The following is a 175,137-nucleotide window of genomic DNA, read 5'->3' as shown; positions in this document are numbered from 1 at the left end:
GAAATATATTTAATCTTTATATTATGTGAAAAATAAGAGGACATATGCCCTTATATTGAACATATTATCCTCTTATTAGTATAGTCTATTTAACTCAAGGTGAGAGTCTTCTGTCGGAAATCCGATAAAAATAGCTCTGTTTCAATTGTAAATATCAGCACCCTAGCTTGCGCTCATTTAACAAAGCAGGCGAATTTATATATAATTCTCTTATGGGTTTTTATAGGAGGCGGAAATGGTGAATTGTATAGCGGTATTTTGCGGAGCTAGTAAAGGAGCATCCGATAGCTACATAGAAAATGCCAAGAAATTCGGGAAAGAACTTGCTCAGCAAAAGATTACCCTCGTGTATGGAGGCTCCAGTGTCGGAATGATGGGAGCTTTGGCTGAATCCGTTTTAGAAGAAGGCGGAAAAGTTATCGGGGTCATGCCGGATTTTCTTGATAAAAGAGAAGTGACACATAAAAAACTTTCGGAACTGATTATCGTAAAATCGATGCATGAAAGAAAAGCTAAAATGAGTGATCTTGCTGATGGCTTTATCGCTCTACCCGGGGGACCCGGTACACTGGAAGAGTTTTTTGAAATGTTCACATGGGCTCAGGTGGGTCTACATCAAAAGCCGTTAGGGCTCTTAAATATTAATCATTATTATGATCCTCTGATCGCTTTGTTTAATCATATGGCAGATGAACAATTTCTTCTTGAAAAATACCGGAAGATGGCGCTGGTTGATGAAGAAGCAGGTGCACTGATAAAAAAATTGCAACAATATCAACCCCCTGCACTAAAAACATATATGAACGAAAGCAAATCTGAATAAGCAGAAAAACAAAAAGGCCTCTATTCCCGGTTCTTAAACAGAATGAGAAAGAGGCCAATTTTCATATCGTGTTTTATTTAACTTCTTCATTATTTCACAACTCTTAAATGTGCACGTCTTCTTTTATTGTCTAATTCACAGCATACTGCCAAAACCAACGAGACAATGGTAAAAATAAAGAAAATAAATGCGGTTACAAATGATGCATTTAAACTAATAACATAAAAACCGAGTAATAATAGCAACGACAAGGTTAAATACCGGTTCATTTTGACACCTCACTAATTCTTGAATATCCTTTGTCGGAAATTTGTACAAATTGTGAACTTTATAATTGTCTTCATTGTAAACCTGCATTTACAGAAAGTAAAGATTATTCATATATTACTTTTTAATCAATTTTTCAAGCCCGAAAAAGGGAAGTATTTTGCTCCCTCTCCCGGGCTCTCACCATTATCCCCATTTCTGTACATTAATACAGAGCTGCTGGTAAACCTCGGATTCTTGTTCCTGCCCCATCTCATGATAGACCCTAGCCAGCCATTGAAGCGGTTTGGGATCTGATGGCTTTAATTCCATTTCCCAGCCAAAACATTCAATTGCTTTTTCAAATTGCCGGAATTCAAAATAAAGTTCACCCAGAGTCTGCATGTCATTCAGTGATGCACTCAGATTGACCATCTTCTCTATTTTATCGAAAATCAGCAAATCTCCGGTCTTATTTATTAAGGGACTAATCCATGATTTAATCGCAGCAGGTTCTTTCGTTTTTAGCAGGACCGTTACGGATTGTTTTAATAGTATTTCTGTTTTTTCTGGGAGCAGGTTCATCAGCCTATTGACCATCTTCTGCAGCACAACCGGCTCATGTGGATAAACACTTGTATCCGATTGCTCCAGCATCCTTTCTAAAGCCTGCAATTGAGATTTGCTTAATGAAATGTCAGGATCATTCAACAACCCGAGAAGTTTTCCGATCTTTTCAGCTCTGATATATTGATTAAATAAATCCTGTTTTAATGGAAGAAAGGCAGGGTATTGGAGGGAAAGATGTTCTAAGATGAACATCTTTTCTTCCTCATTAAAATGCAGTTCAAGCAAATGAGAAAGATAGTGGTATTCATCAATGGAGAGAGAGGTATTCCGCTCGGAAATGAATAATGCCGTTAAATCCATCCAGCGAGATTTCTTTTCCAAGAAAGCCGTTAACAGCTTAAAATCCTGTTCATTTTCCTTGTTGGTGTAAAATACCTTTTCTGCAAAAATCGGATCGGCGGCAAGGACCTTTGCTGATTTATCCTTATACAAAACGGCATATTTATGGAAATGAACATCGTTAACAAATGACTTTACCAAGCTTTGTTTTGGAGCAAAGTCCATTAAGATGCGGATAATTTGATAGCCTAAGGCCAGCTGTCCATTGCGGCGGTATTCATAATAATGGGATAAAATTTCAGCAAATAATTGCTTTTTTGGAAAAAACGATTCAAATAAGGTGAGAATGTGAGCTTGTTCCTGCGGGGTATAGTGCAGTTCCAATTTATTCACTAATTGTTGAAAGCTTAGAGAATGAAATTCATGACGGGTGGATAGTAATTTATCGATCAGTGGATGAGGAGCATCGAAAACCATACCTTGTTTAAAAGCCTGCTCGATATAGGATTGCAGTTTAATCCTTTTCGCTTTTACAGCAGTGAGGAAGCGGTATTTATAAAAAAATAGATAATAAATTTCCCGGTTCTCGCTTATCGCTTCAATCATTTCTCCCTGTAAATAAAAGATAACCTTTACCGGCTGTAACGGAATCGCCTTGCGGTGATCGTTAAGCATGATTTGTTCTTTAACCATGGTTATCCCTCCCCTTTTTACTAACACTATACCATAATTTTTCGTAACATAAGAAAACCATTTCTAAAAAACCATTGTTGCATGAAATCTTTGTGAAATAATTTACAAATACTGTTTTGTATTTTTTCCATTTCTCGTACATAATGATAAAGATTCAAAGAATAATAATACTAGTATGCATTCAAGTAGCGAGAAAGGATTGAGCATAATGGAATTAAATAAAGATTGCATGTACTGTATGGAAGATGAACGTCGTGATAACCTGATGATTGAAATTGCTAAACTGGAGGTTTCAACCGTTTTTCTTTTTAAAGAGCAAACGTATAAAGGCAGATGTAATGTTGTCTACAAAGATCATGTGAAGGAACTGTTCCAACTGGATGATGAAAATTTGGCCGCCTATATGAGAGATGTAAAGAGAACAGCTGCGGCGATTGATAAAGCCTTCCAGCCGGGGAAAATCAATTACGGAGCCTATGGCGACACCATGCATCACCTGCATATGCATGTCGTGCCTAAATATGAAAACAGCGATAACTGGGGTTCCACTTTTGAAATGAATCCCGGTAAAACTCACTTAACAGACGCGGAATACCAAGAAAGAATCGAACTGATTAAAAAATACTTATAATCAAAAAGAAGGCAGCCCATTTTTTTCGTGCATGCCTTCTTTTTACGGAATCCTCTTTACTGGCCTTCTAATATTTGCATGAATTCTTCGCCGCTGAGCGTTTCCTTTTCAATTAGATACTTGGTTAATTCATGTAATATATCTTTATTTTCTTCTAAAATATGAATCGCCTTTTGATGGCAGGTTTTAATGATCTTCAGCACAACATCGTCAATTTTCGCGGCTGTTTCGGCTGAAACGATTAACGAGGAATCACCGCCTAAATAGGCATTATTCACCGTTTCCAGCGCCATCATATCAAATTCCTCCGTCATCCCATATCTTGTGACCATCGCTCTGGCAATTTTTGTAGCCTGTTCTATGTCGTTCGAGGCTCCTGATGTGACCGTATTGAAGATAACTTCTTCCGCTGCACGGCCGCCCATAAAGGTTGTTATCTTATCGAGTGCCTGCTCCTTGGACATTAAGACGGTTTCCCGTTCATCAACCTGCATCGTGTAGCCTAATGCTCCGGAGGTTCTCGGGATAATCGTTATTTTATGCACCGGTGCGGAATGGCTTTGTTTCGCCGCAACTAACGCATGTCCCACTTCATGATAGGAAATGGTCAGTTTATCTTTCATAGAGATGACAGCATTCTTTCTTTGATATCCAGCAATGACTGTTTCAACAGACTCCTCCAAATCATTCTGCGTGACTCTGTCCCTTCCAAATCGGACAGCACGGAGAGCCCCTTCATTAATAATATTGGCTAAATCTGCTCCAGAAGCCCCTGATGTTGCCCTTGCAATCAGATTAAAATCTACATCAGTCTCAAGCTTCACCTGTCTGGCATGAACCTGCAAAATAGCTTCACGGCCGGCTAAGTCAGGCAGCTCTACTGGAACTCTGCGGTCAAAACGACCCGGTCTTAAAAGAGCTTTATCCAATGTTTCCGGTCTGTTGCTGGCTGCAAGGATCACGACGCCTTTATCCGCATCAAATCCATCCATTTCCGTTAAAAGCTGATTTAAAGTCTGCTCCCGTTCGTCGTTCCCGCCCGCCATACCTGAATTACGGCTTTTTCCAATGGCATCGATTTCATCGATAAAGACAATACAAGGTGCCTTTTCCTGAGCCTGTTTGAACAAATCTCTAACTCTAGCTGCCCCCATCCCGACAAACATTTCGACAAATTCGGAACCGGAGATAGAGAAGAAAGGTACCTTTGATTCTCCAGCCACCGCTTTAGCCAGCAGTGTTTTACCTGTTCCCGGAGGTCCTACAAGCAAAGCTCCCTTTGGAATCTTGGCACCAATTTCTTTATATTTTTTAGGATTATGGAGAAAATCAACAATTTCCTGCAGTGCTTCCTTCGCTTCATCCTGCCCGGCTACATCTGCAAAAGTAACGCCAATTTTAGCCTCAACATAAACCTTGGCTTTACTTTTTCCAAATGAAAGTGTATTTCCTCCGCCCATCATTTTGTTTTGCATTTTCTTCGCAAACCATTGACCAATGGCAATAAAAATAAGTAATGGAAGAATCCAAGTTAAGATAAAATTTAAAAATGGTGAATTTTCACGCGGGATCACCTTTGTAAATTGAACATCAGCCTCATGCAATCGATCGACTAGTTTCGGATCGTCTACAACTCCTGTCCGGTAATATGAATCTTTATTATTGCCGGCAGCAGAATTAAATAAGATATAATGATCTTCAATTTCAACCTTTTGCACATCCCCTTTTTCAACCATCGTTAAAAAGGTTCCATAATCTACTTCCTTCACCTGCTTTTGAAAAATTACCGGGAAAATAAAACTATTTAATAGTAAGATGACGACTAATATAATGCCATAATAAAACAATAATGGCTTCTTGGGCGGTTTCATTGCCTTCATTTTGCAGCCTCCGAATGAATAGGGTAATTTCCCGTTATTATTTAGCGAAAATTTCCACCCTTTAATTCATCTAAAATAATCGATTCCTATCCTTATATTAAAACTATTCTGAAATACATACAAATTTTAACCTGCTTACATTTCATGGGATTTTCCATCTGATTCAATTTGATTTTCTTTTATATGTGACCAGGTTTTAATATCTTCATAGCAAATACGCTGAAGCCTGTTTTTATAACGCATGAGGATGTCATCCGGGATTTCTTCCTCTGCTTCTCCCGCAGACAAAAACTCTACATCCCTTTTCAACTCCCACAGTCTTGCTAACGTTTTTACATCCTTTACCCACAATCCTTGATGATTATAAAAACCTTCAATACTATTAAAAATCGTAATGATTGCAGATATGCATAGAGTAAGATCAGATAAAAGATCATTATGAATGCTTTTTAATCCTAGTAACACCGTAACAAGGGCTGTTCCAATAATGGAACTAATTTTAAGCCGGTAAGCTTTCTTTTTATGCCTTCTTCTTCTCTTTTCAAAAACGGCTATTACACCATCCAAATCTCTCATCAAGATGGAAAGCTTTGACTGTTTTTTAACCATACTGGCACACCTCTCCTCCCTGTTATCATATTGGGCAGAAAAGGAAATCGTGCCTGGTTGAAAAACATGTGATAATAGCCGTTCATCTTCATGAAGACAAAAAATGACGGCCTTCTCAGAAATCCTAAAAAAGCCGTCCTTTAAATCTAATTCCATTCAAGAATATTCACATTAAAAATATTTAATAAAACTATAATGACGATGAGTGAAAGTCCCCATGCTAATAAAGGGCGTTTATGATGAATTGGCAGCATGATAAAAAGAATAAGATCAAACAATAATGACCACCCCATATTCCAACCGTTGAAATGATCAATCGCATCGAAAATGTAATAGCCCACGAGTTCAATGACCCCATACAGGAACACCCAAAAGAGGATATATAGTATTTGTCTGCCTTTCTTTTCTGGAAAATGGGATAAGTAGATAAGTACCGTTGCCGGATAAACGGTGATCATCACCCATAGATTGACGATGGTATGGTTCAGTAATAAAAAATCGGGGTTGTATTTCCACGTTGGGGCTTGATAGGTGAACAAATTATACATCAAATCCCCCATAATCATAAAAAGAATGGTGGAGTAAAACTTCTTATAATTCTTCCAATCTCCGAATCTCCACATTAATAATAGACAAAAGATTCCAAAAGCAAAATTCACCTTTACCAGAGCCCTTCCAGTTTACATATTATTAGAAGTAATTATATCATAGGTAAACGTCATTCACTATATGTTAATGGAAAATTCACAAAATTCCCATAAAATGAAACAGAGACAGCATTAATTTCCTGCCGTCTCCTTTAATCTGCTTACTGATTTTCACTAATCTCATCTAAAAGCTGCTTTGAACGCTTGGCATTCCCCTGCGCAAAATTTTCCAGCCTTTCCTTTAATTCAGGATCATCATGAATTCTCTCTGCTGCAATGAGATACTCCCGCATCTGATTTTCTTCCACTTCGAGTGAGTTTCGCAAAACCTCCTCGATTTTTCCCTTTTCACCAGAATCTTTATTAAACATCCGCACCCCTCCTTTTTACTTTTATCCTTCACCTTTTCCTTTCAAATATCCATATGAGACTAGGGGAGAATTCCCACTAAAACCGTAGGTTTCGTAGATCATTCTTCTCATGAAGGACATTTTCACTGGATTTTGCTTTATTTTGTCCTTCATCTTTTCGGAAGGTGATTTACATCACAATAAAAGCAAAAAAGTTTACCTATACTAATAATAGCTAAAATGGAAAGGGGATTTTTACATGCAAGGATGTCCTAGCGGATTATTTGGAAATGAACCGGTAACACTTTCAGAAGGCTTACAACAATTAATTAATGAACATACACCACTACGTAATCATTTAGAAACACTTCTCTCTTTATGTAATGAAGTGGAGAAAGCTGAAGATAAACAAGCACCGTTTGCCCAGTTAATTCAAGAGGTCACTGATTTTGACAAGAGCCTCCGCTATCATTCCAGACGGGAAGAGGATTATATGTTTACAGTGATGGAAAAATATATCGGCAAAAGCAGCGGTCCGCTTGCCGTTATGGAATACGAACACGAGCAGGCACATGGATTCATCGACGCCTTTTTAGAAAACATAAAGAATCCAGATTTAAATTCGTATGAGCAGCTTAAAAATGCTACGCAGATCAAAAATTCCTATTACACTCTAGTTGATCACTTTGCAAAAGAAGAAGCGGTTTTATATCCAATGGCTGAACGGATGTTTACCGATGAAGAGAAAGAAACGTTAAGACAAAAGGTATCAGAGATTCAATAATTAATAAAGAACCAATAAACAAGAGCCCAATCTGCCTGAAAGATTGCGCTCTTTTTTCATTCAGACTATGTTCGTTCACCGCAAAAAGGCGGTGATGACCTGAAGCAATCGATCTAAGTCATCGATTAATGGTGAATGTCCGCAATCCTTTAATTCAATGAATTTAGCATTGCTGCCGATGTCCGTAACGATTTCTTCCGCCATTTGTTCACTCATGATATAATCACGATCGCCGCGAAGAACCAACACGGGAATATTTATATCTTTGGCGAGGCTGCTGCCCTTCACCAGTCCATTGTACTTATCGCTGATATTGAAAATATTTAAGGCATGATAAACGGCGGCAAGATTCCTTTGTGTACACGTATCATCGATATACTCATGATATCGTTTTTTATTAGGCTGATTTTTTGTGTAAACCAGTGTACTCCACATCGTTTTTAGAAAGGGGAGGCACTTTGTATCAATGGCAAACTGTATCGGGATTGTTTTACCTAAATCCATTTTGATTTCATGATATGTTCTGAGACGGTGATCAAAGATAAGCTGACCGAACCAGCCGGTGCCATAAAAGGGATATCCCCTGGTTGAAGCGGATCCCATCAGGACTAATTTCGTGCAGCGTCCCGGATAATCAGCGGCAAACTGCATACCGACAGCCCCTCCTAATGACCAGCCAACAATGAACAGTTCATCTAAGCCAATCCCATCAACAAAGTCCTTCACGTCCTCTGAAAAATCTTCAATCGAACGAATTTCCTGGCGATAGGATGAGCGGCCGAACCCTCTTAAATCAATGGCATACAGCTTGTAATCCTGGTCCATATTTTCCAGAATCAGATCCCAATGCTTGGAGGACGTCAAATTGCCGTGAATAAGCAGAACCTTTTTCTTACCTCCTTCCCGTTCTTGATAGGCGATTGTTTCTCCATTTGACAGTTCAACCGATTTATAGTGCACATTGGATAAAGTCATTCACATCTTCCCTTCCCTCACGAAAAAGCTGCTTTTCTTATTCGTGCGTAAACCAATTCCTGCGAAACGTCCCAACTGTGCCAATATTTGCTTTTTACATATACTTCATTCTATGCATGACCTTGCCCATTCTTTATTTTTCTTGAAAAATTTGTGAAAGAATTTGGCGCCCGATTGAAGAATATAGAAAAATACGCCCTTTAATTTAGAAACCTTTCTCCTTTGAACTCCGATAAAACTAGTATCTGTTGCTTGAAGTGTAATCGTACCCTTCGATTCTAAATCCAATATTATTAGTAGGTGATACCTACACGTGATTTTAGATAATTGTTACTTTCAATCTGTTTATATGTAAATTCTGCTGTATCCGAAACGGATATTTCCACTCCACCTACCGGCAATAAATCACGTTCCACACGATATTCACCTAAACTTTCACCATCCGGTAAATATGTAGGACATACAATAGTCCATTGGAGTGTTGATTGTTTAAGCATATCGTAAACTTTATGATGTTCTTCAGCTGCACGGGTTGATTTTCGCTTTGATTCACTTGATTGATAACGCAGTATATTTGGGTTGGTTCTACTTTGTAAGATACCTGCAGTTCCGATGGTAATAAGCCGTTGTATACCCTCGTTTTCCATTCCTTCAATAATGTGTGGCATACTTTCAGACAAAGTTGCTGCCCCATCAGTATTTAACGCACTAATAACTACATCAATCCCGTGCATTGCACGTACGATATCCTCTTTATTTAAAACATTACCCCGAATAATAGTTAATTTTTCATTGTTTATTTGAATCTTCTCTGGAGTACGAACTAATACAGTAACATGATGTCTGTCATGAAGAGCATAATTAACTATTTGACTTCCAACTCGCCCAGTTGCACCTAAAATGAAAATATTCAAATGCATATCCTCCTTTTTACGAATACAATCATTACACTACACTATTAATGCTATTATTTCTTCCTCATTCGTTCTTAAACTCAGCTTCAGCAATCCTAAATAGGCAAAGATGTACATTCTTCCCGCTTGACTATATATGAAAATGGATTTAAATTATGGAAGCCAATACAATTATTCTAGCGTATTTTTAACCAATAGAAAGAACAAACAACAGGACAAGGAGTAAAAAAATGATCAAAATTTTAAAAAACTTATCGGTTTATAAGTGGATGGTTTTACTCGTTTGTGGACTTGTCTTTATTCAAACGATGTCTGATCTCTTTTTACCAACCTTAATGGCAGACATTATTGATAAGGGGGTTGTAACGGGGGATACACAGTACATTTGGAAGATTGGCATTATCATGCTGCTCGTATCAGCGATAGGTGCAGCCGCCGCTATTTTTGCCAGCTACTATTCTGCAAAATCGGCTATGGGACTCGGGCGCGATCTACGAAGAAAAGTGTTTAATCACGTGGAGCGTTTTTCCCTGCAGGAATTTAATGAAGTAGGAACCTCATCGCTTATCACTCGGACAACCAATGACATCACGCAAATTCAACAGGTCGTCATTATGATGCTGCGTATGGTCATCAGCGCTCCCATTATGCTGATCGGGGGAATCATTATGGCCGTTTCAAAGGATGCTAAACTTTCCCTCATCCTTATTGTGACCATGCCGGTGCTAATCGGTTCCATCTTGATCATTTTCTACAAAGGAATGCCTTTGTTTCAACTCGTTCAGAAACGATTGGATCGATTGAATCTCGTCCTGCGGGAAAACCTGACCGGAATCCGGGTCATTCGTGCCTTTAACCGAGAAGACCAGGAAAAAGTCCGCTTGAAAGATGCCAATAAAGAGTTGACAGATGTCTCGATTAAAGTAAATAAAGTAATAGCCTTTATGATGCCGATCATGATGCTTGTCATGAACTTAACAGTTGCCGCGATTATCTGGTTCGGCAGTATCCGGATTGACAACGGGGCCATGCAGGTTGGAGACTTAATGGCCTTTATTCAATATGTCATGCAAATTATGTTCGCCTTAATCATGGCATCGATGATGTTTGTTATGATTCCCCGTGCCGCTGTTTCAGCAAAACGGATTAATGAAGTGTTGGAAATGGAACCTTCCTTTTCCGATGAAGGTACACAAAAGGCCGATATTGAAAAAGGGACACTGGAGTTTGATCATGTTTCCTTCAGCTACCCGGGCGCGGAGGAACCAGCACTTTCAGACATTTGCTTCAAAGCCGGACCAGGTGAAATCACAGCCATTATTGGCGGAACAGGTTCCGGAAAATCGACTCTTGCCCATTTAATTCCGCGTTTTTATGAAGTATCAAGCGGAAGGATTCGACTCAATGGTGTGGATATCCGCTCGGCTTCACAGGAGGAAATCCGGGGCAAAGTTGGATTTGTCCCGCAAAAAGCAGTCCTTTTCACAGGAACGATTGCCGACAATATCCGCTTTGGAAAGCAGGATGCAGCAGAGGCGGAGATTAAGCATGCTGCCCGAATCGCGCAGGCAGAGGATTTTATTTTAAAAATGAAGGACGGCTATCAATCAGAAATTGAACAAGGCGGTTCAAATGTCTCAGGAGGGCAGAAGCAGCGTCTGGCCATTGCACGGGCACTTGTCCGTAAACCGGATATCTATATCTTTGACGACAGCTTCTCCGCACTTGATTACAAAACAGATGCCAAACTTCGCGCCGCTTTAAAGGAAGAAACGAAAGATGCTGCTGTTTTAATCGTGGCACAGCGTGTAAGCACGGTAATGGATGCGGACCAAATCATCGTATTAGACAATGGACAAATGGTTGGCATGGGCACGCATCAGGAGTTACTTGCGACAAATGAAGTCTACCGTGAAATCGTTGCATCACAGCTGTCAGAGGAGGAAATCGCATGAGCCGTCATAAACAACAACCCCAGCGCGGCGGTCACCCCGGCCCGGGACACGGACCAATGGGGAGCATGGTGACGGGAGAAAAGGCAAAGGACTTTAAAGGAACACTGAAGCGCCTGCTTCGTTATTTAAAGCCGCGCCGCAATCACTTAATCGCTGTTTTCATTGCTGCCATCCTAAGTACGGTGTTTTCCATTGTCGGGCCAAAGCTGATGGGGAATGCCATTACCGAACTTTTTGAAGGAATGTACGCGAAGTTCCAGGGAATCCCCGGGGCTGCAGTAGATTTCACTGAAATAGGGAAGATTCTGTTGCTGCTTGCCGGATTATATGTACTGAGCAGCCTGTTCACCTACCTGCAGCAATATATGATGGCTGGTGTGGCACAGAACACAGTGTTTGACCTTCGTGAAGACGTCAATCAAAAGCTGGAAAAATTACCGCTTAAATACTTTGACAGCCATTCACACGGGGACACCCTTAGCCGGGTAACAAACGATATTGATACGATCGGAACGACTTTACAGCAAAGCTTAACTCAGTTTATTACATCAATTGTAACCATTATTGGAATTACGGTCATGATGCTATCCATCAGCCCGCTCTTAACGTTAATTACGTTTCTCAGCCTTCCTGTTTCCATGTTTGTTATACAGCCTATTTTAAAAAGGTCACAGAAACATTTTGCTAAACAGCAAAAGTCGCTGGGGCAATTAAACGGTCATATTGAAGAATTGTATACTGGGCACCAAGTGGTAAAAGCCTTCGGACATGAGAAAATAGCAGCAGCGCAGTTTGATAAAGTGAACGAAGAACTGTACAGTGCCGGCAGCAAAGCCCAATTTATCTCCGGTATGATTATGCCGCTCATGTTCTTTATTGGCAATTTAAGCTATGTGCTTATCTGTATTGTTGGCGGTATTTTAGTCACGAATCGCTCTATCTCAATAGGTGATATCCAAGCATTCATCACCTATTCAAAACAGTTCACCCAGCCAATCATGCAAACAGCAAATATTGCTAATATAATCCAAGCAACGGTTGCAGCAGCCGAGCGTGTCTTCGAACTGCTAGACGAAGAGGAGGAAATCAAAGAAAATACGAATGCCTCCCTAACACGGGCAAAAGGTGCCGTCACATTTGAACATGTCGACTTTGGCTATGGGGAAGAACTGCTGATCCAAGATATGAATATCGATGTTCATCCCGGACAAACTATTGCGATTGTTGGTCCGACCGGAGCCGGAAAAACGACGATGATCAATCTTTTAATGCGTTTTTATGAACTAAATGGCGGGAAAATCAAGATTGATGGAGTGGATATTCGCGATATGCCCCGAGGCGATTTAAGGAAAAATTTCGGCATGGTGCTTCAGGACACCTGGCTCTTTAATGGGAGCATTAAAGAGAATTTAGCCTATGGTAAAGAAGGAGCAGCAGATGAAGAAATCTATGCCGCTGCCAGCACCGCCCATGCTGATCATTTTATCCGGACACTGCCGGAAGGCTATGACACAATCTTAAACGAGGAAGCGTCGAATATCTCGCAAGGGCAAAAACAGCTTCTGACGATTGCCCGTGCAGTTCTTGCCGATCCGCCCATCATGATCTTGGACGAAGCAACATCAAGTGTCGATACAAGGACCGAAGTCTTTATCCAAAAGGCAATGAAGCGTTTAATGGAAGGACGGACAAGTTTTGTCATCGCCCACCGGCTATCAACAATTAAGGATGCTGATTTAATTCTCGTCATGGATCAGGGAAAGGTCATCGAGCAGGGCACACATACCGAGCTGCTCGAGAAAAACGGTTTCTATGCTGATTTATACAACAGTCAGTTTTCAGAACCAGCGGCAGGTTAATAGCCGCAAAAAAATGGGCATCCCCTGCTTTCCTAGGGAATGCCCATTTTTTTATGCCTTCCTACTCTTCCATATTCACCATCATATCACTTGCTTTCGGAACTTTTTTAATTAAATCAAATTCCTTCAGCCAATTCGTTACTTCATTAAAAGTCTTTTCGTCCTGTGAACCGAATTCAGCACCTTCCGCTTCCATTCTCGGCAGAAGGACTGCAAGACTTTCTTTTTCCACTTCCTCTACTAATGGGAAGTTCGCCTTATCTTGATTCTTTAATAGGATCGCAAGGGCCTCATCCGGGTTTTCTTTCATAAACTCATACCCCTTTTTAGCAGCTTTCCAGAAGGCCTGAATCGCTTCTTGGTCCTTTTCCCAAGTATCATCGCTTGTCACAAGAACGATTTCGTTATAGGAGGGAACACCATAATCAACCGGATTAAAATAGCGGGTATTAAATCCATTATGCTTTAACACAGGAACCTCATGGTTAATATAGGCACCAATCACGGCATCTGTATTTCCTGTTACTAAAGCAGAATTAAGTTCAAAGCCGACATCGATCATGTCAACCTTGCTAAAATCACCGCCATCATGTTTAACCATTGTTTCAAGGATTGCTTCATTTAATGGAATACCAGGATATCCTACCTTTTTCCCTTCCAAATCCTTTGGTGATTGAACCGCACTATCCTCAGGCACAAGGAGATGATTCAAAGGAGAGCGCACGATGGATGCGACTGTTTTTACCGGCAGATTCTCATTGGCACGGGCCATGATCACATCTGGCTGATAATATAGGCCTAAAGTGATTTTATTAGCAGCCGCAAGCGTCAATGGATCCGTTGGGTTTGCCGGAAATTGAATATCCACTTTAACCCCTTCTTCTGCAAAATACCCCTTTTCCTGTGCTACATATAAATAACTGTGAACGGCATTTGGATACCAGTCCAGCATGATACTGACTTCTTTTAAGTCGTTATCCTCTCTATCTGCTGCGGACTCTTTATCTTCCTGAGCCGTATCCTTCCCGCCGCATGCCGAAAGCACAAGAAGCATTAAAATAAAAAGACCAACCTTTAACCATTTTCCCATTGTTATTTTCTCCATTTCAAACAGATTTTTTCCAGCCATGTTACGAATAAAAACAATACAATTCCTACAATTGAGAGCAAGACAATGGGCGCAAAAACAGCGGCACCGTCAAACTGGGTCATCATCCGTCTGCTGAAATAGCCGAGGCCCGCCTGTGCCCCAAGCCACTCACCAATCGCCGCCCCAATGACACTGACCGTCACCGCCACCTTTAACCCTGAAAAGAATGATGGCAAAGCGGAAGGCACATCCAATTTAAAAAAGATATCTTTCCGCGAAGCCCCCATTGTCATGAGAAGCTCCTTTAAATCCTTATTGGACGAACGCAGTCCATCAAATGTGCTGACTGTCAGCGGAAAGAAAGTAATTAAAAAGGTTACAACCACTTTACTCCAGATGGAATAGCCAAACCAGACAACAAAAATCGGCGCTAAGGCAATGGTTGGGATCGTCTGAGAAGCGACAATTAGCGGATAAAAGGTTTTCTCGGCAATTTTACTCATATTCATCCACACTGCCAGGCCAACACCGATAACGATTGAGGCAGCGAGACCGATAAACATAATTATGGATGTTGCCGGAAGATGCTCAAACAGAAGCACCGTCTTCAGTTCCCAAAGCTTTATAGCAATATCAGTCGGTGCCGGTAATACAAAGCTTTTATTATAAATGCGGGCTCCAATCTCCCAGATAAGCAAAAGAACCAATACCAATAAACTTGAAAAAAGATAAGATTTTAAATTTTTCATGCCTTCATCCTCGAACGGAGCTGGTCAATTAAATGTTCTTTTAATTGGACCACTTCAGCCCGGCTTAAATCCCTCACGGACCTTGGTCGTTCCAAAGGAACCTCCACCACTTGCAGAGTGGAAATGGGATGCTGCTGCAGCACAAATATCCGGTCGGATAAAAACAGTGCTTCATCGACATCATGGGTAATGAAGAGAATCGTTTTCTGCCGTTTTTCCCATTGTTCCAGGAGCCATTCCTGCATTGATAATCTTGTTATTGCATCAAGGGCACTAAACGGCTCATCCAGCAGCAAAATATTTGAGCCGCTTAAAACAGTCCGTAAAAACGATACCCGCTGCTTCATGCCGCCGGAAAGGTCGCCCGGCAGTTTATTTTCCACACCATTTAAACCAAAATCCTTTAACAGTACCCTTACCTGCGCCTCGGCAGCGGCATTTTTGACCCCTTTTATTTCTAAAGGCAATACGGCATTTTCCATAATCGTGCGCCACGGCATAAGCAAATCCTGCTGCGGCATGTAACCGACGATCCCCAACCGATTATCCGTCTGTTTCCCATTGAGAAATATTCCGCCTTCTCCCGGCTGCTCCAGTCCGGTAATTAAGCGGAAGATCGTGCTTTTCCCGGAACCGCTCGGACCAATGATACTGACAAATTCACCATCATGAATTTGCAGGTTCAGCCCTTCTATCATCGCTATTCTTTGATTCTTATCATTTTGATAAGAAAAAGAAACGTTCTTAAATTCTAGTACGGACTCACTCATCGGTCGGCCACATTTCCTTGTTATACGCCATATCCCAGAACATATACTCAAAACGGGTCGTATTTAAAAAGATTTTTTCTAATTGAAGCAATTCGACATCAGATTTGCCTGCTGAGAGCTTATCGATCAAATCAATGCACCACTCGGCTGTCTGACCGAACTCTTCTGAGCTATACATGTTAATCCAGTCACCATACAATTCGTGATCGCTGGCATCCGGGATTTGACTGAGTTCCTTCCCGATTTCCCAGTAGCTCCACGCACATGGCAACAGAGCAGCAACCAACTCGGCTAAAGTACCGTTCTGTCCCGAATGCAGCATATAGTGCGTGTAAGCCAATGTAATCGGAGAAGGATCAGCGTTTTCTAGTTCTTCGTGGGTGATACCGAAACGGGATGCATACTGGCGGTGCAGTGACATCTCTTCACTCATCGTTGCATGCAGCAAGGCAGAAAAAACCGCCATATCTTCTAAGTCATTTGCCTTCACCGCCCCTAAGGCAAACAACTTAGCGTAATCGATCAAATATAAATAATCCTGCACCATGTAAAAACGGAATTTCTCCGGATCCAATGTTCCGGCACCCATTTCCTGGACAAACGGATGCGAGTGATTTTTACGCCAAATCGGCTGCAGTTTTTCCAGTAATCTTTCTGAAAATTTCATGATTCAAATACTCCTTCTATGAACCTGGCTGTATTTTTTCGTATGGCACTATTGATAAATGAACGTTCTTAACTATCGAAGTAGAAGACTTCCGCTGAATGAAGTAAAAAACCACTTCCCTAATCAAAGAAGTGGTTTTAAATCTTACCATAGTTATTTTCATATACTGAAACAGTATAGTTTATAACGATGTACCACTTTCCTTCGCTAGCATTACCTAGTGCAGGTTCGAGGGTTAAGACTCATTGTCTTTCTCAGCTTATCCAAGCGCCCCTAGTGTACTTATTATTCGATTTTTCACATTTCTATAGTCACATACAATCTCAATTAATTCAATAGAAAAGCTCGATTCTTATTATACATTAATATTAAAGGTATGATCGAGAGGACCGCTTCCTTTACCAAGATTCAGATTGGCTTTCAGTGCTCCTGAAATATAATCCTTCGCTGCTTTAACACTTTCTGGGAGGCTGAGACCAATGGCTAAATTACTGGCAATAGCGGAAGAAAGAGTGCAGCCTGTACCGTGGGTATTCGGGTTATCAATTCGCTCGCCATAAAACCACTGCTTTTCTCCCTTCCAATAAAGCAAATCATTGGCATCATTTAAGCTGTGCCCGCCTTTCATCAAAATAGCTCCCTCGAAATCCTTGGCAATGATGGCGGCGGCATTTTCCATTTCTTCCACGCTGGTAATTTTCATTCCGCTTAATTCCTCTGCTTCAGGAATATTCGGGGTTATAACAGTCGCCAATGGAATCAGCTTATTAATTAAGGTTTGGGCCGCATCTTCTTCCAGCAGACGGCTTCCGCTTGTCGATACCATGACGGGATCGACGACTATATTTTTCACCTTCATTAAGGTTAGTTTTTCGGCAATCACTTCAATCAGTTTCGCATTGGACACCATGCCAATCTTCACAGCATCGGGATATATGTCATTAAAAATACAATCGAGCTGATTTTGCAAAAACTCAGGTGTAACATCCATGATGCCATAGACACCTGTTGTATTTTGCGCAGTTAATGCAGTGATTGCACTCATGGCATATAATTTATGCGCTGTAATCGTCTTAATATCAGCCTGGATGCCGGCACCGCCGCTGCAGTCACTGCCGGCAATCGTTAATACAGTTTTCATTGTTCTATCTCCCCTGCAAACATCTTTCTTTCTTGAAAATTAGTTAAAGCTCTTGAAACATTTGCACCAGTTCTTTAGCGGCCTGTTCAATATCATCCTGGGCAATAACAGCCGAGACAACGGCCAGTCCATCAATTCCAAAGCCTTTAAAATTCAGGACAGTATTTTTATTAATACCGCCAATGACGACGATTGGAATATCCACTTGGGAGCGAATTTCTTTTAATTCCTCGAAAGTCACAGGTCTCGTATCTTTTTTCGTTGCCGTTGCATACATCGCGCCGACGCCGAGATAATCAGCCCCATCTTTTTCGGCTGCTTGTGCTTCCTTAAGATTGGCAGCTGATACACCTAAAATCTTATCAGGTCCGATCATCTCCCGGACAACTGAAGCCGGCAGGTCGCTTTGTCCAATATGCACACCGGCTGCATCAACGGCCAGCGCAATGTCGACCCGATCATTGATGATTAGCGGCACCTTGTATTTATCCGTAATCTCTTTTACCTTCAAGGCGGTTTGGTAAAATTCAAGTGATGAACAGTCCTTTTCCCGCAGCTGAATCAGCGTGCATCCGCCTTTAATGGCTCTCTCTACCGCTTCCTCAAGCGCATCGGTACTCATCAGGCTTCGATCCGTACACAAATAAAGGGTATAGTCTACATTATTCTTCTTCAAACTTCGCCATCTCCTCCAGCGTTTTTCCGTCCAGATTACTCAATGCATCAATAATGGCAATGTGAAAGCTTCCCGTTCCGATATTTCCAGCCTTTTCATAGGCCATTTCCCCGGCAATCCCCATCGAGGCTACACCCGCTGCTGCAGCGGTTAAATAATCCTTGGATACTCCGGCAAAAGCACCTACCAATGCGGAGGTCATGCATCCTGTACCAGTCACCTTAGAAAGCATTTTATGCCCATTGGCTATTTTCACCACGGATGTCCCATCTGAAATAATATCAACAGCACCGGTAATGGCTGTCACGCAATTAAGCCTTTTGGCCACAGTCTTAGCCACTTCTACTGCGTCATTTTCTTCATCTGCTTCTGCAGAATCCACCCCTTTGGTGGCAACATCCAAACCGGCAACAAAAGAAACCTCCGATAAATTTCCTCTTAAAATCGAAATTTTCACTTGTTCAATAATAGCCTTTGTTGTTTCATTTCTCAAATTGGAGGCCCCTGCACCAACCGGATCCAAAACAACCGGCAGCCCAAATTCATTTGCTTTTTTCCCTGCGGAGATCATAGAGTCTATTGTTCGTTTATTCAGCGTTCCGATATTGATGACCAACGCTTGTGAAATAGAAGTAATATCCGCCGCTTCCTCTACATCATCTGCCATAATCGGTGATGCACCGATCGAAAGTACCGCATTGGCTACATCATTTACCGTCACATAGTTGGTGATATTATGTACTAATGGCACCTGCTCTCTTACTTCCGTTAACAGCTTTGCAGCACGTTGTTTTACACTCATTTATTTTACCCCTTTCTATGCTATGATTTCAGGATTTTAAAAAGGACATACCCGCTCGGATATGTCCTCAATACATTCAATAGATAGATGGCTATATGCTACCTACGCCGGGATTATCCGTATCAGGTTAATGGGTCGAATTTCGTTCGTATCTTCCTCTCAGCCTAACGCGTTAAGCTCCCCAGATATCTGCTTTTTTCTATTATACTACAATATTCAATTTTATACTCTAGAATATGATTGCATCTAAAGCAATTTGTCCAGGTCCTGCTAAGGCAATCCCGATGGCACACGCAATGATAGTAAGATTATACTCATATCCATTGGCTGTTGACCATAAGCCGTTTGCACCATGAACTTTAATAATAGCCATCAACATTGTCGCAGCAATCAGCAGTCCAGCCAGCGGAGTTAAGAAACCTAGAACAAAGAGAATACCGCCAATGAATTCAGACAGCCCGGCCATTATCGCCATTAACACGCCCGGTTTCATATTCATGGATTCCAGCCAGCCTGCTGTTCCTTTTAAACCGTAGCCGCCAAACCATCCGAATAACTTTTGTGCTCCGTGACCGATAAATAATACTCCAATGATTAAACGAATAATGAATAAACCAATATCTAACATTCTAAATTTCCTCCTTGAATTTAACTTGATTTAAATTATTTTTAATTCGAGATATATAGACAAAAAAAATTAGGTTTTAACCTTTTTTAAAAGCTGAATCAATGTCAGTCCCTCTTCATGACTTAAATGCTCAAACATCTGTGCGATGAAGTCCTGGAATTCTGGCATCATCTGAGCCATAAATTCTTCGCCCTTTTCCGTCAATGTAATATACAGGGCACGACGGTCATCAGGACATTCCGTTCTTTGCAGCAATTCCTTTTTCTCCAATTTGTCGATCACATAGGTCATGGAACCACTGGAGATTAAGATGCTTTTTCCTACTTGGTGAATGTTCTGTTTTCCTTTAAGGTAAAGAGTCTCCAACACGGAAAATTCGGTAAGGTTTAAGTTATTTTTACTGATTTCCAATCTGATTTGATCCTGAATATTTTTCGATGTTTGCATGATTGCTTTAAAAGGTTCAATTTTACATATCTTCTCCATCTCCTGTCACCTCCACTGCTTTATCTTATCTCAAATTATATTATCTTTAATTCGAGATAATAATATAACAAATATTATTTGCTGTCAACCTCTTTCTCTAAAATAAAGGGGAATTTTTCATTTTAGATTAAGCGTATTTTTTCAAAATGTTGTTTATATTTTAAATAGCCATTAATCTACTGAAATCCATATTGTTCTTGATAATCTTTCTCCAGCTTTTTCGAAATTGTTTTCCTTTATAGCTTCTAAGCTGGATGTTAGTTGCGCATGAAATTTCTCAATCAACGTTTGAGTCCACTTTGTTTTGCAAAAGACAGTCGTGATAAACAAGATTTCTGAAGTAAAACGCTGGTAAACGGAATTATTCGCGTAACCAACAAATACAATTAAGAATTGTGCAACCGTAAGGATATAATCTTGAATATTTTCATTTTCAAGTTCCATTTGTGCGGCCAAATAGATCTCTTGCAATTGTGAATACTTCTCCTGACTCCAATTTTTTTCAATTAAATTACTCGATAATTGAATAATTCCCACGAGTGCTTCAATGAGATCTCTTATTTCTTTATCATCAATTACTCTAATACGTACACCTTTTCTTGGAAAACGTTCGACGGCATTTTTTTTCTCTAAAATATACAACGCTTCCCTGACAGGGGCATGACTCACATTAAATCTAGCCGCTATACTAGATTCAATTAGCCGATCTCCTTGTTTCAAATTCCCTACAAATATTTCCTCTAATATGTATTTTGCAACTTTCTCAGGTAAAGATTCATTGAACCCTTCCAGAATACTGTTTGACATACGAACCACCTAAAAAATTAATATTTTTACTCAATATATACTATATCATCAAACTGCTCAAATATATTTGTCAAATAAAAAATCCTGATGAGTTTATATATGAACCCATCAGGATAGAGGTGTTGTGGTCAAATTACTAAAAATTACGGCTTGTTTACCCACTATATATCGATAATGTTATTATTTTCTTATTGCAATTGTGAATTATCTAGCACCCATTCCGCCGTCAATGCGCTGTTGTGTGCCCGTAATAAAAGCGCTTTCATCTGAACCTAAGAATAATACTAGATTTGCAATATCTTCTGGTTCACCATAGCGGCCAAGAGGAATAGTTGCCGCTAATTGTTTGCGTACCTCTTCTGGATTTTCGGCATTTACGCCAATTTCAACCGTATTCATCATATCTGTCTTCGCATAGCTTGGATGAATTGAATTCACACGGATACCCTTGTCAGCTACCTCAAGAGCTGCAGTCTTCGTCATACCAACTACGGCATGCTTAGAAGCACAATAAGCCAGTCTTAGCGGGCCTCCTCCAAGTCCGTCAATAGAAGATGTATTTATTACACTTCCGCTTCCTTGTTTTTCCATTACTTTAAGCACGTGTTTCATACCTAAATATACGCCGCGAACATTTACAGCTATTACCTTATCAAAATCTTCTGCCATTAAATCAACTGCTTTTGAAATCTTACCTACAATTCCAGCATTATTAAAGAAAATATCAATTCTACCAAAAGTATCAACGGCTGCTTTCACATATTTCTCTGTATCTTCTTCTTTAGAAACATCTGCTTGTACAGATAATACTTCTCCAAAAGAACTTAATTCCTTTTTTGCTTTCTCAAGTGATTCTTCAAATAAATCAACAATAACAACCTTTGCGCCCTCTTTTAATAGGCGTTCGGCAGTTGCTTTTCCAAGTCCCGCTGCACCGCCAGTGATAACTGCTACTTTTCCGTCAACTCTGCCCATATTAAATCGCCTCATTTTAATAAAATAATTTAGATTAAAGATGGTGGATTATAGATTACCGATAATCTATAATTATTATATATTTATTTTTCTAGTAAAACAATTTATTTTTCCATAAAAATAATCGTTAAACAGTCCCTGAAAACGGACTACTTAACGACTGTATATGATATCTATTTTTTTAAAGCGGGATTATATCAACGATAGGTTTTCCTAATATTTATAACCTTTGTTTTCAACATTTTTATCTTTTCTTCTATATCGCTATAGTTCCAACACCCGTTCTTTCAGAATATGCTCAATGTTTGGATGATAGCCAAGACAGCTGCATAAAATCATTTTCTTCGCTGATGTTTTGGACATCACATCAATTGTTTTTTTCATGGAGACCATTAATCTCCCAGTAAACAGCAGATAAGGAACGATATATATTTCATCGAAATCCGATTGTGCTGCATCATTTAATGCTGCCGTAAACTTTAGTCCAGCTCCATGTAAATAACAATCCTTGACTGTAACAGAACCCATCCTTTGCTGCAGCATTTCAGCAATTTGGCTTAGATCCCTTTTTACATCAGGATCACTGCTTCCTCTGCCAACGAGCAAAATACAAGCACTATCTGATATTTGCTTATTTTTCTCATATAGACGTTCGGATATAATGTCTATCATTTTCGTATCTACACCGATCGGGCGTCCATATTGAAATGTAACATCCGGATATTTTTCATTTATTTTTGAGAGTAATTCCGGTATATCCTTTTTGGCATGCCCCGCTGTCAGCAATAGAAGAGGAATCACCTTAATATGGGATGCTCCACGAGAAATGCAGAGTTCGAAGGCTTCCTCTATTGTTGGAGATGCCAGTTCAAGAAATCCGTATTCCTGTATTTCCGCCATGTTATTTTCCATACATTTTTTGATAAAAGAAACAGCCTGTTCACAGCCTTCACGGCTTCTGCTGCCATGACATACATAAAGAATAGCCTCCATTGAATTCATCTCCTTCCCGCTGACTTTTCTATAGGATACCGCAAAAAGTAATCAACTAAACTGTCTTAGAAATAAGTATATCGATTGCAGCGAAAAAGTCTAGTTTTCCGATTGAATTTATTAATAAGCTTTAATTAAGTGGATTCGGATGAGAAAAAAAGTTTATTTATAAAAAAGGCAGATAGTCCCCTTTCCGCCTTTTTTATGCAAGCAAAATTAACCTTCATAATTATTTTTTCGAATCTTCAGCATCGAATTCCCATTAATCATAAATTCATACGGAACGGTTTCCTCTTTCACTATACAGCCCAAGCCTGTGAGATAATCTATTATTTTATCTAAATGCTCATAGCGTTTTCCTTCCAAATCAATTAAAGGAAAAATACGAATCTCATCCTTTGTAACCCGCAGCAATTCACGCAATGTTTCGATATGATACTGGTAATCTAAGCGATCTGCATACATGAATAAAAAATGGGCAGATAGCAAAAGATCGAATTTTTCATTTTCAAACGGCAGCACAGGAAGGACCACCGGCACGTAGCGGCTGCGATGTTTTCTCATATGAGCGGTACAATCCTCCAGGGCACTTAAACGGTGTTTTCTTAAGCCGTCTATGTCCCTAAAAAAATCCCAAATATAATTGCCCTTCGCTGATTCCATCACTTCCATTGTATGTCCAATATCCTGCTTTCCTTTATCCTTAAGATCTTCAATCCGATGATCATAGGCAATATCACATGCTGTTATGTCCAATCCTGCTTGATTCCCCCATGCTGTAAACGAACATGCCCCTGCCGGACAATCGAGAATTTTCTTTCCCTTCAACTCATCGAATGAAAGTGAAAACATGCTTAAATACTCCTCATAAGTCCTGCCAATAAATATAATTCTTTCTAACTCCAGCTTTGTTCTCTGCTCAGCTGCGCTCAACTATGCTCACCTCTTTCAAGAATTACATTTTATGGTATATTAATATGTTGGAAAATTCAATCCATTATTTACTGATTATTTTGAATGGAAATACCGCATCTGTTCTTTTACAAGTTTGTCCCAACATATAATCTTATGCATTCTTATTTTTCATCAAGAGGGGGCTTTCCATGGAAGAGGCTAAGTTAATCAGTCAGCCTGAGAAACGCTGGAAAATGGTTGTGTTTACGATTTTCGCTGCTATCTTTTCACTTGGCGGGTTGTTTTTACTCGAATCCTTGCCGGAAGGATTGCTGCCATGGGCTACCTTTGGCTGTCCGGGATGCAATCCAGGAGACCCAAATTATCCATTAGATACTTCCCGGTGGTTTGGAGCGCAGCATGGAGCTACCGTGGGAATATTGTTCACCGGCAGCTTAATCACACTCCTCTGGAGGCCGTGGAACAAACCGCTTTTATTACAGTTTTATAGTTTAGGCTTCGTTATTTTTTCATTAGTTTACTTTCTTTTTAGTCTCGGAGAGATTCCACTGGCAACCTTCTTGATCTTTTTTATCCCGCTCATCCTTTTGGCTGTGTTTTATCCCGGCAAAGGCTTATGGAGCAATATGTTTAAAGAAGCAAATTTCCATCGCCTATTACTCTTCATGACGATCATTGCGTTAGTCGTGTTATTCCCTGTCACATGGGATCACGCTGTCCTGCAGCTTAAAGGCGGTGATGAATTCTCCCCAAACGGCAGATGGACCGGCAGTGTAAATCTATCTATTACTCTCGTTTTTGCCAGCTTGTTAGCTTCGACCCGTAAACCCGGCTGGAAGCCGCTGACCATTATTATTGGAATCGCTTATCTTTACTTGGGAGCGGCCGCTTTAACCGTACCTGATCAGCCGGGCAGCTGGGGCACTACGGGAGGTATTGTCTCTATTATTGGGGGAATTGCCTATCTTCTTTGTGCATTTTATAAGAAGAAGGAATAGCATCTTAATAAGAGCCTCTCCATATGGAAGGGCTCTTTCTTTTCAGTAAGTGTGTCTATTCACAAACTAGTGTTATCTAGATTCAAATTCTAGAAAAGGGCCTATTCAATAATCTCCTTTTCAAGGGAACCGCCTGTAGAATTCTTATTTTTGATTTTATATCCTATATATAAAATCAAAAACCATATAGGTGCTACAACCAAAGCTATTCGCATGTGCTCAATAAATCCCATTAAGACAACGACAAACGCTAAGAATGTTAATGCTATATAGGTTGAAATTGGAAATAACGGCATTCTAAAGGCTAACTTTTCTATTTCCTTTTTTGTTTTTGATTGTCTGAACTTTAATTGTGTAATCAGGATAATTGTCCAGCTGGTAATAACCGCAACCGTGGCAACAGAAGAAATATATAGGAACACTTTTTCTGGAACAGTATAATTCAAAACGACTGCGACTAATAAAAACAAGGAGGAGAACAGGATTCCGCGTCCCGGACTGCCATTCTTGCTAAGCTTTTCGAAATATTTCGGACCGTTATTTTGCAGTGATAAATTGTATAGCATTCTTCCTGAAGCAAATAACCCGCTATTAAAAGCAGATAACGCTGCTGTTATGACAACGAAGTTAATGATATGCGCAGCACCCGGAATTCCCACTTTATCAAAAATCAACACAAACGGGCTGCCATTCGTGCCTATCTCATTCCAAGGATATAAACTCATCATGACTCCTAATGCACCAATATAAAAAATTAATATCCTCCAGATGACATTGTTGATGGCTAACGGAATGGATTGTTGAGGATTCTTTGCTTCCCCTGCCGTAATTCCAACTAATTCTACCCCGCCAAATGAAAACATCACGAGAACCAAGGACATGATCATACCGTTGATTCCATTTGGCATGAATCCTCCATGAGTCCAAAGATTGTCAAAACCGATTGGCTGTCCTCCGTTCCCGATTCCAAGAAGGATGATTCCTAATCCAAGGAGAATCATTCCGATAATGGCTAAAACTTTAATCAGTGCAAACCAGAATTCAAACTCTCCATATGCTTTTACATTAGCAAGATTTATCATGGTTATAAAGACAAGTATAACCAACGCAGTGAGCCATTGAGGAATATCCGGAAACCAGTAATTCACATAAACACCAACCACCGTTATTTCTGCCATTCCAACGACAACCCACATAAACCAATAGGTCCAGCCGGTTAAGTAGCCTGCAAACGGTCCTAAATATCGATTTGCGTATGAACTAAATGAACCTGAAACCGGTTCATCCACAGCCATTTCCCCCAGTGCCCTCATAATAGTAAAAATAACTAAGCCTCCGACTAAATAGGAGAACAAAATAGATGGACCAGCCATTTGAATGGTTGCACTTGAGCCGTAGAACAGACCAACTCCAATTGCACCTCCAAGTGCAATTAACTGGATATGCCTGTTATCTAAACCTCGTTGCAGTTTCTCTCTTTGATGATTTTCCTCCAACCAATAAACCTCCCCGTAAAACTAGATTCTTTTTAAAATGGATTAAACAGCGCATATGGAAGAAAGCTTAATCATCATATTCTGTTTTTAGTTGCACCGTATCCAAAAATAGTGAAAACTTTAACCTGTGCTGTCCTTTTTTAAGGGATTATAAACTTTTTAAAAATTTATAGCAATGAAACGAATTAATGCTTTACTGTTTTTATGTTTTGATGCTTTTATGCTTTTTTTCATTAAATTGCAAAAGTTTTTTAGTATCAGCTTTTTACTTAACTCCCTTTATCAAGAAAAGAAAAAAGGCACGATTCTTAAAGAATGGCGCCCGATTGGTGAAAATGTATATCATTTGTATAAAACACATTGAGAAAAGAATCCAATATGTCATAATCGTTCTGACTTCTCCAACTCTTCTTAGGATACACTGTACCCTGACAATACTTTTATACTCCAATCCTTCATTGCGGCTGGTTTTATGGTCTTGTTACCTATCATCGTCAGTACACTTAATACATCATCAAGAAAGTCTTCAGTTGTTTGATAGAGATTAAAATGACTTCCATTTCTATTAAACTTTTGTGTTATCAAAGTAATTTGCTCCATAATGAACTCTGCTTCTTCTTTTGCGCACCATATCACGCCGAATCCATCCGTTGCACAATTTTTTCGCGGACAAAGAATCCCCTCCTCCAAATAAAAAGGACTGTCTTGTTTAATCCAGCAGAAACCCGCTTTACTGATTTCTTTGTTCACTCCAATACAAAAATCGATCGGGATCGAGGCGATCGTTTCTATCGATTGATTTTGCAAATAAATGAACCGACTATAATTCTTCTCCAGCAAGCGGCGGGCATCTTCACTATTAAAGCGATTTGTTTTTAAAATAAAAGAATATTCACCCAGCCAATCTGATTCATAGATACAGTTTGCTATTCTTTCATGATGCTCGTATGTTTCAAAGTCTTTCACGACTTCGTATATGTACAAATTCCTGTTCATCCATTTAAAATCAATCTCATCATATTCCTTCAATAATATGTATCTCTTTTCTAGGAATGACGTAATGACTAATAAATGTTTATACACCGAATCCCAAGCCAAATGCGCCATTAATTTGCTCGTATAAATTCTATCTCTGGAAATAACTTTTTCCAACTGTTCATCTATGCTGCTCATGTATCCCACACTTCCTTAGTTCCAAAACCCCAAATATTAATGAAAATACCATAAATTTAATATAAACACTTTTAGGTGAGGAAGGGAATCCTTACAGTTAATGACTTATTAAAATAAAAAAAGAAGAAGCACAAAAAAGCCTGATTTCTCACTTAAAATACTGAGAAGAAAGGCTCATAAAATTCACAGTTGCCATTGCATCTTTTCATTTTGTAAGTGACCAGCTGTTAACCTGACTGGCGAATACTATGATCTGCCAGTCTAATACCCAAAGCAGAAAAGAGTATTGAACCTGCAGTAACGGTACATTTACCGCTAAATCATATGGTCAATCAAACTGGACCGCGGCCAGCGCATTTATATTCCCCCAGTACTACGTAATATTTAATTATTGCGCAGCTTCATCTGAGTTTCACAGTAACACAGAGTTCTTAATTGTTCTATTTTAAAATTGGATTTTGCAAGTGATTCTGGCCATGCCATAATGCTATCTATAATATGATTCTTATAATACCTATCTAAATTGGCCCATGAAATAAGCATTGGATCTGTCTTTTTATCTTCATCATAATTTACGCCATATTTCCATCCGGCTTCCTTTTTCTCAAGAGAAATCCTATCGTGTTCAAATTCCGCTAGAATCTCTACTTCCTTGTCTGTAAATTTTATGTTCTCTGGTTGTTCATCAACAGACATTAATTCATAATTGATTTTATTAAGAGCTCCTGGAATATGTCTTATTTGATTATAGATATATGTTTTAACTTCCTCATTGATATTTTCCCATTTTATTTCGTTAAATTGTTTAGTTTCACGATTATTATCACATAGTAATGCACGATTATTATAAAGAGCAGCAGCAATCCTGTCTGTTTTCTCGCTGAAAAAAGAATCATACATTAAGTAACGATAAAATTGTTCTTCATCTACATGAAGTCTTAGCTGTTCCTTAGAAGGTAAAAGTGCTTGTTCCCATTTCATTGCATTTGTTAATCTGCTCATCTCAAGAATCGCTTCCATTGACCTTGATTCGTGCTTATACCTTGGTACTTTAAGTAATGCTCTTAATACTCCATTATCTATTTGAGCTTCGCCACTGGCATCTATTAAATATGGTGTTTTTCTTTCTATAAGAGAACGTAACAACATTGCCCTACGAACAATATATAATTGATCCCACTTAATATCTGTCTGATTGGGTCCTAAAATATTTACATATCCTCTTAAACGACTGATAAAATCCGGACCTTTTGCATCTTTAAATTCACTTAAAAACTGTTTATATTCGCTCTTATCCTCAATGTCTTCACCACAAAACTGCCTATAGGTACTGCTCGTCCCACCGGCAAATACAAAAATAGCTTTCCCTATTGGATGTATAGAATCCCCTACTCTAAATACCCCATCCTGCATTGGGGCTAGAAAATATTTTAACCATCCAAGTTTCCCCTGGAAAGATGAATCAAATTCATCAAAAAATACAAGTGGTATTTTGCCCATTAAGGAAACATCTCTTACTTTATGCAATGCATTTGTTAAATCTGTTAAGTCCTGAAATTGAGATAAATTAAAATCTAATTTTACAATAAGATTAGGTGCAATACTTGAAGCTACTTCTGTCACACCGAATGACTTCCCTGACCCAGGAGTACCAAAAACAGCGATAGAAAGAGGTCTGCTTACACTTTTAGTCGAAACATACTCAGTGATAAGATTTTTAATACTTCTGTATGCCTCTATTTCCGTTCTATCTACCGTCTTTAATTTTCCAAATTGGGCAATGGGAATAAATTTGAGTGCACTTTGCTCCCCATACTTGACGATATTGTAAGAGATTTCCGCTAAATTAATAGAAGTTTTGTCTTTTATGATATACCAGCAGCTCTGGCAATCCTGAGTCGTAGAACGTATATTTACATCCTGTACATTTTCTTTATAAATAAAATCATTATCCTTTTCCATGAATATAGAAACACTTGGAAAATCACGGGCCTCTACATTTTCACCAAAACCATTGATAAAATATTTTTGTGTAGCTACAATCCCGCTTCGTATCCCTTCTTTAATGGACCTGCTTAGTTCTTCTTTATTTTTTATACCTGATGCAAGATTCGCAGTAAGTCCGGCAACAAAGCAAGATGAAAGTCCATACATTTTCCCTTGGTTTTCCTTAATAGAATCACCTTCAAACGCATAAGGAAGGAAGAATAATTGAGATTGAGCAGTCGTGTTTGTTTTGTGATAATAAATGGCTCCTTCAACCCCAAAATGAATGATTAAATGGTAACAATCTGCCAGGAAAGCAATATTTGGATTATTGTTGATCTGCCATACAAAATCAATTGCCGTTCTTTCCCATGAAAGACTTTTACTTATATTAACCCCTTGTGCCCGAAAATCATCCGCATCAATCACGACAATAGTATTTTCCATATAGTATTTCTCTATTTGGTTCCATAGCTTACTTGGAATAGTTGGGTTATTCAATTTATATATAATAACTGGAGCAGTCGTTGAAGATTTCATAGCCAATGGCCAGAATTCTTCATCTGAATTAAATCCATTGCCCTCATCATGTATAATCACCATATCTGCATTTTCATCATCATTTACAATAGGAAGTAATTCAGGTTTACCTGAAACCGGCCCTGAATATCCGAGAAACTTTTTTACCCTATATACCTTATGATAATCATTTTCTTCACCTGTTACGGAAAATAGGTCCAGCTCGGAAGATGATTGTAGTAGTTCTTTCGGTAATTCACATGTTGTATCAGTTAACTTCGGTGAAACCACAGTATCTTCACATGCTAAACTTACAAGTTTTGATAAAAGTAATGCCCCTCCTTCTTTTGTAATACTGTGAACATACGGGGAGTTTTCCCATTTATATCCCTTCGTGTTTTTGTTGAACGTCCTCCATGTTAATACATTTGTACAAACATCACCTGAAACAGCTATTTTTATTTTAGTCATAATCAATTAAATAACCCCTTTTTACGCAATCTCCGATATACAAATATTATTTATATATTAGAATCAAAATATTTACCTTATCTTTGTAAAGCGAAGGATATGGAAAAATACAAATAAATACAATCATTAATTCGAATTAAATTATCTCGAGGTAATAAAATATTGAACTAGTATACAGGTCAACCTAAAAGTTTTTTATTTTTTAACGAACATAAAAAACCTCTTAAAAAAGTTACATCCTTCTTTAAGAGGTTCTAGTTCCTATAAATAATAATTCTTCACCATTTCACCCAAAACCCAGTTGGTTCTCGCACCCGATACACCGGTGCTTGGACACTTTCCTTGCCCTGTTAATTCTTCTACAACCGTTTCCACTAAAGGCTGATGGACATGCTGCGGCGGCTCGAAGTTCCATTCCTCTTTCCCTTTGGCGTTAGTTAGTACAACTGGATCGTTGCCAAAAGTGGAAAAGCTTATTTTTCCTTTACTGCCAACGATCTCATTTACATCCACATCTTCAAAAGCTGAAAAACACCAAGTACCTATACCGTGGATGCCAGATTCAAAGAGATACGTACCTGTCACGATATCTTCTGCTTGATAATAGCCGGCCTGGTTGGAGGCAAAACCTTGGACAGATTGAATCGGTCCAAGTAAAAAATCCAATACATCTAGCGTATGGCTGGCTAAATCGAAAAACAGCCCTCCCCCTGCTACATCAGGCTGAACCCGCCACGTTAATTTTTCGGGATCCATGACATCTTCGGCAGCCGCCTGATATTGCATTGTAGATACAAAACGAATCTCACCAATCGCGTTATTTTCTAGCAGTTCTTTTATTTTTAAAAATCGCGGCAACGCTCTGCGATAGTATGCTGCATACAAAGGTACCCCCGCTGTCTCACATGCCGTAATCATTTCCTGGCATTCCGCGAAATTCAGCGCCATCGGCTTTTCTACATAGATCGGTTTTCCAGCCTTCGCCCCCTTAATCGTATATTCTTTATGCGCTCCAGGAGGTGTTGCAATGTAAACAGCATCAACATCCGGGTCTTGAATTAGTGCATCCGCATCGTCGTACCACTTTGGAACATGATGCCGTTCTGCATAGTCTTTCGCCAGCTCCCCTGTCCTGCGCATCACCGCAACTAACTCTGAGTTCTCAACTTTTTGAAAGGCCGGCCCGCTTTTTACTTCTGTTACATCGCCGCATCCTATAATGCCCCATCGAACTTTGCTTAATTTCATGCTGTAATTTCCCCTTTTCTATTTTCTTTAATGTAATGATTGGCAATTGAAAACTTTGTAACTATGGTTGCAATTCCTTAATGTGTTCCCGTAACATCCAATGTTCGATTCGTTACATTCTTTTTCTCGAAGGTAGATTGGTTAATTTTTTCTTGCAATTTTTCATGATAAAGCTCTGCATCGATTGGTAATTCTACTGGTTCATTTAACCAAGATGATAAGTAAACAGCATTTGAAATTTCTAATGCCTTGACTCCCTCTTCACCTGGTGCAAGCAAGGAAGAACCTGTTATTATCGACTCAATCCAATTTTGAATGATAATAGAATGATTCCCATTTTCACTAGTAACAGGCACAACGATTTTCTTGAATTCCGGTTCTCCAAAACCGCCAGTATAAGTCGCATTAAATTCACGTTCTGATTGTGTTAAGCGGTAAAAGGTCAGTTCTTCATTTTCCACAACGATTTTCCCCAATTCACCAACAATCTCAAAGCGATTCGTTCCCGACGCTTCACCAGTTGACGTAATAAATACCCCAGTCGCTCCATTTTCATACTCCACATAGGCTGTTACATCATCTTCTGCTTCTATATCATGATATTTGCCAAAATGGCTAAAGCCGCGAACTTGTTTTGGCATAAGTCCCGTCGTCCACTGCCATAAATCTAATTGGTGCAGGGCCTGATTTAATAAAACACCTCCGCCTTCCCCTTTCCAAGTCGCTCTCCATTTACTTGAATCATAATAACTTTGCGGCCGGTAAGCCTCCGTTACAATCCAATTTGTCCGTTTAATATTCCCTAATTCACCTGCTTGGATCAGGTCTCGTATTTTTTGATAAAGCGGATTGGCACGTTGATTATACATAATACTGAATACTTTCCCGCTTATCTTTGCATCTTCATTCATTTCCAGTACATCTTTTGTAAAAACACCTGCTGGTTTTTCAATCAGGACATGCAGCCCTTTGGCAAAAGCCTTTTTGGCTAAAGCAGGATGACTATAATGCGGAGTGGCAATAATAACAGCATCTATGTCTGCTTCTTTAAAAAAAATCTCTTCGTCCTGAAAAATTTGCACATCTCCCGTTGTATGGTTTTTCACCCATTCAATCCTGCCTTCATTCCGGCTGCAAACCGCTGTTAACTTTGCTCCCCTGATTTTTCCTTGATCTAATGTCAGAACATGAGAACTCCCCATGTTCCCTATGCCAATCACACCTACCTTAATAAGTTCCATTCTTCTTCCCCCTTAGTAAGTCTATCTCATAGATATGTTCTCTCTGTAGTTCGTGTATTTTAAAGTTCAAGAGATTCTTACAAAATGAATAGAAAATAAATCAATATGGCTTTTATTTTTAACCACATTGTGGTACACTTGTATCATAATTCGGTTAACCTTAATATAAATGTTTTTTCAAACCTATGTCAATAAGATTTTCAAATAGATGATATGTGTTGAAGGAGGATTTTTTTGGAAAATAATAATCATCACTCAAGTAGAACGCCCAGTATTCAAGTAATCGCCCGCGCAGCTGCAATCTTGAGAGCACTTAAAGAGCAGCCAAAGGGACTAAGTCTGGCACAAATTGCCAAAGAAGTGGATCTGCCAAGATCGACTGTACAAAGAATCATTGCTTCACTCGAACAAGAGGAGTTTGTCACAGGGGCTTCGGCTAACGGTGGGTTTCGGCTTGGACCTGAAGTCATTAAGCTTGCGGCCTCAGTCAATTATGATTTACGGGAGGAAATGAGACCGTTTTTAATCCAACTCTCGCAGCAAGTCAATGAAACTGTCGACCTTTCCATTATTGATAACGGAAAAGTATTATTTGTCGATCAAATTATCGCGCCGCACCCCTTGCAGGCAACATCACAGCCCGGAGCAGCGTTTCCTTTACATTGCACCGCAAACGGGAAAGCCATCCTTGCCACATTACCAAAAGATGAAATTGTAAAATTAATTCCTGAACAGCTGGAACGATACACGGAAAAGACCATTACTACACGAGATGAACTCATAAGAGAGTTAGAAATGGTGCGGAGGGAAGGAGTTGCTTATTCCAGAGAAGAGCATATTCACGGGGTATGTGCAATAGGTGCAGCTGTGGTTGATCGGATGAAAAATGTGTGCGCAGTTTCCATCCCGCTTCCCGCTGCGCGTTTTTTCGGCAATGAGAAAAAACTGGCAGAGGCCTTACATAACACTTGTCAGACCATCAAGAAACACTTTGATCTTCAATTTTCATAAAAAAAGAGACGAGAGTTGACCTCTTGTCTCCTTTAATATTATTTTCTTACTCCGTCAATCTCGAAACATACCGCATTTTACTTTACTTCCGGAGTTGGAGTAGGTTTTGGGTATCCTTCTTTATATTGCTCATCGATGATGGACCGGATTTCTTTTATATCTTTCCCATTTTCATATTCTTGAATGGATTGTGCTGCGATATCTTGGCAAATGCCGCATTTTGTTCCATGATCATCCCAAACAACCGCTCCATTCTCTTTATTCTCATTAACGAAACAATCATAATTATCTTTATGACCTATTGAATCGGCACAGCCGCAATAGCACGGAATGCTCTCCAGCAGTTCTTGATGGTTTGCGGCAGCCGCATAAATCAATTGCATTTCTTCAGGCTTCTCTTTTAAAAAGTTCGGAAGTTTATCTGCACTTTGAGTTTCTTCCCGAATGTCGCCAAGTACATATTCTTGCTGACTTGAGTCATGTTCATTCTCCGATTGAGCACCTTGCCCTGTACAAGCCGATAACATAAGTAATGATATAATACTGATAGAAAATAGTTTGGATTTTATTTTCACTGCCGCACCTCTAACTTGTATTCCCAAATTTGTTAATTACATATTATCAGAATTGACTTTTCTTCGCAAAACCTTCCTAGGAGTGGTAACAAAACATAAGCAATGCCTAAGCTGTCTAAGAGGTAATAACAAGCCTTTTTTGACTATTTTCCCGTGTAATTTATTATTTCTATTGAAGTTCCTTATTAAGCTAAACCGTTAGTACAAATAATGACTTCCCTTGTTGAGCTATCGCACGCTTAGCTGAATAATAAAATATCTTTTATCTCGTTAACACTATTGACAATATGTGTAGGGTTAGAATCACTCAATTCTTGAAATGATCCATATCCATAAGTTACTCCAATAGAGTCAATACCAATATTATTTGCACCAATAATATCGTGTTTTCTGTCACCAATCATGATAAAATCATCTAGCCTATGCTTATTGTACTTATCGAGTATGTATTGAATAATTTCAGTTTTTGATGTTCGTGTTCCATCTAGATTACTTCCAACAACAAGTTCAAAATACTGGTCAATATTAAAATACTTTAGTATTTGTTCAGAAAATACAGTAGGCTTTGAAGTTGCAACAACTAAAATATATTGTTGTTCTTTTAATGATTTTAACAGTAAAGGTATATCCGAATATAGCTCATTCTCAAACATACCCTTATCCTTGAACCTGTCTCTGTAAAAATGAATGGCCTTTTGCGTACTTTCTTCATCAAAATCGTAATATTCAGCAAATGAAACTTGAAGTGGTGGACCGATAAAACATTCAAGTTTATCGATATTAGGTTCATCAATGCCCATTTTCTGTAACGCATATTGAACAGATTTAGTTATACCTATTTTGGGGTCTGATAGTGTTCCATCTAAATCAAATAAAATTATTTTATATTTGTCCATATTAAGCGTCCTTTCTGTATCTATTGCCTTCCTCATTTTACCATGGAAAATCCAGAATAATTTCAATTCCTTATTAAAGGTCTATAAGGAAACGCATATTTGTATAGTAATACGTTTGAATGGACTGCAGAACTGACTGAATCGTAAACCCGAAAAAAATTAAGGAAGAACTAGTATAAATTGATTTTTCTATCATGGCACCTTGAGAATTTCCCTGTTTAAAATTACAGCTAACACAGAAGTAAGAATACAGACCATTCCCATAAAAGCCAAGGCAAACACTGGACTCATTAAGCCTGCCAGATATCCAATTAATAAGGAGCCAAGGGGAAGTAGTCCAGCATCCATTGTTACAATACTTAATATTCTCCCTCGAAGATAGTCAGGTACAATCTCTTGAATAATAACTCTTTCTACAATCCGGTAACACTGACTGGCTGCACCAACAAAAAACATAATAATAAGAGAAAGAATGAAGAACTTAGAAAAAGAAAAGAGAAAGATGCCTGCCCCGAAAATCAAAATGGAAATAAACAAGAACAGACCTTTTTTCATTGGATATTTCCCCCACCCAAGTACAACTGAAGAAACAACCGCCCCTACAGCAGCAATGGTGAGAAGCAGTCCGAATCCTTCCGATCCAACATGTAAAAGATCTCTGGCAAACACAGGCATAAGTGTGCTATACGGAAAGCCAAAAATCATCGGTACAACTCCCAAAATCACAACCCCAAAGACAAGCTTGTTTACCTTTAAATAACGAAATGCTTGTGTTATACCATTGGATACATTAAGACCTTGTGTATTATTTGTTGGATTACTAGACGGCCTTATAAAGAAAAGTGTTCCAATTACGGCAAGAAAACCGAACGCGTTTATCAATATTAATAAAAAAGTCGGCCAAACACTTAAGCAAAAGCCTGCAATTGCCGGACCAATTATTCGCGATACATTAAGTGCTGCACTATAAAATGATACTGCACTTGCAATCGTTTGTTTCGGTACTAATTCAGGGACAATGGCATTTCTTGCAGGGATCTCAAATGAAAGAAATATACCACGTACTAAAATGATGATTGAAAGAGGTATTATTGAATCAGTACCGCTCCCAATCACAAAAGCTAAAATGAATGTTGAAACCATCATGCCAATTTGACTGATAATTAAAACTGTCCGCCTTTCCCAACGATCCGCGGCGATCCCTCCAACTAAGCCAAAAACTAAAATGGGAATCAAACGGAAAAATTCTATAAGTCCAATGTAAAAGGGGGAATCTGTTAGAGTGAAAACGAACCAATTCACAGCCACACGGTCAAACCAATCGCCAGTTCTTGTAACAAAGCTTCCCGCTAGAAATAAGTTATAGTTTGAATAATGAAAGGCAAGATTTCCTTTCGCTTGATGTTCTCTAGCCGTATTTATATTTGCCATATATTTTCTCCACTTAATCAGTCCATAAAAACTATTGATTTAACCTGATAAACTAAACTATTAAGAACTATACTTGATTTATTCTAAATAACCGCATCTTTCAAAATACGGCGTCCTCTTCCATGCGGAATACAAAGTGGAGTTCCAAACAGTGGATCTAAAGTAACCTCACAATCCATACCAAACACACTCTTAACTAAATTTTGATTAATAATATTTTCCGGCTTTCCCTGGGCAAATATCTTTTGATCTTTGATTGCCACAATATTATGAGCATAACGACATGCTAAATTTAAATCATGAAGAACCATGACAATCGTTCTTTGTTCATTTTCATTTAAATCAAATAACAAATCCAGTATTTCAATTTGATGTGTCATATCAAGGTATGTGGTGGGTTCATCAAGCAGGATGATATCTGTATCCTGTGCTAAAGTCATTGCAATCCAAGCTCTTTGACGCTGTCCCCCAGATAAAGAATCAACAGGTCGATCCTTTAAATTCTCAATCCCTGTGGCAGCTAAAGCAGCGTTCACCCTCTCTTCGTCTTCCTTAGACCATTGTTTGATCCATGTTTGATATGGAAAGCGTCCTTGTTTGACAAGCTGTAAGACCGTAAGACCTTCAGGGGCTACAGATGATTGTGGAAGAATAGCCATTTGCTTAGCAACATCTTTGGTTGACATTTTTGCAATCGATTCTCCTTCTAGTAAAACAACTCCTGCTTTCGGCTTTAATAAGCGTGCTATTGAGCGAAGAAGTGTAGACTTTCCGCAGCCATTTCCTCCAATAAAAACGGTAATATCCCCTTTTGGAATTTGAAGATCTAACTCTTCAATAATAATGACATCTCCATACGAAAGGGTTAAATTTTTCGTTTCAATTGCCTGCACCATAAATACTCCGCTCCTTATATAATCATTTTTTCAATAAAGGCATCTTAAAAATCTTTTTAAATATAAATTGTTAGGACCATGTTCAACAGAATTTGTCTATCAATAACACTCGCCAATTCTTATGAATTTCGCGTTTTAAACAATAAATAAATGAAGTACGGGGCTCCGATTCCCGCAGTGAATACTCCAGCCGGGATCTCCAACGGGGAAAATAAAGTCCTTCCGATTACATCAGCGATCATGACAAGGATTCCGCCAATTAGGGCGGAAACAGGCAGTAAGGCTCCAAAAGAAGAACCCACCAGTCTCCTTGCCATATGTGGAGCCATTAAACCGACAAAACCGATCCCTCCAGCAAATGCAACAGAACCCCCTATTAACGCTGTACTAATCATTAATAGCCAAAAATTCTGCGATTGTACTTTTACTCCAACGCTAGTGGCAATATCATCACCAAGCTCTTGAACATTCAATCTCCTCGAGATTAAAAGAGCTGCCAAAACTAGAATGAATGTCCAAGGAACCAGCATGTTCACATTAGTCCAGGTGGAACCGTGCACTGTGCCTGTTATCCAAATATTCGCCTGACTGGCGAGATGAATAGGACCTAAAATCATCATTAACGTCGTAAATGCTTGCATCAAGGCAGAAATACCAATCCCTATTAATACAAGACGAAAAGGAGAAACCCCCCGCTTCCAGGCTAATCCATAAATAAGAAAAGCAATGATTGCCGCCCCCGTAAAGGCAGCTAAAGGCATCCACTTAATACTCACTGTTAATACATTACTGCTATTACTAAAAAAGGCTAAAAATCCAACAGCGGCGACAGCTGCCCCTCCCGTTATCCCGAGAATATCCGGTGAGGCTAATGGATTGCGTATCATCCCCTGCAGGATACCCCCTGCAACCGCCAAGGAAATCCCTGCCATAACCGCGATAATAATTCTCGGCAAACGGAAAGACCTAACAACCAGCTGTTCCATCTCCGTACCGCCGCCAAAGAACACTTGTAAAACAGAAAGCGGGCTAATCTTCATGTCTCCTATACCCGTGCTGATAATAAAAACTGCCGCCGTAAAAATGGCCAGTGTCATAAATACTTTTAATGACCTTATATCTAAAAGAAAAGATACTTTCCCATTCAAAAATCTTATACTTTTATAGTGATTCACTGGAGTTAAACCCCCTTCTTGCAATATAGATAAAGAACGGAGTTCCTATTATCGCTGTTACGACCCCAACAGGAACTTCCTGCGGCATAATAATGTAGCGAGCTAAGATATCTGCCGTAAGCAAAAGGATTCCTCCAAGTAATCCTGAGAATGGGACAATCCAGCGGTGATCAATCCCAACGAGCCATCGTGCCATATGCGGGATGACTATTCCGATAAATCCAATCGGACCGGCAATGGCAACCGATCCGCCTGCTAAAACAATAATAACGATTGCAATTCCTATTTTTAATAAGCCAGTGTTAAGTCCAAGCCCTTTTGCTACGTCCTCTCCCATTGATAAAACATTCATTTTGGATGCAATGAACATAGCTCCTGCCCAGCCAATGATTAAATAGGGAAGTACAGAGATTAAGATTTCAAGCTTTCTCCCTTGAACAGAGCCTGCCAGCCAGAACAATACCTGCTCCAACGCAGCCTCATCAATAACAAGAAACCCTTGAGTAAAAGAAGAAAACAATGCAGCAATAGCGGCTCCGGCTAAAGTGAGTTTAATAGGGGTCAGCCCTTCCCTGCCAAATGATCCAATTGCATAAACTCCCACCGCCGCTACAGCAGCACCTAAAAAGGCAACCCACGCAATCGCTTGCAAGTTTCCCACTGAAAAAAATGTAACCCCTATGACAACAGCAAAACCGGCACCTGAATTTACGCCAAAAATGTCCGGTGATGCAAGTGGATTTTTTGTCAACGTTTGCATAAGTGTACCGGCTATGGCTAAACTGCTCCCAACCGCTGCCGCAATTAAGGCCCTTGGAAACCTTACCATTTCGATTACAATATGTTCATTTGACCCATTATTATTTTGAAAAGCGGCCCACGCCGTTTTCCAGGTTGTATCTGTATAACCGTATACAACACTTGCACACATCAACAGCAATAGTAAAAATATTGCGATAAAAAGTCCCGTAATTTTTTGGCTATTATTCTTTAAAATCATCTCTCTAGTAACCTTTCTATTTTTTGTAATAATAATCAAGATATTATAAGTCTATTTAAAGACTATTACTATGTCAATGAGTATGATAATCATTTTCAAATAATTATTGACAATTTACTAGAAAGCGTTTTATTATAGGTTTGCAACTGATATTGGTTATCATTAACATTTATATATAGGGGGAACAAAATGAAATCTATGCGATCTTTTTTATCTTTTATTATGGTAATGTTGCTCTTCGCCCTTACTGCTTGCAGCGGTGGGAACCAAGCTCAAACTGATGCCGTAAAAGAAGAGGAAAAACCAAAAACAGAAGATACTGGCTATACCGTTGAACATGCAATGGGTTCAACAGCACTAGAGAAAACTCCTGAAAAAGTAGTTATTTTAACAAATGAGGGTACTGAGGCTCTTTTGGCCCTTGGTGTCACACCAGTTGGAGCCGTTCAATCCTTTACAGGAGACCCTTGGTATGATCATATTGCTAAAGATATGAAGGATGTTCAAGTAGTTGGTTTAGAAAGTCAAGTCAATATTGAAGCTATTGCTGCTTTACAACCAGACTTAATCATTGGAAATAAGATGCGCCAAGAAGCGATTTATGAACAGCTAAGCGCGATTGCCCCAACTATTTTTGCCGAAGATTTGCGAGGCGATTGGAAACATAACTTTGAACTCTATGCGAAAGCCGTTAATAAAGAGGAAAAAGGAAAAGAAGTCCTAGCGGAATATAATGCTCGTGTTGCTGATTTAAAAGAACAACTCGGGGACAAATTGAATATGAAAGTGTCCATGGTACGCTTTATGGCTGGAGATGTGCGTATTTATCAAAAAGATTCTTTCTCTGGCGTTATATTAGATGAGCTTGGATTTGCCAGACCTGAGAGTCAAAATGTAGATGAGTTTGCTATTAAAGGAGCTACAAAGGAGCAAGTTCCTTTAATGGATGGAGATATCCTCTTCTACTTTACGTATGAGACAGGTGATGGAGCAGCTTCCGCACTTGAAAAAGAGTGGCTTGAAGACCCGTTATTTAAAAACCTTGAAGTAGCCAAAAAAGGCGAGGTACATAAAGTAGATGATGTCATTTGGAATACAGCAGGTGGTATAAAAGCTGCCAACTTAATGCTGGATGATATTGAGAATAAATTCTTAAAATAGACTATAACATTTTTACTTTCTTTATAAGTCAAATAAAAGGATCGATTCCTTGATGCGAAGGAATCGGTCCTTTTATTTATTTTGCTTTAGGAAGGAATTTATTTGGTATACCTCTCTATACCTAAAAATATATATCATTAACCTAACTTTTTAAAGCGATCATTTATCTACAGGTAACAAATAATAAGTAGGATCCTCCATTTTAAAAGGAGTCTTGTGATTTTATTAACAGTCTGATTAATCAAAGTGCCGTTCTCATAATTGAAGATATCGGACTTCCTGCAACGAAAAAGGAAATAGAATGAATATATTCAAGTCTACTAGATTTTTTCACACCAGAATCGCCTCATGGATGAGTGTGTCAGATTCTATGTATAGGTGATCTGGATGCGGATGACTGAGAAAGTCATGATGTGAAATAGCCCAACCATAGGCTCCCGCATAATGGAAAAGAAGAATATCGCCAACCCTTACACGTGGAACGAGAATATCTCTTGCCAGTACATCGTTAGGAGTACATAGCTCTCCTGCCACAGTAATGACAGACTCTGTTACCTCAGGACGTGAAAATGGGTATGACCACTTTTCTACTGGTACAACTGTAAAAGGATGACTCTGTTTCCATGCTGCCGGGAGTCTTAAGTGATGGCTCCCTCCTCGTAACAGACAAAAATATTTCCCATGGTTTTGTTTGATATCTAATACCTCCGCTGCATAATAGCCGCATGAAGAAGTAATGTAACGGCCACATTCAAACACTGTCTGCCAATTAGCATCTTTGTGCTTCTGTATGACTCCTTGTAAATCTTCGATAAAGTCATCCCATGCAAACTGCTCTTCAATATTTTGATAGTTAATCCCAATGCCTCCGCCGACATTGACATAAGAGATATCTATATTCCACTCTTTTCCCCAGCTTTTTGCCCGTTCGAAGCAATGATCGACAAAGTGAGCATGGGCCTTGGAATCGCCATTATTAGACATCGCATGAAAATGAAATCCGAGGATCTTTACATTCGGCAAACATTTTGCTAAAGCAATCGCATTAGGCACCTCGAACTCATCAATTCCAAATTGTGTTGGTACACCTGACATTTTCAATTGTGCATTTGGGACAGAATGACGTAAATTAACACGCAGCAATATCGATACGGTTGTCCCTTTCTGACCAGCAATATGATTGACTAACTGTAATTCATGAAAACTCTCGACATGAAGCAAAGCAACTCTGTTATGAATAGCCCCTTCAATCTCCGCTTGTGTTTTCCCAGGTCCACCGAACAAAATAAGAATTTCCTTATCTACAGCCCTGATTTTCTCTATCTCCCCTAACGAAGCTGCTTCAAACCCATGGACAACCGGAGCTAATGTTTTAAGAAGCGTTTCATCTGAATTTGCTTTAATGGCATAAAATAAACGGAAATTGGAAGGAAGAGTTGTCATTAACCGATCCACGTGATGACGCAGCTTCGATAAATCATATAAATATGCACAAAAAGGATTCTCTCGTTCCATCCTGAGAGATTGGACGATTTTTTCTATCATATTTCTACACCCCATATATATTAGAATATTACAATTTCAAAATTTGCCGCCTTGTTATGACAATGAATATGGTTATAACAAGACAACCTAATCCCATTACAGCTCCTGCCCATTGAATTCCGGTCCAAGCAGCTATGGCACCAATGAGCATCGCTCCTAAAGGAATAAAACCTCTATCCATTAAAGCGATACTTAAAACCCTCCCACGCAGTCGATCGGGAACTTGCATCTGTAAAGTAATCCGGCTTAATGTTCGGTAGGTTTGACTCGTTAATCCGACAAAAAACATTGCGGCACCTGCTACGAACAGATTTTTCGTTCCAATGAAGAGAAGCAAAGAAATTCCAAAACCGATAATGGAATAAATCAGCCACTTTCCCGCTCCCTTAATCTCTTTACCAAGCGAAAGCCATGTCGTACCGACAATGGCACCAATAGAGGAAACCGATAATAGGATGCCAAATCCTTTTGGTCCAAGGCTTAAAAGATCCCTGGAGAATAATGGCAGCATGGTTGTATAGGGAAAACCAAATACCATCGGCACAATGGCTAAAATGAGTAAGGATTGAACAGATGGCTGACCTTTTATATAATGGACTGCCTCACGAAGAGTTGACTTCTCTTTTCCCTTTTTTTCATGGAGTGATATGGAATCTGTACGAATCATCAATAAAGAGAGCAATACACCTAACGTCCCCCACGCATTGATATAGAATAATTGGGCAATATCGATAACGGCAAGCAGCGCTCCTGCAATCGCCGGTCCAATTATCCGGGAAAGGTTGATAATCATCGTATTAATGGCAATGGCACTGGCCATAGAGCTTTGCGGTACAAGATTGGGTATTAATGCATTCCGAATAGGAGGGTCCATCGCTGCCAACATTGCCCGCAGTGTCACAATAAACGCAAAAAGCCAAAAAGACGGGTTTGCCTCAACCAGATAGCCAAGGCAAAATGTCAGCAGCATCATTCCTATCTGAAGCAAAATCAATAATTTTCGTCTATCATATCGATCAGCCAAGATGCCTGCTGGGATACTTAATAAAAAAGCAGGAACTAAACGGCAAGCATTAATAATCCCCAAGTGAAGCGGAGAGTTCGTTAATTGTAAAACCGCCCAATTTAAGGCGACTAAATCCATCCAATCTCCTACCCGTGTCACCAAACTTCCAGACATAAAGATTCTGAATGTCCTTGAACGAAGGGCAAAGCTCGAAGATTTTTGAACTTGAACATCTGCTTGTCCCATGAAAACTTATTCTTCCTTCCGACTAAATTGATAAAGGGGATTGGGAACGATTGCGTAAGAATATTCTTTACTTTCAGGTTCCAAACGCATTTTAGTCAGTGCTTTGTGATCAACCTCAGCTTGATAGAATGCCTCCCTGTCCATACGGACATTTTCCGCATATTGCGGTACAGACTCAAGCTGTGCAAAGACTTGTTCGCAAATCCGATAAATTTCCTGCCACATCTCTTCTTCAGTGATGCCAAAATGCTTGCATACTTGTAGAATGAACTCACCGCAGTGATTCTGGAATACTGTATAGAATGCCTTATTATGCATTTCCTTTAAACTCTCTGTCACCGTGACCGAACCAGGATAAAATGGTGCTTGAAATTGATGTGTATGAAGCCTGTTTCGATAAATTCTCGTTCCTCCCCAATCGCGAAATAGCATTCGAACAGGGCTTCCCTCTTTAAATACCATTACACTGTTTTGCAAGTGACCTTCTAAACCAATTCCGTACTTTACCATCAGGGTAAGAAAACCTGGAAGCGCAATCGAAACATATTCTGAGAAGAACTGAAATGCTGCCTTACGAAGTGAAAATTCCTTCTTTTTCTCGGCATACCTTTCAATTAGCTCGGCAAAAATCGGCTTTTCGCTTATTGGTGATTCAGAAAAAAGTGAGCTGCCAACAATCGCTACTTCATCTAATGCTACAAAGGTTTCTACATTCTCACGTATCACAGCAGATAAATTTCTGTTTTTCAACTCATGATCTGCTTCTGCTTCTTTTACTTTGAAATTAAATCCTGCACACTCACAAATAGGTACAAATGTTTCCAAAAGCTTTTGTTCCTGCTCCATGACGGAACGAATGAGTCGAGTGAAAACAGCAGCATTGTTTGTCGTATTTGGAGAAATAGAGCGGACAGTAGAAGTCATCTGACTGTTAACTGCTACTTTGACCGCATATTTTGTTATCTCACCCTTCGCAAAGGGTACAACGGTTCTAAAAGAAGATGTTGCACCACTTAAAACAACGAAGTCATGGATAGGAATCACAATCCGATCCTGAATTTCTTTGTCATAGATAGCTAGAATGGCATTTTCCAGTTGCCACGGATGGACAGGTACCAGCAGATAATCGGTTACACAAAGACCTAGTTTGGCAAATTGCCGTTCAACAGCCTTTGGCAATTCTGGATACTGTTTAAAGAGAAACGCATTGGCATCGTCTTCATCATTCTGTATCACGTTCCACTCCGCATAATCCTTCCGAATAGCCACAAACTGAATAGCTGCTGCTCCATCGAATTCTGGTGCATAGCGAAACACATCTTCCGGTTTCATGCCTAATTTGGTTTTGGTACCCGGATGAAGATTATGTCCTTCTACAGATAATTGTTCAAAAAACAAACTTGAATCAAATCGATTGTTTTTCTTCTTTTGTAATCGTACCCAATCGATTGTCGTTGCGATTCCTTGTTCTTTCGCCTGCTGCTGAAGCTTCTTTTTCTTCTCTGCCCAATAAGCATAAGATAGCGCCAAATTTGCACTTCCATTTTTCAATTCTGCCGCCAATTTCAGCCAAGCACTTTCCTCCTTTTCAGGATGAAACCCTTCCTTATCACGCAACATCTGAAGCAGTTCAATAGAATGTTCGATTGTGCTAACTCCATCTTTCGAAACATATAAAATGACTCCATCTACTTCCACTCGGTTAAATGCATATGTGCGGCTAATCGGAATGACGAGACATTCTTCCCCAGAAAGAGGATATAATTTGTATTTTTTTCCGCTCTCTAAGCCGTATGTATGGAGGTTTTCAATAATCATTTGCCAATACTTATCAATGACCGGAACATTTAGTGCGTGAATAGAGTCAATAACAAGAAGATCATGCGAACTTGAGGCAAGTCCCATAATATCCTCACGTAACATCGATTCTGTCAGCCTGCGTAAAATCCCCAGCCTCCCTTTTGTGAGAGCTGACACATAAAGAGAAACCATATCTGGGTATTTCTTTTTCAAAAACGCAAGGATTTGCAATTCATCCTGCAACATAAACCCTTGTCTGGAGTACTTATATGCGGTACGCAAAACACCGCTCTGCAAAAGTTGAGTTGAACTTACACTCATAACTGAATCTCTCCTTTCCATTCCATCATAGGATTCGGAACTTCCATAAATGAATAGTCTGTAATATCTCCGCGCAGCCGCATCGTCGTTAGAGCCTTTAAGTCAATCATAGGCTGAAAAAGAGCCTGCTCATCGGCTATAGCTTGTTCGGCAATAGAAGGATCTTTCTTTAACTCTTCAAAAACAGCTTTACATACGACAATGACCTGTTTCCAAAGCCTCTCTTCATTGATTCCAAGAGCACGAACGATGCATGTGATCAATTCAGCAAAATGATTTTGCATAACTGAATACGAAATAATATTTCTTAATTGGGCTTCCTTTTCCGTTACAATGGAGGATCCTGGATAAAACTCCGCTTCATACCCTTGCTTTTGCAATCTTTCCGGTAAAATCCGCGCCCCTCCGAAGTCTCTTAAAAGAATACGCACCAACTCTCCGTGACGAAAAACAGAGACACTATTTTGCATATGACCTTCTAAACTAATTCCATACCGTATCATTAAGATTAGAAAACCCGGTAACGATGCTTTCGCATATTTTTGCATAAATAAAATGGCAGCTTCTCTGACATCAGATAAACCTTTGCAGGCAGCCAATTCCTCAATTAATTCAATGACAATCGGTTTACCACTTATTGGTGACTCCGCTAAAAGCGCTGCGGCAGCCATTGGCGATTCTTCTTCGCTTTTGACATGGTTCTCCGGATTCTCGCGAAGAATCGATGCTAAATTGGCCTGTAGTGTCCACCGCTCCTCCTCCGGCAACGTTGCGTTTACTGGTTGGAAATAGACACCTGCACGTTCTTGAAGAACAACAAACTTTCCCGCAAATTTATTCTCTTTTTCTTGAATGTCAGCTAATATCTTCGAAAGAATAGGCCCATTTACCACTGAATTAGGTGATACGATACGTACAGCACTAGTCGTTTGTATATTGACAGCTGTTTTTATGTGATGCCTTCCCTGTCCACATTTTTGCAGGGGTGCTAATGAGCGAAAAGAAACCAATGGTTGTGCCGGAATACGAAAGTCTAAAATGGGAACAATGATCTTCTGTTCAATCTCTTTTTTGTACAAAGAGTAGACGGTATGGTCAAACTGCCACGGATGGACAGGCATCAATTCAAAATGGGCAGGATTTAATCCTTGCTTTTGCAATGTATCTTCCACAACTGATTGCAGCCCCTCATACTCTTCGAATAAACGGGTTGTTACGGTGTGTTCATCGATGGAAGCCGTTTGACAGTAGTCTTTTCGAACCGCCACAAGAGCTGTCTCTAAAGTAGACCCCCATTCTGGTGAATACCGGATGACATCCTCTACATCAAGACCAAACCTCGTCTTCGCTCCAGGATGCAGGGGATGACCTTCTACTACCCATTGTTCATAAAAAGCCAATGGACTAAAGCTCTCGTTCTCCTTACTTTGTTTGTTCCCCCATTCTAGGGATGTCTGAATATTCTCTAACTTCGCTGCAGGAGCCATCTCCTGTTTTCTCCGGGCAGCACCTGCTAATGCCAAGGTAAGGTTCGCTGCTCCGTTTTGAATCTCCAGTTTGAATCGTTGAAACTGCTCTTCTGTTGCTTCATTTAATAATCCTTCTTCCCGCAACAACTCTAGTAGTTCAACAGGGTGTGAAAGTACGCTAGAATCCTCATGATCATGAACTATAGCAAAATCACCGATATCAAATCTTCCAAGTGAATGCCGCATGTTAACGGAGGTTTGTATCGTTTTTCCACTTGGCAGATGAACGCAAATGCTTGTACCATTTTCCCCAAGCCATGAGACCCTTTCTTCTTCGATTAGCTGTTCACGTATAAGTGCTTGAAAAAGACGCTGAAAGATTCCTCTTCTTCCTGCCTCAAGATTTGCAAGAAATCCTTCTTCCAATGCTGGATTTTTACTCCTTATGTAAGATAACGTTTTTAACTCTTCCACATCATAAGCCTCTTTTTCTATAACTCTAGTAGACTCGGTTCGCAACGAATTCATTTCTCCACACCCTTTACAAAATCATTTGATAATAACCTCTTATATTGATAATGATAATTATTATCAATATAAGATTCGAATATTATAATAATTGATAATGGTTATTATTGTCAATAAATTTCAGTAATAAAAATAATAGATGTTCATGACTTTATAGAAAACTTTATAAGAATCATCTTCAAGGTATGTGAGAAAAGAATCTGATTTTATTTCTAAAGTTATAAAAACTGCACCCCTATTGATAGTTTGGTTTTCAATAGGGGTGCAGTTATATATCTTTTTACAGAAAATAATGGTTTATTGAAAGCCTAAATTCTTGATAAACATCAATCTTTGTGTACTGCTCAAACGATTCATTCCTTGACAAAACAGATATAGAATGTATTTTAATCTTAACAGAACCCACCACGCCTCTTAACAATGCGGACCACGGTGGGTCATTTTATTTATTCAAGGAGAAATTTAAATTGAAACCTGAAAAAGACCAGTTCAAAATAAAGCCTCCTAAAACATACAAAGAACAAATTGAGATATATAAAAGTAGGAATTTATATATCAAGGATTCTGAATACGCAGAAAAAATATTGCAGCGAGTTAATTATTACCGATTATCTGATTATGGTCTTACCATGAAGGAGCCTGTTTTCAAAAATCAATATTCAGGGTGCTTCATTCGGTATAGGCATCTACTAACCTTTTCTTTCCTAGCGCGTCTTTCAATATTACTAGAAGTTGCTTATTTGAATACTTGGCAGACAGTAGTGGGTTCGTTAAAAGATTTTTTGGGAAAATCTTTTCTCCATTATTAATGTATAGGTTCGATATAGCGCTAGCACTGATTCCTGCAGCTGAACCTAAAGCAATAATCCCACCTGTGCTTGTCCCACATATCATGTCAATAAATTGATGGATAGGGGCTCCAAGTTGCTGCTCAATTCTTTCTAAATAAACTGCCGGCAATATCCCTTTCATCCCTCCTCCGTCAATCGAGAGGATTCTCAATTCACTACTTTAATTCTTATTCTACGATATGACCCAAAACCAAAATAAACGCATTTCTTCGAATGTGCCCGATTGTTGCAGATCAGTGGTACTGGAGATAGCACGCGCTTATTGAACTCTAGCTACCCATTAGTACAACAAGAAGTGTATCCTTGTTATAAAAAAGAGTCTTATATAACTTTTGCAATAAATACAATCAAATACGAAGCAGGAATAATTAGTAATAGCGATGCGAATGTTCCCAATGTTTTACTTCCTACCATCCCAATCACAACTGCACGAAAATCTTCTTCTGTGCATTTTCCTTCTATCACATCATCCGTCATAACCGATAACTGCGGGTCTATTAATATGGACATGAGAATCGTTGCAATCCCATTTATGATGGAAGATAAAGTAACGCATGTTGCTCTTAAATCTGGAGCGATACTACCTGCATATATTGGTGCTAAGGCCCCAACCGTTAATAAGGCAACTGCAATGAGATTATAAATGATTATTTTTGTAGGTAATTTCCTTAAATTCAATCCTGTTATATTCTCTTTTACGGGGATTGCGACACAATCCTTTATGTAATTAACTCCAGCTTTTGAAAAACTATGGATAACAAGTTTAGGAATTGACCGTTCGACAGAGAAATTTAATACCCCTTTATAAAAAATCCTTTGAAATGTTGGAATTAAAAAAGCACCAACAATTGTAGCAATACCCGATACTAAAATTATGACATTAAATATATGTAATAAATCATTCGAATCAGAGTTATGTTCTACATATTTGGTTAATAACGGAATTTGAAATGTCACCGCCATTCTTGATACTAACGATAAGATATTAAATACTGCAAATGAAACAGCTATTTTGCCTGTTCTAACACCAACCATTCGGACAGAATACGCCAAAGTCCCTATCAAAGATATTATAAAGTTTAAGATTAAAACAATGATGATTTGTGAACTCAATTACCTTACACCCACTTTTCTTCTATTCTTAATAATTCAAATTTAACATAAATATCCAATTTTATCGAAAGTGTTATGCAATTAAATGGCCCAATTGCTGAGGAAAACTGAAGGACTCTCTCCATTTAGATTATACCCATGCTAGTTACAGGTTTCACTTGAAAGAACGTCTGCTTTTCCTTAAGCAGACGTTCCTTTTCTTGACTAGTTTCTTCTATTAAAACACCTGATCGTTCCGCTTCATGTTTTTGTATATTCCTTATATTTACAAATGATAATATTCCAGTCAAAGTAGAAGTTCTCAAACGTTAAAAAAAGCTGACCTTTAACGATCAGCTTCTTAATAGATTCTTTACTTTTTTCAGTATAAAACTATAATTCTCGAGTATTAAGCTAGATTTAAATGAGCTACTAGATTGACGTTATTGCGAATCGTATTCGCTACAGGGGACCATCTTAATACTTTCTCTTGCATTATTTTCTCTTGCTCTGCTGTTAGATTACCTGTGATATAAGCTTTTACCCGAATTTCAGTAAATCCAGCCACTTGCTCTTCTGGTGTTTTCGCCACACCCCATACTGGTGAAATATCCATGTCTCCCTCTAACTCCAAACGAAGTTCTTCTAATGGAATTCCAATGTCTGTCGCATTGGCCATATAGCCGACCGCCAGACATGCTCCTAATGACGCTAATACATGTTCGGACGGATTTGGTGTTGAATTTGTACCAAATAAATGGCATGGCTCGTCAATTACTACTGGATTTAAATCGCGGACAAATGTATCATTTAAAAATCCGCCTTTATTGATTGTGACTGCTTTAGAAACAACCCGATAGTTTTCTGGTGTCGCTTCTGCTTTTTGCACTAAATCTTTTAATCCTGCTCCATCGATTGGCTCTAAAACTTTATCTTCTTTTCCCTCGGATACATGTAATAGGGCTGCCAAGTTAACATTGTTGCGCATCGTATTAGCTACCGGTGACCATCTAAGTACTTTTTCTTGCATTGTTGCTTCTTGTTCTGGTGTGAAGTCCCCTTTTATAAAAGCATTAACCCGAATTTCAGTGAATCCAGCCACTTGCTCTCCCGGTGTTTTCGCCACACCCCACACAGGAGAAATGTCCATGTCTCCTTCCAGTTCCAAGCGAAGTTCTTCCAATGGAATCTCCATCGCTGTCGCATTGGCCATATAGCCAACGGCCAGGCAGGCACCTAATGACGCTAATACATGCTCGGATGGATTTGGAGTGGAATTTGTGCCAAACAAGTGGCATGGTTCATCAATTACAACCGGGGTTAAATCGCGGACCAGTGTATCATTTAAAAATCCACCTTTATTGATTGTGACTGCTTTGGATACAATTTTATAATTTTCAGGTGTTGTTTCTGCCTTTTTCACTAAATCCTTTAATCCTGATGCATCAATCGGTTCCAATGCTTTTGTTGTTTTTTCCATGTCTTCTTCCTCCTAAAATATCGTTCTATTTTTTTATTTTAATGATTTCCTACTGCACATAGATTTGGTCCAATTTCAAGCTGAGTTTGTTCACTTGGATCGGCTTCACGTTTCCCTTGATTGATTTGCGTAATACGTTCAAAATTAGGAGGCGTATCTCCAAGTCGCTCCATAATAGTAGAGATAAATTGCTCTTTATCTTGGACATTCAGTAATTCAGTTTGTGCTTTTATCTTGGCAAAAGATTCTCCAATAAAGCCTTGTTCATTAATTTCAGACGGGTGGGCAAAATGCCCGGGCAGAATATTCACATCTTCGTCTAACAAATTTAAAATCTTATTCACTGTTTGAAAAAGTATTTCTGACATCTCTTTTGCCCGTCCCTTTAAATCAGGTCGGCCAAGTCCATTCACAAACAAAGTGTCTCCAGTCAAGAAATATTGATCGTCTATAAGCAAACATGTACTAGCACCCGTATGTCCTGGTGTCTTCACACTAATTAGCTCTAAGTTTCCTTGACCGAAAGGAAGTTTCTTTTTATCAGGAAGCGGTGTATATTCCTTTCTGGCGTGTATCATTTCTTCTTCTGCAATCCAATAGTTGGCACCTGTTACATCCGCCAACACTTTGCCGCCGGAAATATGATCTGCGTGCAGATGGGTATCTACAACATGGCGGAGTGAAACGTTTAATGCCTTAGCTAATTTTTGATAAAGGTCAATATGTCGGCTTGGATCGACAATTACTGCTTCGTTGCCGGAGGCCACTAGATAAGAGAGGCATCCTTTTGCATGACGGATGACTTGATACAATTTCACTGATTCGTTTATATATACAGGAACCGTTTCATAAAACTCAGACCATGCCTGCATACCACCAGATAAGTAAGCTACATCATATCCAAACTCTTCAAGAATTTTCGCTGCTCTTTCAGCCAAATGGCCTTGCTCACAAACCGTTACAATTTTTTTATCAAGTGGAATGGTTTCAGTAACAGCTGATCCTAATTCCTTCATCTTGAGAAACTGCATATTCCGAGAATCAGCATGTTTGCCTTCGATATGCCATTTTTCATAGGCTAAGGCTGATCGCAAATCCATAATGACGACCCCCTCTTCTGCATCCATCCTTTCTTTTAATTGATTTGCGTTAATTGATATGGTCATAAATGATGCCCCCCTTAAAATTTTTTATATGGTAAAAACTTCCCATTTAAAGTAATAACTACTCGATCACCTTTTGGATCTTCCTGTTTATCCATATCCATGCTGAAATCGATTGCACTCATGATTCCATCCCCAAATTTCTCATGAATTAATGTCTTAATCGTTTCACCGTATACTAAAATCAATTCATATAAACGATAAATCGTCGGATCGCTTGGCGGCATCGAAAGTGTTGCACCTCTGTAAGGGATTGTTTGTAGAAATTTTGCTACATCTTCCGGTAATTCTAAAAGATCAATGACTTCCTTCGCTTCTTTTTCATCCATAGTATGTTGTCCCATAAGTGCTGCAGTTGTCCATACTTCTGAACGGCCAATTGTTTCAGCAATTCGTGAGAAAGTAAGTCCTTTTTCCTTTTTTGCTTCTAGAATCATTTCTTGTACTTGTATAGTTCTCATCTTGTCTATTCCCCCACTTCATTTATTTGATTGATTACTAACTTGTTAATCACATTATATAACCGTCAAAATTTATTTTGGTGGTTTTTGTCAGATAATCTAACACACTTTTTACTATTAAAGTTGTTTTTAGCGGTTATAATTAATCCTCAAGCCATACGGTAATTGAATCAAAGTCATCAATCAAGCTGACCTATACACAAAAAAGGTGAGTACCCTACGATTTGCAGTGACTTCACCTTTTGTTTACTTTGTGCTATATTCTATTTTTGCTGTTATTAGTGTTTGGGTTCTTACATTATGAATTAAAAATGGATAATGATATTTGCAAGATAGATACCATTAACAAAAAAGTCAGTATACCCTTCAGGATCTTAACATGAATATGCCTGCTCAACATGGTGCCTAAAGGAGCTGAAATGATACTGGCTGTGATTAACGTAATTGTTGGAATCAATAAAATATCATCGCCCATTAATTTACCTATAACAGAACCAATGGAAGAAATAAATGTAATAACTAGAGAAGAAGCAATGGCTGTACGCATTGGAATTTTTAAAATGCTTGTCATGACAGGAACAGCAATGAAAGCTCCTCCTGCACCAACAATTCCTGATACGCCCCCGATCAAGAATGCTAGCGATCCTGCCAGTTTTTTATTAAACTGAACCTTTCTATCATTCTCATGTTCATTCTGTTGATTTGATCCAAACATTAAGATAACCGCCATAATTGTTAACATAGTATAAGTAATATTGATCGCTTCTTCTGGTAATAATTTAGAACCAAATCCCCCTAGAAAGCTCCCAGTAATCATAAAAGTCCCCATTGTAGCAACGAGAGATTTATGAATGTACTCTCCTTTTCGAAAAGATACCATAGCTGCCAGTGTCGTAAAAAATACTTGTACTGAACTCATCGCTGTGACTTCCTGCGGAGAAAAGGATGAAAAACCAAGTAAAGGCGGAATATACAGTAATAACGGGTAATTGATAATGGCTCCTCCAATGCCTAACATACCTGAGATCAGAGAACCTAAAAAACCTATTACAAATATGAAAAAAATCAAACCAACCTCTCCTTCCTTATTCAGGTCTTCCGATTGTGAACAATACAAAAACGAACCTCCTTTTCAGCAGGACATGATTCATTCCCGAAAAGGAGGTTGTTCCGTTATATTACTAAATTCCATTCAGCCGCAAGATTGACACTGTTGTGAATAATTGCCTCTAACGGCACTGCTCTACCAATCTAGTAAGTATTGCATTGACTTCTTGTGCCCAATAGCGAAGTTCCTTAACTTGTTTTATATACTCTTTAAAAAGATAATCCATATCACGGAAGATGACAGTGCTCCCTTTACCCGATTGGGACTGGATAACTGATATTCTAAGTGGAATATCAATTGCTGCCATTGGAAGTTTTTCTAATAATTTTGATCCCATTCGAGGATTACCAAACAAAATCGTAAAAGCTGGATATGAATATACCCGAAGTGCTTCCATATCATTTTGATGGTCTACCACTGCATATAACTTGATTCCATGTTCCTCTATACAAGTACAAATCTTCTTAACTAGATTTTTAGGCTCGTTATTTATATACATTGTTTTTAGAGAATTAAATTTATGCTGAATACTCATGGATTTGAACAACTTTCGTATTCTTTTTGCTATCAATTCCTAACACACGATCTAAAGATACAATACCTCTTAATCCTTCTTGATTTCTCACATAAAAATATTCTTCATCATATTTTAAAAATAGAGGATATAATGAGCTGATAGAATCCTCACTATTCACGATCGTTCTCGTTTTATCAGGAAATGTAGAAGCAGGAAGCATAATTTCCTTTACTAATAATTGTTCTCCGGTATCTCCCACTTCAGAGAAATGAGGATAACGTGAATGAAACCACTTAATGGCCAAAAGGATAATAAGATTTCCACCGATAAATAGTGTCCAAACAATCGGATTTAAAATTGAATAACTTTCCATAATAGCCTCCTTTTATGAACGTTTTTGTTTTACTCGATAAAGCAACATGACTTTCCGTGGATTGCTGACAAAATGAAAAACTGTCGCAACAAATAGTACACCACCGATAAAGTTTCCCATTAAGGTTAAGACTTGGTTATAGGCCCAGCCATATTGCCCAAATCCCCAATGCAATAAAGCAGTTGAACCCGAATCTGTCAGTGGAGCACCCGTTAAGGCAGTAAAGTCAGACTGCATTAATAATGGTAATGCGATGAAGCCAATATTCGCAATCGCATGTTCGGTCATACTGCCGACAAAAGCAAAGGGACCATAATACGCTACTGCCATTTTTCCAACATCAGACCTTGCTTTTAAATACATAAACATCGCTGTTTGCAAAAACCATGTACATAAAATGCCTAGCAGGAAGATGGATAAACCATCCATGCCTGTTTTTGATACTGCAAGCGCGTGGGCTCTTAAAGCATAGATACTTTTTTCAAAAGGACCCCCGGCAAAAGCCAGAAGTGACATAAAAGATAAACTCCCCAATGCATTCCCGATATATCCTGCAATAACAAATAAGATATATTGTACAATGGTAATCTTTTTATGAAAGACTCCGATAATTCCTAAGGCCATTTCCGCTGTAATTAATGACATCCCCGTCATCATGATGACAACCAATGAAAACCCAAAAACAAGACCCATCACAAGATTTTGCAGACCCGGTATGGGTATTCCGGCAGAAACAGAAAGTGAAAGTGTAGCTCCAAAAGCAACAATTGCCCCGCCAGCAAACGCGTGTAATAAAAAGGATAAGGGTCTATTTTTCAGCATTTTCCATTTATCCTTACTTAACTGGGCTGCCCGATACATCGTTTCTTCCATCGAGTATGGTCCCATATCAGGTGAATGATTTATTACTGGGTTCACTTTTTCCTTTTCCATTCATTCATCCCCCCTTCTTTTTATGTTCAAAACCTTTATATTATTGGTTCCATTCATGGATACCTTCCGAGAAGCATTCTCTGCGACAAAGAATAGTTCTCGAAAGATACAACTGGCCATGAATGATCATATTAAAAACAAATAGTATTCAATTTACACCTAGAAGGGGATTTGATTGTTCATGAAGCATTCTCTTTAAATGTTTAATAGCAGGGGTTACTACAGCGATAAATAACGCTTCCCGTAGTCTTCTCATACTATCTGATTTTTTCAAATAACCTGCAGCCCCTTGATACAACATGGCTATTTCAGCTGTCTTTAGTGCCAATTCAGCTCCCTGTAAACGAATTTGTACAGCATCATTAAAGGGAACCTCTATAGTGGATTCAAATAAATCATGTATTTTATGTTGAACAGCTTCTAATTCGTCTAATATATGTTCTGTTGAAACGCCAATAAATTTATTTGATTCATTCTGTTTTTTGATACACTTTTGCATCGTATCAACTGATGCTTTAATGAGCCCTATCCCCATTCCAGTTTGAGTTAACATAAAACTTGAACGTATAGTTTTAACAAAATCATCTGCGGATGTAGAAATCATGACATTATCCTCAAGAAATACATCATCGAAACGACAAGTAAAGGATCGAGTCCCATTTAATCCGGCAAAGTCTTTATGTTCTGTTAGGGTTAAACCCAGAGAATCGCAGTTAACCATTGCGAAAATTCGTTGTTCCTCATCTACTTGGGCAATAATTCCGAACCAGTGTCCTTTCCCTAAATTTGAAACATACGGGAGAATACCATTGATTGTATACCCATTTTCATGTCGTTCTGCTGTTAAGCGTAATGTCTCCATTCCCGCATAATACTTCATCGGATTTGATAATCCTGTACCTGCTAATACTTCACCACTTTCCAAAAGAGGAAGTAATGTTTCCTTTAAGTATGCATTTCCAGAATTGGATATAAAAGAAATAGCCGTAGTATGGCACCAAATAAGAAATGAAGTAGAAACGCAAGATCTTGCAGCTATGTTGATCAATTGCAGTCTTTTCAACATTTCCTCTTTATATGTTAGTTCCGAAATTTGATAAGCTCCCGCTTTTCCCAAAGCTCTTAATACCGTTTCCGGATAAACACCTTCCTCGTCTATGGCCCTGGTCATTGGGGATAATTCCTCTTTTAAAATACTCTCATACTTGTTTAATACATTGTTATTGGCTAACAACATTTTTGGACACCACCTATTTTAGATTTTTTATTAAAATTTTAATTTTAATAAGTATTCAGTCCCTTTTGGTTAATAATCACCTCTTTGGCTATCATTTGGTGCTATTGATTTCTGCTCTGTACCCTTTTTTGCTCTGATTCCTTAATAATCACATTATATAACCACCAAAAATATTTTTGGCAGTAATTGTCAGATCTCCTAACATTCTTTTAAAATACATCTTTTATATATCACTGGATTCAAAGATAGAACATGGTGCTATCAGAAGATCTAAAGAGGAAACTTTATTTATAATCAGGCAGGAAATGGATCTAGTAAATGGATCAAATCAATGTTGTATCCAATTAAGGAATATAAAAATTTTGGTGTTTTATTGACATTAGGTCTATAATAGGTAAAACCGATTTTATTGGTTAGGAGGTGGTTCCTATTAGTAGTCATCGAAGTTTTGTTTTCGTAGGTGGGAATACAGCTGTAGATTTTTCAAATACGATTAAAATGGTTGATGGGTCCAAAACAGATTTACTAGGCTCTTCATATCTGCTCTATGATTGGACACAAAAACTAAAAATTGATGTTCCTTTGGAATCCATTGAAGCCAATTTCGACCATTTTATTACACTAAGAAATTTAATTCACCAATGCTTTCAAGATTTTGCGTATAAAAGAGAGATCGATCCAAATCATTTACAGGCTGTTAATGATTTCATACGGCAATTTGGTATCTATCCGCAGATTCGTCCTGAACCGACAAACTTTCCATCTTTATCGTATGAATCAAAACAATTGAATTCTCCCTTACTTCATCACATTGTTCAATCTTTCTTTGAAGTCATTTCACAAAAAAAGATCCTGGATCGTTTAAAACCTTGTGAAAATGATGATTGTGTTTTGCTTTTCCTAGATAAATCTAAAAATAAAACACGCAGATGGTGCAGTATGACGATTTGTGGAAATAAAATAAAAGCGTCTCGATTTTATTATCGTAACCGGCATCCTTTATAAGCTTATGACCCCCTTGACTCCTCCATGGAATCAAGGCTTTTTTTTCGCTATAAAGCTTTTATTATGATGTTCAACCTCAACCTATTCTCTCCCTTAAACTTCATTTCTCTCTTTCTCGACATCTAATTAAGAATTTTTATGGTAATACGAACTTTATAAAAGGTTAAAAAATATGTTAGAACACCTAACAATAACTGCCAAAACTATTTTTAATGGTTATATAATACGGATATTAACTTTTAGTTAACTCCATTTGTTTATTGTTGGGTAATAAGCTATAGGACATCTATGCAACATATTCGCATCATCATAATGTCCTTATCACAAAGAAACGCAATAAGAAAGGGAAGGGGGAAATACAGAATGCTATCCAATATTGGAATACCCGGATTAATTCTCATCATTACTTTAGCCTTAATTATTTTTGGTCCCAGTAAATTGCCGGAATTAGGGCGAGCAGCAGGGAACACATTACGAGAGTTTAAGGAATCCACACGTCCTGTCTTTACAGAAGAAGATGATATGAAAAATGATAAAGGAGAAAAATAAAGATATGAAAAATGAATCTAACTCACATATTTGCTATGACGGCTGCACTCATGAATCACATCAATATTTAGAAACTCCTATTGTAAAACCTTCACAACTTGATGATTATCATTCTGACATAAAGGATTTAGGTTTAAACATGATGTCCAGGAGGAATTTTCTAAAGTCCTCTACTGCAACATTAGGAATGCTAATGCTCATGAGCGGAGGTGCCCTCTCCCTTTTAGCTGCTTGCGGTAATGATGAATTAAATAAAAATGTAATTAACACGGATCTAGAGAAACCCGAACTAACAATAGGATTTATCCCAATAACCTGTGCAACCCCCATCATTATGGCTGATCCTATGGGATTTTATAAAAAATATGGATTAAATGTAACAGTTAAAAAATATGCAGGCTGGGCAGATATAAGAGATGCATTTATTGCAGGAGAGATTGACGCAGCCCATCTACTTTCACCAATGACTCTTGCCTTATCGATGGGAATAGGCTCGAGTGCAGTCCCTACTAGATTAGCAGCGATAGAAAATATTAATGGCCAGGCTATTACGCTGGCAAATAAGCATAAAGGCAAGGTTAAAGATATTAAAGATTTAAAGGGTATGACTCTAGGTATACCTTTTGAATATTCCATGCATAATCTTCTGCTTCGCTATTATTTAGCAGAAGGAGGACTAAATCCTGATATCGATGTAAACATAAGAGTAACTCGGCCGGCAGATATGGTAGCCAACCTGGCCTCAGGGAACATTGATGGTTTTTTGGGACCAGAACCATTTAATCAAAGAGCTGTTTTCCAAGAGTTTGGTTTTATCTTTAAACTAACAAAAGATTTGTGGACCAACCATCCTTGCTGTGCTTTCGGTGTTAAACAAGATTTTATTGATAAAAACCCTAAGACCTACAACGCTTTACTAAAATCAATCACAGATGCAACATACTATAGCAGTGATAACACTAATCGAGAAAAAATTGCTAAAGCAATCTCCACAAAGCAATATTTAAATCAGCCGGAAGAGGCTGTCAAACAAGTTCTGACTGGAAAAGGTCCAGATGGAACTGGAAATATAATAAACGATCCCAAAAGAATTGATTTTGATCCATTCCCTTATAAAAGCTTTGGCGCATGGATGTTAACTCAATTTAGCAGATGGGATTATGTAAAAGAACCGCTAGATACAGAGGAAATAAAGAAAATCGTAGATGAAGTATTCCTAACCAATGATTTAAGGCAGATCCAAAAGGAATTAGGACATTCAATTCCTGAAAATGATTATAAAGTTGAAACTATTATGGGTAAGGCTTTTGACATCGATAATTTATGGATGACGAATTAGGAGGTATAAAAATGAAAGCGAAAATAGATCATTCAAGTGTTATTTCAAACATTTCTTTTTCGAAAAAAAAATTAAGGGATAAAAGGACATTATCTGTAAACATGAAAGCCTTCCTTGTTTTTATAGGTATGATTTTCGCAACAAGTGTAATATGGGAAACAGTTGTACGAATGGGATTCGTTTCATCTCTTGTTCCGGCTCCCACTCAAGTGATCGTTAGTGGTTACGAAACATTAAAGGATCCATTTTATAACTATGGCGTAAATGATGTAGGAATTGGTTTACATCTTCTATCAAGCCTGCAACGTGAATTAACGGGATTTTTATTAGCGTCTTTAATAGCTGTTCCATTAGGTTTTTTAATTGGAACATCTGAGGTGGTATCAAAAGCCATAGATCCTATTGTACAAATTTTACGTCCAGTCTCACCTTTGGCATGGCTTCCAATAGGTTTGGCAACTCTGCAAGATTCAGAGAGTACAGCGATTTTTGTCATTCTTATCTCCAGTCTTTGGCCAATACTTCTAAATACTATTTTTGGAGTCCGAAATATTTCTCCAATCTACTTAAACGTGGCACGCACTTTAGAAACTAATCGATGGATGGTTATTCGTTATATTTTACTTCCTGCTTCATTACCTAATATAATCACAGGTTTACGAGTGAGTATGGGTGTGGCATGGCTCGTTATCATTGCTGCTGAAATGCTTATTGGAGGAAGAGGAATTGGTTACTTTGTATGGAATGAATGGAACAACTTAAATATTTCTAACATTATTGTCTGTATATTAGTCATTGGGTTAGTTGGAATTGGATTAGATCGATTACTAGGAATATTAGAAAAGAGGTTTAGTTATGATGGATAAATATTTTCTTCAAATTAGTAATGTGGCTAAGTCGTATAAAACCAGAGGAAAAGTTTCAGAAGTTCTAGATATGATATCTCTTCAAATTAACGAAGGTGAATTTATATCTTTAATTGGACCTAGTGGTTGTGGAAAAAGTACCCTGCTAAATATGATTGCAGGATTGGAGACCTATCAGAAGGGAACCATTAAATTAAAGGATAAATTAATTGAAGGTCCTGGAGTGGACCGTGGAATGGTGTTTCAAAATCATGCACTTTTCCCTTGGATGACAGTCTTTGAAAATATTATGTTTGCCTTAAATAGTGTAATGGAGAATAAAAGTAAGGAAGAAAAAGAGATACTAGCCAATAAGTATTTAGATCTAGTAAAACTATCGTCTGCTAAAGATAAAAAACCTAAAGAAATCTCGGGAGGTATGAAGCAAAGAGTCGGAATTGCCAGGGCATTTGTGATCAATCCAAAAGTCTTACTGCTGGATGAACCTTTTGGTGCATTAGATGCTATCACACGCGAAGAGCTGCAAGATGAATTAGAACGGATATGGGAACAAGATAAACGAACAGTTATTATGGTTACCCATGATGTAGAGGAGGCCATCCTACTATCAGACCGTATTGTTGTAATGAGCCATGGACCAAAAGCAAGGATTCAAGAAATTATTAATGTCGATATACCACGACCAAGAAAAAAATCTGAACTGCTAGATAACCCAAGGTTTAATAAATTAAAAAAAGAATTAATCAAGATGCTTCATTCAGAAAGTATTAAGACTTAATTTAAGACAGTCCCAAAAGGTGTCACCACTCTTAATTAATTTTTCTGGAATCTATTGGAACCTTTTTATATAGAATATCCTCACCTTTTGGGATTTAAATATTAACGTAACCTCTATGATCGAGTGCATCTTTATGGATTTCATAACAAGGTTCCAGTCCATATTTTTCAATTCCTTCATTATATTCCACCCATTTTTGATAGCACGGAAGATAAAATTCCCAGTTTAACTCCTCATCTTTCACACCCTAGCAGCTGTTGATAAAAATAGATAAAATATAAACCCCTTATTAGATCTTATAAGGGGTTTCCTCCTATTAATTCTTTGGCGCATTTAGTATCTACTGAATATATTCTTCCAAAGCCGATTGATCCCTCACAAAAAGGTGTTTATTTCCCGATAAAGAAATAAACCCTAAATCTTCAAACTTGCTGAACTTCCGGCTGATCGTTTCTCTTGTCACGCCGACATAACTGGCGGCTTCTTCCCTTGTGACCGGCAGTTCAATCAAAACGCCTTCCTTCTTCTTTCTGCCAAACTTCTGGCTGAATTCCAGTATCATACTAGCAATTCTCACTTCTGGATCCTTCGTGGCTAAGTTTTGCGCTAAATTTTCTGTATGGGCTAATCGTTTCGTTACCGCCTTTAATAGTTTCAGTGAGATCCCCGGATTGGCTTCCATAATACGATCAATATCCGATTTTGTTAACATGCATACCTGAGTTTCCTCTAAGGCGCAGACACTGAAATTGGTTGCTTCATCATTATTAAACAGATGTAATTCGCCAAAGAATTCGCCGCTGGATAGGATATATAGAATTTGTTCCTTGCCGTTGACGGTATATTTCGATATCTTGACCCGGCCTTTATTGACGATAAACAAGGTATCTGATTTATCGCCTTCATGCAGAAGAATCTCGCCTTTTTTAAATTTCATATGTTTCGTCATATTTGCTACTTTTTGAATCTCCTCATTGGATAGCCCGCCGAAGATTGGAACCTTTTTCGGGCAGGGTCCCTGAACTTTATTATGATTACAAATATGTTCGTTCATTTTCATCACCTAATAACATTTTATTTGATAATGATTATCATCATATAACAAACTATATCATGACTAAAATAACGAAAATGTGCTTTAAATCACACTATTTTTATGTAAATAAATACACAATAAAAAAAGTCCTTCATAACCCGGATGAAGGACTTTTTTCAGCTGCCAATTATTTCTTCCTCTTAAACGGCACTCAACAGCAAATCAGCTACATAGGCTGCAGAGTGTTCTACTTTTCTCAATTGTTCCCCCTTAGGAGCAAATCTTACTCTTACCGGAAATTCCACATCCGTCATGCCTGTTGTTTTGATCACTTGTGAGGTGCTTTGAACATCCATATTCGTTTGTGTTAAATAGTCCTGAATGACTTCAATGGCTTCACCGCTCCAGCCGTATGAACCGAAGGCAGCACCGATTTTTCCTTCCAAATTCATCTTTGTCATTTCCCGCAGTACATCTTCAAGACGCCCAATCATATCGGCATATTTTGTTGAACTTCCAACAAATACTGCATCCGCATGCTTAATACTTTCAATAATCTCAGCCTTATCGGACTTATCCGCATTGAAAAGGGAGACTTCAATATTGCTTTCTTCCAGCACTTTCTTTAGATTTTCCGCAATCTTTTTCGTGCTGTTCCTCCATGTGGTATAGACAATCACGGCTTTCTTGCCAGCAGGACAATCAACACTCATGGATTCATATATATCGACATACTTCTCAATATCCTCCCGCAAAATAAATCCGTGGGACGGAGCAATCATTTGTACATCTAAGTCTTCCAACGCATCAATCAGCGTTTTCACATATCGGCGGTGCGGATGGATAATCGCCTGATAATAGCCGATAAAATCATCGGTTATATCAAAGCCGGCCTGATCAGCGAAAACCTCATGATTAGCGACATGGGTGCTAAAGATATCACATGGGAAGAGAATCTTATCCTCGACACAGTACGTAATCATCGTTTCCTGTGTATGCAGATAAGGAGTTTCTTTAAACTTTAACGTTTTCCCGCCGATATCCAATGTATCTCCATCTTTTACAACAAGGAAATTCCTGCTGTGCAGATTGTACATTTCCTTCAATTCATTCACTGCCGGCTCAGTGCAGACAATAGTTGCTTCAGGTGCTCTTCTTGATAATAAGGCTAAGCCGCCTGAATGATCTGGTTCTGTATGGTTAATCACAATATATTGAATATCCTTCAGCTCAACCATTTTGCTTAAATGCTCTACAAACTCCCGGCCGAACTCCATATCAACCGTATCGATAACCGTTGGTTTTTCTGTTTTTAACAGGTAAGCATTATAGGTTGTTCCTTTTTCTAAAACCAAGCGGTGAAACGGTACTTTTCTATCATCATTTTTTCCTACAAGATATACATTCTCCGCTAACATGACTTGATTCATCATCTATATAATCCCCCTGAAATTTCAATTGATCGTGTTTCTCACTGGATTCATCTTACAACACTATCAAAAATCAAATCAGGATTAGAATCACAATTTAGCAAAAAGGGAAACAGCGCCAATATGTCCAGGACGAAATGCCAAATGAATACGCGGTTTCCCTTAAACTAAATGCTTTATGTTCAAAAGGTATGTTTATTCTATTATACTTAAAAGAGCGAAAGGGAAAGAAACAGTATCCTCTCAGTAAATCTGCAAGTATTGTTCAGGCCTAATTTCTCACTTACAGCACCGAGAAATTAGGCCTTTTTTATATTTGGATTTCCTTAACGTTGTAAAAGCATGGTCAAATCATATTCTGTAAAACTTTATTATTTCTTTTTGCATCTATCATTTCTTTTAGTCCGCCCCATTGTTCTTGGAAGATCCTTGGATCCATCATTTTCAAATCCTCAGCAATTAGTGGTTTAAAGTCCATCCAGGCAAGAATGTCTTTTTCTAAATCTAGCCCCGGAGCCATTTCTATTAATCTTAATCTGCCATCAATGACATCAAAGACTGCTCTTTCCGTGACATATAAAACGGGAATACCCGCTTTGGAGGCATACTCTCCACTAAAGGTAATCTGCTCTACTTCGTTAACTATTTTTTTACCTCTGCCATGGTCTAATATCACCATTTGCTTATCTTCAAACTTTTCTTTCGACCCGACCGTAAACTGACCCATGAATACGACCTTTTTAGAAGATTGACTAATATTAATAAATCCTCCCGGCCCAACGACTTTAGGACCAAATTGGCTGACATTGACATTCCCATATTGATCAAGCTGGGCTAATCCTAAAAATGCTGTGTCAAGTCCGCCGCCATCGTAGAAATCGAACATCGCTTCATGATTGATGATGGCGTCCGGATTATAGGAGCCGCCAAAATCAAAACCACTGGCAGGAACTCCTCCGAAAATACCAAACTCTACTGTTAAGGTCATTTCATCTGAAACTCCTTCTTCCGCGGCAACGTTTGAAACGAATGCCGGCATTCCGACACCTAAATTGACAATAGAGCTCGGCGACAATTCCATAGCGGCACGTCTAGCAATGATCTTTTTTGCATTTAATTCAACTGGTTTTATGGAGCCAAGCGGCACCCTTAATTCTCCTGAAAGGGCAGGGTCATAATGCCGTGCCATTGTTTGGAAGTGATATTCTGGATTTTTTGAAACGACAATATAGTCTACCATGACACCAGGTACCCGAACTTTTTTCGGATCAAGAGCTCCGGCCTCGGCAATATTTTCCACCTGTGCGATGACAATCCCGCCATTATTTCTCGCTGCCGTTGCCAGCGGCAAAATTTCAAAATTAGCCGCTTCATGCTCTGTCGTAATATTCCCATTTTCGTCGGCTGTTGTTCCGCGGATTAAAGCAACATTCACAGCAAAATTCGGATAATGAAGCCATTCTTCGCCATTTAATTCAACGACATTAATTAAGTCTTCCGTCGTAATCGAGTTTGCTTTAGCCCCTTGTATCCTTGGATCGACAAATGTACCTAAACCAACCTTGGTAATGACTCCCGGCTTTTTTCCTGCCGTTGAGCGCCAAATTTGCGTCATAACCCCTTGCGGGAACAGATATCCTTCCACTTTTCCTTCCGCAATAAAGCTTGCCATGCGGTGGGAGAAGCCGGCATGGCCGGAAATCACTCGTTTTACTAAACCATCATAGGCAAGATGGTCCATCCCTCTTCCTTCTGAGTTTATCCCGATTCCTGAGCCATTGATAAAAGTAATATTTTTCGGATTCCCTTCTTCGTTAAAACGATTGCCAATGCCAACAATCAGCTCTTCAGGCAGCCCGGCTAAACCGGAAGAAGCAGTAGTGGCGACAACATCATAATCTTTTATTAGTTTTGCAGCTTGTTCAAGTGAAATGATTTTACTCAATGCGTTCCCTCCCTCTTTTTGCAAAACTCACAAAATATATCGTGATTAGTTTTTTTACACTAACCACGATAGTTTGAACTTTACGCATTCGGATTTTTAATTAATAGAGCGATTCCCATGCCGCCGCCAATACAGGCACTGGCAATCCCGTATTTAGCCTTTCTTTCGATAAGTTCGTACATTAAGGAAATCGTAATCCTGGTGCCGCTCATTCCCAGCGGGTGACCAAGCGCTACGGCGCCGCCATTCACATTAATCCGGTCATATAACGGACTGTCTAAATACATGTCTAACTCTTTCATACATCCAAGCATTTGACCTGCAAACGCCTCATTGATTTCATATAGATCAATGTCTTCTTTCGCCATACCCGTTTTCTCTAGCAGCTTGCGAATCGCAAATACCGGCCCAAGCCCCATCACAGATGGGTCCAATCCTGCCACAGCAAAATCCACGATTTCCGCCATTGGAGCGAGTCCTAACTCATTTGCTTTTTCTTCTGACATGACAACGACGGCTGCCCCGCCATCATTTAATCCTGATGCATTCCCTGCTGTAACCGAACCTTCTTTTTCAAAAGCTGGTCTTAGTTTAGCAAGAGCTTCTAACGTCGTATGTGGTTTTGGATGCTCATCTTTATCCATAATGGTGACAGCACCTTTTCTTCCTTTGATTTCTACCGGAATAATTTCTCTCTCAAATCTGCCGCGCTCTATCGCTGATTTTGTTCTCATTTGGCTGTTGTAGGCAAATAGATCCTGATCTTCCCGCGAAATTTCATATCTTTTCACCACATTTTCTGCTGTGTTCCCCATATGCATAATTGGGTATTGCGGATAGGGCTGGCAATTATGATGATATTTTGTATTCGCATCCCGTAATTCCTGGTTGCCCATTTTGAAACCATCGTAACGAACTTCTAATGGAAGATAGTAAGGTGCTCTTGATAAACTTTCCGCGCCGCCCGCTACAACAATTTCAGAGTTTCCACTCATAATATCTTGCGTTGCATTTACAATGGATTGAATACCCGAGCCGCAAATCCGGTTAAGTGTATAGCCTGGGACATGGTCTAAACCGGCAAGCATCGCTGCATTCCTGCCTAAGTTTGGTGCATCTCCGGATGATTCCACATGACCAAATACCACATCGTTGACAAGGTGAGGATCAAGGTTATTTGAACGTTTTAATGCTTCTTTAATCGCTGTTGCCGCTAATTCTTCTACCGGAACCGTTTTTAGTCCTCCTAAAAATGCTCCGACAGCTGTTCTAGCTCCACTTGTAATCACTACTTTACCCATTATCGCCACTCCTCTTTATCATTAATTCGCTATTAAATGCTCAATCATTTCATCTAGTATGACTGTTTTTCAATAAGGTGATTTAGACTGATTTAGACTTCAGAGCCATAAGCCGCTCTTGAATAGAAGACCTCTTACCTTCTATTCAGGAGCGTCCTATGTAAGTAAGACGCTCCGCATTTTTCTGTTACTTGCCCCTATAATTGGGCTTTCTTTTTTCAGTAAAAGCCACTAATCCTTCTTTACCGTCTTCTGTGGCAAAAGCCGTATTGAAACTTGCAGACTCAATGATTAATCCGGATTCGATATCTGTATTGCCTCCAGTATTGACAGCAAGTTTCACCATTTGTAACGCAATTGGCGGTTGTTTCGCTAACTTTTTAGCCAATTCCTTTGCAGCAGACAGCGCTTCACCTACTGGAACCACTTTATTGACGATATGCCAGTTCAATGCTTGTTCTGCTGTAAACATATCGCCTGTAAATAGCAGTTCTTTTATAAGACCTTGTCCGACAATTTTTTGTAAGCGTTGTGTACCGCCGCCCCCGGGAATGATTCCAAGACCTACTTCAGGGAAAGCAAATTTAGCGTTTTCTGACGCAATACGCAGGTCACACGCTAAGGCAAGTTCAAGACCGCCGCCAAGTGCCAGACCATTAAGAGCGGCAATAACAGGCTTCGTGGAATTCTCTACTTTTTTGAACATATTGCGTGAAACTTTATTATTCTTAACGACAGTAACCAGATCAGCACCTGCCATTTCATTAATATCCGCTCCGGCAACGAACGCTTTTTCACCTGCTCCAGTTATCACAACCACATGAACATCATCATTTGCGTCTAATTCATCAAATACACGTGATAATTCTTGATACACTTGAGCATTTAAAGCATTTACCGGGGCACGGTTAATCGTAACAACCGCCACTTTGTTTTCTACTTCAACTAATAAGTATTCGTAATTCATTTTATTAACTAGTAAACTCATTTTGTCACCGCCTCTTTCTTAGCTGGTTCTTGGTTGTAATCATAGAATCCAGCGCCTGTTTTCTTGCCAAAACGGCCAGCTCTAATCATATTTTTCAATAATAGCGGCGGTGCCCAGCGATTATCAGCAAATTCCTTTTGGAAATATTCCATGACATGGAAGCCGATATCAACTCCGGCATAATCTTGCAATTCGAAAGAACCCATTGGGTGATTTAAACCATAACGCATCGCTTTATCGATATCTTCTTTAGTAGCGATTCCTTCTTCCAAAACTTTTATCGCCTCAATAAATTGCGGAATCATAATCCGGTTTACGATAAATCCTGGAACGTCCTTTTTCACTTCAACAACTTCTTTTCTTAACACTGCAGATACTTCTTTCAGTGCAGCAACGGTTTCATCGCTTGTACTTAGTCCACGAACAACTTCAACTAGTTTCATCACCTGTGCAGGATTAAAGAAGTGCATCCCGGCAATGCGATCCGGACGTTTTGTTGCCGCAGCAATCTCCGTGATGGATAAGGAAGATGTATTGGTTGCTAAAATAACATCCTCTCTTACGATTTCATCAAGCTGGGAAAATACAGATTGTTTTAATTCCATATCTTCAAGAACCGCTTCAACCACTAAATCAACGTCTTTTAAATCTTGTAAATCTGTTGTTGGTGTAATACGGGCAAGTACTTCTTGTTTAGCTTCTTCTGTCATTTTTCCTTTTTGCACACTTTTACTCATAAACTTATTAATACGGTCTAATCCACCTTGTACAAAACGTTCTTCAATATCACGCAACACGACATTATATCCATTTAATGCAAACACATTTGCAATTCCAGCTCCCATTGAACCTGCGCCAACTACTCCGACTGTTTTAATAGCCATTATTATCTCTCCTCTTTATTTGATTATTTTTAATATTTACAATTTTATTGTAGTCGCTTACAGGAAACGGCGAAATCTACACTATATAGGAAAAACAAAGAATTTTTCATCTGTTTTGATGGATGATGAGCGCTTTTTATCAAGAACATTTCAAGGTTCTGCTTCGCTCATTTCTTAAAGGGCAAAAAAATAAGACTATCCATAAAATAGATAGCCTTGCCCTCATAAAGATATAATCCGGAAGTATTCAGCCAATCCCGCTCAACAAAGGATATGCTTCCGAATTATAGTCCTTGTCTTTCTTTCGTAAATCATTTTCTTCCTGGAAGACAGCTTCAAAGAAACGATTGGAGGGTGCTGCAAGTATTTTATAATATTGATGAAATAATAGCGCAGCATGACTGCCACTCCAGCGCTCAGGCAATAATTCTTTAGGAAGAAAAGGATCAATCAAAAGAAACTTGCGATAATCATGAACCAGATGTGCCCTTTCTATAAAACACTCTTCATCCGACATTTCACCATTTTGCATCATACTTTGATGAATGATGTATTTTTTACTGTATAAGTTAATAAAGTCCTCATATTTTACCGCAATTTCCTGTAGTGGCCAGCATTTTTCAACAAGACTAAAGGGTGATTGCGGTACGACATTCTCTGAAAGAAAAAGATGAACATCTTCTTCTAATTGATATTTACGAATGAAAAGGGTTACTTCATTTTTCAAGTTATTCGGAGATATCCAGCAGCCATTCGATAAATTCCCAAAACCATTCCATTGCAGCTCTTTTCTTAACTCATCACGTACTTGCCTTTTTTCCTCAGGAAGATGATACACAATCACGCACCACTGTCCATCCCATTTATGGTTCTGCAGCCTAGTGATTCTTCCCGCTGATTCATCAAATCGACTCATCCCCCTATCTGTCAGCCGATAATAACTCTTATTTCCTCTTTTTTCTGATTGGAGCAGCCCTTGTTTCATCATCCGAGAGACGGCAACACGAACTACTTGTTCCTTATGTCCAAAGACCTTCAATAATTGGATTAGGCTTCCAATCCATATATCATTCCCATAATGACGTATATAATCACCATAAACTGTTAAAATCATCGATTGTGTGTTACTCATTTTATTCACTCTTTCTGTTTAAACGGAGGCCGTGGTACTTTTAATCGCCTTTCTCACGCTATCCGGAATGGAGATCGCTTTCAATTTTGCACCGTTTAAGCTGGCCCACGCACGAATTTCATATCCTTCCGCAACGATTTGACCCTCTTTTAGAAAAGTATGGTTCACAATAACTACTTTATTTCTTACTTCTGACATAGTCGAAGCCACCGTTACTTGGTCACCAAACAATAAAGGTGATTTAAATACACATTTTGCTTCTACAAGCGGAATCCCTATCTTGTCATTTTCAAACAACTTCGTTGTGGGATGCCCTATTTTTGAAAAATAATGATGCGAAGCTTCATCCATCCAAGCATAAAAAGAGGGGTAAAATACAATTCCTGCAGCATCTGTTTCTCCCCAACGGACTTGAAAGCGATATTCTACGGTTTTATTCATGTGATTCCTCCTCCAAATTCCAAATATCCATCTATCGAAGTGTTTCATCCATTTTCTCTTTCAATACCCCTTCAAGGAGCGCTTTTTGAATCTTTCCACTGGCTGTCATCGGCAATCTGTCAAGAAAAACAACCCGATCCGGAATTTTATAATCAGCTACTTTATCCTTAATAAAGGCCTTCATCGATTCTTCGTCTTCTAAATGGCCTGGTTTTAATTTAATCACGGCACAAGAAATTTCTCCCAATACCGTATCCGGCAGCCCAACAATAGCAATCTCTAAAATACTAGGATGTTTGTAATAGATTTCTTCCATTTCACGAGGATAAATATTATATCCCCCCCGAATAATCATTTCTTTTTTTCGGCCAATAATCTGAATGTACCCCTTTTCATCTATGCTTACTAAATCACCGGTATAGAACCAGCCTTCCTGATCGATGGCTTCCCTTGTCTGTTCAAGGTTTTGATAGTAACCTTTTGTAATTCCGGGTCCTCTTAATGCTAATTCTCCAACCTCACCAGCCGGGACAATCCTTCTGTGCATATCCACAACCTTCACTTCTGAACCGGGGAGCACTCTTCCAACTGTAATCGAGCGAATATAGTCCTCATCTGCAAAAGATGTAGCTGTAATCGATGCCGTTGATTCAGTCAGCCCATAAAACACCATAATGTCACAGCCCATAACATTACGAATCCTTCTCACAATTTCTTCAGGACATGGTGCAGCAGCAATAATGCCCGTTCGTAAGGAGGATAAATCAAATTCAGTAAATTTTGGATGGTTTAACTCAAGAATGAACATTGTCGGAACACCATGATGAACCGAAATCTTTTCTTGTTCGATTATTTCTAACGCATGAATCGCCTTATAATTTTCCATAAAGACAATTTTCGCCCCAACAGCGATCGCCGACATAATTCCTGGAGCCATTCCAAATACATGAAAGACGGGTACAGCGATAAGAAAAACATCATCTGCAGTGCACATTAATTTCTCATTCGATGCTTCAGCAGAGTAAATAAAATTTTGGTGCGTTAACATCGCCCCCTTAGGTCTGCCGGTTGTTCCAGAGGTATAAAGAATGGAGAATACATCTTCAACCGGGTTGATGGCGATTTTTGGACAGGGCACTTTTTCTCCGATTTTCAACAAGTCTTGAAAGGAAGGATATCCTTCCTTGTTAAAGCGGACAGTAAATATGTGTTCCAAGGAGGACTGATTGCCGTCACTTTTTAGATAATATTGAAAGAATTCTACATGTCCAAAACCTTCTGTAACAAATACCGCTTTTGCTTTCGCATTTTCTAGGATATACAACAACTCTTCACTGCGATAGCGTGTATTACACGGAACTAAAATCGCACCTAATGAAGCCAAGGCAAAATAAATGGAAACAAACTCATTCCAATTGGGGAGACAAACCATTACTCTGTCTCCTTTTTGAATTCCTTTTTGTGCTAGTCCGGAGGCCATTACATAAACTTCATCATATAATTGTCTGTATGTAACGCGGGTATACCCGTCAAAAAGCACTTCTTTCTCAGGATTCATTTGATAAGCCCGTTCCAATACTTCATGGATGTTCATCATCTTATTCACATGCTTTCCTCCCAATCCATTAATCCTGGCAATCTTGCAAATATCAAGAGACATATGAGTAGTTCGTAACCAGATTCATCATCCGCACATCATGTAATGTATCCCTTTTCAATTTGTCAAACATTTATAATTTTCTGTATTTTTAGTATAGATGAGTAAATTTCATTTCTGTATCTACACCATGATGGAATTATTGTTGCCATTTACCACATTTCGGAGGAAGGAATGTTCATGCCATTCATTACAATCAGAATTTCGCCCTTACCTGTATAGGTCATATAATTTATAAGCGATCATTAAATTAAAACGAGATTCCGAATCATTGATATCGATATCAAGTAAATCGGCAATTTTTTCAAGCCGGTAAAGAAGTGAGCTTCGGTGAATATATAATTCCTCTGCCGTATCTTTAATACTTCCATTATGTTCGAGATAAACGCGCAATGTTTGGAATAGATCCATACTTTTCCCTTCCGAGTACTGAAGCAGCGGAGCAAGATGCTTTTGAATGAACAGATCGGCTATTTGCGGGTCCTTTAACTGATGTAATACCGTATAGGATCCTAATTCATCAAATAGGGCAAAACCAATATCATGAAAACGGATCGTCACTACATTTAAAGCCTTCAATGCCTGAATATACCCTACATAGTAATCACTTAATTTTTCTGTTTTTCCGCCAACCGCCAAATACGCCTGACAATGACCGCTGATCATTTCCATGCAGGTTCTGATATATTGATATAATTTAGACCAATATACTTTTGGCCGGTTCTCCTCGATATCAATAGGAGCAAGAAGGACCCATGCCCCATCTTTATTGGCCATTCGCACTTCCGGATTACGGTGTGCAATCTTAACCTTTAACTGTTCCCAAACGAGAGATTTTTGTGCATCTATTTCCAATATATTCATGTCCTCATCATGTATGGACAGAGAGAGTACAGCTACTCGATGCGGACGAAATAGATCCCAATTAAATAGATTGGCATATTGAATAATACTTTCTTGATCCTCTAGTTTCTCTGCCAGCAGTTTATTCATAAAACTATCCTTAACCTGCTCTCTCGCATCCAACACCAACTTTTGTTTAATAAATTGGAGAGAATAAATATTTCTCGCTAGATTAATGCCCAAACGATAATAATCATCCATTTCATCTTTTGTCGTATCGACTGCTAAATACCCTAATAAACCTCCACCGCCGTGAATGGACCAAGTCTCTAGCCTTATATCATTATTCTGTTCGGATGAAAACCAAGATCCGATAGGCTGGTGATGTTGAATAATTTTATAGGTGGCCAGTTCTACAAGCTGGTGCAGTTTTGTCTCATTCATTTCATAAAGCTTGAATGAAAGAGGTCTCAGAAAACGGTCTAATAGAATAACAGTGGTCGAAAAAAGATTGCTTAAGGTGCCTGTAATTCCATCAAAATTATTTCCTTCAATGGTTTCCTTTACAAGTGATTGTTGATATTCAAGTAAAAAATGCAGTTTTTGTTTATGGTCTTTTTCATGTCTATATAAGCGGGCATTTTCTAGGATGACTGCGACATGATTTGATAGGAATAATAACGTTTCCAAATCCTCTTGCGTAAAGGTGCCATTGTTTCTCTTTTCCAAATGTAAAACACCGATTGTTTTTGAGTTGATGACTAAAGGAATTGTTAATTGCTGCTCTCCAGGAGTTTTCAGGCAGGGAAAGTACTGTTTTAAATCTTCACTGTTATCCACTTTAATCTTATGTGCCCGCTCCATGATGCCGTAAGCGGGAGGTTGATAGATTAAACCATTTTCTTTTTCATCATATGAATACATACAAGCAAAACCAGCACTGGCTAATTTTCCAGCCCCTTTTACCAGCTTTGCTACCTTAACTTCAACAGATGAATCTAATGACAAGTTTTGATTCATCCATTCAACTGCTGACATCCTGCTTTTTTCTAATTCTCTTTGTCTGGATAGAGTAATGGCTGTGGCAGCATCTTTTCCAAACTCATCAAAAATGGTCTCCATTTCCCGTATTAATGTAACGGGACGAAAATACCCTATGGTACAAAATCCTAAAGAATCGGAATCATCGGTTAATGGCACCGTAAACCAAGTTTGCATCCCTTCATTTATACATAGTCTTGTAAACATACACGAGGCAGCCCTCGAATCATCACTAAACATCAAACTTCTTTCAAACAGAAGAGGGTTACATTGATCGATCCTAATAGGAAAGATTTCCTTTAAGTTTGTAGAAAGGCCGCTCCATACTTTTGAAACCAAAGAATCGCTTTCCTTAGTTATAATGCCGATAAAGTCACAGGAAAGCTGTGAACAAACAGAATCAGCTAGAAATTGCAGGGTTTCTTTTTGCGTATCAAATTGATTCAACTGTCGTGTGGTCCTTCGCAGGCGGCTCCCTATCTTCCTTACTGCTTCTTCCTTCTTCAATAGTTCCATCGCTGCATCTCCCTTCGTATACTTGCTTTTCTATTATTTAATTAAGTGAAATCTTTTTAACGATCACATAATGTTTTAGATATGAAATTGAAGTATCATCGTCATGCTCTCAAGACAATTAATTTATATTCTCATTATCACACGACCTATTTTTTTATTGAAATACCTTTTAAAAATCAAGAAAATAACCAAATGGTTATCGTGAGCATAGGTAGAATTTACAATAAATTTATTTTCTATTCTTATTTTTCTAAAAATACTGTAAAATAATAAGTGAATTTATCATAAATTGTCGCATTATCGGTTCTGCTTCATCCTTATTGTAAATAAAAAATAATAAAAACTATTCCGAATTGGAATACTAATCATAACTAGAAAGCTATATGAGGGAATTATATGTATATGTCAAATCATATATCAAGTAAATATTTACGGGCTCTTGTTGAGCAGGGCAACTTTTCTAACGCGGCTAGAGCACTATTTATATCGCAGCCTTATTTAAGTAAATTTATCAAGAAATTAGAAGATGAATTGGGACTTGAATTAATTAATAGAAATGGAACTCCTATTACACTTACCTATGCCGGAGAGCGGTATTTAGCTTATATGGATAAAATGGACGAAATCTATTTAAATATGATCCATGAAATGCAATCCATTAACAAAATGAAGAAAGGCCGATTAAAACTTGGGATTAACCCTATTTTAGGCTCCCATACCCTCTATAATTTATTGCCACAATATATTTCGACATATCCCGGTATCGAAATTGCTTTAGTGGAAGAAGCCTCTAATGTCATCGAACAATCATTATTGCAGCGTGAAATTGATATTTGTTTAAATATGCTGCCTATTTTTAATCCTGCTATAATGTACGAAAGATTATATGAGGAAAACATATTACTCGTGGTGCCAAAAGGACATAGATATTATCGTCCAGGGCAGGGCAGCAGTATAGTAGATTTCCCTTTGGATACTCACAGTTTGACGGGAGAAAAGTTTATTCTCACTAAACAGGGGTATGGCAGTTTAAGAAGAATAACAGATGAAATTTTTTATAACTATTCCATTAAACCTAGTATTCTCTTAGAGACAACCAATATTGAAAATGCTTATCGTATAGCGAATAGCGGAGTCGGTTTAACGTTCATTCCAGAGGTAATCCTGAAAAATAATCTGCCTTCCGAATCAAATTACTATACAATTGGTAAGCCGACCTTTAAATATAGTGTCGTGGTGGCTTATAAAAAAGGCGAGGCATTATCAGCTCCTGCATTAGCCTTTCTTAATATGGCAAAGGAAAACTATAAAGAAGACTTCCATTAGCGGGGGTTTTCTTCATCCTCCGCTAATAGTTAGTCGCACTTATCGGACCGTTACGGGCAGTTAATCTCCCATCTGCCTTCTTTGAATGCTCAGAAACTTGAGATGGGAGTCTTACTGCCCGTTAAGTGTGGGGCAAAGCGATTTATGATTAATAGAAACCTATTATTATTTAACCCGGATCATGTATCATTTTGTGATCCACGGTCCGGGTTGTTCAGTTTCTATTTCTCTAGCTCATTTAAATGATTGATCTTTCAAGAATTTCTACAACATCCAATGTTTGTACCTTTTCTTCTGCTTCTTTTGCTTTAGTACCATCACTGATCATCGTTAAGCAGTATGGACATCCTGTGCTGATAATGGTTGCATGGGTTTCAAGAAGCTGCTCGGTTCTTGCTAAATTAATACGGGTTCCCTGATTTTCTTCCATCCACATTAGCCCCCCGCCGGCACCGCAGCACATTGCGTTTTCTCGGTTCCGCTCAGGCTCTGCCACCCTCACACCCGGAATCGCTTTTAAGATTTCCCGAGGTGCATCATACACGCCATTGTAGCGGCCTAAATAACACGAATCATGATACGTTATCACTTCGTTCAGCGTATTTTTTGGTGTTAACTTTCCTTCTTTAATTAACTTTTCTAATAGTTGTGTATGATGATAAACCTCTGCTTCTAAACCAAACTCGGGATATTCATTTTTGATTGTATTAAAAGCATGCGGGTCCATCGTGACAATTTTCTTCACATCATACTTTTTAAAGGTTTCAATATTTGCATTTGCCAGCTCCTGGTATAAAAACTCATTTCCAAGACGACGTGGTGTATCCCCGGAGTTTTTTTCCTCATTCCCTAAGATCGCCACCCTCACTCCCGCTTTATGTAACAGACGGGCGAAGGATTGGGTAAGCTTTTGACTTCGATTATCATATGAGCCCATTGATCCGACAAAGAACAGATAATCAAACTCTTCTCCTGTTTTTTTCAATTCTTTTGCTGTTGGAATTGTTATCTCTTCCTCTAATGCATCACGCCAATTTGCGCGTTCCTTGCGATTCATCCCCCATGGATTTCCTTGCCGCTCGATATTGGTCAGCGCACGCTGGGCATCCGGATTCATTTTTCCTTCTGTTAAAACAAGGTAACGGCGCAAATCAATAATTTTATCGACATGCTCATTCATAACAGGACATTGATCCTCACAGTTACGGCAAGTGGTACATGCCCAAATCTCTTCTTCTGTAATGATATCTCCTATTAAATTAACTTCTTCAAGCGTTGCCGCAACTTCCTGAGCAGCGCTGCCCGCTATAGCCAATTGATTGGCTTTTGTGTTTTTAAAAGCAAAAGCTGGTGCCCATGGCTGTCTGGAAGTGACTGTTGCTCCCTTTTCCGTTAAATGATTTCTCATCTTAACGATCAAATCCATCGGAGATAACGTTTTTCCCGTTCCTGCAGCCGGACACATATTTGTGCATCTGCCGCATTCCGCACATGCATACAAATCAAGCAGCTGATGCTGAGTAAAATTCTCAATTTTTCCGACACCGAATTCTTCCGCTGTCTCATCTTCAAAGTCAATCTTCTTTAATTTCCCGGCATGCCCGCTTTTTTTGAAAAAGATATTAACCATGGCAAATAACTCATGGAATTGCTTTGACTGCGGTACAAACACCAGAAATGAGAATACGGTTAACATATGCACCCACCAAAATACGTAGAACAACAATGTTCCTGCTGTCGTTCCGATTCCGGCAAACAAAGCGGCAATGACTCCAGAGAATGGAGCGTAAAGCAAATCCGCTTCATTCCTGAGCATAATGGATTCAAATGCTAATGAAAGCAGGATCGACAGGGTCAATGTGAATAAGGCGATATAAACAAAGGCTGCTTTCCCATCACGCTTCCATTGCAATCGTTTTAGCTTTTCTCCGTAACGACGGTAAAACCCATATATGACAGCTAACAACATCAGGAAGACAGCCCACTCCTGGATCAAGCTGAAATATTTATGCCCTTCCCCAAAAGGAAATTCATAGCCTTTACTAAATCCCTTAATAATCAGTTCGATAAGACCTACTTGAATGATAAAAAAAGTATAGAATAATACTAAATGCATTAAACCGCTTTTCCTGTCTTTAAATAATTTGGCATGACCGAAGCCGTTGATTACTATCAGATTGATTCGTTCTTTCAGGTTTGGTTCAAACTCAGCCTTTTTGCCAAGCTTGATAAATAAATACCTAGTGTATACAAGATTGATAAATAAATATACTGCATATCCAGCCACAGCCAGGAAAGCAAGTACATTCAGAAATGATAACATACCCCTCATCCCCCATAGTTGATTCTTCATCATTTTCCTGTTGCTGGGACCCTATCATCCTATTGATTATATTTTTCAACAATGATAACCCCTTACAAGTAAATAGGAGGAAACAAAAAACAGCTCCCTCCCGCCTAAAACATTAGACTGCTGTACCAACTGTCAATTTTTTGAATTCCTCCGTCAGCAGCGGCACGACTTCAAATAAATCGCCGACAATTCCATAATCTGCTACATTGAAAATTGAGGCTTCCGGATCTTTATTAATGGCCACAATTACTTTTGAGTTAGACATACCTGCTACATGCTGAATCGCACCAGAGATTCCGCAGGCAATATACAGATCAGGTGTTACCACTTTTCCAGTCTGGCCAATTTGTAAGGCATAGTCACTGTATCCAGCGTCACAAGCACCACGAGACGCTCCAACTGCACCGCCTAGCACATCGGCAAGTTCCTGCAGCACTTTAAATCCGTCTTCGTTCTTCACCCCACGTCCCCCGGAAACGATAACCTTCGCTTCTGAAAGATCTACTCCACCTGCAGCCTTACGAACAACCTCTTTCACAATGGTTCGCAGAGCTTTTATTTCAACGTTGACAGTTGATACTGATCCTGTCCGTGATTCATCTTTTTCTAAAGCAGCGATATTATTCGGCCGGATTGTCGCTAAAACTAATCCTTCCTTTATAACTACTTTCTCAAACGCTTTGCCTGAGTAAATCGGACGGGTAAATACATATTCTCCGCCATTGTTTTCGACACTGACAGCATCTGATACTAATCCCGAATTCAATTTTGCTGCGATTCGCGGTGCAATATCTTTTCCAATCGCTGTATGTCCTAAAATCATTCCCTCTGGATTTTCACTTTGGATGATTTGCATCACTGCTTGGGTAAATCCATCAGGAGTAAAGGCTTGTAAAGCACTATTTTCCGCGATGATCACCCGATCTGCACCATATTGAATGAATTGTTCAGCATGGCGGCCAGCGTCGGCACCCAGTAATAATCCGACAATTTCCCCGCCAGCTGCTAGTTTCTTCCCTGCGGCAATTGCTTCAAGAGAGACTTGACGGAGCTCCCCTTGACGCAGTTCCCCTACTACTAATACTTTTTTTACCATCTCTATTTCCTCCCCTGATAAGTTCGTTCCTCGTACAAATGAATTTACAATCATCGCTTAATACTAGAAATATGAGATTTCTACTGAATAAAGTTAAATAACTTTGGCATCATTTTGTAATAGTGATGCCAGCTCATTTACTTGCTGGGAGTTGTCTCCTTGCAGAATCTTCCCTTCTCCTTTTGCCGGCGGTAAGAAGATATCGATGACGTTCGTTTTTCCTTTTACATCGTCTTCATCTATATCCAAATCATCTAAGTCTAATTTTTCAAGCGGCTTTTTCTTTGCCTTCATAATTCCAGGTAATGACGGATAGCGCGGTTCATTTAAGCCTTGCTGGCAAGTCACTAATAGTGGAAGCTCTGTTTCAACGATTTCCACATCCCCTTCGACATCACGCTCAATGATCGTTTTATCTCCATCAATAGTAAGCTTCGTAATCGTTGTTACCGCGGAAATTCCCAGTGCTTCAGCTAGTCTCGGTCCAACCTGACCGGAACTTCCATCTACGGTTACATTTCCTGCTAAAATAATATCCGCATTTTTATCTTTCAGATAAGCGCTTAATATTGCCGCTGCAGAGAAGGCATCTCCCTCTTCTACGTCCTCATCATTAATGAGAACCGCTTTGTCGGCACCCATCGCAAGAGCTGTGCGAAGTTCCTTTTCCGCTTCCTCTTCTCCGACAGTCACAACTGTCACTTCTCCACCATGCTCTTCACGTATTTTAAGGGCTTCTTCAACCGCATATTCATCATAAGGATTGATAATAAACTCCGCTCCATCTTCTTGGATCTTTCCATTTTTAAGCGTAATTTTTTCTTCTGTATCAAAAGTGCGTTTCATTACTACAAAAATATTCATCTTTCTACTCCTTTTCAGCTGGTCTTATTTATATAGCCCCTCATTTTGTATAGTTTGAGTACGATCTAGAACCCTTTAAAGATATTTGAATGATTATTTTAAATAGTCAGATATTTACAGCCGTGATATATTAATCTTGTAAAATATCCTTTGCAATAACGACACGTTGGATTTGATTCGTCCCTTCGTAAATTTGCATGATTTTAGCATCACGGAAATATTTTTCAACCGCATACTCACGAATATATCCATAACCGCCATGGATTTGCACTGCATCTGCGGCAACCTTTAAGGCTGTATCCGATGCAAAACACTTCGCGAAGGATGAGATTTTTGTATTTGGTGTCCCCTGCTGTACGTACCATACGGCCTTTTGCACAAGTAAACGTGAAGCTTCAATCTCCATTGCCATGTCCGCAAGCATAAATTGGATTCCTTGGAAGTTAGAAATGGGCTGTCCAAACTGCTTTCTTTCCTTTGCATAGTTAACCGCTTCCTCATATGCTCCTTGGGCAATACCTAACGCTTGAGCCCCTACCATTGGGCGTGCGTAGGATAATGCTTTCATGAAAATCTTAAAGCCATCCCCTTCTTCGCCAAGACGATTGGCAACGGGAACACGTACTTCTTCAAATGTAACGGAAGCCGTATTGGAAGAACGCAGCCCCATTTTCTTTTCGTGCGGTCCTACACTAACCCCTTCTGATTCTCGATCGACAATGAGTGCCACGAACCTTTTGGAACCCTCTGAATCCTTTAATTTCGCTAATACGGTATAGTAATTCGCATAGCTTGCATTGGTAATAAAACATTTTTCTCCATTTAAAACGTATTCGTCCCCTACCCGCTCTGCGGTTGTCTTTAAACTAGCTACATCACTGCCTGCTGAAGGTTCAGTCAGAGCAAAAGCGGAGAAGCCGCCACTAGAAATAATGCCAAAATATTTCTTTTTTTGTTCCTCCGTCCCCCCTACAAGGATCGGATAGGATGCCAAGGAATTGGCTTCTACAGATGTGGTTACTCCTGCACATCCCCGCGCAAGCTCTTCTACAATTAAAGCATGTGAAATCTTATCGACTCCCGGACCGCCAAATTGCTCTGGAACCGCAAAATTATATAATCCTACTTCCCTTAATTTGTTATGGATCTCAAATGGGAATTCTTCCTTTTCATCATACTCTCTGGCTTGAGGGATAATTTCCTGATTCACAAAATCCCTTGTCATCGTTTTAATAGCTAACTGATCCTCATCTAATGAAAAATTCATTTCTTCCACCGCCTAATTTAACTTATGTCTAAATATTAGTATCTTTATTTTCAAAAACACACCTACACGGTGTACGAATATTTTAAATATTTTCATTATTTATGAACTAAAAATCTTTTATGAACAGGAAAAAGAGAGCCGGCATCATGATCAGCTCTCTTTTTACTTTTCCAATTTTTATCATCGTATCAAGAATTAGCCGCTTTTCCGGATTGAACGGGCTGCTTTTCACTAACAGCATAATAAGCATATTTTTCTTGAACTAATAGAACAGCAATTGAACCTATGACACCAGCAATAGCAATGACCATGAAGTTCATTTGCACAGTTAGATTTAACGCCATAAGCATCCCAATCAAAGTTGGAGATACAATTCCGCCTATGCGGCCAAAAGCCATCATGACACCTACACCTGTCGATCTCATTTCCGGTGGATAGTACTGTGCAGCAAGCGGGAACATTAAACAATGCATCCCTATTGATGCCGCACCGATAATAGCTACAAGGACATAAGCTAATACGATGTTTTCTGTTACAGAAATAAACACAAGAGCAATGGAACCCAAAAGGTATAGGGGAACTAGAACCTTCTTAAATCCATATTTCTCCATCAGAGCGCCTCCAGCAATCACAGCAATAATGGCTCCTACATTTAGCACAGCTAAAAATAGTAAGCTAGAATCTAATTGATAACCAGCTTGCATCATGAGTTTTGTCAACCATGTATTCATCGCATAAATCAGGATAAAGCAGCAGAATGATGTGATCCAAAGCATAAGTGTAGTAAATCCGCGTTTATTGCTAAATAGGGAGCCAATAGATGATTTCTGTTGTTTCTGTACAGCAATCTTTTCAAAAATGATGGAATCATCCAAGCTATGATTCGGAATGGCTTTTTTAAGAATGGTTCTTATTTTCTCCTGTTTATCTTGTCTAGCAAGAACTTGCAGAGATTCAGGGATTGATTTTAAGAGGAAAGGCATGATGAGAAGCATGATTCCTGCTAACCAATAAAGCGGCTGCCATCCCATTGTGCCAATAATCGATTTACCTACCAGCGCCACAGTCATCGATCCTACGGAATACCCACAAAACACAATCGCAATCATCGCATTTCTCATTTTCTTTGGAGCAAACTCTGTTGTTAACGCTACGACATTTGGCATAACTCCGCCAAGTCCAAGTCCTGCAATCACACGACATGCCGTAAACATCCCCGGGTCATTTGCAAAGCCTGCTAATACTGTAAATACGCTGAAAATTAACACGCTTATCATTGTCACTTTCTTTGGTCCTATCTTATCCGCCATCAGACCGAATATGAATGCCCCTGCAACGGTACCCATTACAGTATAACTGCCAATCGCACCTGCTTCTACCGGAGTAAGTGACCACTCTTCCATCAAAATGGGAACAACAGCACCATAAATGGCCGTGTCATAGCCATCAAAAATAATGATGACAAAAAGCCAAAACAGCAGATTAAAATGGTAGCGATTAAATATTCCTTTGTCATAAATTTCATTGGCATTGAGTGTTTTCAAAAAAAATTACCCCCTGACGAATTTTGTGTTCAAAATATTCTGAAAATAAACTAAAAAAATTAATTACCCCTTTGGTTTCTTCATATTCTCCTCCATACTTTAAAGATATTTTCACTTTACATTTTCTTCATAGAAATTCCATCATAAATAATGATGGAAAACAGAGATTGTTTTTCAACAAAAGGTAGATTGTATTTATCGCAATTTTCTGATAGATTTGATTACTTAAAGTTTTATATTTTCACCTAACTTACGTGTACAAAAAAGAATCCTTTACGAAAGGATCCTTCCAATGATCATTGGGTACAACGGCGCTGTCTCCTGAAGACGAACAAATGTCCATTTTCGGTGCCAGGCACTACTTTACCGCTGCCGTAATAGCGGCTTTGACTTCTGTTGTTGTGCTCATATTTAATACGTTTTGTGCCAGTTCTTTCATTTCAGATTTGTTTAGACGTTTGATTAGGGAGCGGGCTTTTAGGATGGATGTGGCGCTCATGGAAAATTCGTCTAATCCCAGACCGAGTAATACTGGGATGGCGGTTTCGTCCCCTGCCATCTCTCCGCACATGCCTGCCCATTTTCCTTCTTTATGGGCTGCATCAATGACCATCTTCACCAGACGGAGAATCGATGGGCTGTATGGCTGATACAGATAAGAAACTTGTTCATTCATGCGGTCTGCTGCCATGGTATATTGAATCAAATCATTTGTCCCGATACTAAAGAAATCTACTTCCTTCGCAAATTGATCAGCCAGGATCGCTGTAGCTGGAATCTCCACCATAATGCCCAATTCAATCGATTCAGAAAAGGCAATACCTTCAGCAGAAAGCTTTTGTTTTTCTTCCTCAAGAATCGCTTTAGCCTGGCGGAATTCATCAAGTGTCGCAATCATCGGGAACATGATTTTCAGATTCCCGGCAGTGCTGGCTCTGAGCAGGGCTTTTAATTGAGTACGAAAAATATCCTGTTCTTCTAAGCATAAGCGGATGGCACGGAAGCCTAAAAAGGGATTTATTTCTTTTGGTAAGCTCAAATATGGCAGTTCTTTATCCCCGCCAATATCAAGCGTACGGACGACAACCGGTTTTCCATTCATTCCTTCTACTACTGACTTATAGGCTTCGTATTGCTCATCTTCTGTTGGAAGATGTTCTCTTCCCATGTACAAGAATTCTGTCCGGTACAGACCTACGCCTTCACCGCCATTATTAATAGCACCCTTCACATCATTCGGTGTCCCGATATTAGCCGCTAATTCAACATGATGACCGTCAGCAGATACGGTCTTTTCATTTACAAGCTTAGCCCATTCCGCTTTTTGCGCTGCAAAATCTGCCTTTTTCTTTTCATATTGTGCCACAATCTCTTCCGTTGGATTGATAATGACTTCACCGCTGATTCCATCGACAATAACTAAATCTCCATGATTGATTCTTTCTGTGGCAACTTTTGTACCGACTACTGCCGGAATCTCAAGTGTTCTGGCCATGATTGCAGAATGGGAGGTTCTGCCGCCAATATCTGTCGTAAACCCTTTTACAAACTGTCTGTTTAATTGTGCAGTATCCGATGGAGTTAAATCCTTGGCCACAATAATAACTTCTTCTGAAATCATGCCTGGATTGACGAGCTCCACACCTAATAGATGGGAAAGCACCCGTTTCGTTACATCACGAATATCCGCTGCACGTTCTCTCATATATTCATTATCCATTTGTTCAAACATACTAATAAACCTGTCTGAAGTACACTGCAAGGCATACTCCGCATTGATTTGCTGAGACTTAACGGTTTCCTCAACGGCATTTATTAATTCCAGGTCACTTAATACAAGCAAATGCGCATCAAAAATAGCTGCATTGTCCTTACCCAGCTTGATTTTTGTCGCGTCATGTATTTTTTTTATTTCTTGTTTAGATTTAGCAATGGCAGCCCGAAAGCGTTCAATTTCCTGAGCAAAATCCTCAATCATTTTTACTCCGAAAAAAAGGGCAGGTTCAGCTAAACAATACGCTTTGGCAATGGCAATATCACCCGAAGCAGCTATTCCGTTCAATGTACTTATTTTAGTAATTTCCCCCATCCCCTTATTAACAAATTACCAGTCTTTATTACTCCATATTATTATGGAGTAATAGACTTTTCAAACATTTCTTCATCAGCCTTCATGCCTAATATTTATTTATCAAGTCTACAAAGAAAAGCTGACCCTTGAGGCAGCTTTTAGCCGCTTCTCGGATCAGCTCTATTTGTGATTTAAACCAAAACTAATAATTCATTACAAATTTTTTGAACATCTCTGGCAATCATGATCTCCTCATTCGTTGGAATCGTCATGACCTGTACAGGAGAGTGCGGATAGCTAATCATCATTTCACCGCTGGCAATTTGGTTTTGATCGACATCCCAATAAACACCCATATATTCTAATCCATTTAATACCCTTGCACGAATGGTTGCGCTGTTTTCGCCAATTCCTGCTGTAAAGATAATCGCATCTACTCCATTCATTCTTGCAGAGTAGGATCCAATATATTGCTGAATACGACCTGCGAAAATATCAAGGGCAAGCTCCGCACGCTCATCCCCCTGCTCTGCTTTTACTTCAATGTCTCTCAAATCACTTGAAAAGCCGGATATACCTAATAAGCCGCTCTCTTTATTTAACATCGTTAGCACTTCATCTACACTTTTTCCGGTTTTCATCATGACAAATGGAATGATGGCCGGATCGATACTGCCTGATCTCGTTCCCATTACCACACCCTCAAGCGGTGTAAAGCCCATGGAAGTATCAATGGATTTGCCGCCCTCAATCGCTGCGATGCTGGCACCATTTCCTAAGTGGCATGAAATAATTCGCAGACGTTCAATCGGCTTCCCTAATAAATCAGCAGCACGCTGCGAGACATAATTATGGGACGTACCGTGAAATCCATATTTTCGAATGCCATATTCCTGATAATACTGATAAGGCAAACTATATAAGTAAGAGCTCTCCGGCATCGTTTGATGGAAGGCCGTATCAAAAACCATCACCGATGGCACATTTCCTAAAATGCGCTGAAAAGCTTTGATTCCTAAGATATTAGCTGGATTATGCAGAGGAGCCAATTCAGCCAAAGGTTTCAATTTCATTAACGCCTCTTCTGTTACAAGTGTGGATTCTTTAAAAAGTTCACCACCGTGTGTAACACGATGTCCTACTCCGTCTATTTCAGAAAAAGATTGGATAATTCGATAATCAATTAATTTTTTCAGCAGGATTTGCACCGCTTCTTCATGATTCGAAATTTCCCGAGTCTCTTTTTTCTTTTCACCTGCAACAGTAATGGTAAAAATAGAATTTGGCAATCCGATTCTTTCAACCAATCCTTTAGTAATGATCGTTTCTTCCGGCATATTGATTAATTGAAATTTTAGAGACGAACTTCCAGCATTAATGGCGATAATTTTTGACATCCTTTTCTCCTCTTTTCCTTCCATTTTTCAAAAAAACAAATAGGTATGGATCGATTCAAAACAACAATTGATTTCATAAAGTTTGTATAATATTTCACATAACGCTATCGTAACATAATTATATCTCAATACCTTTAAACAATTGTGAAGAAATACGCAAACTTTCTTCTTCCGGAAATCCCGCCTGAAAGTAACTTGAAAGAAGCATATATAAATTACGTTAAAAGTCGTTATGCAGTCTGCTTACGGCAAAAGGATGTATCTTTATTTGATGAATAACACAAATTAAGCATAAGTTTAACAACAATCTATCTGCTTCTGACTGTATCATTTCGTCATTTGGACGCTGAGAAAAAATTCAGTTTACTCTTGGAAGCTGTATTTTATAGGAGGAATTCATCATGAAACACCTATGGGCCTTACTGATCAAATTTGCAGCGATCGGAACGGTATTGTTTTCGATTTATGGCATATTCGATCCAGCCATGACGGTTCTATTGATTATGACTGGCATCACTACCTTTGTTACGTACTTTCTCGGCGATATGGTCGTTCTTCCGAAACTCGGTAACTTTATGGCAATCGCCGGAGATCTTGTTCTTAGTTTTCTACTTGTTTGGGGCATGAGCTTTTTATTTCTCGATACCACGTTTAACCGGGTAACTGCGGGTGTGATCTCTGCCGCATCTATTACAGCTATCGAAGTGCTTTTCCATCTATATGTGAAGAGACATATTTTCACCAACTCCGCAGAAAGCTATATCCCTGCCGTTTCCCGCAATGATGGCTACGCCACTGAGTTTTCCGAAGAGATGAATGATCTAAAGAAAACTCAGCAAAATGAAAACGGGCAGAGTTAATACCTTTCTTTTCAATCAAGAGAATACTGCACGGTTTCGTGTCGTGTTCTCTTGAACATGGCAAAATGTTTTGGAAAAACCATTCTCTTTTTCAGTAAGGAATTAAGATATATATCTTGAAAAAGACATTCCAAAAGATATAATCTGAAATCAGACTGATGACGGTAATTTTTAAAAAAAGAAAGAGGATGGCAAAGTGAAACAAGTAGAAATCTATATCTTATCAGGTTTTCTCGGTGCAGGAAAAACAACCCTGCTGCAACAGGCATTAGCGGAAGAACAACGAAACGGAAGAAAAGCTGCGGTTGTGATGAATGAAATCGGGCAGGTTTCAATCGATTCGGATGCCGTCCCTAATGGTACTCCGTTAAAGGAATTGCTCAATGGCTGTGTCTGCTGTACCCTTTCTGACAAGCTTGAAGTCCAATTATCGGAGTTATTGAATCAGTATGATTTAGATGTCATTTATATCGAAACGACAGGTGCCGCCCATCCTGTCGAGGTGCTGGACTCCTGTTTATCACCGCAGCTGGCGGATAAAGTACGGATTCATTCCATTATTACGCTGATTGATGCGCCAGCCTGGCTGGAACGGCAAAAATTAAAAATCCCCTTGCGTAAACTGGTTACGGAGCAGGCCAAGCATGCTGATATTATGATTTTGAATAAAATCGACAGGATTACAGAAAAGCAGCTGCAAGAAATTGAAGATGAATTGCATCTTTTGAATCCAAAAGGATTGATGATTCCGACATCATTTGCCGACATTGATTTTCACAAAATCCAAAATGCTGAAAGAATCAAAAGAACGGAACACGAGCAAACACATGCGTTCAATCACTTGCATATGAAGACGTACGTTCATAGCTTCTCACAGCCAATTGATGGGCAATTATTTGCAAACTTCTTGAGGGCCCTGCCGGATAATATATATCGAATTAAAGGTTATGTTCGTTTTAACGGAGATCCGAAGACCTATCTTTTCCAATATGCATACGGCATGCCGATACATACTGCTTCTGGTCTTAAGATGAAAACTATACTGGTGTTTATCGGGGATGAATTAGATCATGAAGGTCTGCAGAAGGCACTATCCGAATTGGAGAAAAACAGTAGAGAAATGCCGCTTTAGTTAAATTCATCATCCTACTTACGAAATGGTAAAGTTCAGGGGAACATAAGAACCGTCCCCCTGTTTCCTTTTTAGCTGAATTTTCCCTGCAGGTCATTGGAAAGCTTAAAGACCATTACCCGTTCTCCGGTTTGTGTACTAATATCGGTGTGAAAACTTACTACTTCTTCCCCCGTTATCGTTAGAATAATTTCCTTTAGCTCATCCAGACCGGATTCAATTAAACTGTTGCGATGAGTCTTTACTGATAACAAACCTTCTCTATCCTGACATATTGTATATTCAGCCGGTGTTAAAATACCTTGCAGTATTACAATCACCAAATCCCGTAAAATATCGGATTTAACGGATACGGAGCCCCGTCCAAGATAATTTTTCTCCCAATGTGTTAAAGTTTTACTAATTTCAGCTTCAATCGTTCCAATTGATTTTTCCATACCGATCCCTTTTCCTTTATTTAAAGTTACATTCATAGCCATCCATTATAAAAAACAAACTTTTTACCGAAAAGAGGTTAAGACCAACTCTTCCAGCGTCCTTCCTGATCAATGGAGGCAAGGCGAATCCACCCGTTTTTTACTTTTTGCGCAAAGGCATGATTTTGTTCCAGCACCCGTTTCACATATTCCCTCGGTGCTTGGATAACCACCAGCAAACGGAGCGGTTCATGATATGCCTCTTCATCTGATTTCATTACTGACTGCCAGGGAAGTCCCGATAATAAATCACTGGCGTTTCCCTGCATGACCCCAATACCGCTTGTCACGGTTTGGGTTGTTTTATTCCCGCTGCCATAATAATGCGGTGCAACAGTCGATGCATAATATTGCAGGTTAATCCACTGCGCTACCGTTGCCGGTCCGGAAATAATGCCCGCAAGAATAGCACCGTTTTTGTCCTTCTTCCAGTTATAATTGTTAAGGAAAACTCTGCCCTCCAGATTACAGTCTTGAGTAAGCCGGCGTTCTCCGATGATAAACGCAGCGTTACGCGCCAAGCCCCATTCCGGACGCACCTCACTCCAATCTTCTGCAAGGCGCTCGGCAGCTGCCTTAGGATTCTTGAAATGGGTTTGAAAGCTTGGCAATTGCGAGATCCGTTCTGCAGCAGCTTCTTCGCTCACCTTTGGCAGCGCTATTTGGATACTGTCGAATGCTTCCTTAGCCTTTCCAGACAGTTCCGGAACGTATAGGAAGCGTAATTCATCACGTGAAGTAATGTGCTCAGCAGCAGCAAAAACGGTTCCCTGCGGAATAACGATTCCCTCTGTTTCCAGACCCTTCCTTACGTTTGGCAGATTGCACAAAGCTGCCAGCACCCGTGCATTAAATCCGCTTGATGCTCCTCCACATGCTCCACAGTCCAATGCAGAATGATAAGGATTGTTCGTGCTGTGACTTCCATGCCCGCAAATAACCACCAAGGGTGCAAAATGATCGGTCAGTCCCATCATTTTCAGTGCTTGCCGTACATAGTGTACTTGTTCTTTTAACGAAAAGCCAATTGGCAGCACATTTTCCGCTGTTTGCGTATGGTCAAGCGATAGCTTTGTTGATGGTTTATCCAGCCATGCTTCACGCAGTTTGTTTAAAGTTCGACCTGCACTCCGTGGAACAAAGCTGCGAGCCAGCGTTTGCAGGCTGAGCCAAGGACCGCTAATTTCCGGCAGGACCATGCTGGAGAGCAAATTATGTTTCATCGTTTTAAATGTAAACCAGAGTGAACGGACTGCATGAAGCCGTTGTTGGTAGATGTGCGAATCCGGTGAAGACTCACTCACTTTATGCTGCGGTTTAAACATGACCGGCAAAGAGCGATGCGTGTGGTTACTGCCAAGCTCGCAAGTTGCTATCGGCAATCCAAAAAAGCCTGCTGTTCCAAAAGTCTCAAAATCTCCTGCTTTTTCAAGTTTGCGGCGAAAAAGCTCTGAACGCACATCAATACAAAATACAAATTGGGCTAATTTCCGCTTTATGTTTTCTTCCGGTTGCTGCGATAGAAGCAACTTCTTTAATTGGTTTTCATAAGTTTTCTCCCACGCTTCAAGCCAAAGGCGGTTTCGCACAATCTTATCAAAACGATTGGCAAGAGCCAATCGTGCCTTAATTTCTGAAGCAGATAACTGTGACCAAGCATGGATTGGCAGGTTCCCCCATTCTGCCCAAGCGGCAAGCAATGGTTCTAAGTGTATTTTATCATTTCTTTTTTCGGTCAAAGGAAGAAAGGGTTTAATCAAGACCCATTCCATTGAAATTCGAACGGCTAAATAGTCAAGCAAAAGCGAACTATTATCAGTTGATTGCTGTGAACGCCAAAGCAGCATCCCGCCCCAGCCCGGCAAGGAAAGAAAATGTGCTTCAAAATAGTCTTGGATTTCTGAAAAGGGAATTTCAAGTGCAAGCAAAACTTCCATTAAAGCAGCGTCAGCTTCCTCCGGAAACTCACTTAGCTGTTTACGCACTTTTCGGCTGAGCGCCGGGTCGTGCTGGGCTAGTTTTCGCCACGCACGATAGAATCCTTCTGCACGATGAGGCATTGCCCAGACAGCCTGAGACTCATCTAGAAACAATTTACACCACTTGATCATATGGCGGTTAAGTTCATGAACCGCATCTCCCTTTCCCAGCTCTTCCAGGCGCTGGCTGTAGGTTTTAACTGCATGTTTTTCACTCATTTGGGGTGTAAATCGTTTTAGTTTTGCCGCCATACTTTTTATCTCAGATACTGGCAAAGTGCTGGAAGATAACTGATTTTTTAAAAGTGCCGTCCGGCAGAACCTCTCTGCAGTCTCACGCGGCAGCTGCAAAGATTGTTTGCTCAGCCACTGTTGCAGTTCTTTTTCTAAAAAATCCTGATCCATTCCGCCTCGTTCCCGTGCAGACTGTAATATGGATTCATTTGGATAGATATCTAGATTACAAGTATCTTTGAACCAGCGTGCCGTTTGTTCAAATGATTGCCCCTCCAAGTTGACCCAAGGGTGGCGTGCGGCAAATGTGTTAATTGGTCCGAGAGGTGCAATAACACTGCTGGCAGATTTCACTAGGTTATGAAGATCGATATCATGGGTATCGGGTTGATTTTTCCACTGTAATGTTCTTGCCAATGTTGTATTCATCGCAAATGGCCTCCTCTATCAAATGATTGTGTCAAATACGCAGGATGACTTTCGACTAAATCATTTTGCGGCTCGCCCAATCGTACAAGCCAAAGATAAATCACTGCATAGGCAGCTGATGAACGATTGCGGGCAAGCCATACACCTGCAGCACTGCCAGCCAATAAGATAAGCAAAAATAAAATGGCTGCCGATGCCGGTGGTTGAGTTCCTTGCGGGATGGAATTTTGTAATACACCATAAAAAGCAGCATGGACGAAATGATAGACAATCGCTGCTCCTATCAGGATAGAAAATCCTGCAATACGGCCGATACGTCCGGAGGCACTGGCCACGAGCTGAATCCAAGCTAATGAAACGGACCAGCCTAAGGTAAAAGCACTGATTAATTGATAACCTTCTTCCGGGGAAGACAGCCAAAGACCCAATGCCACCAGGAGACCTAGAACACCGCTGGAGACTGTCCATAATAATGACAATGGCTGGTTCGTTCCGGAGGATTTCTCCACGTGGTGATGCAGTACAGAACCAGATTGTAAGAAAAGGGTTGATTTGAATAGACCATGTAAGACGGCGTGGATAATGGCTGCCAAATAGGCACCTAAGGCACATTGGATGAACATCAGCCCCATCTGTGCCATCGTAGACCCGACCAGCTGCCGTTTATAATCCACATGGACCAGCATCATTCCAGTCCCTGTCAAGACGGAAACACTAGCCAATAACAGCAGCACCATTTGGGCCATATCTCCGCTAAAAAGTGGTGAGAACCGAGTCAGAATAATTCCGCCTGCATTTACTAAGCCTGCATGCATGACCGCGGAGACAGGTGTTGGAGCCACTGTTGAATCTAACAGCCAGCGCCCAAAAGGCCATTGTGCTGCCGGAATTACGACGGCCACGATTAAAAGCAGGTTTATACATGTTTTTTCCCATGAATCAAGCTGGGCCAGACTGCTTTTGGTCAGGACATGCGACATCTGCCAGTGCCCAGTCGCTTGGGTTACCCAAATGACGGCGGCTAGCAAGGTCAACCAGCCTAGTGCAAACATACGTCCAGATTGTTTTGCTGTGTTTCTAGCAACATACCACTCTTTCTTTAATCCGATTAAGAGGGTCAGCCCCAGGAGTGTAATCCCCCAGCAAACCAGCAGCAGACGGAAATCGTTACTTAGCCAGACACCTGAATCAGCAGCAGTCGTAATGGTCAGCAAGGCAAAATATTTTCGATAGGAACGATCACCGAGTAAATAACGAACAGAATAACGCTGTACAATAAAACCGATGGTAAGGACAAACAATGCTAGCAGCCATGATAAGGAATCAAGACGCCAGGGTCCATAAATCAGCGTCTCTTTGGACGTTATTAGGGCTAGCAGTGCAACGAGCGGAGGCAGTAGAGTAATACCGACATGAAGCTGAACAAAAGACAGCGGCGTCTTCGGGTGTAACAGGGCCAGTGCACTAAGCACCGATAGCGCAATCAATAGAAAGAATATTTCTGGCAAGAAATTTAACATGTTTCTTCCCCCCATCGATGGTTGGCAGAAACCAACATGGCGAACATATGACTTTGACCGAATTCCTTCATTACACTGCATCCCTTTCTGTTTTTCCTTTCAGGAAAACAAAAAACCGACAATTTTTAAGAGAATGGACTAAACCATTCGCCTTTAAAAATTGTCGGTTTACTTTTAACGGGCCATTGAGGCCTTTTAATCGTCTACCTGATTATGTAATTTCTAATAAGTAAGTATATACTGATTTTCTCTTGTTATAGATTTACTTTTTCATAGAATCAAAAAGTTTAATCCTATGCTAAAACAATCTATTTCTTTAGAGGAAACAATTAAACAATTTATTTATGTTGTTAATGTTACTATTGGTTAAACATTCTGTCAAGAACTAATTTGAGTCGTACTCGTACTTATCGATGAGCCTCGATTCACTTCCAATAAAATCAAGATTCTTGCCCTCAATTAAAATAGGCGCACCCCTTTTTGAGAGATGCGCCTTTGAAATTTTACAATGACTCCTTTTTGTACAAACTAATCCTAAATGGGAGGTGTGTAAATTTATGAAAAGGAAGATCATCGTCAGTTTATTTATATTTTTACTTTTATTTTCATCTGCTTGGTTTCTGCAGCACCAGCAGCAAAATCATCGGACTGTTGATAAAATAGAATCTTCTATAAACAACTTGAATGTGGTTCCAATCAATTATGAAAATACTCCGTTCAATTCCTCCTTAAATACTGAGGAAATAAATGTCCAATGGAATTTATCCGAACCATTTAGGCCCAGGGAGTATGTTCGGTTTAAAGAATATTAAATCAAAAAATAGACGTTTATAGATGGACTTTTTTTAAAAAAAGTGTTCCAATCATGATTTGGAACACTTTTTACTTCTTAATCCGCGGATGATTTATCCATCAGATTACTATTATATTTTTTCAAATCGTCCCGAACACTTTTATCCCACAGCTTTACTCCTGAATTGTAGGCTGCTCGGTTAATTAAATGTCCAGAAATCGGTGATGTCATAAAAAGAAAGACAATTCCTAGTATAAGCCTGGAATTAAAATGACCTTCAAAAGCATAAAAGTAGATAAAGGTACCTAATAGAATAAACATGACCCCCAATGTAGCTGCCTTAGATGCCGCATGGTTTCTTGTATAAACGTCAGGGAGTCTAATGACCCCGAAGGCAGCAATGAGACATAGCAGGGCGCCGGCTAGAATTAAAAATCCTATGAGAAAATCAACGATTACGCTCACGTTCAATGATAACCCCCTTTTCCAAATATTTGGCGAAGGCAACAGTTCCGATAAAGGCAAGAATCCCGATAAGAAGAATGACCTCTAGAAATGCATGGGATTTCAAAACAATGGAAATAAGAGCTGTAATTGCCACGAGATTCACACCAATCGCGTCTAATGCAATCACCCGATCCGGCACGGTAGGGCCCTTAATCACCCGATAAATCAGTCCAAGCATAGCAAGTGAGCAGCAAAATAAAGCAATGCGAATGACGATTTCCAGCATTAACGGCTCACCTCCAAAATAGCCCGCTCAAATGTATTTTTAATACTGTTAATCTCCTCTTCCACTTCTCCGATATCCATAGCATGGACAAATAAGATTTTATTATCTTCTGAAACATCAATGACTAAAGTGCCTGGAGTTAAGGTAATTAAACTGGAGAGAAGAGTGATTTGCCAGCCTTTCGTTAAATCTGTCTCTAAAGCAAAGATACCTGGACGCATCTCTAATTTAGGCTTTAGGACAATTTTGACAATCGCTATATTGGACAAAACCAGTTCCTTTAGAAAGATAAATGTCAGCTTGATGAAAGACCATAATCGAAAAAGATAAAATCGGCTTCTAAAAAAGCGTCTGAAGAAAAAGATAACAAGCAGCCCAAATAGATAGCCTTTCACAAAACTAATGGGATCATAGGATACTTTAATAAACATCCATAAGAAAGCTAGTGCGATATTTAATAGAATTTGAAATGCCATCCTTCTCACTCCTTTAAGACAGCTTCAATATAAATCCTCGGATCTGTTAACGTTTCAGCTGCCTGAGAAATATACGGTAAAAATGATTCTGAGCCAACCCCAAAAAGGGCCGACATTACGACTAAAATAACTGGAGAGATTAGAAGCCATTTCACGGGAACCTTATCTTCTCCTTTGTAAAAGCGGGTCTGCCCCCAAAAACCATGAATAAAGATTTTCATGACCGAAAAAAGAACAAGCAAACTTGACATTAAGACCAATCCTGCACCTATATAACTTTCCCCTGCAGCCCCACCTTGAACAATCAGCAGTTTGCCAACGAAACCGCTCAATGGGGGAATTCCTGCAAGAGATAAGGCAGCGATAAAGAAGGTCCAGCCAAGACCGGGATAACGGGTAATAAGACCACTGATTTGTTTCAAATTACTTGTTCCCGTAATCGCGACGATGACGCCAACGAGAAGGAATAGGGCTGCTTTGATGAGCATATCATGAATTAAATAGTAGACCGATCCTGTAATAGCTGTTGGATTCATAACCGAAACGCCGTAAAGAATAACCCCAATGGCTACGATAATATTATAAATAATGATTTTCTTTACATCCCAATAGGCGATGGCTCCAATGACGCCAGCCACAACCGAAAGAATCGCCAATATGGACAACAATTGAAAAGTGAAGTCCCGATCATGGTAAAAGAAAAGGGTATAGGTCCTTGTGATGGAATAAACCCCAACCTTTGTTAATAATGCACCGAAAAGGGCTAGAACTGGTGCCGGCGGTGCGTAATAAGACCCCGGCATCCAAAAATACAAGGGGAAAATCGCGCCTTTTATGCCAAATACAATTAAAAACAATACGGCAATGACGGTTAAAATACCAGGCATTCCATTTGTACTTACTTCACTAATTCGTGCAGAAATATGAGCCATATTCAACGTTCCGACAACGGAATATAAATAAGCAACAGCAATGACAAACAAAGCCGATGAAATGATATTCACGAGCAAATATTTAATCGATTCCCGTAATTGAATCTTTGTTCCGCCAAGTACTAATAAGACGTAAGAAGACATGAGCATGACCTCGAAAAAGACAAAAAGGTTAAAAATATCTCCTGTTGTAAAAGCCCCGTTGACCCCCACTAATAAAAAGTGAAAGACAGGGTAGTAGTAATACTTTTCACGTGCTTCCCCAATTGCTTTAAAGGAATATAATAAACAAAGGAACGCAATCAGACTTGTCGTAAATACAAGAATAGCCGAAAACATATCAGAAACTAAAGTAATCCCAAAAGGGGCATCCCAGCTGCTGATATTCAGGGTTTGAATGCCAGCGTTCTTAACCTTCTGAACGTTTAAGAAGGAGACGATTAGTGTAGCGATAGATGAAAAAACGGCTGTCACTCGTTGTGCCATAATTCTTTTGTGTAGAAAAATTAATATGGTCCCTGCCAATAAAGGGATTAATATGGGTAGAATGATTAAATTAGTCATTTTGCTCTGTTCCTCTCATTTCTTCCACATTATCTGTTCCCAGCTCTTGATAAGACCGATAAGCTAAAACTAAGAAAAAGGCCGTAACACCAAAGCTAATGACAATAGCTGTCAAAATCAGCGCTTGCGGCAGCGGATCTGTATAATTTTCCGCATTCCCTCCTAAAATAGGAGCAGATCCTCTTTTTAAACCGCCCATGGTTAAAATAAGAAGATGGGCACCGTGGCTCAACAATCCAGTCCCGACAATAATGCGCAGTAAACTTTTTGACAGCATTAAATAGGTAGCTGTCATAAATAAAATGCCAATCACAATAGCCATTAATATTTCCATTATTCGTCCTCCCCTATGGTTTGAATAATGGTCATAGTCACACCAACGACAACAAAATAAACACCTAAATCAAAAAGGGTTGCGGTATGAAGAGACAGTTCTCCAAGAATGGGCACATCCACATGCGTGAAAGCATGAGTTAAGAATGGAACGTTAAATAATATTGAGCCCGCACTGGTTCCAATCGCAAATAGTAAGCCAATGGCAGTAAGGATCCGGTAGTTGAACGGTAAAATTTTTGCCACCGTTTTGATGTCATACGTGATTAATAAAAGAACAAGGGCTCCTGCCGTCATCAATCCCCCGATAAAGCCGCCTCCGGGATAATAGTGGCCTGCCGTGAAAATATAAACGGAATAGAGGACAATGATAAAAAGAAGAACTTTAATAGATGTTTCCAGGATAATATTGTTGATTTTCATCATTCTTTCCCCCTGTTCAATCTCAATTTAATCATCCCGTAAATTCCTAAAGATGCTATCGCGAGCACCGTTATTTCAAAAAGTGTATCGAACCCGCGGAAATCAACTAATATCACATTGACCATGTTTTTCCCCGCTGCCTTTTCATACGTATTTTCCACATAATACTGAGAAATCGAAGAAAACAGCTTATGGCTGTGCGCAGATAATGCTATAGCTGTGACCACCGAGCCGACTCCCAATGAAATCAATGCATTCGTCAATTTAAATCTCATTCTTGTTTCAAACTTGCGCAATTTAGGCAAGTGATAAAAGCAAACTAAAAATAAAGCGACAGAAATCGTTTCAATCACGAGTTGTGTTAAAGCTAAATCCGGTGCTCTAAAAACGATATAGAAAAGTGAAACTGTATATCCAACTGCACCCAGAAGAATAATTGAGGTCATTCGTGATTTAACAAACAGAATGCTAATGGAACCCACTACTACAAGTATGGCTAAGACCCATTCATAGACTCCTATGAAAGAAACATTGCCAGAATCTAATTTAAAAGCTTTTTTCCACATGAGTGTAATGGTTAAGAGCGTAATCAAGAAAGCAAATATATAAACGAGGTAAGTTCGGATCGAACCATTCATATACATATTCGTTAATTTATTAGCAGCTGTCTGAGAACCCTTTATGGTTTGATCATAAACATGATTAAGAGAAAGCTTTTCTGGAATGACCTTAAATATCTTTTGCCATTTAGGGTAGGTTTTATAAAGGATAAGCCCCATGATGATTACCCCAATAGTCATAAATAACTCAATGGTAGGTCCGTGCCAAAAACTGATATGAACCTCAAATGCTTCCCTTGCATGTAACAAGCTTGGAAGGATGGCAGCCATAGCTGGCGAGATCAAACTATCTGATAATAGATTGGGAAAAATCCCAAAAATGATAACAAGTGACACCAATATGATAGGAGAAATTAGCATTCCTATAGGGGCTTCATGCGGCTTCTTGTCCAGTTTTTCTGGCTGGAATTTCCCCGTAAACGTTTTGAAAACAAGAATCATACTGTAAACAAAGGTAAAGATACTTGCTAACCAAGCAAGAACGGGGAATGAAATACCCCAGGTTTCGAGGTGAAACATATTCATTTCCGTAACGCGGACCATTGCAGTAAAGAACATCTCTTTACTCAGGAACCCATTAAATGGCGGTAGTCCAGCCATGGAGAAGGCTCCGATCATCGAGATGGTAAACGTAATCGGCATGAAATGAATGAGCCCGCCGAGCTTCCGAATATCCCTGGTACCTGTTTCATGATCAACAATTCCGGCTGCCATGAATAAACTGCCTTTAAAAGTAGCATGATTGATTAAATGAAAAACTGCTGCTGTAGTTGCCGCAGTAAAAATGTTATCATCTAAACCTTCATAATGAAGAGCAAAGGCTCCAACCCCGAGTAAAGACATAATCAGTCCTAGCTGACTTACAGTAGAAAAAGCAAGGATCGCTTTTAAGTCCGTTTGTTTTACAGCGAATATGGATCCCCAACACAAAGTAATCAATCCGACTCCCGCAACAAGCCAGAACCATACACTAGATTCTCCAAAGATCGGAGTGAATCGTGCCACTAAGTAAATTCCTGCCTTCACCATTGTAGCCGAGTGTAAATAAGCACTTACTGGTGTAGGTGCTTCCATCGCATCTGGAAGCCAAATATAAAAAGGAAACTGAGCCGACTTTGTAAACGCACCAAGCAAAATGCAAAGCAGGGCAGGAATAAATAAATCGTGATGAAAAATCTCATTCGGCTGAGACATTATTTCTGTCATACTGAATGTTCCAGTCATGATATAAAGAAGAATAATTCCACCGAGCATGGCAAGTCCACCGAATACAGTTATGAGCATTGATTTTTGCGCTCCGTAACAGGATTTTTCTCTTTCATACCAGAAACCAATTAACAGAAAAGATGAAAAGCTGGTTAGCTCCCAAAAAGCATACATAACAATTAAGTTATCTGATAAAACAACGCCAAGCATCGCTCCCATAAAGAGTAATAAATATACATAGAAGGTATTTAGCTTTTCTTTATTTTTTGCTAAGTAATAAATCGAATACAAAACTACTAAAGCTCCGATACCAGTGATCAAAAGTGCAAATAAAAGACCCAGTCCATCTACTTTTGCTACGAAATTGATCCCTAAAGATGGAATCCAATTGAATGATTCGGTAACCGTTTTTTGGGTCGATGTTATAGGGATGAATGAAAGAAAATACAAAAACAGAAGGATGGGCAGAGGAAGAACAAACCATCCGGTATGGATAAGGTGAAACCTTTTATAGAAAAATGGCATGAAAATAGATAATAACAATGGCGCCAATATAGCCAAGTGCAGATAAGACAATGAAAAACCTCCTTATGCTAATGAAAATAGTAATCATCAATATATTTTCTAAGTGTTCACAGGGATAGATTATCTAATTAATTCTATATTTTCGCTAATCACCAATCCTTAATGAAGGGAATACCAATATCTTTTCACCTCTCCATTATTATTTGTTTCTATCTTAAATAAATACAAAAAGAGTCTGTCACCAAAAGGGCATAGTTATCCCTTTAGTGACAGACTCCTCCATAAATTATTCCCATATTATCATTATGTGATATAATACCACATTATTAAGCTTTAAAAAAGTATAAGGTTAAACTCCTCTTAATTTTCTTGATTCAAGTAGATGAATCTATTAAATCTGCTTCTGTTATTTATTTTAAATCTTCAATGGAATCAATTTCGACATACGCTGGTACAACCAATCCACTTTTTGTACCCTGCAGATTTGGCCCTAAATCAACCAAATCATCTTTATACGTATGATAATATTCTACATGGGTACTCGGAAGCCATGCTCCAACCATGCCATCAGCACTGCCGTTGGCTACACCCGCAAACATCGGACCTACTTCTACCTGGCTCAACGTTACATCATATCCATGCTGTTCAAGAACTTTACCAATGACAGTGGTGCTTGCTATTTCAGTATCCCAGGCCACATAAACAAGATTAATGCTCTCACCATTTCCTGGTTGGGCACCTTGCGTCCACTCTGCCACTTTATCCGGATTGGCCTCTATCCATTTTTCTGCAGCCTTCTCTGGACTCATTCCGCTTTCTATCTCTACCATAACGTCTTCCATATTTCCTGGTTCCCAAGAGAATTGATCAAGGATCGTATAAGCACCGGGTACTTCCTCTTTGAGACCTTTTCTTACAAGTGTATCGATATCTTCAGCACCGCCGAATGAGCCTTTTGGATCATCAAGATATTTCAAATCAAAGGACGAGAACATCCAGTGCGGTGACCATCCTGTCACAATAATCGGTTTCTTCGCATCATAGGCTCTCTTCAATTCCGCTACCATTGCTGCTGATGAACCTTCTACAAGCTTCCAGTCGTCTAATTGATAGTCTTCAATAGCGGTATTTGTTTGAGCCATCAATCCTGCTCCCGGTTCAATACCGATCATTTTATAATCGGTTTCTGCACCAATCCCGTTCGCATTCCCGCCGTTCGACTCTTCTCCTTTCGGAATCACCAGCACGGCAGCTCCGACAATAACCAGCACGGCTAAAGATGAGAAAATGATTTTTGGCTTCACGATATGTTTATAAGCTGGGTTACGCAGATTTTGCGTAATCCGGTCAAGGATAATCGCGATAATGACGATCGCTAAACCAGCTTCAAAGCCTGCTCCCACATCAATTTTACTGACCGCCCGGTACACATCGGCCCCAAGTCCCGGCGCACCAACTAACGAAGCTGTAACAACCATCGATAACGCCAACATGATACTTTGGTTAATGCCGGCCATAATCGTTGGCATTGCCAAAGGAATTTGCACCTTGAATAATTTTTGACTTTTACTAGAACCAAAGGCATTAGCCGCTTCAATTAAATCCTTCGGTACTTCCTGAATCCCCAAATTCGTCATGCGGATCGTTGGCGCAATCGCAAAAATAAACGAAGCAATAATTCCCGGCACGACACCAATGCCAAAGAATAATATCGATGGAATCAAATAAACAAAGGCAGGCATCGTCTGCATAAAGTCCAAAATCGGGGTCACGATATTTCGTACCGTTTTTCTTTGCGCACACCATATTCCAATCGGGATCCCTATAATAATCGTAAGTAATCCTGATAATAAAACAATGGCCAGCGTTTGAATACTAGATTCCCAATAGCCAAGATTTTCAATTAATAGTAAACCTAAAAGCGTAAAAATCCCTAATGGCCATCTGCTTGTATAGACTACTAAAAGGGTTAAGGCAATCATTAACACAATCGGGGGACCGATACTTAATACCGCAACAATCAAATCTAATAGTCCCTCAATAGTGGTTGTTAAAAAAGAAAAGAAAGTAGAAAAATAAATCGTTACCCATTCAACAAAAACATCTATCCAGTCCCCTAAAGGGATTTTCGCTATATTCATTGACATCACTCACTTTCCAAATCGTTCAAGGAATCTTTGTTTCCCGCTAGCGCGCCAATAACAGCTCCGCGAATAACAATTCCTTTTAATTTCTTTTCTGTATCGACGACAGACAGCGGCAAGCTGGATGTTGCGATTGTCTCCATCAAGTCAGTCAGCAAGGTACCCTCGGAAACGGTAGGAATATCGGTTGTCATTACTTCTGAAATAGCTGCATTTTGATCGATTGCTGCACGCGCTTGCTCAGCTGTGAGCGCACCAAGCAGCTTCTGTTTTCGATCCACAACAAAAATGCTGGAATATCCTTGCTTTCGCATAATTTCGAGTGCTACCCTCGGACCGCGGTCAGCACTTATCTTTTCCGCACGTTTCATTACATGAGATGCAGTTAACACTTTTGATAAATTCACATCTTCCACGAATTTTTCGACAAACTCATTAGCCGGATTCATTAAAATTTGTTCCGGTGTTCCAAGCTGGATGATGCTGCCATCTCTCATTAACGCAATTCGATCCCCGATCCGCAATGCTTCGTCTAGATCATGGGTGATGAAAATGATTGTTTTCTGCAGCTGCTCTTGAATTTCAATTAATTCATCCTGCATATCTTTGCGAATTAACGGATCCAATGCACTGAACGCTTCGTCCATCAAAATAATATCCGTATCGCTGGCAAGAGCACGGGCTAGTCCAACCCTTTGCTGCATCCCGCCGCTCAATTGAGAAGGCAGCTGGTCTTCATAACCTTTTAATCCCACTACTTCTAAGGCATGCATCGCCTTTTCGCGGCGCTCAGTTGCCGGAATCTTCTGGATTTCAAGACCATATTCCGTGTTTTCGACGATCGTCTTATGCGGGAATAGGGCAAAGTTCTGAAATACCATGCTGATCTTCTTTTGCCGGACTTCCCTCAGTCTTGCGTCGTTCATCTTGACAATATTTTCGTTGCTAAGCAAAATTTCTCCCATTGTTGGCTCAATCAATCGGTTAAACATCCGAATTAACGTTGATTTTCCGCTTCCGGATAAGCCCATAATGACAAAAATTTCACCGGCGTTAATAGTAAAAGAAACCTTATTTACCCCAACCGTCTGTCCAGTCACCTTTAAAATTTCCTTTTTTGACTTTCCTTGCTTTAATAACTCAATCGCTGCTTTCGGATTGGAACCAAATATCTTAGAGACATTTCTGACCTCTACATATGGTTTCATTAAGTCACCTCATTCGTTTCATCGCCATATCGTATTCAGTATGTGATAGATTCTACTGCTTCTTTTTCGAGATCCAATCTTAATGCTAAAAATCATGAATATGGTTCTTTTATTTAGGGATTTTCTAAAAGGAATGAAACTTCGTTCAGATCTCCAAGAACAAGCAAGAGTACGTCTCTCTACTAATGCTAATTACTTGAACACTTAAAAAATTCGCGTCCGCAACTTTACTTAAAAATAAATTTCTAATTAAACGGATGTGTAAAGTAGGGTATAGGAGTAAAATGATACTGGAGTATTTAATAAGCACAACATATAAAATACGATATAGCGGAATTATATTTACTTTCGAGTCTATCCAATATCCCGGCAAAACTCTGAAAGTCTATATTAACCGTAACAAAGAATGAATATAAATTCAAATCAAAAACAAATAAATTCTAAATGAGATATGCCGCAATCCCTTTTACAGCAAGGGTTCGCGGCATATTTAACTTTTTTTATTTTTGTGTTGTTTCATGCACTGAGACTTGTAGATTATCAGGGTTTAATAAACATTATTTATGTAAATATCCAATTCAAAAGGAATATTGTACGGTATAATTGATATTAATCGTTCTCTAAATACTATATTTGAATAAAGCATTAACACAACTAGGAGGATTATGATGCCGTTACCAACTATAAATCCATACGTTAGAAAGCCCGTTTCAACATCACCGCCGCCACCGGTTACTCCTTTATACACTGATATTTACAACAGAATAAGAATCTGCGATATATGAGCTCTTTCGCAGATTCGGGGGAGTAGACGATGAAATCTAAAATTCAATTCCTACTATCAATGATTATCTTTGGTACGATTGGCGTATTTGTAAGATACATTGATTTAGCTTCGAGTGAAATCGCTTTATTACGTGGTTTTATTGGTAGTTTATTTTTAATGACATTCATGTTCATGATGAAGAATAAAATTTCATGGGCGGATGTGAAAGTAAATACTTTCGTTTTATTCCTTTCGAGTATTGCATTGGGTGGAAATTGGATTTTCCTTTTTCAAGCATACAAATATACGACCATTTCTAACGCAACACTAAGTTATTATTTTGCACCTGTGTTTGTTCTGATTCTTTCCCCACTTATCCTTAAGGAAAAATTATCAACAAAGAAAATCATCTGCATTGGTGCCGCCATGTTAGGGATGTTATTAATTGTTGGTAATGGTAGTTTCAGTACATCTGGATTCGATGATCTAATTGGGATAGGCTATGGACTAGCAGCAGCCGTTTTCTACGCTTCATTAATGCTATTAAATAAGTTCATCAAAAACATGAACGGGTTAGAAACCACATTCATTCAGCTTGGAACAGCGTCATTACTTCTCATGCCGTATGTATTCTTTACTGAAGGATTCGGTATATTAGAAGTATCCCATTCTTCTATTCCATTTATTTTCATCTTAGGGATGGTCCACACAGGGATTGGATTCCTGTTATTCTTCTCAGGGATGCAGAAATTAAAAGGGCAGAGTATCGCTGCATTAAGCTATGTAGACCCCATCACATCACTAGTGATTTCTGCTGTTATCTTGCAAGAACAAATGACATTTGTGCAAATGCTTGGCGGTTCATTACTTTTAGGCTCTACATTTGTTAGTGAAAATCATTCAATAAAGTTTCCAAAACCTTTCATAAAAAAAATCAGTTAAATAACGTAATAAACAGTGAGAAGCATTCATTTTCCCACTGTTTTGTATTTTGGAACGTTTCAGGAACATATATTTCTTTGTCATAGTAAGACAATCGAATCGGTTGCCAATTCTCATTATTTTATATAAAAATGCCATCAAATCTATGATGGCATTTTTTATATTCTCTTATGCTACTACTTTTCTAGAATCATTTGAATTTTGTTTTTTGAAGATTCCAAATGGTTTACCTACCGGTAATACGACTTGACCAAAATGTCCATTTAATACAGCTGCTGCTGAGCCATAAAAGGAAAGTAACGCAAGCAGTAATTCAGAAATCGCTGCCAGCATATGTGTAGCTTCATGCATAATATTGAATGAACTTAGGGATAGTCCTATAAATAAGAAATCAATCAAGACAAAAATGAAAAATAATACTTTATGTGTTTCCAGTGCCCCAACCGTCATAAAAATACTAAAAATTAGATATCCGATAAATGCCACGCCCAATTGTTTAGGATCCGCTTGACTAAACAAATTTTCGCCAAAAGCACCTGATTGAATTAACCAAGTTGTGCCCACACCAAGCCAAAATAGTCCAAAACCTCCGAAAGCAGTCGTTCCGAATACATTGTTATGTTTTGAATCTAAATAGCTAGCAATTAATTGGGCAAAGCCGCCTAAAAAGAATGCCCAAGGTAATATCAAAGCAGTTCCTTCTGTCCAGCCTAATTTTTGAGATGATGCTACAAGCGTAACCATTGCTAAGCCAAATAAACCTAATGCCGATGGATCAGCTACGGTGATTTTTACTGATGTAGGATTTTGTTGATTCATAGTAGTACTTTCTTCCTCCTTAGGATTTAATACAGCCTTCCTAAAGATACAGGAATTTTCCGCTTCCGTCCATTGGATATTTTGTGACTAACTATCTTATCAATTAATCTAGACTTTTTGTATGTACTTCACTCTGAATCAAAGTCGGAGGAACGTCTCCCCTTAACCCAGCGACCAAGTTTTCAGCTGCTAACATGGCCATATTGAATCGTGTCTCCATAGTAGCAGAACCGATATGTGGCAAAGTCACAACATTTTTCATCGAAAGAAGAGGATTATCCTTTTTAACAGGTTCCGGCTCAAAAACATCAAGCCCTGCAGCAAGGATTTCACCATTTTGAAGAGCATGAATTAATGCCTCTTCATCAACCGTTTTACCTCTTGAAGCGTTGATAAAAATGGCACTCTCTTTCATTTGTTCAAACTCTCTTTTCCCCATCAGTTTTTCCGTCTCAGGAGTAAGAGGCGTCATGAGGCAGACAAAATCAGATTGATTTAACAATTCCTCAAGAGAACAGTAAGTAGCACCATATATTTGTTCGGCATCAGGATTTCTCGAGCGATTGTGGTATAAAATATCCATATCAAAGCCAAAATGAGCCCTTTTCGCGACAGCAGTCCCAATGCCCCCCATTCCAATAATCCCTAGGACTTTATGATGGACATCGACCCCAAACCATTTTTCTGCGAGGTTGGCATCCCATTTTCCAGTCTTAACCCAATCATCTAGCTCCGGCATTCTTCTAGCGGCAGCTATAATCAACCCCATAATGGTATCTGCAACCGTTTCATTTAATACTTCCGGTGTATTCGCTGCCATAATCCCCCGCTTTGATAACTCAAGTAAATCGAGGTTATCATAGCCTACGGATACGTTACACACAATTTTGAGCTGGAGAGCTTGATCTAGTAAACTATTATCTATTTTTAAACCAACTCCTAATATCCCGTGAGCATCCTTCAACGCATGAAGAAATTCAGAATAGTTCTGTGAATCTAGTTTTTCAAAATAAACTACATCACATGTCTGTTTAATATATTCCAACACCTTTTGATCTACTTTCTTATAGACAATTACCTTTGGTTTCATGGCTAAATTCATCTCCTTTAATCAATGCATTTCCTGCAATATATTACATAAATTTTCACGCTATTATGTTTACTTTACAGCAAAATGAACAATAATGACATGATTACCATTCTATTAATGGTACGGAAACAATTCGGGAAATGGGCCCCATATATGTAAAAATCTCCAATTCAACTCTTCTTATTCCTTCATTTCCATGCACATAAAAAATAACCTTTATCTTTCATACAGATAAAGGTTATTTGTGTATTCTAGTATTATTTAGATCAATCTGTGGGCGTGCCATTTCTCCCCTTTAAACCGCCTATAAAAAATGGTCCCCCGCACAACCCATTCTATAATCATCGCTGCCCAAACACCGATGATGCCAAATCCTAATGTAATCCCCAAAACGTAACCAAGCACGACACGTATCAGCCACATGGATAATAACGAGGTAACGGAAGTATAGTTTGAATCGCCGGCAGCCCTTAATGCTGACGGCATAATAAAGCTTGAAGCCCACAAAATCGGCTGTCCAAAGGCGGCCATAATGGTGAGGGTATAGATGGTTGGAATTATTTCCTCGGGAGCACTAAACAGCTTCATCATCTCAGGAAAAAACGGCAGCAGCAAAAGAGATGTAACAAGAAATAGGATCGAGGAAAGTCCAATTAAAGATTTCGTGAATTTCCGTGCATCACCTATGCTCCTCCGCCCCATACACTGTCCTACAATGGTGACCGCTGAGATACTTAAGGAACTCGGTCCCATCTGAAATAATAAAGAGATTGAATTGGCAATAGCATAAGCTGTAATCGCCATGGTGCCTAATTGAACAATAAAGGTTTGCGTCAGCAGCTTTCCACCATTAAAAAATAACTGTTCTGCGGCAAAGGGCAGCCCAATATACATGATTTTCTTTAGAATTGAATAGTCAAGATGCACGGCATCCTTTATTCGAAAGTGAATCGTTTTATTTTTATTTATGATATAAATTAATGAAGCGACCATTCCTAATAATCTTGCGAGAATGATAGAAATCACCAGCCCCATAACACCCATGTGAAAAATAGTGATAAGCAGGACATTGAGCACGGTGTTCGTTAAATTCATAAATAATGATAGATTTAAACATGGTTTTGTATCACCCATCCCTCTTAACGAACCGCACACCGCTTGAAAGACAGCGATAAGTGGATAGGAGATACAGCTGCCGATCAGATATAGCTTCGCATTTTGAAATACATCCGCCTCGGCTTTTCCAAATAGAAGATTTAGGACGGGATGATTAAACACCATGACCAGCACTGTAATCAGAACAGAAACGATCGTGACAGCAGAAATTGCCTGTGTAGCTGTTTTCGAAACCATCGCCTTATTTCCACTTCCCATATATTGCGCCACGATCACGGTACCGCCTGTTGCTACAGCAATAAACACATTAATGAGGAAGATATTCAGCGAATCTACCATACTTACAGCACTGACTGCAGCAACCCCTGCTGAACTAATCATCGCGGTATTTAAGAAACTCATTAAAATTAAAAAGGCCTGATCGACAAATATTGGCAGAATGATCGCAAATATCTGTTTGTAATCGATTGAATCTCCTGAGAAATATTTTTCTAACCAGTTGACAGATTGACGTTTGACTTTTACTTCTAATTCATGGACTAAGTTCACTCTGCTACACTTCTTTGTTAGTATGATATTGTTCTATAAAAATGAACAGGAATTATTATACCACTATCATACAAAGAAACTAGCATTTTTGTGATATTATTCATATATTTGATCCTTGAAAAACAAGGCTTAGGTACCATAGTATGTATACTCTTTTGATAGCGGAATTAATAAAAAAAGAAGAAGAGTACCTTATGAGAAAAGATACTCTTCTTAAAGGCCGATCTTTAATTGTAGTCCTAGTCAAAATTGGATAGACCTAAAACCACCTAATAAAAGGAGGAATGCTTTGCGGGAATTTAAATACATTGAATGGATCATAGGATGTTTTCACTTCTCGAAGCTGTGTAAAATTTTCTCCATAATAGTTTCTTGGCCAATCTCTAATGAACTGATCCGGCCAATTCACATAATCACCCGTTGTATATGGGGATAAAGCATCCCTTAATTCCTCGACCCAGCGAAGGTTTTCTCGTTCTTCGTCAGGTTTATTCCAAATAGTATTGTATTCCTGAGCGATAATGGCATCCCGGTAATAAAAGGCCGTATCTTTTGGATCAGGCTCCCCTGCCTTACCACCAAGTGATTGATGCCAGATATTGGAGTTCTTATTTGGAGCGTTTGCTAAAAAGTGCTTCATTGTCAAGATCGCTTTCTTTGAAAATGGCTCCTCAAGAAAAGAACCTGATCTTTTGTGGTGCGAAGGCACGTTCCCGCTCGGATCATCAAAAAATTGTACAGCATCAATGTAAGGTACTTCTTTTATGAAAATATTAGTTGGCGAACCAGTGTCTGTTAAGGGGCGCAGTAGTTTTTTCAGCATGGATGAATCACCGACAAATTCACCTTGAGCAATAATTTGATTCATTTCCTTAGATTTTAATTCGATCTCTGTGGTAAGACGTTCATCCGTTTTAGGCGCCCAGTGCTGCCATACATCAAATACCTCTTCGAAATCTTCCCATCCCCATGTGATTGAAAAAATCGACACCTTGGAAATGGAATGAACCTTGAAGGTGAAAGAAGTAACAATCCCAAAGTTACCTCCCCCGCCTCCACAGCACGCCCAAAACAGATCACTATTATGATTCCTATTTGCTTTTATCAGTTTAGCCCCTCTATGTCCATCTGCTATGACCATCTCAACCTCAAGCAAATTGTCACAGGTCAGCCCAAACCATCTTGAAAGCATTCCAATTCCACCGCCCAGCGTGAGACCAGCCAGCCCCACACTACTTTCCGTTCCCCCAGGAATAGTCGTTCCGTATTTCCATAATGAATGGTATACATGCCCCAGATTTGCGCCGCCTTCTATTTTCGCGGTCATTTTTTCACAATTGACAGTGATTTTATTCATTTCACTGACATCAATAATAAGACCGCCATCTACTAATGAAAAATTTTCATAGCTATGCCTGCCGCTCCTCACCCTAAACGGAATGCGATTTTCCCTTGCCCACTTAAGAGCATTTACGACATCGTTGGCATTCTGACAAAAGACTATGACTTTTGGGAATTTCGGAACACTCAAATTATTGTTGACCCTTGCCATCCGATATTCCACATCATTAGGTGTTACGATCCGCCCAGTAAGCTTTGTCATTTCCAAAATACAAACCCCCTCCTTTATTCCAACAATATAAATAAGATGCTATATAGTATGAAGAAGCTTTGGAAAAGGCACCTGCATTAATTAAGGAGAATCAGCACTCTAAATTTCTTTAGCAAAATGTTCATAATAATAGCCTTCCAAAACAAAAGTTCCGGAAGGCTGTGTATGTAATAGTCGTTATTTTAAGTAAAAGAAAGAGTATAGGGTCCGTCTAAATCCGGATGATTCATGAGACGGATCGATTTTGGTTCGCATTGAATGACGATATAATTCGGATCATCAGGACCGGCTAAATATCTGCGGAAGTTGTCATGCCATAAACGATCCTTTAGTTCTTTTTCATCATGGATCGTTGCTGTTGCGATGATATCTAAGTATGGATTTGGCTTTCCGAAGCTTCCGCTTTCATAGCCAAATAATATATGTACTTTAGAATTGTTTAATATGTCCTGTACCTTTTCTGTCTTCTTGCTGGAAATGGTGTAAAGAATAAACTCATCATGCCGGAAAATCATATAACGGGCAAACGGCTGGTCACCCTTCATCGTACAAAGAGTTCCCACGCGTTTTTCGTCTAAAATTCTTCGGATTTCATCTTTCATCTGCTGCTGTTCCACGCTTATCCCTGCTTTCATTATTGTCCATTTATTCCTTTTATTATAGCAATTTGGAGTATGGCATTTCCAAATCGAGAGGACAAATTTGAAAACTGGCCATGAAAGCTGCCATCCTTCACTGATATTACCCAGAATAAACCCAAAACACATAAAGAGGGGATACCTCTCCCCTTTCATGTGTTAATTTGACTCTGGTGTATTAATCATAATCGCTGCTACCTGCTGCAGACGGCTATAGAAAAACTGCCCTTCCGGAGTCTTATCCAAACCTATCTCCGCAAAAGCTTCCCCCATACACCGAAGCCAACATTGTGCCCGCTTCGGTGTAATTTCGAACGGAAGATGCCGCTGCCTCATCGCCGGCGGACCAAATTCATTACTATAAAGAGTGGGACCGCCTAGAAATTGGGTTAAAAACATTCTTTGCTTTCGCATAATTTCACTCATATCGCCCTCAAACAACGGACTTAAGTCGGGATCATCATATACTTTCGGATAAAAAGCATTTACCAATTGATTAATCTTTTCCGCACCGATCTGGTCAAATATAGTTCCAAATTTCTCTTCAGCCATCTATATACTCCTTTTTATTTTTAATATTACCCTATTGTTAATATTAATATTGTGATCTAGATCAATAGTTCTGAAACAATGGGCAAATTAAAGAACAGAACATGGGATACCATGTCCTGTTCTTGTACTGTTAAATTCTCCTGTTGTATCATTTTAGCAGCTAAGATTCTAATGATTAGCGTGACGGCTTTGGCGGTTGGCACACGTCACATTTGCGTTGGTTATTGTTTTTAAATTTCGTAAATGTTTTTTCAAAGTTATTGCCGCATGCACATTTAAATAGCAGCTTTTGTGAAAAGCCGTGATATTCCGTCGTTAGCAGCTTACTCTCCGAATTTTTCTCAACAAATTGTTTAATTTCACCGATCGTCCATCGTTTACTCATTTTCTTACACCTCTATATTTTTAATCCCTGTCAAACCACAGCAGCTCTTTGTCATCCACATCGCCATTATAATTGATAAAAATCTCATCACCTGCTTTTATATCTGTGAAAGCATAGAAGTCAAATGTATGATTTTTAAAATTAATCTCATAAATAGCGTTAGGTTCATAGGAATGGTTAAACAGCATTCCATAACCCAGAAGAATTGCCGAGTGATTTATCCCATACTCAAAAGCGTAATCAGCGAGTAGCGTTTGTTCAATGTATTGATGCTGATCGTTTGGATAAGCAATGACAGGTGCTTCATGCAGGAGCTCCCCTTTTTTGATATCACATGTCGCAAATACCCCTCTATTGAATTCTCCATCACTAATTGGAGATGTTTTAACCTCAATCATGTAGTGCACCTACTTACTTGTAAAATTTATCTTTCTAACTGTAACATAAATTTGAACAATATTCTTTTTTTATTTTGAAGCGTAATATTAATGAGAAGTGAAGAAAAAGAGGATAGACATCGTATCCTCTTCTAATATATTTGTTCTATTATCTTTCCCTATTTACCAAATAATCGAGTAAATATTTCAGAAAAGTAGTGTTGCGCGGCACTTCTTGCAAGGTCTCCATGGCAGTACAGTAATGATCCCACATCGCTTTTTTGGCACCTTCCAGACCAAGGACTGAGACAAAGGTTGAATTGTTGTTTTCCGCATCCTTGCCAACCGGCTTTCCGAGCAGGTTTTTATCCCCTTCAACATCAAGCAGATCATCCTTTATCTGAAAGGCAATCCCGGCATGGCGGGCAAATTTTTTCAAAGCCTTCATTTCTGCTTCATCCGCATGAGCGACGATGGCCGGCATGATGAGAGAGGCCTCAAAGGCAATCCCAGTTTTATAAAAACACATCGTATTCAGTTCCTCCAATGACAGCTGCTTCCCTTTAGAATGTAAGTCCATTGCCTGTCCCATACACATATCCATTGTCACCTGGGAGGCATATTGAATCAAGCGAAGTACAGCCCGCGGTTCAAAGCCTTCAAGAGAGGATAATTCATGGACAGCCTTTTGTGTTAAAAATAAACCGGTCAGTTCAGCCGAAGCTGCGTCAAACATCTGGTGCACCGTTTGCCGCCCCCTCCGGATCGGGGCATTATCCTGTGATGGCAGATCATCAAAAATAAGCGAGGCCGTATGCATATATTCCAGCGCCCGCAGCATTGGCATAATTGCCAGTCTGTCCAGGCCATACTCATTAATGCCCATCATCCAGGTGATAATAGGCCGCAGCCGCTTTCCATCTCCCTCGAGACTGTAGTTTGCTGCATCAATTATCGGTGACTTCAGTAATAATTCATTCCCGTTTTTTGCAATCGGCAGGGTTTCATTAATCTGATTCCGCACAGTATTAATCGTATAGATGAATTCTTCCCGCTCCTGCTGCTCCTTTTTCAGAACAGTCAGCACATGATCGCGAAGCAGCTTATCGAAAAAATCAACATCATCCGCTTTTCGGACCAGATGCTGGATGGTCTGATTGAATGTCGGAACTTCGGACGTGAACAATCCCATCAGTTCATGATATTTCTTCTTCCCCACTCGTAACTTAAACCGTTTCAGACTGTTAATGGCCCGGTCAAGAATCACCTCACAGGTTTTCGGATCTGAACCGTAAACATCATGAATCAAATAAGAAATAACGGACCAATATAGTTGAAAAGGATTGATTAGATCCGGGCGCTGCTCATGGTAGGTTAAAAAATAAGTATAAGGGGTTACGGCTCCACTTCTTAAATCATCAAACATATCAGCAAAGTCATCCGCCAGCTGATTGTAAATACCATAATAAAAGGTTCTGTTTTCAAAACCCTTATCCTCGGGAGCACCAATGACAGAACGGACAATTAGGCGTGAAGAAGAGGATTTTAAAATGACAGGTATGTAAAGCTCTTCATTCGTATAATGAGCATTTGCTAAATTCTTTTCACGGTCATTCTCTTGTGATTGAAAAAACACGTAAGCCAGTTCGAAAAAGGATTGGATCGTCTCCCTCCGCTGGTTAGCTCTAATATACTCAAAGGCTTCACGAAGTTCGGCATGGATGAATTGAATCAGGCCGCGATTTTCGCCTGTCCACTTTCCTAGTTCCGGGACCACACCTGTGATCAGGGTCCTTCGAATCAAATCAGAATATTGCCTTTTTTCTTTATCAGATAATACAGCTGAATCAAGCAGATCATCAATAAAGGGATAGGTTAGACCATAGGAATACCCCAGTCTTATGGCATGATCAAGCCTCTTCGTCCGCTCCTCCCCGCGTACACCGCCACCCATCGCTTCCATCTCATGGATCAGCACTCCGCCAATGATTTTCATTAACTTTCGCTTGGCATGCTCAGCGTCCATTCCTTTTGGGATATGAGAAGCAGCTGTCTGAATTTTGTTGTGCATCCACATGACAGCTGATTCAATTCCTTCTTTTTGTCCCCAACGGTACATCCCGTCCATGCTGAACATCTCGATTTGTTCACCGCTCTCTGATGCCGGTTTAAGCAGATATTTTTTTAACCCGGCAGTAAAACGACGGACACTTTCCTTATTTTCCGCTGAGTCCAAGGCTTTTCCCAAATCCCGCATAAAAATATAGGACACACTTCGATCGAGATAATGATCCAGTTTTCCCGTAAGTTCCAGCCATTGAATATAACTGTGATATCCGTTTAAATCCGGCGTTTCCTGTCTCTTTGAAAAAAAGGATAAAAAAGAGTGATGAATATGGTTTTGCTTCCAGGATTGGAAGTCTTTCGTTAGATTAGTGACGTAGGTCTTCGCTGTAACTTGTTCACGAAGTAACTTAAAATAATGGGCAGCCTTCTGCTCAGCCAGCCTATAACATTCATCCTCATTTTTGATCAATTCATTATTCATCATAAATATTACCTCTTTTTCGAGTTTCTCCTCTATATATATATTTTCAACTTCGACTAATATTAATGTTCAACCACGATCATTTCTCTCTTTCTACTAGACTAACAAATAATAAGCCTATATTCCAAACAAAACCCCTCGCATGGCGTCTTCTCCCATAGGTCAAGAAATAAAGATCCCCTTAGAACAGTTGTCTGAGAGGAAAAATAAAGAATTTACAAACAATGAAACTTTCTGTTAAATGGATTGATTGAACCACATCAATTAGAAATAATAAGAAAACACAGTGGTTCATGACAAAGGAGTTATTAAGATGTACCAATTAACAAAAAAACAGGCCCAGCAAATTGTGGACAAAATGATGCAGGATATACCGTACAATATTAATATCATGGATAAGGAAGGAATTATTATCGGGAGCGGCAATAAGGAAAGAATCGGGACATTACACCAAGGTGCATTAGAAGCCATAAAACAAAGAAAAATCGTTGAAATTCAAATCGATAAAAAGTATGAAAAAAAGGGGATTAATTTACCAATCGAAATGAATCATGAAATCATCGGAGTAGTGGGAATCAGCGGTGATGTAGAGGAAACCAGACCTTTCGGAAACCTTGTGAAATCTACGGTCATTTTGTTAATTGAGCAAAGTGCAGCTTTACAAAAAGAAAATATTGAAAGATATCGCAGGCAAGAGTTTCTTCATTTAATCATTAACCCCGATACCGTTTATACGAGGGAACTTATAAACCAAGCACAGACCTACCATATCAATTTAGCAAACCCTGCTCAAATAATATATATTGAATTTCCTTATGAAATCAACGAAGAACTATCTGTCTCAGCTTATTATCCATCATTTAAAATTTCTAATCATTCTCAATGTATAGTGGTCCAGGAAACGACTATTATCGAATCCATCACTAGGCAGATACAAAACCAGCATGCCGAAGCATTTATTGCTGTCAGCAAAACAAATAATCGAATCTCTGAAGGTTATAGGCAATCCATATCTGCCATGCGGGTAATAAAAGGATTATTACCGAGCGAAAAAACGATTTCATATGCAGACTGTGAGTTTATTGCTGATTTATCCGAATGGCTTATAAATGAAAAAAAGACGGTTCATTTACCCCAACTAATGGAAAATGATGAATTGATTAAAACGTTACAGACGTTTATCATTTGCAACTTGAACATTAATGAGGCAGCGAATCAATTAATTATCCATCGGAATACCTTGAACTACAGACTAGAAAGAATCCATAAGATAACCGGCAAAAATCCAAAAAACATTTTAGAATTAACCGAACTGATATTTATCCTGATTAATCGAATACAATAAGGAATCGATAAAAAAATCAATGGGTCTTCTGAAGAACCCATTGATTTTTTTTGTCTGGATGAAAGCCTTCTATCTCAATAATCTAGCGACACTTTCAGAAGTACGAATAACATTTTGTTTTCCCTGTGCTAATAAGGCATCGATATCCGAGGCGCCTGGTACGATGCCAAAAATAGCATCAAATCCTTCATCATATAATGTTTCAACATCTTTACCTATATATCCGGCTAAAGCGATTACTTTTATATTTTTATTTACACTTTTAGCTGCCTGGGCAACCCCAAACGGTGCTTTTCCAAATTTTGTTTGGAAGTCAATACCGCCTTCACCCGTCATGACGTAATCAGCAAGTTTCAGTTTTTCCTTTAAATTCGTATACTCCATGACAATCTCTATTCCCTTTTTCATCGTTGAATTCGTAAAGGCTAACAATCCTGCACCCAGACCGCCTGCTGCACCCGCTCCCGGCACATTTAAAATATCCACACTTAATTGTTGCTGTACGATTTCGCCATAATGCTGTAAATTGCAATCGAGAATTTCCACCATTTCTGGAGTAGCACCTTTTTGCGGGCCAAATACAACAGAGGCTCCGTGCTCGCCGCATAATGGATTTGTTACATCAGATGCCACCAAAATAGTAACATTTTCTAATTCCTTCATTACATTAGAACCATCTATATGAACTAACCCGCTTAAATAGCCGCCTCCCTGTGGAAGTTCTTTTCCATCCCCATCTAAAAATTTATACCCTAATGCTGCTGCCATACCGGTACCGCCATCATTTGTGGCACTTCCGCCGATTCCTAAAATAATTTCTGAGATTCCCCGCTCAACACAATCCTTGATTAATTCCCCTGTTCCAAAGGTTGTTGTAATGAGAGGGTTTTTTGTTTCTTTTGTAACATAATGAATCCCGCTTGCTGAAGACATTTCAATCACACCCGTTTTACCATCGCCCAAAATGCCATATTGCGCCATCACAGGTGTACCAAGCGGACCGGTAACCTCCTTGTTAATAATGGTCCCTCCGGTTGCATCCACTAATGATTGTACCGTTCCTTCTCCTCCGTCTGCCATTGGCACATAAATACATTCGGCATCCGGGATTGCTCTTCGTATTCCAATTTCCATTGCTGCACAAACTTCTTTTGCTGTCATGCTTTCCTTAAAAGAATCAGGAGCTAACAAAAAGGTTTTCCCCATTTTTTTACACCTCTTTTGTTTTATAAAATAAATCCGTATAAAACGGTTGCAATAATGGTCATAGTTAAACCTACAATCACTTCGTATCCAACGACCTTCATTCTATCTTTCATGCTGATATTAAATGCATTACGTGTAACGTGGAAATACGTTCCATGCGGTAAGGAGTCAATAACTGTGGCTCCGGCATGAGTCATTACTGCCGCTGCAATCGCTGAAACACCCGTATCTAATATGGCATCGCCAAATGAACCTGTTGCTAAAATAACACCTGTTGAAGTAGAAGCTGTTGCTGCAGCCATCAGTATACCTGCAATTGGAGCCAGGAATGTACCTGAAATACCCGCGGAATCAATTAATGCCACAACCTGAGCTGGTAAGTCTGATGCGGTAATTAATCCGCCTATGGCACCGGCACCAATAATGATTAAGATCGTTGGGGTCATTCTATTTAAACCGGATTGACAAAAATCCAATAAATCTTTTCTCTTTCCAAGCGCCAAAGTACCTATTACACCGGCAAATGGCAAAATAAACAGGGAGTCAATTTTTAAACTAGCAAGAAAATCACTTCCAGCTATGGCCCCAATCGGACTAATCATCAATAGAACAATGGCAATGATCGGTGTGACGAGAGACCTTGATAAGGTTGGTAGATTAGAGTTATCTTTTTCTAATTCCTTCGCTTCTTCATCTGTTACCTTTGTACCTTTAAATTTAATCGATGATGCGAGAATAACCGCCACAATAATACCAAAAACAGCAGGAATAAATCCGCCAATCATAACCTGATTTACATCAAGACCAAATCCCCCTGCTGCTGCAATCGTGTTCGGATTTGGAGAAATAATATTACCAGCCTTTCCTCCTCCGGACAAAGCAACAAGCAAAGCTATTTTCGAATACCCCATTTTATTACCAACAGATAAAGCAATTGGGGCGACAATCAATACAGCAACAGGAATAAATACTCCTACAGCTGTAATAATCATCGTTGCCAGCGCCAGCGATAACATCGCCTTTGTTCCGCCAAGTTTATCAACTATAAACTGGGCTATTCGTTCTGCTGCTCCCGATTTCATCATAACACCGGCAAATACACCAGCAGCAATAATTCGAATAACAGTACCCATGACACTTTGAATACCAGTAATTAACACTGTAACTGTTTCGGTAAAGTTGGCTTCACCGATAAACGCACCGACTACAGCCCCTAAAATTAAAGAATACGTTGGGGTCAGCTTAAATAAGATTAAGATGATTGCAAGGGCTAGTCCGCATAAGGCACCTATCCAGCTTAATTCAAATTCCATTTTTTCGTCCTCCTTTATATGGTATTCACTCAGCTTTACTTAAACATAGCTTTTTCAATTACTAAATTAAATACAGCCGTTTGGAAACCAGAGACTCTATCTATCATTCTGTCAAGTGATGGCAGTTAGTTCATATGCACATCTATTCTTTTTCCTTTTCTGTGCAATAATCCAGCAGACTCAGTAATAGTTCTTAAGAAAAAACCAATTTTTTTGTCTCACCCACCTTTTTATTAAATCTCCTTCACTTGAATACGTTTTCATTTTAATCCCGTACATCCTCTTAAACAATTGATCATCCAACTATTTTAATTGTGCATATGCACAATTAAATAGAAGGCAGTTCACGTGTTTTATGACGTTAAACTACTCATGCATATATCAATTGGCAAATGGTAAAGATTACGAGGAGGTCATGTTTTTTTAAAGAAACTAATTTTGAAGATATTAGTAATAATTGAAATAGGGTATAATCAGGCACTTTGTAATTACTATTTAAAATACTGTGAGGAGAGTTCCCCCATGAATAATGAACATACTACTACCCCCGAACTGAATGTGTTGGCACATAGCTCTCACAATGGTTCATTTCCGTGGATGGATAAGTCGCTGTCACCCCGTGAGCGTGCCGAGAAACTCGTAGCCGCCATGACCTTGGAGCAAAAGCTCGCCCAGCTTCATGGAGCAATGGAGACAATCAACATCTACGCCTTGCCGACTGCGGATGAAATGAATGCCATGAGCGCGGAGGAGCAAGAGCAGCTCATGGCCCAGATCCAAGTACAGCGCCATGTAAAAGGGATCGAGGAGCTTGGTATCCCGCGCTTTCGAATTACCAACGGCCCTGTCGGTGTAGGCATGGGCGATGGACATCCGAGCCCGCCCGCTACCGCATTGCCAATGTCTATTGCTCTGGCTGCCGGTTTTGATCCTGGACTTGCCCGTGAATACGGGGACATTATCGGTTCAGAGACCGCAACGCTGGGACAGCACGTGCTTGAAGGTCCGGGAGTTTGTCTGCACCGAACCCCGATTGCCGGTCGTAACTTTGAGTACTTCTCAGAAGATCCGTACCTTTCTGGGGTGATGGGTGTCGAGGTGACCAAGGCAATTCAGGCACATGATGTGATTGCCATGGGCAAGCATTATGTGGTCAACGATCAAGAATACGAGCGCTTCCGCACCAGTGTCGAGGTCGATGAGCACGTGCTGCGCGAGCTGTACCTGCTGCCGTTCGAAATGCTCGTCAAAGATGCCGATATCGCTGCAATGATGAGCGCCTACAACCGCGTTCGCGGCGTTTATGCCACTGAGAACCGCTACATACTCAATGACATTCTCCGGGACGAATGGGGTTTCCAAGGCTACGTGCAGTCCGACTTCTGGTCCTGCCGCTCCTGCGCCGGTTCACTGAACGCAGGCATGGACCATGAAATGCCGGACGCTAAGTGGTGCAACGAGACCAACATCAAAAATGCACTTGAGGACACAAGCCTCGAGATTCAGACCGTCGACCGGGCGCTGGTTCGCCGTTTCACCCAAATGTTCCGTTTCGGTCAGTTCGAGCGTCCTTACAATCCGGGTGTCATTGATGCTAAGAAACATGGAGCAATCTCCAGAAAAATTGGCTCTCAGACAGCGGTTCTCCTGAAAAATGACGGCGGGATGCTGCCGCTCGACCCGAAAGCCTACGGCACTATCGTGATTATCGGTCAGTCCGAGTTCGTTGATGACGCCTGCAATGGCGGCGGCGGTTCGTCCAAGGTAGTCCCGCTCTACACGGTTCCACCGGTAGAGGGCATGCAGGAGGTCCTGCAAAGTCTTGGTTCTAACGCGTTGGTCAGCAAGGTCACCGTTGCTAAGGACCTGGCGAACATTGGGGAGGCGAAGACGGCTGCTGCAGAAGCCGATCTCGTCATTTTGATGGCGGGCTTGGTCGCATCCGAGGGTGCTGATTTACCTAGTCCGAATATGCTTAACAATCAGAACCGCATGCTCGATGAACTTCTGGAAGTCGACACGCCAACAGTAGTCGTTACGAAAGACTCGAGCCCTGTGTTGATGCCATGGATTGTCAAAGCTCCTGCGGTTCTGGAAGCGTGGAATCAAGGTACTGAAGATGGTCATGTCGTCGCCGATCTGCTTTTCGGTGTGGTAAATCCATCTGGAAAGGTGCCTACTACCTACCCAGTGTCAGAAGATGATCTCTTGTACGCCGGTCACCCTGAACGTTATCCCGGCACCGATGAAGGCAACGGCTTCCCGGTCATCCGTTACTCCGAGGGTCTTAACATGGGGTACCGCTGGTTCCAGTCACAGGGGATCAAACCGCTATTTCCGTTCGGCTTTGGTCTGTCCTATACGTCCTTTGCACTTTCCGAATTCTCGGTAACGCCAGCCCAAGCGGACAGCAAGTCCCCGGTCACTGTGAGGGTCACTGTGACCAACACAGGAAAAGTCGCCGGGGCCGAAGTCGTCCAGGTTTATCTTGGCATTCCGGTCACAGGGCAGCCGCCTAAACGCCTGGTCGGTTTCCAGAAGGTGTTTCTCGAGCCGGAGCAGTCACAAGAAGTCATCATCATGATTGACCCATCCGCCACAAACCATCCGCTGAGTGTGTGGGATTACTGCGCACGAGACTTTGTGGTGAAACCTGGCGAATACACGGTATACCTCGGCACCTCCAGTGAGGATACACCTTGCAAAGCCACGGTAGTCGTTTCCTGACGGCAGATAGAAATATTAAAAAGGATTGAATTCTGTACTATACAGGACTCAATCCCTTTTTTAGGTTTATTTACAATTTAGATCGGTTAACGGACATAATCTTCCCGTTAACCTTTATTTGTGCTTATTCCACTATTACAGCAAGGTTTCCTCCAATTTTTGCACAATATTTTTCCCGATATGGACACTATCCCCGGAAAGGGAGGCATCTGGATCCACTGGTTCTGAAAATTGATTGATGGATGCCGAAAAATTACCAATCATGGCATGGTCATCTAATCCTTCTTGATACCGATGGGACAAGACAAAAGGCCTCCCAAGCACCACCTTACATCCCGGTGAGTCTAATTGACCTTCTATGGCACGAAACGGCAGCCGGACAAATTGATAGCTGTCCTCGTCATTAAATTTATAGTCAAAATAACCATGATCATAATCCCAATTTCCTCCAATTGTATAGCCAAGCGGCTTTAGGGAAAGCTCCAGATCATATAAATCAAATTGCATTCCTTCTAATTTGGAAGGTATTTCATTCATCTTCATACCCCTTTCAGCATTTTTTGCTTAGTTTTCCCTAAGTGGGCTTAATCATCCGATATTCAACTAAAAACATTGTGTTAAAATTCTTTCCAGAGTTCCAATCGCTTTAAAACTTTCAAGTTCCACTCAGCTAGTCTAAACCGCTCTTTTTACGAGGTAAAACAAATCTAAAAAATATTCAGAATATTATTGACATTTAAACTATCTTGATAATAAAATAAAATTACCGATAGAGAACTAGGTTCACTATTTGTAGAATATTTTATATTAACTTCTTAATCCTATTTATGAAAAGGTAAAAATGAGTTTAGGGTATTAGGATAATCATTGCTCATTAGCATGATTAAGTTAATTAAAATTTTCATAAAAATATGTCTTGGACCAAAGTAAATCTATTAATGGGGAAAATTTTTAAAAAAGGGGATAGGGATATGGCAAATTTAACAAATGAAATCGTAATCATTGGTGGAGGAATTGGCGGTTTAGCAGCAGCTCTTGCAACAGCTGAATCCGGAAAAAAGTCAGTTGTTCTTGAGCAAGCACAGCAATTCGGTGAAGTAGGTGCAGGACTTCAACTTGGACCTAACGGAATGGCAGTGTTAGATCGCTTTGGTTTATCTGAAGAAATCGCTAAAATTGCTGTGTTCCCAAAAAGACTAGTTTTAAAAGATGTTTATACTGGGGAAGAATTAGCGACTATGGACTTAGGTGAAGCTTTTAAACAAAGATATGGTCATCCGTATGCTGTTATGCACCGCTCTGACTTACATAGAGTCCTTTTAGAAGCGTGTGAAGCAAGTCCACTCATTACACTTAAAACAAAACAGCAAATTGAAAAAGTGGAAAATAAAGACGGCGGAGTCGTTGTGACAGATACAAATGGGGATACCATTACAGGTAAAGCAGCTATTGGTGCAGACGGAATTTGGTCAAAAACCCGACCGAATGTGAGCCAGGATGACGTTGTACCTTCCGGCTATGTTGCTTATCGCGGTACACTCCCAATCACTGAAATCACAGATGATTTAGATCTTGATGATGTATTTATGTGGATTGGACCAAATCTTCACCTTGTTCAATATCCAGTACGCAGAAAAGAGCTATATAACCAAGTGGTTGTATTCAAGAGCTACGATTATGAGCCAGGTTCACCAAACTGGAGAGAATGGGGAACTCCTGCAGAATTAGAAAGACGTTTTGCCGATTCTCATCCAGTCGTGCAACATTCATTAACATTCATCAACCGTCAATTTAAATGGCCAATGGCTGATAGAAATCCAATTGAGAACTGGACAGATGGAAATATTACACTTCTTGGAGATGCTGCGCATCCAATGCTGCAATACTTAGCACAAGGCGGCGTTCAAGCGTTAGAAGATGCTTCATACTTGGCCGATATGCTTCACATTCATGGCGAAAATTATGCACAGGCATTCCAAGAATACCAAAAAGAACGTCAGCCTCGTTCTGCAAAGGTACAAACAACGGCGCGTCAATGGGGAGAAGTCCTTCACGCAGAAGATCCACTTATGATTCAATTGCGTAAGATGATCTTTGGAGGAAGAACTTCTCAAGACTATGAAATCGCTGACTGGTTATATGGCGGCTACAAGAGATTAATTAAAGAAACAGTAAATGCTTAATTCATAGAAGAAATAAGACCCCTAGTAATTTGCTAGGGGTCTTTCATGCTTATATAAATCTTTTAATATATAATTACCCCCTAAAAAATATATTCAAATATTTTAATAATTTATTTTAGTGTTTTCAATATATGTTGATAATATTTTATATATATAAATTTGTAATTATATCATTAAGGTTAATTAATTTTCATACAAAATATCCCGAAGTCAAAGTTAAAAAGAAAAAATAGAAGAAATATACGGGTTGTTTAGATTTTCCTTTATTCTAACGCATACTCTAGGGAGCGTTTCTTTAATTTTTGATATAAATAAATATACTGATCTAGTTCCTGACTCAAATTAATTGTTTTTTCATGTGTCAGCCCTTCCTTCATTCCGAAATCCATCATAGTTTCTCCGAGCAATTTAATCTGAATTAATAATGTTTGTTTGAGAAGTAGAATTTCATTTAAAGATAGTCCGCACATTATTTAACCCCCCAATAAAGAAAAATAATATTTTCACAATTGTATTATTTTAAATATATCTTTATAATACTTTTATCACACAAATTTATAATATCGATAAAGTTTTATTAATTTTACATGTAAAACAACCTAAAAACACACTAGTTCTTTCGGTTCGTTATTTATTTCCCATCATTAATAATTAAATTGACCTACCCTTTTTACAACTTATTTATTGTGCTTGTAAAGGAAAACCAAGAATTTTGCTCTAGTAGGTTATAAGAAAGGTAACGAGTAAAAAAAGGGAGTTCCTGTTTAACAGGAAACTCCTTTCAAGTTTATTGGGTGTAAAAAAGAAAATAGGATGAGCAAAATTCGTTTAACCAGCATCTGCATGAACCTGTTTATTTGTAGAAGAATGTTTATCTGTAATCAATGAAATTGAAATGGCTGCCATGAGACCAGCCACAGCGAAGACCATAAAGTTCATGAAATTTGGCAATGTAAGGGTTAATAGGAATCCTCCCAAAATAGGTCCAAGCATACCTCCCAATCTTCCTACGCCGGAAGCAATTCCTATCCCTGTTGATCTCATATCAGAAGGGTAAAACGAGGTAACATAGGCCTGAATCAGAACCTGTGCACCTGTTGTAGCTGCACCCGCAATAGCAACAAGAATGAAAATAAGAACCGGATTGCCGCCAAATCCAAGCAATGATAAAGCAATCGTTCCAGCAATATAAGTTGGAATCAGCACGCGTTTAGAACCATACATCTCACAAAGATGACTTAAAGAGAGAATTCCAATGACCGCCCCGCCTTGAAGTGCAATAAGGAAAGTTAAGCTTGAATTCAAACCATAACCGGCCTCAATCATTAACTTTGGCAGCCAAGTATTTAAACCGTATACCATCAATAATGCGCAGAAGAACGCGATCCAGAACATAACCGTACTTAAAGCGCGATTTTCCTTAAATAAACCGACAAGAGGTATTTTAGCAGCAGTAACCTTTTCTTCAATAATTTCAGCATCAGGGCGGATGTTTAAGCCAGGACTTGCTTTAGTAAGGGCAGCAATCAGCTTATCCCTTTTCCCAGTTCGAATAAGATAGCTGGTAGATTCAGGAAGCTGTCTCATCATGAACAGTAGGGCTAGAAGTGGTGATCCAGCTACCCAAAAGACTGATTCCCAGCCAAAGTGAGAAATTAAAAGGACTCCAATGGTCGGTGCCAATGCTCCACCAACGGCAAAACTCACAAGCGTAAGCGATACCAACTTAATTCTCATTGAGCGTGGTGCATAATCGGTAACCAATGCTGCAATATTCGGCATAATGCCGCCAAGTCCTAATCCTGCAGCAAAACGATAGCTAGAAAAGATAGTAGCATTATCTGCGAAAGCACATAAAAAGGTAAATAAACTAAAAATAAGTACGTTCATAAGAATAACCTTTTTTCTTCCAATTCGGTCAGCCAACATACCAAAAATAATAGCGCCAAACAACATACCGAATAGTCCATAGCTTCCCATTGAACCTGCTTGAACCGGATTCAGATCCCACTCCTCCATCAAAAGAGGTACAACCGTCCCGTAAACTGATAGATCGTAACCATCAAACAAGATAATGAAAAAACTCCAAATAAACAATGCTAAATGAAAACGATTAAACTTGCTGTTACCAATGATTTCAGCTGGATTCACTTTTCCCATACACATTCCCCTTTTTTAATATTTTAAAGATTCAGTTAATAAAAATGACATAAATACTATAAATGTAGCAATCACCACTTCCCCGATGAATTCTTCCATCAGCCATTAATAAAAAATACTTTAGTAAAACAACAATTCATCTTGAAAATTTCTATAATACTATTACTTTTTTTCAGTATATTTGTAATTAATACTATAGTCAATTGATTTTTAATATTATCACAGTAAAAACATTTTTTATAAATAAAAATTTTATAGTATCTTAATTAGTAAGCATTTATACTGTTTTTTATATAAAAAATTCTGTATAAGTATTTTAGATTTTAATAAAACAAACTATCGTTAGTATAATATTAATGTTATACACTTTGAATGATAACGATAGTTCTTTATTCTGGCGCTTTCCCAATTAAATAAGACTAATAAAAAAATTTATACAAAAATTATTTTATATATTATTAACTCCACTTTCGCATCAATAGACCTTCGACCTAAAAAACGGCACAATAATCGCTACTGTAATAATAACAGGTGCCAGAAACGGTTCTTCCTCCTCCGCTTTTTTTAACTCTTCGTATTCAGTAGACTCTCTCTTGACCACTAAAACGAATATTGTTATCCTAAGGCATTGTTAGTGAACTCCCTTAAACTTTCTATTTCAATAATTGGAGGCTTTTCTTTGAATTTCTTCGAAAAGATATTGAAAAAAATAACTTTAAAACGAATTTTTATTTATGCCATTGTTGTGCTTGGCTTTGTCTTATCTATTTTATTTGTTAATCATAATTATTCATTCTACGACCGTCCTATCGCCAAGGTGATCAAAACAAAGCTGGTCGACAAAACTGAAATTACGGACATACATCATAATAAAGATTACCTATTCACCCAGCAAATAGAGGCCCTATTAAAAAATGGAGAGAAAAAAGGAGAGCTTATTCATTTAACAAATAAATATTCATCTTCTGGAGCCTATGACCAACAATATCATGCTGGAAACGAATTGTTTGTTTCAATCAATTCGAATAAAAAAGGGAATAATGAAATAACGGGAACTATTCTGGACGTGAAACGTGATAAATACATCTTAATGATTGCTTGGATTTTCATCTTTACCTTGCTTATCATTGGCAAAAAGAGGGGACTGTTTACGGTTATAAGTTTGGCAGTAAATGCCCTTATATTAACATTCTCCATCGATGTGTACGTGAAAAATCCAAACATAAGTTTGATACTGATAGCTGGTATTAGTGTTTTTTTCTTTACTATCATTTCTTTGCTGCTTGTTAATGGTTTTAATGAAAAAACATATGCTGCTATTGTTTCAACCATAATAGGGACTTTCATTTCATTGTTAATTACCTATTTTATTATGTGGTTAACATCGGACAATGGTCTTCGGTATGAGGAAATGCAATTTTTGACACGTCCTTATAAATTTGTTTTTATGGCTGGATTATTCATTGGGTCTCTAGGGGCTGTAATGGATGTTTCTGTTACAATGGCCTCTTCCATCTTTGCTTTATATGAAAGCAATAACCATTTACCAGCAAAAGTGCTTCAAACCTCTGGAATGGAAATAGGCAAAGATGTTATGGGTACGATAACAAGTATTCTGTTTTTTGCCTATATTAGCGGTTCTATTCCTATGATCATTTTATATTTAAAAAATGCTTCGCCTCTAGGGTTTACTCTTTCCTTAAATCTTTCATTAGAGCTAGCCCGGGCCTTGGCTGGTGGTATTGGCATCGTATTAACCATTCCCATTAGTCTATATACTTCTATTTTCTTTATTAATCGAAAGAAGGCAAGATTATGAATGTATTGGTAGTCTTGGCGGTCATATTATTTTTATTGATGATACTGATTGGCGGAAAAAAAGGGGCACGGTCGTTTTTATCTTTACTTTTAAATTTTGGTGTCATCTTTCTTACTATATTTTTTATGACGAATCCCCATTTCAATCCGATTATTTTCACATTCATTGCATGCTTATTGATTAGCAGTATTAGTCTTTTTTATATTAATGAAGTGAATAGTAAAACGATCACAGCATTTATTTCTACTATGATAACGATTGCCATTTTACTCTTGTTTATCGTTATTGTGACGGAAAAGTTAATGATACAGGGATTCGGTGAAGAAGAAGTTGATGAGCTTAGTGTTTTTTCCCTTTATATTGGAGTGGATTTTGTGAAAATTGGTGCTTCTGTAATTATTATGAGTACAATCGGTGCCATTACGGATGTTGCCATTTCCATTGCATCTTCCATGCAAGAAATCTTTCATCACAATCCCGCCATCAGTAGAAGAACTTTATTCACTTCAGGACTTAGCGTTGGAATAGATATTTTGGGAACAGATACGAATACATTATTTTTTGCGTTCTTTGGCGGCTATTTGGGGCTGCTTATATGGTTTAAAGATTTATCTTATTCTATTGGGGAGATTATCAATTCAAAAGTATTTACCACTGAAATGATCACAATCTTTTGTGCAGGAATTGGCATAGCCCTAATTATTCCAATTACATCCTGTATTCATTCTTATTATTTAGTGAACACAAGGAAAAGAAATCAAGAAATAATTAAATAGATGAATAACTTTATGATCAATTAACACGTTCTGAATCTACAAGAAAAACCGAAATCCCTTCTTTATAAAGTAGGAAATTCCGGTTTTTCTTTTTTATAATTCTATTTGCTAATTTAATTTTATTACTGCATCATTCATAATGCTTTTTCCAAAATTTCAACGATGTCAAAGTTTTCTACTGTCTCCTCAACTTCTTTTGCCTTTACACCATCACTGATCATCGTTAAACAATACGGACATCCGCTCCCAATTATTGTTGGTTTGGTCTCAAGAAGTTGCTCTGTTCTTGCGATATTAATCCGTGTTCCTGTATTCTCCTCTGTCCACATCATACCGCCGCCAGCTCCGCAGCACATGGCATTTTCACGGTTGCGGCTAGCTTCTACAACTTTTACACCCGGAATCGCTTTTAAAATTTCACGAGGCGGATCATAAACCGTATTGTAGCGGCCTAAATAACAAGAATCATGATACGTAATCACTTCATTTAGTTCTTTTGTAAATTTGATTCTTCCCTCTCTGATCCATAAAGCCAACAATTCTGTATGGTGATAAATTTGCGCCTCTAGTCCAAACTCTGGATATTCATTTTTAAAAGAATTATAGGCATGTGGATCAATCGTTACAATTCTGTTTACATTATACTTTTGGAAGTTTGCAATATTAGCATTTGCTAAGTCCTGGAATAAGAACTCATTTCCGATTCTGCGCGGCGTATCTCCTGAATTTTTCTCATTATTACCTAGAATCGCAAAGGAAATGCCTGCTAAATTCATCACCCGAGCAAAGGACTGAGCAATTTTTTGGCTGCGGTTATCATAAGAACCCATTGAACCAACAAAGAATAAATATTCAAATTCTTCCCCGGTCTTTTGTTTTTCTTTCACAGTTGAAACAGAAATATCCTCTCGACCTTCCCGCCAATTTTCACGCTCTTTTCGATTAAGTCCCCATGGATTTCCCTGTCGCTCAATATTTGTAATCGCACGTTGGGCATCAGGATTCATTTTTCCTTCTGTCAGGACAAGATATCGACGTAAATCAATAATTTTATCTACATGCTCATTCATTACCGGACATTGATCTTCACAGTTCCGACACGTTGTACATCCCCAAATTTCTTCTTCTGTAATGACATCACCTATTAAACTAACACTTTCCATCGTTGCTGCAACTTCCTTAGCACCGCTGCCCGTTAAAGCAAGTTGGTTAGCCCTTGTGTTTTTAAAGACAAAAGCAGGTGCCCACGGCTGTCTTGAAGTAACCACTGCCCCTTTTTCTGTCAAATGATCTCTCATCTTTACAATCAGGTCCATCGGAGATAAGGATTTTCCAGTTCCTGAAGCAGGGCACATATTCGTGCATCGCCCGCATTCTGCACATGCATACAGATCGATTAGCTGTTGTTGCGTAAAATCTTCTATTTTCCCAACACCAAATGTTTCTGCGGACTCGTCCTCAAAATCAATCTTCCTTAGTTTCCCAACAGGTCCTTGTTTTTTAAAAAAGATATTGACCATGGCAAATAACTCATGAAATTGCTTTGACTGTGGTACAAACACGAGGAATGTGAATACAGTCAACATATGACACCACCAAAATATGTAGAACAACACAGTTCCTGCTGTTGTTCCGATACCGGAAAATAACAACGCAATGGCACTAGAGAATGGAGCATATAAAAGATTGGGTTCAGACCCATGCATTATCGCTTCAAATCCCAATGTTAAAAGGATAGAAGTCGTTAAAACAGTTAAAGCAATATAGACAAAAGCCGCTTTGCCGTCACGCTTCCATTGCAATCGCTTTAATTTTTCACCATAACGGCGGTAAAAGCCATATACAACAGCCAGCAGCATAAGGAATGTTGCCCACTCCTGTAGCAGACTGAAATACTTGTGCGCCACACCAAAAGGAAATTCATAGCCTTTAATAAATCCCTTGATAATCAGTTCAATGAGTCCTACTTGAATGATAAAAAAGGTATAAAATAGGATAAGGTGCATCAAACCGCTTTTCTTGTCTTTAAATAATTTCGACTGACCGAAGCCATTAATTAAGATCAGGCGGAATCGTTCTTTAAGGTTTGGTTCAAATTCAGCTTTCTTGCCAAGCTTTATAAAAAGATACCGAGTATATACTAGATTGACAAATAAATAGAAGGCATATCCAGCCACTGTTAGAAAAGCAAGTAAATTTAGTAATGACAACATTCTATTTCATCTCCCCAATGATAAATCAGGGAGGAATTTCTCCCTCCCATTTCACATTAGACACCCGTACCAACAGTTATTTTTTTAAATTCTTCCGTCAACATTGGCACAACCTCGAACAGATCACCTACAATCCCATAATCAGCTATATTGAAAATTGGAGCTTCTGGATCCTTATTAATGGCTACGATGATTTTGGAATTAGACATACCTGCAACATGTTGAATGGCTCCGGATATTCCGCAGGCAATATAAAGATCGGGTGTGACCACTTTACCGGTTTGACCAATTTGTAAGGAATAATCACTGTACCCCGCATCACAGGAGCCACGAGAAGCTCCTACCGCACCACCTAATACGTCTGCTAATTCCTGTAAAACAGCAAATCCTTCTTTGCTCTTTACTCCACGGCCTCCGGAAACGATGATTTTGGCTTCAGAAAGGTCTACCCCGCCTACTGTTTTACGAATCACATCTTGAACAATCGTACGTAAATCCTTTACTTCAACTTCAATAACCGTTGCTTCCCCTGTCCGTGATTCATCCTTGTCCGGCATACTAATATTATTCGGACGGAATGTAGCAAAAATCAGTCCATCCTTAATCACTTTTTTCTCAAAAGCTTTCCCTGAAAAAATCGGGCGGGTAAAGATAAACTCATTTCCATTTACCTCAAGAGCAACAGCATCTGAAACAAGGCCTGCTTTCAACTTAGAAGCAATTCGAGCGGAAATTTCCTTACCAATCGAAGTATGCCCGAGAAGAAAGGCTTCAGGTTTTTCCGCTTCTACTACCTGAAGAATGGCCTGAGTATATCCATCTGATGTATAGTTCTTTAAACGAGGATGCTCAGGAATGACAACACGATCAGCCCCATAATGAATCATCGTATCAGCTAGACCAGCAGCATCACTACTTATTAATACCCCTACTACTTCACCACCGTCTGCAATTTGTTTTGCTGCAGCAATGGCTTCAAACGAAACTTGCCGCAGCTCTCCTTGACGTATTTCAGCTAACACTAGCACTTTCTTTGACATATAGGTTCCTCCCCAAATATCTTCTGAATTATTAATCTACTAAAGTACCAATTAGATTACTTTTGCTTCAGTTACTAATAAAGATGTAAGCTCTTTTACCTGTTGTGAGATTTCCCCTTCAAGAATTTTTCCTTTCCCTTTAACCGGCGGTAAGAAACGATCAATTACTTTTGTTTTTGCCTCAACATCTTCCTCATCTATATCTAAATCATCTAATTCCAGCTTTTCCAGCGGCTTTTTCTTTGCCTTCATAATACCTGGTAATGAAGGATATCGAGGTTCGTTTAGCCCCTGTTGACATGTCACAAGTAATGGAAGTGTTGTTTCAATCGTTTCAACATCTCCTTCTGCATCTCGTTCAATCACAGCCCTGTTCCCCTCAATCGTTAACTTTGTAATGGTTGTTACAACCGCAATTCCTAATTCTTCACCCAGTCTAGGACCAACTTGCCCGGATCCGCCATCAACTGTTACGTTTCCTGCTAAAATAATATCTGGGCTCTTTTCTTTAAAATAAGCACTTAATATAGCGGTGGTAGAGTATTCATCCCCCTCCTCTTCAAGCTCTTCCTCATTAATCAGAACTGCTTTATCCGCACCCATGGCAAGAGCAGTGCGAAGTTCTTTCTCCGCTTCTTCTCCGCCAATCGTGACAACAGTGACCTCCCCACCATGTTTCTCCCGCAATAAAAGAGCTTCTTCAATCGCATATTCATCATAAGGATTGATAATGAATTCTGCGCTATCCTCACTGATTTTTCCATTTTGAACCGAGATTTTTTCTTCCGTATCAAAAGTACTTTTCATGACTGCAAAAATATTCATCTATTACCCCTCCTGGTACTCAACTCTTTAAGATTCATAAAAATCGCTGTTGCTTTTGCTACCAATTCATTTTGGTCATTGTAAATCAGACAATCGATATGATTTAATGTCTTTCCTTTTTTGATCAAAACCGCATCTGCAATGAGAAACTTTCCTTTTGCTTGTTTTAAAAAAGTAGTATTCATGTCCACTGTGACCATTTTCTGATTATTGTTTGCATCTGCGCCAAATATATTTCCCATTGCAATATCCGCCAATGAACAGATAACCCCCCCATGCACGACCCCGATGCTATTTAAATAAAGAGGCTCTATCGGCATAGTGACCTTTAAATTTGTTTCACTAATCTTTTCATGTTTAACCTTTAAAAATGCATCAAATGGACATTCAACAAAATTCGTTTGCAATAATATCCCTCCTATATTTCCCACTTTTGGAATATCCACGTAGAACTAACTTCGCTCATCCTTTACAGCAGTATTTATAATTTCCGAAGCTAGGGATTCACTGGTTCCTCCGACTATCAAATAAATAGGGGCCCAGCAACAATAAGCCTACGCTCATGTTGCTGGGCCCCTATCTATTAATTAAGAAAGTTTTTTGGACTATCCCCATAGATAACCAGCATTTTTATTTATAAGCATATACTGCCGTCTTTGACTCTCTATATCGATCGTAAGCTGATTTGATAGATTGAATGACAGCACCTTGTGAAGGGATTAATACACGATTACGAAGAATTTCAACCAAAGGATTAATACCTTGTTTTAAATCATATCCTCTTACAAGAGAGGTTAAATAATAGTTTGTTAAGTCTGCAATAAATGTGAACTCAGCATCTTCAATCACTTCTGTTTCAACATTAATCACTAAAACAACTGCTAGTGATTGATATTTCTCATACTGCGTAGTTCCTTTGGGAAGTTGCGCAAAACCAGCAATTAAAACGGTATTATTTGCACCCATTCTTTATAACCTCCTTGTCATCCATATTATTATTTTACATCCTTTAGGTTATAAACTCAACAACCTTTTATAATTTTCTAAATATTATCTACAATTTTGCGATTACCTGGAAAAGAAATGATAAATGTTGTTCCCTTGCCTATATCACTTTTTACTTTAATACTCCCATTCATTGCTCGCACAATGCCAAATGAAACCATCATGCTTAAACCAGTTCCCTTAGGCCCATTTGTCAAATAATAAGGCTTTCCTAGTTGTTCCAACTGCTCTTTACTCATACCTGTCCCTTTATCTTTAATTTCAATGATGACATTTGAATGATGTAATTGGCTGCAGACAATCAGACTCCCTCCTGAGGGCATAGACTCGATCCCATTTTTAATAATATTAAATAAGCATTGCCGAAACTTTTTAATATTTCCAGTGATCGTTCCAACTGATAAATAACTTGTATAAAAATTTACGGAATGTCCTTCAGCTAACGGTCGTAATGTACTGAGGACATGATTTAACTCATTGTTTATATCAATTTCCTCTATTTGATCCGTAAACTGTCGTGAATAAATCAGATAATCTTTAATAATTAATTCTGCTGCATCCAATTCTTCCTTTACCATCGTAAGGTATTGCTGTCTTTTTGTTTGATTAACCTCTGTTTCTTGAAGAAACTGGACAAATCCAATTGCCGTTGTCAGAGGGTTCCTGATTTCATGTGCAATGGCAGCCCCCATTTGTTCTAGCGCAACCGTTCTTTCCGAATCAATGACTCGTTTATATAAACGAATATTTTTAAAGGAAAATTCAACTGAATAAGAAAAAATAAAAACACCGAGAGTTGGAATGAACATGTAAGCAAACAAGGTATCGAATTCCAGAGTCACCCAATTGACCAATGGCAATAGAAATAGCGTGATAACGCTGAAAGTAATGGCACAAATGATAGATATCGATATACGTCTTCTAGGAGTTTGTCTAATAAACCAAGGATGAACGTTTAAAAATACAAAAAATAATGATCCATATATAGCCAGATTCGCAAAAAAACCTAAATCAATTCCATAAAAAGCTCTAATAATAATGATGATGATTGCAAGTAATGGTCCAATTCCAAAATATAATCCGCCAATCAATACGGGAATGAGTCTTAAATCGTATGAAACATGGGGAATAGGGTGGTAAGAAAAAAGGAAACATACGAATATAGAACAGATGAAACTGCCCAAAGTGATGAATTTAGGGATATTTTTTCTTCGTTCTAACCACAGTAAATAAAAAAACAAAATAACTAATAATAATGATAAGTTGAATAAAAGATGTCTAGTTATTTCCATTTTCACACCATCCAAGAAACTGAAATAGAGCTACATAATCAAAATTGGAGCAACGCTTCCTATCTGTAGGAAGGATAGGAACACGCACTCCAATTTGGGTAAATTAACGTGACGGTATCTGACGATAAGAAGCTAAGCTTCCTCCTTTGGCCACTTTGCCTGGCAGTTGCCGACCGAGAATTTTTTCTGCTACCAAGGTTACCTCCATAAGCTTCTCTAAGTCAATTCCAGTTTCGATCCCCAGTTCGTGGCACATGTGAACAAGATCTTCAGTTGCAATGTTTCCGGCAGCACCCTGGGATCCACCGAATGGGCATCCTCCTAACCCTCCTACTGAGGAATCAAAATGTGTCACTCCCATCTTTAATCCGACAAAGGCGTTGGCCATTCCCATCCCTCGGGTGTCATGTAAATGTAAGACGATCGTTTTGTCCGGCCACTTATTCTGCACTTCACCGACGAGGTACTCGGTAGAAACAGGATTTGCCCATCCAACTGTATCCCCAAGAAGGATACGATCCGGATTAATTCCATGTACGTCTGCTTTTTCCATTGTTCTAGAAATCAATTGAATCACATGCTGCGGATTAACATTTCCCTCATAGTTACAACCAAATGCTGTCATCACATTAATGGAACTGATTGGAACACGATACTCATTTAGAACAGCAATGCGTTGATCCATTTCATCGAATGTCTCTTCAATGGATCGATTTGTGTTCTTTTTGGAAAATGTTTCACTCGCGATGATACTTAGAACGCCTTCTAGATCAAATTTCCCTGTGGCTTGAGCTCTCTCAATCCCCTTCGCATTCAGATAGATACATTGATATTCTGTACCAGGATTCCTTTTAAAGCCTTCAGCAATCAATTCCGCATCTGCCATCTGCGGTACCCATTTTGGACTCACAAATGAAGTCACTTCAATCACAGGAAAATTACATTCAGAAAGCAAATCAACTAAGCGAATCTTATCTTCAGTAGATACGGGTGTTTTCTCAATTTGCATACCTTCCCGAGGACCTACTTCACGTATGATGACCTTTTTTGGAAATGCCAATCTTATCCCTCCAATATACTTTCGTTATTTCATGCGACAGCGTTTAGCGTTTTTCCGTGATAAATAATCAGTTTTCTAGGTTGACAACAATGTTACCCGGGTGCCGGGAAGTAATAAACACAACCGGCTCTGACTCACTCATGTTTCTTTCAATATGGTTCAGATTTGGTGGTACATTGAAGAAGTCTCCAGCCTCTAGTTCGACGAATTCTTCGTAGTTCTCACCAAAATCAATTCGCATCTGTCCGCTGAGGATATATCCTCCTGTCTGGGCTTCTCCATGATGGTGTGCGCCGGAAGCTTTTCCCGGCGCAATAACAACACGGCCCTTCCATAGGTTCGGACCAGCCACTCCGGTCAACCTTTGCAGAGGTTTTGTTTGATCCTCAGCCTCATTCAATTCATTGGCCCTTACGATTTGAATTTCATCATACTCTTTGGAAAAGACAGACATATCCTTTTCGTCGAGATTGACAACGATATTTGCTTTCGTTCTAGAGGTAATGAAGACTACCGGTTCCGTATCGCTCAGTGATTCTTCAATATGTGGAACAAGCGGCGGCACATACAAAAAGTCTCCTGGTCCAAAATCAGCATACTCCTTATAATTCTCACCAAAGTAGATTCTTGTACGTCCGCTCAGAATATATCCTGCCGTCTCTGCTTCCCCGTGATGATGAGCACTAGATACCTTGCCTGCCTCTCCTGTTACGCGCCCCATCCAAAAGGTAAGTGAATCAACCCCCGTGACCCTTGGCAAGTTTTGGGATTGAGCAGTCTGCTTTGAAACCTCAGACGCTTTGACGACAACAACTTTATCCTTGCTTTGATTTTTCATAACCATAACAGCACCCCATTCTAGAATTTTAGTAGCTTTATAAGACAATCAGACTTCTAGTTTGATTGATTCATCAACTTTTACTATCCCATTTTTAATACTGCCAATTCCTGAAATGGATACTTCAACGACATCCCCTGCGCCTAAAAATAATGGTGGATTTCGTTTGGCTCCGATACCGCTCGGTGTTCCGGTAAGGATAATATCACCCGGAAGAAGCGTCATCCCCTTTGAAAGCTCGGCAATAATACGGTTGACAGAAAACATCATTAAATTTGTATTGCTGGATTGAACCTTATTTCCATTTACTTTGCAGGTAACCTCCAGGTTTTGCACATCTTCAATTCCATCTTTTGTGACCAGCCAAGGACCCATAGGACACGATTTATCCATGCTTTTCCCCATAAACCATTGACCGCCATGTGCTTGCTGTACATCCCTTGCAGATAAATCATTCGCACACATATACCCGAAAATATAATCGGACGCTTCTGCTTCGGAAATATTTTTTCCCTTACGTCCAATCACAACAGCAAGCTCTGCCTCATAGTCAAATTTTTCTGTAAATTCATTAGAAAGAGGAATCTCTTCGTATGGACCAGCTACAACCTCTGTTGCTTTTGTAAAGACGGTTGGTCTAGCAGGCAGCTCAATATCTTGACGGAAACGTTCTTTAAAATGCTCTAAGTAATTCCACCCTACGCACATCACATTGCGTTCTAATTTAGGAATTGGTGATAATAGATGCTCACTTTTTAATGGCTTACGTTCAACATCCAATTTCAACATTCTATTAATCTCGTCCATTCCTTTAGGTCCTGCTTTAATGATAGATAAGACATCAGGAAAGTGATCGCTTACATCAAACACTGTATTATTTTGGACTATCCCAACACTCATTTTCCCATCGTTAAGATAAGAAATGATCTTCATAACAAAACATCCCTCCTCTACCCCATAAATAACCAATTAGTTATTTATATTGTATTTTTCACCACTTCAGGTTATAAGTCAGACAAAAAAATATCGTCGCTTACCGCCCACTCCAAACTGGCTCCCTTTTCTCTAGAAAGGCATTCATACCTTCCTTTGAATCTTCGGTTTCACCTAAAATTACTACTTGATCACGCAGATAATTCAATGATTTTTCATAATCCATTCCTTTAATCATCTGCATCGCTTCCCTGCCCAACGTTAAGGCAGTTGGATTTCGTTTAGCCAGCTGACGGGCAAATTGCCTTGCTTCCTCTATTAATTCGTTATCAGAATAGACCATATTGACAAGCCCGATCTCTTTAGCTTCAAACGCATTGAGCTTTTTCCCGGTATAAAATAATTCATAGGTTTTTTTCGAACCAATTGCTTGAATTAAAGGTGCACTGATCATCATTCCCCAGAGACCTACATTAATTTCCGGTGCTCCAAACAATGCACTTTCCTTTGCAAAGGTGATATCACACACAGCAGCAAGTCCTAATCCTCCTGCCAATGCATAGCCATTAACCGCGGCTATAATCGGCTTTTTCAATTGATGAATCGCAAGCAGGCAATTTTTATATTTTGAGACATGTCCCTTATAAGTTAAAATATGTTGCTCATTATTTTCACTCATGCCGCCCAGGTCGGCTCCAGAACAAAAAGATTTTTCTCCAGCACCAGTTAACATTAAGATACGAACATCCGGCCGATTATTCAGTTCATGCAAAATGGAAACAAAATCTTCCATCATTTCACCTGTTAAGGCGTTATGTTTTTCCGGTCTATTTAAGGCTATGGTCGCGACGTGATCCTGAATATCAACTAAAATATGATTCTCTCTCACTTAAACACCTTCTTTCTAAACTATTTTAGTTCACCTTAGCGGCTTTTAAGAAACTATCAATGAAATTAGTGGTTGTGTTTCCAGCAATATATTCCGGATGATCTACAATTTTCTTTAATGTTGGGATATTTGTTTTAATTCCTTCGACGATATATTGCTCCAATCCTTCACTCATATTTTTTATCGCTTCATTGCGAGAGTGTCCTTTTACAATTAGTTTCGCAATCATCGGATCATAAAATGGTGTCACCACTGATCCTGACTTAACGGCCAACTCGTGACGAATGTTTTCTCCGCTCGGAATACTTAGGTTTGATATTGTTCCTGGTGATGGGAAGAACGTATTTGGGTCCTCCGCATAAATTCTTACCTCAATCGCATGTCCATTTATTTGTACATCCTCTTGACTGATAGACAGAGTTTCACTGTTAGCAATTCTAATCTGCTGTTCTACTAAATCTAAACCAGTAACTTCTTCCGTAACAGGATGCTCAACCTGTAAGCGAGTATTGACCTCCAGGAAGTAAAAATTCTTCTGCTCATCCATGATAAATTCAACTGTCCCGGCATTTTCATATCCAATCGCTTTTGCTGCACGGACAGCTGCCCCGCCCATCTCTTTTCTTGTCTTTTCATCAATAAAAGGTGAAGGAGCTTCTTCGACTACTTTTTGATGTCTTCTCTGAATCGAGCATTCTCTTTCCCCTAAATAAATGGTATTTCCCTCTTTGTCAGCCAATAATTGAATTTCGATATGCCGCGGGTTTAAAATGAGTTTTTCTAAGAACATCGCTCCATCGCCAAAAAAATCTTTTGCCCGTTTTTGGTTCCCTTCAAAAGCCTTTCTGAGCGCTTCTTCATCGTCCACTCTCTGCATTCCAATACCACCGCCACCAGCGGAAGCTTTTAACATGATCGGATATCCTATTATTTTCGCTTCACGAACGGCCTCTTCTACATCCGCTAAAGGAGCATCTGTACCAGGAACAATTGGAACACCCGCTTGACTCATTAATTTTCGTGCCTCAATTTTGCTGCCCATTTGTGATATCGTTGCAGGAGATGGCCCAATAAAGACAATCTTATTTTCAGTACATTTCCTTGCGAATTCTGTATTCTCAGATAGTAAACCGTATCCAGGGTGAATGGCATCCACATTTGCCGCTGCTGCAACCTCAATAATCTTTTCCATATTTAAATAACTTTCATTAACTCTTGGAGGACCAATTAAATAGCTTTCATCTGCCTGTTCAACATGTGGAGCATTTTGATCAGCCTCAGAGTATATCGCTACTGTTTTAATCCCCATTTTTTGACACGTTCTTATAATACGGGCGGCAATTTCGCCTCGATTTGTAATTAAGATTTTATTAAACATTCTTTCTCCTCCTAAGAAGTTATTTCAATTTAATGACCACATCACCATCATTGACAAAATCGCCTTCATTAACAATAACCTCATCTACAATCCCACTTACTTCTGAGCTAACTGGGATTTCCATTTTCATCGATTCTAAAATGACTACATCTTGACCTTCACTTACTTGATCTCCTGGTTGTACTACTACTCTCCATACGTTACCTGCCATATTTGTTAATACTTCCATTTCTATTCACCTCATAAGTTGTATTATTTTAAATAAAGATTCTACTATATTTGAATTTCATATATTTTTCGTTTAGACTTTTTGCATCTTTGCTTTATGATTAACCTCTTCTAACAACTGTTTTCTTTTGTGCAATTCCCTCTAGAACGTCCCTGTTTTGGCTGTATAAATCAAATCGTTGGATTAAGTCCTTACGTAAGCGGTCACCCGGTACAACATCATCAATATAAAGCTCTGATGCAGGACTCCAAACATTAATATCATCATTGTATTTTTCACGTTGTTCTTGAATGAATTGCTGACGTTCAGCAGGATCCTCTATCGATTGAATTTTGTTATAATACATTGCATTGACGGCAGCCTCAGGTCCCATAATCGCAGGCTGTGCTTGTGGCAGAGCAATACACGCATCCGGCTGCATGGAGGCACCTGACATCACAACATAACCAGCACCATATGCCTTTCTGACAATGACGGCAATTCTAGGAACAGTCGCGTTTGCAACGGTTGAAAGCATTCTTGCTCCTCTTCTAATAATGGCTTCCTTCTCAACCTTACTTCCTACCATAAAGCCAGGTAAATCCACCAGGAACAGCAAAGGAATATTATAGGCATCGCAAAGTGAGATAAAATGGGCTGCTTTCTCAGCGGATTCAGGAAAAATAACGCCGCCCTTAACCTTTGATTGGTTTGCTACAATTCCAATCGATCTTCCGCCAATTCTGCAAAATCCAGTAATCATTTCTTTTGCATATAGCTTTTTGAATTCGAAAAAGGAATCCTTGTCAACAATTCTTTCAATAACTGGATACATATCCATCGGAATACGTTGATTTTCCGGTACCAATTCCTCAATTCTTTTTCCATCAACTGGAGGCTTTGCTTCGACTTTAGCTGGAGTTTTCAACCAATTCTGCGGCAGATAGCTTAAATATTTTCTCGCAGCATCAAGGGCTTCCTGCTCCGTTTCGACTAACATATCACCTAATCCACTGACTGTATTGTGCATGCGGGCACCGCCCATTTCTTCCATTGACACCTTTTCCCCTGTAGCCATCTCTGCCATTCGCGGAGAACCTAAGTAAACGCTGGCATTTTTATTAACCATCACGACAAAATCACATAGTGCAGGTAAATAGGCACTGCCGGCTGGTGATGGACCAAATACCAAAGCAATTTGCGGGATTAAACCTGACAATCTTGCCGTATCATAAAAGATTTTTCCAGCATGACGACGGTCTGTAAATGTTTCGAATTGTTCATTGAGCCTTGAACCGGCTGAATCAATCATATAAATAAGTGGAATCTTTCTTTTTTCCGCCAGTTCCTGCATCCGAATGATTTTTTCGATTGTTTTCTTGCCCCAAGTACCAGCTTTAATCGTCAAATCATTTGCGATGATCGCTACTGGCTGGCCATTGATTTTTGCAACTAATGTAACAACTGCATCACCTGGAAGAAAGTCTTCATCCTTACAGCGGGCGAATAGTCCGTCCTCCACTTCAAAACTATCTTCATCTACCAAATACTTAATTTTGTCTCGAACAAACATTTTGCCAATATCTTTCATTTTCGCGTAATAAGGACGATTGGCTGATGTCGTTATTTCTTGAATTTTTTCATATACGGTTTGATCAATGCCTTTTTCTTTTGTTAAAGTACTCTTAGTTTCTTCCATTATATTAGCCTCCTAAAATGATGATTATATTTTACTTAGTAGATAGCAAAGGCTGTATCTACTATGAAATTGCATTTGTCAGTAATCACAGTTTAAATTTTTGTGATTTCCCGTATTTCCTGTTTATGCTGCCATTAATTTGGGTACCATTTTTCTAATACCGGAAAAGCCTCTTCCCACGCTTTCCCATACTGACCTGGCCCTTTCAGTTCTATCCCTAATTCGACCGCAGCTTTAAGCGGCCAGTAAGGATTACGTAATAGTTCTCTGGCGATAAAGATTAAATCCGCCCGATTATTGTTTACGATTTCTTCTGCATGGAGAGGGTTTGTAATTAACCCAACAGCTCCTGTTGCAATCCCCGCATCCTGCTTAACTTTTTCAGCTAGAGGAACCTGATAGCCGGGAAAGACATCGATCCGTGCAGGTACAATGGCTCCAGAACTGCAATCAATCAGGTCTACCCCCTGGTCTTTTAACCTTTTGGAAAAATAGACAATGTCCTCCATGCTATTTCCCTCTGGGTGGTACTCATTTACGGATAAGCGAACAAATAACGGCCCATTCCAAACTTCATTTATTTCATCAATTATCTCTTTTAGAAATCGATAGCGGTTTTCGATTGTCCCGCCATACCGGTCATTCCGATGGTTAGATAATGGCGATAAAAACTCATTAATTAAATATCCATGTGCACCATGCAGCTCAATGACATCAAATCCTGTCACTTTTGCTCTTCTTGCAGCCTCCTTAAATTGCAGAATGGTTTCTTGGATTTGAGATAGGGTTAACTCATTTGGTATTGTCTGCCCTCGTTTATACGGCAATGGAGATGGAGCGTAGATTTCACCGTCGACATCTGCCTTCCTGCCTGCATGTGAAAGCTGAATCCCTGCTTTACCGCCATAGCGTTGGATCTCTTGAACCAGTTCACGTAATCCTTCTATATGCTCTTCATTCCAGATTCCCAAGTCTTTCATGGAAATTCTCCCTTGCGGATGAACGGCTGTTGATTCAAGCATAATCAATCCAACTTGACCCATCGCCCTGCTCACGTAATGCATATGATGGAATTTGCTTACATGTCCATCCCTATTAAATGAAGAATACATACACATGGGTGACATGACGATTCGATTTTTTATCACAACATCTTTTATCGAAAATGCGGAAAACAACTTAACTATGACCTGTCACCTCATTCACAGTGTATTCGATTTTTTCTCCTGCATTTTAAATGAATGTTTCATAGTTGAGTTATAAATTCATTTCTTTCGCAATAATTTCCTTTTGAATTTCATCAGCGCCTCCGCCAATTCTCATCAAACGGGCATCACGCCATTCTCTGGAGATTGGATATTCATTCATATATCCATAGCCGCCGTGAATTTGTAACGCTTTATCAGCCACTTCATAATAAACCTTTGAAGCCAACAGTTTCGCCATAGATATCTCTTTTACTAGCACTTCTCCTTGATCATAATGGGCGGCTGTATTATATAAAAGAGCACGTGCCGCTTCGACTTCGGTGTTCATTTCAGCTAGGTAATGCTTAATCACTTGGTTCTTTGAAAGGGACCGGCCAAATTGTTTACGTTCTTTGGCATATTGCACAGCTAAATCCAGACATCTTTGGGCACCCGCAACACAAGCAGTAGCTTGAATCAAACGCTCTCCATTTAATTGCCACATCAGCTGCTTAAATCCCTCTCCTTCTTTACCAAGTAAGGTACTATCTGGAACAAAGACATTTTCCAAGAAGATTTCTGCCGTATCTGACGCATGCATTCCGACTTTTTCCAACTTACGTCCGACCGTGTACCCTTCTAAATTACTGTCTACTAAAAAGATACTAAATAACGGTCTGCCATTTTTGTCTCCTGTTTTTGCTATTAAAATTTGATAATCTGCTCTAATCCCATTTGTAATAAAAACCTTGGAGCCATTGATAATCCATCCGCCATCTGTTTTCTTAGCTGTCGTTCGTAATCCAGCTACATCTGATCCTGCGGAAGGTTCAGTAATACCAAGAGCAGCAATTTTTTCACCTGCGATAGAAGGTGAAAGATAGTTTTGTTTTTGTTCTTCTGTACCAAATTTTAAAATTGGATTCGTTGCCATTAATGCCTGTACATTAAATGCCATTCCTAAGCCTGCACAGCCTGATGAAGCAATTTCTTCTGTTACGGTCATTGCCGCGAAATAGTCCATATTGCTGCCGCCGTATTCCTCAGGGTAGCGTACTCCAAATAATCCCATCTGTCCCATTTTTCTAAAAACCTCATTTGGAAATCCACTCTTTTCCCATTCCTCAATATTTGGGACAATTTCCTTTTGGACAAATTTGCGAACCGTTTTTCTTAGCTCCTGATGATTCTCCATTACTTCATACTTCATTTACATTCCCATCCTTTACGTTTACATCAGATTGTAGATTTTGATTCTTATACTATTAGTGCTACTAAATTGAGGTTAACCCCTATTGTTCCAGGGAAGGGAGGGTCCCTTTTGCCTAAAACAAAATAAAAAGCCCAGCAAAAAAATAGCGTCATCGCATTTTTTGCTGGGCTTATTTAGGAATAGAGATTGGCCTTTTTGAAGTGTCAACCCCAATAAATAACAGCTTTTATTTAATTCTTGACCTTATTTTATAAATTAGACGGGATAAAGTCAATATAATTTTCTGAAAATATCAAAAATATAATAATTTTATAAAATAATATAAATTACATCATTTTTCTTCTTATACTATAATCTTTCCTTTAAAACAGATACATTGTTTTATTTTAGATATTGACAATTTTTTATATTTGTCATAAAATTCTGATAGTTCAAACAAATATAAAAACGCTGTTATTTACGGGGGTATATAAAATATATCTCTATAAGTAAATAAGTCCAGCATAAAGTACTCTTTTCTACTTTATGCTGGACTTATTTTTTTCGATTTAGAACGTTTGTACCATCTCGATATTGGGATGTCACAATACCATGCGTCTGTCCAAGTGAAGGACAGACGCCGAATTACATTTCCATGATGAAAGGGGAGATTGGCTAGTGGGCACTACATAAACATCTTTACCTGTATGAATGGTTAGTAAATTAAAAAAAGGGGTTGTTGAATGATTATGTCTAATAAGGGTAAAAAATTACACTATGCATGGTGGATAGCAGTTGCCTGCTGTGCCATTTATGCAGGCAGCGTCGGAATTGTAGTTGCATGTGCTGGATTATTCTATAAGCATGTGAGTACGGAATTGGGAGTTGGTACAGCTGATATTGTTTTTTATACAACACTGATGTATTTTGTGATAACCATTACCCTTCCTTTTGCAGGGAAAATCTTTTCCAAAATTAATATGCGCCTATTACTATCAATTGCTGCACTAGCGGATGCCCTTGCATTTGGATTAATGGGCACCTATACATCTGTTTACCAATTTTACGTTTCAGGTGTAATACTTGGTATCGCCAACTCCTTTTTAATTTATGCGGCCGTACCATTAATTATTAACAACTGGTTTAAGGTGAAAATGGGAACTGTTCTGGGGCTGTCCATGACATTTATGGGTATAGGCGGGGCTATCTCTGCTCCCATTGCTGGATACCTCATTGAAACAATTGGATGGAGACCTTCCTATATGGTTCTTGGAGCGATTGTTGCCGTCATAACCCTTCCATTTACCATCTTTGTCATCCGAAAAGATCCAAAAGAAAAGAACATGACTGCTTACGGGGCGGAAATTGCTGAGACATCTTCCAAGAAGGTTGTTGAAGAAACAGGAACTTCTTTGAAACATGCCATTAAATCCATTCCCTTCTACGCATTATTTATTTTTACAGGCTTTTTAGGTTTAGTAGTAACGGTGAATTTTCACATTCCAAATCATCTTCTATCAGAAGGATTCTCTACTTCATATGCGGCAACTGTCGTTACATGTGTCATGATTGGACAAACATCTGGAAAATTCATCATAGGCTGGTTAAACGATAAAATCGGGATAAAGCTAACGAGCTTTATTGGAATCGGTTCAGGTATGATAGGAATCCTGCTCATTTTATTTAGCGGCACCATAGGAGGCGCTTCTATCTATATTGGTGGGCTCGCTTTTGGTATTGGTTATTCTTGTAGTACGCTGTTACCTCCATTTATGATCAAAACCGTCTTTGGAAATCGGGATTATGCATCCATCTATTCTATGATCATGTCAGCATCTACTTTAGCGATTGCTCTTGGAACAACTATTTTTGGATTTGCCTATGACCTAACTGGATCTTATTACGTTGTATTCCTCTGCGTATTAGCCATCCAAGTTTTATCAATTCTAATAGGTTTTATGTTACTTAGAAGAAAAGCGGTATCAGCCAATAACGAAGCTATTTTAGCTGTTAATGAGAATTAATCGAGATTAAATATGATAGCGCAAAAAAGCTCTAGTTATTTAGCTAGAGCTTTTTTTATTAAAGTCAGGTGATTTATTCTAGATAGCTCCTATTCCACCATCTACTCGATATTGTGCACCGGTGATAAACTTGCTTTCGTCAGATGCAAGGAATAATACCAATGCGACAATATCACTTGAATCAGCATAACGTCTTAACGGTATCGCCTTAGCATAGGCCCCTTTTACAGATTCCGGATTATCTGGATTTGCTTCTGCTTCTATTGAACGCATCATCTGCGTATCTACTGGTGATGGATGGATGGAATTTACGCGAACATTATTACGTGCAACTTCTAACGCAGCCGTTTTCGTTAATCCTACTACAGCATGTTTAGAGGCTGCATAGGCTGACATTTTAGGAGATCCCCTTAATCCATCAATAGAAGAAGTATTAATGACACTGCCCTTTTCTTGTTTTATCATGACCGGGAGTACATGTTTAAGTCCTAAGAATACCCCCCGAGTATTTACAGCATATACTTTATCGAAATCTTCTACCGACTGTTCGATTAAAGAGGTTCTTTTACCTGTTATCCCTGCATTATTAAAGAAAATATCAATTTGTCCAAACTGTTCAACAGCTTTCTGTACATAATTCTTAACGTCATCCTCTTGGGATACATCTGCCTGAACGATAACTATCTCTCCGTATGCATAAAGCTCGTCCTTCACTTTATGAAGAGATTCTTCAAATAAATCGACTAAAACTACTTTAGCCCTTTCTTTTAAAAATGTTATGGCTGCTTCCTTACCGATACCGCCAGCCCCGCCGGTGATGAGCGCAACTTTACCATCTAATCTTCCCATTATAATCTCTCCCTTTGTATAGTCTTAAAAACTGCAAATGAAGTGCCTTTTTGTTCATTTAGTACAAGGGACAAGGTTGCCCTTGTCCCTCCAAACATAACGTTATTGCGCCGTATAACCGCCATCAATGACTAACTCAGTACCAGTTACAAAACGTGACTCATCAGACGCTAAGTACAAAGCACCGTATGCAATATCTTCTGATGTGCCCAGGGTTGGCCACGGTGTCTTCTCTTTTAAAGGATGCTTACCGCTTTGTACTTCTGACATGGCTGTTGCAATTACACCTGGATGAATCGAATTCACCCGGATATAGTCTTTCGCTAACTCTATTGCTGCTGATTTTGTCATCAACCTTATAGCTCCTTTAGAGGAATGGTAGGCTAAAGAAGTTGGACTTCCCACAAGCCCCCAAATTGAAGAAATATTGATAATCGAACCACCGCCTGATTTTTTCATCAGCCCTGCTGCATGCTTCATCCCCAAGAAAGTGCCATTTGTGTTAATGGATTGGATTTTCTCGAACTCTTCAATAGAAGTATCTAAAATACCATTTCTGATTAAGATTCCGGCATTGTTTATTAATCCGTCTATTCTTCCAAATCTATTTTCTGTTTTTGCAATCACGTATTTCCATTCTTCTTCCTTTGAAATATCATGTTTTAGTGTGAGAATGTCTTCATGACCATTTTCATTTAGGGAAACGGTTTCAATCAGACCCTCTTCATTTACATCCGTTAGTACTAGTTTCGCACCATGTTTAGCAAACAATTTTGCTTCTTCTCGTCCTTGGCCGCCTGCAGCACCAGTAATCAGGATTACTTTTCCATCTAATCTTTTCGAAATACTCATTTGTTTATCCCTCTTTCCAAATCAGAAGTCTTTAGAGTTCGATTTCAAATATTTTAACTTTCTATTAAAAAACTGATTTTACTGTTTCTTTTTCATTTAAATACCATTCTCTTAATCTAAACTTTTGTATTTTTCCCGTTGCAGTAACTGGGAGTTCCTCTTGGGTTACAAACCTTATATACTTAGGAATTTTAAACCTTGCTAATTTATCAGATACATACACCAACATTTCTTCCACTGTTGCCGTTGCACCTTGCTCCAGAATAACCCATGCCATTCCAACTTCCCCCATTATTGGACAAGGTACTCCTACTACATAGGCTTGATTTACCTTTGGATGACTTGTAATAATATCCTCAATTTCCTTTGGTGCAACATTTTCTGCACCAATCCGATAAATCTCTTTGATTCTGCCAGTCAATGAAATATAGCCGTTCTCATCTATGACACCTAAATCTCCTGTGCGAAGCCAACCAGCATTATCAATTGTTATTGCTGTTTCTTCCGGTTTATTGTAATAACCTTTTGTAACCATTGGTCCTCTGCAGATCAATTCCCCTTCCTTTCCCATTGGAAGGGTTTCAGATGTATCAATATCAATTACCCCGAATTCAATATTTTTTCCATTCAGCTCTTTTAATCCCACATGTCCGCCTGGGATGGGGCGTCCAACATATTGATTTAAATAACGCAATTCATCAGTCGGATCCGTTTGTAATACGCCGGCGGCAATTTCCGTCATTCCATACCCCGTATTAAGTTCATCGATGCCCATTTCCTCTTTTAAACTTTTCCAAATGTGTGCAGGAACTTCAGAACCAGCACAATACATAGATTTCAAACTTGAGATATCAAATTCTTTTGCTCGATAGGCATTAAGTAATCTTAGCGCTATTGTTGGAACACATAGAATATCTTCAACCCTGTGTTTCTCAATGATAGATAGTGCTTCAAACTCTTCAAAATCACGCTGGATGATGACACTGCCACCTACCATCGATACAGCTGCAATACCTACGATATAACCAAAACAATGATAGAACGGAATCGGTACAAATATTCTTCTGCTTTCTTGATATCCTCTGCTTATGCTTGTTCCTAGGGCACTTCTCCAAATCATATCATGTGTAACCAATACGCCCTTAGGTAATGATGTTGTACCGGAGGTGTACATAATATCTGTTACATCTGATACATGATCGTTCCTATTTTTCTGATACCTAATTAAAAATTCATTCGCTTGATCGTCTGTTATTGAATGGATCAGTTCATAAAAGTCTGCAGTTCCTTTATATTTTTTTCCTTCAGGTGAAAAAACAATAATTTTTTTTAAGTTGGGAAACCTTGATGATTTTTTTCCTTCGAATACTTCCGGACAAAGTTCTTTCAATATGGATATATAATCAAAATGATTCCATCTGTCCAGTGTAATTATATAAGAAGAGTCTGATTGACTGATTAAATAACTTAATTCTTCCTTTTTTAATCGGTAATTTAGAGGCACAGTGACACATCCTGCAAGGGCACTGCCTAATTTTGAAAATATGAACTCAGGGTAATTAGGGAAAATTAATGTGATGTGGTCTTCCTTTTTGACTCCCAATTCCAGCAAACTTGCAGCTAATTTTATGGACAAATTTCTCGTTTCACTATAAGTCCAGGATTGTTCTTCGCCGATAATATACACATTTTCACTATGTTTTTCTGCCTGCTTTAAAAAAAACTCATGAACAGGTTCTGGATTCCAATCTTTTGAAATTCTCTCAAATCTCTTTCTTCTTATCTCAATCGATTCCATTGTTTCACTCCCTATTACTGTTTTGCCTTCTAGCAAAATAAATTAAATTCCCTCTAACTGTTATGAATTAAATAGCCTGAATTCCTATCCTTTTCTTCATCAATAATGTAATCTCACCCTCTGATACGATTTCATCTCTTTGGTTATAAACAAGAACTGACCTTGTAAGAACACCACGATCTCTTTTAGACGTTTCTTGTTTTGCTTTTACAATAAATTTTGCATAAATAGTATCTCCGGGAATGACTCCGCTTTTAAATTTCCAATTGATTTCTAATAGACCAAGTGTTGTTCCATTGACGATTCCCATCATTGACTGCAGACCTGTTATAACAGATACAGATAATAGTCCATGAGCTACTCTTGTTTTATAAGGAGTTTCTTTAGCAAATTCCTCATCAATATGAAGCGGATTAAAATCACCCGAAATTCCCGTAAACTGCACCACATCAGTTTCTGTTATTGTTCGACGCGGTGTTATCATTTCATCCCCAATATGAAAATCCTCAAAAAACATATCCATCCGCTTTGCCTCCAATCCCTGTGATATTTTTACTAAAATAAAAAATAGGCCCAGCAAAAAGGAGAGAATTCCCACTCATTTGCCGGACCTATTTACGATCAGAGATCGATTTTAAATCAACCCCAGTAAATAGCAGCTCTTATAATTTAATTATGGATTTTCTTCAGTGTCACCTCTTTCCAAAGTTATAAAAAAATAAATAAGCCCAGCAAAAAGTATAATTGTTTATACTAATTTGCTGGGCTTATTTACTACTTAGATTGACTTTTCAACACTAGCCAATCCTTGTAAATAACAGCTTAATATTTTTTATATGACTAATCATAATTGATATATTCAAAGTCTGTCAAGTATATTCAGTATATTCCTAATATTTAATTTATTCAACGCAGTTGCTTTTTAATTAACTCATTTTCTCCATTTAATTACTATCTTAGAGTTATTAATCTCCTTAGTTTTATCATGATGATCATGTATAATAGATTATATATTTACACAGTTCAGGATACAAAAGGAGTTCAACATGGAGCTTTTACAATTAAGGTATTTTCTAACAGCAGCTAAATATGAACATATGACAAAAGCTGCCGCTGAGCTTAATATCTCTCAGCCGGCTTTAAGTAAGATGATAGGACGATTAGAAGATGAGCTGGGTGCCCCGTTATTTCATAGACAGGGTAAACAGATTTATTTAAATGAATTTGGGAAAGCTTTTCAAGAACGGGTAAAACGAATATTTTTAGAAATAAACGAAGGCATCCTTCAAGTGCAGGAGCTGAATAGTCCAGAAAAAGGGATTATATCCATAGCCATGACTCTTCCTCATATCATGGCCAAATTTTTAGGTGATTTCCTTAAGGATCATCCGCAAGTCAAAATCAAACATAAACAAGCTTCCATTTCTGAAATGAAATATTTATTAGAGAATGCAGAAGTTGACTTATGTATTTCCACTAGTCCAATTATTGGTGATTATATTGAGTGGGTTCCTTTACGGGAAGAAGAAATATTTTTATCTATTCCTGCTGACCACCGATTAGCTAAACATAAAACGATCGATCTTCGTGAAGTTTCAAATGAAAGGTTTATTAATTTACCAAAAGGCTATGGATTTAGGGATATTACAGATAAATTTTGTAAAGAGGTTGGATTTACCCCTAACGTGGCGATTGAAGTAGAGGAATCCTGGGCCATTCAACAATTAGTAGAATTAGGTCACGGAATTTCTTTTATCCCTAATCTCTCCATCTTACGGAATCCGACTACGAATACAGCTCGAATTAAAATCAGTCATCCTACTGGGTGCAAAAGAGTAATCGGTATTTCCTGGAATAAAAACCACTATTTGTCAAAGTCTGCTATCAACTTTCGTGAATTTTGCATCGACTTTTTTAAGCATAAAGTCAAAGATTATTATTATTTGGACTAAATCCTTCATTATTTTATATACTTTTTATGATTTATGTTTTGATAATATATAAAGTTTGATTAAGAATACCTTATAGAACCATACTATATGGCAATAGATAGAATCCATTTTGAAAAAGATTGATCAAAATGGATTTCCTTTTTGTGAATCCCCCATATTAAAGAAAAGTACTCCGCTACTAGATAAGCAGGAGCTGCACTACATTAACACCTCCACTCCTAAAATCTGCTATTTTTATTTTCTATATCCTTAAAATAGCGATGACAATGTGCAACGAAAGCCTCTGAAATTTTTGTCGGGTATAAATACCGATGCTTTAATAATCCGATCGTACGTGTAAACTTTTTATTTTCAATTTTTAAGTGTCTTATTTTATCTTCATATAGATTAACTGATGTTTCGGGTGTAAATGCTACCCCTCGTCCATTTTTCACAAGCTGTAAAATCGTTGTTGCTTCTTCTACTTCTACTTGATAATTTGCTGTATAACCTACTGATTTACAAAATTGATCTGTAAATTGACGAAAACTATACTCCTTTGTTAAGCCAATAAAGGGCAGGTTATCTAATTCCATTAAGTCAATTGAGCCTGTTTTCACCTCTTTGTATAATTTCGGCACAGTTAAAAATATTTCTTCCTCAAATAATGGTACCCACTCGACATTTGGATGGTCAACCTTCTCTGTGGTAATACACACATCATACTTGCCATTTTCAATAAACTGTTGCAGGTTTTCTTTCGATAACGGAACTTGTAAATATTTCACATGTGGATATTCATAAAAAAATAAATCTACGATATTTGTAAATGTATAGGGGAGTGTTGTAACAATCGATAAATTACCACTTCCTTCACCTCGTCTCTCCGCCAATCCACGTTCTAAATGATGTAATTCTGAGAAAATACGCTCTGCTCGTTTAAATAAAAAACGGCCATTTTCATTTAATGAAATGCGCTTGCCATTACGGAAAAATAAGTCCATTTCTAACTCTGCCTCAAGGTTTGTAATTGCCTTACTTAACGCTGGCTGCGAAATCAAAAGTTCTTTAGCAGAGAGAGACATATTTTCCCATTTTGCGGTTGTATAAAAGTATTTTAATTTTATTAAGTCCATCATTACCCCCACTTTTTATAACTAATAGTTATAAGCAAATAACTAATAAGTATTTTTAATTATATAGAAATGTGTATAAAATGTGAATTGTAAACGTTATTTCAAAAAAATTTATTGCAAATTTTGAAGCGCTGATGAATGCGCATACATTATTAGCGAAATATAGGAGGTTATCGGATATGAGATTAAAAGATAAAGTTGTGATCATTACAGGAGCAGCATCAGGTATGGGACAAGGTGAAGCAATCCGTTTTGCGAAAGAAGGCGCAAAAGTAGTAGTAGCTGACTTAAATTTAGATGGTGCTGAAGCAGTTGCTGAGGAAATTAAATCATTTGGCGGGGAAGCGATTGCTGTATCAGTAAACGTTATGAAAACCGAAGATATTCTACACTGCGTAAAAGTAACAGAAGAGACATTCGGTCCAGTTGATGTATTAGTAAATAATGCAGGTGTATTCGATAAATATGCTAAATCATTAGATACAACATTAGAACAATGGAATTTCTTCTTAAGTATTAACTTAACAAGTGTATTTGAATTTTCAAATGCTGTCTTACCAAGCATGATCGAACGTGGTACTGGTTCAATTGTAAATATTGCTTCGATTGCAGGTCTTGTTGCCGGTAAAGGCGGCGCTGCCTATACTGCTACCAAACATGGTGTAATTGGATATACAAAACATTTATCTTCTGAATATGCACGCTATGGTATTAAAATTAACGCAATTTGCCCAGGAACAATTGAAACACCTTTAGTAAAGGATGTTTTAGCTAGTATCCCTAAAGATTTAGTACCAACTCGAACTTTTGGACAAGTAGAACAAGTAGCTGATTTAGCTGTATTCTTGGCATCAGATGAAGCTAAGTTCATGAGTGGTGCAATTGTACCAATTGATGGCGGATTCACAATTCAATAACTTCATAATGTAAAGAATCTAGACTTATCAAAAATTATAAACTGGAGAAGCAACAGCGTTTGCTTCTCTACTTTATGAGGTGGAAATATGAAACAGCAAGGAAAAATTCATTATGCTTGGTGGATTATGGTGGCAAGTGCTGCGATTTATGCAGCCAGTGTTGGGATTATCGTTAGCTGTGCACCTATTCTTTATCGTGCTGTAGCTGAAGACTTTAATGTGGGTGTTTCTGAAATTAGTTTGTATACATCATTAATGTATTTAACAATCACACTATTACTTCCTTTTGCAGGAAAAGTTCTAAAGAAATACGATATTCGTTATATCTTAACGATTGCGGGTATTATTAACGCCCTAGCATTTGGGTTAATGGGTACTTATCATTCGGTTTTCCCTTTTTATGTTTCGGGTATTGCCTTAGGGGTTGGCAGTACATTTTTAATTTATGGTTCTATCCCCTTAATAATAAACAACTGGTTTAAAATAAAAGTTGGTACTTCTTTAGGTATTGCTATGGCATTTATGGGGATCGGCGGTGCGATTTTCGCCCAAATTACAGGTATTTTGATTGAGTCGTTCGATTGGCGTTCAACGTATATTATTTTAGCTATAATCGTAGCTATCCTAATCTTACCATTCACGATTTTTGTCATACGTTCAAAACCAGAACAACTAAATATGACTGCTTATGGTGCGGATAAAGTAGATGTTAACACTTCTGATGAGCAAAAAACACCTGAAACAGGTGTCCTGAAGGGTATTGCGATTAAATCTCCAGCATTTTATTTAGTTATGTTATTCACTGGACTTTTCGGTCTCTCTTCAACAGTTAGCTTCCATGTACCAAACTTTGTTCAATCAGTGGGGTTCACAGCTGCAATGGCTGCAACAGGTGTAACTTGTGTAACGATTGGACAGACAGGCGGTAAATTCATGCTTGGTGCCATTAATGATAAATTAGGTATTAAAGCAGCACTATTTGTCGGTATCGGCGCTGGTATGCTAGGTATAGTCGCATTACTTATTTCTGATACTTTCGGAATTGGTATGCTCTATGCTGGTGCATTATTATTTGGTATAGGTTTTTCCGGATCTACCCTGCTTCCCCCAGTCGTCATCCGCGAGGTATTTGGCGAGCGTGATTACGCATCTATTTATACAACAATTATGTCAGCATCCACGTTAGGTGTAGCATTCGGTACAACACTATTCAGTTACATTTACGATACAACGGGTTCTTATTATGCAGTATTTATTATTGTAATAGTACTCTTTATTATTACGATTTCTTCAAGTTTATTCTCATTAAAATGGAAGAAAAAATTAAATTATTAATCATTTAAACAACCAACAAAGTCTCATATGATTTTGTTGGTTGTTTTGTCGAAATAAATACAATCCCTAAATTCTAATCAAAAGTAATTGGCAGTTCGCTTAGCGATCTAAATCCCATCAACTTTCGCCATGGAAGGTCAGAAAATATTAGCTTAGGATTTTCCAACTGCTGCAGGAAAGTTTGAATCGCAATTTGTGCTTCTAAACGTGCCAATGGAGCACCTAAACAAAAATGCGTTCCATATCCAAATGCAAGATGAGGGTTCGGATTCCTAGTAATATCCAGTAAATGAGCATGAGCAAATTGATTCGGGTCTCGATTGGCAGCACCCAAAAGAATATAGACCTGTTCTCCCTTTTTAATCGTTGTTTGTCCAATTTTAATATCTTCTGAAGCAATCCGAGCTGTCATTTGTGTCGGACTCTCATAACGCAAAAACTCCTCTACTGCATGTTCAATAAGCGATGGGTTTTCTTTTAGCTCCATCATCTGATGAGAATGTTTTAATAAGAGAAGAATTGAATTGCTGATGAGATTGACCGTTGTTTCATGACCGGCAATAACCAGTAAAATACAGGTTGCAAGTAATTCCTCATCTGTTAACCTATCCCCTTGCTGTTCCTCTTTGATTAACAGGCTGATCAGATCCTCTTCAGGGCGCATCTTCCGTTTTTCTATCAACATTTTAAAATAATTCCGTAAAGTTATTGTAATGGCATTCCCATTGTCTAAAGCCTTTCGCGAACGGGTAAAATCAATGGTTTGGATTAGAATTAAGGCCCATTCTCTAAATTGGTGCCGCTCTTCCCCGGGTACTCCTAATATTTTCGCGATAATAAGGCTGGCTAAAGGAAAGGCAAAATCGGAAATCACATCCATTGATTTCTTATGTTGCACCTGTTGCAATAAATCATTTACCGTTTCTTGGATGTAAGGACGGAGATGTTCCACCATTCTAGGCGTAAAAACATTACTAACCAGCAAACGTAACCGTTTATGGTCAGGTTGATTCTTAAAAAGCATCATGTCATTTTGAATGTTTTTGAGTTGCTCATATTTTTTTGCAGTCTGGGGCAGCGGGATGCGATTTTTAAATCGAGTATCTTTCAGAATGGAGATGGCTTCTTCATAGCCTGTCACATACCATCCTGGCTGCTTTAACGGATTTCCCCAATAGATCGGATGAATGGCGCGAATCTGTTCATAAAATGGGTAGGGATTTTGAAAAAACTCGGAAGTAGTAAAGGAAATCGGTTTGATTTGAGATATATTCATTGTCATTTTAGCCCCCTATCATACAATCACCAATGTGTTGCCAAATTTCTGGATGGTGCCTGCACCCAATGGTGATAGTTTTACAGAGATGAGTCACTCCCATCTCTGTAAAACATTGACTCATTTTATTTCCACCAATTGATTTATTAGTAACGTCATATCCATGTTTTCACTTCTTTAGATCATGTTCATTTCTTTTCCAATGACATAAAAGCACTCCAACAAGTACTCTATTTCTTTTAAGCTATGGTCAGAAGTCACGGTTAGCCGGATACGACTTTCTCCGTTTGGTACTGTGGGCGGGCGAATAGCAGGTGCGTATATTCCATTTTCCCGGAGCTTTTCCGCAAACATCACAGCGGCTTGGGGCTCTCCGACGATCACAGGAATAATCGGGGTTAAATCCCCTCTGATAACATAACCCATTTCTGCTAAACTATTTTTTATTTTTTTTACATTAACAATTAACTGCTGGCGTTTTTCGTTACTTTCTTCAATGATTTCCAATGCAGCATAGGAAGCAGCACAGATGGACGGCGGCATGGCTGTTTGAAAAATAAAGGTCCTCGCATGGTTGAGCAAAAAATCAACTAATACCTTCGAACCGGCAACAAAACCACCTTCCGTCCCTATGGCTTTACTTAAAGTCCCTATGACCACATCAGGATGGACATCAAAATATTCACTTGTTCCCCTGCCCGTTTCTCCTAAGACCCCTGTTGCATGTGCATCATCCACAATCACGAAGGTTTCATACTGTTTCGCCAATCGAGTGATCCGATCAAGCGGGGCAATCGTCCCATCCATACTAAAAACGCCATCCGTTACAATAAACCTCCGTTTATAGGAAAGCGTTTCCCTCAACTTTTCTTCCAGATCATTCATGTCCATGTGGTTATAAATGACGGTATCTGCTTTTGAGAGCCGGCATCCATCGATAAGACTGGCATGATTTAATTGATCGCTCAGGATTACATCCCCTTTTTCGGGCAAGGAAGATAGCACACCGACATTTGCTAAAAAGCCGCTGGAAAACAGGAGTGCGGCATCTGTCTGCTTAAAACGGGCGATTTTGTCTTCAAGCTTTTGATGCCAATCCGTATGACCTGTCGTTAACCTTGAGCCGCTGCTTCCGACTCCAAATTCGTGGAGGATGGTTTCTGCTGCATACACTAAGCGCTCATCGTTCGCAAGCCCTAAGTAATTATTGGATGAAAAAACGAGCTGGCTTCGGCCATCGATCATCATCTCTGGCAGCGGAGCCGTATTCATGGTACGAAACTCCCGATACAAACCTGCTTCTTTTGTTTTTTCAAGTCTCAGGTTTAGCCATTCATCAAGCATCAACACTCCTCACCCCATTGAACAAAGATTGGCCGTTTTTCTAAATAGTCTATGTACGAGGAAAGATCACTCAAGCCATCTACGAAGAAAATGCGGCAGCCGCATTCATCGCCATACTCTTTTAGCTGCGTGATTCGCTGATAGCCTAATCCTTTACTAGCCACATAACCGGTTATATATTCGGGATCATCTGACCAGCATAATTCTGCGACAGTGGCGGGATGCGCACTCACCTTTGTAGCAAGCACAAGCGCCTCTTTCACCCTTTGACTTCGAGGCATTTTGTAATGGTCCGCCCATTTTTCAAAATTCGGGTTTAACCAGTCCATTCTCGAAACCCGGACACCTTTTTCCTTTCGAGCATCGATTCGTAAACCAGAGCCAATATCAAACAAAATCGCTCCCCTAAGTTCGGAATATTCCACCAATTCTTTGTATGCCTTTTCAATACTTTCAGTCGGTACTCCTGCTTTCACTAAAAGATTCCGAGCCGCCGTTTGTCCTTCTTCTACGGATCCCACTACATTTGTATCAATCGATAATGGTTTCAACCTTTTTATCGGCTGGGCTATCGTTTCAAACTGAATTTTCATAAAATCCGGGTTACCCCTTGAATGAGATAACGCTTTTTCCAAAAGGACATTTACGGTCGTTTTCAAATTGTCATATGTTGATATATGTTCCCCGCCAGATATATGTTTTCCACCTTTTTCATGAGGTCCATTTTGGGAAGCTCTCATTCTAACACTGTAAAATATTTCTTCAAGCAATTTTTCTACCATCCTTTCAATTTCCCAATATTCTTATTGGCGGAAAAGCAGGAATAATATTTATGAATCTTTTAATCGCTGTAACTTGTTAACCAAAAATTAGAATCAGTTAACAAGTAAAATATTAAATATTGTTGTTTATTTTGTCAATATTTAAATTTTATGGGTTTCAGACTGATCCTCTTGATCCAAACACACATCGATTATATGGGATTTTTTTAAAATATATCAGTGACATAACAAACAAACCCATTAGCTCTAAATGAGTAAAGAATAGAGGTAATGGAGTAATCCAATACCTCTATTGACATTCCTCTTTTCCAAAACCTTGCGCAAATTATAAATGAGCTTCAATGGCTGCACGATCTATTTAGCAACTGTTCCAATCATGTACCGCAAAAAGTGCGGTATGGCGTTTTTGACGGTTCGGGCAACTCACAATATTCCTCCTGATCAGGAGTATGTGCGAAAGGTTTAGCAAGAACTTGCAGTAGTTTCTCCATCACACTGAAGTCTCCTTCTTCGACTGCAGCCTTTAGCGCCTCTTCAACCCGATGGTTGCGCGGAATAACAGCAGGATTACTGCTTTGCATTACCTGATGGGATAGTTCATTTGATTTCTCCTGTTTTCCTCTTCTCGCCTGCCACTGTTCATGCCATTGAGTAAATTCTTTAGACCCGAACAGGGCTGTGTCCTCATAGTCTTCAAATGTCAGCGCCCGGAAAGTGTTTGTATAATCTGCCTGATAGGCATGCATCATTTTGAACAGATCTGCAATAAGCGTTTCATCCTCTTTTTCTTCGTTCAATAAACCAAGTTTAGCTCTCATTCCTGCCAGCCAATAGGATTGAAACTGCTCATTATAGCCTGCAAGGGCATCTTCGGCAATCCCGATTGCCTTCTTCTCGTCTTCATGGAGCAGCGGAAGCAGGGTTTCGGCAAACCGGGCAAGATTCCATCCGCCAATATACGGCTGATTGCCGTAAGCATAACGACCCTGTCTGTCAATCGAACTAAATACAGTTGCCGGATCATAGGTATCCATAAAAGCACAAGGACCGTAATCAATCGTTTCCCCGCTAATAGCCATATTGTCCGTATTCATTACCCCATGGATGAAACCAACGAGCTGCCATTTCGCAATTAATGAAGCCTGACGTTTGATCACTTCCTCCAGTAATGAAAGATAGCGATTTTCATTTTCTTCAATATCTGGATAATGCCTGTTTATTGTATAATCTGCCAAAGTACGAACGTCTTCGTCCGTTCCCCAATTCGCTGCATATTGAAAGGTTGCAACGCGCAGATGACTGGAGGCTGTACGAGTTAAAACCGCACCGGGCAGAAGAGTTTCGCGGATGATGTCCTCGCCCGTAGTCACGACGGCAAGACTCCGTGTTGTAGGAATGCCAAGGGCTTGCATTGATTCACTTATAATATATTCCCGCAGCATCGGACCAAGCGCAGCGCGGCCGTCTCCCCCTCTGGAATAAGGTGTTCTTCCTGAACCCTTGAGTTGAATATCGACACGCTTGCCATCGGGAGTTATCTGTTCTCCAAGCAAAATAGCACGGCCGTCTCCGAGCATTGCAAAATGACCGAATTGATGCCCTGCATAGGCTTGTGCAAGGGGCACTGCTCCGTCTGGCAGCCTGTTTCCGGCGAATATTTCTGTCCCTTCCTCACTTTGGAGATTCCTTCCATTCAAACCCAGTGATTCTGCAAGCTTTTCATTGAAAATGATCAACTTCGGTTTGCTTACCGGCGTAGGATTGAGGGAGGAATAAAAGGTTTTTGGCAGCCATGCATAACTATTGTCAAAGTTCCATCCTGCTTCACTTCTATTTGTCATCTTGTCACCTTGTCTTTCTTTTTAAAATCATGATTTATTTGTTTATCCTTAGCGTCATCACAACATTCATTTTATTGTCTGCCTTAGTTCTATTATTATGCCCTTCACAGCCCAAGTGAAAGCACTATAAACATGTTGTTTATTCCATTTTATACATAATCGTGCCCATAAGTGGAATAATAGGTATCGGCTATAATAAATTTATTCATAAGCGTTTAATCTTTAGCAAATACGATGAATTCAGCGATGGGGAGAAAGGAAGTATCGTTAGCATGAAACGTCAACTGATATTAGAAGATGGCAGTGTTTTTGTTGGATATGGTTTTGGCAGTGATAAGGAAATGATGGGAGAGGTTGTTTTTAATACAGGGATGACCGGCTACCAGGAAATTTTATCGGATCCTTCATACTGCAGCCAAATTGTTACCCTCACCTATCCACTGATTGGCAACTACGGAATCAACCGGGATGACTTTGAATCGATCGAACCGACCGTTAACGGCCTGATTGTCAAGGAATATTGCGAGTTCCCCTCTAATTTCCGCTGCCAGTATCCGCTTGATACCTTTTTAAAAGACAAGGACATCCCGGGTTTGGCTGATATTGATACAAGAAAGCTGACAAGGAAAATCCGCGAACATGGGGTTCTAAAAGGAAGACTCTGCGGCATGGAGGTCGTAGTGGAAGAAGTCGTTGCGGATCTGAAGAAAGCGGACTGGCCGCGGGACCAGGTACGACAGGTCTCCACGAAAAGATCCTATCCGGCGCCCGGACGCGGCCATCGGGTGGTGCTCGTTGACTTCGGGATGAAGCACGGAATTTTACGTGAGTTAACACAGCGCGATTGCGATGTGATTGTTGTCCCTTATGACACATCAGCAGAAAAAATATTGCGCTTAAGCCCTGACGGTATTATGTTGAGTAACGGTCCCGGAGATCCAAAGGAAATCACAGAAGGAATCGAAATGATTAAAGGGGTATTAGGAAAGATCCCATTGTTTGGCATTTGTTTAGGTCATCAATTAGTCGCGCTGGCATGCGGCGCAGATACGGATAAGCTAAAGTTTGGCCACCGCGGCTCCAACCACCCTGTGAAAAACTTGGAAACCAACAGGGTCGAAATGACTTCGCAAAATCATGGATATACGGTCACGATGGATTCTGTTAAGGGAACGGATTTAACGGTCACACATGTGGCTTTAAATGATGGGACTGTTGAAGGTCTGAAGCATAATAAATATCCTGCTTTTACTGTCCAGTACCATCCAGAGGCCTCGCCCGGACCGGAGGATCCCAACTATTTATTTGATCAGTTTATGGAGTTAATGGATGAAGGAAAGAGGATGGCTGGGATTGAAATGTAAATGCGGGACAAATGATAGATATTGGAGATGAAGGACATTATTTTACTTTTTCCCTGAATTTTGTCCTTCATAGTATTTTCCAACAAAGCAAAACAGCTGTTTGAAGTAGAGAGGCTCTTCAAACAGCTGTTTTTATTTACTGATTTACCGTACATCATCAATTGATTTCATGGATAATCTCTTTTCCATCAATTAATTCCAATAGGCCGGCTAAATAAAATAATCCATTCACCAAGATGCTGAAGCTGGAAATGAGCATAGCAGGCATAATCGTCATGGTCATATCATAGCAGGAAAACCGGTTTACTGCATAAAAAAGAACCTCTCCACTGGAAAGGCTCTTAAGATTATTTTTTTAATCTATCAATTTGCTTACTCCGGTTTACCGAATTCATATGGTTTCAGTATTCCATATATGGTTTCAATGGCCGGAACCTTTACGCCGTGTTTGGCAGCCAATCTTAGGGCCCCGCCTTGTAAATGTTCCACTTCGATAGGCAGTCCTTTTCTCATGTCCTGATGCATGGAAGATGTGGCATCTTTGTGATGGTTTTTTATCCGCATGGCCATCGTTTCAACTTCCTGTTCTGATAATACAATGCCCTCTTTTTCTGCAAGCATACTCATTTCATAGACCATGTTTCTTGCCACACTAAACACGGCTTCATGACTCGAAATATATCCTGCCGGCAGTTGTGTTGCTGAAGTAATTCCGGAGAAGGCCGTAATGAAGATGTATTTTTTCCACATATGCTTTAAAATATCGTCTTCTCTCAGTATGTTTGTTTTGACTTGTGTATGTATCGCATCCAGTTTATCGCATGTGTCCAGCTGACTGTTGTGAAGTGCTCCGAATTTGATCATACTTCTTCCGCTTGTATGCACGACATGTCCATGTTCATTTAGAGTCGCAATGATTGCTGCAAACCCGCCGAGCACTTTTTCTTTTCCAATGACCCTTTGTAAAATGTCGATATGCTCCATCCCATTTAACAAAGGCAACACAAAGCAATTAGTCCGCTTTACAATCATTTCCACTTGAGGAATCGCTTGCTGAAGATGATATCCTTTTACAGCGAGGATCAGCAAATCAATATCACTGACTTCTTCAGGGGATGTATAAACCTTGAAATCTTTCGTTGCAAAATCCCCCTCAGGGCTGTTGATTTCCAGGCCCTCACCAGCTAATTGCGCGGCACGTTTTTCTCTGACAAAAAAAGAAACATTCAAACCGGCTTCCAGCATCCGCCCGCCAAAATAAGCTCCCAAAGCACCTGCTCCCTGCAGTAAAATATTCATGCTATAAAACCTCCTCATCCTGTTTTGCTAATGTTATCACGAAAAAACTGGAATGTCTCATTTCGGACGCCTGGCGTCATAAAACAAGTGCACCTCTTTCAATTAGATGGTTTTCAAATAGTACCAAACCAGATTCGCAAAGGTATTCACCTGTGCTTCAATCAATGTTTCTTTAAATAACTGCTGAAAGGGTTTTAATAAATGCTGCAGGACGATTTTTCTTATTCTTTCTTGCTGCAGCTCATGCGTGATCGCATCATACAAATCCTGCTGCTCATCATTAAATTTATATTGTTGCTGCAGCTGCTGGGCTAATTCCTGCAGTTCTGCTATCGTTACTTTTTTCTTGTCCACACGGGTTCGTAATGAATGAATAGCGGAATAATCCAATATGGAGATTTGATTATTGATCATATAAGATACGATCAATTCCAAATAGGACAAGATAACATCCACTAAACGATGTACAGAATACGTACTATTTGAAATCCTCATCGTAAACCTCATATATGAGAGCATTCCGTAAAATAAAATCGCTCCTTCAAAGGCGTATTCCCGGATTTCCTCGCCCATGATTTCGATAAAACGTTCGGAAAGCCATTCCATCTCAATCATCCGGTGCTGTAAAACTAACCTTCTTAGCTCTGTTTCATTCGAAGATAATATCGCCTCAAACAGAGCTTGTAAATTTCTTTCTTCATTCAATCGTAATAAGATCGTAATTTGTTCAATAAACACTCCCCGATCCTTTGCATCTTTGCCAAATTGTATAGAAATTCGCTGCTGACTTGCATCATAACGGAGATATTCTAAAATATCCGCCACACAATCATTTTTTGACGAGAAATAATTATAAAAAGTCCCTTTTGAAATATTCGCCCTGTCAATTATTTCCTGGATTGAGGTTTGCTGAATTCCTTTCTCTACAAACAGCTTTAAGGCAATGTCAGCAACTTTTCTTTTTCGATTATTCATGCCTGCCTCCAATCAAGTAACTATGGATTAGTATAAGATCCAACTTACGGAAAAACAATGATTTTGTACCATCGGTATAAAACAGTTGTCATTTTTAGACTTCGGGTATAAAATAAATCAAGTGAAAATATATATGACAAAAGGGATGAGAAATATGGATTCAGCTTTACAACAGAAAAAACCGCCCTATGCCATGATTGTCATCTTATTCGTTGGAGCATTCGTATCATTTTTAAATAACTCATTATTAAACGTCGCACTGCCGTCAATTATGATTGATTTAAAAATCGCCGATTACTCAACGGTACAATGGCTGGTTACAGGGTTTATGCTTGTCAGCGGTGTGTTAATACCAGCTTCAGCATTTTTATTAACCCGCTTCTCGAACCGCAGTTTATTTATTACATCCATGGCTATTTTTACATTAGGAACGGCTTTAGCTGCATTTGCTCCGAACTTTGGCGTTTTGCTTACCGGACGTATGGTTCAGGCAGCGGGTTCTTCTGTCATGGGACCTTTATTAATGAATATCATGTTAATCAGTTTTCCGCGCAATAAACGCGGGGCTGTCATGGGGATTTTCGGCTTAGTCATGATTACAGCACCGGCCATTGGTCCGACATTATCAGGTTACATTGTCGAATATTATGACTGGCGCCTGCTTTTCGAAATGATTCTGCCTTTATCCATGATTAGTTTGCTGCTGGCGATTTGGAAGAGCGAAAATGTAATGGAACAAAACAAAAACGCTGATCTTGATTATTTATCAGTGGTATTATCCTGTATTGGCTTTGGCGGTATATTATATGGGTGCAGCGATGCCAGTTCAGACGGCTGGACAAATGCAGTCGTCTTAACAGCGTTAATTGCCGGCGGCATTGCATTAATCATCTTTGTCATCCGCCAGCTAAAAATGGAAAAACCATTGTTAGATTTACGTGTTTATAAGTACCCTATGTTTGCCCTTAGCTCTGTTATTTCGATTGTCAATTCAGTTGCCATGTTCTCCGGTATGATTTTAACACCGGCGTATGTGCAAAGTGTCAGAGGAATCTCCCCGCTGCACTCAGGGTTAATGATGCTGCCTGGAGCAATTGTAATGGGAATTATGTCGCCAATCACCGGCAAATTGTTCGATAAAATCGGCCCGCGTCTATTGTCAGTAGTTGGTCTTGGGATTACAGCAGTTTCAACCTATATGTTAGCAAACCTGCAAATTGATTCCAGCATAGGACATATTATTCTCATCTACACTTTGCGTTTGTTTGGGATGGCAATGGTGATGATGCCGATTATGACAAATGGCTTAAACCAATTACCAACGAGATTAAATCCGCATGGCACAGCCATTAATAACACAGCACAGCAAGTAGCAGGTTCAATCGGAACAGCCATTTTAGTGACCATCATGAACTCGGTTACGAAGACCGAAGCGAAACATTTAATGGCAGGAATGGACCCGGCAGCATTAACAGAGGCTTCAACTGCTGCGTTGACACAGCAGGCACTCTTAGCCGGCATTCAATATTCCTTCTACGTTGCTTTTGCAGTCAACATTGTTGCCTTAGTATTAGCGCTGTTTATTAAACACGTGGATACAAGCGCCGAAGCAGTAAGCAAAATAGAAAATGAAAACAGTCCTGCATCTAAACCTGCTACCATTTCATAATAAAAAACAGCACTGAATTTTTATGTAAAAAATTCAGTGCTGTTTTTTTGCGGAGAATAGAAAAAGCACCTAAACCCCCAATACCCCTGTAAACTCATCCTATCATAAAGTGAAGCCAAACTTCACGGCCTTTATAAGCACCCGAAATCCCATACCTGTCCCACCTCATTCAAGAACTTTATCAATTTTATCAATAAACATTTGATAAACCTTTTTCTTTTCTTCTAAATCTTTGATAGTCACTTTCAATTCATTGAACTTTTTTTCAAATGGTTTTTGATACTGTTCACGAATATTCCGGATAATTTCTTCATGCATTGTGGACTGAACTACTTGTTTGGTGATGTTGTATTTATAGCTGTATACTTGCAACTCACTTTTTATTTCTTCATATTCCTCATCAATTTTATCTAATAAAATAATGATTTCCTTTTTCCACTCTGTTAAAGCTTTTTCTACATGTGATTCCATTATGTTCTCCCTTTTACCCTATATTCATTGTTAATCCTTCCCTCCATTCTATCAATCCTCTATTTCAGTTACTTTTCGAATTAATTACAATCGTTATATGAATATGAAAAGGACATGACTTGCGCCCGATAGATGGCGAAATTCAATGTCCTTTTTTTGTATAGATTATATTTTCTATACATTTTTATCCTGGTTCTGGCATGTAGTCATTTTCCCATTTTTGCACACCGTCATCTTTTTCAAATTCAATGATGACATCGGTGACACCTTTCATTTCAAGGATCTTTGCTTCAATCCGGTTTTTCAGATTAAGCGCCTGTTCTACTGATAAGGAAGGGTTAATCTCCAGCTTCATTTCCACATGAAAATCTTCCCCTTCTTTCATAGCGAACAAGGCAGGAATGTCCTTTATTTCCGGATGTGTATAGATTAACTGGGCAATTTGTTCTTCCAAATCATCATCTGTTTCACCCAGTACCCCTTTGGCATTATCTAAAAATACTCTCCCTACTACATAAAACATCATCACTCCAATCATGATGGAAGCAATTCCTTCGGCAGCATACAGACCCAAAAAATAGGAAAGTAAAATGCCAATGATGGCAATGATACCGCCTGATGTGGCAACAAGGTCCTCCATGAAAACAAGCTTTGTTGCCGGTTTAGCTCTTTTCAAACTTGCAAAGCTTTTGCTGACAACGTTAAATCCTGTTGCTTCAATATGGGTTTCATGGAGCACCTCCTTCATTGCCTTATAAAGAACATAAGACTCCATTATGACCCCAACAGCCAGAATCGAAATATTGATCAGAATCCCAGTGGATTCTGTCGGGTGCAAAATATGGTGATAGCCTTCTTTGATGGTTTCATAACTCATAATCCCCACGATAATGACGGCACCAAGCAAAACTAAATTCACCAGCCGTCCGAAACCGTTCGGGTAGCGCTCAGTCGGTAACTTCTTACTCAAGGCACTGCCAATAAATACAAAACATTGATTGGCCGCATCCCCCAAAGAGTGCATCGTTTCAGCAAACATCGCAACATTTCCAGTAAAAAAATATGCCGTTCCTTTAATAATAGCAATAATCGTATTGACAATTGCAGCAATAAGAGCCGATTTGTTTCCTCTTTTTAACAGACCTTCTTTTTGTGCCATATTTTCCTCCGCTACTAAATCAATGTTAGTTTTTTTCTTAGTATTTATCCCTTTGTTAAATTTATAATATAAAAATGAAATCGGGGGTGGTGATTTGGGATTTCGGGTCCTTATAGGGGGCGTGTAGCTTGGCCTCACTTGGTGGGGGATGAGTTTACAGGGGAATTTTGGGTTAGACGCTAGACATTTCATTCAAATTAAGCGAAAAAACAGCACTGAATTTTCCAGTGCTGTTTTAGTATTATTTTAATGCATTAAGAATCGCTTGTACGCTGTCTTTCGCGTCACCAAAACACATATAAGAATTGTCTTTAAAGAATAGCGGGTTTTGTACCCCTGCGTATCCGGCATTCATTGAGCGTTTAAATACAACTACATTTTGTGCCTTCCACACTTCAAGAACCGGCATACCAGCAATCGGGCTGCTTGGATTATCCAGCGCCGAAGGATTCACGGTATCATTTGCCCCGATTACCAGAACAGTATCGGTATCCGAGAAGTCGTCATTAATTTCATCCATTTCTAAAACAATATCATATGGTACCTTTGCTTCAGCTAAAAGGACGTTCATATGACCAGGAAGGCGGCCTGCAACCGGGTGAATACCAAAACGAACGTTTACACCCTTCTCGCGCAGTTTTCTTGTAATTTCCGCCACCGGATACTGAGCTTGAGCAACAGCCATACCATAACCTGGTGTGATGATGACGGAGCTGGACGATTTTAGCAAATCGGCAACATCTTCCGCACTCATTTCCCGGTACTCGCCCATTTCCTCATCAGCACCGGCACTTGCTCCTTCATTGCCAAACCCGCCAAGAATAACGGAAACAAAAGAACGGTTCATTGCCTTACACATAATGTACGACAGGATCGCCCCTGAAGAACCAACCAAGGCACCTGTAATAATTAATAGGTCATTAGAAAGCATAAATCCTGCTGCGGCAGCTGCCCATCCTGAATAAGAGTTCAGCATGGAGATTACAACCGGCATGTCCGCACCACCGATTGACGCAACTAAATGCCAGCCAAATATCAATGCAATGGCTGTCATAGCAGCCAGATAGATCATCGAATTGCCACCAGTAGAACCGCCATCCATAATAAATAAAACCATAAGTACAATAGATCCGATAACAGCTAACAGGTTAAGCCCATTTTTAAATGGAAGCGTAAGTGCTTTTGAACTTATTTTCCCATGAAGTTTTCCGTAAGCTACAACAGATCCGGTAAAAGTGATCGCTCCGATAAAAACTCCAAGAAAAATTTCAGTCAATTCAATATTCAGTAACGTAGAAGTTTCAGGAACATGTTCCCCTGTAAAGATATTAAGAAAACTGTTATAACCAACTAATACAGCTGCCAAACCGACAAAGCTATGCAGAATCGCAACTAATTCCGGCATTTCAGTCATTTCTACTTTTAATGCCAAACGAACGCCAATTAAGCTTCCGATCAGCATAGCAATCAAAATGTAGATGATGCTCTGAATATCAATATACACAATAGGCACAATAGTTGCAATCAATGCAATTGTCATTCCGATAATTCCAAATTTATTACCATTTCTTGCTGTCTCTTGTTTTGATAAACCTGCTAAACTTAGAATAAACAATATCGCAGCAATGATATACGCTGCAGTAACCAATCCTTCAGACATCAGTGCACCTCCTACTCTTTGTTAAACATTTTTAACATCCGATGAGTAACAGTAAAGCCCCCAACAATGTTAATCGTTGCAATTAATATTCCGATAAAGGCTAGTATTTTGACCGCAAATACTGGATTGCTGATCTGTAACAGTGCCCCGACCACGATAATTCCCGAAATCGCATTCGTAACAGACATTAGCGGTGTATGCAGCGCATGAGTAACATTCCAAACGACATAGTACCCAACCACGCAAGCCAAAGCAAAAACGGTAAAGTGAGAGAGAAATTCAGGCGGCGATACATGACCTACCCATCCGAACAGTAAAACTGCAGCTATCGCGAATACATATTTTAAATTAGAAGGCTTTTTCTCAACCTTCGCCGGTGCAGCTGCTACAGCTTCTTCTTTCTTCACCGGTGCCGCTGACACACTAATCGGTGGCGGTGGGAAAGTAATCTTGCCCTTATGAATGACACTCATATTGCGCAATACGACATCTTCAAAATCAATGACAATATTGCCATCCTTTTCTTTGCAAAGCAGTTTCGTTAAATTTAGTAAATTGGTTGCGTACATTTCCGAGGATTGGCCAGGCAGACGACCTGGAAGATCCGTATAACCAATTATCTTAACTCCGGATTCAGTTACATGCAATTCGCCAGGCACCGTATATTCACAGTTTCCACCTGCAGCTGCAGCCATATCGACGATGACTGAACCAGGCTTCATACTGTCAACCATTTCTCGAGTAATCAGCTTAGGTGCTGGTTTTCCCGGAATCAGTGCAGTGGTAATAATGATATCTACCTCTTCTGCCTGAGCAGCAAATAACTCCATTTCCGCTTTAATAAATTCATCTGACATGACTTTGGCATATCCGCCGGAAGTAGATCCATCCTCTTCCCCTTCAAATTCAAGCTTTAAAAATTCTCCGCCCATGGATTCAATTTGTTCTGCTACCTCAAGGCGGGTATCAAAAGCTCGGACAATAGCTCCAAGTGATTTACTTGTACCAATGGCAGCTAACCCCGCTACCCCGGCACCAATGACTAGTACCTTTGCAGGCGGTACTTTACCTGCAGCAGTAATCTGACCGGTAAAAAAGCGCCCGAAATGATGTGAAGCTTCCACTACAGCCCGATAGCCGCCGATATTTGCCATAGAGGACAATGCATCCATGGACTGCGCCCGTGAAATCCTTGGTACCATATCCATCGCCAATACATTGATGTTTTTTTGCGATAGTTTTTTAACCAAGTCCGGGTTCTGGGCTGGATACAAGAAGCTGACTACTGTTGCCCCTTCTTTTATCTTTGCGATTTCTTCCTCATTTGGCGAATTGACTTTGTAGATTAAATCAGATTGCCAGACTTCAGCAGCAGTCACAATTTCAGCACCTGCACTGGTATACAATTCATCTGTAAAGCTTGACGCTTCACCTGCTTTAGACTCCACTGCAACCTGAAATCCCAATTTGATTAATTGTCCGATGGTTTTCGGTGTTGCAGCCACACGGGTTTCGCCGGTCATGCTTTCTTTGGGTATACCTATTCTCATACTCATACATCTGCTCCTTCCTGCTTGTACAGCTAGTATTTCTTCGATGTGAATGACATCCTCAAGATTAAACTACTAATACATCATAGAATATATTCCCTTAATTTTCTATTTAAAGACGAGGAAAATTTTTTCAATTCTATTTTACAATAATATTTAAACTACTAGATAAATAACTTGTGGCAATTATTTAGCTAATTTTCGTATGTCAGACCGGCAAACTGCCACTGACAATAATCAAATCGAACTTTTCTTATTCAGCCATAAATTCACCTCTTGTTAGTTTTTAATTGAGAAGATTCTACTTTTGTTGCGGGACGAAACCCGAAAATAAATAGGAAACGTTTTCATTTTTTTGTATTACTTTTACAAAGAAAATCCCCTCCTAGCTTACTAACAAAACAATATCTTTATAATTATTCAGAAATAATTATTATACAGGATATTTTACATGTTTAACTGACTTTTGTGAAGTATTTCACATAAAAAATATTCATGATATTTATTATTATTGTTATTACTATAAATAACTTTTATACCAGGGACATAAGTTTGTTGATTATTTTCACAAAATTTGTAAGGGCAGCGATAAGTGTGGGTACAAAAAAAGCCTTCAATTAGCTGAAGGCTTTAAGCTTTTCCTTAACATATTGTTTATCTGATTATTTTACGTGAACTAACGCTTTTTCATTAACAAAGGCATGCATTAATTGGAATGCTTCAATTGAAATGGCCCTATAATATTTTTAACGCCATTTCCCTCTGCTCAAGAGTCCATCCCTGCAGACCGCCAGTGTGGATAAAAAGAATATTTTTCGCATTTTTAAAATTTCCTTTCTCAATTTCTGATATCATGCCGTAAAATCCCTTACCAGTATAAACTGGGTCTAAAAGGAATCCGTACTCCCGGCTGACTTTCATAATGAAGGTCATCTCCTCCGGTCTGCTTTTCGCATAACCAGTCCCAATATATTGGTCATTTATCAGAATACCGTTTAACTGAGCCGGTTCCTCTAAACCTTCATTGCGGTACATTTCATTTATGATATTCGAAATGGTTTCCACAAAGATTTCCCTATTATGATCAACGGCAAAACCATAGATTTTACGTTTTGCCCCTTGTTTCTGATTTTCATACCAAAGACCGGAATAGGTTCCGCCCGAACCAACGGCAATTACGATCGTATCAAAGACTATCCCCAGCTCCTGCTCTTGCTTCGTAATCTCCTCCATCGCAGCGGCATAGCCTAAAGATCCAATTGCATTTGATGCACCGACAGGAATGAGATAGGGTTTATGACCCTGCTCTTTCAGGTTCTTCACCACCTCATCCATTTTCTCTTCTCTCGATTGTTCGGGAGGAATCAAGTGGACACGGGCTCCCAGCGCCCTGTCCAAAAAAAGATTTCCTTCTATGGATTCGGGATTCTCTCCCCTGACGATAAGATCGCAGCCTAATCCAAGTTTTGCCGCAACAGCAGCAGTTGCCCGGCAATGATTGGATTGTATGCCGCCAGCTGTAATCAAAGTATCGCAGCCTTGATTCAAGGCATTCGCAACAGAAAATTCCAGTTTTCTTACTTTATTACCGCTCACTTCCGTCCCCGTAAAATCATCACGTTTCAAATACAAATTTACCCCAAGCTCATCACTTAGACGATCGAGTTTTTGAATCGGTGTTGGCAGATTAGCTAATCGCAGCCGTTTCATAATCGTTTCTCCTTTACTTCACCAAATTTTATATTCCAATTACCTCTCTTTAAGCTTATTTTTACCATACCAAAAAAAGAAGCCCAGTCCAAAGGGATTGCGCTTCACAACAATTATTCTGTATCTTTTTTATTTTGCGTTCTTATCCGGCTGGTGGATGCCAAATATATTCCCTTCGGTATCAAGATAATATCCCTGCCATGCCATTCCTGGAAGGGCATATTTAGGCATTGCTGTCTTGCCGCCAAACTGAAGGATTTTCGCTTCAGTTGAATCATAGTTTCCGACACCCATTGTGCAAGCATATCCATTTAAAGGCTGACTTGTCTCCGGCGGCAGACCTTGACGCTGCATCAAAGCACCATTGATTCCAAGTTCACTATCAGCACCAGTCACTGCCCCAAAATAAGGCATTCCCGCATACTCACTGTAATCTTGAAACGTCCAACCGAAGACCTCTCCATAAAACTTCTTAGCCCGTTCCATGTCATCTACATGAATTTCAAAATGAATAATTCTTCCCATGTTTACCTCCAAATTATTTACGAGAATGAGCTCTGTCCATAAAGCAGCTTGTTTTTCCCGCACAATAAGTTTTGCTAAAAACGATTCATTTGATCAGCTTAAGCTAATTTTCCCTCACTATTATTGTGAACAATTGGGAAATATATTCAATTTTTATAAAGTGGATATTAATTGGATATTAATTGTATTTATTTATAGGCTGTGTTAAAGGTCGATGTTGATATTTAATACCTTGTTGATTGGAGTGGAAGGCACGAAGACTCCTCCGAAAATGCTGCGCATTTTCATCGTGCGTGGGCGGATTCGAGGAAGCTTATTCAATGTCCTGCGGGAACAGCGAGACAGACGAGACCCCGCAGGCACGAAGTGGCGAGGAGGCTCGTCTGTCGCCCGCGGAAAGCGAATTGCCTGGAACGGAAATCAACAACCAAGTTTAACAGAACCTATTTATAAATACCGAAAGTTATAATTATAGTTTGCAAACGAAACAGAAAGCCTCTCTTAGGTTTAATCAGGTATCAGAGCAGCTTACCTTTGAATCTCGTAAATAAGAACATTGTTTGTCTGGGTTTCTTAACAATAATTTGAAATTGGTCCTTATCCCTATACAAATTGAAAACGTTTTTATAAAATGCAGGTATACATCGAACTAATTCCTTTTTTTGTTGAATTTATCTTCCATTTATTCTATAATTTAGAAAAATCAGAAAACTAAATAGTAACATAACAAAGAAGAAAAGGCAGGAGTAAATAAAATGAAAATTGCTGAAGTTGGAAATATGATTGAATTTAAAGGTAGTGTAAGAGGGATTGTTGAGAAAGTATATGAGAATTCGGTTATAGTCGAATTAGTTAAAGGAACTCAGATTGATGATTTCCCTTTTGAACGCACCGTAGTCAATCACAAGAATTATACGATTGTGAACAAAACAAATAAGGCAGTTTAATAAAGGCACATCTAAGAACTCTATTATAGAGTTCTTTTTGTTTATTCTAGCAAACTAATATAGACTTACATTTTCATTCCATTTCATCGCTTTCCTCCCTATACTTTTTTCATTCATTTTAATATAATTCAAAGAGGAAGCTGACTCTTCATTATTTTACTAAAACAAAAAAAGGAGGAGTCCATATGATAAATACATCTTTTCCTTATGTGAAAGACACTCCTTCTTTTGCTATAAAGCAAGTGGAACAACGGGTCGTGCTAAATTACGTTTCGTTTCTGGGTAATTCTAATAAATTTTATGTTATGGAATTCCACGAAGGATCAGGTGAATACACTTTCCGCATCTATACGGAATACGGTCGTCTAGGAAGACCACCGCGAAAACAAGAAAGATATTTTCAAACACGCTTTAAAGCTAAAAAGGAATTTGACAGGATTCTTTCCTCTAAACGCAAAAAAGGATATGAAATAATTGTGATAGACGAAGAATGGGACGAATTATTCCTCAATCCAATTAGAACTCCCTATCAAGGTAAAATGATCCATCCGTACTCCCAAGCCCCCACTATCTCGCTCCAAACTCCGTTGGGAAACCTTTCAGAGATTCAGCTTCACAGAGGTCTACAGATTTTAACTGAAATTGAAGAGAAGTTACATAATGGCAGCACTAATGACGTCATCGCCTTGTCTAATCAGTTTTATTCTGTCATACCTGTTGTATTTGAAAGTCAGATAGACAGAAGCTTTCTTTTGGATCATTTGGAGAAGGTAAAAGAAACGAAAGAAAAGCTGGGGCAGATGATTTTAGAAATACATTATTGAACTACTCACCTTTTAAAAAGGCGTGGTAATTCGCAAAGGGATTCTCCACAGGATAGGTATAAGAATTCATATTAATCACAGGAAAATCTGCTGGTCATTTGCATCTGTTTTAGCCATTCATTTTTCAGATAGAGAATATCTATTTGCAAATTGTTATTGACTATGTGATTTAGATTGCAATTTTATATGCTAGTCTCCCAAAAACATTGATCCAACAATAAAAAATAGGGTGAGAAAATCATTGCGATTTCGCACCCTATTTGTATTGTGATTGATTGTTTTGCACCTATAAAGAAAACCCCTACTAGAACCTAATAGGGGTTGTTGCCTGGCGGCGTCCTACTCTCACAGGGGTAAAACCCCAACTACCATCGGCGCTGAGAAGCTTAACTTCCGTGTTCGGGATGGGAACGGGTGTGACCTTCTCGCCATCGTCACCAGACTATTATTTTAGAGAGTTTGTTCTCTCAAAACTAGATAACGTAACAACATCATAATTGGTTAAGTCCTCGAACGATTAGTATCTGTCAGCTCCACGTGTCACCACGCGTCCACCCCAGACCTATCAACCTGATCATCT

Annotated in this window: 152 protein-coding genes, 2 rRNA genes and 2 riboswitches; of the genes, 31 read left to right on the top strand and 123 right to left on the bottom strand. The window is 39.2% G+C overall.

Annotated features, from left to right (window positions below; all coding sequences use genetic code 11):
* The first annotated feature begins 238 nt into the window (after nucleotides 1-238).
* A complete protein-coding gene (locus tag HNR53_RS14580; RefSeq protein WP_184527276.1) occupies nucleotides 239-823 on the top strand; it encodes a TIGR00730 family Rossman fold protein in 585 nt (194 codons plus the stop codon).
* A gap of 89 nt (nucleotides 824-912) precedes the next feature.
* Here HNR53_RS14580 and HNR53_RS14575 read toward each other — a convergent pair whose 3' ends face one another.
* Both HNR53_RS14575 and HNR53_RS14570 read right to left on the bottom strand, forming a co-directional pair.
* Nucleotides 913-1,092, bottom strand: a complete 180-nt coding sequence (locus tag HNR53_RS14575) for a hypothetical protein (RefSeq protein WP_184527232.1) — start codon at nucleotides 1,090-1,092, stop codon at nucleotides 913-915.
* A gap of 184 nt (nucleotides 1,093-1,276) precedes the next feature.
* Nucleotides 1,277-2,671, bottom strand: coding sequence for a hypothetical protein (locus HNR53_RS14570; RefSeq protein WP_184527230.1), 1,395 nt, complete (start codon nucleotides 2,669-2,671; stop codon nucleotides 1,277-1,279).
* Between the two features lie 208 nt (nucleotides 2,672-2,879).
* Here HNR53_RS14570 and HNR53_RS14565 point away from each other — a divergent pair, with 208 nt between their 5' ends.
* Nucleotides 2,880-3,302, top strand: coding sequence for an HIT family protein (locus HNR53_RS14565; protein ID WP_184527228.1), 423 nt, complete (start codon nucleotides 2,880-2,882; stop codon nucleotides 3,300-3,302).
* Between the two features lie 56 nt (nucleotides 3,303-3,358).
* On the opposite strand, the gene ftsH is transcribed toward HNR53_RS14565, so the two are convergent.
* From ftsH to HNR53_RS14545, 4 genes are all read right to left on the bottom strand, one after another.
* On the bottom strand, nucleotides 3,359-5,182 hold the full coding sequence (ftsH, locus tag HNR53_RS14560) for an ATP-dependent zinc metalloprotease FtsH (protein ID WP_184527226.1): 1,824 nt from the start codon (nucleotides 5,180-5,182) through the stop codon (nucleotides 3,359-3,361).
* Between the two features lie 135 nt (nucleotides 5,183-5,317).
* Nucleotides 5,318-5,947, bottom strand: a complete 630-nt coding sequence (locus HNR53_RS14555; RefSeq protein ID WP_184527224.1) for a DUF4231 domain-containing protein — start codon at nucleotides 5,945-5,947, stop codon at nucleotides 5,318-5,320.
* Nucleotides 5,938-6,414: a CBO0543 family protein gene (locus HNR53_RS14550; RefSeq protein ID WP_281391841.1), complete on the bottom strand. Its 477-nt coding sequence runs from the start codon at nucleotides 6,412-6,414 to the stop codon at nucleotides 5,938-5,940. Before HNR53_RS14550 ends, HNR53_RS14555 begins: the two co-directional genes overlap by 10 nt.
* Nucleotides 6,415-6,599: 185 nt before the next feature.
* Nucleotides 6,600-6,809, bottom strand: coding sequence for a hypothetical protein (locus HNR53_RS14545; RefSeq protein WP_184527220.1), 210 nt, complete (start codon nucleotides 6,807-6,809; stop codon nucleotides 6,600-6,602).
* A gap of 238 nt (nucleotides 6,810-7,047) precedes the next feature.
* Between HNR53_RS14545 and HNR53_RS14540 the strand changes: the two genes are divergently transcribed.
* Nucleotides 7,048-7,572 (top strand): hemerythrin domain-containing protein, encoded by a 525-nt coding sequence (locus tag HNR53_RS14540; protein WP_184527218.1) that lies wholly within the window; start codon nucleotides 7,048-7,050, stop codon nucleotides 7,570-7,572.
* Nucleotides 7,573-7,647: 75 nt separating this feature from the next.
* On the opposite strand, the gene phaZ is transcribed toward HNR53_RS14540, so the two are convergent.
* Together phaZ and HNR53_RS14530 are read right to left on the bottom strand one after the other, a co-directional pair.
* Entirely contained in the window at nucleotides 7,648-8,547 is a 900-nt protein-coding gene (phaZ, locus tag HNR53_RS14535) for an intracellular short-chain-length polyhydroxyalkanoate depolymerase (protein ID WP_184527216.1), read from the bottom strand.
* A gap of 293 nt (nucleotides 8,548-8,840) precedes the next feature.
* Nucleotides 8,841-9,461 carry an NAD(P)-dependent oxidoreductase gene (locus HNR53_RS14530; RefSeq protein WP_184527214.1) on the bottom strand — a complete coding sequence of 207 codons (621 nt, stop codon included), beginning with the start codon at nucleotides 9,459-9,461 and terminating at the stop codon, nucleotides 8,841-8,843.
* Between the two features lie 230 nt (nucleotides 9,462-9,691).
* Here HNR53_RS14530 and HNR53_RS14525 point away from each other — a divergent pair, with 230 nt between their 5' ends.
* Together HNR53_RS14525 and HNR53_RS14520 are read left to right on the top strand one after the other, a co-directional pair.
* On the top strand, nucleotides 9,692-11,416 hold the full coding sequence (locus HNR53_RS14525; protein ID WP_184527212.1) for an ABC transporter ATP-binding protein: 1,725 nt from the start codon (nucleotides 9,692-9,694) through the stop codon (nucleotides 11,414-11,416).
* Nucleotides 11,413-13,275, top strand: a complete 1,863-nt coding sequence (locus tag HNR53_RS14520) for an ABC transporter ATP-binding protein (protein WP_184527210.1) — start codon at nucleotides 11,413-11,415, stop codon at nucleotides 13,273-13,275. The genes HNR53_RS14525 and HNR53_RS14520 overlap by 4 nt, the downstream gene beginning before the upstream one ends.
* A 61-nt stretch (nucleotides 13,276-13,336) precedes the next feature.
* Here HNR53_RS14520 and HNR53_RS14515 read toward each other — a convergent pair whose 3' ends face one another.
* The 13 genes from HNR53_RS14515 to HNR53_RS14455 all read right to left on the bottom strand — a co-directional run bounded on the left by HNR53_RS14515 (nucleotide 13,337) and on the right by HNR53_RS14455 (nucleotide 23,992).
* On the bottom strand, nucleotides 13,337-14,365 hold the full coding sequence (locus HNR53_RS14515; protein WP_184527208.1) for an ABC transporter substrate-binding protein: 1,029 nt from the start codon (nucleotides 14,363-14,365) through the stop codon (nucleotides 13,337-13,339).
* Nucleotides 14,366-14,367: 2 nt separating this feature from the next.
* Complete coding sequence (locus HNR53_RS14510) at nucleotides 14,368-15,114, bottom strand: ABC transporter permease (protein WP_184527206.1); 747 nt, start codon at nucleotides 15,112-15,114, stop codon at nucleotides 14,368-14,370.
* Nucleotides 15,111-15,884, bottom strand: coding sequence for an ABC transporter ATP-binding protein (locus tag HNR53_RS14505; RefSeq protein ID WP_184527203.1), 774 nt, complete (start codon nucleotides 15,882-15,884; stop codon nucleotides 15,111-15,113). The genes HNR53_RS14510 and HNR53_RS14505 overlap by 4 nt, the downstream gene beginning before the upstream one ends.
* Nucleotides 15,877-16,551: a thiaminase II gene (tenA, locus tag HNR53_RS14500; protein ID WP_184527201.1), complete on the bottom strand. Its 675-nt coding sequence runs from the start codon at nucleotides 16,549-16,551 to the stop codon at nucleotides 15,877-15,879. The genes HNR53_RS14505 and tenA overlap by 8 nt, the downstream gene beginning before the upstream one ends.
* A 182-nt stretch (nucleotides 16,552-16,733) precedes the next feature.
* Nucleotides 16,734-16,836, bottom strand: a riboswitch (TPP riboswitch).
* 70 nt (nucleotides 16,837-16,906) lie between these two features.
* The gene (thiD, locus tag HNR53_RS14495) at nucleotides 16,907-17,692 is read right to left on the bottom strand and encodes a bifunctional hydroxymethylpyrimidine kinase/phosphomethylpyrimidine kinase (RefSeq protein WP_184527199.1); all 786 of its coding nucleotides are present in this window, start codon (nucleotides 17,690-17,692) and stop codon (nucleotides 16,907-16,909) included.
* 43 nt (nucleotides 17,693-17,735) lie between these two features.
* Entirely contained in the window at nucleotides 17,736-18,368 is a 633-nt protein-coding gene (thiE, locus tag HNR53_RS14490) for a thiamine phosphate synthase (RefSeq protein WP_221452341.1), read from the bottom strand.
* The gene (thiM, locus tag HNR53_RS14485; protein ID WP_184527197.1) at nucleotides 18,355-19,170 is read right to left on the bottom strand and encodes a hydroxyethylthiazole kinase; all 816 of its coding nucleotides are present in this window, start codon (nucleotides 19,168-19,170) and stop codon (nucleotides 18,355-18,357) included. Before thiM ends, thiE begins: the two co-directional genes overlap by 14 nt.
* Before the next feature lie 81 nt (nucleotides 19,171-19,251).
* A riboswitch (TPP riboswitch) is annotated at nucleotides 19,252-19,364 on the bottom strand.
* A gap of 35 nt (nucleotides 19,365-19,399) precedes the next feature.
* Nucleotides 19,400-19,798: a DoxX family protein gene (locus tag HNR53_RS14480; protein ID WP_184527195.1), complete on the bottom strand. Its 399-nt coding sequence runs from the start codon at nucleotides 19,796-19,798 to the stop codon at nucleotides 19,400-19,402.
* Nucleotides 19,799-19,867: 69 nt separating this feature from the next.
* Nucleotides 19,868-20,284, bottom strand: a complete 417-nt coding sequence (locus HNR53_RS14475; RefSeq protein WP_184527193.1) for a MarR family winged helix-turn-helix transcriptional regulator — start codon at nucleotides 20,282-20,284, stop codon at nucleotides 19,868-19,870.
* A 171-nt stretch (nucleotides 20,285-20,455) separates the two neighbouring features.
* The gene (locus HNR53_RS14470) at nucleotides 20,456-21,091 is read right to left on the bottom strand and encodes a GntR family transcriptional regulator (RefSeq protein ID WP_184527191.1); all 636 of its coding nucleotides are present in this window, start codon (nucleotides 21,089-21,091) and stop codon (nucleotides 20,456-20,458) included.
* Between the two features lie 204 nt (nucleotides 21,092-21,295).
* The gene (locus tag HNR53_RS14465) at nucleotides 21,296-22,066 is read right to left on the bottom strand and encodes an SDR family NAD(P)-dependent oxidoreductase (RefSeq protein ID WP_184527189.1); all 771 of its coding nucleotides are present in this window, start codon (nucleotides 22,064-22,066) and stop codon (nucleotides 21,296-21,298) included.
* 264 nt (nucleotides 22,067-22,330) lie between these two features.
* Nucleotides 22,331-23,059: a sirohydrochlorin chelatase gene (locus HNR53_RS14460; RefSeq protein WP_184527187.1), complete on the bottom strand. Its 729-nt coding sequence runs from the start codon at nucleotides 23,057-23,059 to the stop codon at nucleotides 22,331-22,333.
* A 216-nt stretch (nucleotides 23,060-23,275) separates the two neighbouring features.
* Complete coding sequence (locus HNR53_RS14455; protein ID WP_184527185.1) at nucleotides 23,276-23,992, bottom strand: class I SAM-dependent methyltransferase; 717 nt, start codon at nucleotides 23,990-23,992, stop codon at nucleotides 23,276-23,278.
* A 170-nt stretch (nucleotides 23,993-24,162) separates the two neighbouring features.
* Here HNR53_RS14455 and HNR53_RS14450 point away from each other — a divergent pair, with 170 nt between their 5' ends.
* Nucleotides 24,163-24,972: a hypothetical protein gene (locus HNR53_RS14450; RefSeq protein WP_184527183.1), complete on the top strand. Its 810-nt coding sequence runs from the start codon at nucleotides 24,163-24,165 to the stop codon at nucleotides 24,970-24,972.
* 101 nt (nucleotides 24,973-25,073) lie between these two features.
* Here the strand turns inward: HNR53_RS14450 and HNR53_RS14445 are convergent, their stop codons facing one another.
* The 5 genes from HNR53_RS14445 to HNR53_RS14425 form a co-directional block, all read right to left on the bottom strand.
* Complete coding sequence (locus tag HNR53_RS14445) at nucleotides 25,074-26,468, bottom strand: amino acid permease (protein ID WP_184527181.1); 1,395 nt, start codon at nucleotides 26,466-26,468, stop codon at nucleotides 25,074-25,076.
* Nucleotides 26,469-26,879: 411 nt separating this feature from the next.
* Nucleotides 26,880-27,641: a hypothetical protein gene (locus tag HNR53_RS14440; protein ID WP_184527179.1), complete on the bottom strand. Its 762-nt coding sequence runs from the start codon at nucleotides 27,639-27,641 to the stop codon at nucleotides 26,880-26,882.
* A 384-nt stretch (nucleotides 27,642-28,025) separates the two neighbouring features.
* Nucleotides 28,026-30,617: a RyR domain-containing protein gene (locus HNR53_RS14435; protein ID WP_184527272.1), complete on the bottom strand. Its 2,592-nt coding sequence runs from the start codon at nucleotides 30,615-30,617 to the stop codon at nucleotides 28,026-28,028.
* Between the two features lie 261 nt (nucleotides 30,618-30,878).
* Complete coding sequence (locus HNR53_RS14430) at nucleotides 30,879-31,865, bottom strand: Gfo/Idh/MocA family protein (RefSeq protein WP_184527177.1); 987 nt, start codon at nucleotides 31,863-31,865, stop codon at nucleotides 30,879-30,881.
* A gap of 77 nt (nucleotides 31,866-31,942) precedes the next feature.
* The gene (locus HNR53_RS14425) at nucleotides 31,943-33,106 is read right to left on the bottom strand and encodes a Gfo/Idh/MocA family protein (RefSeq protein WP_184527175.1); all 1,164 of its coding nucleotides are present in this window, start codon (nucleotides 33,104-33,106) and stop codon (nucleotides 31,943-31,945) included.
* 234 nt (nucleotides 33,107-33,340) lie between these two features.
* Between HNR53_RS14425 and HNR53_RS14420 the strand changes: the two genes are divergently transcribed.
* Nucleotides 33,341-34,117, top strand: a complete 777-nt coding sequence (locus tag HNR53_RS14420; protein ID WP_184527173.1) for an IclR family transcriptional regulator — start codon at nucleotides 33,341-33,343, stop codon at nucleotides 34,115-34,117.
* 77 nt (nucleotides 34,118-34,194) lie between these two features.
* Here the strand turns inward: HNR53_RS14420 and HNR53_RS14415 are convergent, their stop codons facing one another.
* From HNR53_RS14415 to HNR53_RS14390, 6 genes are all read right to left on the bottom strand, one after another.
* On the bottom strand, nucleotides 34,195-34,692 hold the full coding sequence (locus tag HNR53_RS14415) for a PCYCGC motif-containing (lipo)protein (RefSeq protein ID WP_484463085.1): 498 nt from the start codon (nucleotides 34,690-34,692) through the stop codon (nucleotides 34,195-34,197).
* 239 nt (nucleotides 34,693-34,931) lie between these two features.
* Nucleotides 34,932-35,588: an HAD family hydrolase gene (locus tag HNR53_RS14410; RefSeq protein ID WP_184527171.1), complete on the bottom strand. Its 657-nt coding sequence runs from the start codon at nucleotides 35,586-35,588 to the stop codon at nucleotides 34,932-34,934.
* Between the two features lie 192 nt (nucleotides 35,589-35,780).
* Complete coding sequence (locus HNR53_RS14405; protein WP_184527169.1) at nucleotides 35,781-37,019, bottom strand: MFS transporter; 1,239 nt, start codon at nucleotides 37,017-37,019, stop codon at nucleotides 35,781-35,783.
* 83 nt (nucleotides 37,020-37,102) lie between these two features.
* Nucleotides 37,103-37,915 (bottom strand): ABC transporter ATP-binding protein, encoded by an 813-nt coding sequence (locus tag HNR53_RS14400; protein WP_184527167.1) that lies wholly within the window; start codon nucleotides 37,913-37,915, stop codon nucleotides 37,103-37,105.
* Between the two features lie 119 nt (nucleotides 37,916-38,034).
* Nucleotides 38,035-39,090: a FecCD family ABC transporter permease gene (locus HNR53_RS14395; RefSeq protein WP_343065337.1), complete on the bottom strand. Its 1,056-nt coding sequence runs from the start codon at nucleotides 39,088-39,090 to the stop codon at nucleotides 38,035-38,037.
* A complete protein-coding gene (locus HNR53_RS14390) occupies nucleotides 39,077-40,090 on the bottom strand; it encodes a FecCD family ABC transporter permease (protein WP_184527165.1) in 1,014 nt (337 codons plus the stop codon). Before HNR53_RS14390 ends, HNR53_RS14395 begins: the two co-directional genes overlap by 14 nt.
* A gap of 189 nt (nucleotides 40,091-40,279) precedes the next feature.
* On the opposite strand from HNR53_RS14390, the gene HNR53_RS14385 reads away from it, so the two are divergent.
* Complete coding sequence (locus HNR53_RS14385) at nucleotides 40,280-41,251, top strand: ABC transporter substrate-binding protein (RefSeq protein WP_184527163.1); 972 nt, start codon at nucleotides 40,280-40,282, stop codon at nucleotides 41,249-41,251.
* Nucleotides 41,252-41,581: 330 nt separating this feature from the next.
* Here HNR53_RS14385 and HNR53_RS14380 read toward each other — a convergent pair whose 3' ends face one another.
* The 14 genes from HNR53_RS14380 to HNR53_RS14310 all read right to left on the bottom strand — a co-directional run bounded on the left by HNR53_RS14380 (nucleotide 41,582) and on the right by HNR53_RS14310 (nucleotide 57,381).
* Complete coding sequence (locus HNR53_RS14380; protein WP_184527162.1) at nucleotides 41,582-42,796, bottom strand: type III PLP-dependent enzyme; 1,215 nt, start codon at nucleotides 42,794-42,796, stop codon at nucleotides 41,582-41,584.
* 28 nt (nucleotides 42,797-42,824) lie between these two features.
* Nucleotides 42,825-44,048 carry an MFS transporter gene (locus HNR53_RS14375; RefSeq protein ID WP_184527160.1) on the bottom strand — a complete coding sequence of 408 codons (1,224 nt, stop codon included), beginning with the start codon at nucleotides 44,046-44,048 and terminating at the stop codon, nucleotides 42,825-42,827.
* 6 nt (nucleotides 44,049-44,054) lie between these two features.
* On the bottom strand, nucleotides 44,055-46,169 hold the full coding sequence (locus tag HNR53_RS14370) for an IucA/IucC family protein (protein ID WP_184527158.1): 2,115 nt from the start codon (nucleotides 46,167-46,169) through the stop codon (nucleotides 44,055-44,057).
* Nucleotides 46,166-48,166: an IucA/IucC family protein gene (locus HNR53_RS14365; protein WP_184527156.1), complete on the bottom strand. Its 2,001-nt coding sequence runs from the start codon at nucleotides 48,164-48,166 to the stop codon at nucleotides 46,166-46,168. The genes HNR53_RS14370 and HNR53_RS14365 overlap by 4 nt, the downstream gene beginning before the upstream one ends.
* Before the next feature lie 669 nt (nucleotides 48,167-48,835).
* Nucleotides 48,836-49,168, bottom strand: coding sequence for a patatin-like phospholipase family protein (locus tag HNR53_RS14360; RefSeq protein ID WP_281391838.1), 333 nt, complete (start codon nucleotides 49,166-49,168; stop codon nucleotides 48,836-48,838).
* A 170-nt stretch (nucleotides 49,169-49,338) separates the two neighbouring features.
* Nucleotides 49,339-50,130, bottom strand: coding sequence for a lipid II flippase Amj family protein (locus HNR53_RS14355; RefSeq protein WP_184527152.1), 792 nt, complete (start codon nucleotides 50,128-50,130; stop codon nucleotides 49,339-49,341).
* Between the two features lie 388 nt (nucleotides 50,131-50,518).
* Nucleotides 50,519-51,589: an OsmC family protein gene (locus HNR53_RS23095; protein WP_221452339.1), complete on the bottom strand. Its 1,071-nt coding sequence runs from the start codon at nucleotides 51,587-51,589 to the stop codon at nucleotides 50,519-50,521.
* 38 nt (nucleotides 51,590-51,627) lie between these two features.
* Complete coding sequence (locus HNR53_RS14340; RefSeq protein ID WP_184527151.1) at nucleotides 51,628-52,755, bottom strand: MBL fold metallo-hydrolase; 1,128 nt, start codon at nucleotides 52,753-52,755, stop codon at nucleotides 51,628-51,630.
* 14 nt (nucleotides 52,756-52,769) lie between these two features.
* Entirely contained in the window at nucleotides 52,770-53,213 is a 444-nt protein-coding gene (gene cynS, locus HNR53_RS14335) for a cyanase (protein WP_184527149.1), read from the bottom strand.
* A gap of 298 nt (nucleotides 53,214-53,511) precedes the next feature.
* The gene (locus tag HNR53_RS14330; RefSeq protein ID WP_246439580.1) at nucleotides 53,512-54,330 is read right to left on the bottom strand and encodes a sulfite exporter TauE/SafE family protein; all 819 of its coding nucleotides are present in this window, start codon (nucleotides 54,328-54,330) and stop codon (nucleotides 53,512-53,514) included.
* 112 nt (nucleotides 54,331-54,442) lie between these two features.
* Complete coding sequence (locus HNR53_RS14325; protein WP_184527147.1) at nucleotides 54,443-54,856, bottom strand: DUF302 domain-containing protein; 414 nt, start codon at nucleotides 54,854-54,856, stop codon at nucleotides 54,443-54,445.
* Nucleotides 54,840-55,211, bottom strand: a complete 372-nt coding sequence (locus tag HNR53_RS14320; protein ID WP_184527145.1) for a hypothetical protein — start codon at nucleotides 55,209-55,211, stop codon at nucleotides 54,840-54,842. The genes HNR53_RS14325 and HNR53_RS14320 overlap by 17 nt, the downstream gene beginning before the upstream one ends.
* Nucleotides 55,212-55,223: 12 nt before the next feature.
* The gene (locus HNR53_RS14315; RefSeq protein ID WP_184527143.1) at nucleotides 55,224-56,144 is read right to left on the bottom strand and encodes a formate/nitrite transporter family protein; all 921 of its coding nucleotides are present in this window, start codon (nucleotides 56,142-56,144) and stop codon (nucleotides 55,224-55,226) included.
* Nucleotides 56,145-56,292: 148 nt separating this feature from the next.
* Nucleotides 56,293-57,381, bottom strand: a complete 1,089-nt coding sequence (locus tag HNR53_RS14310) for an acyl-CoA dehydrogenase family protein (RefSeq protein ID WP_184527141.1) — start codon at nucleotides 57,379-57,381, stop codon at nucleotides 56,293-56,295.
* A 420-nt stretch (nucleotides 57,382-57,801) separates the two neighbouring features.
* Between HNR53_RS14310 and HNR53_RS23580 the strand changes: the two genes are divergently transcribed.
* The 5 genes from HNR53_RS23580 to HNR53_RS14285 all read left to right on the top strand — a co-directional run bounded on the left by HNR53_RS23580 (nucleotide 57,802) and on the right by HNR53_RS14285 (nucleotide 61,918).
* A complete protein-coding gene (locus tag HNR53_RS23580) occupies nucleotides 57,802-58,386 on the top strand; it encodes a CGNR zinc finger domain-containing protein (protein ID WP_184527139.1) in 585 nt (194 codons plus the stop codon).
* 363 nt (nucleotides 58,387-58,749) lie between these two features.
* Complete coding sequence (tatA, locus tag HNR53_RS14300; RefSeq protein ID WP_184527137.1) at nucleotides 58,750-58,935, top strand: twin-arginine translocase TatA/TatE family subunit; 186 nt, start codon at nucleotides 58,750-58,752, stop codon at nucleotides 58,933-58,935.
* Between the two features lie 4 nt (nucleotides 58,936-58,939).
* The gene (locus tag HNR53_RS14295) at nucleotides 58,940-60,274 is read left to right on the top strand and encodes an ABC transporter substrate-binding protein (RefSeq protein ID WP_184527135.1); all 1,335 of its coding nucleotides are present in this window, start codon (nucleotides 58,940-58,942) and stop codon (nucleotides 60,272-60,274) included.
* An 11-nt stretch (nucleotides 60,275-60,285) separates the two neighbouring features.
* A complete protein-coding gene (gene ntrB, locus HNR53_RS14290) occupies nucleotides 60,286-61,140 on the top strand; it encodes a nitrate ABC transporter permease (protein ID WP_184527133.1) in 855 nt (284 codons plus the stop codon).
* Nucleotides 61,130-61,918, top strand: coding sequence for an ABC transporter ATP-binding protein (locus HNR53_RS14285; RefSeq protein WP_184527131.1), 789 nt, complete (start codon nucleotides 61,130-61,132; stop codon nucleotides 61,916-61,918). The genes ntrB and HNR53_RS14285 overlap by 11 nt, the downstream gene beginning before the upstream one ends.
* 340 nt (nucleotides 61,919-62,258) lie before the next feature.
* Here HNR53_RS14285 and HNR53_RS14280 read toward each other — a convergent pair whose 3' ends face one another.
* The 10 genes from HNR53_RS14280 to HNR53_RS14235 all read right to left on the bottom strand — a co-directional run bounded on the left by HNR53_RS14280 (nucleotide 62,259) and on the right by HNR53_RS14235 (nucleotide 75,132).
* On the bottom strand, nucleotides 62,259-62,972 hold the full coding sequence (locus HNR53_RS14280) for a Crp/Fnr family transcriptional regulator (protein ID WP_184527129.1): 714 nt from the start codon (nucleotides 62,970-62,972) through the stop codon (nucleotides 62,259-62,261).
* A gap of 182 nt (nucleotides 62,973-63,154) precedes the next feature.
* Nucleotides 63,155-64,387, bottom strand: coding sequence for an FprA family A-type flavoprotein (locus HNR53_RS14275; protein ID WP_184527127.1), 1,233 nt, complete (start codon nucleotides 64,385-64,387; stop codon nucleotides 63,155-63,157).
* Nucleotides 64,388-64,730: 343 nt separating this feature from the next.
* Nucleotides 64,731-66,329, bottom strand: coding sequence for an acyl CoA:acetate/3-ketoacid CoA transferase (locus tag HNR53_RS14270; protein WP_184527125.1), 1,599 nt, complete (start codon nucleotides 66,327-66,329; stop codon nucleotides 64,731-64,733).
* Nucleotides 66,330-66,409: 80 nt separating this feature from the next.
* Nucleotides 66,410-67,630, bottom strand: a complete 1,221-nt coding sequence (locus HNR53_RS14265) for a thiolase family protein (RefSeq protein ID WP_184527123.1) — start codon at nucleotides 67,628-67,630, stop codon at nucleotides 66,410-66,412.
* Between the two features lie 187 nt (nucleotides 67,631-67,817).
* On the bottom strand, nucleotides 67,818-68,597 hold the full coding sequence (locus tag HNR53_RS14260) for an enoyl-CoA hydratase/isomerase family protein (RefSeq protein WP_184527263.1): 780 nt from the start codon (nucleotides 68,595-68,597) through the stop codon (nucleotides 67,818-67,820).
* Between the two features lie 17 nt (nucleotides 68,598-68,614).
* A complete protein-coding gene (locus tag HNR53_RS14255; RefSeq protein ID WP_184527122.1) occupies nucleotides 68,615-69,502 on the bottom strand; it encodes a 3-hydroxyacyl-CoA dehydrogenase family protein in 888 nt (295 codons plus the stop codon).
* A 247-nt stretch (nucleotides 69,503-69,749) separates the two neighbouring features.
* Nucleotides 69,750-70,634 (bottom strand): phenylacetic acid degradation operon negative regulatory protein PaaX, encoded by an 885-nt coding sequence (gene paaX, locus HNR53_RS14250; RefSeq protein WP_184527120.1) that lies wholly within the window; start codon nucleotides 70,632-70,634, stop codon nucleotides 69,750-69,752.
* An 18-nt stretch (nucleotides 70,635-70,652) separates the two neighbouring features.
* The gene (locus HNR53_RS14245) at nucleotides 70,653-71,075 is read right to left on the bottom strand and encodes an acyl-CoA thioesterase (RefSeq protein WP_184527117.1); all 423 of its coding nucleotides are present in this window, start codon (nucleotides 71,073-71,075) and stop codon (nucleotides 70,653-70,655) included.
* Between the two features lie 31 nt (nucleotides 71,076-71,106).
* Nucleotides 71,107-72,672, bottom strand: a complete 1,566-nt coding sequence (locus HNR53_RS14240) for a class I adenylate-forming enzyme family protein (protein ID WP_184527261.1) — start codon at nucleotides 72,670-72,672, stop codon at nucleotides 71,107-71,109.
* Nucleotides 72,673-72,942: 270 nt separating this feature from the next.
* Entirely contained in the window at nucleotides 72,943-75,132 is a 2,190-nt protein-coding gene (locus HNR53_RS14235) for a helix-turn-helix domain-containing protein (protein WP_184527115.1), read from the bottom strand.
* 396 nt (nucleotides 75,133-75,528) lie between these two features.
* Here HNR53_RS14235 and HNR53_RS14230 point away from each other — a divergent pair, with 396 nt between their 5' ends.
* A complete protein-coding gene (locus tag HNR53_RS14230) occupies nucleotides 75,529-76,458 on the top strand; it encodes a LysR family transcriptional regulator (protein ID WP_246439579.1) in 930 nt (309 codons plus the stop codon).
* Nucleotides 76,459-76,696: 238 nt separating this feature from the next.
* Here HNR53_RS14230 and HNR53_RS14225 read toward each other — a convergent pair whose 3' ends face one another.
* The 7 genes from HNR53_RS14225 to HNR53_RS14195 all read right to left on the bottom strand — a co-directional run bounded on the left by HNR53_RS14225 (nucleotide 76,697) and on the right by HNR53_RS14195 (nucleotide 87,050).
* Complete coding sequence (locus HNR53_RS14225; protein ID WP_184527113.1) at nucleotides 76,697-78,781, bottom strand: (Fe-S)-binding protein; 2,085 nt, start codon at nucleotides 78,779-78,781, stop codon at nucleotides 76,697-76,699.
* A gap of 142 nt (nucleotides 78,782-78,923) precedes the next feature.
* Nucleotides 78,924-79,907 carry an electron transfer flavoprotein subunit alpha/FixB family protein gene (locus HNR53_RS14220; protein ID WP_184527111.1) on the bottom strand — a complete coding sequence of 328 codons (984 nt, stop codon included), beginning with the start codon at nucleotides 79,905-79,907 and terminating at the stop codon, nucleotides 78,924-78,926.
* Nucleotides 79,908-80,000: 93 nt separating this feature from the next.
* Nucleotides 80,001-80,771 carry an electron transfer flavoprotein subunit beta/FixA family protein gene (locus HNR53_RS14215; RefSeq protein ID WP_184527109.1) on the bottom strand — a complete coding sequence of 257 codons (771 nt, stop codon included), beginning with the start codon at nucleotides 80,769-80,771 and terminating at the stop codon, nucleotides 80,001-80,003.
* Nucleotides 80,772-80,901: 130 nt separating this feature from the next.
* Complete coding sequence (locus tag HNR53_RS14210; protein WP_184527107.1) at nucleotides 80,902-82,038, bottom strand: acyl-CoA dehydrogenase family protein; 1,137 nt, start codon at nucleotides 82,036-82,038, stop codon at nucleotides 80,902-80,904.
* Between the two features lie 188 nt (nucleotides 82,039-82,226).
* Entirely contained in the window at nucleotides 82,227-83,582 is a 1,356-nt protein-coding gene (locus HNR53_RS14205; protein WP_184527105.1) for an MFS transporter, read from the bottom strand.
* 358 nt (nucleotides 83,583-83,940) lie between these two features.
* Nucleotides 83,941-85,653: a phosphoenolpyruvate--protein phosphotransferase gene (gene ptsP / locus HNR53_RS14200; protein ID WP_184527257.1), complete on the bottom strand. Its 1,713-nt coding sequence runs from the start codon at nucleotides 85,651-85,653 to the stop codon at nucleotides 83,941-83,943.
* Nucleotides 85,654-85,844: 191 nt separating this feature from the next.
* The gene (locus HNR53_RS14195; RefSeq protein WP_184527104.1) at nucleotides 85,845-87,050 is read right to left on the bottom strand and encodes an acetate kinase; all 1,206 of its coding nucleotides are present in this window, start codon (nucleotides 87,048-87,050) and stop codon (nucleotides 85,845-85,847) included.
* A 401-nt stretch (nucleotides 87,051-87,451) separates the two neighbouring features.
* On the opposite strand from HNR53_RS14195, the gene HNR53_RS14190 reads away from it, so the two are divergent.
* Both HNR53_RS14190 and HNR53_RS23575 read left to right on the top strand, forming a co-directional pair.
* The gene (locus tag HNR53_RS14190) at nucleotides 87,452-87,910 is read left to right on the top strand and encodes a YndM family protein (protein ID WP_184527102.1); all 459 of its coding nucleotides are present in this window, start codon (nucleotides 87,452-87,454) and stop codon (nucleotides 87,908-87,910) included.
* A 196-nt stretch (nucleotides 87,911-88,106) separates the two neighbouring features.
* A complete protein-coding gene (locus tag HNR53_RS23575; RefSeq protein ID WP_184527100.1) occupies nucleotides 88,107-89,042 on the top strand; it encodes a GTP-binding protein in 936 nt (311 codons plus the stop codon).
* Nucleotides 89,043-89,113: 71 nt separating this feature from the next.
* Here the strand turns inward: HNR53_RS23575 and HNR53_RS14180 are convergent, their stop codons facing one another.
* The 3 genes from HNR53_RS14180 to HNR53_RS14170 form a co-directional block, all read right to left on the bottom strand.
* Nucleotides 89,114-89,479, bottom strand: coding sequence for a Na-translocating system protein MpsC family protein (locus HNR53_RS14180; protein WP_184527256.1), 366 nt, complete (start codon nucleotides 89,477-89,479; stop codon nucleotides 89,114-89,116).
* 77 nt (nucleotides 89,480-89,556) lie between these two features.
* Nucleotides 89,557-92,160, bottom strand: a complete 2,604-nt coding sequence (locus tag HNR53_RS14175; RefSeq protein WP_184527098.1) for a DUF2309 domain-containing protein — start codon at nucleotides 92,158-92,160, stop codon at nucleotides 89,557-89,559.
* The gene (locus tag HNR53_RS14170) at nucleotides 92,157-93,680 is read right to left on the bottom strand and encodes an NADH dehydrogenase subunit 5 (RefSeq protein ID WP_246439578.1); all 1,524 of its coding nucleotides are present in this window, start codon (nucleotides 93,678-93,680) and stop codon (nucleotides 92,157-92,159) included. Before HNR53_RS14170 ends, HNR53_RS14175 begins: the two co-directional genes overlap by 4 nt.
* 557 nt (nucleotides 93,681-94,237) lie before the next feature.
* Between HNR53_RS14170 and HNR53_RS14165 the strand changes: the two genes are divergently transcribed.
* Complete coding sequence (locus tag HNR53_RS14165) at nucleotides 94,238-94,492, top strand: hypothetical protein (protein ID WP_184527096.1); 255 nt, start codon at nucleotides 94,238-94,240, stop codon at nucleotides 94,490-94,492.
* Between the two features lie 77 nt (nucleotides 94,493-94,569).
* Here the strand turns inward: HNR53_RS14165 and mnhG are convergent, their stop codons facing one another.
* The 9 genes from mnhG to HNR53_RS14120 all read right to left on the bottom strand — a co-directional run bounded on the left by mnhG (nucleotide 94,570) and on the right by HNR53_RS14120 (nucleotide 103,637).
* On the bottom strand, nucleotides 94,570-94,938 hold the full coding sequence (gene mnhG / locus HNR53_RS14160; RefSeq protein WP_184527252.1) for a monovalent cation/H(+) antiporter subunit G: 369 nt from the start codon (nucleotides 94,936-94,938) through the stop codon (nucleotides 94,570-94,572).
* A complete protein-coding gene (locus tag HNR53_RS14155) occupies nucleotides 94,922-95,158 on the bottom strand; it encodes a Na(+)/H(+) antiporter subunit F1 (protein WP_377802091.1) in 237 nt (78 codons plus the stop codon). Before HNR53_RS14155 ends, mnhG begins: the two co-directional genes overlap by 17 nt.
* A gap of 47 nt (nucleotides 95,159-95,205) precedes the next feature.
* The gene (locus HNR53_RS14150) at nucleotides 95,206-95,682 is read right to left on the bottom strand and encodes a Na+/H+ antiporter subunit E (protein WP_184527092.1); all 477 of its coding nucleotides are present in this window, start codon (nucleotides 95,680-95,682) and stop codon (nucleotides 95,206-95,208) included.
* A gap of 5 nt (nucleotides 95,683-95,687) precedes the next feature.
* Complete coding sequence (locus tag HNR53_RS14145) at nucleotides 95,688-97,178, bottom strand: Na+/H+ antiporter subunit D (protein WP_184527090.1); 1,491 nt, start codon at nucleotides 97,176-97,178, stop codon at nucleotides 95,688-95,690.
* Complete coding sequence (locus HNR53_RS14140; protein WP_184527088.1) at nucleotides 97,171-97,512, bottom strand: Na(+)/H(+) antiporter subunit C; 342 nt, start codon at nucleotides 97,510-97,512, stop codon at nucleotides 97,171-97,173. The genes HNR53_RS14145 and HNR53_RS14140 overlap by 8 nt, the downstream gene beginning before the upstream one ends.
* Entirely contained in the window at nucleotides 97,512-97,934 is a 423-nt protein-coding gene (locus HNR53_RS14135) for a Na(+)/H(+) antiporter subunit B (protein WP_184527250.1), read from the bottom strand. Before HNR53_RS14135 ends, HNR53_RS14140 begins: the two co-directional genes overlap by 1 nt.
* On the bottom strand, nucleotides 97,934-100,336 hold the full coding sequence (locus HNR53_RS14130) for a Na+/H+ antiporter subunit A (protein WP_184527086.1): 2,403 nt from the start codon (nucleotides 100,334-100,336) through the stop codon (nucleotides 97,934-97,936). Before HNR53_RS14130 ends, HNR53_RS14135 begins: the two co-directional genes overlap by 1 nt.
* Nucleotides 100,337-100,695: 359 nt before the next feature.
* Nucleotides 100,696-102,426 (bottom strand): glycine betaine ABC transporter substrate-binding protein, encoded by a 1,731-nt coding sequence (locus HNR53_RS14125; RefSeq protein WP_184527084.1) that lies wholly within the window; start codon nucleotides 102,424-102,426, stop codon nucleotides 100,696-100,698.
* 5 nt (nucleotides 102,427-102,431) lie between these two features.
* Nucleotides 102,432-103,637, bottom strand: coding sequence for a quaternary amine ABC transporter ATP-binding protein (locus HNR53_RS14120; protein ID WP_184527082.1), 1,206 nt, complete (start codon nucleotides 103,635-103,637; stop codon nucleotides 102,432-102,434).
* An 814-nt stretch (nucleotides 103,638-104,451) separates the two neighbouring features.
* On the opposite strand from HNR53_RS14120, the gene HNR53_RS14115 reads away from it, so the two are divergent.
* Nucleotides 104,452-105,345 carry a DMT family transporter gene (locus HNR53_RS14115; RefSeq protein WP_184527079.1) on the top strand — a complete coding sequence of 298 codons (894 nt, stop codon included), beginning with the start codon at nucleotides 104,452-104,454 and terminating at the stop codon, nucleotides 105,343-105,345.
* Nucleotides 105,346-105,513: 168 nt separating this feature from the next.
* Here HNR53_RS14115 and HNR53_RS14110 read toward each other — a convergent pair whose 3' ends face one another.
* From HNR53_RS14110 to HNR53_RS14070, 9 genes are all read right to left on the bottom strand, one after another.
* Complete coding sequence (locus HNR53_RS14110) at nucleotides 105,514-106,164, bottom strand: acetate uptake transporter (RefSeq protein WP_184527077.1); 651 nt, start codon at nucleotides 106,162-106,164, stop codon at nucleotides 105,514-105,516.
* A gap of 103 nt (nucleotides 106,165-106,267) precedes the next feature.
* Nucleotides 106,268-107,254: a 2-hydroxyacid dehydrogenase gene (locus HNR53_RS14105; protein ID WP_184527075.1), complete on the bottom strand. Its 987-nt coding sequence runs from the start codon at nucleotides 107,252-107,254 to the stop codon at nucleotides 106,268-106,270.
* A 261-nt stretch (nucleotides 107,255-107,515) separates the two neighbouring features.
* Nucleotides 107,516-108,919: an MATE family efflux transporter gene (locus HNR53_RS14100; protein ID WP_184527073.1), complete on the bottom strand. Its 1,404-nt coding sequence runs from the start codon at nucleotides 108,917-108,919 to the stop codon at nucleotides 107,516-107,518.
* Between the two features lie 259 nt (nucleotides 108,920-109,178).
* Nucleotides 109,179-110,528 (bottom strand): FAD-binding oxidoreductase, encoded by a 1,350-nt coding sequence (locus HNR53_RS14095; protein ID WP_184527071.1) that lies wholly within the window; start codon nucleotides 110,526-110,528, stop codon nucleotides 109,179-109,181.
* Between the two features lie 185 nt (nucleotides 110,529-110,713).
* Entirely contained in the window at nucleotides 110,714-111,148 is a 435-nt protein-coding gene (locus HNR53_RS14090) for a pyridoxamine 5'-phosphate oxidase family protein (RefSeq protein ID WP_184527069.1), read from the bottom strand.
* A gap of 180 nt (nucleotides 111,149-111,328) precedes the next feature.
* On the bottom strand, nucleotides 111,329-111,721 hold the full coding sequence (locus HNR53_RS14085) for a globin domain-containing protein (RefSeq protein ID WP_184527068.1): 393 nt from the start codon (nucleotides 111,719-111,721) through the stop codon (nucleotides 111,329-111,331).
* A gap of 175 nt (nucleotides 111,722-111,896) precedes the next feature.
* Nucleotides 111,897-112,106 carry a hypothetical protein gene (locus HNR53_RS14080; RefSeq protein ID WP_184527066.1) on the bottom strand — a complete coding sequence of 70 codons (210 nt, stop codon included), beginning with the start codon at nucleotides 112,104-112,106 and terminating at the stop codon, nucleotides 111,897-111,899.
* A gap of 20 nt (nucleotides 112,107-112,126) precedes the next feature.
* Complete coding sequence (locus HNR53_RS14075) at nucleotides 112,127-112,504, bottom strand: SET domain-containing protein (RefSeq protein WP_184527064.1); 378 nt, start codon at nucleotides 112,502-112,504, stop codon at nucleotides 112,127-112,129.
* Between the two features lie 148 nt (nucleotides 112,505-112,652).
* On the bottom strand, nucleotides 112,653-115,031 hold the full coding sequence (locus HNR53_RS14070; protein WP_184527248.1) for a polyprenyl synthetase family protein: 2,379 nt from the start codon (nucleotides 115,029-115,031) through the stop codon (nucleotides 112,653-112,655).
* A gap of 313 nt (nucleotides 115,032-115,344) precedes the next feature.
* Here HNR53_RS14070 and HNR53_RS14065 point away from each other — a divergent pair, with 313 nt between their 5' ends.
* On the top strand, nucleotides 115,345-116,376 hold the full coding sequence (locus HNR53_RS14065) for a CdaR family transcriptional regulator (protein WP_184527062.1): 1,032 nt from the start codon (nucleotides 115,345-115,347) through the stop codon (nucleotides 116,374-116,376).
* Between the two features lie 69 nt (nucleotides 116,377-116,445).
* Here the strand turns inward: HNR53_RS14065 and HNR53_RS14060 are convergent, their stop codons facing one another.
* Entirely contained in the window at nucleotides 116,446-117,582 is a 1,137-nt protein-coding gene (locus tag HNR53_RS14060; RefSeq protein WP_184527060.1) for a glycerate kinase family protein, read from the bottom strand.
* A gap of 20 nt (nucleotides 117,583-117,602) precedes the next feature.
* Nucleotides 117,603-118,895 carry a GntP family permease gene (locus HNR53_RS14055; RefSeq protein ID WP_184527057.1) on the bottom strand — a complete coding sequence of 431 codons (1,293 nt, stop codon included), beginning with the start codon at nucleotides 118,893-118,895 and terminating at the stop codon, nucleotides 117,603-117,605.
* 522 nt (nucleotides 118,896-119,417) lie between these two features.
* On the opposite strand from HNR53_RS14055, the gene HNR53_RS14050 reads away from it, so the two are divergent.
* A complete protein-coding gene (locus HNR53_RS14050) occupies nucleotides 119,418-121,622 on the top strand; it encodes a beta-glucosidase family protein (protein ID WP_184527055.1) in 2,205 nt (734 codons plus the stop codon).
* Nucleotides 121,623-121,757: 135 nt separating this feature from the next.
* Here HNR53_RS14050 and HNR53_RS14045 read toward each other — a convergent pair whose 3' ends face one another.
* On the bottom strand, nucleotides 121,758-122,159 hold the full coding sequence (locus tag HNR53_RS14045; RefSeq protein ID WP_184527053.1) for a YugN-like family protein: 402 nt from the start codon (nucleotides 122,157-122,159) through the stop codon (nucleotides 121,758-121,760).
* 434 nt (nucleotides 122,160-122,593) lie between these two features.
* Here HNR53_RS14045 and HNR53_RS14040 point away from each other — a divergent pair, with 434 nt between their 5' ends.
* The gene (locus HNR53_RS14040) at nucleotides 122,594-123,805 is read left to right on the top strand and encodes an FAD-dependent monooxygenase (RefSeq protein WP_184527051.1); all 1,212 of its coding nucleotides are present in this window, start codon (nucleotides 122,594-122,596) and stop codon (nucleotides 123,803-123,805) included.
* 263 nt (nucleotides 123,806-124,068) lie between these two features.
* On the opposite strand, the gene HNR53_RS14035 is transcribed toward HNR53_RS14040, so the two are convergent.
* Together HNR53_RS14035 and HNR53_RS14030 are read right to left on the bottom strand one after the other, a co-directional pair.
* Nucleotides 124,069-124,275, bottom strand: a complete 207-nt coding sequence (locus tag HNR53_RS14035) for an aspartyl-phosphate phosphatase Spo0E family protein (protein ID WP_184527049.1) — start codon at nucleotides 124,273-124,275, stop codon at nucleotides 124,069-124,071.
* 358 nt (nucleotides 124,276-124,633) lie between these two features.
* On the bottom strand, nucleotides 124,634-125,965 hold the full coding sequence (locus tag HNR53_RS14030) for an MFS transporter (protein WP_184527047.1): 1,332 nt from the start codon (nucleotides 125,963-125,965) through the stop codon (nucleotides 124,634-124,636).
* Nucleotides 125,966-126,644: 679 nt separating this feature from the next.
* On the opposite strand from HNR53_RS14030, the gene HNR53_RS14025 reads away from it, so the two are divergent.
* Both HNR53_RS14025 and HNR53_RS14020 read left to right on the top strand, forming a co-directional pair.
* Entirely contained in the window at nucleotides 126,645-127,784 is a 1,140-nt protein-coding gene (locus HNR53_RS14025) for a YibE/F family protein (RefSeq protein ID WP_425488704.1), read from the top strand.
* Nucleotides 127,781-128,560 carry a YibE/F family protein gene (locus tag HNR53_RS14020; RefSeq protein WP_184527045.1) on the top strand — a complete coding sequence of 260 codons (780 nt, stop codon included), beginning with the start codon at nucleotides 127,781-127,783 and terminating at the stop codon, nucleotides 128,558-128,560. The genes HNR53_RS14025 and HNR53_RS14020 overlap by 4 nt, the downstream gene beginning before the upstream one ends.
* Before the next feature lie 134 nt (nucleotides 128,561-128,694).
* Here HNR53_RS14020 and HNR53_RS14015 read toward each other — a convergent pair whose 3' ends face one another.
* From HNR53_RS14015 to HNR53_RS13945, 15 genes are all read right to left on the bottom strand, one after another.
* A complete protein-coding gene (locus HNR53_RS14015; RefSeq protein ID WP_184527043.1) occupies nucleotides 128,695-130,773 on the bottom strand; it encodes a (Fe-S)-binding protein in 2,079 nt (692 codons plus the stop codon).
* A 56-nt stretch (nucleotides 130,774-130,829) separates the two neighbouring features.
* On the bottom strand, nucleotides 130,830-131,813 hold the full coding sequence (locus HNR53_RS14010) for an electron transfer flavoprotein subunit alpha/FixB family protein (protein ID WP_184527041.1): 984 nt from the start codon (nucleotides 131,811-131,813) through the stop codon (nucleotides 130,830-130,832).
* A 51-nt stretch (nucleotides 131,814-131,864) separates the two neighbouring features.
* Nucleotides 131,865-132,638: an electron transfer flavoprotein subunit beta/FixA family protein gene (locus HNR53_RS14005; protein WP_184527039.1), complete on the bottom strand. Its 774-nt coding sequence runs from the start codon at nucleotides 132,636-132,638 to the stop codon at nucleotides 131,865-131,867.
* Entirely contained in the window at nucleotides 132,635-133,045 is a 411-nt protein-coding gene (locus HNR53_RS14000) for a PaaI family thioesterase (RefSeq protein ID WP_184527037.1), read from the bottom strand. The genes HNR53_RS14005 and HNR53_RS14000 overlap by 4 nt, the downstream gene beginning before the upstream one ends.
* A 223-nt stretch (nucleotides 133,046-133,268) precedes the next feature.
* Nucleotides 133,269-133,604, bottom strand: coding sequence for a DUF3870 domain-containing protein (locus HNR53_RS13995; protein WP_184527035.1), 336 nt, complete (start codon nucleotides 133,602-133,604; stop codon nucleotides 133,269-133,271).
* Nucleotides 133,605-133,681: 77 nt separating this feature from the next.
* Nucleotides 133,682-134,935 carry a sensor histidine kinase gene (locus HNR53_RS13990; RefSeq protein WP_184527244.1) on the bottom strand — a complete coding sequence of 418 codons (1,254 nt, stop codon included), beginning with the start codon at nucleotides 134,933-134,935 and terminating at the stop codon, nucleotides 133,682-133,684.
* Between the two features lie 103 nt (nucleotides 134,936-135,038).
* A complete protein-coding gene (locus HNR53_RS13985) occupies nucleotides 135,039-135,995 on the bottom strand; it encodes a hydroxymethylglutaryl-CoA lyase (RefSeq protein WP_184527033.1) in 957 nt (318 codons plus the stop codon).
* 67 nt (nucleotides 135,996-136,062) lie between these two features.
* The gene (locus tag HNR53_RS13980; protein ID WP_184527030.1) at nucleotides 136,063-136,839 is read right to left on the bottom strand and encodes a cupin domain-containing protein; all 777 of its coding nucleotides are present in this window, start codon (nucleotides 136,837-136,839) and stop codon (nucleotides 136,063-136,065) included.
* A gap of 42 nt (nucleotides 136,840-136,881) precedes the next feature.
* Nucleotides 136,882-137,766: a fumarylacetoacetate hydrolase family protein gene (locus tag HNR53_RS13975; protein ID WP_184527028.1), complete on the bottom strand. Its 885-nt coding sequence runs from the start codon at nucleotides 137,764-137,766 to the stop codon at nucleotides 136,882-136,884.
* 100 nt (nucleotides 137,767-137,866) lie between these two features.
* Complete coding sequence (locus HNR53_RS13970; protein WP_184527026.1) at nucleotides 137,867-138,655, bottom strand: enoyl-CoA hydratase-related protein; 789 nt, start codon at nucleotides 138,653-138,655, stop codon at nucleotides 137,867-137,869.
* A 25-nt stretch (nucleotides 138,656-138,680) separates the two neighbouring features.
* Nucleotides 138,681-140,033 carry an acetyl-CoA carboxylase biotin carboxylase subunit gene (locus tag HNR53_RS13965; protein ID WP_184527024.1) on the bottom strand — a complete coding sequence of 451 codons (1,353 nt, stop codon included), beginning with the start codon at nucleotides 140,031-140,033 and terminating at the stop codon, nucleotides 138,681-138,683.
* Between the two features lie 19 nt (nucleotides 140,034-140,052).
* On the bottom strand, nucleotides 140,053-140,262 hold the full coding sequence (locus tag HNR53_RS13960) for an acetyl-CoA carboxylase biotin carboxyl carrier protein subunit (RefSeq protein WP_184527021.1): 210 nt from the start codon (nucleotides 140,260-140,262) through the stop codon (nucleotides 140,053-140,055).
* A 100-nt stretch (nucleotides 140,263-140,362) separates the two neighbouring features.
* On the bottom strand, nucleotides 140,363-141,940 hold the full coding sequence (locus tag HNR53_RS13955; RefSeq protein WP_184527019.1) for an acyl-CoA carboxylase subunit beta: 1,578 nt from the start codon (nucleotides 141,938-141,940) through the stop codon (nucleotides 140,363-140,365).
* Between the two features lie 134 nt (nucleotides 141,941-142,074).
* Nucleotides 142,075-143,127, bottom strand: coding sequence for an NADPH dehydrogenase NamA (namA, locus tag HNR53_RS13950; RefSeq protein ID WP_184527242.1), 1,053 nt, complete (start codon nucleotides 143,125-143,127; stop codon nucleotides 142,075-142,077).
* Nucleotides 143,128-143,197: 70 nt separating this feature from the next.
* A complete protein-coding gene (locus HNR53_RS13945; protein ID WP_184527017.1) occupies nucleotides 143,198-144,337 on the bottom strand; it encodes an acyl-CoA dehydrogenase family protein in 1,140 nt (379 codons plus the stop codon).
* Between the two features lie 725 nt (nucleotides 144,338-145,062).
* Here HNR53_RS13945 and HNR53_RS13940 point away from each other — a divergent pair.
* A complete protein-coding gene (locus tag HNR53_RS13940) occupies nucleotides 145,063-146,343 on the top strand; it encodes an MFS transporter (RefSeq protein WP_246439577.1) in 1,281 nt (426 codons plus the stop codon).
* Between the two features lie 78 nt (nucleotides 146,344-146,421).
* Here HNR53_RS13940 and HNR53_RS13935 read toward each other — a convergent pair whose 3' ends face one another.
* The 4 genes from HNR53_RS13935 to HNR53_RS13920 all read right to left on the bottom strand — a co-directional run bounded on the left by HNR53_RS13935 (nucleotide 146,422) and on the right by HNR53_RS13920 (nucleotide 150,365).
* The gene (locus HNR53_RS13935) at nucleotides 146,422-147,192 is read right to left on the bottom strand and encodes an SDR family NAD(P)-dependent oxidoreductase (protein ID WP_184527015.1); all 771 of its coding nucleotides are present in this window, start codon (nucleotides 147,190-147,192) and stop codon (nucleotides 146,422-146,424) included.
* Nucleotides 147,193-147,294: 102 nt separating this feature from the next.
* A complete protein-coding gene (locus HNR53_RS13930; protein WP_184527013.1) occupies nucleotides 147,295-148,044 on the bottom strand; it encodes an SDR family NAD(P)-dependent oxidoreductase in 750 nt (249 codons plus the stop codon).
* A gap of 64 nt (nucleotides 148,045-148,108) precedes the next feature.
* Complete coding sequence (locus HNR53_RS13925) at nucleotides 148,109-149,842, bottom strand: class I adenylate-forming enzyme family protein (protein WP_184527011.1); 1,734 nt, start codon at nucleotides 149,840-149,842, stop codon at nucleotides 148,109-148,111.
* Nucleotides 149,843-149,909: 67 nt separating this feature from the next.
* On the bottom strand, nucleotides 149,910-150,365 hold the full coding sequence (locus tag HNR53_RS13920; protein WP_184527009.1) for a MaoC/PaaZ C-terminal domain-containing protein: 456 nt from the start codon (nucleotides 150,363-150,365) through the stop codon (nucleotides 149,910-149,912).
* 523 nt (nucleotides 150,366-150,888) lie between these two features.
* Between HNR53_RS13920 and HNR53_RS13915 the strand changes: the two genes are divergently transcribed.
* On the top strand, nucleotides 150,889-151,794 hold the full coding sequence (locus HNR53_RS13915) for a LysR family transcriptional regulator (protein ID WP_184527007.1): 906 nt from the start codon (nucleotides 150,889-150,891) through the stop codon (nucleotides 151,792-151,794).
* 218 nt (nucleotides 151,795-152,012) lie between these two features.
* Here the strand turns inward: HNR53_RS13915 and HNR53_RS13910 are convergent, their stop codons facing one another.
* Nucleotides 152,013-152,912, bottom strand: coding sequence for a LysR family transcriptional regulator (locus tag HNR53_RS13910; RefSeq protein ID WP_246439576.1), 900 nt, complete (start codon nucleotides 152,910-152,912; stop codon nucleotides 152,013-152,015).
* A 176-nt stretch (nucleotides 152,913-153,088) separates the two neighbouring features.
* Here HNR53_RS13910 and HNR53_RS13905 point away from each other — a divergent pair, with 176 nt between their 5' ends.
* Nucleotides 153,089-153,826, top strand: coding sequence for an SDR family NAD(P)-dependent oxidoreductase (locus HNR53_RS13905; RefSeq protein WP_184527005.1), 738 nt, complete (start codon nucleotides 153,089-153,091; stop codon nucleotides 153,824-153,826).
* Nucleotides 153,827-153,913: 87 nt separating this feature from the next.
* Complete coding sequence (locus tag HNR53_RS13900) at nucleotides 153,914-155,161, top strand: MFS transporter (RefSeq protein ID WP_184527003.1); 1,248 nt, start codon at nucleotides 153,914-153,916, stop codon at nucleotides 155,159-155,161.
* Nucleotides 155,162-155,234: 73 nt separating this feature from the next.
* Here the strand turns inward: HNR53_RS13900 and HNR53_RS13895 are convergent, their stop codons facing one another.
* The 4 genes from HNR53_RS13895 to HNR53_RS13880 all read right to left on the bottom strand — a co-directional run bounded on the left by HNR53_RS13895 (nucleotide 155,235) and on the right by HNR53_RS13880 (nucleotide 160,404).
* Nucleotides 155,235-156,443, bottom strand: coding sequence for a cytochrome P450 (locus HNR53_RS13895; protein ID WP_377802088.1), 1,209 nt, complete (start codon nucleotides 156,441-156,443; stop codon nucleotides 155,235-155,237).
* Nucleotides 156,444-156,614: 171 nt separating this feature from the next.
* Nucleotides 156,615-157,784 (bottom strand): 8-amino-7-oxononanoate synthase, encoded by a 1,170-nt coding sequence (gene bioF, locus HNR53_RS13890; RefSeq protein WP_184526998.1) that lies wholly within the window; start codon nucleotides 157,782-157,784, stop codon nucleotides 156,615-156,617.
* A complete protein-coding gene (gene bioW, locus HNR53_RS13885) occupies nucleotides 157,781-158,551 on the bottom strand; it encodes a 6-carboxyhexanoate--CoA ligase (protein WP_184527236.1) in 771 nt (256 codons plus the stop codon). Before bioW ends, bioF begins: the two co-directional genes overlap by 4 nt.
* Nucleotides 158,552-158,937: 386 nt before the next feature.
* Nucleotides 158,938-160,404, bottom strand: a complete 1,467-nt coding sequence (locus tag HNR53_RS13880) for a protein adenylyltransferase SelO (protein WP_184526996.1) — start codon at nucleotides 160,402-160,404, stop codon at nucleotides 158,938-158,940.
* Nucleotides 160,405-160,676: 272 nt separating this feature from the next.
* Here HNR53_RS13880 and HNR53_RS13875 point away from each other — a divergent pair, with 272 nt between their 5' ends.
* Nucleotides 160,677-161,768 carry a carbamoyl phosphate synthase small subunit gene (locus HNR53_RS13875; protein WP_184526994.1) on the top strand — a complete coding sequence of 364 codons (1,092 nt, stop codon included), beginning with the start codon at nucleotides 160,677-160,679 and terminating at the stop codon, nucleotides 161,766-161,768.
* 372 nt (nucleotides 161,769-162,140) lie between these two features.
* Here HNR53_RS13875 and HNR53_RS13870 read toward each other — a convergent pair whose 3' ends face one another.
* Both HNR53_RS13870 and HNR53_RS13865 read right to left on the bottom strand, forming a co-directional pair.
* Entirely contained in the window at nucleotides 162,141-163,067 is a 927-nt protein-coding gene (locus HNR53_RS13870; RefSeq protein ID WP_184526992.1) for a ketopantoate reductase family protein, read from the bottom strand.
* Between the two features lie 102 nt (nucleotides 163,068-163,169).
* Nucleotides 163,170-164,042, bottom strand: a complete 873-nt coding sequence (locus tag HNR53_RS13865; RefSeq protein ID WP_184526990.1) for a TetR/AcrR family transcriptional regulator — start codon at nucleotides 164,040-164,042, stop codon at nucleotides 163,170-163,172.
* 154 nt (nucleotides 164,043-164,196) lie between these two features.
* On the opposite strand from HNR53_RS13865, the gene HNR53_RS13860 reads away from it, so the two are divergent.
* Nucleotides 164,197-165,711, top strand: coding sequence for a DHA2 family efflux MFS transporter permease subunit (locus HNR53_RS13860; RefSeq protein ID WP_184526988.1), 1,515 nt, complete (start codon nucleotides 164,197-164,199; stop codon nucleotides 165,709-165,711).
* Nucleotides 165,712-165,876: 165 nt separating this feature from the next.
* Here HNR53_RS13860 and HNR53_RS13855 read toward each other — a convergent pair whose 3' ends face one another.
* The 6 genes from HNR53_RS13855 to HNR53_RS13830 all read right to left on the bottom strand — a co-directional run bounded on the left by HNR53_RS13855 (nucleotide 165,877) and on the right by HNR53_RS13830 (nucleotide 172,786).
* On the bottom strand, nucleotides 165,877-166,182 hold the full coding sequence (locus HNR53_RS13855; RefSeq protein WP_184526986.1) for a hypothetical protein: 306 nt from the start codon (nucleotides 166,180-166,182) through the stop codon (nucleotides 165,877-165,879).
* Between the two features lie 184 nt (nucleotides 166,183-166,366).
* Entirely contained in the window at nucleotides 166,367-167,341 is a 975-nt protein-coding gene (locus HNR53_RS13850; RefSeq protein ID WP_184526984.1) for a cation diffusion facilitator family transporter, read from the bottom strand.
* Between the two features lie 241 nt (nucleotides 167,342-167,582).
* Nucleotides 167,583-169,001 (bottom strand): Re/Si-specific NAD(P)(+) transhydrogenase subunit beta, encoded by a 1,419-nt coding sequence (gene pntB, locus HNR53_RS13845; protein ID WP_184526982.1) that lies wholly within the window; start codon nucleotides 168,999-169,001, stop codon nucleotides 167,583-167,585.
* A gap of 11 nt (nucleotides 169,002-169,012) precedes the next feature.
* Nucleotides 169,013-170,557: a Re/Si-specific NAD(P)(+) transhydrogenase subunit alpha gene (locus tag HNR53_RS13840; protein WP_246439575.1), complete on the bottom strand. Its 1,545-nt coding sequence runs from the start codon at nucleotides 170,555-170,557 to the stop codon at nucleotides 169,013-169,015.
* Nucleotides 170,558-171,286: 729 nt separating this feature from the next.
* Nucleotides 171,287-172,261 carry a D-cysteine desulfhydrase family protein gene (locus HNR53_RS13835; RefSeq protein ID WP_184526980.1) on the bottom strand — a complete coding sequence of 325 codons (975 nt, stop codon included), beginning with the start codon at nucleotides 172,259-172,261 and terminating at the stop codon, nucleotides 171,287-171,289.
* A 129-nt stretch (nucleotides 172,262-172,390) separates the two neighbouring features.
* Nucleotides 172,391-172,786, bottom strand: coding sequence for a VOC family protein (locus HNR53_RS13830; protein WP_184526978.1), 396 nt, complete (start codon nucleotides 172,784-172,786; stop codon nucleotides 172,391-172,393).
* 755 nt (nucleotides 172,787-173,541) lie between these two features.
* Between HNR53_RS13830 and HNR53_RS13825 the strand changes: the two genes are divergently transcribed.
* Both HNR53_RS13825 and HNR53_RS13820 read left to right on the top strand, forming a co-directional pair.
* A complete protein-coding gene (locus HNR53_RS13825) occupies nucleotides 173,542-173,733 on the top strand; it encodes a DUF2187 family protein (RefSeq protein ID WP_184526976.1) in 192 nt (63 codons plus the stop codon).
* Between the two features lie 185 nt (nucleotides 173,734-173,918).
* On the top strand, nucleotides 173,919-174,557 hold the full coding sequence (locus HNR53_RS13820) for a WGR domain-containing protein (protein WP_184526974.1): 639 nt from the start codon (nucleotides 173,919-173,921) through the stop codon (nucleotides 174,555-174,557).
* 326 nt (nucleotides 174,558-174,883) lie between these two features.
* On the opposite strand, the gene rrf is transcribed toward HNR53_RS13820, so the two are convergent.
* Together rrf and HNR53_RS13810 are read right to left on the bottom strand one after the other, a co-directional pair.
* Nucleotides 174,884-174,999: ribosomal RNA gene (gene rrf / locus HNR53_RS13815) — 5S ribosomal RNA — on the bottom strand.
* A 55-nt stretch (nucleotides 175,000-175,054) separates the two neighbouring features.
* Nucleotides 175,055-175,137: ribosomal RNA gene (locus HNR53_RS13810) — 23S ribosomal RNA — on the bottom strand; the annotation flags it as partial.

The organism is Bacillus benzoevorans (assembly GCF_014207535.1).
Taxonomy (GTDB): Bacteria; Bacillota; Bacilli; order Bacillales; family Cytobacillaceae; genus Bacillus_BD; species Bacillus_BD benzoevorans.
This window is presented reverse-complemented; position numbering and strand designations above follow the sequence as displayed.

Bases quoted from the DNA above. Each gene is read 5' to 3' on its own strand.
- HNR53_RS14575 (WP_184527232.1), bottom strand. From the start codon at position 1,092: ATGAACCGGTATTTAACCTTGTCGTTGCTATTATTACTCGGTTTTTAT.
- HNR53_RS14570 (WP_184527230.1), bottom strand. From the start codon at position 2,671: ATGGTTAAAGAACAAATCATGCTTAACGATCACCGCAAGGCGATTCCG.
- HNR53_RS14565 (WP_184527228.1), top strand. From the start codon at position 2,880: ATGGAATTAAATAAAGATTGCATGTACTGTATGGAAGATGAACGTCGT.
- ftsH (WP_184527226.1), bottom strand. From the start codon at position 5,182: ATGAAGGCAATGAAACCGCCCAAGAAGCCATTATTGTTTTATTATGGC.
- HNR53_RS14555 (WP_184527224.1), bottom strand. From the start codon at position 5,947: ATGGAATTAGATTTAAAGGACGGCTTTTTTAGGATTTCTGAGAAGGCC.
- HNR53_RS14550 (WP_281391841.1), bottom strand. From the start codon at position 6,414: ATGTGGAGATTCGGAGATTGGAAGAATTATAAGAAGTTTTACTCCACC.
- HNR53_RS14545 (WP_184527220.1), bottom strand. From the start codon at position 6,809: ATGTTTAATAAAGATTCTGGTGAAAAGGGAAAAATCGAGGAGGTTTTG.
- HNR53_RS14540 (WP_184527218.1), top strand. From the start codon at position 7,048: ATGCAAGGATGTCCTAGCGGATTATTTGGAAATGAACCGGTAACACTT.
- phaZ (WP_184527216.1), bottom strand. From the start codon at position 8,547: ATGACTTTATCCAATGTGCACTATAAATCGGTTGAACTGTCAAATGGA.
- HNR53_RS14525 (WP_184527212.1), top strand. From the start codon at position 9,692: ATGATCAAAATTTTAAAAAACTTATCGGTTTATAAGTGGATGGTTTTA.
- HNR53_RS14520 (WP_184527210.1), top strand. From the start codon at position 11,413: ATGAGCCGTCATAAACAACAACCCCAGCGCGGCGGTCACCCCGGCCCG.
- HNR53_RS14515 (WP_184527208.1), bottom strand. From the start codon at position 14,365: ATGGGAAAATGGTTAAAGGTTGGTCTTTTTATTTTAATGCTTCTTGTG.
- HNR53_RS14510 (WP_184527206.1), bottom strand. From the start codon at position 15,114: ATGAAAAATTTAAAATCTTATCTTTTTTCAAGTTTATTGGTATTGGTT.
- HNR53_RS14505 (WP_184527203.1), bottom strand. From the start codon at position 15,884: ATGAGTGAGTCCGTACTAGAATTTAAGAACGTTTCTTTTTCTTATCAA.
- tenA (WP_184527201.1), bottom strand. From the start codon at position 16,551: ATGAAATTTTCAGAAAGATTACTGGAAAAACTGCAGCCGATTTGGCGT.
- thiD (WP_184527199.1), bottom strand. From the start codon at position 17,692: ATGAAAACTGTATTAACGATTGCCGGCAGTGACTGCAGCGGCGGTGCC.
- thiM (WP_184527197.1), bottom strand. From the start codon at position 19,170: ATGAGTGTAAAACAACGTGCTGCAAAGCTGTTAACGGAAGTAAGAGAG.
- HNR53_RS14480 (WP_184527195.1), bottom strand. From the start codon at position 19,798: ATGTTAGATATTGGTTTATTCATTATTCGTTTAATCATTGGAGTATTA.
- HNR53_RS14475 (WP_184527193.1), bottom strand. From the start codon at position 20,284: ATGGAGAAGATATGTAAAATTGAACCTTTTAAAGCAATCATGCAAACA.
- HNR53_RS14470 (WP_184527191.1), bottom strand. From the start codon at position 21,091: ATGTCAAACAGTATTCTGGAAGGGTTCAATGAATCTTTACCTGAGAAA.
- HNR53_RS14465 (WP_184527189.1), bottom strand. From the start codon at position 22,066: ATGGGCAGAGTTGACGGAAAAGTAGCAGTTATCACTGGCGGTGCAGCG.
- HNR53_RS14460 (WP_184527187.1), bottom strand. From the start codon at position 23,059: ATGGAGGCTATTCTTTATGTATGTCATGGCAGCAGAAGCCGTGAAGGC.
- HNR53_RS14450 (WP_184527183.1), top strand. From the start codon at position 24,163: ATGGAAGAGGCTAAGTTAATCAGTCAGCCTGAGAAACGCTGGAAAATG.
- HNR53_RS14440 (WP_184527179.1), bottom strand. From the start codon at position 27,641: ATGAGCAGCATAGATGAACAGTTGGAAAAAGTTATTTCCAGAGATAGA.
- HNR53_RS14435 (WP_184527272.1), bottom strand. From the start codon at position 30,617: ATGACTAAAATAAAAATAGCTGTTTCAGGTGATGTTTGTACAAATGTA.
- HNR53_RS14430 (WP_184527177.1), bottom strand. From the start codon at position 31,865: ATGAAATTAAGCAAAGTTCGATGGGGCATTATAGGATGCGGCGATGTA.
- HNR53_RS14425 (WP_184527175.1), bottom strand. From the start codon at position 33,106: ATGGAACTTATTAAGGTAGGTGTGATTGGCATAGGGAACATGGGGAGT.
- HNR53_RS14410 (WP_184527171.1), bottom strand. From the start codon at position 35,588: ATGGACAAATATAAAATAATTTTATTTGATTTAGATGGAACACTATCA.
- HNR53_RS14405 (WP_184527169.1), bottom strand. From the start codon at position 37,019: ATGGCAAATATAAATACGGCTAGAGAACATCAAGCGAAAGGAAATCTT.
- HNR53_RS14400 (WP_184527167.1), bottom strand. From the start codon at position 37,915: ATGGTGCAGGCAATTGAAACGAAAAATTTAACCCTTTCGTATGGAGAT.
- HNR53_RS14390 (WP_184527165.1), bottom strand. From the start codon at position 40,090: ATGATTTTAAAGAATAATAGCCAAAAAATTACGGGACTTTTTATCGCA.
- HNR53_RS14385 (WP_184527163.1), top strand. From the start codon at position 40,280: ATGAAATCTATGCGATCTTTTTTATCTTTTATTATGGTAATGTTGCTC.
- HNR53_RS14380 (WP_184527162.1), bottom strand. From the start codon at position 42,796: ATGATAGAAAAAATCGTCCAATCTCTCAGGATGGAACGAGAGAATCCT.
- HNR53_RS14375 (WP_184527160.1), bottom strand. From the start codon at position 44,048: ATGGGACAAGCAGATGTTCAAGTTCAAAAATCTTCGAGCTTTGCCCTT.
- HNR53_RS14370 (WP_184527158.1), bottom strand. From the start codon at position 46,169: ATGAGTGTAAGTTCAACTCAACTTTTGCAGAGCGGTGTTTTGCGTACC.
- HNR53_RS14365 (WP_184527156.1), bottom strand. From the start codon at position 48,166: ATGAATTCGTTGCGAACCGAGTCTACTAGAGTTATAGAAAAAGAGGCT.
- HNR53_RS23095 (WP_221452339.1), bottom strand. From the start codon at position 51,589: ATGGAAAAAACAACAAAAGCATTGGAACCGATTGATGCATCAGGATTA.
- HNR53_RS14340 (WP_184527151.1), bottom strand. From the start codon at position 52,755: ATGACCATATCAATTAACGCAAATCAATTAAAAGAAAGGATGGATGCA.
- cynS (WP_184527149.1), bottom strand. From the start codon at position 53,213: ATGAGAACTATACAAGTACAAGAAATGATTCTAGAAGCAAAAAAGGAA.
- HNR53_RS14325 (WP_184527147.1), bottom strand. From the start codon at position 54,856: ATGAGTATTCAGCATAAATTTAATTCTCTAAAAACAATGTATATAAAT.
- HNR53_RS14320 (WP_184527145.1), bottom strand. From the start codon at position 55,211: ATGGAAAGTTATTCAATTTTAAATCCGATTGTTTGGACACTATTTATC.
- HNR53_RS14315 (WP_184527143.1), bottom strand. From the start codon at position 56,144: ATGGAAAAGGAAAAAGTGAACCCAGTAATAAATCATTCACCTGATATG.
- HNR53_RS14310 (WP_184527141.1), bottom strand. From the start codon at position 57,381: ATGTTGTTAGCCAATAACAATGTATTAAACAAGTATGAGAGTATTTTA.
- tatA (WP_184527137.1), top strand. From the start codon at position 58,750: ATGCTATCCAATATTGGAATACCCGGATTAATTCTCATCATTACTTTA.
- HNR53_RS14295 (WP_184527135.1), top strand. From the start codon at position 58,940: ATGAAAAATGAATCTAACTCACATATTTGCTATGACGGCTGCACTCAT.
- ntrB (WP_184527133.1), top strand. From the start codon at position 60,286: ATGAAAGCGAAAATAGATCATTCAAGTGTTATTTCAAACATTTCTTTT.
- HNR53_RS14285 (WP_184527131.1), top strand. From the start codon at position 61,130: ATGATGGATAAATATTTTCTTCAAATTAGTAATGTGGCTAAGTCGTAT.
- HNR53_RS14280 (WP_184527129.1), bottom strand. From the start codon at position 62,972: ATGAACGAACATATTTGTAATCATAATAAAGTTCAGGGACCCTGCCCG.
- HNR53_RS14275 (WP_184527127.1), bottom strand. From the start codon at position 64,387: ATGATGAATCAAGTCATGTTAGCGGAGAATGTATATCTTGTAGGAAAA.
- HNR53_RS14265 (WP_184527123.1), bottom strand. From the start codon at position 67,630: ATGGGTAAAGTAGTGATTACAAGTGGAGCTAGAACAGCTGTCGGAGCA.
- HNR53_RS14260 (WP_184527263.1), bottom strand. From the start codon at position 68,597: ATGAATTACGAATACTTATTAGTTGAAGTAGAAAACAAAGTGGCGGTT.
- HNR53_RS14255 (WP_184527122.1), bottom strand. From the start codon at position 69,502: ATGGCTATTAAAACAGTCGGAGTAGTTGGCGCAGGTTCAATGGGAGCT.
- paaX (WP_184527120.1), bottom strand. From the start codon at position 70,634: ATGAGTAACACACAATCGATGATTTTAACAGTTTATGGTGATTATATA.
- HNR53_RS14245 (WP_184527117.1), bottom strand. From the start codon at position 71,075: ATGAATAAAACCGTAGAATATCGCTTTCAAGTCCGTTGGGGAGAAACA.
- HNR53_RS14240 (WP_184527261.1), bottom strand. From the start codon at position 72,672: ATGATGAACATCCATGAAGTATTGGAACGGGCTTATCAAATGAATCCT.
- HNR53_RS14235 (WP_184527115.1), bottom strand. From the start codon at position 75,132: ATGGAACTATTGAAGAAGGAAGAAGCAGTAAGGAAGATAGGGAGCCGC.
- HNR53_RS14230 (WP_246439579.1), top strand. From the start codon at position 75,529: ATGTATATGTCAAATCATATATCAAGTAAATATTTACGGGCTCTTGTT.
- HNR53_RS14225 (WP_184527113.1), bottom strand. From the start codon at position 78,781: ATGTTATCATTTCTGAATGTACTTGCTTTCCTGGCTGTGGCTGGATAT.
- HNR53_RS14220 (WP_184527111.1), bottom strand. From the start codon at position 79,907: ATGGTAAAAAAAGTATTAGTAGTAGGGGAACTGCGTCAAGGGGAGCTC.
- HNR53_RS14215 (WP_184527109.1), bottom strand. From the start codon at position 80,771: ATGAATATTTTTGTAGTAATGAAACGCACTTTTGATACAGAAGAAAAA.
- HNR53_RS14210 (WP_184527107.1), bottom strand. From the start codon at position 82,038: ATGAATTTTTCATTAGATGAGGATCAGTTAGCTATTAAAACGATGACA.
- HNR53_RS14195 (WP_184527104.1), bottom strand. From the start codon at position 87,050: ATGTCAAAAATTATCGCCATTAATGCTGGAAGTTCGTCTCTAAAATTT.
- HNR53_RS14190 (WP_184527102.1), top strand. From the start codon at position 87,452: ATGAAACACCTATGGGCCTTACTGATCAAATTTGCAGCGATCGGAACG.
- HNR53_RS14180 (WP_184527256.1), bottom strand. From the start codon at position 89,479: ATGGAAAAATCAATTGGAACGATTGAAGCTGAAATTAGTAAAACTTTA.
- HNR53_RS14175 (WP_184527098.1), bottom strand. From the start codon at position 92,160: ATGAATACAACATTGGCAAGAACATTACAGTGGAAAAATCAACCCGAT.
- HNR53_RS14170 (WP_246439578.1), bottom strand. From the start codon at position 93,680: ATGTTAAATTTCTTGCCAGAAATATTCTTTCTATTGATTGCGCTATCG.
- HNR53_RS14165 (WP_184527096.1), top strand. From the start codon at position 94,238: ATGAAAAGGAAGATCATCGTCAGTTTATTTATATTTTTACTTTTATTT.
- HNR53_RS14155 (WP_377802091.1), bottom strand. From the start codon at position 95,158: ATGCTTGGACTGATTTATCGGGTGATTAAGGGCCCTACCGTGCCGGAT.
- HNR53_RS14150 (WP_184527092.1), bottom strand. From the start codon at position 95,682: ATGGCATTTCAAATTCTATTAAATATCGCACTAGCTTTCTTATGGATG.
- HNR53_RS14145 (WP_184527090.1), bottom strand. From the start codon at position 97,178: ATGACTAATTTAATCATTCTACCCATATTAATCCCTTTATTGGCAGGG.
- HNR53_RS14140 (WP_184527088.1), bottom strand. From the start codon at position 97,512: ATGGAAATATTAATGGCTATTGTGATTGGCATTTTATTTATGACAGCT.
- HNR53_RS14135 (WP_184527250.1), bottom strand. From the start codon at position 97,934: ATGAAAATCAACAATATTATCCTGGAAACATCTATTAAAGTTCTTCTT.
- HNR53_RS14125 (WP_184527084.1), bottom strand. From the start codon at position 102,426: ATGAATATAGCGAAAATCCCTTTAGGGGACTGGATAGATGTTTTTGTT.
- HNR53_RS14120 (WP_184527082.1), bottom strand. From the start codon at position 103,637: ATGAAACCATATGTAGAGGTCAGAAATGTCTCTAAGATATTTGGTTCC.
- HNR53_RS14115 (WP_184527079.1), top strand. From the start codon at position 104,452: ATGAAATCTAAAATTCAATTCCTACTATCAATGATTATCTTTGGTACG.
- HNR53_RS14110 (WP_184527077.1), bottom strand. From the start codon at position 106,164: ATGAATCAACAAAATCCTACATCAGTAAAAATCACCGTAGCTGATCCA.
- HNR53_RS14105 (WP_184527075.1), bottom strand. From the start codon at position 107,254: ATGAAACCAAAGGTAATTGTCTATAAGAAAGTAGATCAAAAGGTGTTG.
- HNR53_RS14085 (WP_184527068.1), bottom strand. From the start codon at position 111,721: ATGGCTGAAGAGAAATTTGGAACTATATTTGACCAGATCGGTGCGGAA.
- HNR53_RS14080 (WP_184527066.1), bottom strand. From the start codon at position 112,106: ATGAGTAAACGATGGACGATCGGTGAAATTAAACAATTTGTTGAGAAA.
- HNR53_RS14075 (WP_184527064.1), bottom strand. From the start codon at position 112,504: ATGATTGAGGTTAAAACATCTCCAATTAGTGATGGAGAATTCAATAGA.
- HNR53_RS14070 (WP_184527248.1), bottom strand. From the start codon at position 115,031: ATGAATAATGAATTGATCAAAAATGAGGATGAATGTTATAGGCTGGCT.
- HNR53_RS14065 (WP_184527062.1), top strand. From the start codon at position 115,345: ATGTACCAATTAACAAAAAAACAGGCCCAGCAAATTGTGGACAAAATG.
- HNR53_RS14060 (WP_184527060.1), bottom strand. From the start codon at position 117,582: ATGGGGAAAACCTTTTTGTTAGCTCCTGATTCTTTTAAGGAAAGCATG.
- HNR53_RS14055 (WP_184527057.1), bottom strand. From the start codon at position 118,895: ATGGAATTTGAATTAAGCTGGATAGGTGCCTTATGCGGACTAGCCCTT.
- HNR53_RS14050 (WP_184527055.1), top strand. From the start codon at position 119,418: ATGAATAATGAACATACTACTACCCCCGAACTGAATGTGTTGGCACAT.
- HNR53_RS14045 (WP_184527053.1), bottom strand. From the start codon at position 122,159: ATGAATGAAATACCTTCCAAATTAGAAGGAATGCAATTTGATTTATAT.
- HNR53_RS14040 (WP_184527051.1), top strand. From the start codon at position 122,594: ATGGCAAATTTAACAAATGAAATCGTAATCATTGGTGGAGGAATTGGC.
- HNR53_RS14035 (WP_184527049.1), bottom strand. From the start codon at position 124,275: ATGTGCGGACTATCTTTAAATGAAATTCTACTTCTCAAACAAACATTA.
- HNR53_RS14030 (WP_184527047.1), bottom strand. From the start codon at position 125,965: ATGGGAAAAGTGAATCCAGCTGAAATCATTGGTAACAGCAAGTTTAAT.
- HNR53_RS14020 (WP_184527045.1), top strand. From the start codon at position 127,781: ATGAATGTATTGGTAGTCTTGGCGGTCATATTATTTTTATTGATGATA.
- HNR53_RS14015 (WP_184527043.1), bottom strand. From the start codon at position 130,773: ATGTTGTCATTACTAAATTTACTTGCTTTTCTAACAGTGGCTGGATAT.
- HNR53_RS14010 (WP_184527041.1), bottom strand. From the start codon at position 131,813: ATGTCAAAGAAAGTGCTAGTGTTAGCTGAAATACGTCAAGGAGAGCTG.
- HNR53_RS14005 (WP_184527039.1), bottom strand. From the start codon at position 132,638: ATGAATATTTTTGCAGTCATGAAAAGTACTTTTGATACGGAAGAAAAA.
- HNR53_RS13995 (WP_184527035.1), bottom strand. From the start codon at position 133,604: ATGGGTGCAAATAATACCGTTTTAATTGCTGGTTTTGCGCAACTTCCC.
- HNR53_RS13990 (WP_184527244.1), bottom strand. From the start codon at position 134,935: ATGGAAATAACTAGACATCTTTTATTCAACTTATCATTATTATTAGTT.
- HNR53_RS13980 (WP_184527030.1), bottom strand. From the start codon at position 136,839: ATGGTTATGAAAAATCAAAGCAAGGATAAAGTTGTTGTCGTCAAAGCG.
- HNR53_RS13975 (WP_184527028.1), bottom strand. From the start codon at position 137,766: ATGAAGATCATTTCTTATCTTAACGATGGGAAAATGAGTGTTGGGATA.
- HNR53_RS13965 (WP_184527024.1), bottom strand. From the start codon at position 140,033: ATGTTTAATAAAATCTTAATTACAAATCGAGGCGAAATTGCCGCCCGT.
- HNR53_RS13960 (WP_184527021.1), bottom strand. From the start codon at position 140,262: ATGGAAGTATTAACAAATATGGCAGGTAACGTATGGAGAGTAGTAGTA.
- HNR53_RS13955 (WP_184527019.1), bottom strand. From the start codon at position 141,940: ATGGAAGAAACTAAGAGTACTTTAACAAAAGAAAAAGGCATTGATCAA.
- HNR53_RS13945 (WP_184527017.1), bottom strand. From the start codon at position 144,337: ATGAAGTATGAAGTAATGGAGAATCATCAGGAGCTAAGAAAAACGGTT.
- HNR53_RS13940 (WP_246439577.1), top strand. From the start codon at position 145,063: ATGATTATGTCTAATAAGGGTAAAAAATTACACTATGCATGGTGGATA.
- HNR53_RS13935 (WP_184527015.1), bottom strand. From the start codon at position 147,192: ATGGGAAGATTAGATGGTAAAGTTGCGCTCATCACCGGCGGGGCTGGC.
- HNR53_RS13930 (WP_184527013.1), bottom strand. From the start codon at position 148,044: ATGAGTATTTCGAAAAGATTAGATGGAAAAGTAATCCTGATTACTGGT.
- HNR53_RS13925 (WP_184527011.1), bottom strand. From the start codon at position 149,842: ATGGAATCGATTGAGATAAGAAGAAAGAGATTTGAGAGAATTTCAAAA.
- HNR53_RS13920 (WP_184527009.1), bottom strand. From the start codon at position 150,365: ATGGATATGTTTTTTGAGGATTTTCATATTGGGGATGAAATGATAACA.
- HNR53_RS13915 (WP_184527007.1), top strand. From the start codon at position 150,889: ATGGAGCTTTTACAATTAAGGTATTTTCTAACAGCAGCTAAATATGAA.
- HNR53_RS13910 (WP_246439576.1), bottom strand. From the start codon at position 152,912: ATGATGGACTTAATAAAATTAAAATACTTTTATACAACCGCAAAATGG.
- HNR53_RS13905 (WP_184527005.1), top strand. From the start codon at position 153,089: ATGAGATTAAAAGATAAAGTTGTGATCATTACAGGAGCAGCATCAGGT.
- HNR53_RS13900 (WP_184527003.1), top strand. From the start codon at position 153,914: ATGAAACAGCAAGGAAAAATTCATTATGCTTGGTGGATTATGGTGGCA.
- HNR53_RS13895 (WP_377802088.1), bottom strand. From the start codon at position 156,443: ATGACAATGAATATATCTCAAATCAAACCGATTTCCTTTACTACTTCC.
- HNR53_RS13880 (WP_184526996.1), bottom strand. From the start codon at position 160,404: ATGACAAATAGAAGTGAAGCAGGATGGAACTTTGACAATAGTTATGCA.
- HNR53_RS13875 (WP_184526994.1), top strand. From the start codon at position 160,677: ATGAAACGTCAACTGATATTAGAAGATGGCAGTGTTTTTGTTGGATAT.
- HNR53_RS13870 (WP_184526992.1), bottom strand. From the start codon at position 163,067: ATGAATATTTTACTGCAGGGAGCAGGTGCTTTGGGAGCTTATTTTGGC.
- HNR53_RS13865 (WP_184526990.1), bottom strand. From the start codon at position 164,042: ATGAATAATCGAAAAAGAAAAGTTGCTGACATTGCCTTAAAGCTGTTT.
- HNR53_RS13860 (WP_184526988.1), top strand. From the start codon at position 164,197: ATGGATTCAGCTTTACAACAGAAAAAACCGCCCTATGCCATGATTGTC.
- HNR53_RS13855 (WP_184526986.1), bottom strand. From the start codon at position 166,182: ATGGAATCACATGTAGAAAAAGCTTTAACAGAGTGGAAAAAGGAAATC.
- HNR53_RS13850 (WP_184526984.1), bottom strand. From the start codon at position 167,341: ATGGCACAAAAAGAAGGTCTGTTAAAAAGAGGAAACAAATCGGCTCTT.
- pntB (WP_184526982.1), bottom strand. From the start codon at position 169,001: ATGTCTGAAGGATTGGTTACTGCAGCGTATATCATTGCTGCGATATTG.
- HNR53_RS13840 (WP_246439575.1), bottom strand. From the start codon at position 170,557: ATGAGTATGAGAATAGGTATACCCAAAGAAAGCATGACCGGCGAAACC.
- HNR53_RS13835 (WP_184526980.1), bottom strand. From the start codon at position 172,261: ATGAAACGGCTGCGATTAGCTAATCTGCCAACACCGATTCAAAAACTC.
- HNR53_RS13830 (WP_184526978.1), bottom strand. From the start codon at position 172,786: ATGGGAAGAATTATTCATTTTGAAATTCATGTAGATGACATGGAACGG.
- HNR53_RS13825 (WP_184526976.1), top strand. From the start codon at position 173,542: ATGAAAATTGCTGAAGTTGGAAATATGATTGAATTTAAAGGTAGTGTA.
- HNR53_RS13820 (WP_184526974.1), top strand. From the start codon at position 173,919: ATGATAAATACATCTTTTCCTTATGTGAAAGACACTCCTTCTTTTGCT.